General features: G+C 59.9%; 163 protein-coding genes and 3 pseudogenes. 89 read left to right on the top strand and 77 right to left on the bottom strand.

From position 1 onward, the window contains the following. Nucleotides 1-148: 148 nt before the first annotated feature. Both mauJ and ACXAH0_RS14110 read right to left on the bottom strand, forming a co-directional pair. Nucleotides 149-1660: a methylamine utilization protein MauJ gene (gene mauJ / locus ACXAH0_RS14115; protein WP_475192243.1), complete on the bottom strand. Its 1512-nt coding sequence runs from the start codon at nt 1658-1660 to the stop codon at nt 149-151. A 99-nt stretch (nt 1661-1759) separates the two neighbouring features. After that, the gene (locus tag ACXAH0_RS14110; RefSeq protein ID WP_475192241.1) at nt 1760-2065 is read right to left on the bottom strand and encodes a hypothetical protein; all 306 of its coding nucleotides are present in this window, start codon (nt 2063-2065) and stop codon (nt 1760-1762) included. Between the two features lie 198 nt (nt 2066-2263). Between ACXAH0_RS14110 and ACXAH0_RS14105 the strand changes: the two genes are divergently transcribed. From ACXAH0_RS14105 to ACXAH0_RS14095, 3 genes are read left to right on the top strand one after another with little or no spacing between them, the layout of a single operon-like run. Further along, entirely contained in the window at nt 2264-3361 is a 1098-nt protein-coding gene (locus ACXAH0_RS14105) for an endonuclease/exonuclease/phosphatase family protein (RefSeq protein WP_475192239.1), read from the top strand. A gap of 39 nt (nt 3362-3400) precedes the next feature. Then, the gene (locus ACXAH0_RS14100; protein WP_475192238.1) at nt 3401-4144 is read left to right on the top strand and encodes a hypothetical protein; all 744 of its coding nucleotides are present in this window, start codon (nt 3401-3403) and stop codon (nt 4142-4144) included. 17 nt (nt 4145-4161) lie between these two features. Further along, nucleotides 4162-4560 carry a hypothetical protein gene (locus tag ACXAH0_RS14095; protein ID WP_475192237.1) on the top strand — a complete coding sequence of 133 codons (399 nt, stop codon included), beginning with the start codon at nt 4162-4164 and terminating at the stop codon, nt 4558-4560. A gap of 273 nt (nt 4561-4833) precedes the next feature. Here ACXAH0_RS14095 and ACXAH0_RS14090 read toward each other — a convergent pair whose 3' ends face one another. After that, nucleotides 4834-5664: a hypothetical protein gene (locus ACXAH0_RS14090; RefSeq protein WP_475192235.1), complete on the bottom strand. Its 831-nt coding sequence runs from the start codon at nt 5662-5664 to the stop codon at nt 4834-4836. A gap of 192 nt (nt 5665-5856) precedes the next feature. Further along, a pseudogene (locus tag ACXAH0_RS14085) lies at nt 5857-6186 on the bottom strand (transposase); the annotation flags it as partial. Here ACXAH0_RS14085 and ACXAH0_RS14080 point away from each other — a divergent pair. Continuing rightward, nucleotides 6175-6294, top strand: a pseudogene (locus tag ACXAH0_RS14080) (transposase domain-containing protein); the annotation flags it as partial. The pseudogenes ACXAH0_RS14085 and ACXAH0_RS14080 sit on opposite strands and share 12 nt — an antisense overlap. A 46-nt stretch (nt 6295-6340) precedes the next feature. Beyond that, nucleotides 6341-6592 (top strand): annotated as a pseudogene (locus tag ACXAH0_RS14075) (transposase domain-containing protein); the annotation flags it as partial. A gap of 205 nt (nt 6593-6797) precedes the next feature. Here the strand turns inward: ACXAH0_RS14075 and ACXAH0_RS14070 are convergent. The 3 genes from ACXAH0_RS14070 to ACXAH0_RS14060 all read right to left on the bottom strand — a co-directional run bounded on the left by ACXAH0_RS14070 (nt 6798) and on the right by ACXAH0_RS14060 (nt 16099). Next, nucleotides 6798-9680 carry a dsDNA nuclease domain-containing protein gene (locus tag ACXAH0_RS14070; protein WP_475192233.1) on the bottom strand — a complete coding sequence of 961 codons (2883 nt, stop codon included), beginning with the start codon at nt 9678-9680 and terminating at the stop codon, nt 6798-6800. Between the two features lie 68 nt (nt 9681-9748). Next, nucleotides 9749-13009 carry a P-loop NTPase gene (locus ACXAH0_RS14065; RefSeq protein ID WP_475192230.1) on the bottom strand — a complete coding sequence of 1087 codons (3261 nt, stop codon included), beginning with the start codon at nt 13007-13009 and terminating at the stop codon, nt 9749-9751. Between the two features lie 645 nt (nt 13010-13654). After that, the gene (locus ACXAH0_RS14060) at nt 13655-16099 is read right to left on the bottom strand and encodes a Tex family protein (RefSeq protein WP_475192228.1); all 2445 of its coding nucleotides are present in this window, start codon (nt 16097-16099) and stop codon (nt 13655-13657) included. A gap of 418 nt (nt 16100-16517) precedes the next feature. On the opposite strand from ACXAH0_RS14060, the gene ACXAH0_RS14055 reads away from it, so the two are divergent. After that, nucleotides 16518-17177, top strand: coding sequence for a TetR/AcrR family transcriptional regulator (locus tag ACXAH0_RS14055; protein ID WP_475192226.1), 660 nt, complete (start codon nt 16518-16520; stop codon nt 17175-17177). Here the strand turns inward: ACXAH0_RS14055 and ACXAH0_RS14050 are convergent. Continuing rightward, nucleotides 17161-18282 (bottom strand): ATP-dependent DNA helicase, encoded by a 1122-nt coding sequence (locus ACXAH0_RS14050; protein ID WP_475192224.1) that lies wholly within the window; start codon nt 18280-18282, stop codon nt 17161-17163. The genes ACXAH0_RS14055 and ACXAH0_RS14050 overlap by 17 nt on opposite strands. Before the next feature lie 309 nt (nt 18283-18591). Between ACXAH0_RS14050 and ACXAH0_RS14045 the strand changes: the two genes are divergently transcribed. The 4 genes from ACXAH0_RS14045 (at nt 18592) to ACXAH0_RS14030 (ending at nt 21346) form a co-directional block, all read left to right on the top strand. Next, on the top strand, nt 18592-18897 hold the full coding sequence (locus ACXAH0_RS14045; RefSeq protein ID WP_475192222.1) for a hypothetical protein: 306 nt from the start codon (nt 18592-18594) through the stop codon (nt 18895-18897). A gap of 269 nt (nt 18898-19166) precedes the next feature. Next, entirely contained in the window at nt 19167-19760 is a 594-nt protein-coding gene (locus ACXAH0_RS14040) for a DUF433 domain-containing protein (protein WP_475173798.1), read from the top strand. A gap of 11 nt (nt 19761-19771) precedes the next feature. Continuing rightward, nucleotides 19772-20152: a DUF5615 family PIN-like protein gene (locus ACXAH0_RS14035; RefSeq protein WP_475173800.1), complete on the top strand. Its 381-nt coding sequence runs from the start codon at nt 19772-19774 to the stop codon at nt 20150-20152. 147 nt (nt 20153-20299) lie between these two features. Next, nucleotides 20300-21346 carry an ABC transporter ATP-binding protein gene (locus ACXAH0_RS14030; protein WP_475192220.1) on the top strand — a complete coding sequence of 349 codons (1047 nt, stop codon included), beginning with the start codon at nt 20300-20302 and terminating at the stop codon, nt 21344-21346. Between the two features lie 54 nt (nt 21347-21400). Here the strand turns inward: ACXAH0_RS14030 and ACXAH0_RS14025 are convergent, their stop codons facing one another. Then, complete coding sequence (locus ACXAH0_RS14025) at nt 21401-23131, bottom strand: ABC transporter permease (protein WP_475192218.1); 1731 nt, start codon at nt 23129-23131, stop codon at nt 21401-21403. Nucleotides 23132-23222: 91 nt separating this feature from the next. Then, the gene (locus tag ACXAH0_RS14020; RefSeq protein ID WP_475192216.1) at nt 23223-24203 is read right to left on the bottom strand and encodes an ABC transporter substrate-binding protein; all 981 of its coding nucleotides are present in this window, start codon (nt 24201-24203) and stop codon (nt 23223-23225) included. A gap of 273 nt (nt 24204-24476) precedes the next feature. On the opposite strand from ACXAH0_RS14020, the gene gndA reads away from it, so the two are divergent. After that, the gene (gene gndA / locus ACXAH0_RS14015) at nt 24477-25901 is read left to right on the top strand and encodes an NADP-dependent phosphogluconate dehydrogenase (RefSeq protein WP_475173810.1); all 1425 of its coding nucleotides are present in this window, start codon (nt 24477-24479) and stop codon (nt 25899-25901) included. 135 nt (nt 25902-26036) lie between these two features. Here gndA and ACXAH0_RS14010 read toward each other — a convergent pair whose 3' ends face one another. From ACXAH0_RS14010 to ACXAH0_RS13990, 5 genes are all read right to left on the bottom strand, one after another. Further along, nucleotides 26037-26459 (bottom strand): thioredoxin family protein, encoded by a 423-nt coding sequence (locus ACXAH0_RS14010; RefSeq protein ID WP_475173811.1) that lies wholly within the window; start codon nt 26457-26459, stop codon nt 26037-26039. A gap of 23 nt (nt 26460-26482) precedes the next feature. Continuing rightward, nucleotides 26483-27199: a cytochrome c biogenesis CcdA family protein gene (locus tag ACXAH0_RS14005; RefSeq protein WP_475173814.1), complete on the bottom strand. Its 717-nt coding sequence runs from the start codon at nt 27197-27199 to the stop codon at nt 26483-26485. A 169-nt stretch (nt 27200-27368) separates the two neighbouring features. Then, nucleotides 27369-28187 (bottom strand): sugar phosphate isomerase/epimerase family protein, encoded by an 819-nt coding sequence (locus tag ACXAH0_RS14000; protein WP_475173816.1) that lies wholly within the window; start codon nt 28185-28187, stop codon nt 27369-27371. Nucleotides 28188-28272: 85 nt separating this feature from the next. Beyond that, on the bottom strand, nt 28273-29220 hold the full coding sequence (locus tag ACXAH0_RS13995; RefSeq protein WP_475192214.1) for a 2-hydroxyacid dehydrogenase: 948 nt from the start codon (nt 29218-29220) through the stop codon (nt 28273-28275). Between the two features lie 144 nt (nt 29221-29364). After that, nucleotides 29365-30843, bottom strand: a complete 1479-nt coding sequence (locus tag ACXAH0_RS13990) for a TolC family outer membrane protein (protein ID WP_475192213.1) — start codon at nt 30841-30843, stop codon at nt 29365-29367. Between the two features lie 931 nt (nt 30844-31774). Here ACXAH0_RS13990 and ACXAH0_RS13985 point away from each other — a divergent pair. Beyond that, entirely contained in the window at nt 31775-32440 is a 666-nt protein-coding gene (locus ACXAH0_RS13985) for a GntR family transcriptional regulator (RefSeq protein ID WP_475192212.1), read from the top strand. Nucleotides 32441-32503: 63 nt separating this feature from the next. Here ACXAH0_RS13985 and ACXAH0_RS13980 read toward each other — a convergent pair whose 3' ends face one another. Further along, nucleotides 32504-33541: a LacI family DNA-binding transcriptional regulator gene (locus tag ACXAH0_RS13980; RefSeq protein ID WP_475173825.1), complete on the bottom strand. Its 1038-nt coding sequence runs from the start codon at nt 33539-33541 to the stop codon at nt 32504-32506. A gap of 250 nt (nt 33542-33791) precedes the next feature. Here ACXAH0_RS13980 and ACXAH0_RS13975 point away from each other — a divergent pair, with 250 nt between their 5' ends. The 11 genes from ACXAH0_RS13975 to ACXAH0_RS13925 all read left to right on the top strand — a co-directional run bounded on the left by ACXAH0_RS13975 (nt 33792) and on the right by ACXAH0_RS13925 (nt 48014). Continuing rightward, complete coding sequence (locus tag ACXAH0_RS13975; protein ID WP_475192211.1) at nt 33792-35159, top strand: ABC transporter substrate-binding protein; 1368 nt, start codon at nt 33792-33794, stop codon at nt 35157-35159. A 145-nt stretch (nt 35160-35304) separates the two neighbouring features. Then, nucleotides 35305-36546, top strand: coding sequence for a carbohydrate ABC transporter permease (locus tag ACXAH0_RS13970; protein WP_475192208.1), 1242 nt, complete (start codon nt 35305-35307; stop codon nt 36544-36546). Further along, the gene (locus ACXAH0_RS13965) at nt 36546-37694 is read left to right on the top strand and encodes a carbohydrate ABC transporter permease (RefSeq protein WP_475173831.1); all 1149 of its coding nucleotides are present in this window, start codon (nt 36546-36548) and stop codon (nt 37692-37694) included. The genes ACXAH0_RS13970 and ACXAH0_RS13965 overlap by 1 nt, the downstream gene beginning before the upstream one ends. A gap of 33 nt (nt 37695-37727) precedes the next feature. Then, a complete protein-coding gene (locus ACXAH0_RS13960) occupies nt 37728-38819 on the top strand; it encodes an ABC transporter ATP-binding protein (protein WP_475192206.1) in 1092 nt (363 codons plus the stop codon). Nucleotides 38820-39120: 301 nt separating this feature from the next. Continuing rightward, on the top strand, nt 39121-39909 hold the full coding sequence (locus tag ACXAH0_RS13955) for a DeoR/GlpR family DNA-binding transcription regulator (RefSeq protein WP_475192202.1): 789 nt from the start codon (nt 39121-39123) through the stop codon (nt 39907-39909). Continuing rightward, nucleotides 39909-40979, top strand: coding sequence for an ABC transporter ATP-binding protein (locus tag ACXAH0_RS13950; protein ID WP_475192200.1), 1071 nt, complete (start codon nt 39909-39911; stop codon nt 40977-40979). The genes ACXAH0_RS13955 and ACXAH0_RS13950 overlap by 1 nt, the downstream gene beginning before the upstream one ends. 67 nt (nt 40980-41046) lie before the next feature. Then, entirely contained in the window at nt 41047-42330 is a 1284-nt protein-coding gene (locus ACXAH0_RS13945) for an ABC transporter substrate-binding protein (RefSeq protein ID WP_475173837.1), read from the top strand. A 92-nt stretch (nt 42331-42422) separates the two neighbouring features. Next, a complete protein-coding gene (locus ACXAH0_RS13940) occupies nt 42423-43310 on the top strand; it encodes a carbohydrate ABC transporter permease (protein ID WP_475192197.1) in 888 nt (295 codons plus the stop codon). Continuing rightward, nucleotides 43307-44128 carry a carbohydrate ABC transporter permease gene (locus ACXAH0_RS13935; protein WP_475192195.1) on the top strand — a complete coding sequence of 274 codons (822 nt, stop codon included), beginning with the start codon at nt 43307-43309 and terminating at the stop codon, nt 44126-44128. Before ACXAH0_RS13940 ends, ACXAH0_RS13935 begins: the two co-directional genes overlap by 4 nt. Before the next feature lie 340 nt (nt 44129-44468). After that, nucleotides 44469-45377, top strand: a complete 909-nt coding sequence (locus ACXAH0_RS13930) for a sugar kinase (protein ID WP_475192193.1) — start codon at nt 44469-44471, stop codon at nt 45375-45377. Nucleotides 45378-45590: 213 nt separating this feature from the next. Next, nucleotides 45591-48014, top strand: coding sequence for a methyl-accepting chemotaxis protein (locus ACXAH0_RS13925; RefSeq protein WP_475192191.1), 2424 nt, complete (start codon nt 45591-45593; stop codon nt 48012-48014). Between the two features lie 448 nt (nt 48015-48462). Here ACXAH0_RS13925 and iolB read toward each other — a convergent pair whose 3' ends face one another. From iolB to ACXAH0_RS13885, 8 genes are all read right to left on the bottom strand, one after another. After that, a complete protein-coding gene (gene iolB, locus ACXAH0_RS13920) occupies nt 48463-49281 on the bottom strand; it encodes a 5-deoxy-glucuronate isomerase (protein WP_475192189.1) in 819 nt (272 codons plus the stop codon). Then, on the bottom strand, nt 49278-50174 hold the full coding sequence (iolE, locus tag ACXAH0_RS13915) for a myo-inosose-2 dehydratase (protein ID WP_475192187.1): 897 nt from the start codon (nt 50172-50174) through the stop codon (nt 49278-49280). The genes iolB and iolE overlap by 4 nt, the downstream gene beginning before the upstream one ends. Nucleotides 50175-50301: 127 nt before the next feature. Further along, nucleotides 50302-52143 (bottom strand): 3D-(3,5/4)-trihydroxycyclohexane-1,2-dione acylhydrolase (decyclizing), encoded by a 1842-nt coding sequence (gene iolD / locus ACXAH0_RS13910; protein WP_475192185.1) that lies wholly within the window; start codon nt 52141-52143, stop codon nt 50302-50304. Next, the gene (locus ACXAH0_RS13905) at nt 52140-54086 is read right to left on the bottom strand and encodes a bifunctional 5-dehydro-2-deoxygluconokinase/5-dehydro-2-deoxyphosphogluconate aldolase (protein ID WP_475192183.1); all 1947 of its coding nucleotides are present in this window, start codon (nt 54084-54086) and stop codon (nt 52140-52142) included. Before ACXAH0_RS13905 ends, iolD begins: the two co-directional genes overlap by 4 nt. A 41-nt stretch (nt 54087-54127) precedes the next feature. Next, the gene (locus ACXAH0_RS13900; RefSeq protein WP_475192182.1) at nt 54128-54919 is read right to left on the bottom strand and encodes an ATP-binding cassette domain-containing protein; all 792 of its coding nucleotides are present in this window, start codon (nt 54917-54919) and stop codon (nt 54128-54130) included. A gap of 1 nt (nt 54920) precedes the next feature. Then, nucleotides 54921-56066: an ABC transporter permease gene (locus ACXAH0_RS13895; protein ID WP_475179740.1), complete on the bottom strand. Its 1146-nt coding sequence runs from the start codon at nt 56064-56066 to the stop codon at nt 54921-54923. A 143-nt stretch (nt 56067-56209) separates the two neighbouring features. After that, complete coding sequence (locus ACXAH0_RS13890) at nt 56210-57151, bottom strand: sugar ABC transporter substrate-binding protein (protein WP_475179735.1); 942 nt, start codon at nt 57149-57151, stop codon at nt 56210-56212. Between the two features lie 137 nt (nt 57152-57288). Next, a complete protein-coding gene (locus tag ACXAH0_RS13885; RefSeq protein ID WP_475179732.1) occupies nt 57289-58146 on the bottom strand; it encodes a MurR/RpiR family transcriptional regulator in 858 nt (285 codons plus the stop codon). A 117-nt stretch (nt 58147-58263) separates the two neighbouring features. On the opposite strand from ACXAH0_RS13885, the gene iolG reads away from it, so the two are divergent. Together iolG and ACXAH0_RS13875 are read left to right on the top strand one after the other, a co-directional pair. Next, nucleotides 58264-59262, top strand: a complete 999-nt coding sequence (iolG, locus tag ACXAH0_RS13880) for an inositol 2-dehydrogenase (RefSeq protein ID WP_475192179.1) — start codon at nt 58264-58266, stop codon at nt 59260-59262. Nucleotides 59263-59412: 150 nt separating this feature from the next. Beyond that, nucleotides 59413-60543 (top strand): Gfo/Idh/MocA family protein, encoded by a 1131-nt coding sequence (locus ACXAH0_RS13875; RefSeq protein ID WP_475192177.1) that lies wholly within the window; start codon nt 59413-59415, stop codon nt 60541-60543. Here ACXAH0_RS13875 and ACXAH0_RS13870 read toward each other — a convergent pair. Beyond that, entirely contained in the window at nt 60525-60896 is a 372-nt protein-coding gene (locus ACXAH0_RS13870) for a winged helix-turn-helix transcriptional regulator (RefSeq protein ID WP_475179719.1), read from the bottom strand. The two genes, ACXAH0_RS13875 and ACXAH0_RS13870, sit on opposite strands and share 19 nt — an antisense overlap. A gap of 144 nt (nt 60897-61040) precedes the next feature. On the opposite strand from ACXAH0_RS13870, the gene ACXAH0_RS13865 reads away from it, so the two are divergent. From ACXAH0_RS13865 to ACXAH0_RS13840, 6 genes are all read left to right on the top strand, one after another. Then, nucleotides 61041-61760, top strand: coding sequence for a glutathione S-transferase family protein (locus ACXAH0_RS13865; RefSeq protein WP_475192175.1), 720 nt, complete (start codon nt 61041-61043; stop codon nt 61758-61760). Between the two features lie 98 nt (nt 61761-61858). Continuing rightward, nucleotides 61859-62038 carry a hypothetical protein gene (locus tag ACXAH0_RS13860; protein WP_475192172.1) on the top strand — a complete coding sequence of 60 codons (180 nt, stop codon included), beginning with the start codon at nt 61859-61861 and terminating at the stop codon, nt 62036-62038. Then, a complete protein-coding gene (locus tag ACXAH0_RS13855) occupies nt 62035-62475 on the top strand; it encodes an NAD(P)H-dependent oxidoreductase (RefSeq protein WP_475192170.1) in 441 nt (146 codons plus the stop codon). Before ACXAH0_RS13860 ends, ACXAH0_RS13855 begins: the two co-directional genes overlap by 4 nt. Continuing rightward, nucleotides 62475-64367: a monovalent cation:proton antiporter-2 (CPA2) family protein gene (locus ACXAH0_RS13850; protein ID WP_475192168.1), complete on the top strand. Its 1893-nt coding sequence runs from the start codon at nt 62475-62477 to the stop codon at nt 64365-64367. Before ACXAH0_RS13855 ends, ACXAH0_RS13850 begins: the two co-directional genes overlap by 1 nt. 54 nt (nt 64368-64421) lie before the next feature. Next, nucleotides 64422-65093: a DsbA family oxidoreductase gene (locus ACXAH0_RS13845; protein ID WP_475192166.1), complete on the top strand. Its 672-nt coding sequence runs from the start codon at nt 64422-64424 to the stop codon at nt 65091-65093. Nucleotides 65094-65177: 84 nt separating this feature from the next. Further along, nucleotides 65178-65783, top strand: a complete 606-nt coding sequence (locus ACXAH0_RS13840) for a hypothetical protein (protein ID WP_475192164.1) — start codon at nt 65178-65180, stop codon at nt 65781-65783. Nucleotides 65784-65931: 148 nt separating this feature from the next. Here the strand turns inward: ACXAH0_RS13840 and ACXAH0_RS13835 are convergent, their stop codons facing one another. From ACXAH0_RS13835 to ACXAH0_RS13795, 9 genes are all read right to left on the bottom strand, one after another. Beyond that, on the bottom strand, nt 65932-67833 hold the full coding sequence (locus ACXAH0_RS13835) for a beta-galactosidase (RefSeq protein WP_475192159.1): 1902 nt from the start codon (nt 67831-67833) through the stop codon (nt 65932-65934). A gap of 20 nt (nt 67834-67853) precedes the next feature. Then, entirely contained in the window at nt 67854-68693 is an 840-nt protein-coding gene (locus ACXAH0_RS13830) for an SMP-30/gluconolactonase/LRE family protein (protein ID WP_475192158.1), read from the bottom strand. Nucleotides 68694-68697: 4 nt separating this feature from the next. Then, the gene (locus ACXAH0_RS13825) at nt 68698-69309 is read right to left on the bottom strand and encodes a 2-dehydro-3-deoxy-6-phosphogalactonate aldolase (RefSeq protein WP_475192154.1); all 612 of its coding nucleotides are present in this window, start codon (nt 69307-69309) and stop codon (nt 68698-68700) included. Continuing rightward, nucleotides 69306-70241 (bottom strand): 2-dehydro-3-deoxygalactonokinase, encoded by a 936-nt coding sequence (locus ACXAH0_RS13820; protein WP_475192152.1) that lies wholly within the window; start codon nt 70239-70241, stop codon nt 69306-69308. The genes ACXAH0_RS13825 and ACXAH0_RS13820 overlap by 4 nt, the downstream gene beginning before the upstream one ends. Continuing rightward, on the bottom strand, nt 70238-71002 hold the full coding sequence (locus ACXAH0_RS13815) for an SDR family NAD(P)-dependent oxidoreductase (protein WP_475179686.1): 765 nt from the start codon (nt 71000-71002) through the stop codon (nt 70238-70240). The genes ACXAH0_RS13820 and ACXAH0_RS13815 overlap by 4 nt, the downstream gene beginning before the upstream one ends. Before the next feature lie 66 nt (nt 71003-71068). Then, nucleotides 71069-73156 (bottom strand): alpha-galactosidase, encoded by a 2088-nt coding sequence (locus ACXAH0_RS13810; protein WP_475192150.1) that lies wholly within the window; start codon nt 73154-73156, stop codon nt 71069-71071. Further along, the gene (locus ACXAH0_RS13805) at nt 73153-74001 is read right to left on the bottom strand and encodes a carbohydrate ABC transporter permease (protein WP_475179680.1); all 849 of its coding nucleotides are present in this window, start codon (nt 73999-74001) and stop codon (nt 73153-73155) included. Before ACXAH0_RS13805 ends, ACXAH0_RS13810 begins: the two co-directional genes overlap by 4 nt. Nucleotide 74002: 1 nt before the next feature. Continuing rightward, nucleotides 74003-74920 (bottom strand): carbohydrate ABC transporter permease, encoded by a 918-nt coding sequence (locus ACXAH0_RS13800; protein WP_475192147.1) that lies wholly within the window; start codon nt 74918-74920, stop codon nt 74003-74005. Nucleotides 74921-75003: 83 nt separating this feature from the next. Next, the gene (locus ACXAH0_RS13795) at nt 75004-76263 is read right to left on the bottom strand and encodes an ABC transporter substrate-binding protein (RefSeq protein ID WP_475179674.1); all 1260 of its coding nucleotides are present in this window, start codon (nt 76261-76263) and stop codon (nt 75004-75006) included. A 117-nt stretch (nt 76264-76380) separates the two neighbouring features. On the opposite strand from ACXAH0_RS13795, the gene ACXAH0_RS13790 reads away from it, so the two are divergent. From ACXAH0_RS13790 to ACXAH0_RS13755, 8 genes are all read left to right on the top strand, one after another. Continuing rightward, nucleotides 76381-77160, top strand: a complete 780-nt coding sequence (locus ACXAH0_RS13790) for an IclR family transcriptional regulator (RefSeq protein ID WP_475192145.1) — start codon at nt 76381-76383, stop codon at nt 77158-77160. A 25-nt stretch (nt 77161-77185) separates the two neighbouring features. Next, the gene (locus tag ACXAH0_RS13785) at nt 77186-78247 is read left to right on the top strand and encodes an ABC transporter ATP-binding protein (RefSeq protein WP_475192144.1); all 1062 of its coding nucleotides are present in this window, start codon (nt 77186-77188) and stop codon (nt 78245-78247) included. A gap of 606 nt (nt 78248-78853) precedes the next feature. After that, nucleotides 78854-80053: a substrate-binding domain-containing protein gene (locus ACXAH0_RS13780; RefSeq protein ID WP_475192143.1), complete on the top strand. Its 1200-nt coding sequence runs from the start codon at nt 78854-78856 to the stop codon at nt 80051-80053. 131 nt (nt 80054-80184) lie between these two features. Continuing rightward, the gene (locus ACXAH0_RS13775; RefSeq protein ID WP_475192141.1) at nt 80185-80955 is read left to right on the top strand and encodes an ABC transporter ATP-binding protein; all 771 of its coding nucleotides are present in this window, start codon (nt 80185-80187) and stop codon (nt 80953-80955) included. Continuing rightward, on the top strand, nt 80955-81680 hold the full coding sequence (locus ACXAH0_RS13770; protein ID WP_475179658.1) for an ABC transporter ATP-binding protein: 726 nt from the start codon (nt 80955-80957) through the stop codon (nt 81678-81680). The genes ACXAH0_RS13775 and ACXAH0_RS13770 overlap by 1 nt, the downstream gene beginning before the upstream one ends. Continuing rightward, the gene (locus tag ACXAH0_RS13765) at nt 81677-82705 is read left to right on the top strand and encodes a branched-chain amino acid ABC transporter permease (RefSeq protein ID WP_475179654.1); all 1029 of its coding nucleotides are present in this window, start codon (nt 81677-81679) and stop codon (nt 82703-82705) included. The genes ACXAH0_RS13770 and ACXAH0_RS13765 overlap by 4 nt, the downstream gene beginning before the upstream one ends. Nucleotides 82706-82716: 11 nt before the next feature. Beyond that, entirely contained in the window at nt 82717-83778 is a 1062-nt protein-coding gene (locus tag ACXAH0_RS13760; RefSeq protein WP_475192139.1) for a branched-chain amino acid ABC transporter permease, read from the top strand. Further along, nucleotides 83775-84563: an alpha/beta fold hydrolase gene (locus ACXAH0_RS13755; RefSeq protein ID WP_475192137.1), complete on the top strand. Its 789-nt coding sequence runs from the start codon at nt 83775-83777 to the stop codon at nt 84561-84563. The genes ACXAH0_RS13760 and ACXAH0_RS13755 overlap by 4 nt, the downstream gene beginning before the upstream one ends. 18 nt (nt 84564-84581) lie before the next feature. Here ACXAH0_RS13755 and ACXAH0_RS13750 read toward each other — a convergent pair whose 3' ends face one another. The 8 genes from ACXAH0_RS13750 to hemA form a co-directional block, all read right to left on the bottom strand. Further along, nucleotides 84582-85652 (bottom strand): LIC_10091 family protein, encoded by a 1071-nt coding sequence (locus tag ACXAH0_RS13750; RefSeq protein ID WP_475192135.1) that lies wholly within the window; start codon nt 85650-85652, stop codon nt 84582-84584. Nucleotides 85653-85705: 53 nt separating this feature from the next. Next, complete coding sequence (locus ACXAH0_RS13745; protein WP_475192133.1) at nt 85706-85966, bottom strand: hypothetical protein; 261 nt, start codon at nt 85964-85966, stop codon at nt 85706-85708. Next, entirely contained in the window at nt 85963-86739 is a 777-nt protein-coding gene (locus ACXAH0_RS13740) for a hypothetical protein (protein ID WP_475192131.1), read from the bottom strand. Before ACXAH0_RS13740 ends, ACXAH0_RS13745 begins: the two co-directional genes overlap by 4 nt. After that, entirely contained in the window at nt 86736-87803 is a 1068-nt protein-coding gene (locus ACXAH0_RS13735) for a Rieske 2Fe-2S domain-containing protein (RefSeq protein ID WP_475192129.1), read from the bottom strand. The genes ACXAH0_RS13740 and ACXAH0_RS13735 overlap by 4 nt, the downstream gene beginning before the upstream one ends. Next, entirely contained in the window at nt 87800-87964 is a 165-nt protein-coding gene (locus ACXAH0_RS13730) for a hypothetical protein (protein WP_475192127.1), read from the bottom strand. The genes ACXAH0_RS13735 and ACXAH0_RS13730 overlap by 4 nt, the downstream gene beginning before the upstream one ends. Beyond that, nucleotides 87961-88176 carry a hypothetical protein gene (locus ACXAH0_RS13725; protein ID WP_475179618.1) on the bottom strand — a complete coding sequence of 72 codons (216 nt, stop codon included), beginning with the start codon at nt 88174-88176 and terminating at the stop codon, nt 87961-87963. The genes ACXAH0_RS13730 and ACXAH0_RS13725 overlap by 4 nt, the downstream gene beginning before the upstream one ends. A 246-nt stretch (nt 88177-88422) precedes the next feature. Then, on the bottom strand, nt 88423-89166 hold the full coding sequence (locus ACXAH0_RS13720; protein ID WP_475192125.1) for a DUF1194 domain-containing protein: 744 nt from the start codon (nt 89164-89166) through the stop codon (nt 88423-88425). A 539-nt stretch (nt 89167-89705) separates the two neighbouring features. Then, nucleotides 89706-90923 (bottom strand): 5-aminolevulinate synthase, encoded by a 1218-nt coding sequence (gene hemA, locus ACXAH0_RS13715; RefSeq protein WP_475179605.1) that lies wholly within the window; start codon nt 90921-90923, stop codon nt 89706-89708. 374 nt (nt 90924-91297) lie between these two features. Between hemA and ACXAH0_RS13710 the strand changes: the two genes are divergently transcribed. Genes ACXAH0_RS13710 through ACXAH0_RS13690 form a run of 5 tightly spaced genes read left to right on the top strand, consistent with a single transcriptional unit; the run spans nt 91298 to nt 95061 of the window. Continuing rightward, the gene (locus ACXAH0_RS13710; protein ID WP_475179599.1) at nt 91298-91924 is read left to right on the top strand and encodes a TetR/AcrR family transcriptional regulator; all 627 of its coding nucleotides are present in this window, start codon (nt 91298-91300) and stop codon (nt 91922-91924) included. Next, entirely contained in the window at nt 91921-92706 is a 786-nt protein-coding gene (locus ACXAH0_RS13705) for an enoyl-CoA hydratase/isomerase family protein (RefSeq protein ID WP_475192122.1), read from the top strand. Before ACXAH0_RS13710 ends, ACXAH0_RS13705 begins: the two co-directional genes overlap by 4 nt. 40 nt (nt 92707-92746) lie before the next feature. After that, nucleotides 92747-94300, top strand: a complete 1554-nt coding sequence (locus ACXAH0_RS13700; protein ID WP_475179592.1) for an AMP-binding protein — start codon at nt 92747-92749, stop codon at nt 94298-94300. A gap of 3 nt (nt 94301-94303) precedes the next feature. Further along, a complete protein-coding gene (locus ACXAH0_RS13695; RefSeq protein ID WP_475179588.1) occupies nt 94304-94693 on the top strand; it encodes a MaoC/PaaZ C-terminal domain-containing protein in 390 nt (129 codons plus the stop codon). Next, complete coding sequence (locus ACXAH0_RS13690) at nt 94690-95061, top strand: hotdog family protein (protein WP_475192118.1); 372 nt, start codon at nt 94690-94692, stop codon at nt 95059-95061. The genes ACXAH0_RS13695 and ACXAH0_RS13690 overlap by 4 nt, the downstream gene beginning before the upstream one ends. Nucleotides 95062-95075: 14 nt before the next feature. Here the strand turns inward: ACXAH0_RS13690 and ACXAH0_RS13685 are convergent, their stop codons facing one another. Beyond that, the gene (locus ACXAH0_RS13685) at nt 95076-95462 is read right to left on the bottom strand and encodes a DUF427 domain-containing protein (protein ID WP_475192113.1); all 387 of its coding nucleotides are present in this window, start codon (nt 95460-95462) and stop codon (nt 95076-95078) included. A 221-nt stretch (nt 95463-95683) separates the two neighbouring features. Between ACXAH0_RS13685 and ACXAH0_RS13680 the strand changes: the two genes are divergently transcribed. The 9 genes from ACXAH0_RS13680 (at nt 95684) to ACXAH0_RS13640 (ending at nt 106705) form a co-directional block, all read left to right on the top strand. Then, on the top strand, nt 95684-96940 hold the full coding sequence (locus ACXAH0_RS13680) for a glycerate kinase type-2 family protein (RefSeq protein WP_475192108.1): 1257 nt from the start codon (nt 95684-95686) through the stop codon (nt 96938-96940). Then, a complete protein-coding gene (locus tag ACXAH0_RS13675; RefSeq protein ID WP_475192104.1) occupies nt 96912-97259 on the top strand; it encodes a hypothetical protein in 348 nt (115 codons plus the stop codon). The genes ACXAH0_RS13680 and ACXAH0_RS13675 overlap by 29 nt, the downstream gene beginning before the upstream one ends. Nucleotides 97260-97270: 11 nt before the next feature. Next, entirely contained in the window at nt 97271-98452 is a 1182-nt protein-coding gene (locus tag ACXAH0_RS13670; protein WP_475192101.1) for a GAK system CofD-like protein, read from the top strand. Between the two features lie 488 nt (nt 98453-98940). Beyond that, nucleotides 98941-100032: a LacI family DNA-binding transcriptional regulator gene (locus ACXAH0_RS13665; protein WP_475179570.1), complete on the top strand. Its 1092-nt coding sequence runs from the start codon at nt 98941-98943 to the stop codon at nt 100030-100032. Between the two features lie 16 nt (nt 100033-100048). Then, the gene (locus ACXAH0_RS13660; RefSeq protein WP_475192098.1) at nt 100049-101398 is read left to right on the top strand and encodes an ABC transporter substrate-binding protein; all 1350 of its coding nucleotides are present in this window, start codon (nt 100049-100051) and stop codon (nt 101396-101398) included. Nucleotides 101399-101645: 247 nt separating this feature from the next. After that, nucleotides 101646-102950, top strand: a complete 1305-nt coding sequence (locus ACXAH0_RS13655; protein WP_475179564.1) for an ABC transporter permease subunit — start codon at nt 101646-101648, stop codon at nt 102948-102950. Further along, the gene (locus ACXAH0_RS13650; protein WP_475192095.1) at nt 102947-104191 is read left to right on the top strand and encodes a carbohydrate ABC transporter permease; all 1245 of its coding nucleotides are present in this window, start codon (nt 102947-102949) and stop codon (nt 104189-104191) included. Before ACXAH0_RS13655 ends, ACXAH0_RS13650 begins: the two co-directional genes overlap by 4 nt. A 143-nt stretch (nt 104192-104334) precedes the next feature. Beyond that, on the top strand, nt 104335-105624 hold the full coding sequence (locus ACXAH0_RS13645) for an MGH1-like glycoside hydrolase domain-containing protein (protein ID WP_475192090.1): 1290 nt from the start codon (nt 104335-104337) through the stop codon (nt 105622-105624). A 19-nt stretch (nt 105625-105643) separates the two neighbouring features. Beyond that, nucleotides 105644-106705 carry an ABC transporter ATP-binding protein gene (locus ACXAH0_RS13640; RefSeq protein WP_475192085.1) on the top strand — a complete coding sequence of 354 codons (1062 nt, stop codon included), beginning with the start codon at nt 105644-105646 and terminating at the stop codon, nt 106703-106705. A gap of 18 nt (nt 106706-106723) precedes the next feature. Here ACXAH0_RS13640 and ACXAH0_RS13635 read toward each other — a convergent pair whose 3' ends face one another. The 3 genes from ACXAH0_RS13635 to ACXAH0_RS13625 form a co-directional block, all read right to left on the bottom strand. After that, nucleotides 106724-107599 (bottom strand): transglutaminase family protein, encoded by an 876-nt coding sequence (locus ACXAH0_RS13635; protein ID WP_475192080.1) that lies wholly within the window; start codon nt 107597-107599, stop codon nt 106724-106726. A gap of 144 nt (nt 107600-107743) precedes the next feature. After that, nucleotides 107744-110149, bottom strand: coding sequence for a circularly permuted type 2 ATP-grasp protein (locus ACXAH0_RS13630; RefSeq protein WP_475192073.1), 2406 nt, complete (start codon nt 110147-110149; stop codon nt 107744-107746). 41 nt (nt 110150-110190) lie between these two features. Beyond that, the gene (locus ACXAH0_RS13625) at nt 110191-113523 is read right to left on the bottom strand and encodes a transglutaminase family protein (RefSeq protein WP_475192070.1); all 3333 of its coding nucleotides are present in this window, start codon (nt 113521-113523) and stop codon (nt 110191-110193) included. Between the two features lie 347 nt (nt 113524-113870). Between ACXAH0_RS13625 and ACXAH0_RS13620 the strand changes: the two genes are divergently transcribed. From ACXAH0_RS13620 to ACXAH0_RS13570, 11 genes are all read left to right on the top strand, one after another. Beyond that, entirely contained in the window at nt 113871-114962 is a 1092-nt protein-coding gene (locus tag ACXAH0_RS13620) for an ABC transporter substrate-binding protein (protein WP_475179532.1), read from the top strand. A gap of 161 nt (nt 114963-115123) precedes the next feature. Next, nucleotides 115124-115978 (top strand): tryptophan 2,3-dioxygenase, encoded by an 855-nt coding sequence (locus ACXAH0_RS13615; RefSeq protein WP_475192064.1) that lies wholly within the window; start codon nt 115124-115126, stop codon nt 115976-115978. Nucleotides 115979-116247: 269 nt separating this feature from the next. Further along, on the top strand, nt 116248-117384 hold the full coding sequence (locus ACXAH0_RS13610) for an ABC transporter substrate-binding protein (protein ID WP_475192060.1): 1137 nt from the start codon (nt 116248-116250) through the stop codon (nt 117382-117384). Between the two features lie 545 nt (nt 117385-117929). After that, a complete protein-coding gene (locus ACXAH0_RS13605) occupies nt 117930-119669 on the top strand; it encodes an ABC transporter substrate-binding protein (RefSeq protein WP_475179513.1) in 1740 nt (579 codons plus the stop codon). 211 nt (nt 119670-119880) lie between these two features. After that, on the top strand, nt 119881-120945 hold the full coding sequence (locus ACXAH0_RS13600; RefSeq protein WP_475179506.1) for an ABC transporter ATP-binding protein: 1065 nt from the start codon (nt 119881-119883) through the stop codon (nt 120943-120945). Nucleotides 120946-120956: 11 nt separating this feature from the next. Next, the gene (locus tag ACXAH0_RS13595; protein WP_475192054.1) at nt 120957-122048 is read left to right on the top strand and encodes an ABC transporter ATP-binding protein; all 1092 of its coding nucleotides are present in this window, start codon (nt 120957-120959) and stop codon (nt 122046-122048) included. After that, complete coding sequence (locus ACXAH0_RS13590) at nt 122045-122911, top strand: carbohydrate ABC transporter permease (RefSeq protein WP_475192050.1); 867 nt, start codon at nt 122045-122047, stop codon at nt 122909-122911. The genes ACXAH0_RS13595 and ACXAH0_RS13590 overlap by 4 nt, the downstream gene beginning before the upstream one ends. Before the next feature lie 11 nt (nt 122912-122922). Further along, entirely contained in the window at nt 122923-123720 is a 798-nt protein-coding gene (locus ACXAH0_RS13585) for a carbohydrate ABC transporter permease (protein WP_475192048.1), read from the top strand. After that, a complete protein-coding gene (locus ACXAH0_RS13580; RefSeq protein WP_475179478.1) occupies nt 123720-123998 on the top strand; it encodes a DUF2160 domain-containing protein in 279 nt (92 codons plus the stop codon). The genes ACXAH0_RS13585 and ACXAH0_RS13580 overlap by 1 nt, the downstream gene beginning before the upstream one ends. A gap of 212 nt (nt 123999-124210) precedes the next feature. Beyond that, nucleotides 124211-124606, top strand: coding sequence for a BlaI/MecI/CopY family transcriptional regulator (locus ACXAH0_RS13575; protein ID WP_475179472.1), 396 nt, complete (start codon nt 124211-124213; stop codon nt 124604-124606). After that, complete coding sequence (locus ACXAH0_RS13570; protein WP_475192045.1) at nt 124593-125750, top strand: M56 family metallopeptidase; 1158 nt, start codon at nt 124593-124595, stop codon at nt 125748-125750. Before ACXAH0_RS13575 ends, ACXAH0_RS13570 begins: the two co-directional genes overlap by 14 nt. 76 nt (nt 125751-125826) lie before the next feature. Here the strand turns inward: ACXAH0_RS13570 and ACXAH0_RS13565 are convergent, their stop codons facing one another. The 8 genes from ACXAH0_RS13565 to ACXAH0_RS13530 all read right to left on the bottom strand — a co-directional run bounded on the left by ACXAH0_RS13565 (nt 125827) and on the right by ACXAH0_RS13530 (nt 133743). Further along, complete coding sequence (locus ACXAH0_RS13565; RefSeq protein ID WP_475179458.1) at nt 125827-126096, bottom strand: amphi-Trp domain-containing protein; 270 nt, start codon at nt 126094-126096, stop codon at nt 125827-125829. After that, nucleotides 126093-127445 (bottom strand): metallophosphoesterase family protein, encoded by a 1353-nt coding sequence (locus tag ACXAH0_RS13560; protein WP_475192041.1) that lies wholly within the window; start codon nt 127443-127445, stop codon nt 126093-126095. Before ACXAH0_RS13560 ends, ACXAH0_RS13565 begins: the two co-directional genes overlap by 4 nt. A 21-nt stretch (nt 127446-127466) precedes the next feature. Further along, the gene (locus ACXAH0_RS13555) at nt 127467-128174 is read right to left on the bottom strand and encodes a histidine phosphatase family protein (RefSeq protein WP_475192038.1); all 708 of its coding nucleotides are present in this window, start codon (nt 128172-128174) and stop codon (nt 127467-127469) included. Between the two features lie 15 nt (nt 128175-128189). After that, nucleotides 128190-129287 carry an HprK-related kinase B gene (locus ACXAH0_RS13550; protein ID WP_475192032.1) on the bottom strand — a complete coding sequence of 366 codons (1098 nt, stop codon included), beginning with the start codon at nt 129285-129287 and terminating at the stop codon, nt 128190-128192. Next, entirely contained in the window at nt 129284-130174 is an 891-nt protein-coding gene (locus tag ACXAH0_RS13545; RefSeq protein ID WP_475192028.1) for a GAK system ATP-grasp enzyme, read from the bottom strand. The genes ACXAH0_RS13550 and ACXAH0_RS13545 overlap by 4 nt, the downstream gene beginning before the upstream one ends. Continuing rightward, nucleotides 130167-131801: a PhoU domain-containing protein gene (locus ACXAH0_RS13540; protein WP_475192023.1), complete on the bottom strand. Its 1635-nt coding sequence runs from the start codon at nt 131799-131801 to the stop codon at nt 130167-130169. The genes ACXAH0_RS13545 and ACXAH0_RS13540 overlap by 8 nt, the downstream gene beginning before the upstream one ends. Beyond that, nucleotides 131794-132285 carry an NUDIX domain-containing protein gene (locus ACXAH0_RS13535; RefSeq protein WP_475192017.1) on the bottom strand — a complete coding sequence of 164 codons (492 nt, stop codon included), beginning with the start codon at nt 132283-132285 and terminating at the stop codon, nt 131794-131796. Before ACXAH0_RS13535 ends, ACXAH0_RS13540 begins: the two co-directional genes overlap by 8 nt. Nucleotides 132286-132873: 588 nt before the next feature. Then, on the bottom strand, nt 132874-133743 hold the full coding sequence (locus tag ACXAH0_RS13530; RefSeq protein ID WP_475192012.1) for a MurR/RpiR family transcriptional regulator: 870 nt from the start codon (nt 133741-133743) through the stop codon (nt 132874-132876). A 146-nt stretch (nt 133744-133889) separates the two neighbouring features. On the opposite strand from ACXAH0_RS13530, the gene ACXAH0_RS13525 reads away from it, so the two are divergent. The 9 genes from ACXAH0_RS13525 to ACXAH0_RS13485 all read left to right on the top strand — a co-directional run bounded on the left by ACXAH0_RS13525 (nt 133890) and on the right by ACXAH0_RS13485 (nt 145077). Then, complete coding sequence (locus ACXAH0_RS13525) at nt 133890-134666, top strand: N-formylglutamate amidohydrolase (RefSeq protein ID WP_475179421.1); 777 nt, start codon at nt 133890-133892, stop codon at nt 134664-134666. Continuing rightward, complete coding sequence (locus ACXAH0_RS13520; protein WP_475192009.1) at nt 134659-135255, top strand: TRAP transporter small permease subunit; 597 nt, start codon at nt 134659-134661, stop codon at nt 135253-135255. The genes ACXAH0_RS13525 and ACXAH0_RS13520 overlap by 8 nt, the downstream gene beginning before the upstream one ends. Next, on the top strand, nt 135255-136595 hold the full coding sequence (locus ACXAH0_RS13515) for a TRAP transporter large permease (protein WP_475179413.1): 1341 nt from the start codon (nt 135255-135257) through the stop codon (nt 136593-136595). Before ACXAH0_RS13520 ends, ACXAH0_RS13515 begins: the two co-directional genes overlap by 1 nt. A gap of 137 nt (nt 136596-136732) precedes the next feature. Next, nucleotides 136733-137782 (top strand): TRAP transporter substrate-binding protein, encoded by a 1050-nt coding sequence (locus ACXAH0_RS13510; RefSeq protein ID WP_475179410.1) that lies wholly within the window; start codon nt 136733-136735, stop codon nt 137780-137782. 92 nt (nt 137783-137874) lie between these two features. Further along, nucleotides 137875-139242, top strand: a complete 1368-nt coding sequence (locus ACXAH0_RS13505) for a glutamine synthetase family protein (RefSeq protein WP_475192006.1) — start codon at nt 137875-137877, stop codon at nt 139240-139242. A 297-nt stretch (nt 139243-139539) separates the two neighbouring features. After that, nucleotides 139540-140928, top strand: coding sequence for an aldehyde dehydrogenase family protein (locus tag ACXAH0_RS13500; RefSeq protein ID WP_475179403.1), 1389 nt, complete (start codon nt 139540-139542; stop codon nt 140926-140928). 230 nt (nt 140929-141158) lie between these two features. Continuing rightward, on the top strand, nt 141159-142322 hold the full coding sequence (locus ACXAH0_RS13495; RefSeq protein ID WP_475179398.1) for an iron-containing alcohol dehydrogenase: 1164 nt from the start codon (nt 141159-141161) through the stop codon (nt 142320-142322). Between the two features lie 183 nt (nt 142323-142505). Continuing rightward, complete coding sequence (locus ACXAH0_RS13490; protein ID WP_475192002.1) at nt 142506-143567, top strand: OmpA family protein; 1062 nt, start codon at nt 142506-142508, stop codon at nt 143565-143567. Between the two features lie 22 nt (nt 143568-143589). Continuing rightward, nucleotides 143590-145077 (top strand): caspase family protein, encoded by a 1488-nt coding sequence (locus ACXAH0_RS13485; protein WP_475191998.1) that lies wholly within the window; start codon nt 143590-143592, stop codon nt 145075-145077. A gap of 139 nt (nt 145078-145216) precedes the next feature. Here the strand turns inward: ACXAH0_RS13485 and ACXAH0_RS13480 are convergent, their stop codons facing one another. After that, nucleotides 145217-145750, bottom strand: coding sequence for a hypothetical protein (locus tag ACXAH0_RS13480; RefSeq protein ID WP_475191995.1), 534 nt, complete (start codon nt 145748-145750; stop codon nt 145217-145219). Between the two features lie 174 nt (nt 145751-145924). Further along, nucleotides 145925-147508, bottom strand: a complete 1584-nt coding sequence (gene rtcR, locus ACXAH0_RS13475; RefSeq protein WP_475191990.1) for an RNA repair transcriptional activator RtcR — start codon at nt 147506-147508, stop codon at nt 145925-145927. A gap of 208 nt (nt 147509-147716) precedes the next feature. On the opposite strand from rtcR, the gene ACXAH0_RS13470 reads away from it, so the two are divergent. Both ACXAH0_RS13470 and ACXAH0_RS13465 read left to right on the top strand, forming a co-directional pair. After that, a complete protein-coding gene (locus tag ACXAH0_RS13470) occupies nt 147717-149291 on the top strand; it encodes an RNA-binding protein (protein WP_475191985.1) in 1575 nt (524 codons plus the stop codon). Nucleotides 149292-149713: 422 nt separating this feature from the next. Continuing rightward, on the top strand, nt 149714-151120 hold the full coding sequence (locus tag ACXAH0_RS13465; RefSeq protein WP_475191980.1) for an RtcB family protein: 1407 nt from the start codon (nt 149714-149716) through the stop codon (nt 151118-151120). Nucleotides 151121-151148: 28 nt separating this feature from the next. Here the strand turns inward: ACXAH0_RS13465 and ACXAH0_RS13460 are convergent, their stop codons facing one another. Beyond that, on the bottom strand, nt 151149-152363 hold the full coding sequence (locus ACXAH0_RS13460; protein ID WP_475191977.1) for a multidrug effflux MFS transporter: 1215 nt from the start codon (nt 152361-152363) through the stop codon (nt 151149-151151). Nucleotides 152364-152666: 303 nt separating this feature from the next. Between ACXAH0_RS13460 and ACXAH0_RS13455 the strand changes: the two genes are divergently transcribed. Beyond that, complete coding sequence (locus ACXAH0_RS13455; RefSeq protein WP_475191973.1) at nt 152667-153026, top strand: TetR/AcrR family transcriptional regulator; 360 nt, start codon at nt 152667-152669, stop codon at nt 153024-153026. 43 nt (nt 153027-153069) lie between these two features. On the opposite strand, the gene ACXAH0_RS13450 is transcribed toward ACXAH0_RS13455, so the two are convergent. The 4 genes from ACXAH0_RS13450 to ACXAH0_RS13435 are packed head-to-tail and all read right to left on the bottom strand — an operon-like array spanning nt 153070 to nt 155566. Beyond that, complete coding sequence (locus tag ACXAH0_RS13450) at nt 153070-153546, bottom strand: DUF6505 family protein (RefSeq protein ID WP_475179357.1); 477 nt, start codon at nt 153544-153546, stop codon at nt 153070-153072. Nucleotides 153547-153550: 4 nt separating this feature from the next. Next, nucleotides 153551-154252 carry a biotin/lipoate--protein ligase family protein gene (locus ACXAH0_RS13445; RefSeq protein ID WP_475179353.1) on the bottom strand — a complete coding sequence of 234 codons (702 nt, stop codon included), beginning with the start codon at nt 154250-154252 and terminating at the stop codon, nt 153551-153553. Further along, the gene (locus ACXAH0_RS13440; RefSeq protein ID WP_475191970.1) at nt 154249-155370 is read right to left on the bottom strand and encodes an Mrp/NBP35 family ATP-binding protein; all 1122 of its coding nucleotides are present in this window, start codon (nt 155368-155370) and stop codon (nt 154249-154251) included. The genes ACXAH0_RS13445 and ACXAH0_RS13440 overlap by 4 nt, the downstream gene beginning before the upstream one ends. A gap of 7 nt (nt 155371-155377) precedes the next feature. Further along, on the bottom strand, nt 155378-155566 hold the full coding sequence (locus ACXAH0_RS13435; protein ID WP_475179344.1) for a DUF6494 family protein: 189 nt from the start codon (nt 155564-155566) through the stop codon (nt 155378-155380). 92 nt (nt 155567-155658) lie between these two features. Between ACXAH0_RS13435 and ACXAH0_RS13430 the strand changes: the two genes are divergently transcribed. Beyond that, complete coding sequence (locus ACXAH0_RS13430; protein ID WP_475191967.1) at nt 155659-156420, top strand: hypothetical protein; 762 nt, start codon at nt 155659-155661, stop codon at nt 156418-156420. 16 nt (nt 156421-156436) lie between these two features. Here the strand turns inward: ACXAH0_RS13430 and ACXAH0_RS13425 are convergent, their stop codons facing one another. After that, nucleotides 156437-158425 (bottom strand): 4Fe-4S binding protein, encoded by a 1989-nt coding sequence (locus tag ACXAH0_RS13425; protein ID WP_475191965.1) that lies wholly within the window; start codon nt 158423-158425, stop codon nt 156437-156439. 201 nt (nt 158426-158626) lie between these two features. Here ACXAH0_RS13425 and ACXAH0_RS13420 point away from each other — a divergent pair, with 201 nt between their 5' ends. The 9 genes from ACXAH0_RS13420 (at nt 158627) to ACXAH0_RS13380 (ending at nt 167444) form a co-directional block, all read left to right on the top strand. After that, nucleotides 158627-159196: a DUF3305 domain-containing protein gene (locus tag ACXAH0_RS13420; protein WP_475179330.1), complete on the top strand. Its 570-nt coding sequence runs from the start codon at nt 158627-158629 to the stop codon at nt 159194-159196. Next, nucleotides 159193-159873, top strand: a complete 681-nt coding sequence (locus tag ACXAH0_RS13415; protein WP_475191962.1) for a DUF3306 domain-containing protein — start codon at nt 159193-159195, stop codon at nt 159871-159873. Before ACXAH0_RS13420 ends, ACXAH0_RS13415 begins: the two co-directional genes overlap by 4 nt. A gap of 85 nt (nt 159874-159958) precedes the next feature. After that, nucleotides 159959-160555 (top strand): TorD/DmsD family molecular chaperone, encoded by a 597-nt coding sequence (locus ACXAH0_RS13410; protein WP_475191959.1) that lies wholly within the window; start codon nt 159959-159961, stop codon nt 160553-160555. 119 nt (nt 160556-160674) lie between these two features. After that, on the top strand, nt 160675-160875 hold the full coding sequence (locus tag ACXAH0_RS13405; RefSeq protein WP_475179316.1) for a twin-arginine translocation pathway signal protein: 201 nt from the start codon (nt 160675-160677) through the stop codon (nt 160873-160875). Nucleotides 160876-160989: 114 nt separating this feature from the next. After that, on the top strand, nt 160990-163881 hold the full coding sequence (locus ACXAH0_RS13400; RefSeq protein ID WP_475191956.1) for a formate dehydrogenase subunit alpha: 2892 nt from the start codon (nt 160990-160992) through the stop codon (nt 163879-163881). Between the two features lie 12 nt (nt 163882-163893). Beyond that, nucleotides 163894-164487, top strand: coding sequence for a formate dehydrogenase FDH3 subunit beta (fdh3B, locus tag ACXAH0_RS13395; protein WP_475179306.1), 594 nt, complete (start codon nt 163894-163896; stop codon nt 164485-164487). 144 nt (nt 164488-164631) lie between these two features. After that, nucleotides 164632-165879 carry a formate dehydrogenase subunit gamma gene (locus ACXAH0_RS13390; protein ID WP_475179303.1) on the top strand — a complete coding sequence of 416 codons (1248 nt, stop codon included), beginning with the start codon at nt 164632-164634 and terminating at the stop codon, nt 165877-165879. Nucleotides 165880-165885: 6 nt separating this feature from the next. Further along, nucleotides 165886-167319, top strand: coding sequence for a c-type cytochrome (locus ACXAH0_RS13385; protein WP_475191954.1), 1434 nt, complete (start codon nt 165886-165888; stop codon nt 167317-167319). Continuing rightward, the gene (locus ACXAH0_RS13380; protein WP_475179295.1) at nt 167316-167444 is read left to right on the top strand and encodes a hypothetical protein; all 129 of its coding nucleotides are present in this window, start codon (nt 167316-167318) and stop codon (nt 167442-167444) included. Before ACXAH0_RS13385 ends, ACXAH0_RS13380 begins: the two co-directional genes overlap by 4 nt. 49 nt (nt 167445-167493) lie before the next feature. Here ACXAH0_RS13380 and ACXAH0_RS13375 read toward each other — a convergent pair whose 3' ends face one another. The 10 genes from ACXAH0_RS13375 to hutI all read right to left on the bottom strand — a co-directional run bounded on the left by ACXAH0_RS13375 (nt 167494) and on the right by hutI (nt 178736). Beyond that, nucleotides 167494-168330 (bottom strand): ABC transporter substrate-binding protein, encoded by an 837-nt coding sequence (locus ACXAH0_RS13375; protein WP_475191950.1) that lies wholly within the window; start codon nt 168328-168330, stop codon nt 167494-167496. Further along, complete coding sequence (locus tag ACXAH0_RS13370) at nt 168327-169142, bottom strand: ATP-binding cassette domain-containing protein (RefSeq protein WP_475191947.1); 816 nt, start codon at nt 169140-169142, stop codon at nt 168327-168329. The genes ACXAH0_RS13375 and ACXAH0_RS13370 overlap by 4 nt, the downstream gene beginning before the upstream one ends. After that, nucleotides 169135-169842: an ABC transporter permease gene (locus tag ACXAH0_RS13365; protein WP_475191945.1), complete on the bottom strand. Its 708-nt coding sequence runs from the start codon at nt 169840-169842 to the stop codon at nt 169135-169137. The genes ACXAH0_RS13370 and ACXAH0_RS13365 overlap by 8 nt, the downstream gene beginning before the upstream one ends. Before the next feature lie 322 nt (nt 169843-170164). After that, a complete protein-coding gene (locus ACXAH0_RS13360; RefSeq protein ID WP_475191943.1) occupies nt 170165-171715 on the bottom strand; it encodes a TRAP transporter large permease in 1551 nt (516 codons plus the stop codon). Then, nucleotides 171712-172215 (bottom strand): TRAP transporter small permease subunit, encoded by a 504-nt coding sequence (locus ACXAH0_RS13355; protein WP_475191940.1) that lies wholly within the window; start codon nt 172213-172215, stop codon nt 171712-171714. Before ACXAH0_RS13355 ends, ACXAH0_RS13360 begins: the two co-directional genes overlap by 4 nt. Nucleotides 172216-172334: 119 nt before the next feature. Continuing rightward, nucleotides 172335-173432 (bottom strand): TRAP transporter substrate-binding protein, encoded by a 1098-nt coding sequence (locus ACXAH0_RS13350; RefSeq protein ID WP_475179267.1) that lies wholly within the window; start codon nt 173430-173432, stop codon nt 172335-172337. A gap of 47 nt (nt 173433-173479) precedes the next feature. Next, the gene (gene hutU / locus ACXAH0_RS13345) at nt 173480-175153 is read right to left on the bottom strand and encodes a urocanate hydratase (protein ID WP_475191937.1); all 1674 of its coding nucleotides are present in this window, start codon (nt 175151-175153) and stop codon (nt 173480-173482) included. 13 nt (nt 175154-175166) lie between these two features. Next, nucleotides 175167-175991, bottom strand: a complete 825-nt coding sequence (hutG, locus tag ACXAH0_RS13340) for an N-formylglutamate deformylase (RefSeq protein ID WP_475191934.1) — start codon at nt 175989-175991, stop codon at nt 175167-175169. Beyond that, on the bottom strand, nt 175978-177534 hold the full coding sequence (gene hutH / locus ACXAH0_RS13335; RefSeq protein WP_475191932.1) for a histidine ammonia-lyase: 1557 nt from the start codon (nt 177532-177534) through the stop codon (nt 175978-175980). The genes hutG and hutH overlap by 14 nt, the downstream gene beginning before the upstream one ends. Beyond that, nucleotides 177531-178736 carry an imidazolonepropionase gene (hutI, locus tag ACXAH0_RS13330; RefSeq protein ID WP_475191928.1) on the bottom strand — a complete coding sequence of 402 codons (1206 nt, stop codon included), beginning with the start codon at nt 178734-178736 and terminating at the stop codon, nt 177531-177533. Before hutI ends, hutH begins: the two co-directional genes overlap by 4 nt. Before the next feature lie 80 nt (nt 178737-178816). On the opposite strand from hutI, the gene ACXAH0_RS13325 reads away from it, so the two are divergent. Together ACXAH0_RS13325 and ACXAH0_RS13320 are read left to right on the top strand one after the other, a co-directional pair. Further along, nucleotides 178817-180199, top strand: a complete 1383-nt coding sequence (locus tag ACXAH0_RS13325) for a formimidoylglutamate deiminase (protein ID WP_475191926.1) — start codon at nt 178817-178819, stop codon at nt 180197-180199. Nucleotides 180200-180208: 9 nt separating this feature from the next. Then, nucleotides 180209-180910 (top strand): GntR family transcriptional regulator, encoded by a 702-nt coding sequence (locus tag ACXAH0_RS13320; protein ID WP_475191923.1) that lies wholly within the window; start codon nt 180209-180211, stop codon nt 180908-180910. A 152-nt stretch (nt 180911-181062) separates the two neighbouring features. Here ACXAH0_RS13320 and ACXAH0_RS13315 read toward each other — a convergent pair whose 3' ends face one another. The 3 genes from ACXAH0_RS13315 to ACXAH0_RS13305 all read right to left on the bottom strand — a co-directional run bounded on the left by ACXAH0_RS13315 (nt 181063) and on the right by ACXAH0_RS13305 (nt 185535). Beyond that, complete coding sequence (locus ACXAH0_RS13315) at nt 181063-183345, bottom strand: TRAP transporter permease (protein ID WP_475191918.1); 2283 nt, start codon at nt 183343-183345, stop codon at nt 181063-181065. A 131-nt stretch (nt 183346-183476) separates the two neighbouring features. Further along, nucleotides 183477-184466, bottom strand: a complete 990-nt coding sequence (locus ACXAH0_RS13310) for a TAXI family TRAP transporter solute-binding subunit (protein WP_475191913.1) — start codon at nt 184464-184466, stop codon at nt 183477-183479. A 154-nt stretch (nt 184467-184620) separates the two neighbouring features. Next, nucleotides 184621-185535, bottom strand: coding sequence for a LysR family transcriptional regulator (locus ACXAH0_RS13305; RefSeq protein WP_475191910.1), 915 nt, complete (start codon nt 185533-185535; stop codon nt 184621-184623). 141 nt (nt 185536-185676) lie between these two features. On the opposite strand from ACXAH0_RS13305, the gene ACXAH0_RS13300 reads away from it, so the two are divergent. After that, nucleotides 185677-186750 carry a tartrate dehydrogenase gene (locus ACXAH0_RS13300; protein WP_475191908.1) on the top strand — a complete coding sequence of 358 codons (1074 nt, stop codon included), beginning with the start codon at nt 185677-185679 and terminating at the stop codon, nt 186748-186750. A 383-nt stretch (nt 186751-187133) separates the two neighbouring features. On the opposite strand, the gene ACXAH0_RS13295 is transcribed toward ACXAH0_RS13300, so the two are convergent. Together ACXAH0_RS13295 and ACXAH0_RS13290 are read right to left on the bottom strand one after the other, a co-directional pair. Next, nucleotides 187134-187601 carry a VOC family protein gene (locus ACXAH0_RS13295; RefSeq protein ID WP_475191905.1) on the bottom strand — a complete coding sequence of 156 codons (468 nt, stop codon included), beginning with the start codon at nt 187599-187601 and terminating at the stop codon, nt 187134-187136. Between the two features lie 585 nt (nt 187602-188186). Further along, nucleotides 188187-188385, bottom strand: a 199-nt coding sequence (locus ACXAH0_RS13290) for a hypothetical protein (protein WP_475192246.1), incomplete at its 5' end; no start/stop codon positions are given.

The raw sequence follows: 188385 nt of genomic DNA, 5'->3' as shown, positions 1-188385 counted from the left end.
CCGCCGTTTCTTTCGTTTGCTCATCACGCGCCTTTAAGTGTCCATTTGCATAAGTGGACACTTAAGGCGCAAAATCGAAAAGCGGGAGGTGGGGTTCAGCGGACGCTCACTTCGAAACAGATGTACCGGTGAAGCAAGAGAGTTCAAATTAGTCGGGCTGAGAGTTTCCGTCGTCTTCGAAATATGCCTCTGAAAAATCGAATTCGGTTTCGATGTAGTAGCGAGCTAATGCTCGGACGATTTCTGCGGCATTAGACAACCTACGTGTCTCAGATGCATCGTCGGCATCCGAAGGATATTTTTTGGAGGCGTGTGCAGCAGCAACGCGACAATTTTCATAAACGTATGCTTCAATGGGTTTGTCTTCTCTGTCATTCTGAAACTGGTTCATGGCTTCGGGCCGAAGGGGGCGGCAAGCTTCTTCAAATACCGTGGCGATCCAACTCCTGACTTCCTTTCCTTCGCGCCGCATTTCAAACACCTTAAAGAAACTCAGAACCTCTTGCGATGCCATCCCAGCCTCGGCTGCGTTTAGGCCTTCTCGGTAATATGAAAGGCAATTCAGAAGGTTGGTGTCGTTCGGCAGAGCGCGAGAAAAAAACCATTGTGTGGTCATCGTAGCCAAGTCGTGCCGCGGTACCGGGACTGGGACAGGGTTTCCAGACCAACCGTCCCGCAAGATTGCATATTGGTCATCGCACCAGGACAATATGCTCAAGAAGCGATTGAGCAGAGTTCTAGCTTCAGTAGCCGTGATCCGCTCGTTTTTGAGGTCTATACTGATTGAATGAGAATTCTCCTTGGTCCTTGGAAACAGAACAAGGTGGTGCCCAGCAAATTGGGTCCGGGTAGGCTTCTTTGGCCAAGAAACATTAGTGTCGACGCCAAGATTCAAGAATTTGGAGTTGTTTCGCGCGCCCAGTTTCTTACGAAATTCGGCGAGTTCCTCTTCAGTTTCGTATTCGCTCCAATCCGTCTCAAAGGGCGCGTTAAAATGCCGGGAAACGTCGACCTGTCTCTTGAGGTTAAGAAAAAAGTTTCGGCTAAGAACGAGCTGACGAGTGTTAGTTGATAGCACCCGATCATGATCGAAAGTCTTTTCAGCGCCTGGCTTTGTCAGTGAGACTGCGTACTTTGAAACATAGGAGGTTGTTACCTGGCGCTCATTCTCCGTAAAAATTAGCTTCGCTTGATACTCATCGTTCCCCGGAATCCTGGCGATTGAAAGAGTCAGAGTTAGAAGACTTTTGCAGGCTGTGTCGTCGCCGAGCAATGCGGCCATTGCTGATTTAAGCGAATTGGCTTGGGCAAAAGACGCCGCACTCCCCCCAACTGGAAGCAGGTTCCCCATGAGTAACGCAACATGACCGGCCCAGCCACTCAGGGTGGGTACGAAACCTAGAACGGCGTGAGCAATTTCCTCATCGGTAAGTCGTTGCCCAGCCCTGTCACGCCCACGCGGCAACAGGCGATAGCTACGCAGCTTTTCGAAGCGTGTGAGTGTGTCTTCAAAGGAGTCGGTCTCCGATAACTCGCGATGAAGTATTTCAGACAGAGTTTTCGCATACATCCGTTTATCTAGATTGATTGGCGGGCCATCAGCAATACGCTCGTTAGAGGATGTCGCCGAAGATACGCGAATGATTGCAGTTGTGCGCAAGACAGATTGACTTCATCAGCGCAATGGTTCGCGCATCAACGCTCACAGGCAATCTGGAAAGCGCAATTGCCTAACTGGAGGGAGAAGGAACCGGACCTCTCATCGCATGAGGCCTAATGCCTCTGCATCCAGAGCGGCTGCTAAACATAGATCGTCTGCGTAACTGGTGCTTGTCGAGAGCAGTTCTCGGTTGCGAGATGACTGTTTCAGATAGATCTCATGGAGCGCGTCATTCTGATCGATCTGGTGCTGCAGAACATAGTAAGCGTCCCAATCGACTCCTTTGGTAATGGCCTCGCAATCGGCGGACATGATGTCGCCTAACGACATTGCGAGTTCAACATTGCTCTTTTGCTGAACAATTTGCTCAGTAGCGGCGGCGTGGTTTGGCGCGAAGAAAGCCATCAACGAGGCTGCGAATAACTGCTTAATCAGGAAACTGTCTCCGGCTAAGGGGCATTCACCTGGCCGACACAGAATGTGGAACAATCAGCAGTCGTCGGTCCGCAATTGTCCCGGGAAATATGATTCCCTAACGTAACATGTCTATGTTAGGTTGTATTTTAAGTGATTTCTTCATTTTGTATATTTTGGGGGGACTTCATGTTCAAGCCGTTGATTTTTGCGTCTGTCATAGTCGGCGCCGGCATAGCCAACGCTCATGCTGAGACAAAAATTGTTTCCTGGAACGCATCTCCGCAATTGCTGGAAAGCGTCGTGGATCGTCAGGGCGACCTGAAAAAGCTCGACGACGAACTACAGCCCGATGTCCTCATTTTGATCGAGGTTGCAGGCCTGGAAGAAGCAAAGGTGCTCGCCGACAGCCTGGGATGGCCAAACTACCATTTGGCGGTCTCGGATTGGGCCAAAATGAGCACCAATGTTTATTTCGCTCTTGAAACGGCCGTCGTCTCCAAGCTTCCGATCGAGCAGGTGATTGAACTCGATCCCAGCCCGGATGGCACAAATCCGGTCGTCGATGAGACCGGCGCCGAACTGTCAGTCGGGGTAACCGAGATCAAGGCGGATGCCAGCGGGATTTCAGGCGTAAACCAGCTCGCAAGGACGGATCGTGTTTCTATGCGCGTTGACCTGGCGAACGGCTTGACTGTCTTCCCGGTTCATCTGAAGTCAAATCGCAATTCCACGTGCGGGAACGCTGCTGGACTGAATCGCACGCTTAGGGGGCTCGGGCTGCCCGAAAACCCGGACATCCAGGCAATGCTCGCGAATGGTTTCGAAGCCGCCACCAAGGAACACGTCAGCAATGCCATGAAGCGTGAACGTGTCATCGCTGCAGTGAAACTGGAGGCTGATAAGGCCGTGGCAGAGGGCAGGGACGTCCTCATCGCCGGCGACTTCAACACATCCTTTGAACAGGGCAAGGCGGGTAAGTCCTTCGACGACTGCACTCTCCAGGATTTCACCTGTGACAAGGCTCCTTTCCCGGCGGCCGCATGCAGTGGCGGAGACGGCTACGACGATACCTTCGCCATCCTCACCGAAAGCCTTGTCGGCGATAACAAATGGACCGTCCTGACCTCCGACCTCGGCCGCACCTACGATGATCCCGCGTTCGCTGATCGCGCCATTGATCATTTGGCCGTGCCAAGTGACTCGGCAACGAAGTTTATCGGCGTTGGAAAAGCCATTGAAGTCTTCGGCTCCGATCATTTTGCGATCTTTGTTTCATATAAATAGTACCGTGAGGTCGAGTTATTAACAAAGCTGGAGGGCGTAATGCTTACGAAAATTATGGCACGTCGGCTAATTGCTGTGGTGATGATTTCGCTTCTCTCGGCCAATTCTGCGGAAGCATCGGTTTCAAAATGGCTGGGCTTAAATGAAATCGGTATCGACTCAATCAACCGCATCGCAGAAGTTCTTGATCAGACTTTTCGGTCCCTCGATTTTCTTCGAAAAGAATTTGACGCTGATGTAGACGGTTATATCGCGGAAATTGACCGTATTTCCGCCACTCGCGTTGCCGAGATAAGAAGTGGAGTGGACGACGTTGGCGAAATCGTTTCTGAGACTATTCAAGAAATAGAAGCGTTAAGATCGAGAGCGTTCTATGACGCCAGGCAGTTGATTTGGGATGTCGAATGTGTAGCTCCAGTTTACGCAGAGGAGCTTAAGACCACTCTCGGCGATCTTATTCAGATCATATCTGACTCGGAGGCCGAGCTTCGGTTGCCGCTCGGCACTTCAGCTAATCTTTTTGTTAAGCCAGTGAATATCTCAAGCCCTGATGCTGCCTATGAGGATATAAAAGCGGGTTATCTGGAGGCTCTCGACAGTGTTGATGAGCAATCGAGTGTTTTGTTCATTTTATCGTCTTATGGGAACATTTCCCGGGTGGCACGAATAACATCGTGCCACTATAGAGGATTGATTCTAAGTAAGTATTTCTTTTCTGAGGTCGCCTATTACGAAGGTTTGTCTTCTCCTTGGGCGATGTTGACTGGGCTTGATCGCTTTTGAAACAGGAGGGCCGAACTATGAAGAAATTTATCGTCGCAGGTATAGTCTTGATAAATTCCAACGTTGCCTACGGGCAAGTGATCGATTGCAAGACAGTCTTGGAGTGTGCCCAGACGGCGGCCGAGACAGCGGCTGTGATGCAGCAGGCAGTCAGTGAACTGGAAGGCAAGGTCTCCAACCTGGAAGCACAGGTCACTGTGCTTCAGTCACAGCTTGAGGCTGAACGTTCAGAGCGGGTATCAGATGTTGCGGCCACCAACGGAAAGTTTGGTGGCTATGTGCCCTACGGCGCGGCGATCTCTCTCAGAAGTCCGGAAGGCTACTTGCACTCATATAACCGCCGCAACGTGGACGAACTCGACGTTCTGATTAGCGGCTCAAACGACGACTTTTCGAAGTGGACCGTTGGGCGCTAGTCGCAGCACCGTCGTGTGTGGTTTCCGATATTGCCGGTCACTTCAACAATTGAATGTCGTGGAGCGAAACAGGTAAGTCCTCGGGCGAAGGGGCCCAGGGGCGTATACGTGCGCTCCGGTGCTTCCATGACGGATGGGAGCAAAACTCGCATAATACGATAATATGGAGCTGCTTGGCGGTGCCTGGAGCCGGATTCGCATAATGTGCGATATGAAACGTTGCAGCGAATCCGCCCGTATGTTCGTTATTTATTGAGCGGCGATTGCAAGGAATCATTTTTTTAATTTTGCAACCTTCTCTAGATAATAAGCTCGAGCAGCTCCAGCTCTGGATACAGTAATTTTATCGCATAATTTCGATAATAATGCTGCGCCGGCGTGCATAAAAATAGGAATGCTAGCCAAAACTGAAATTAAAACAGTAAGTCTGATCAACGGATTCTCGATCTGTCTATAGAAATCTCTAAACTCGGGTAGGATAACGAAAAGCAAAAGCGGGGATACAACAAAAATTAGCGCAAATAATACTGAGAAGAAAAGTAGGTCATTTGGATCAAAATTGCCCTTTCGGATCATTCCAAAGCTTTTTAATTTCCCTTTTACTATAAGTTGGTGCGGTGGTAAAGTAGAGATGCCGTGAATTGCAAAGCCAGAATTCGGAGAGATATGGTCAAACGTGATTTCTACAGATCCGTTCCTGCTCTTTAGTTCGAATGCTTCTGCGGCATCATCAGCAGATGCGAGCTCTATGAACGCAATTTTGTCAATATCACCAGGTCGCGTGGAGGCAGTCTTAATAATTAGTCCTTCTGCATTAAAATCATGAGGCTCTACTGCTCTTGTGCCGATATTTTCAATAAGAATTACAAAATAGTAACCAGCTTCTAAACTGCTGTTTCCGACACGTAGTGAAGTTTTTGTGTTTAGGCCTGTTCGATAATTATTGAATAGGCAGACTCCACCCACAAAGTATTTAATTTTCTTGTCTTCGCGGAGTCTATGAGTCTGCCTCCACGCTATTACGCCGAGCAGTACAGACAGTCCTGCCATTATCCAATTGGTAACCCCAAAATTTGAGATGAGATCTGCAATTCTGTTCCACATCAAACACCCCTCCCAGTACAACTATACGAATATACAGGTTGCAGGTGCGAGGCAAATCAGGAACATCTCTGAAAATTCGCTCGCGGAAAAGCAGGGATACGACATTGAAGATTTCATCGTTTCGTGGGGCATTTGGAGATAGTGTCCCAGGAGGTGGTGTAACTTTGTTCTTCGACCATTGCTTGGCCGCTGTTACAGGGCGGCGATTGTCGCCGGGTCCATGGGTGTAGTGTCGCAAATGGCGGCGACGGTTTCCAGTGTCATGTAACGCCTTGTGGTCGCCCACTCGTCATTCTGCTCCAGCATGAGGGCTCCGACGAGGCGCGTGATGGCGGCTTCATTTGGAAAGATCCCCACGACGTTGGTGCGGCGCTTGATCTCCTTGTTGAGACGCTCTAGCGGGTTCGTGGAGTGGATTTTCGGCCAGTGGTCTCCGGGAAAGGTCTTGTAGGCAAGCACATCGTCCTCGGCGCGGCGCATCAGGTCCGCCAGCTTCGGATGGCGTTGCTCAAACTCAACGGCATTGACCCGCAAGCCTGGCTGGCCTGGGTTCTGGCACAAATCGCCGACCACAAGATCAATCGCATCAACGAACTCATGCCTTGGTGTTACGCTGCAAAAGCAGCGTAACAGAGCGCCTGGCCGCCATGAAGACCGGCTTCACCGGACGGACACCTTGGAACTGGACAACAATTGCGCGGAGCGGGCAATGAAACCGATTGCCCTTGGACGAAAAAACTACCTCTTCATGGGTTCAGAAGGCGGCGGCAAATCCGCGGCTATCGCCTATACCCTGATCGAAACGGCCAAACTCAACGGCATCGACCCGCAAGCCTGGCTGACCTGGGTTCTGACACAAATCGCCGACCACAAGATCAATCGCATCAACGAACTCATGCCTTGGTGTTACGCTGCAAAAGCAGCGTAACAGAGCGCGGCGCCGCCATGAAGACCGGCTTCACCGGGCGGACACGAAGAAGACGCGACATTCAGGCTTCAAATAAACCTGGTCACGGCGAGGCTTTTTCTGCGGCGCCTAAACCGCAGGAAATATTGAACGGTTCCAATTATCAATCTGCCTCGGCCGGATGCGTAAATCTGCGGGTCATTTCTAGCGGCTCTTATTCGTGGGTTTACAGTCGGCCGCAGCACTTCTTGTATTTGAGGCCCGAACCGCAAGAACAGGGCTCGTTGCGACCAATTTTCCGTTTTGGCAGGAGACCAACAACCGCCGGCGGAATTGGTGTCGGCGGCACACTCCTCTGTAGCCATACCCGCTTCGCAATGATGCTGTCGACAAAACGACACCGCTCTTCGAGCATTGCAGTACCTGCGGCTTCGTAGTCGTAGCGAGCTAAGGCGGACAGTTCCTGCCGCGCCTCGTCGTGCTCGCCGTTCCAGGCCAGCACAATTGCGTACATGCTTCTGACCGGAAGGATCATGTTTGTAAGCTGGCTTTCCTCAAGCACAGGAAGGACGTGCTGCTCCATAGTTATACGAGCTGCAGCCGGGTCGGCCATTATAACGAGTTGGTCATCAACAATCTCGAGACCGGTCTGAACAACCGAACGCGCCGCCTGGGCGAGACCATAGAACTTCATTGCCGCAATGCGCCGGAAATAGGGAGGTTCATGTTGCGCTACGACTATATGAGACCATAACGCCAGGCTGTCGGCCAATCGCTTGAGATTCTGCCGATCAACCTCTTCATCGAGAGTCGAACGCAACGCGGCATTGCTCTTGCCGAAGACATCAGCCTCTCTTATGCCGATGACTTCGTAATACTCATCGATAAGCCCGTCAGCAATCTGTCTGGCCTCGGCAAAAGCTTTCATACGATCAAGCGCCACTGCGTAATTATAACGCAAAAGGCGACGTGCTTCGGCATCAATCGGAAGCTTACAGGAGGCTTCGAACACAGTGTCGAGACGAGACCGATCCTGTACTTCACTCCAGTGTATCATCTCCTTAAATGCCACATTCAGTTGTTCACGGGGGCCCAATTGGCCTTCCTCTACCAGTGATTTCATCAGGACAATTTGCCGGTAATCTACATTCCCACCATCGCGGCTGTCCCAATAAGCCAACGCATCATTTGCCCAGAACCGATCAGACGCGCTCGCTTCTGGGTCGTCAGCCGCGATTTCAAGCTCTTGACGAAGAGATCGCGGGTCACCCTGCTCATGAAACATCTCGTATCCGGCCATCTCGACCAGAACATCTGTCATTCCCACTTTCGGCAATAACTTCATTAAGAAACCGAGGCGTGGAACATCCCTTTTCCTTCGAAGAGTTTCGATCAAGACAAGCGATAGCATGGTTAGCGCAACGGTGACCTGACCCTCCTCAAGTTGATCACGTGCGTCCATTGCAAGCGGTCGTACGGCGTCGTGGAGCGCGACACGGCTTCCCTGAAATCCTATAAGAAGTGATGATCGCCGCAGTTTTCTCAGAGAAGAGGCGATTGCTTGATCCTTCAGACCACTCTCGCCCAGCATCGCGAAAAGCTCGTCCCTAGTGATTGGAATCTCCAGAAAGCTAAGATACCCGCTAATCGTCCGCGTAACATCGTCCATGCTTTCGAATGTCGCTCGCAGGATTATTTCTTGCGCTGTTTCCCTGTCGTTGGTTCGCTTTTCGATAGCTTCGCAGAACGCCAATACATCTGCGGCGAATTCGTGAGCGGCAATCGAGGCGGCATTTTGAACATATAGCGGGAGCCCCCCAGTGAGCCCTCGCACGCGAATGGCATTCTCGATTGAGATAGGTGTGCCGGCGTCCTTAAACTCCGCTGCAATCTCATCAGTCGGCCAGCCACACAGACGCTCTGCTTCGATCGAGTATACGGACTCAATTTCGGTGACTCCGTCCCATGGCTGCGCGAGGACAAGAAAACGGAGTCTAGGGGCTGCATCGAAAAGTGAGCGCAGTGCTGCGGCTTGAAGTCTGTGGGCGTTGTCGATGATGACTTGGACTGATATGTCGTCGTCCGCCAAACGCCTGGCGCAAAGCCTGAGCAGGTTAAGGCCGGACTGTTCTGCGAGGGAAGCCCCGCCGAGAGCCGCAACGCCACTTCCCAGGAAGCGTGCTGCTAACTCACGGGCAACGTTAGCCGCGACAGCAGCCGCGGGCATTTCGGCGACATCAATGTAGGCAACTGGCTCGGGCGAATGCTGAACTGCCTGCGACGCCCAAGCCGTCTTTCCTGCCCCCGAGAAACCGACAACCATGCGGACTCTGTCATCCGAAACAAGCAGGGGCTCTTCAATCTGTGGCCTATAGTTTGGTGGAGGGTCGGGCAGATATTGCAATTGGATAAGCAACTGCTCGAACAGGTCCTTCATCTCCGAGGCCCTGAAAGTCCGGTTCTGCCCACCGGCCGCCGCATGCTGCACCCTAGCGGCAAGCTTCCAGACTAGAGTTTCGGGAGCTAGCGTGCCAAAAGGAATGTTTCTCGCCTTCTCGACGCACCACCCGAATATCTCGTCGATGTCAGCGAAGGCTGGCGGAAAGTCCCCCACCACGACTTCGGGCGCCGCGATCAATATGTCCTTTGGCCAGTCAGGCGATGTTGAAGCCTTCGCGAGCGCGGGACCAATCCCCGTGTTCGTGACAATCATTAGCCGCGCTGAGCCCGAGCGCGTTCCCCTCTCATGTAATTTGCGGATTGCCTTAAATTGCTCGATTGATCCTGAGATGTCGGCTGGTTGAAGCGGGCGATTGCGGGTCTTAACTTGAATGTAAACGCGCTTTCCGTCGCCGACGAACTCAATGTCTTCGTCCCGTTCGATCACAATTGAGGTGAGGTCTTGGCGGCCCACCGATAGTATGCAAGCTGCGGCATATAGGTGTTGATATAGGAAGCCATCGTGAAGCGCGGTAATGCGTTGCACTTGACGAGGATGCAAGGGTTCACCGAGCTGGCATTCTTCACCGCTATTTGCCATCATTCCTCGCTTATCCTCAAGATCGACATAGCTGAAAAGCTCGCCCGTCTGCTCGTCTCCGCCACGCATCCATCACCTTCCAAAAATCATCTTCGGGAACAATGAATCACGGCAAGGCGTTCGAAACGAGCCCTTTTTCAACAGCCTGCTAGACGATCCAGCACTGAAACGTTAGGGAGTGCTTGTTGCAAGCGCACTATCGAAGCTCGGAATTTCGGATCAAGCGGATTTTGGCTTAGCCATTCAATAAATTTGTCGATGGATGCGGCATCTTCGTTTGCGTCAATTTCTCCGCCTTCCAAAAGTTCTACCAGATGCCACACTTGGACCGGTGTGTGTGAATTCTTCACCGAATTCGAGTGCGAATCAGTAGCGTAAATGTATTTATTTCTGAATAGCTTTATATGGACTCTCGCGATGTTCTTCTTTGCTGTAGGAACAAATTTTCTTTTAAAGCAAACCGTGTCCAATAGTGCGAGAGCTGCGCTCCGAACCCAAACATCACTCAAATTTTCCGCTTCTATTTGATCTAGTACTTTGACGGCGACGTGGATGCTCCTTTCTTGGAGTTGGGGATTTTGGTGCCCCGAAAGCTGATGTCTGCAACTCGAAAAGAGGCTTCTTAGACGTAGTGGTGCGTTTCGATTTTTTGGAAAATTATCTGCCCAATCCAAGACATCAATAATAGAATTTGTTGGAAGTTGGGTGTCTCGTACAATTGCTTGTAGTAAAAATTCTGCTGTTTCGTTTCTTGTGTTTTTGGAAAGCCAAAGCAAGGCTGCATCTCGCACTTTAAAAAAATCGATGTTAGCTTTCACACAGGTAGATATCAGGAAGTCGATGTCTTCCTTTTCTTTATAAATTTGAACCCATTTTAATATTTGCTCTTCGAGCTCGATAATATTACCGCCTGCCGCTACCCATGAACGAAATACGAAATCAGCAAATTCTTCATTTCCGTTTTTGTTAACCCAACGCTTTACATAGTGATATAACGCGCCAACCTTGTTGCTTTTTTCGTTTTCTTGAAGATGAGAAAGAGCATCTAACCAAGGCTGAAGCACGAAACGGCAGTAGTCGGCATCATTGTGTTTTTTGACCCATTTATGTAGCTTTGGCTCTAAGTATTCTATAATTTTTATACTCGAGGCTTCGTCAACTTTATTGATCAGTTTGAGCCACGGCTCAAAAACGAAACGTGCGAAGTGCGCTTCCCCGAATTTGCTAATCCAAGATTTAAGAAACGGAACAAACCAAATAAGCTGTTCAACTGCTTTTTGTGGTGGCAAGTCAGAAAGGTTGCTTAGGATTACTGAATAGAGGAACCGTGTTTGGGCGAACGTTGGATTTCTCTGAATCCACTTTTGTGCATATGTCCAGTACCGTTCCGGGTCGTATTCCAGTGCAGAATGAAGCACGATATTGGACCTGCGGTCGGATTTAACACTCTCATCTAGAATGGGAATTAAGGTTCCCATAAATTTTTGTTTGTTTTCTCTGCTTTCATTAGTGGAAATATCATGTGCGATTTTTGCAATTGCGATATCAGACTCACGGTCTTTTTGTAAATCCTCTGCAAAAATCTTAGAGTCGCTAATTAATTGCGCAGCATCTAAGCTGTTTATTAATTTCGAAAAAAGAATAGAAGATTTATCGGTGCGCACTTTGCAGTACAAAGCGCCAGACAGTAATCTTGATAGGACTGCGTAGCCGTCAATCTCACCAAATCTGTCATGTGAAGCCAGTCTATCAATAGAACCAATTACTGTCTGGACGTCTGCGTTGCGGAGAGCTCCGGCAATGACGTCACCTAGCCTGTCTGTGGCAGTAATTTCGTTTTCGAATACGTACCTAGCTATCAACGTATCAGCGAAAATGTCGTGAGCGAAGCAAAGCCCCTCACTCGTAGACTCAATCCATCGATCATGAATTAATACGTCAAAGAGTCGTCTCGAAAAATCATCTCTATCTCGGATCGAAAGATATGTTTGTTTATCACTAGGCAATATGGCTGAGATTTCGGCTAGCTTTCGGGCTGTTTCTCCGCCGAGCAGTTCGTTCGATGAAAGACTTATTGCTAGCCTATGCTCGCTCCAATCCGCGAACTCGCCAATCGTACCAATCTCGGTAAATTGTTCACTAAAAATATCAGAGTACTTTTGAAAAAGATAAACAGCAAATGCTGAAAGAACTGGCAAGCCAGATCCAAGTTCGCTGACTATTTTGTTTTCTGGAAGACCGGAATCTATTATGATTTTTCGTGATACCCACTTTGAATAAGCTCTACCGTAACTCTGATCGAAAGAGATTTTTTCGAGGGGTAATTCACGAAAGGAGTGTTCTACATTTAAAGTCGCGCTTGTTCGGCAAGTAGTAATAATTCTGAATTCATGCCCCCCTCTTTCGTTCACATAAGTTACCTCGTCGACAATTTCGGACAGGTCTTCACATACTTCAGCGTAGTCGATTAACAGGAGAACTCGCGCGGACTCCTGATATGTAGACGCAATTTGCTCAATTGCTTTTTGTCTACATCGTCTATCGATTTGTAGTACTAACCATTCGTCTTCCTGTGCAAACTTCGCCAGTTGCACCATTAGTCGAGTTTTCCCAACACCTCCCGGCCCGGAAATTAGCAATGCTTGCGGACCCGTAGGAGACAGTAACTCCTCGATCAACTCTTTTTCGTCCGGAACATTAGTGATCTTGAGTTCTGAATTAAATTCGCTGCGCGAATAGAAAGGCAGGCCTCCGTCATTAAGAAAGCTTCGGAATGAGTCGGTCCTGACGCCTCCTTTTAATGGAGATATGCCCCGTGGAAATTGGGTGAACCAACGAAAATTGAGCGGAGGAGAGCTGTCTACTGCATTGCTGAACTGCCCCCAACTCACGACGTCGACTTCAACATTTTTCAAATGCGACAGGTATAACGAGGTTTCAGAAATCCTACAGAAAAAATCTCCAATCTCCGTCCGTAGCGCTTCCTCTGCACCTGGAGTCATTATGCCGCTCGTACAAAACCAATATCCAATGATTGGCTGTTGCTTGTTGAACCATGGTCGGTGAGAAACTGGTCGAGTCTTGGTTGGTGCCTGCGCGCCTTGTTTAAGGCTCTTTTCCAAAGTTCGAGCGACTTCTCTCCAGTCGGAGGCGGGATTTCCTGATCGTTCGCGACCAAAATGTTTGCATTCAATGACGATATAGTTTGTGGAAGAACTGTCCTTTTCTACGGCTAAGTGGTCAATAGCACCATCTCTGCCACGAGTAAGAAAACCGCGGATGTGGCGTTGTCCAACTAACTTGTGAAAGTGTTCAGTTCGTAAAGCCTCTATCACAAACTGCTGAAATGCATCGCCGATGTCATTCGATCGTAAAATCTGATCGTCAAATCGTTTCAACGGGCACTCCGGCCTTTGAATTACTACTCGCTTCAAATGATGGACGTTATTCTGAACCTTGGCAATAAGCGAGCGGTGGAGACGCGGTGCAACTGACTACGCTTGCTACTTGCTGGTCGCTCTGTCGACACAAAAATCGGCAACCGTCTAATCAAACACCGGTTTACATTTTCGGTTAGTGGGTAGGTTGACCAGTAAGGACAGCTTTGTCTGCATTGTCGGCGTCTGGCGGCCACCCGTCTTCGCAAATGCAACGAATGGCTGCCTTGACGGGCTGCACCGCAGCATCACATCAGCAGGTGAATGACGGCTTCGGGCCGAGAGCGGTCACCAGAACTATTTCGCCCGTACGGCGGGTTGGGGCCGGAAGCAACTGCATGCGAGCGGAACAAGACTGTCCGCTTTCCCAATAGCTGAGACAAAACCCGCCAGTCTCTTCCCGGCCCCTTTTCGGTCCTTCGTTTGGACCGCAGCGAAAGTCCACTTTCCGCCCTTTTAGGTTTTTGCTTGCCGTGCAACGAGGGGCGGTCTGCAGGACAAGCGCCGGTGAAGGACCCAATTGCGGGCGCGAAGCGGGCGGTTTTGACCAGCCTGAGCACATAAGACCCTATTGGAGGGGTTTATGTGTCGAGGGTGGTATTTCGCTCAGGTCCGTTTCTTGTTCATGGCGGCGGCCAGAGCGGCGGCCATGGCATTGTTTCCGCTGCCGCTGTCTCCCCCCTTGGGGGCGCCGCCTTTGCCACCGCCGCGCGGACCTTTGCCACGGGGTGCATGGCCGCCGGGGGTGCGCTGGTTCTGAGCACGCCCGCCCGGGCCGGACCGGTCGCTGCCGGACCGCTCCCGCTGGCCCTGGTAATCGGCCTGGGACTTCATGGTCATGGAGATCCGCTTGCGCGGCACATCCACCTCCAGGATCGTCACCTTGACGATATCGCCCGCCTTGACCACCTGGTGCGGGTCGTCCACGAACCGGTCGGCCAGCTGAGAGACATGGACAAGGCCGTCCTGATGAACGCCCACATCGACAAAGGCGCCGAAATTGGTGACATTGGTCACCGTGCCTTCCAGTTTCATACCCGGCTTCAGATCCGAGATTTCCTCCACCCCGTCCTGAAGGGCGGCGGTCTTGAATTCCGGACGCGGATCGCGGCCCGGCTTTTCAAGCTCGGACAGAATGTCGCGCACGGTGGGAAGGCCGAAGGTCTCGTCCGTAAACTCTTTCGGATCGAGCCCTTGCAGCACCGAAGCATCGCCCATCAGCTGGCGCACGTCCCGGCCACAGGCTTTCACGATGCGTTTGGCCAGCGGATAGGCCTCCGGGTGAACCGAGGAGGCGTCCAATGGCTCAGAGCCGTCGGCAATGCGCAGGAACCCGGCGCAAAGCTCAAACGCCTTGGCGCCAAGCCGCGGCACGTCTTTCAGCTGGGAGCGTTTTTCAAAACGGCCAATGGTGTCCCGGTGCTCGACAACAGCCTTGGCCAGGCTGTCCGAAAGGCCGGAAATCCGGGATAGGAGCGCCGGAGAGGCCGTGTTGAGATCGACACCCACGGCATTCACCGCATCTTCCACAACAGCGTCGAGCGCGCGGGCCAGTTTGGTCTGGTTGACGTCATGCTGATACTGGCCGACACCGATGGATTTCGGTTCGATCTTGACCAGTTCGGCAAGCGGGTCCTGCAGGCGGCGGGCAATGGAGGCAGCTCCGCGCAAGGAGACGTCGATATCGGGCATTTCTTTTGCCGCAAGCTCGGAGGCGGAATAAACGGACGCGCCCGCCTCGTTGACAATCACCTTCACCGGCCGCTGGGCTGAGGGAATGTCAGCCAGCACATCTCCAGCCAGTTTGTCCGTTTCCCGGCTGGCGGTGCCGTTGCCAATCGCGATCAGCCCAACCTTGTGTTTGGCAATCAGCGCCAGCAGGGTGGCGCGGGAGCCGGACAGGTCGTTGCGCGGCTGGAAAGGATAGATGGTGGCAGTGTCGACCAGCTTGCCAGTGTCATCCACCACGGCCACCTTCACACCCGTGCGGATGCCGGGATCGAGGCCAAGGGTGGACCGGGCGCCTGCCGGGGCGGCCAACAGCAGGTCCTTCAGGTTCCGGGCAAAGACCTGAATGGCCTCTTCCTCGGCCTTGTCGCGCAGAACACCCATCAGGTCGAGTTCCAGGTGAAGGGCCAGTTTCACCTTCCAGGCGAACCGGGCGACATCCATCAGCCACTTGTCCGCCGGGCGTCCCTGATCGGCAATGCCATAGGTGTCGGCAACCATCCTTACGGCCGGCAGGACCGGAGACGCATCGTCTGCGTCCACGGTCAGGTCGACCGACAGGATGCCTTCGTTGCGGCCCCGGAAAAGCGCCAGGGCCCGGTGGCTGGGGATCTTCGACCATTGCTCGTGGTAGTCGAAATAGTCGGCGAATTTCGCGCCCTTGTCCGCCATGCCGTCAATAAGCTTGGACTGGACCACGCCGCGCTCTTCCACATGGCGGCGCAGGCGGCCAACCAGTCCGGCATTTTCCGAAAACCGTTCCATCAGGATCTGGCGGGCCCCGTCGAGAGCCGCCTTGGTGTCGGCAATACCCTTGCTGTCATCAAGGAAAACCGCCGCCTCGGCGTCGGGGGATTTGCCCGGGTCGGCCAGCAGCAGATCGGCCAGCGGTTCCAGCCCGGCCTCTTTGGCGATCTGGGCCTTGGTGCGCCGCTTCTTCTTGAACGGCAGATAAATGTCTTCCAGCTGGGATTTGGTTTCAGCCGCTGCGATGGAGCCGCTCAACGCCTCTGTCAGCTTGCCCTGTTCCTCGATGGATCGGGTAATGGCGACGCGCCGGTCTTCCAGTTCGCGCAGATAAATCAGCCGCTCTTCCAGCTTGCGCAGCTGGCTGTCGTCCAGGCCGCCGGTTGCTTCCTTCCGGTAGCGGGCAATGAACGGCACGGTGGAGCCCTCATCCAGAAGCTGGACTGCCGCGTTCACCTGACCGGCCTTGCAGCCGACCTCGTCTGCGATCCGGTGCGCGATGCGCAAGGCCGTTTCGGCGGCAAGCGCGCCTTTCGGGTGGGCCGGGGCCGTGTCGGAAGAGGAGAGGCTGGTCATGTGGAATGCGGCTTTCAAATGGATCAAGTCAGGCGGCCGAAGATATTCCGCCTCAATCCGGCGGAAAAGAGACCGTGTGGGGCCGTCCACCGGCAATTTGGCCTGAAGCGGGAGCTGCTCTCTCCTCCAGCTGCGGGAATCGAGGTGCTTAACTGGCTTAAGACCAGCACACCCTGCCGCAAAGTGCCCGCTGTCCCGATGACGGAATTGAACCGGCTTTCGAAATAGTTTGCCCAGGTATCTTGAATGCACCGCGTCAAGCTGCGTATGCTGCGCGCCGCAACCTGGTCATTGGTCTGCCAATTTGTGATGATCGAATTGACCTTGCTGGTACGTATCCAAATCGGCGGTGTCAGGATTCGGGGCAATTGGGGTTTGTCCGGTTCCTGGTGTGGGGTGTGACTTAGGAGTAGAGTGAATGCCACGCGGACGGCCGAGAAAAACGGACCTCAACGAGGCCCTGAACGCCATCACGATTGCGTTCTGGCAGAACGGATTTTCGGGCACTTCCATGACCGACCTTTCCGAAGCCTCAGGCATGGCAAAACCCGGTCTTTACGCCGCTTTTGGCGATAAGGAAGCCATTTTCGAAAAGGCTCTGGTTCACTATTTCGACACCTATGGGGTGCCGATCTTTTCCCGGATGTTGGAAGCACGCCAGCATGTGCTTGAAGACTTCCGCGAAGCGCTGCATGCGGTGGCCGACCTCGTCCTGAATAACAAGACACCCGCAGGCTGTTTTCTGGTCAACGCCATGGTGGACAGCACCTACGGACCGGTGAGCCATCAGGAAGTGGTCAAGGGACTGCGGGACAGGCGCAATGAGGGCATCCGCGAACGGCTGACGAAAGCGCTTGCTAGGGCCGAAATCACAGCGGATGCGGATATTCACCGAGCGGTAATTTTTCTTGGCGGTCAGTTTTCGGCGCTCGCCGTGCTGGGCCGCAGCGGAGTGGCGCGCGAAGAGCTGACGACCTTTATCGAGACCGGCCTGCAATCCCTGCCTCTCAGCGATCAGAGCCAGACCTTTGGCGGCGGCGGCAATGTCCGGCTGACTGTGGCTACCTCACCACGGTGATGCGTTCGGCCGCGCGGGTCACCGCCGTATAGAGCCAGCGGCTCTTATGTTCGCGGAACGCCCAGCTTTCATCAAACAACACCAAATCGTCCCACTGGGAGCCCTGGGCCTTGTGCACGGTCAGGGCGTAGCCATAGTCAAACTCGTCCGCCTTGCGCCGGATAGCGTAAGGGATGCTCTCCGCGCCATCCTCAAACATGGCGGGCAGAACCTTGACCTTGACCGTCGTGCCTGCAACTTCCTCTTCAGAGACAACGTCAAATCTCAACGTGTTGCCGCGCGGCTGGCGCAGGCGCTTGACCGTCCACAGTCCGCCGTTCAACAGTCCCTTGGTTTTGTCGTTGCGCAGGCACACCAGCTTGTCGCCGACCGCCGGCATGGGCGTTGAAAGCCCCTTCAATTCCCGGATGCGGCCATTATAGAGACGCCGTGTCTTGTTGGTGCCCACAAGCACCTGATCGCTCGACAGGATCTGGTCCTTGTCGATCTGGCGACGGTGGATCACCTTGCTTTCGCCGTAGTCCCCATAGTCGAGCTGGCCGCCGTCGCGGATGGTCATGGACATGCGCACAATCGGGTTGTCCTGGGCCTGGCGGTGAACTTCGGTCAGCATCACATCCGGCTCGGCCTCGGTGAAATAACCGCCGCCCTTGACCGGTGGCAGCTGGGCCGGATCGCCCAGCACAAGGACCGGTGTGCCAAAGGACAAAAGATCCTTGCCCAGATCCTCATCCACCATGGAGCATTCATCGATCACGATCAGCTTGGCGGTCGCCGCCGCGCTGTCCCGCTTGATGGCAAATTGCGGTACGGTATCATCCTCGTCATCGTCCACCTCTTCTTCTTCCTTGGCAGAGCGGGGGCGGTAGATCAGGGAATGGATGGTGCCCGCATCCTCGCAGCCCTTCTGGCGCAGCACATGGGCGGCCTTGCCGGTGAAGGCGCCGAAACAGACATCACCGTCGATATCCCCGGCCAGATGGCGGGCGAGGGTTGTCTTGCCGGTGCCGGCATAGCCGAACAGGCGGAAGACCTGACGGTCACCCCGCTTCAGCCATGCGGCGGCTTCTTTCAAGGCGTCATCTTGTTGAGGGGACCAGGCCACCGGAACGCTCCTGCGAATTGCGGACCTGGTTGCTTACCCTGATTTGCCCGGCCGCGCCAAGCCCCGCCCGTTCGGTTTGGGTTGGATCTGGCCGGATCTGGCTTGTTCAATCTGTCTGAAGAAAAGACAACCGGATCCCATCTGCCGGTTTCGCTGCGGGGCTGGTCAAGGTGTTTCATTTCAAGACAAATGTTAACGCTGATCTTTGTCTTTGGGGTCTTTTTCTGGTGAAAATGGCGGAAAAGCTGGTGCAAATCTTAAGGAAAGGTTACGATTCACGGTAAATAAAGACTTAATTGAGAGTGCGTCATGAAAACCGTTTTGAAATCTGCGCTGGTTGCCGGCGGTCTGGTCTCCTGTCTTGGCTCGGCGGCTCTGGCCGAGAGCGGCACCACCCGTATTGTCCATGATGAACCCTATGGGGCGATTGTGACCAAGGAAGCCGGTGTTCTGGTGTTCCGGGGCCTGCCGCCCACTCGAAAGGTGATTGTCAATCCGGATGGCAAGACCCCGCTGGAGCTGAAACAGACGGATGTGCGCGAGACCAATCTGGTGGTGATCAGCCAGGAAGACTATGCCCGCAGCCTTGGCGCGAAGATCCTTCGGCTGAAATAAGGTTCCGCCCCGGTGGCGGAGTCAAGAGCAGGGGACCCCGTCTGCAGGGACACATTCCGTGTGGTGGGACGCGAAGAGAGCCAACCCTATCTCAGATTTTGCGGTAGGGCTCTGTTTTTTATGAATAAAATCATCTTAAATACTTGACCTTAATCGTAAGTATGTCGAGAAAATTTAATCGAAGCCTACGGGCCTCGATGGAGGGGAAGCTCGCTTCATTGACTTTTTTGAGGCTAGATCTTATCTTTCCCTCATAGGGGAAGATTATCATGGCTATCGCAAGTGAAGCTCTCACTGTGAATGAAGCTGCGTTTCTCGCAGGCGTCTCAGTAAGGCGCATCGAAAAAGCTGCCGAAGAAGGTATCGTTCCAAAAACCAAGATGAGGCTTCGGCTTCGTCGCAATGAAGCTGCGCATGTCCCAGTTCATGCAGTGGCGTATGCTGCTACATTGACGAGAATTCGTGGAATTCGAATGGAAACATCTGCGAAGAAGCGTATTTGGAAGTTCCTTAAGCACAGTCACGACGAGGATCTCGGAGTTGTGCATCTCTCAGCCGGACTTTATTTGACACTCAATGATGTCGCAGGCACAGAGTGGATTAAAGCTCTTCGCTACCTTCGCGCGCGCGAGAAACATCTTTCGTCAGATCCAGAAATCTTCGGCGGGGAGCCCGTTATCACGGGGACCCGGATTACTTGTAGGTCGGTTCTTGGACGCGTGTCAGGTGGCGAAACTCTCGATGAACTGACCGAAGACTATCCTGAAATTCCTCGGGAAGCGTTCGAAGCGGCGGAAATCTATGCGAGAACACATCCTCCCCGGGGAAGACCCGAGTCTGGTAAGCCATGGCGTAACGCTTAAGGCTTTAGGACTTGAAGATCTTTCTTGATGAGTGCCTGTCGCCTCAAACTGCAAATGAATTGATGGAGGAGGATGGGCACTACATTGTCCATCCTCGCAACATGGGCGGGCTTGGTGCTCCTGATCACCAAGTTCTCGAGAGGTGCATTGACGAAGACCTTTTGATTGTCACGGAAAACGCGCGTGATTTCCGAGCGTTGGCTGCCAGGGCTGAAATCCATCCTGGGATGATCATCTTACCTTGTGTCGATCGACACTCAGCAAAGCAACTCATTCGCGCTGCCGTAGCTCACCTCAAGAATATGGGAAATCCAGCTGATGTCATGGTGAATCGAGTACTTGAAATTGATGAGCGGGGGCGGATTGTGATCTACGATCTGCCGAAAGCATAGCAAGAGTTCTTGGAGGCTCGAAGAGGGCGGCAAGCCCGAGGGCTTTGATCTCAAGTAGAGGCACCGATACCAAGCGCAATTGATCATGACCTTTCGTCAGATGGCTTGGTGTTATGTCCCTGTCACATAAGGGAGATACCGGGAAGCATGTCGATTTCCCTTGTCTCCGTGTCCAAATCCTTCGGCTCGCATCTGGCTTTGAATGACGTGTCCCTGTTTATTGAGACGGGCACGTTTTTTGTCGTGCTGGGGCCGTCGGGATGCGGCAAGTCCACCTTGTTACGGTCCATTGCCGGGCTTGAGCCGGTTGACGCGGGAGAGATTGCGCTGGGTGGCCGCCGGGTGGCGGGAAAGGGCGTGCATGTGGCGCCGGAAGCACGCCGGGCCGGGGTTGTGTTTCAGTCCTATGCCCTGTGGCCGCATATGAGTGTTGCGGCCAATGTGGGCTTTCCCCTTGAAACGGCGGGCAAACCGCGCCCAGAAATCTCCGCCCGGGTGGCCGAGTGCCTGGAGACGGTGGCGCTGGCGCCTTACGGGCAGCGCAAGCCGGCGGATCTGTCCGGCGGCCAGCGCCAGAGGGTGGCGCTGGCCAGATGTCTGGCGCAAGGCGCGGAAACCGTTTTGATGGACGAGCCACTGGCCAATCTGGATCCGCATCTGCGTGGTGCCATGGAAGAGGAACTGGCCGCCTTTCACAGGACCAGCGGGGCGACCACCTTGTTCATTACCCATGACCAGCGGGAGGCCATGGCGCTGGCCGATCAGGTGGCGGTTCTCTGGGATGGCAAAATCCTGCAGGTGGACGAGCCGGACATGCTGTACCGGCGGCCCCTGTCCCGAAAGGTCGCCGGGTTCATCGGCCGCAGCACGCTTGTGCCTGTAAGGGTGGAGCAGGTGAATGGTTCGGGCGCCCGGGTTCTGGTTGGCGGACGGCCGGTCGAGGTGGACTGCCCCAAAGGAACGCGCACGGGACCGGCCACGTTGCTGCTGCGTCCGGAGCATCTGGTGCTGGCCGCAGGCCGTGCCGGATTTGAGGCCAGGGTGGTGGGTACCATCTACCGCGGCGGCGCCTGGGATGTCTTTGTCACGATCGAGGGGCTAGAACAGCCGCTGATGATGAGCCTGCACCGGAAGGCCGCGCCGGGCGAGATTCTGTGGCTCGACATCCTGCGCGGCTGGGTGCTGCCGGACTGAAACGTGCCGGACCCTTTCCACTTGCCAGGTGGCCCACATCAATTGTGACTGGTCTCAGTCCTTCCAGGGAATCGTTCCGGGTGGAACCTTCCGGGAAAGGGCGTTCATCGCCAGCATGATGACAACCGTGGCGGCGACCACAACCGCCGACATGGCGGCTGCCAGTGTGGTGTAGCCGCCATCTTCATAGTTGAAGATGGTGGTGCCGATGGTCTCGTTGCCCGTTGACCAGAGCAGGGCCGAGACCGTGATCTCGTTATAGGCCGTCAGAAAGACGAGAATGGCTCCGGACGCTGCGGAGGGCGCAGCGAGCGGTGCGAAGATCCGGCGCATGCGCCTGAGGAAACCGGCGCCCGACACCCGGGCTGCATCTTCCAGCGATCCGTCCATTTGCAGGAAGGCTGCCGCGACCGGTTTCAGGCCGACCGCAAGGAAAGCGGACAGATAGGCCAGAAGAATGATCCAGAGGGTGCCGTAGAGCGAGACATTGACGATGGGCAGCGGGCGGATGAAGGCCAGGATGTAGGCGATGGACAGGACAAGGCCCGGCACGGCGAAGGCGATTTCCGCCTGGGTGACGGCGAGCCCCGCCCACCGTCTTGGCCCGGTGGAGCGGTGTGACAGAAAATAGCCGAGCGGCAGGCTGAGGGCGGCAATCACCACTGCGGCCAGCCCTGCAATGAGGGTGGAATTGGCAAAGGCTCGCAAGGTGGCGGTCTGGCGCCACAGCACTTCGGAGAAATTGTCCAGTGTCAGCGTCTTGAGGGACAGGGGCAGGCCATAGGTTGTCACCAGCGCGGTCGCCAGCAGTGAGGCGGCCGGAAGCAGGAGGATAAAGCCGACAAAGACCCATAGGGCAGCTTCGACAATGGAGCGTCTGCGTCCCAGGGCAATGGCCAGCGGGGCCTGGGGCAGGCCGATCAGGCTGGCGCGCAGGCGCCGCTGCAACAGGGCCTGGATCAGTATGGCCGCAAAAGCGACGGCCGACAGAAGAACGGAGATCACCGCCACATTTGGCAGCACATCCGGCCCGAAGCTGGACAGTCGGCGCCAGACCAGCACGGGCAAGGTGGTGTAGCGGGCGGGAATGCCGATCAGGGCATTGATGCCGAAATTGCCGAGGGCAGCCACAAAGGCGAGCGCAAAACCGGCCAGAAGCGACGGGCCGAGCAGGGGCAGAGTGATCCGGCGCAGCATGGTCAGCGCCCCGGCGCCGGAAATCCGGGCCGCATCGGAAAGCTCCCTCGGGAAGGAGCGGAGGGCGGCCCGCACCACCAGGAACACCAGCGGGCTGTTTTGCAGGGTCAAGAGAAGCACAAGCCCGCCGCGCGAATAGAGCGGATGGGTGGAGCCCAGTTCCGGCGCCACACCAAGCCAGCGCAGCACCGGGCTGGCAGGCCCGAGTGCCTGAATCCAGGCAATTGCCGTCACATGGGGCGGGATCATCATCGGCAGCAGGATCAGGAACACGAGAAGGCCCTTGGCGCGTATATCCGTAAGGCCGATCAGAAGGGCCAGAAGGGTGCCGAGTGTGGTTGCGGCCAGAGCGGACAGGAGACTGCTTTCAATGGAGTGCCAGAGCGCACGCTGGACCGAGCGGCTTTGCGCGGCCTCCCAAAGCGGGCCGAGGTCGAGCCCGGCGCCGTTTGTCAGGCCGGTCTTGAACAGCAGCATCAGCGGCAGGCCGCACAAAAGCGTTGCGCTGACAACGAGCGCCCCTAGGGTGAGCCGTTCGGAGGCCGCAGACCGAATTCGGGACAGATCTGGGAAGGGATACGAAGACAAGGGTGGGTTGGGATTCTATCAGCGAGATTGGTGTGACAGGAAAAAGCAGCGCGGAGAGCCCGCGCTGCGTCTGGCGTCTGCGGAGCTAAGGTTAGCCGCCGAAGATTTCGGTGAATTTCATCTTGTTCGCCTTGTCCTGTTCCAGAGCTTTTTCCGGATCAAAGGCCATCAGCTTGATGTCATCGCGGGCCGGGAAGCCTTCGGGAGCTGCAACGGCCGGATGGGCGGGCAGATAGCCTTGAGAAGAGGCCAGTTTCTGGCCGTCTTCAGACAGCAGGAAGTCGACAAAAGCCTTGGCAGCCTCCGGGTTCTGGGCGGTGGACAGAACCGCAACGGGCTCGGTGACGGCCGAAACGCCTTCTTCCGGGAACACGAACTCCACCGGCGCGCCTTTCAGCTTTTCGCGAATCGGCAGGAAATCGACCACGAAGCCATAGAGCTTTTCGCCGCCTGCGATGGCCTTGTAGGTGCCGCCATTGCCGCCTTTCGGGTTGGCGCCCTGTTCTGCAAGGCCTTCATAAAATGCCCAGCCCAGATCGGGGTTGGAGGTCAGCGTGTCCATGTGGATTGCCGCAGCGCCGGAGGTCAGCGGAGACGGCATGGCCAGCTTGTCCTTGGCCTCCGGATTCAGCAGATCCTTGTAGGAGGCCGGTTTCATCGGCGCATTGGTGTTGTAGACAATGCCGGTAGTGATCAGCTTGGTGGAGAAGTAGGTCTTGTCCTTGTCCATGATCGCCGGGTCATAGGCAGAGACATCGGCGCCCTCATAGGCCATGAGGCGGCCTTCTTTTTTTAGCCCTTCCATGGTGACCATGTCGGCAATCAGGAGAACGTCCGGTTTCGGGGCGCCTGCTTCGAACTCGGCGCGCAGCTTGGCCATCATTTTGGTGGTGCCATCACGCACCCACTCCACGTCCACATCAGGATGTTTGGCGGTGAAGGCGTCGACGGTCGCCTGGGCGTCCTTGTTCGGCTGGGATGTGTAGAGCACAAGCTTGCCGGAAACGTCCGCCGCCTGGACGGACACGGAGGCCATGGCCAGAAGGCCGGCAGAGATCAGAATGGTTTTCATCAGACAAATCCTTTGAACAGATCCGCAGGAAGAAGCGGGTGTCCCGGTGGTTAGCAGGCTTATGTGACAGTCTTTTTCGGCAGGTCCGTAAAATGACAGATGCGAATAAAATTTGAGCGTGACAATCAGCTTTTTAGGGCCAGCTGAGCCGGCGGCAGTGCTTTTCCAGCAGGAGAGGGGCCGAAACCGCTTGCGACCGGCATTGCCGGAGCGGGGCAGGTCGGCTATCACGACGCAACGATACGCTAAATCGATTTTAGAAAGGCACCGCCGATGAGTTCACCAGACGCTGTTGCGCAGATCGGCCTGATCGGGCTTGGCACGATGGGCGGCAATGTTGCCCTGAACATTGCCGAAAACGGGTTTCAGATCGCGGTCTATAACAGAACGGCGGAAAAGACCGACCAGTTCATGGAAAAGGCGGGGCCGTTGGCCGGAAAGCTGACGCCGTCCAAGACACTGGAAGCCTTTGTGGCCTCGATCAAGAGTCCGCGTGCCGTGATCCTGATGGTTCCGGCCGGTGAGGCGGTCGATGCCCAGATCGAAGCGCTGCGGCCACTGCTGGCACCGGAAGATCTGATCATCGATGCGGGCAACGCCAATTACCATGACACCAACCGGCGGGCGGCCGAGGCGGCTGAAAAAGGTCCGCGTTTCATGGGCATCGGCGTGTCCGGCGGTGAGGAAGGGGCCCGTTTCGGCCCGTCGATCATGGGCGGTGGGGCCAGGGATGCCTGGGATCAGGTCGGGCACATTCTGGAGGCCATTTCGGCCAAGCATGAGAGCGAGCCCTGTGCGGCCCATCTGGGCGAAGCGGGGGCAGGCCATCTGGTCAAGACCGTTCACAACGGCATCGAATATGCCGACATGCAGATGATCGCCGAAGTGTATGGAGTGATGCGGGACGGCTTTGGCCTGTCTGCGGCCGAGATTGGGTCCGTGTTCGAAACCTGGAACGGCGGCATCCTGCAGTCCTACCTGATCGAGATTTCCGGCAAGGTGGCCGGAACGGCGGACCCGGAGACGGGCAAGCCGATGCTGGACATCATTCTGGACCGGGCCGGGCAAAAGGGCACGGGCCGCTGGACGGCCATCGAGGCGTTGATGCTGGGCACGCCTGCCAGCACGATCGAGGCGGCAGTGGCCGTGCGCAACATGTCGTCCCGGTTGGAGGAACGCAAGGCGGGGGAAGGGGCTTTCGGGGCCGCGCCCCAGGCGCTTGACCGCTCCGCCATCAGTGTGGCTGCGCTGGAAGCGGCGCTCGTTGCGGGCAAGATCGTCTGTTATGCGCAAGGCTTCGGCCTGATCCTGGAAGCGGCCAGGCAATATGGCTGGGACATGCCGTTGCCGCAGATCGCCCGGATCTGGCGCAATGGCTGCATCATCCGCTCCGCGATGCTGAACGACATGTCGGCAGCCCTGGCCGATGATCCGCAGCGCAATTTGATGCTGGCGCCGTTCTTTGCGGACAAACTGAAAGAGACCGAAGCCAGCCTGCGCCAGGTGGTGGCCGCTGCGGCCCTTCATGGCCTGCCGGTTCCCGCCCTGTCGGCTGCCCTGTCCTATTTCGACATCATGCGCACGGGCCGGTCTACGGCCAACATGCTGCAAGGCCAGCGGGACTTTTTCGGCGCCCATGGCTTTGAGCGCACCGACAAGGATGGTGGCGGCTATCACGGCCCCTGGGCAATGGGCTGATCTGAAGCGACCCCTCCTTCTTCCTTTGACAAAAGGAGGGGCGCAGCCATGTAGTGTGCGGCCCCCTTGACGCAAGCCGCCTTTTACTGGAGGGGCCTGTCACTGGATTAGCTTTGAAGAGGCGCAGCGCGATCTCTAGCTGCTCGCCTCAAGGCCGGTGTCCAGCAGGGCCTTGATCTGGGCTTCGCCGGTTCCGGCGACAATGCGGCCGAGTTCCGCGTCGCCTTTCAGAACCAGCAGGGTGGAGCGGCGCGGGATCTTGCGCGACGTGGTCACGATATGGCCCTTATAGGTGTCCCAATCCACCCGAACGAACACCATCGCCTGGTCATAGGCCGGGTTGGCGTTGCGCAGGGCGTTGATAACCCGTTCCTGGCGGGCGCACGTGCCGCACCAGGAGGCGGCATAATCGACAAAGACTATCTTGCCGGCTGCGAGCTGTTTTTCAATAAGGCCCGGTGCATAATCGACTGTTGTCCCGGCCGTCGCAGCAGACGGCAGGAGCGTTGCGGCAAGACTGGCAGAGGCGGTGGACAGCAGAAATTGGCGGCGGTTCATTTCGGTTCCTTTCCTGTTGACAATCAGTAGCGGACAGACAGGTCCTGCAGCCAGACGGGCAGGACCTTGAGCGCCCAGGTGTCGATCATGTGATGGACATTCATCAAAAGCAGACCTCCCACGACAATGAAGACAAGGCCCATGGCGGGTTTGGATTTTTCCGCCAGCCCGCGCAACCGGTCCGCCCGCAGGCGCAAGGTTTCCCGCGCGCCAACGCCAAGCCCGATAATCAGGGTAGACACCCCGAGGGCGAAGAAGCTCATGATCAGCGCCGCATAGGCCAGGTGCTCGCCCTGGGCGGCCAGGGCAATGGCGCCGCCAAGGGTCGGGCCGATGCACGGGGACCAGACGGCTCCTAGAAGGGCGCCGCCGACAAATTGCCCTTTCAGGCCATTGGTGTCGGTTTCCTGCAGCTTCTGTCCGGCGGAGCCGGCCATACCGGCAACGGCCACTTCAAAGCGCTGCCTGAAGACGGGAACAAGCAGAACCAGGCCGAACAGGATCATGAGCACGGCGCCGGCCCGCGCCATGAAGTCCTCTGTCAGGCCGATGGCATAGCCGAGGGTCGAGACCAGCATGCCAACACTCACGAAAGAGACGCTCATTCCGGCGGCAAGGGCAATCGGCGCGCGCCGGTCCGCATTCAACGCCGAGGCAAGCACAATCGGGAGGACAGGAAGCACACATGGATTGATGAGTGTCAGAAGTCCGGCAAGATACGCCAAGGGAAGTTCAAGCATCTGATCTGCTCACCTGTGCCTAGCCATCAAGTCACATGCTCCGGTTCGTTCGCCGGTGCGTTTGAAACCAGTAGTTAGGCAAAGGAGGCGGATCTGTCCGCTAACGCTTGTTCACAAAACGGTGGGCGGCTGCCCTGTTGCAGCCTTATACCAACCTCCATTACTGTCCTTATTGCGCCAGCCCAAGGGCCGCCATGCTGGCGATGGAGCCGGGCAGGCCCGCATGGTCGCGCAGTTCCACGATCAGGCGCGGATCGCTGTCGAGCTTGCCAAGGGCACTGAAAACGGATGGCCAGTTGATCGTGCCTTCGCCCAGACTCCAGTGGCGGTCCGCATAGCCGTCGGCATCCTGAAGATGAATGTGGCGTAGGTTATTGCCGGCAGCCTTCACGTAATAATCAACGGGCGGGGCGCCGGTTGAGCCATGGGCATAATGGGCGTGACCGGTGTCAATGGACAGTTTCACTGCCTGGGAGCCGAAACTTTCGGCAAGCTCCGCGCGGGCATAAGGGTCCTTGTCCTCGATATTCTCAAGCACAAGCTCGCAGCCGATCTCTTCGGCACGCTTGACCGCCTCTGCCATGGTCAGATGGCAGAGTTCGATCTTGCGGCTGCGGGCGTTGTCGTAGTTGTCCAGATTGTTGTGGTCCCAGGTGGAATAGGGGCTGTGAACGACCATATGCGTGCCGCCGAGAGCCTCGCAGACCGCCAGGCCCTGCAACAGGCGCTTTTTGACAATCTCGCGCACATCCGGATCCATCGTGTCGATTGTGAAGCCCCAGAAAGGGCCATGAATGCCGACCCGGCCCTCATGGCCGTCGAGCAGGATCTTGGCGCGCTGCACCAGAGACTGCCAGTCTCCGTTCAGGATCTCGGCCAGCACAAAGTCCTGCAGCTCCAGGTCCCGGGGTTTGTCCAGCATCAGCTGGCGGTGTGTTTCAAGGGAGTTGAGGTTGAGGGCGGCACCAAGGATCGGAAGGTCTGGCATGAAACACCTGCTGGAAAGAGAAGTGGTTTCCAGACTGATACGGTGCAGTCCTTGACACTATTGCGACGCGGCCACCGGTGTGAGGTCAGTATCCCCGTTTTCGGTCAACCGAAGCAGGGATAGTACCGTTGTCCAGAAAGGTCTTGATGTTCTGCGCCACGATCCGGCAGGCGGTGCCTGGAACGGTCGGCGCGGAAATATGCGGCAGGACGGTTACTTGCGCATGCTGCCACAGCGGGCTTTGCGTGGGCAGGGGCTCTTCGTCGAAAACATCCAATACGGCGTGGCAGAGCTGGCCCCGGTCGAGCGCCTCTAGAAGGGCGTTGCTATCCAGAACCGGACCCCGCCCGAAATTGATCACCGCCGCGCCCGGTTTGCAGTCCTGAAGGGCCGCTTTGCCGATAAGGCCTTTGGTTTCATCGGTGAGCGGCAGCAGAATGACGATGATATCTGAGTGCTGCAAGAGACAGGTCAGTCCTTCCGGGCCATGCAGGCAGGTCAGGCCATCCAGCGCCTTCACGCTGCGGCTCCAGCCCAGAACCTGAAACCCGTTGGCAGCCAGCCGGCGGGCTGAGGCTTCGCCCAGTTTGCCAAGGCCGAGAACGCCGATCGTGCGCTCCCGGGGCAGTTTCAGACTGTGTTCCAGCCAGACCTTCTGATCCTGCTGCTGCCGGTAGCGGGGCATGTCCCGGTGGAGATAGAGTGTCCAGGCGAGAACTGCTTCCGCCATGGTTTCGGCCAGTTGCGGATCGGTCAGCCGCACGATCAGCGGCCCCTCTTCTGGCAGGTCCGCCGTCAGCCGTTCCACCCCGGCCCACAGGCTTTGCACCCAGGACAGGTTCGGCAGGGCGGCGACATCTTCAGGGGCCGGATTGGCCACGATGGCCACTTTGGCAGCAGCCCTCTCGTCTGGTGTGAGCTCCTCAAAGGGCGTGATACGGGCAAAGGTGCCCAGGGCGCTGGCAAGCGCGGCCTGCCACATGTCCCGCTCTGGCAGCTGGCGGGCGGGCACGAAAGGGATGACCGGTGTCATGGGGGCTCCTGAAACGGCTGGAGGGTGCTTTGGGCATGTGACAGGCTGACCGGCGGGGCTGAGTGCGCCGGTCTTGGATCTTTTCAGCCCTCAGAGGACGGCCCAGGGGGCTACACCTAGCCTTTGGGGCAGGCCGCCACAAGCTTATCTCAACGGAAACTGCGGCAGTCCCAGTGCGGCGAGCGCGTTCCAGAGTGTGCGGGTCCGGTTGGTCTTGCTGCCTAGGTCCGAAGCTGACCGGGCGCCGGTGCGGTAAGGCCAGCTAACCCAGTCCACGGATCCGGTGGTCTCCGCGTTGTAGCTCAGCGGGGCAAGGGTGAGGTCGTCCGCCAGATCCGTCTCAGCGGGGATGCTGCCAGAGGGGCTGAGCCTCAGATCCCAGGTGTTGAATTCGGGCACAAGGCGGGCGGCCGGTTCGGGCCGGTCCTCGACAATGGAAAAGTGCCCGGGGGCCAGGCGGCCAATATTGGCCAGAAGATAGAAATCGGCGATGCGGGCATCATAGCGGGCCCGGACATAGTCGATCCGGCTCGACAGCAGTTCCCGCTCCCCGTCCAGTACATCGAGAAGAGAGCGCTGGCCGCTGTCAAATTCCACCTGCAGGCCCTTTACGGCGCGCCGGTTCGCTTCAATAGCACGCTTGCGGGCCTCGGCGCGGCGCTGTGCGGCGGTGCGTTGTTTCATGGAGCGGATGACGTTTTCCCGGACAATCTGCTGGGTGTCATCCAATTCATATTCTTCCTGGGCTGCGGTGAACTTTGCGCGTTTGACGGCAGCAATGTTGCGCCCGCCGGAAAAGAGCGGTGCGGAAACGCGCACGCCCAGCCGAAATTCCTCGTCATCCTGGGTGCCGAGATTGTCCTCGTATCCGGTTTCCCATTCGCTTTCCAGCGTCACGCGTGGCAGGATGTCCCCCACGGAAGCGCGGGCCGCATAGCGGGCTGCCCTTGCGTCTGCGGTTGCAGAGCGGATAGACGGATTGTTCTGCAACGCAATGGCCACGGCCTCGTCCACCTTGTGCGGCAGGAGCGATTTGGGCATGGCGGGCCAGCCGAGCTTGCCTGGCGTCTGGCCGGTCAACCGTTCATAAAGGGCTTCAGAACTTTCCAGATCGCCAATCGCTTGATCCCGGTTGCCTTCCGCTTCCGCAAGGCGGGCGAGAGCTTGTTCTATGTCCGTGCGGGTCGCATCGCCGGACTTGTAGCGGGCGCGGGCGGCTCTGACCTCCCGTTGAACGATGGCGGTATAGGCCTGCAGCCGGTTGAGAATGGCCCGGTCACGCACGACCTGAAGATAGGCGTCGGCGGTGTTCAGCAGCAGAGACTGTTCCGCACCCATCAGCTGATTTCGGCCGGAGGCGGCCTCCTCATGGGCTTGGTTCAACCGGTTGAGCCCCGCAAACCCCTGAAAAAGGGTCTGGGAGACAGTGACATTGACCTCATGGGAAAAGGACCGGTCCCGGCTGCCGGTGCTGTCGAGCCGGTGCGCATCATGTTCGGCCAGATAGGAGCCCGTCACTGTTGGCAGGAACTCCGAGCGTGCGGTCCAGACGCCCTGATTGGTCGCCTGATAGCGCGAGCGTTCCGCCTTAAGGGCAGGATTGACCGCGTAGGCAGCTGCCATCGCCTCTTCCAGGGACTGGGCGGATAAGGAGCCGGGCACAAGCAGGGCACTGCCCGCAGCAGCTCCACTTGCCAATACGGCAGGGAGGGCCCTGGCAGCTTGAAAAAGCTTGAAAGAGGCGGAAGAAAACGTCATTGCTGCGCCATTGATTTCGTCATTCGTCAAAGTAAATTTTCTTGGTTAAGCAATCGTAATCGCGCCGGGCTGTTTGACGGTGAATTCTGCCCAAGTGCCACTAGGGCATATATTTCCAATGTAAAAAAATACGTATTAAGTCTCAGGGGCTTGGGGTAAATAGGAGAAATACGTACAAGTGACTATTCTGGTGTATTCAAAGGTGTTTTGTTTCGAAAATCTGGATATTTTTGGGGATGTTGACTGTTCACTTCGTTAGACTTTTTGCAAAGGAGAAGTGTGGCGGATTTCCTGAACTTTCTATTTTGTCAGAGACGCGTCTGAGAGAGCAAAGTTGCTCGCGTTGACGGGCTGGCATCACTTCAGGTTTCTTAACGTCAGAGGCGGCTGGTGCAGGTTTGGGCGCGCGCCGGCTGTTTGACTTTCAAGAAAGCGGCAGTGGGCTGGGCCAGCCGTTGCAGGGGGGGCTCCTAATCAGGACCGTTCCTGTTCCCGGGATCTGGCTTTTGCAGTCTCTGACAATGCCGGTTTTGAATTGTTATCAGTATTTTTGACGATATTCTTACTGGGTTAATCTCAGAAATTCTTCATATTTTTCAATGCGAAAATTGGGCCTTTTCGTGGTGTTGCCTGAAATGTGTTCAAGGCCGGTAGAGTTTTCCTAAAATTTTACTGTTTTCGTTAAGGCGCAAGAATTGATTTGCTAGCAAAACACGCCTGTTCGCTCGGGGGCCTTACTGAGGCCCTGAGTCCATTGTTTTATGTCAAAAGGTTTCGGAAACGTCAGGCGATGCTAGTGAAAGCCAAGTCCACGCGGGTCAACAACGCTTATGAGCGGCTGAAAAGGGAGATACTCGAAGGGGTACTGCCGCCGGGCTATCAGGCCCCGGAGCCGGACATTGCCAACCGGCTCGGCATGAGCCGGACCCCGGTGCGAGAAGCGTTGATCCGGCTTGAGGCGGAAGGGCTCGTCGATCTTGTTCCCCGCCGGGGCGCGCGGGTGGTTGCGATCACCAAGAAGGACATCCGGGAGATCTTCGAGATCCTTGCGGAGCTTGAGGCGCTGGCGGCCCGGAAAATTGCTGCGTCTGATGAGCGCAGCCGGGCCTTGCGGAAAATGGGCGTGATTCTGATGGAGAGCGACATGGCTCTGAAAACGGACAATATCGGTGCCTGGGTGAGGCTGGATGATGCCTTGCACCGGCTGACCGCCGAACACTGCGGCAACGAGCGGCTCCAGGGGCAGATCCAGGGGCTGCTGGATCAGGTCTTTCGGGCAAATTCCGTGCTGTTGCGCCTCAACGGGGCACCGGCAGCGGATGTGGAAGAGCATCAACGCCTTTACGAGGCCTTTGAAGCTGGAGATGCGGAGCTTGCGGCGGATGTGTCCCGGGCGCACCGTCAGCGCGGTCTGAAGACGATGGATCATCTTCTGCAATCCAGTGGCCTCTCTCAGGTCTGAACGCCCTGGCCTGAATGGCCAGATCTGAACGCCCTGGCCTGAATGGCCAGATCTGAACGTTTGTCAGGACACAGGGGCGGGACCGGTCGATTGTCCGAGGATCAACTCGGCTTCCAGGTGAAGGAATGTGGGTTCCCGGTCCGGCACGGCGATCATTTCAAGAAGGAGTTCGGCCGCCTTCTGTCCGGCATAGCGCACGGACGAGCGGGTGCAGGTGAAAGTCGGCACCGCGCCGCTGTTGGGCAAGAAGGACAGGGCGTCGTCATGGGTCACGATGGAGACATCCTTGCCCGGCTCAAGACCGCATTGCCCGAGTGCGCGGGCCACTCCAATGGCGGTGATCATGGAGGAGACCAGAAAGGCTGTGGGAGGTGTGTCGAGGCGGAGCATCTCAAGGGTGCTGTTGCAGCCGTATGGTTCGGTCATTTCGGCGCTGCGCATGAGGGCGGGGTCGGGTTTCAGGCCCCGGGCTTCCAGGGCCTCTTCAAAGCCCTGGCGCCTGCGCTGGGCGAAATCCATCTGTTCCATTCCGTTCAAGAGCGCAATGCGCGTGTGGCCGAGATCAAGCAGAAGGCTGGTTGCCCGCTCAAAGGCCCGCCGGTTGTTCATGTCGATCCAGCAGGTTTCAGATTCCACGCCTGGAATGCGCCCGTGCACCACAAAGGGCAGGCCAAGCTCCCCCAGCAGCTTGTGCCGCTGTTCTTCCGCTGCCGGGCCATGGATGATCACGCCATCCGCCTTCTTGCGGTTCGCAATTTGCCGATAGGCCTCGGTTTCCTGATCGTCATCCACCACACTGATGATCATGTCATAGCCGTGCCTGGAGTAAGTCTCTCCGGCCCCGGCAATGAATTCCAGAAAAATCGGGTTCATCATTTCATGGATCGAGCGGGGAATTACGTGACCAATGGCCATGGAGCGCCCGGTGGCAAGGCGCCGGGCCTGGCTGTTCGGCGCATAGCCAAGCCTGTCCGCCATCTCTGTCACCCGGCGGCGCGTCTTCGCGCTGACTTCCGGATAGCCGTTCAACGCGCGGCTGACGGTTGTCTGGGACAGATTCAGCCGGTGCGATAATTCCTTGAGATTAACATTTTTGCTCATGAATGCTCAAAACGCTGTGACTGCGAACTCCCGGCAGCGGGTTCTTGAAAAGACAACCATAATTCGCGTCTTGTTCGCTTGACAAGACAGAAGCGCGGCGACATGGTAATCGCGAAATCCAAAGCGGTTTGGGTGCCGGGTTCCGGTTGGTTTGATGCAGGGGAGAGGGGCCCCGGTATTGCAGATGCCCGGCCAAGTGTGCCACTTTAAAGGGAAGGTTCCGTAAAAGGACCAATCTGGGAGGACTGACATGAAAACTCGTTTGATGGCTTGCGCAGCAGGCTTGGTGCTTGGTGTTGCGCTGGATTCCGTAGCGTCACAGGCAGGGGCGCTGAAATTCGCGCCGGGAGATGGTCCTTTCAACTGGGACAGCTACGCAAGCTGGAAGGAAAATGCACCGGATCTGAGCGGCCAGACCGTGACGATCGCGGGTCCCTGGCTGCAGCCGGAAGACGGTTATTTCCGCAATGTGCTGGCCTATTTTACGGATGCCACCGGCGCTGAGGTCATCTATACGGGCTCCGATTCCTTCGAACAGCAGATCGTTATCGATGCGGAGGCTGGCGCGGCGCCCAATATTGCAGTGTTTCCGCAGCCGGGCCTCGCAGCAGACATGGCCTCGCGCGGCCTTTTGAAGCCCCTGCCGGAGGGCATGGGCAGCTGGATTGCCGAAAATTACGGCGCGGGCGACAGCTGGGTGGACCTCGGCACCTACAAGGATGCGGACGGCAAAGACCAGCTGTTCGGTTTCTTCTACAATGTCAACGTCAAGAGCCTTGTCTGGTATGTGCCGGAGAATTTTGAAGATGCCGGTTATGAAGTGCCGGACACGATGGAAGACCTGAAAGGGCTTACCGAGCAGATCGTTGCTGATGGGGAAACGCCCTGGTGCATCGGGCTCGGATCTGGCGCGGCCACGGGATGGCCGGCAACCGACTGGGTGGAAGACTTGATGCTGCGCACCCAGCCCGCTGATGTCTATGACCAGTGGGTGGCCAACGAAATCCCGTTTGACGATCCGCGTGTGGTTGGCGCCATTGAGGAATTCGGCTGGTTCGCCCGCGATGATGCCAAAGTGGCCGGCGGGGCCAGTGCAGTGGCGTCCACTGATTTCCGGGACAGCCCGAAAGGTCTCTTCTCCTCGCCGCCGCAATGCTACCTGCACCGTCAGGCATCCTTCGTTCCGGCCTTTTTCCCGGAAGGTGTGGAATTTGGCAGTGATGTCGACTTCTTCTATTTCCCCTCCTATGCGGACAAGGATCTCGGCAGTCCGGTGCTGGGGGGCGGCACTTTGATGGCGATCACCAATCCCTCTGATGCAACGAATGAACTGATGAAGTTCTTCCAGCTGCCGATCGCCCACGAGGTGATGATGGCCCAGACCGGTTTCCTGACACCGCACAAGGGGGCCAATCCGCAGGCCTATAAGGATGACACGCTGCGTAAGCAGGGGGAAATTCTGGTCAATGCCAGCACATTCCGCTTTGACGGCTCGGACCTGATGCCGGGCGCTGTGGGGGCCGGCACGTTCTGGACCGGTATGGTCGACTATACCGGCGGCAAGGATGCGGCCACGGTCGCCAAGCAGATCCAGGAAAGCTGGGACGCTCTGAAATAAGAACGCACTGAAATACCGGCAGGGCCATAAGGTCCGCCGGGTCTGCAGGATAAGGCACCGTTCCCCATCGGCCCCTTATCCCAAAAACAAGGAGCCCCCGGCCTGGCCGGGAGGTCTCCGGCAGAAGAACAGGGAGGGAGCGTTCATGTTCGCGGACAATCCGGCTCTTTTGGGCCTGACGACCATTGTGTTCGGGGTCGGTGCCTGTCTCGGATATTTTTTTCTGTCGAACCTGTTTCTCGACAAGGTGCTCTTTCCCGCCTCCGGGCCGAATGCCGGGCGGAACATCAACCGGGCGAACATGATCCGCCCCTGGTTGTTCCTGTTTCCAGCCCTGTTCGCCCTTGCGCTCTACCTGGCCTATCCCGTCTTTGAAACCTTGCGCCTGTCGCTGACCGACCGGGATCAGGGCGGCGCCTTTGTGGGCCTGGCCAATTACCGCCAGATGATGGATGAGCCCAAATTCTGGGAAGCGGTGCGCAACAACATGCTCTGGCTGATCGTCGTTCCGGCGGTCTCGACCGCGTTCGGCCTGCTGGTGGCCCAGCTCACCGACCGCATCAGCTGGGGCAACCTGGCCAAGTCCCTTATTTTCATGCCGATGGCGATTTCCTTTGTCGGGGCATCGGTCATTTTCAAGCTGATCTATGACACCCGCCCGGAAGACCAGAACCAGATCGGCATTTTGAATGCCATCTGGCTGAAGCTGGATGGCGGGATCGGCTCCATCCTGCTGCTGCAGGTGTTGCCGTCGGTCCTGCTGATTGGCTTTGCAATTGTGGTGGCCTCCGTTTCCTGGTCGTTCGTGCGCGCGATTGTGGCACAGGGGGAGGACATGTCGGTCTGGCTTCTGCCCTTGCGCCTTCTGGTCGCCGGCGCCGCGCTCTGGCTTCTTTATGTGTCGCTCACCTCGCTTGTGAGCCTTTGGATTGTCGAACTTCCCTACGGCGCACCGCAGACCTGGCTGACCCTGCCATTCTGGAACAATTTCTTCCTGATGGTGGTGCTGATCTGGATCCAGACGGGCTTTGCCATGGTGATCTTGTCCGCGGCGCTGCGCGGCATTCCGGAGGAAACCGTGGAGGCGGCCATTGTCGACGGGGCCAATCCGTTTCAGATCTTCTTCAAGATCAAGGTGCCGCAGATCATGGGGACCATCGTGGTGGTCTGGACCACGATCACGCTGACGGTTCTCAAAGTGTTCGACATCGTCTTTGCCATGACCAACGGCCAGTGGGAGACCCAGGTTCTGGCCAACTACATGTATGACAAGCTGTTCCGCGCCAATGACTGGGGCGTCGGTTCGGCCAGCGCGATCGTCATCATGCTGCTGGTGACCCCGATCCTTGTCTGGAACGTCTATAATGCGCGCAAGGAGATGAAGTGATGGGTCGCATTGCCGGCAAGAAGTCGAGCCTGACCTGGGCCGTTCACCTCTCAGTTCTGATCCTTGTGCTGCTGTGGCTGTTTCCAACCGTGGGCCTGTTTGTGTCCTCTTTCCGCACCGCGGACCAGATTTCCAGTTCGGGCTGGTGGGCTGCCCTGTTCCCGGCCGAACAGAACGAGGTTTACCGGGCCGCCGACCCTGATGACCACCGGGTGGCCGACGGGGACGGTTATGTGGTGCGCGGCACCATCTTCGACGGAGCTCCGCGTGAGATCCTGGCTTGGGGTGTCTCCTCCCGGGCGGTTGATGCCTATCAGCCCGGCGATGTGGCTGAAATGAAGGGCGGGGAAACCGTCACCTTGAAGGATGATGGCAGTTATGTCTGGCGCGGGTCGGACAAACAGCTCTCCGGGCGGGGGCAGCGGATCTTCATAACTGCGACCGTGCCGCCGGATTTCACCCTGGACAACTACCGTACGATTCTGTTTTCCGGCACGGGCCAGGACAACATGGCCAAGGCTTTCTTCAACACGCTGACGGTGACAATTCCGGCAACGATCATTCCCATTGTCGTTGCTGCCTTTGCTGCCTATGCGCTGGCCTGGATGGAGTTTCCCGGTCGCGCCCTTCTGATTGCGGCCGTGGTCGGATTTCTGGTCGTGCCTTTGCAGTTGGCGCTGATCCCGCTGTTGCGTTTGCATCTGGGGATCGGGATCGGCAAGGGGTATCTTGGGGTCTGGCTGGCGCATACGGCCTTCGGCATGCCGCTCGCGGTCTATCTGCTGCGCAATTACATGGTCGGCCTGCCGCGCGATATCATCGAGAATGCGAAGGTGGACGGGGCGACGGATTTCCAGATCTTCACCCGCATCATCCTGCCCTTGAGCTTTCCGGCGCTGGCCTCCTTTGCCATCTTCCAGTTCCTGTGGACCTGGAACGATCTTCTGGTGGCCAAGGTGTTCCTGATCGATGCAACTGGCTCAACCACGGTGATGACCAACCAGATTGTCGAGCTTCTGGGCACACGGGGCGGCAACTGGGAAATCCTGGCGACGGCCGCCTTTGTGTCCATTGCCGTGCCGCTCGGCGTGTTCTTCGCGATGCAGCGCTATCTGGTGCGCGGGCTCCTGGCGGGCTCGGTCAAATAATATGAACAAGATACGAACTGGGGAACCGCAGGCATGACCTCCTTGTCCTTGAAGAATGTCAGCAAGTCCTATGGCGAGGTTGAGGTTCTGCGCAACATCGATCTGGAGATCGAAAAGGGCGAGCTGGTCGTCTTTGTCGGCCCGTCCGGTTGCGGCAAGTCGACCCTTTTGCGCATGATAGCCGGACTGGAAAAAATCACCGGCGGCATGCTTGAAATCGACGATGTTGTGGTCAATGACGTGCCGCCCGCCCAAAGGGGCATTGCCATGGTGTTCCAGTCCTATGCGCTTTATCCGCATATGACGGTCTATGACAACATGGCCTTTGCTTTGAAACTGGCCCACAAGTCCCGGGAGGAAATCGACCGGGCGGTGCGCAGCGCTGCGGAAACCCTGCAGCTGACGAAGTTTCTCGACCGGCTGCCCAAGGCCCTGTCAGGGGGGCAGCGCCAGCGGGTGGCCATTGGCCGGGCCATTGTGCGGGACCCGAAGGTGTTCTTGTTTGATGAGCCCTTGTCCAATCTGGATGCGGCCCTGCGTGTAGCGACCCGGATCGAGATTGCCCAGCTGAAGGAAAGCATGCCGGACAGCACGATGATCTACGTCACCCACGACCAGGTGGAGGCCATGACGCTGGCCAGCCGGATCGTGGTGCTGCATGGGGGCAATGTGGAGCAGTTCGGTGCGCCGCTGGAGCTTTACGAGCGTCCGGCCAACACCTTCGTGGCCCAGTTCATCGGCTCACCTGCCATGAACCTTGTGGAAGCGGTTGTCACCGGCACCGGAGAGACGACCGCCGTGCAGATGCCCGATCAGGGCCATGCACAGGTGCCGATTGCGTCCCGGGACGCGGATCTGAATGCAGCGGTGAAAGTGGGGGTGCGGCCGGAAGACCTGCAGCTGACAGACGGTGACAATTATCTGGTCTCGGCCACAGTGGAGATCGTGGAAGCCCTGGGCGAGACCACAGTGCTTTATTTCGCGCGCCGTGACGGGCAGGACGCTTTCATTGCCAAATTGCCTGGCATACAGAAGATTGCCAAGGGCACCGAACTTCGCCTGGCGGCCGCTCCGGACAAGCTGCATCTGTTTGACAGTGCGGGCAAGTCGTTCCTCTACCGGTAGGCCCGGCAGGTCATCTGTCTCAGTGAGCCCGGCGCTTTAGCGTCAGAAAACTGGCGAACCCGGCGCGGCAAAACTGTTTGAGGTGGCTGCGCAGCAGGGCCACCCGGCCAGTGCATAGGCTGGTCTTCACCTTCCCTCTGAAAATGTCATATCATTTTCATATGAACGTCGAATAAGGTTCATATGAAAATGATTTATCGCTTCTGCGAAGTGATCGTGTTCACGTCACTGCGGCGTGCCTGACTCAGCCTAGCCTTCGGTCTGGGAGCAACGGGTCAAAAGGTATTCGGAATTGGGATCTATGCTGGGACAGGTGGATATATCAAAACGTCAGGCCGAGATTGCCGATCTCGTGCAAGAGACGGGCTTCGCCTCTGTTGAGGAATTGGCCGAGCGGTTCGAGGTGACAACCCAGACGATCCGCAGGGATGTAAACGGCCTGTGCGAACAGGGTATCCTGCGCCGGACCCATGGCGGCGTCGAGCCGCCAGCCCCAGCCTCCAACATCCATTATTCCACCCGCCAGATCCTGAAACTGCCGGAAAAGCAGCTGATCGCACACCTGGTGGCCAGCAAGGTCGAAAACCAGCAGTCCTTGGCCTTTTCCATTGGCACAACGCCGGAAATCGTCATGCAGGCGCTGAGCAGCCATGAGAATCTGGCCATCTTCACCAACAATCTGAATGTGGCTTTTACGGCTTCCAGCAACCCGACCTTTCAGGTGACTATTGCCGGGGGGCGCCTGCGCCATGGCGACCGGGACATTCTCGGATCTGCCGCTCAGGCGTTTTTCTCCAACTACAAGGTCGATATCGGCATCTTTGGTGTTGCCGGGGTGGATGAGGACGGCACTCTGCTCGATTTCCATGAGGATGAGGTAGCCGCCCGCCAGTCGATCCTGGCCAATTGCCGCAAATCCTATCTGGTGCTCGACCGTAGCAAGTTCGGCCGCAATGCCCATGTGCGCGGCGGGCATTTGCGGGATGTCGATGCCATTTTCACTGACCGGCCGGTGCCCGGTGCCTATCTGGACAATCTGGACGGATCGGCAACCGAGGTCTTTGTGGCGGTTGAAGGGGCCCGGACGTGATGGCGGACACCAGTCTGGCGGCCGCCGGGAAACCCATTTCTCTTGAAGAGGTCTCGCGCATCTGGGACGAGGTCGTGGCGGTGGACGCGCTGTCGATTGATATTCCGGCGGGTTCGTTCACGGCGCTTCTGGGGCCATCCGGCTGCGGCAAGTCCACCACCTTGCGTATGATTGCAGGGCTGGAAAGCGTCAGCAAGGGGACCATCCTGATCGGCGGCAGCGACGTAACCGGTCTGCCGTCTCCCAAGCGCGACCTGTCCATGGTGTTCCAGTCTTATGCGCTGTTTCCCCATCTGAGCGTTGCGGAAAACATCATTTTCGGGCTCAAGGTCCGCCGTGTCGGCCGGGCCGAACGGGACACGCGTCTCAAGAAGGTGGCGGATCTTTTGGGTCTGTCAGGCCTTCTGGACCGCAAGCCGGGCCAGTTGTCCGGCGGCCAGCAACAGCGTGTTGCCCTTGGCCGGGCGATTATCGGCGAAAAGCCGATCTGCCTGATGGATGAGCCCCTGTCCAACCTGGATGCGAAACTGCGGCATGAAATGCGCCTTGAAATCCGCGCTCTTCAGCAACAGCTCGGGTTCACCATGGTCTATGTGACCCATGACCAGGTGGAAGCGATCACCATGGCCGACCAGGTGGTGCTGCTCAATCAGGGGCAGCTGGTGCAGGCGGCTGCGCCCCGGGAGCTTTATGAGCGCCCGGCCAATCCATTCGCGGCAAAATTCATCGGCACGCCGCCCATGAACCTGTTTCCGGCAAATGCGCTCAAGAAACTGTCGACTGCGCCGGATTTCCAGCTCGGCCTGCGCCCGGAGGCCATGTTTGTTGAAGAGGGCGGACCGGTTACCGCCAAAATCCGGGCTGTGGAATATCTGGGGGCGGATGTTCTGGCCGATTGTGTTGTCGCGGACACCTCGTTTCAGGTGCGTCTGCCGACCACACGGCCTGTCCAGCCCGGTGAGACGATTGACCTCGGCTTTGCGCCGGAAGCGCTTCATGTTTTTGACGCCGATACGGGCCGGCGCCGGGATGACCTTGTTTTGGAATTTGGAACGCGGCTGCGTTCCTGACCGACTGCGCGCGCCTGCGTAGACCAGCCGCAATGATGCGGATGTTCAAACCTTAGGAAGTGAATGGATGTTGAAGTCGACTTTCCTGAAGGCCGTTGCTGCAACGGCGCTTACTGTCAGCACCTGGGCGTCTGCTCAGGCTGTTGATCTGCAATTCTATTTCCCCGTCGCTGTTGGCGGCAAGGCTGCCGAGACCATCCAGGAGCTGACCGACGCCTATGTCGCCCAGAACCCGGATGTGACCATCGACGCCGTTTATGCCGGTTCCTACCAGGATACGGTCGCCAAGGCGATCACCGCCGCGCGCGGCGGCAACCCGCCCCAGCTCTCCGTGATCCTGTCCACCGACATGTTCACGCTGATCGATGAAGACCTGATCACCCCCTTTGATGACTACCTCACGGAAGCCGAAGACAAGGCGTGGCTGGGCGGTTTCTATCCGGCTTTCATGGAAAACAGCCAGACCGGCGGCAAGACCTATGGCATCCCGTTCCAGCGCTCCACGCCGGTCCTTTACTGGAACAAGGAAGCGTTCAAGGAAGCCGGTCTTGATCCGGAGGTTGCCCCGGCAACCTGGGATGACATGGTTGAATTCGGCAAGAAGCTGACCAAGACCGACGCCAGCGGCAATGTCACCCAATGGGGTGTGCGCATTCCGTCCTCCGGGTTCCCCTACTGGCTGTTCCAGGGCCTTGCCATTGAAAACGGCGCGACCCTCGCCAATGCGGAAGGCAACCAGACCAATTTTGATGATCCGAAAGTGGTCGAAGCCCTGCAATATCTCGTTGACCTGAGCACCAAATACAAGGTCATGGCGCCGGGCATCATCGAATGGGGTGCAACACCGAAAGCGTTCTTTGAAGGCCAGACGGCCATGATGTGGACCTCCACCGGCAACCTGACCAATGTGCGCAACAATGCGCCGTTCGAGTTCGGTGTGGCCATGCTGCCGGAAAAGGTCCAGCGCGGGGCACCGACTGGTGGCGGCAACTTCTATCTGTTCAAGGGCGCGTCCAAGGAACAGAGCGCGGCAGCCGTGAAATTCGTTCAGTGGATCACGGCTCCGGAACAGTCCGCCAAGTGGACCATTGCCACCGGCTATGTGGCGCCGCGTCCGGAGACCTGGGACACGGACACGATGAAAGCCTATACGGCTGACTTCCCGCCGGCTCTGGTGGCCCGGGACCAGCTTGACTATGCCAAGGCGGAACTGTCCACCTACCAGAACCAGCGTGTTGTGCGCATCTTCAACGATGCCCTGGCTGCTGCCATCACAGGCACCAAGGATGCGGCCACGGCTTTGAAAGATGCCCAGGCTGAAGCCGACGCCATTCTGGCCGAATACCGCTAGGCGGCTCTGAGACGCGGAGCGCCGGGCTTTGATCCGGCGCTCTGTCCCTGGCCTTTACAGGCTTTGACTTTTAAAAAAACCGGGCTGTTGACATGCGCGCTGTGACGGTGAAACGGGAATGGATCTATGGCTGGCTGCTGTTGCTGCCGGCAATGGTGTTTCTGTTTGCCTTCACGCATATTCCCGCTGTTGCGACTCTGATCAACAGTTTCTATTCCACACCGCGCGGGCGCCGGGCTGCCAAGTTCATCGGGCTCGACAATTACGAGCGCATGCTCCACGACCCGGTCTTCTGGAAGGTCTTGTGGAACAATGTCTGGTTTGCCGCCGGCACGATCCCGCTTTCCATCGCCCTGGCCATTGTCATGGCCCTTTGGGTGAATGACAGGCTGGCCGGACGGTCTTTCGTGCGCATGGCCTATTTCACCCCCACGGTGCTGCCACTGATTGCGGTCGCAAATATCTGGCTGTTTTTCTATACGCCAGGTTTCGGTCTGTTCGACCAGATCACGGGCACCCTGTTCGGCTGGCCCGCCAGCAACTACCTCGGCAGTCCTGACACTGCGCTCAATGCCATCATTGTCGTCACGGTCTGGAAGGAAGCCGGTTTCTTCATGATCTTCTATCTGGCTGCCCTGCAGGCCATCCCGGTGTCTTTGAAGGAAGCGGCGCAGATTGAAGGGGCCGGGCGCTGGACGGTGTTCTGGCGGATCACTTTTCCCCTGCTCATGCCGACGACCCTGTTTGTCAGTGTGAATGCGGTGATTAATTCTTTCCGTCTGGTGGACCACATCTTCATTCTGACCAATGGCGGTCCGGACAATGCCTCCGCTCTGCTGCTCTTCTACATCTATGAGGTGGCGTTCCGCTTCTGGGAGACGGCCTATGGGGCCACCCTGACCGTGGCTCTGCTGTTGCTGCTGTCGCTGCTGGCGATTGGCCAGTTCTTCTTCTTTGACCGCAAGGTACATTACAAATGACCGGCGCTTCTCAGATTGTTGACCGGGCCCTGAACACGGTGGCCGCCTGGGCCTTGGCGATCCTGTGGGTGCTGCCGCTCGCCTATGCGGTCTGGACCGCCATTCATCCGGCGGCCTATGAAGCCCGGTTCGATCTCTTCGCGCCGCTGACGCTGGACAATTTCGCCAGCGCCTGGGCTGCGGCCCCCTTTGCGCGGTATTTCTTCAACACCTTTGTGCTGGTTACGATGATCCTGGCCGGGCAGTTTTTCCTGTGCACATTGGCCGCCTATGCTTTTGCCCGTTTTTCCTTCCCGGGCCGCAATCTTTTTTTCGCATTGGTGCTGCTGCAGCTTCTGGTGATGCCGGACATCCTGATGGTCGAAAACTACCAGACCATGCGCCTGCTGGATCTGGTTGATACGATCCCGGCGATTGCGCTGCCCTATATCGCCTCCGGCTTCGGCATTTTTCTGCTGCGCCAGACCTTCATGACCATTCCGAAGGAACTGGACGAGGCTGCACGCATTGAAGGCGCCTCGTTTCTCGGTGTCTTGTGGAAGGTCTATATTCCGCTCGCCAAACCGACCTATCTTGCCTACGGGCTGGTCTCCGTCAGCCACCACTGGAACAATTTCCTGTGGCCGCTGATTGTTACCAACTCGGTGGAAACACGGCCGGTCACCGTTGGTCTGAGCATCTTTTCTGCCATTGACAGCGGCATTGAATGGTCGGTGATCAATGCGGCGACTCTGATGACCTCAGGTCCGTTGCTGATCGCCTTTCTCCTGTTCCAGCGCCAGTTCGTTCAGAGCTTCATGCGCGCGGGCATCAAATAGCCGGGTGATCCTGTTTTGGGCAGGGCTTCTGCCTGTGCCTTTCCCGGTCCTGATGCCAAGCTCACCTAAAAAGGCCCCTGAGGCCACGGCATGAATGCGTTCCGCCGTGTCGCGCCTCCTGAACGATGCCCCACATCGCCCTGTGACACGCTCCTTGCACATCGTTCTCAGGACACGCTCGAATAGGATCTTGTTGGGTGAGGGGGGGGACGAGTGGTTGCCGGAATTGACCCGGCCCCGTTTCATGCTATGAACACACTCCGCTTTTAAATGGATTTAAATCCCGGAAAAGCCGGGGTTCTCAATCTGAAGTTTCAGGTGGTTTCAAAGGAGAGCTGTTGTGTCGAAAAGGTTTCTGGCCGTTGGAGAATGTATGGTCGAGATGGCGCCGACCGGCCAGGGAACCTATGCCATGGGCTTTGCCGGTGACACGCTGAATACCGCCTGGTATGCGCGCAAATGCCTGCCGGCCGGGTGGACGGTTGGATATGTAACAGCCGTTGGACAGGACCAGGTGTCGGACCGGATGCTCGCCTTTCTGGAAGAGTCGGACCTTGATGTTTCGGCGATCCGCCGGATGGAGGACAGGACGGTTGGCCTCTACATGATCCAGCTGAAAGACGGCGAGCGCAGTTTTGCCTATTGGCGGTCTCAGGCAGCGGCCCGCTGTCTGGCGGAGCAGGCTGATTTCTTGCACAAAAGCTTTTCCGGTGCCGATCTGATCTATTTCAGCGGTATTACACTGGCCATTTTGCCAGACGCGGACCGGCAGATCTTTTTTGAGGCTCTGGCAGCGGCCCGCCGGGCCGGAGCCAGGACAGCGTTCGACCCCAATCTGCGGCCGCGTCTTTGGGAGAACGCGCAGACGATGCGGGCGCGTGTGAGGGAGGCGGCCAGCCATTGTGACCTTGTCATGCCGTCCTTTGAGGATGAGCTGACTCATTTTGGCGACGCAAACGCCGAGGAAAGCGTGGACCGGTATCTTGCGGCCGGAGCAGGCATGGCCGTTGTCAAGAACGGCCCGCAGGAAGTGATCTGTGCCTCAAAAACTGAACGGCAGAGGTTCCAGCCAGCTCCAGTTCAAACCGTGGTCGATACAACAGCAGCGGGGGACAGTTTCAACGCAGCCTTCCTGGCGGACTATCTGGTTAGCGGGTCCGTGTCCTCCAGTGTGGCGGCCGGAGCGAAACTGGCTGGAACCGTGATCCAGCACCGGGGCGCGCTGGTGGACTGCATCGAGACGGTTTAAAGACCTTTATTTTAAAACTGCGAGTGAGTGCGCGCCTAGTTAAATTTACTTATAGTATAATTATAGAAATTTTGAAATAAAGTGAGCATAATTGCTTATTTTATTGGGTCGATCTCATGTGTTTCGTTAATGTTTCTTTTGGTGCTTGATTTTAGATTAAGGAAAAATTCTTTGAAAGACTAGCTTTCTCCTTGAGGAAGGAGACATGAAGACATGCGACTTTCCAAAAAGATTCCCGCTTTGGTGGCCGGCGTAGCTGCGGTCGTTGGTATTGGCATCGGAGTTGCCAGTTACATGACATCGGCCGCCAGCATAGAAGAGCTTACCAGACAGCGTCTTCTGGCAGCGGCGGAAACCGGATCTGATGAAATCCGGTCCTATCTGGAAACGATTGAACGTGAGCTCGTGTTGATTGCGGAAAATCCGGGCACAGCTTCGGCTGTCGAAGCGTTTTCCAAGGCCTGGCAGGAGATGTCTGCTGCGGGAACCGATATGGAGGCCGAGCTTCAGCGGGCCTATATCTCGGACAACCCCCACCCGACAGGCGAGAAAGACAAGCTCTATGCTGCAGACAGTGGCTCTTCCTATGATGCGGTGCATGCCCGCTTTCATCCCTGGTTTCACAAGCTGCAGCAGGATGAAGGTTTTTATGATGTCTTCCTCTTCGACACCAAGGGCAACCTGATCTATTCCGTCTTCAAGGAACTGGACTACGCCACCAATTTTGAGGCAGGCGGGGGCAAATGGGCGGACTCCGATCTCGGGGAAGTTTACCGGGACGCGATGAAAATCACGGCACATAGTGACGTGGCCTTTGAAGATTTCGCGCCTTATGGCCCCAGTGCGGATGCGCCGGCCAGTTTCATGGCACATCCGGTGATCGATGGGAACAACAAGACGATTGGGGTTCTGGCCTTCCAGATGCCGGTTGACAAGATCAACGAACTGATGCGCCACAATTTGGGTCTGGGCAAAACCGGTGAGCTTGTGCTGATCGGTGAAGACGGTCTGATGCGCAACGACAGCAGCTATACGCCTGATGTCAACGACATTCTGGAAACCCGGATCGAAGGTCCGATTGTGGACGAGGCCAAGGCCAAGGGCCAAAGTTTCGGCTATGCGCAGATGCACCGTGGAGAGCTGATGGATGCCGAAGCCATCCGGTTCGAGTATCGCGGCAATCACTATCTCCTTTTGGCCATACAGGCCTATAGCAAAGCGATTGCGCCGGTGATTGACATGCGCAACCGCATGTTCCTGGTCGGGAGCCTTTTGATCGCTGTTGCAGCCTTTGTTGGGCTCTTCGCAGCCCGCATGATCACAACGCCCATTACCGGGCTTGTGGATGTGATGGCCCGGCTTGCGGGCGGGGATGTGAAGGTGGATTTGGCCGGCGCGGAGCGTGCGGACGAGATCGGCGATATGAGCCGGGCGGTCCAGGTGTTCAAGGACAACGCCATTGAACGCCGGAAACTGGAAGCCTTTGCCCGGGGCGACCGGGACAAGGAACGCCAGCGGCAGAAGTTCCTTGAAGAATTGATCAACGGTTTCAAGGGGACCATGTCCGAACGGCTGGAAACCGTCGCAGACCAGATGGGCAGGATGCGCCAATCGGCGGACACGCTCGGCGAACTTGCGAACAATGCCAGTTCGGAAACGGATCAGGCTGGCTCTGCCTCCAGAAACGCCTCTGAAAATGTTGCCGCAGTTGCGGCTGCGACGGAGGAAATGACTGCGACCGTTCAGGAAATTGCCAACCAGACCGAGGCGACCACCCGGATCGTTACGGAGACGGTGGAAGCCGCAGAGGCGAGCAACCAGAATGTTCAGACCCTGTCGGAGGCAGCCGAACACATTGGCAGCGTCGTCAATCTGATCCGTGATATCGCCGAGCAGACCAACCTTCTGGCCCTGAACGCGACGATTGAGGCAGCGCGGGCTGGCGAAGCCGGGCGTGGCTTTGCCGTGGTTGCGTCCGAGGTCAAGGAACTGGCCGAACAGACCTCCAAGGCCACCGATGAGATCTCCGGCCAGATCACGGGCATCCAGACTTCCGTAAAGGACGCGGCGGGGGCCATTGGTCATATCGGTGAGAAGGTTGAGGAAATCCGGTCTCTGACCAGCTCTGTCGCCGGAGCCATTGAAGAACAGCGGGCTGCCAATCAAGAGATTGCCCGCTCTGCAAGATCCGCCAGCGAGAGTACTGGAGAAGCAGAAACCGGCATGGCTTCCGTGTCCGGCGCGGTGCTGCAGACGGCGGAGGAAACCGGTGCGGTCAAAACCGCCTCCGACCTGGTGTCCGATGCCAGCACCCTCCTGTCAGAAGAGGTGGAACGGTTCCTGAGCGCTGTCACACGGGATGTGGAAGACCGGCGCGGCGCAGCCCGAAAGGCGGTTTCGGACAATGTGACGCTCACGCGCAAGAATGGCAGCATTCATTCAGTTCAGCTCGGTGATGTCAGCCGGACCGGTGCCTTGATCCAGGTTCAGCAAGGGTTGGAGATCGGCGAAAGTATCACTTTGGACTTTGATGACGGTAGCCAGCTGCAGGCCAGGGTCGTCCGGCAGACGGATACGGGCTGCGGGGTGGAGTTCACGAGCGCTCTTGCAGAAGACCACATTCTGATCGCCGCTTAGGGGCTTCCGGAAAAAACGCGGTTTGCGCCAAGGCGGCAAACTGGTGGCCGGATAGCACGCGCAGTTGCCCATGGCCTCTTTGATGCTCCGTTTCCGTTCGACGGCGCAGCGCATCGCGCGACCCGGTCTGGTTGACCGGGTAATGCGCTGCAACGATGGCCTTTGGTTGGATACGGGGCCCAGAGGCCGCGCACAGAGGCCGCGGACAGATGCCGCGCCCAGAGGCCGTGCTCGGAGGAACTTCGGACGTTGCCGCACGTCTGGCCCGATATCCCGCATCGACCTGCGACGCGCTCCTGGCCGAAGACCCTCCAAGCGCGGTCAAAAAAGGCCAGGATCAATTGCGCTTGGTCTCAGGACGTTCTTCTTTTTGCCGGTTGGTTTTCAGCCGTCCGCCCGCCCGGTTCTGCGTTGGGAGCGGCCGGCTGTTTTCATGTTTGTGAAGTTGTCAGGCGTCGCGCTGGGCGATCCAGTCATGATCCGGGTGGTTCTGGAAGCGCCATTTGCGGATCGGGCCTGCCATGACGTTGAGATAATACATCTCATAGCCATAGGGGGCGCCGCAGGGGTGATGGCCCTTGGGCACCAGCACCACATCATGGCTGCTGACCGACACGGTTTCATCCAGGGAGCCGTCATCGGTGAAAACACGCTGATGGCCATAGCCCTGATCCGGATTGAGCCTGTGATAATAGGTCTCTTCCAGATAGGTCATGTCGGGGAAGTTGTCTTCGTCATGCCGGTGGGGCGGATAGGACGACCAGTTTCCGGCCGGTGTGAAGACTTCCGTAACCAGAAGACTGTCGGCCACATCGGCCTCTTCCATGGCAATGGGGAAGATGTAGCGGGTGTTGGCGCCCTTGCCTCGTGTGACCTTTTCCGGACGCGGCAGGACCCGTGCTGCATGGCCGCCTTTGCCGGGAGCCGTGCACACACCGATGGTGCAGTCTGTCGTGGCAGTGGCCGACCAGTCCGTCCCGTTGGGCACATAAACGCTGTGGGGCGGCATTTGCTGAAACACATTCATGCGCTCGCCCTGTTCGCCAAAATCCTGACCGCCTGCGGAAATGGCTGCCTTGCCTTCCACCATCACCAGAATGACCTCCAGATCCCCGGTGGCTTCCGATACGGTCTCTCCGGCCTTCAGCCGGTAGAGGCCAAAGCCCACATAGGCCCAGTCCGGGGATTTGGCGCTTTTGGCGTTGTCGATGGTGATGTCATGCACCTTGCCATTTGTGGCGGCGGGCTTGCGCAGAAGCTCACTCATGTCAGGTCTACCTCCTGTGCTGCGGCCTTCAGGCTTGTCAGGCCGAGGCTCTGATAGTGTTTGGGATTGCGGATGTCAGGGTCCTGCTCGGCCTCGATCACGATCCAGCCGTCATACCCGGCCTCTTTCAGGATTTTGAGCAGCGGCACAAAGCCGACGCCGCCTTCCTCATCTCCCGGCACGGTGAACACCCCGGCGCGCACCCCATCCATGAAGGAGCGCCCGTCCGCGCGGATCGTCTCCATCACGGCTGGGCGCACATTCTTGGCATGGAAGTGACGCACCCGGCCGATGTGTTTTTGAAGGACCGGGGCCGGGTCCTGACCCTTGCTGCCGAAATAGCAATGACCGGCATCGAAGAGCAGTTTCGTGGCCGGGCCGGTTGCCGCCATGAAGGCGTCGATTTCTTCCGGCGTTTCCACCACCGTGCCCATGTGGTGGTGATAGACCAGATCAATGCCCTGATCTGCGCAGAACCTGGCCAGCTCCTCCACTTTGGCGCCAAAGGCAACCATCTCAGGGGCGGTCAAAACCGGGCTGTTGGATAGATCCGCATCAGAGCCCTGAATGGTGTTGGAGGTCTCGCAGGCAATGCAGACCTTGCAGCCATTGTGTTTCAGCTTGTTCAGATGGGGTTGGATAGCCTCTTTCTCCTCCTCGACCGATCGGGTCAGAAGATTGAGGGAATACCAGCCGGATATGAAAGCAAGGCCATAGCTGCCGAGCAGCTGTTTCAGCGCTTCCGGATCATCGGGCCAGCGATGCCCGTTCTCGATGCCGTCAAAGCCGATTTCAGAGGCCTCCTTGAGGATCTGCTCCGTCGGGATATGGGCGCCAAGGCTCTGATCATCGTCATTGGCCCAGGCAATCGGATTGGTGCCGTAAAGGATCATGGTGTGTGTCCTGCCGCGTGTTGAAACAGCGGGGGTTGCGGGTTGATCATGCCGCCCTCTTTCGGGAAATACGCCTGGGCGCAATCCCGAAGGAGGGCACTTTTCTGGTCACTGCGCTGCTGCGGTCTCAGTCCACCAGGTTCTGATGTTTTTGAGCTGCGACATAGTTGGCGCGGGCGGCGCGCACGTCTTCGCGCTCTGAGACTTCCGGTACGGCGACGTCCCACCAGTGGCCGCCGCCATTTTCGCCCGGCCCGTGCATCGGGTCGGTCTCGATTACGATGACGGTCGGGATCGAGCGTTCGCGCGCGTTCAGGAGCTCTGCCTCCAGCTCCGCGATTGTGCCTGCCTTCAGCGCATGAGCGCCCATGGAAGCTGCATGGGCAACAAAATCCAGCTCCGGCTGGTCCTCAATGTTGCAATCCTTGTAGAGATTGTTGAACTGGGCCCCGCCGGTGCCCATCTGCAACCGGTTGATGCAGCCATAGCCCCGGTTGTCGGTCAGGACCACCGTGAACGGCACCCGGCGCATGACGGCCGTAGCCAGTTCGGAATTGGCCATCATGTAGGAGCCATCGCCGACAAAGCAGACCACATCGCGCTCCGGCTGGGCCAGTTTGACCCCCATGGCTCCGGCAATCTCATAGCCCATGCAGGAATAACCATATTCCATGTGATACCCGCCCTGGGACGCCTGCCACAGCAGTTTCAAGGCGCCGGGCATGGTGCCTGCGGCGCACATGGCTACAGTCCTGGCGGTGGAGGTACGCTGCACGGCACCGATCACTTCCGCATCCAGAGGGCGGTAGTCTTCGGGCACACCGGTCCTGGCGCTGCAATGGGCGGTGACCCGGGCCAGCCAGTCCACACGCGGCTGCGGCCGGTAGGCGGCGTTGTCGTAGCCGTCCAGCAGGACCGTCAACTTCTCCAGCGCGATCCGGGCGTCGCTGACCAGGCTGATGGCGCCGTGTTTGGCCGCGTCATAGGCCTGTGCATTGATGGAGACCAGTTTGCGGTCCGCTTCCTTGAACAGGGCCCAGGATCCGGTGGTGAAATCCTGAAACCGGGTGCCGATCCCGACAATCAGATCCGCGCTTTCGGCCAGCTTGTTGGCGCATTCGGCGCCGTCCACCCCGGCCGCACCGAAATTCATCGGGTGGGACTGGGCAAGGGCTGACTTGCCTGCCTGGGTCTCGATCACCGGCAGGTGGTGTCGGGTGCAGAAATCGCTCAAGGTCTCTTCGGCTTGCGAATAGATCACCCCGCCGCCGCAGACCAGCACCGGGCGCCGGGCAGAACGGATCAGGCGGGCCACATCTTCCAGATCCCGGCTGTCCGGTTCCGGGCGGCGGATGCGCCAGACCTTCGGCTCAAAGAAGCTTTCCGGATAGTCATAGGCTTCTGCCTGGGTGTCCTGGCAGAAAGACAGGGTCACCGGGCCGCAATTGGCCGGGTCGGTCATGACCCGGAAGGCGCGGGGGAGAGCTGTGAGCAGATGTTCGGGCCGGCTGATCCGGTCGAAATAGCGCGAGACCGGGCGGAAACAGTCATTGGCCGAAACCGTGCCGTCGTCGAAATCCTCCACCTGCTGCAGCACCGGATCGGGCGCGCGGCTGGCAAAAACATCCCCGGGGATCAACAGGACCGGCAGGCGGTTGACATGGGCAAGAGCCGCCGCAGTCACCAGATTGGTTGCGCCGGGGCCGATGGAGGAGGTGACGGCCATGGCGCGCTGGCGCTTGCTGGCCTTGGCATAGGCAATGGCTGTGTGGGCCATGGTCTGCTCGTTCTGGCCGCGCCAGGTCGGCAGGGCGTTGCCGGCCTGTTGCAGGGCTTCGCCGAGCCCGGCGACATTGCCGTGGCCGAAAATGGCCCAGACACCGTCAATGAAACGCTCGCCGTCTTCGGTCATCTGGCCGGCAAGATAGCGGACCATCGCCTGGGCGGCGGTGAGGCGGATCGTGCTCATGCGGAAAGTTCCCGGGGTTCGTTGATGCGGGCGTCGGCGCGGGCCGTGTCCCAGATGCGGCAGAGGCGCTCGAAGCGAGCGGCCATGTCCGCAGCAGCTTCTTCGTTTGTCATCCGGCCTGCAAGCCAATTGCGCGCCGCATCGGCAAAAATCGTGCGCCCGACCGCAAAGCCCTTCACGAGGGAGAATTGCGCAGCTTGCGCGAAGCTGGCCGCAAGCTGTTCCTCCGGCGCATCCAGGCCCAGCACCACAATGCCGCGTGTATAGGGATCATGCTCGACAATCACGGAACAGGCCTGCTGCCAGGCGTCTCTGGAGGTCATGGGCTCCAGCTTCCACCAGTCCGGATAGATGCCGATCTCGTAGATCCGCCGGATGATCCTGGCCGTGGTGTCATCATGCACCGGCCTCACCTTGGAGGGGATCACTTCCAGCAGCATTTCCAGCCGGTTCCTGCGGCAGGCGGCAAACAGGCGCTGCAGCGTGTCTTCCTGTTCGGCTTTCATCTCCGCCGGATCGTCCGGGTGATAGAAACACAGCACCTTGACCACATGTTCGGTGGGCCATTCGGCCAGGCCGCCGAAATCCGGACCGATTTCCGGTTCCAGGGTCAGTGGCCGGGAGGCTGGCCACTCCACCGGATGACCGATCCACAGTCCGGTTCCGGCGGCCCGATACAAGGCCTCGCGGCCGAGCCGGCTGTCGCACAGGATGCCGTAGCCGGGCTGATCGCCTGCCACCTGAAGGGCGGCATCGAGGCACAGGTTCTTGAAGGGGCCGATATGGGCGTGGGAAACCCCGGCGTCATCGGCCATCTGTTCGATCTGAATGCGATGGTCAAAGGCAAAGACCCGCATGGTGGACCAGTCGCCGCCATGGGTGAAGCGCCGGTTGGTGGACCAGTGGATCTGTTCCAGCTCCGGGTCCTTGCGCAGGGCCTTGGTGGTCACACCGCGCTTGAGGAAGAATTGCAGTTCCTCCCAGCTTGGATAGGCCGGGGTGCAGCCGTGGCGGGAGACGGCAAAGGCGCCGCAGGCATTGGCATAGGTGAGGCTGGTGACCCAGTCTTGCCCGGTGATCCAGCCTTTCAAGAGACCGGACATGAACCCGTCCCCGGCGCCCAGAACGTTGAACACCTCGATCGGAAAGCCCGGTCCGGAAATGCCGTCATCCAGACTGTCCGGGATCGCGCCTTCAAAGGCGGCTGCGCCCATGGGGCCGCGCTTGCACACCAGCGTGGCCCCGGACACGGCGCGCACATTCCTCAGCGCTTCAACCGTATCGGTGGTGCCGCCGGCAATGTGAAACTCTTCTTCCGTTCCGACGATCAGGTCGAACAGATGCAAGGTGGATTGCAGTTTGGCCGTGACCTTGTCAGAGGCGATGAACCGGTTCTCGCCGTCGCCATGGCCGGACAGCCCCCATAAGTTGGGCCGGAAGTCGATGTCCAGGGCGGTGCGGCCGCCGTTCTCCCGGGCAAGCGTCAATGCCTTGAGGACAGCGGCTTCCGTTTGCGGGTGGCTCAGATGGGTGCCGGTCACCACCACCGCCTTGGACGAGGCGATAAAGGCCGGGTCGATATCGTCCTCGCACAGGGCCATGTCAGCGCAGTTTTCCCGGTAGAAGATCAGGGGAAACTGTTCCTGGTCCCGGATGCCGAGCAGGACAAGCGCGGTCAGCCGATCCTTGTCGGTCACGACGCCTTGCGTGTCGACGCCGTGCCGTTCCAGCTCCTCGCGGATAAACCGTCCCATATGTTCATCACCGACGCGGGTGATCAGCCCGGATTTCAGCCCGAGCCGGGCGGTGCCGGTTGCCATGTTGGTGGGGGAGCCGCCGATATATTTGTTGAAGGACGCCATATCCTCCAGACGGCCGCCCACCTGGGCCCCGTACAGATCGACCGAAGACCGGCCGATGGTGATGACATCGAGTTTTGTCACAGCTTTATCCTGCTCGTCTCTTGTTGCTGTCGTCCGGCAGATCAGATCGTGCCGCCCAGGGACCCTTCAAGCTCCGCCAGTTCCTGGCCGCCTGCCATCAGATCCTGCAACTCTTCGGCCTCAATCTCCCCGCGCGCGGCTGTGCCGAGCGTCTTGCCACGGTTGAGCACAGTAAAGCGGTCGCCCACGGCCATGGCATGGCGCACATTATGGGTGATGAAGACGACGCCAATGCCCTTCTTGCGGACCTTGTCGATGGTGGCAAGCACGTTGGAAGTCTGGCGCACCCCGAGCGCGGAGGTTGGTTCGTCCAGGATCAGAACCTTGGCCCCGAAATAGACGGCCCGCGAGATGGCAACGGTCTGGCGTTCGCCGCCGGACAGGGTCCCGACCGCCTGGTCGGGCGAGCGAAGGTGAATGCCCATCTTGGCCATTTCCGTCATGGTGACTTCGTTTGCGGTGGCAAAATCGAAATACTTGAACGGGCCGAAGCGTTTTTCCGGCTCCCGGCCCATCCAGAAATTCCGGGTGACCGACATGAGCGGGATCATCGCCAGATCCTGATAAACGGTGGCAATTCCGGCGGCCATGGCATCGCGCGGGCTGTTGAAGGAGACCTCCTTGCCGTCAATCAGGATCTTGCCCCTGGTCGGCTTGTGGACACCGGACATGGTCTTGATGAAGGTGGATTTGCCTGCGCCATTGTCTCCCAGAAGACAGTGGCATTCCCCGGCCTGCACGGAGACGGAGACGCCGTTGAGGGCGATCACCGGACCAAAATGTTTCTCGATTCCGGCAAGCTCGATCAGCGGAGCGGTTGAAGCGGCAGTCATGTCAGCGTTCTCCCGTGATCATGCGGCGGATATAGGTGTTGAGGATCACGGCCAGCAGCAGGATCACTCCGAGGAAGACCCTGAACAGAGAGCTTTCAACGCCGGCAAAGAACAGCCCTTGCTGGACGACGCCGAAGATCAGGGCGCCGAGCGCAGCGCCGATCACCGAGCCGTAACCGCCAGTGAGCAGGGCGCCGCCAATCACCACGGAGATGATCGCCTCGAATTCCTTCAAAAGACCCCGATCGGCCGCCGCTGAGCCGAATTCCATCACCTGGCAGGTGGCGAAAATCGTGGCGCAGAAAGCGGTGAACATGAACATCATGATCTTCACCCGGTTGACCGGCACACCCACATAGCGGGCTGCCTGGGCATCGCCTCCGGCTGCGAAGATCCAGTTGCCGAATTTCGTGCGGGTCAGCAGAAAATGGCCAAACAGAATCAGGGCAAGCGCCCAGATCATCAGCATGGGTATGCCTTCCACAACCGGTTGGCCCGCCTTGGGACCGGCCACGAACGTGCCGACAATTCCCAGATCCGCAAGCCAGACAAAGAGCCCGTGAAACACCTTGCCGCCGAACAGCCAGGCAATCGGATCGCCTTCGGCAGCTTCCTTCACGCCGCCAATGATGGTCTTGCGGGTGGTGGCAATGGAAATGAAGATGGTCAGCCCGCGCAGGATATAAAGAAAGGCGAGGGTGACGATGAAAGACGGCAGGCCGGTCTTGACCACCAGATAGCCGTTCAAGGCGCCGATGGCGAGGGCAAGGGCAAAGGCCACCAGAATCGCGAACCAGATCGGGAAGCCCCATTGCACGCTCATCAGCGCAATGATGATGCCGGAAAAGCCGATCATAGAGCCGACGGAGAGATCGAATTCGCCTGCAATCATCAAGAGGCACGCTCCGACGGCGATAATGGCGAACTGGGCGGACACCGTGCCCCAGTTGATGACGCCTTCGGGGGCGAACATGCCGCTGTCGCTGGCAATGGCGACAAAGAACAGGAAAACGAGAAAGGTGCCGCAGATCGCACCCAGTTCCGGGCGGATAAGCGCCTTGCGCAGGGACGACATCTCGCGAATGCGTTCATCTTTTTGAGGCGCTTGTGCCGTGTCGGGCGCGGCTGTCTGTAGAGACTCAGCCATAAGATTCCTCCTGCGTGCCGTTCAGGCCGGCCGCTTGTTTGCGGCCCGGCCGCAAGAACATGTTGTCTTGGGTTTGTCCGGACGCCGATCACCGGTCCGGGTCTGAAAAAGCGGAGAGGCGAAGCCGCCTCTCCGGCCGCAGATCAGCGGTATTCGCCTGCGAATTTCTCCACCAGCGCAATATTGGACTTGGTGACGAAGCCCGGGCCGGAGTTGATGGAATTGCCCGGAACCACGCCATAACGGGTCAGGTTGGTGAGGATCACCACCGGCAGGTAGCCCTGCAGATAGGGCTGCTGGTCGATGGCAAAGGAAATCACACCGGCCTTGATGGCTTCGGCAATTTCACCGGACAGGTCAAAGGTGCCGAAATGAATGGTGCCGGACTTGCCGAGATCTTCCAGTGCCGCCAGGGTCGGGTGCGCGGAGGTCGGGCCGAGGGTCAAGATGCCATTGGTTTCCGGGTGGCCCTGCAGATAGGCCATGACCTTGGACTTGATTTCCGCCGGGTCCTGGCCGCTGTCGATCATCTGACCGCCCAGTTCCACGCCAAGCGCATCGGCATAGCCTTGGCAGCGCTCAACGGAGGCCGGGTTGGTGATGTAGTGGTTCACGCAAAGGAAATTGGTAACGCCTGCGGCCTTGGCCTTTTCACCGGCGCCTTTGCCGGCGGCATATTCCGGCTGGCCGACATGCATCAGCGCGCCAATTTTCTTGGACTGCTCTTCGGTGCCCGAATTGATCGTAATGACCGGAATGCCCTTGGCAACCGCGTTGGACAGCGGGCCGGACAGAACGTCATAATCGGCGATGGTCGCGATGATGCCATCGGGATTGGAGGCGGAGGCCTGCTCGATGATCCGGGCCATGTCGGCCAGATCGCCGGTCGGCGGATTGCGGTATTCCACTTCAACGCCCATCTGGTCGCCGGCAACGGCAATGGCGTTCTTGATCGTATTCCACCAGCTGTCGCTGTCCGGTGCGTGGCTGACAAGCACATAGCGCTCGCCATCTGCCGACGCCGGTGCGCTCATGCCGGTAAAGGCAATGGCCGCGGCAGCCATTGCAACGAGTGTCTTCTTCATACGTTCCTCCCAGAACAGGTACTGCAGGCCACTACTCCCGCCCGCAGTTTCAGAAGTCGAAGGTGGCTGCAGATGTGCTGGCCACTTTTGGAATTTAAATTCCAATTTTGTTTTTATGCAACAGATTTTTTCCAAAATTATGCAGATCTGTTCCTCTGGGCGCCGACGGAGACGGCCAGGGCGATGGCCAGCGACAGGCTGGCGGACAGGGCCCGAAAGGCTCCGACATCAAGTTCTGAGACCAGCAGCTGAATGGCTTTGAACCGGGCCAGCGGGCTGGTGACCACATCGGTGATGGCAACAATGTCCGCACCCGTTGTCCGGGCTCTGGCCACCATATCGAGCGTCAGTTCGGTGTAGGGGGCGAATGTCACGGCAATGACCGCATCATTGGGCCGGATCAGATGCTCCATGTTGATATTGGCGATGCCGGAATGAAGGACGGCGGGAACGTCCATTTTCTCAAAGGCATAGGCAAGGTAGGACGTGACCGGGAAGGCCCTGCGGAAGCCGATCATATGAATGGTATCCGCCCGGGCCAGGACATCGACCGCCTGTTGCAGGGCGCTCGGGTCAACGGTTGCCATCAGGTTTTCCAGTGACGCCCGGCCGACCTCGACAAACTCGGCCAGAAGCGCAGACGGGGACCCGTTGCCCTGTTCGCGCAGTTTTTCCAGCCTGGTGGCATAATCAGGCCATTTCTGGGAATAGTTGGAGCGGAACAGCTTCTGCATCTGGGAAAAGCCGCTGAAGCCCATTTCCTGGCAAAACCGCATGACCGCAGAAGGCTGCACATCCGCACCCTGGGCCAGCTCTGCCACGGTGGAGACTGCGACCCGGTCCGGATTGGCGGCAATGAAATCGGCAAATTGCTTGAGGCGCTTGGGCAGCTCGTCGGCGCTGCTGCCAAGCCGGTTGAAAAATGCGTCGATGGTCTCTGGTGCAGGCGCCTCTTTTCGGGGCGGTTCGAGGGGCGTGTGCTTGGCATCTGTCATTGTCGTTATCTTTTCCCGCTTGACACATTCCGTGGAAAATGATTTTGGAATTTTTATTCTAAATTGGCAAGTCTTCGAGTATCAGCTCCACTCGCCAGTCATCCGGGAGGAAATACCATGGCTGTTCAGGTCGCCCTGCTTGGGGCGGGACGGATCGGGAAGGTCCATGCGAAGGCCGTTGGCGCCGCGTCAGGCGCGCGTCTTGTGGCGGTTGCAGATGCGGTGGACGCAGCAGCGGCCGCGCTTGCTGAGGCCTATGGCGCCGAAGTGCGGTCAATCGAGGCCATTGAAACGGCCACAGATGTGGATGCGGTCATTATCAGCACCCCAACCGACATGCATGCGGACCTGATCGAACGCTTCGCGCGGGCGGGCAAAGCAGTCTTCTGCGAGAAGCCCATTGATCTGTCCCTGGAGCGCACAAAGGCGTGCCTGCAAACGGTTGCAGAGTGCGGTGCGGTCCTGATGCTTGGCTTCAACCGCCGGTTCGATCCCCATTTCCAGGCAGTGCGGGACGCCATTGATGCGGGCAGGATCGGGGATGTGGAAATGGTTCAAATCACCTCCCGGGATCCGGGGGCACCGCCGCCCGATTATATCCGCTCATCAGGTGGGATCTTCCGGGACATGACGATCCATGACTTCGACATGGCGCGTTTTCTTCTGGGCGAAGATGTGGTGAGCGTCTATGCGGCGGCCTCCGTTCTGGTGGATCCGGAAATCGGCAAGCTGGGCGACTATGACAGCGCCAGCGTTGTTCTGACCACGGCGTCCGGCAAACAGTGTTCGATCTCCAATTCCCGCCGGGCCACCTATGGCTATGACCAGCGGATCGAGGTGCATGGGTCTAAAGGGGCGGTGTCTGCAGAAAACCAGCGGCCTGTTTCCATTGAGCTGGCCACGGCGGAGGGCTATCAGCGCCCGCCGTTGCATGACTTTTTCATGACCCGCTATACAGACGCCTATGCGGCCGAAATCACGGCCTTCGTGGCAGCAATCGAGACGGGAAGCGCGCCCCGTCCGAGCGGTGAGGACGGTCTCAAGGCGCTTTTGCTGGCCGAAGCGGCACTGAAATCTGTCGCCGAGCGGCGCTCGGTCAGCGTGGACGAGATCTGACCCGGTTCCGCCTCGTATGACATGGGGAGGCAAGGCGGCACGGGGGTGTGCCGTCCCGGCTTCCACAAAGAGTTCGGGTCCGAACCCTGGAGTGCCGCCTGGAGGAGCGCGGCGCCCTGCTTTGATACTTTTTGACCGGGAGGAACGGTTATGGAGAGCCTTGGCATTGGCCTGATCGGCACCGGGTTCATGGGCAAGTGCCACGCGCTGGCCTATGGGGCGGTAAAGGCTGTGTTCGGCGATGTGCCGGAGATCCGCCTTGAGGTGCTGTGCGATGTGCCGGCGGACAAGGCGGACGGCTTTGCCGCGCAATTTGGCTTCAAGCGGGCCACTGCTGACTGGCGGGATCTGATCAACGATCCGGCGGTTGATAGTGTCTGTATCACAACGCCCAACAAGGTGCACAAGGAGATGGCGATGGCCGCGCTTGCAGCGGGCAAGCATGTGCATCTGGAAAAGCCGATGGCGCTTACCCTGGACGAGGCAAGGGAAATGGTGGCGCTGGCTGAGGCGCGGGATGTGAAAACCATTGTCGGCTACAATTACCTGCACAATCCGGCGATCACCCATGCGCGCAAGCTGATTGCAGAGGGGGCCATCGGCCGGATCGTGCAGTTTCGCGGGGTGGTGGATGAGGATTATCAGGCGGACCCGGAGCTGGCCTGGACCTGGCGCGCCACCAAAGATGCTGCCGGGCTCGGCACGCTGGGGGATTTGGGCTGCCATCTGATCTCCCTGGCAACGGCGCTGGCCGGGCCGGTCAAGAGCCTGATTGCAGAGACAAAGACCGTACATTCCACCCGGCCTGTGGACGATGGCTCCGGCGCACGCAAGGCGGTGGAAAATGAAGACATTGCCTCCGCGCTGCTGACCTTTGAAAGCGGTGTGCACGGCGTGGTGTCTACCTCCCGCAGCGCCTGGGGGCGTAAGAGCTACATTGCCTTTGAGATTCACGGCACGGAGGGCATGATCACCTTCGATCAGGAACGCATGAACGAATTGCGGCTCTACCAGAACCGGGGACCGGCCGCCGAACAGGGCTTCAAGACGCTGCTTACCGGCCCGGCCCATCCGCCCTATGGGGTTTTCGTCCCGGCCGCCGGACACCAGCTCGGCTTCAATGATCTGAAGGTGATCGAGGCGCATGAATTCCTGCGGGCCATCATCGAAGACCGCCCCGCCGTTCCCTCTTTCCGGGAGGCCCTGCATTTCGAAGAGGTCATCCACGCCATTGCGGCCTCCGCAGACAGCGGCCAGCGGGTTCAGGTCGGCTCCAGCTGATCCTTTGGCAGGGTTTCGCTCCAGATCCTGAGTTCATCCAGGACCTTGAGCGCGGTTCTGCCGAACTCTGTGATTTCATATTCCACCGAGACGGGTGCGGTGCGCAGAACTGTTCTGGACACAAGGCGCCGCTCTTCAAGCTGCTTCAGACGTTCTGCGATCATTTTCTTGCTCGCGCGCCCAAGCATGCGGGACAGGTCGTTGAAGCGGACGGGGCCGTCTTTCAGGTGCCAGAGGATCGAGCCGGTCCATTTGCCACCCAGAATGCGCATGCCCTGTTCAATCGGGCATGGGCCTGTGCAGGCGTCCAGAACAACCCGGCGTCTGCCTTCGGTTTTAAGCCGGCCAGCCATGATGCGTCTCCTGTCAGGTCACTCAAATCAGGTTACAAAAAGTATACTGGTTGATTTTCGTTACCTTATTCCTCATCTCTTGCCCCAGTTCAAGAAGCGCTTTCTGCGCAGCATTGCGATGACATTTGGACCAGGGAACCTGACATGCCAAAGCCTGATATCCACCTTTATACCGCGGCAACGATGAACGGCTACAAGCCGGTGATCTTTCTGGAAGAAGCTGGTATTCCCTATGAGCTCACATTCATTGATTTCGCCAAAAGAGATCAAAAGGCTCCGGATTATGTGAAGCTCAATCCCAATGGCCGCATTCCGACCATTGTGGACCGGGGCAATGAGGATTTTCCTGTGTTCGAAAGCGGTGCCATTCTCTGGTATCTGGCTGAAAAATACGGCCGGTTTTTGCCGGAGAGCCCGAAAGCCAGATCTGAAACGCTCCAATGGCTGATGTTCCAGATGGGCGGGATCGGCCCGATGATGGGCCAGGCAATGTATTTTCAGCGGATCGCAGCGCCCAATGGCCACGAGGAGCCGTTTTCGATCAAGCGGTACGTTGACGAGACGCGCCGTCTGCTTGAGGTGCTGAACACCCGTCTTGAGGGCCGTCACTGGCTTGCCGCCGAAACTTACACGATCGCTGATATGGCAACCTTTCCCTGGGCGCGGGCCCATGTCTGGGCAAAAGTCTCTGTTGACGGGCTTGACCATCTTCAGGCCTGGTTCGACCGGATGGATGCCCGACCGGCGGTGCAGAAAGCGCTGACGATCCCCAAGGCCCAGCCAGCCTTCTGGGGGCATGCTGACGAGGCGGAGTTCCTGAAGGAAAATGCCGCGCGCTTTGCCAGTGATGTAAAGGCGACGTAGCGGTTTGCCGGGCTGCGCCTGGTTCTATACCCTTGAGACAGATAGGGACGGCCGGGCAGGAGTGCTGCCTGGTGCAACAGGATAGGGCGGGGGCACTCTTGGCCAAGGTACTGGTTCTTTTTGCGCATCCAAGACCGGACAGGTCGGAGGTGAATTTTCCGCTGTTTGAAACCGCACAATCGGTCGCGGGGGTCACGGCCGTGGATCTATATGGGGTCTATCCGGACTTCAGCATCGATGTGGAGGTGGAACAAGCAAGCTCCTGGCCAATGACGTGATCGTCTTTCAGCATCCGCTGTTCTGGTATTCGGCGCCGGCCCTTTTGAAAGAATGGCAGGATCTGGTTCTGGAATATGGCTTTGCCTACGGGCCGCACGGCAATGCGCTGCGCGGCAAGGTGTTCTTGAATGTGATTTCTGCTGGGGCGAGCGCGGCGGCCTATTCTCCCGACGGTTTCAACCGGTCGGACCTGCGCAGCCTGCTTGCGCCTTTTGAAAAAACAGCGGATCTGTGCGGCATGCGCTTTCTGGCGCCTCTTGCGCTGTTCGAGGCTGGACGGGCTCTTGAAGAGGGGCGGCTGGACCGTCACCGCAACGCGTATGACGACCTCCTGAAAGCGCTTGTGGCTGAGCGCCTTGATCTGGACAAGGCCGCGGCTGCTCTGGTCCTCGGACCTGCGCTGGAGGATGTCATGCTGAAAGGGGAGGTGGTCTGATGGGCTTGCTCGGGGATGCGTTTGTCTATCTGTGCGCGGCGGTGGTCGCGGTGCCGGTTGCCAACCGGCTCGGCCTTGGCTCCGTACTCGGTTATCTGATTGCCGGGGTGGCCATCGGGCCTGTGCTCGGCATTGTGGGGGCGGAAACAGTCGATGTGCAGCATTTTGCCGAATTCGGCGTGGTGATGATGCTGTTTCTGGTGGGGCTGGAACTGCGGCCGGCCATGCTCTGGAAGATGCGCCAGCAGCTCATTGGCCTTGGCGGGCTTCAGGTGGTTGGAACAACGGCGGTCTTTGCCGGGATCGGCATGGCGGCGGGCCTGTCCTGGCAAAGCGCGGTTGCCCTTGGCATGATCCTGGCCCTTTCGTCCACGGCCATTGTTCTGCAGACGCTGAATGAAAAAGGCTGGATGAAGACCCAAGGCGGGCAGGGCTCCTTTTCCGTGCTGCTGACCCAGGATATCGCCGTGATCCCGATGCTGGCGCTGCTGCCTCTTCTGGCGGGCCAGCATGGCGAGGGGCATGGGGCAGAGCTGGGCGGTGACGCTCACGGAGCGTCCCATGGCGGGGAGGCTCTGGCCGCATTGCCCGGCTGGATGCAGGCCGTGATCATCTGCGCGGTGATCGCGGCGATCATTCTGGCCGGGCGGCATCTGCTGCGGCCGGTGTTCCGTTTCATTGCAGAAGCCCATTTGCGGGAGATCTTCACCGCAACAGCGCTGCTGCTGGTGATCGGGATTGCGCTCTTGATGGATTTTGTCGGCCTGTCCCCGGCGCTGGGCACGTTTCTGGCCGGGGTGGTTCTGTCGGACAGCGACTACCGCCATGAGCTGGAAAGCGATATCGAACCATTTAAGGGGCTGCTGCTCGGCCTCTTTTTCCTGACGGTCGGGGCGGGCATTGATTTCGGCCTGCTGCTGGGGGCTCCGGTCACGATCCTGGGGCTTGCCCTTGGCCTGATGGCGGTCAAATGCGCGCTGCTGTTCGGGCTGGCGACGCTGTTCAAGCTGACCGGGGCGGACCGGTGGCTGTTCGCCCTGGGACTGGCTCAAGCGGGCGAGTTTGCTTTTGTGCTGTTCGGCTTTGCCTCCGGTGCGGGGGTTCTGGAACCCGGACTGTTGCAGATCATGACCCTGGTGGTGGCCATCACCATGCTGCTGACCCCGGCGCTGTTCATTTTGTATGAAAAGATCATTGCCCCGAGGGCGGTGAAGCCGTCCGGCCGGGAAGCGGATGTGATCGACAGCAAGGGGCGGGTGGTCGTTGCCGGGATGGGGCGCTTTGGCCAGATCGTGTCGCGGCTGCTGCTGACCAGCGGCTATGATGTCGTCATTCTCGACCATGACCCGCAGACGGTCGACAATCTGGGGCGCATTGGCTTGCGCACCTTCTATGGGGATGCCACGCGCCCGGATCTGCTGCACGGCGCGGGACTGGGCGAGGCGGATCTGTTTGTCGCGGCCCTGGACGACCGGGACAAGCAGACGCTTGTGGTGGAACATGTGGCCAAGACCTATCCGAAGGTGACGATCCTGGCCCGGGCGCGGGACCGCCACCATGTCTATGAACTGGAAAAGGCCGGGGCCCATTTCGCCGAGCGCGAGGTGTTTGAAGGGGCGCTCACCCTGGGCCGGAAAGCCCTGATTGAGCTCGGCGCTCATCCCTTCCGCGCCCGGAGCCGGTCACAGGACTTCCGCAAGCACGACGGCAAGATGCTCGACGCGCTTCGGGAGAACTATAATGACGGCGGCGTCGACACATCCTATATCGATGCCATGCGGGCGCATTCCAAGACCCTGTTCGAGATCATGCGGGTCGACCGGGGGCAAGACGGGCACGACCGGACGGAGCGGGGCTGGACCCCGGCGCCCAAAGGGGATGCCAGACTTTAGAGTTCGAAGCCGGCCGCATCAGCTAGAGCTACAGCTTCAGGGAAAGGAAACTTCATGAGCAACATTTCCGGCCAGGGCCTTGAGGAGGTTCTGGAGATCGACATCGTCTCCGATGTGGTCTGCCCCTGGTGCCTTGTCGGCTTCAAGCAGCTGGAACAGGCCCTTGCTGAAACCGGCATCTCCGCGACGGTGACGTGGCATCCGTTTGAGCTCAATCCGGATATGCCGGCGGAGGGGGAGAACCTGCGCGCGCATCTCATGCGCAAATATGGCTCAACCGCAGAGCAGTCCCAGTCGGTTCGCGACCGGCTGACGGAGTTGGGCGCCGGGCTGGGCTTTGAGTTTCGTTTCACCGGCGATATGCGTATGGTCAACACCTTCAAGGCGCACCGCCTGTTGCATTGGGCGGTGGCGGACGGCAAGCAGCACGCGCTCAAGATGGCGCTGTTTGCAGCTTATTTTCAGGACCACAAGGATCTTTATAACGACGCTGTTCTGGGTGACATTGCCGGAAGCGTAGGCCTTGATCCGGCAGAAGCCCGCACAGTTCTGAAAGAGAACCGTTTTGAAGCCGAGGTGCGTCAGGCGGAAACCTTCTGGGCCCAGAACGGTATTCAGGGCGTGCCAGCGGTCATTTTCGAAAAGCGCCACCTTGTCTCCGGGGCCCAGGGCACCGGGAATTATGCAACCATTCTGCGCCAGATTGTCAGCGGCGCGGCAGCTTAGAGCGCTCTATCCGCCTCTCCTTCGCCGACCCGGCCGTGCGCCGGGGCCTCCTTGCCTTTTTGACTAAGCAAAAAGGAACGAACAATGGCCTCTGAAAACGGAAATTTAGCTTGGTGCCTTTGCGTTGCTCCGGGCGGAATTGATGGCGCGGGTGTTTGGTTGGAAAAAACATCCCAAAAAACTAACAAGAGCATTCAAAAACTGTTGAGAGCAGGACCTATCGAAGCGCCGATAGGGGAAATAGCGTATAAAGCCAAGGGAGGTAAAAAAAAGAAAATTGTTGACTATCATGTGTTGCCGACAAGCGTAGCTGTCCCAATTGTGAGCGATGAATTGCGACAGGAGCTATCTAGCTTCGTGGGCGACGAAGTAAATTTCTTTCCTGCGACAATAGAAATTTCAAAAACCGAGACGATAAGCAGATGGGCCCTGCACCCAAATTTCGTCAAACCCTGTGTTGATTTTTCCAAATCCAAGATTCGGAAATGGCTTATTCCCAACAAATATATTTCGTTTTATGACAGCATTGTTTTCATTCCAAATTGTCTTGGAGATCACAAGATCATTCGCAATCTTAATCTTATGTCCCAAGTCGTGGTGTCTGGAGACGTGAAAAAAATATTCGAAAAATATCAAACGCCTAACTTCAGGTTCTTGCGGGATTTTGAACTTACTGAAGACAATATTTAGCAAACTGCTGAAAAACGATTGCAAATGCGAATTTCCATCGACCAAACGAATGCTGAATGCGTGTGTTGGGGTTCAGCTAAATGAGAGCAGCTGAAATTCCGATCTTTTGTCTCGAAACGCGTTTAGCCCTGACTTTTTCAACAGCCTGCTAAAGGGCTTCGAACAGAACCCCTGCCGCCTCAATCCGGCCAGCCGGGGTGTCGGCGGGCTCTGAGCCATAGTTGGTCCAGATCCGCAAAGGTCCCGCATCCCGGCAGCGGACGCCGCCTTCAAGGCGCAGAAGCGGCAGGCCGGCGTCTTCGCACAGATCCCCAAACAGGCGGATCCACGCCGTCTCGTCACACCAGCCGCCCACATAGGTCAAATTCCCCTCGCGCATGGCGGCCGGCTGGCCGTCCGTCAGCTCCAGAACGGGCTCAGCGGCGCCTTCCAGTTCTTCTCTATAGCCGGCGAAGCACCCGCCATTCTTGAGCGGCATCGGCATGTCGGGACGCAGGCTCTCCACACGGGCCACGGTCACATCAAGGCCGGGCATGTCCGGCGGCAGGGGCACGGGAAGCACCATCTCCTCCGTTCTGGCGGCGGTTCTGGGGCCGAGCACGACATTGGCGTCCGCTTCGGCAAGGGCCTGTTTCAAAGCTTGCGGCATGTGGATCAACCCGGGGGCGGCAACAAGCTTGTATCCGCTGAAATCCCTGGTGTCCGCGCACAGGATGTCGATGGACAGGCCAAGTTTCCGCAAGGCCTTATATGCATCGAACACCAGCTGGAAATAGCTTAGGCCCGCCCCGTGGGGCTGGGTCGTCCAGGCAAAATCCGCGTCATAGTCGAAGATCAGCGCGACCGGGGCCTGCCTGCTTTCAACATCCGGCGCCGTGACCAGGTCGACCGCTACCTGCCGGGCTTCCTTCAGGGCCGGGGCATCGGCATTGTCGGAACGCAGCATGCCCGCATGCATCTGCTCCTGGGCAAAGGGTGCCTGACGCCAGCGGAAATAACACACGGCCTCCGCCCCATGGGCATAGGCTTCCCAGGCCCACAGGCGCATCATGCCGGGCAGGGGCGCCGGGTTGTAGGGGGCCCAGTTCACCGGCCCGGGCTGCTGTTCCATCACCCACCAGCGGCCCTTGCCGACGGCCCTGTAAAGGTCGTGATGAAAGGCCTGAAAATCCGGGTCCCCCTGGCGGGCAAAGGCGCGCTGATGGGCCGCATCCGCGCCGACCCGGTCTTCCAGAAAGCCGAGCGGGTAGCTGTCCCAGGTGGCGATGTCGAGATCATCACCGACCTTGAAATGGTCAAAGTCCGTAATCCGGCCCATATAGTTGTGGCTGATGGGCGCTTTGGAATGGGTGCGGATAATCTCCGTCTGCCGCCGGTTGAAGGCGGCCACCTGATCGGAGGAAAACCGCCGGAAGGCCAGTGTGTGCGCGGGGTTCGGTTCGGTCACCGTCAGGTTGGGCAGGCCGATCTCGTCAAAAGACGCATAGTCCATGGACCAGAAGACATTGCCCCAGGCCCGGTTCAGAGCATCAATCGTGCCATAGCGCTGTTCCAGCCAGACCCGGAAGGCGGCAAGGGCCGCCAGAGAATAGGACAGGATAGTGTCGTGGCAGCCATATTCATTGTCGGTCTGCCAGGCGGCCACATGGGGATGGGCGCCATAGCGTTCTGCAAACAGGCGGACGATCCGGTCGGATTCCTGTTTGTAGCCCTCATGGGAAAAACAGTAATGCCGCCGGGAGCCGAAGCCGCGCGGGCGCCCATCCGCATCCAGTGCGACCATGTCCGGGTGCTTTGCCACCATCCAGCGGGGCGGGGTTGCGGTCGGCGTGCCCAAAACCACCTTCAGCCCGGCTGCACCGAGCACGTCAATGGCCCGGTCGAGCCAGTCAAAGGTGAGCGTTCCGGGTGCCGCCTCCAGCCGGGACCAGGCGAATTCCCCGACCCGGACCCAGGTCAGGCCAGCCTCTTTCATGCGACGGGCATCGGCTGCCCACATTTCTTCCGGCCAGTGTTCGGGATAGTAACAGGTTCCAAGCGTGCGCTTCATGGGGTCCTTTGAGCCTCGCTTTAAAGGATGACACGGTGTTCGGCCTGGCCGCGCGTTGTGGTCTGGGCGAAATAGGTCTTGCCGTCGTCCGGGCCGTCCGCACCTTCGGCGGCGGAGGTGGCAAAGAGGGTCTGCAGATCCGCACCGCCAAAGGCGGGGCAGGTGATCTGGCTGGCGGGCAGCGTGATCTCCTCCACAAACCGCCCTTCCGGGGAATAGCGGGCCACCCGGTGGCCGCCCCAATGGGCGTTCCACAGATGGCCGTTCGTGTCGACAACGGCGCCATCCGGGTAGTAGCCGCCCGGGGCAAGATCGATGAAGAGATCGGGCTCGGTCTGCGGCCAGCCGTCTGCGTCCAGCGGCACCTTGCGGATTTTCTGGGTGTCCGTGTCAGCGAAATAGGCGGTCTTGCCATCGGGGGCAAAGCAGATCGCGTTGGAAATCGTGATGTCCCGGTAGAGCTGGCGCAGTTCGCCCTTGTAATAGCGGTAGATCGCCCCGGCGCCGGGCTCAGCCTCAAAGCCCATGGTGCCGATCCAGAATCCCCCTTGCGGGTCGGCGCGCCCGTCATTGGAACGGGTGGCTGGCGTGTCTGCTTCAAGAGCGCAAAGGGTGCGTTCGGCATCCGTTTCCAGATCAAACAGGAACAGGCGGCTTTCGCTTGCAATCAGCAGTTCCGTCCGGCTGACCCAGCCGGCGGAGGATACGTGCTCGTCAAATTGCCAGACCTTGGGCGTGCCGTTGTCCCGGCTGCGCAATTGCTTGTTCAAGATATCGAACCAGAACAATTGCTGGCGTTCGGGATGCCAGAGCGGGCCTTCGCCCAGACTGCAGCGGTGGTCGTCAAAGATGTGGCTCATCGATTCAGGTTCCTGCGATCGCCTTGTCATAGGCTGAGACGATGGCCTCGGCGCGTGCCTTGATGTCCAAAACCGTCAGGCCGGGCTTGAAGAGCGCGGTGCCAATGCCGAAGCCGGTGGCGCCCGCCTTGATCCAGTCGCTGAAGTTTTCGGGTCCCGCGCCGCCAACCGGGTAGGTGGGAGTGCCGCCCGGCAGAACCGCCAGCATGGCTTTGAGGCCGGATGGGCCGATCAGGGAGGCGGGAAAGAATTTCAGGCCGTCGGCACCGCTGCGCAGGGCGGTGAAACACTCGCTCGGGGTCATGACACCGGGAAAGGACTGCAGACCTTCCGCCTTGGTGGTTTCAATCACATCCGGGTTGCAGTCCGGGGAGACGATCAGGGTGCCGCCGGCCGCCTGAACGCTCAAGACCTGATCGGGCCGCAACACGGTTCCGGCGCCAATCTGCGCCCGGTCTGAACAGGCTTTGGCCATGGCTTCGATGCTTGTGAGCGGGTCAGGTGAATTGAGTGGCACTTCGATCCGGGTGATGCCTGTCTCGATCAGGCACTCGGCAACCGGAAGGGCTTCGGCCGGGGTCAGCCCGCGCAGGATGGCAATCAGGTTCCGGCTCATGAAGCCTCCTTTTGATAGGTCGAATAGGCGAGGGCGAGGCCGTTCAATGTGGTTGCTTCCGCATCGAGCGGGCGGGCCTCAAAGCCCAATTGGGCCAACGCGCCCTGATAGGCTTTGGCGATATGGTCAGTGCCCAGAAGCGTGACGGTGTTCAGGGGAAAGTCCCGGCGGATGGCGGCGATCTCGGCGCCGATGAGCAGGCCGGACAGGCGGCCTCTTGCAGCCTCCGGTTCCAGATCCGCAACCAGCCCGGCGGCCCGGATGCTGAACAGATCCGTCGCCAGTGCTTCCGGGGCTTCAGCCATTGCGGCCACCGCTGCGGCAAAGGCGGACCAGTCAAATCCCTTTGCTGCCACGCTGTGGCGCAGCACGGACTGGCCGGACAGAAGCGCGAACAGCTCGCCGGTCATGCAGGTTCTGAAACGGGTGACCTGCCCGGCCTCCAGCCGCACCCATTTGGTATGGGTGCCGGGCAGGCAGAGGGTTCCCGAATGGCCGGGCTGTCCTGCCAGAAACCCGTTGATCTGGGTTTCCTCGCCGCGCATTACATCTGCCGGATCAGTCTGCTTGATGCCGGGCAGGATGCGGATGTCGAGCCGGGGATCCCGGGACGGTGCCTGTGTGGCGGTTTGAAGGGAGGGCGGCGGGCAGGGCACGGCCCGATAGGGGGCTTCGGCCCAGCCCTGACGGGCCCCGGCCATGCCGCACATGATCACCGGGGTCGCGCGGCCTGCGGGCAGCAGGTCGTCAATCAGCTCCAGCAGGGTCGGTTCGAAGCCGTCTCTCTCAAGAGTGATCATACCCCTGGCAGAGCTGCGGTGGGCCAGCGTGCTGCCCTGCGCATCCAGAGCCCAGATCCGCAGATTGCTGGTGCCCCAGTCCACGGCAATCCAGTCCACCGCAATCCTGTCTGCTTCGGGCAGCAAGGTCATCCCGTCACCACAACGCCGCCATCCACGACCAGCGACTGCCCGGTCATGGCCTTGCTGGCATTTGAGGCCAGAAACAGCACCGGATCAACCATGTCATCCGGGGACAGTTCCACCTTCAGACACTGGCGCTCAATATGGGTGGCCAGGGCTTCGGGTGTCACCCAAAGATCCTTTTGCCGCTGTGTCAGCACCCAGCCCGGAGCGATGGCATTGACCCGGATGTTGTCCGGACCGAATTCGCGCGCCAGACTGCGGGTCATGCCGTTGAGCCCTGAATTGGCGGTCGTATAGGCCGCATAGCCCGCATTGCCCATCATGTAGGAAATAGAGGTGAAATTGACGATGGCGCCGCCGCCGGCCGCCCGCATGCCGGCAATGACATGCTGGCATGCGAAGAAATAGGCTTTCAGATTGATGGCCTGGGACCAGTCCCAGAACTCTTCGTCCACCTCTTCGGTCTTGTGGCGCGTGTCGTTGGCGGCGTTGTTGACGAGAACGGCAATGGGGCCGTTGGACGCCACCGCCTCGTCAATGGCGCCTTTCAGCTCGTCGATCTTGGAAATGTCGCAGGGCAGGAACAGGGGGCGGCTGCCGTGCTGGCGTTCCATCTCGCCGCAAAAATCAGAGGCATCCGAGCGCTGGACAAATGCCACCTTGGCCCCTTGTGCCAGAAAGCCGGAGGTCAATGCCGCGCCGATCCCGGAACCGCCGCCTGTAATGAAGACCGACTTGTTTTTCAGATCCGGATAATTCGCGTGCATCGGACGCTCCCTTCAGGTTTTTGGCAAAAGCCATGCGTTCAAAAAAATACGTCAGCCCGGTCCGGGTCAGAGCCGGGTGCCTTCCAGAACCCAGACCGTTCCGGGGAAGTGCCAGGGCAGCAAGAGACCTTTGGACATGAGGACCTGTCCGCTGGCCTCCCACTCGGAGGTCTTCAGATAAGGGGTGCCTCTGGAAAGATGCGTGACTTCGTCCCGGTTGCGCAGGCCGACCCGGTAGCGGGCGGCCTGATCAAGCCCGGTCAAGCGGAGGGGGCGGGGCAAGATCTGCTCCGATGCCCGGGTCTTTGCGGCAAAGACCACGAACCGGTCTCCGTTCTGCGCCAGATGTGCTTCGCCGGTGACGGCCGGATCGGCACTGTCGAGGCGCAGGATATCGGCCGCCATCAGCCAGTCCCGGTTAGCGCGCCACCAGCCGGTGACGCTGCGCAGGAGCGCCGCTTCCTGATCCGTCAGTTCGCGCGGGTCCATCTCAAAGCCCATATGCCGCTGGGCGGCCGTCCAGGCCCGCAAGCTCATATCGAGCACCCGGCCCGATGTGTGGCACCGGCGGGGGCCCACATGGGAGCCGGTCACGCAGGCGGGCAGGAACAGGGCCGCATCATGCTGGATGCGCTGGCGCTCCAGCGCGTCATTGCTGTCCGACAGCCAGACCCGCTGGGTCCGCTCCAGAATGCCGGAATCGATGCGTCCGCCCCCCGATGAGCAGCTCTCGATTTCAACGCCGGGGAAGGCAGCCCGCAGCCGGTCCAGAAGGTCATAGACCCCTTCGGTCTGGGCCGCGTCAACCACTGGCAGGACCCGGTTGTGATCCCATTTGATATAGCCGATCCTGTTGGCGCCAAGAAGGGCGGCGATGCGCTCATATAGGTAATCGCGCACGTCCGGCCGCGCCATGTTCAGCACCAGTTGCTGACGGCCCCGGATCTGGTCCGCAGGCCCCAGCACCCAGTCCGGATGAGCCCGGTAGAGGTCGCTGTCCTCGTTGATCATTTCCGGTTCGAACCAGAGGCCGAATTCCAGGCCGAGCGCTGTGACATGGTCGATGAGCGGGGTCAGCCCGTCCGGGTATTTTCTGGTGTCCAGAACCCAGTCGCCCAGGGAGGATGTGTCATCGTCCCGGCGGCCGAACCAGCCATCATCCAGCACAAACCGCTCGGCCCCCAGGCCCGCCGCACGGGACGCTATGGATTTGAGTTCTTCCAGCTTGTGATCGAAATAGACCGCTTCCCAGCAATTATAATGCACGGGCCGGGGCGCGCGGGCACCCGTGGCGGTCTGTGCGCGCAGATGCCGCTGGAAGCGGACCGCCGAGCCATTCAGCCCCTCAGCCGAATAGGTGGCGTAAAGCGGAGCGGTGCGGAAACGGCGCCCCGGCGCAAGGCTCGCAGACGCATGGCCGAATTGCACCTGGCGGCGGCCATCCGCCAGTTCTTCGGCCACCATCTTGTGGCCGCCGGACCAGCCATAGTGGAAGGCATAGGCCTCTCCAGCGGTGTTGGACGTGCCGGGGGCGCAGACAATCAGCCCCGGGAAGTGGGCGTGGTCCGTGCGGCCGGTCCGGTTGTCGCGGGTCCGGGCGCCGGGCGCAAAAGGCAGGCGGCGGGTCTGGAACTCCGAGCACCAGTGGCCGGAAAATTCGATCATCTCGCCCAGATGGGGGGCTGCGGGCAGGACCGGGGCGGCCAGCCAGTCGGTGGTCAGATCCTCGGAGCTGTCCAGTAGTGTCTGAAGTTTGAGCAATCCGCTTGCCGGGTCGAGCGCCAGATCGAACGTCAGGCTAAGCCCTAGCGCGGCATCAGAAAAGGTCAGGCACAGGGCACTCTCAGAAGCGTTCTCCGGAGCATTCTCGCCATGAAATCGGAAACTGGGCGCCAGCACGTTGCCGGAGGGGCCGCGCAGGGTCAGCCCCGTCTGGCCGGGAAAGGTCTGGGAAGCTTCTGGGCACAGGCTCAGATCTGCATTTCGGTCGATCATCCCGGCGGCCACATCCGGACGGGAGGCGAGGGCGAGGGGCTCGAGCAGCTCGCCTTGGGGCAGGGCCGGTCCCCAGTAAACGGCTTCAGGCAAGCGGTCGTCAAAACTGGCCAGCACAAGGCTTTGATGGGGCGCGCGCAGATGCCAGGTGCGGATCATTTGACGGCTCCCAGGGTTAGCCCGGCAATGAAATGGCGCTGCATCAGGAAGAACATGGCAACGGGCGGAAGGGCGGCAACGATGGAGCCGGCGCTCATCAGGTGATAGGCGGCCCGGTACTGGGCGTTGAAGGAGGTGATGCCTGCCGTTACCGGCTGGCTCTCTACGCCCTGGGTGAGCACCACGGCCCAGAAATAGTCGTTCCAGATGAAGGTGAAGATCAGGACCGCGAGGGCGGCGATGGCCGGTTTCATCAGAGGCAGGACCACATACCAGAAGATCCGCCATTCCGAGACACCCTCGACCCGGGCCGCCTCGATCAGCTCAAAGGGCAGGGCGCGGATGAAGTTGCGCATGAACAAGGTACAGAACCCGGTCTGGAAAGCGATATGGAACAGGACCAGACCGGTGATGGTGTTGTAGAGGCCGAGCTGCAGGGTGAGGTCGCGCACAGGGACCATCAGGATTTGAAACGGCACGAAATTGCCGGCCACGAACATGAAGAAGATCCAGATATTGGCCCGGAACTTGTAAATGCCGAGAGCAAATCCGGTCATGCAGGACAGGGCCACCGCACCGATCACGGTCGGCACCGTGATCAGAACGGAGTTCAGCAGATAACGCGGCATATCGGAGGCGGTGAAGACCAGCCAGTAATTGGTGCCGCCTTCAAAGCTGGACGGCCAGCCCCAGTAGTTGCCGTTGGCGAAATCCGCATCCGGCTTGATGGAGAAGATGGCCACCGCGATCAGCGGCAGCAGCCACAGGATCAGCGCCAGCGGCAGAAGGGTCTGATAGGTGATCTGCCAGGCACGGGGCGCGCGTTCAATCGGAGCCGGGAACATGTCAGCGCGCCTTTTCTTCTTTGTACATGGACCACAGGAAATAGGCGATGAAGGCCAGCATGATCAGGAACAGCACCACGGCGATGGCGGCGCCGTAGCCCATGCGGAAGCCATATTCGGACAGGGCCACCTCGAACATGTAGAAGCTGAGCACCCGGCTGGCGCCGAAGGGGCCGCCATTGGTCATCACTGAAATCAGGTCGAATGAGCGCAGGGCGCCGATAATGGTGACCACAAAGGCAATGAACGTGGCGGGCCGCAACTGGGGCACGATGATGTACCAGAGCATTTTCCAGCCCTTGGCCCCGTCGAGGCGGCCAGCCTCGATCTGCTCCGGGTCGACCGCATTCAGGCCGGTCAGGTAGAGGATCATGCAATAGGCGGTCTGGGGCCAGAGTCCGGCGGCGATGATGCCGACCGTGACCCAGTTTTCATCCCCCAGCACATTGACCGGGGGCAGGCCGACAGAGCCGAGCAGCACATTCAGGATGCCGAATGTGGGGTCGTAGAACCAGGTGAAGACAAGGCCGACCACGACCTGGGAAATCACGAAGGGGAAGAAGAAGAGCGATTTGTAGAGCCTGATGCCGGTGACCGTCTGGTTCAGGAAAAGGGCGAGGAACAGTCCCGCCGGAATCGCCAGAAGATAGAGCACCAGCCAGATGACGTTGTTCTTCAGGGAGGTGTAAAAGGCGTCGTCCCAGTAAAGTTCCTCATAATTGTAGAGCCCGACATATTCTGCCTTGCCCAGGCCGTCCCATTCGTAGAGGGACAGGTTGAAGGACTGGAAGATCGGAAAGATCACATAAAAGAGGAAGAACAGAATGCCCGGGGCCAGGAACAGCCAGGGGGTTATCTGCTGCTGGTTCTTGTGCCACCAGGAGCTCTGGCGGGGGGCGGGAGAGAACGCTGTGGCCATTGGAAAAGACTTCGTGTCGGCGGCAGAACGAATAACAGACGGCAGAGGGCATGGCGCCCCCTGCCGGACTTGGCGTGAGCGCCTTAGCGGTAGATCCGCTCGCGGGCGCGGTCAAGACGGGCCAGGATCTTGTCCAGATTGTCCGGCTTGACCATGAATTCCTGCAGGCCTTCCATGGCGACCTTGGCCATTTCAGCCGGGGCGTCGCGGTCGAAGAACTGGGCGACACCGCCCGGGGAATTCTGGGACAGCATTTCAAAGCCCTGGACCAGGAACTTGTCGTCATCCACCGAGGACTTGGCGTTGACCGGCAGCTGGCCGAGATGTTTGCCGTCATTCATCCAGGTCTGGGCGTCCGGGGATACGGCAAATTTCAGGAAGGCACGGGCAGCTTCCTTGTTCTGGGCATTGGCCGGAATGTGGAACGTATCCGTCGGTGCGTCTTCGGCCTTCTCAATGCCAGGTGTAATTTCCACGAACTGATAGAAATCGAGCTGGTCGTCGCTCAGGCCAGCGTCCCGCAGCGGGGCGACCGCAAAGTTGCCCATCAGATAGGCTGCCGCATCCCCCTTGACCATGAAGGGCAGGGCCTCTTGCCAGCTATAGGTCTGGTGATTGTCGATGAAGGCGCCCATGTCGATCAGCTCCCGCCAGTTGGCGAAGGTCTTGCGAACTTCGTCGGACTGCCAGGAGGCCTTGCCGGTCAGCAGGTCCATATGGAAGCCGAAGCCGTTGGTGCGCATGTTCAGATAGTCGAACCAGCCGCCTGCGGTCCAGAGGAACTTGGTGCCGATGGTGTAGCACTTCTTGCCCGCATCGAGGATCTTCTGGCAGTTGGCCTTTTCCTCTTCCCAGGTGGTGGGTTCCTTGAGGCCAAGCTCGTCGAAAATGTCTTTCCGGTAGTAAACGCCCCACTGATAGTAGGTGTAGGGAACGCCCCACTGCTTGCCGTCAATGGTCAGGGCGCCTTTGGTGGAGGCGAGGTTCTCGGCAATCTCCGGGTCCTGCCACAGGTCGGAGACATCTTCAAACAGTCCGGCTTCCACATAAGGGCGCATACGGTTGGCCGCATACCAGGTGGCTACATCCGGCGCGTTGGCAGTCAGGAAGTTGCGGATCTGGGTCTTGTAGGCTTCCCGGTCGATCACCGTTGTCTCGATGTTCAGATCCGGGTTCTTGGCCTGGAATTCCTCCACAAGCCTTTCCATCGTGGCCCGGGGGGCCGGGTTGGATGTGTCGAGGAAGATCTTCAGATCCCCGCTCAGGCCGTCGGCAGATGCGCTGCCAAGGCTCGCGGCCAGAAGGGTGAAGGCGGCTGCGGACGTCTTCAGCATGGAACGCATGGTGTCCTCCCTATAGGTTCCATTATGTGAAACTTAGTTTTGTATATTGATACTCTGAGGCGATAGGGGTAGGTTGTCAACAGGCTCGCGCAAAGAAACGGGCTGCTGGAGGACAGGATGAACAAACAGGCAAGCGGTGACGGAACCGTCGGCAAGGCACTGGAGGTGCTGGACCGGGTGGCGGCCATGGGGCGGCCCGTGCGCTTTACCGAGCTTCTGTCCGGCAGTGCGCATCCCAAGGCCACGCTCTACCGCCTGCTGCAGACGCTGGTGAGTCAAGGCATGCTGGCCTATGACGAGCATCTCCAGACCTATTCTCTTGGCCTCCGTCTGGTGCGTCTGGCCCATGCGGCCTGGCGCCAGAGTTCCATTGCCCCGATTGCCCGGCCCTTTGTCGGGGGGTTGTCGGAAGCCGTCGGCGAAACGGTTCACCTGGCGCAGCTCGATGGCGCACAGGTGCTTTATGTCGACAAGCGCAACGCGGTCAATCCGATCGATATGTATTCCCAGGCGGGCAAGATCGGGCCGGGCTATTGCACAGGCGTCGGCAAGGCGCTGCTTGCGCATCTGGAACCGCAGGACCTGGACGAAGCCCTCCTGAAACAGTCTTTTTATCAATACACTCCAGCCACGCTGACGAATGAGGCTGAACTCCGGGCGGAACTGGAAGAGATCCGGAAGGACGGGGTGGCCTATGACCGGGAAGAGCATGAGCCCGGCATCATCTGCATCGCAGCACCGATCCTGTCCGCCAAAGGGCGGCCGCTCGGCGCGCTGTCCGTGACCACATCCACGGCCCGCAAGGGGTTGAACGAGCTGTCTGGCCTAAGGCCCCAGGTTCTCAAGACAGCGGCTGAAATTGCTGCTGCTGTCGAGACATGGCAGTTCCCTGCCTAAAAAAATCCTAGGGAGAAGAAGAAAAATGTCTGGCGTCACGCTGAGCAAAGCCGTCAAAAAATATGCGGACCTTCAGGTCATTCACGGGGTCGACCTTGAGATTGGCCATGGGGAATTCTGCGTCTTTGTTGGGCCGTCGGGTTGCGGAAAGTCGACGCTGCTTCGCATGATCGCGGGGCTGGAGGAAACCTCCTCCGGCACCATCCAGATTGGCGGGCGTGATGTGACCCGGCTTGATCCTTCAGAGCGCGGCGTGGCCATGGTGTTTCAGACCTATGCGCTCTACCCGCATATGACGGTTGAGGAGAATATGGGCTTCGGGCTGAAGATGACCGGCCATCCGAAGGCGGAGATCGCTGGCAAGGTTGCCGAGGCCAGCCGGATCCTGAAGCTGGACCCCTATCTGAAGCGCAAGCCAAAGGCCCTGTCTGGGGGGCAGCGCCAGCGGGTGGCCATCGGCCGGGCGATTGTGCGCGGGCCGGACGTGTTTTTGTTTGACGAACCCCTGTCGAACCTCGACGCGGAATTGCGGGTCGACATGCGTGTTGAAATTGCCCGGCTCCACAAGGATATCGGCGCGACCATGATCTATGTGACCCATGATCAGGTTGAGGCGATGACGCTGGCGGACAAGATCGTGGTTCTGAGGGCTGGCCGGATCGAGCAGGTCGGCACGCCGATGCAGCTTTACTCCGATCCGGACAACAAATTCGTAGCGGGCTTTATCGGTTCGCCGAGCATGAATTTTGTCGAAGGGATTGCCGGACCGGGGACGGTCACCGTGCCCGCCTTTGGCGGTCTTTGCGTGCCGGTCAATGTGGCTTTGCCGGGAGAGGGCCAAAAAGTTCTGGTTGGCCTCCGGCCGCAGCATCTGAGCATTTCAGAAAGCGAAGACGGGGCTGAAGTGGACTTGTGCGAACAGCTGGGCGGGGTCGCCTATTCCTATCTCATCTGCCCGACAGGTGAGCGCGTCATTGTAGAGACCAAGGGCGAGGAGGCCCCGGTCAACGCGGGCAAGGTCGCACTCTCCTTCGATCCGTCGTCAGCCCTTCTTTTTGATGCGGACACCGAACAGCGCTTGCGCTGAACTTTTCACTGTCCCGTTTTCTTCATCATGAGGAGGGCGGTCAGGCGCTGATTGAGGGGGGGGGGGGGGGGGGGGGGGGGCCAAACCCCCCCCCCCCCCCCCCCCCCCCCGCCGAGACAGAGCTTGCGCGCGTCCTCAGCATGAAGATGTTGCGGAGGTCGGCTTTCAAGGTTTCTTTGCGCTTTGCCGCCCCGGCCTTGCGCCGGGGTCTTCTGACGATCGTTCTGAACTGGTCCCGGATCGGGCCCGGGACAGCGCGGGCGGAGGCGCAGCCGCAGCCGAGGCAAGGCTGCTGGTGATCTGGTCAGGGCAGATGTTTGAGGGCGCCGAAAGCCCGTTCGAAATCAGTCATCTGTCTTCCATGGAAACATGTGACATAGTGGGTCGGTACTCAGGACGCGTAAGGGGGTATCAGTTTTGTGTCAGACACGGCGTGGGGCGAGAGCTCCCTCGGGCCGGCCCGTGGCCTGTTGGGAAAACAGGTTGCTCACCTTGACATGAATACTGATTCAGGTTTCATATATTGACCGGTCTCCGTAGCAGCTCGGGCAAAGGCGGAAACAGTCTGCCTCTCTGCCAGCGGAGATCCATTGGGAGGAGTTTAAGATGACCAAACGCTTTTCAAGCTGGGCCGTGCCGTTGGCGGCGGGCCTTGCTCTGGCGGCCGCAAGTTTTACCGGCGCGGCAGCCGAAGATATCAAGATCGCCCATGTCTACGGCAAGACCGGGCCTTTTGAGGCCTATGCCAAACAGTCCCATACCGGCCTGATGATGGGGCTGGAATATGCGACGGACGGCACGATGGAAATTGACGGCCGCAAGATCGTGGTGATCGAAAAGGACACCCAGCTGAAGCCGGATATTGGCAAGGCGGCGCTGGCCGAAGCCTATGGCGATGATGAAGTCGATATCGCCATAGGCCCGGTATCATCCGGCGTTGCGCTGGCCATGCTGCCGGTGGCCGAGGAGTACGAAAAGCTTCTGATTGTGGAACCGGCCGTGGCCGATTCCATCACGGGCGAGAACTGGAACCGCTATATCTTCCGCACCGCGCGCAACTCGTCCCAGGACGCGATTGCCAATGCGGTGGCCCTTGGCCAGGACGGCGTGTCCATCGCCACGCTGGCTCAGGACTATGCCTTTGGCCGGGACGGGGTTTCTGCTTTCAAGGAGGCTCTTGAAGGCACTGGCGCCAAACTGGTGTTTGAGGAATATGCCCCGACCGACACCAAGGACTTCACCGCCAATGCGCAGCGGATTTTTGATGCGCTCAAAGACGCTCCCGGCCGCAAGTTCCTGTTTGTGATCTGGGCCGGGGGTGGCAATCCGATCAGCAAGATCAAGGCCATGGAGCCGGAGCGATTCGGTGTCGAGATCGCAACTGGCGGTAACATCCTGGCGGCCATGAAGGCCTACAAGGAGCTGCCGGGCATGGAAGGGGCGACATACTATTACTACGACATCCCCAAGAACCCGGTGAATGACTGGCTGGTCACGGAACACGAAAAGCGCTTCGGCACACCGCCGGACTTTTTCACTGCGGGCGGTATGACCGCGGGTATGGCGGCCGTTGAGGCCATCCGCAAGGCCAAGTCGACGGAGACCGAAGACCTGATTGCCGCTATGGAAGGAATGGAGTTCGAAACACCCAAGGGCAAGATGGTGTTCCGCGCTGAAGATCATCAGGCGCTGCAATCCATGTATCACTTCAAAATCCGGGTCGATCCTGATGTGGAATGGGGCATTCCCGAACTCGTGCGCGAGTTGAAGATCGAGGACATGTCCATTCCGGTGCGCACCAAATAAACGGCACACCGGCGGCCGTTTTCTGCAAAACTGCACCCTGGCCCCATCCTGCCAAGGCTGACCCGGCTGGACCCTTTGGGTCAGCCGGGCCATGATCCTTGTGCCGACGGCCCGTTTCAGGATCTTTCAACATGGCTGAAGAACACCCAGTTCTGGAAACCTCGGATCTGACCATCCGCTTCGGCGGCCACGTGGCGGTCGATCATGTGTCCTGCGGCTTTGAGCGTGGCACACTGACCGCGATTGTCGGCCCGAACGGCGCGGGCAAGACCACCTATTTCAATCTGATTTCCGGCCAGTTGCGGGCAACCGGCGGCACGGTCCGGCTGAATGGGGAGGACATCACCCGGATGCCCGTGCCCGAACGCGCGGACAGGGGCATCGGCCGGGCGTTCCAATTGACCAATCTCTTTCCAAGCCTGAGCGTGCGGGAAAATGTGCGCCTCGTGGTGCAGTCCCGGGCGCGCAAGGGCTTTGATCTGTTTTCCATCGCCGAAAGCCACGTGGAATTGATTGAACGCGCGGATCATGTTCTGGCCGAAGTGCGTCTGATCGATCAGGCCGGGCAGACGGTCGCGGCCTTGCCCCACGGGGACCAGCGCAAGCTGGAAGTCGCGCTTCTGATTGCCCTCGGGCCCCAGGTGCTGATGTTTGACGAACCGACCGCCGGCATGAGTGTCGATGAGGTGCCGGTCATTCTGGATCTGATCAAGATCTTGAAGGCGGACATGGACCGGACCATCCTGCTGGTGGAGCACAAGATGGACGTGATCCGCTCGCTCGCCGACCGGATCATTGTCCTGCACAATGGGGCGCTGGTCGCCGACGGAAACCCGGCGGAGGTGATCGCGCTGCCCGTTGTGCAGGAAGCTTATCTGGGTAAAACGCCGGAGGTGGCCTGATGGGGGACGCGTTGCTGAGCCTGTCTGGTGTTCATACGCGCATCGGCCCCTATCACATCCTGCAAGGGGTGGATCTTGAGGTGCCGGAGGGCGGTGTGACAGTTCTGCTGGGCCGCAACGGCGCGGGCAAAACCACGACGCTGCGCACCATCATGGGGCTCTGGACGGCCTCGGACGGCGAGATCCGATTTGACGATCACCTGATCAGCCGGCTGGACACGCCTGCGATTTCCCGGCGCGGCATTGCCTATGTCCCGGAAGATATGGGCATCTTCACCGATCTGAGCGTGGCCGAAAACATGACCCTTGCCGCCACGGGCGGGGCGTTTGACGGCAAGCGGCTTGCCTGGATCAAGGAGCTGTTTCCGCCTATCGGCAGTTTCTGGGACGCTTCTGCGGGAACGCTGTCCGGCGGGCAGAAACAGATGCTGTCTGTGGCCCGGGCGATTGTCGAGCCGCGCCGCCTGATCCTGATTGACGAACCAACCAAGGGACTTGCACCGGCGATCATCAGAGCCATGACCGATGCCTTGCGCGAGTTGAAGGAAACGGACACGACCATTTTGCTGGTGGAACAGAATTTCGCGATGGCCTCGTCAATCGGGGACACGGTGGCGGTGATGGATGATGGCCGCATTGTGCATGCCGGGCCCATGCAGGCCCTGGCCGGGGATGCGGCCTTGCAGGAAAAGCTGATGGGGCTGAGCCTGGAGGCGCATCAATGAGTGGGACCGCAATCAAGCCGCGTATCGAAAAGGTGCCGCTTCGCGAGCTGTTCTTTCAAAAGCTGCCGGTGGCGCTGGTGCCGCTTTTGGCGCTGGCCGGATTGATGGCTATCGGCAATCCGTCCAGCTGGCTGACGCTGACCGTGGCCGGTCTGGCCATGGGCATGATGATTTTCATCATGGCGTCGGGGCTGACGGTGGTGTTCGGCCTGATGGATGTGATCAATTTTGGTCATGGCGCCTTTGTCACGGTCGGCGCGTTTGTCGGCTTCACGGTTCTGGCCTGGCTGGCGGGCTGGACGGCTTCGCCCAGTGTGCTGCTCAACCTGGCTGCGGTGCTGGCCGCAATCCTGGCGGCCATGGCCATCACCGCCCTGCTTGGCTTTGCCTTTGAGCGGGTCATTGTTACGCCGGTTTATGGCGAGCATCTGAAGCAGATCCTGGTGACCATGGGCGGGCTGATCGTGGCCCAGCAGATGATCCATGTGGTCTGGGGCCCGGACGAATTGCACCTGTCGCGGCCGGAAGCCTTTCAGGGGGCCTTTGTGTTCGGCGAAGCGGCGATTGAAAAATACCGGCTGGTCGCGGTCGCGGTCGGGCTCGCACTGTTTCTGGCCATGCGCCACGTTCTCAAACACACCAAGATAGGCCTTTTGGTGCGCGCCGGTGTCGAGAATGGCGAAATGGTCGAGGCGCTTGGCTATCGGGTGCGCCGGCTGTTTCTGATCGTGTTCATGACCGGCTCCGCCCTGGCCGGGCTTGGCGGGGTCATGTGGGGCCTCTATCAGGAAACAATCACGGCCCATATGGGTTCTGAGATTATGGTGCTTGTGTTCATCGTGGTCATTATCGGCGGCCTCGGCTCGGTCGAGGGGTGTTTCATCGGCGCGCTGCTGGTGGGGCTGCTGGCCAACTACACCGCCTTTCTGGCGCCCAAAGTGGCTTTGGTTTCAACCATCGCGCTGATGGTGGCAGTGCTCATGTGGCGGCCGCAAGGCCTTTACCCGGTCGTCAAAGCCAAATAGAGGAGCCTGCCATGCTGTCCACGCTTTTGTCCGGTGACAAGCCGCGCAGCGGTCTCCTGACTGTTCTGCTTCTGGCCGTTCTGGTGTCCCTCGCCTTTGCTCCGTTCCTGTTTCCGGGCACCAAGTCCCTGGAAACGGCCGCCCGCATCTGTATCTTCATCGTGCTGGTGGCGAGCTATGATCTGCTCCTGGGCTATTCAGGCATCGTCTCTTTCGCCCATACCATGTTTTTCGGCATCGGTGCCTATGGCACCGCTCTTGCGCTTGGCACCTCGGGGCCAAGCTATTGGCCCATGATCTGGGGCACTTTGGCCGGAGCTGTGGTTGCGGCCGTGTTCGCCCTTGCCATCGGCCTGTTTTCCTTGAGGGTGAAGGCGATCTTCTTTGCCATGGTCACGCTGGCCGTGGCCAGCGCCTTCGCGGTTCTGGTTTCGCAAATGTCCTGGTTGACCGGCGGGGAGGACGGGCTCAATTACCGGCTGCCCCGGGAATTGACCCCGGCCTTCAAACTGGTGCAGGAAAAGGTGTTCGGGGTGCGGATCAACGGCAAGCTGCTGCTCTACTATCTGGTGTTTTTTGTGTCGGCCTGCCTTTTCCTGACCATGCTGCGCATCGTCAATTCCCCCTTCGGGCGGACCTTGAAAGCCGTTCGTGACAATGCCTTTCGGGCGGAAGCCATCGGGTACCGGGTCGTGTGGTATCGCACCACCGCAACGGTCCTGTCCGCCGTCATGGCGGCGCTGGCCGGATCATTGCTGGCCATCTGGCTGCGCTACACGGGACCGGCAACCACCTTGTCCATGGAAATCATGGTCGACATTCTGCTGATGGTGGTGATTGGAGGCATGGGCACGCTTTATGGCGCGGTGCTCGGGGCGACCTTGTTCATTCTGGCCCAGACCTATCTGCAAAACCTGATGGCCATCGCTTCGGAGGCGACAAGCGCGGTGCCACTGGTCTCCAGCCTGGTCGCACCGGAACGCTGGCTGCTCTGGCTTGGGGTGCTGTTCATCCTTTCGGTCTATTTCTTTCCGTCCGGCATTGTCGGGCGGCTGCGGGCGGGGCGCGCGTGAGCGGAGCGGGTTTGCATCTTCTGGACGAAGGCCAGGGCAGGCCGCTGGTCTTCCTGCATGGCTGGTCCTGCCCCGGTGTGTTCTTCCGGCACCAACTCGGCGCCTTGCGCGGCCGCGCACGCTGCCTGGTGCCGGACCTGCCCGGCCATGGTCGGAAGGGGGGCAATGTGCCGCTGACCATTGAGGCGGCGGCGGATGCGGTTCATGGCGCGCTTGAAGCGCGCGGCCTGCGCAATGCCATCTTGTGCGGCTGGTCCATGGGCGCGCTGGTCGCCTACTCGCTTGTTGAGCGCCACGGGGTGGAGCGGGTGTCCAAGGTTGTTGTTCTTGATATGACCCCGAAAGTTCTAAACACACAGGATTGGCAGAACGGCACGCTGAATGGCCTGAATGACCCGCTCAATCAGGTCTTTCTGGAGGCGATCGTGGCAGACTGGCCCAAACTGCCGGCCCTGATCGCCCGGCGCCTGTTCGCCTATGACCTGCCGGTGGACCCGGGCCTCTTCGCTTTTGCCCGTGACGAGATTGCCAAGGCTGATCCTGGGCTGCTCCGCCCGATGTGGGCGTCGCTGACAGCGCAGGATTTCCGGCCGCTCTTGCAAAGCTTTCCTGTGCCGCTGCATCTGGTGGCGGGCCTCAGAAGCCAGCTTTATGGTGCGGGCGTTGCCAAGTGGCACACAGACCATGTCCCCGACTTGACCCTGCACCTGTTCGAGCAATCCGGCCATGCACCGCATCTGGAGGAAACGGCCCGGTTCAACGAACTGATGCTGACTTTGCTTTAAGACCAATCTCACTTGATTTCAGTTGCCTATCCCTTCGGCTAATCGCCCTATGCTTGTTCTAAAGTCGCGCGTCTTGGTCAAGTTCAGGAAGTCCTCCCATGCATGGACTTTCGGATCCATGAAGCTCCCGGCCAATGCCGACAGACCCTCGTTTTGAGAGGAGGTGACAACTTTTGCTCCCGCTGCTGCGGGCAGGTCTTCAAAAAGGCGTTCGAGCGCCGAAGCATCGGTGATATAGTCAATGGCATTCGACATGTTGAAGATGGAGACCGGGAACAGGAGGGTCTTTTTGATCGCTGCCAGCATTTCCGGCGTGATCATGTCGCCGCACAGGATCGACACATGGCCGGTCCCAAGCAGGGTCGAAATATGCTCAATCACCCGCTCGTCTTTGAACCAGCAGGAATAGTTCAGCTTCCCGCTACAGACTTTTTCCAGTTCCTCGACCTGTTTGAGAACTTTCCCGGAGGCAGTCGCAGATCCGCTGAACTCCACAAAGTTTCGAAGTTCCGCCGCAACCGTTTCATGGTGACTCCGGAAAATCGCTGTGCATCTTTTTAGAAAATCGGCTTTCGAGATTTTGTTTCGGGCGCGGACTTCTCTTGTTCTCCAGTCGCGCTTCAGTTCGAAAATGTCGCCTGCGCCGCGCAACGCGTTCAGCAGTTTGCGCAACGCGTTGATCGCTTCGACGGTGGCGGAGTTGATATCGACCGAAATGATCTGTTTGCAGGCGTCCAGATTGCCGCTGGCAATGTCGAAGACCGAACCCGAAACGCCGATCACCGCACCATCGGCAATGCCGCCGCGCCGCAAGTTGTCCCAGAAGGCGTCGCTTTCGAAGCCTTTTTCGTTGCTGAAGGGATAGGCGAGGGTTGGTAGAGTGATCGCACCGGAGAGAAACTGGGGGGGAGGGTAGGCTGCTGCGATCACTTTGCGGTCTGACATGATCGGTGTCAGGTCGGCTTCGGGTGCCGTGAAAGTCAGGTTGGATCCGCCCATCCGGATGACATAGTCGGTTCCCGTTCTTCGTATTACCTGCCCGTATAGATTGCCCCTAATGGTGACGTGCTCTCCAGCTAAAAAAGGCATTTCATCCTCCCAGATACTTAAGCAACCTTAGGGGATGGTATACGTTTTTACTCTCATGAGTCGAGTTTTGATCGTATCCAGTGATGGAGTTTGTCCATCACCGTCAGAACGGCAAACACCGCCAGGAAGCCTGCAAAGAACCTGACATCCGTCAGCAAGGTGCCTTTGGTCAGGTCCCATTGCCGCAGCTCCCGATTGGTCAGGGTCCAAGTGTAATAGGCAGCGGCGGTGAGGGCACCGGACAGCACGAGGGACGTTGCAATCGTTAGCCAAACGGGTTTGCCTGCGGGATTCGGGGCGGGCTGTCCGCTCATTTCAGAGCCCTCGCGGTTGTGAGATCTGCTTTGAAAACCAGCAGATCGTCCAGCCGTTCCACGTCCCCTTCAAGCTCGATATAGAGTGCCAGCAGGGGCTTGATCTCCTCGCCCAGAAGCTTGCCATGCTGGTCGGCCATCAGAAAGAAGTTTCTGCCCGCTACGGGTCCTGTGGAGACAAAAACAGGCGGGACACCGCCGGTCAGGCACAGATCCGCGCACGCTTTGTGGGCAAGGCCGCGGCCGGGGCGCATGGCGCCTGCATAACATTTGCCGTCGCAGATTTCCCCGGTCAGCTTCCAGCGGCCCAGAGGCACGGGCGGGGCGGGGGTGAAACCGTCAAGACGATTGGGCGCTGCCTCGTCAAGGGCGGTGACCTTGCCCACCTGCAGCATGGTCAGATCGCCCCGGTTGACCGGAATACCGCGCAGCATCACAGGATTGGAGCCGTGGTGGGTTTCCGCTTGGCCAAAGACACCGCGCTTGCCTTGCCCTGCAAGCATATAGGTGCGTGGCGGCGTGCTGCCCTCGCCCGGCACCCGGAAAACAGGATAGGGCTGCAGCTCCAGAAGACCGGCCTGATCGAACCGGTTGCCCCATTGGAAGCCGCCATTGCCCGGATCGCCAACTGACGCGGACAGGAACAGGGCGGCAAGGCCCATCCCCCCGGCAAAGCAGACTGCAAAAACGAGCAGAAAGACAGCGAGCTGTCGAGGCACCGCATTCAGATAGCCGACATAAAAGGGAGCAGCCCTGGTTTGTTTCCAGCTCATGCGGCATCTCCGATCACGACAGGGTCCACATGGGTGCCTGGAGGCAAGGCTTTGGGATCCAGCAGAATAGTTCTGCCGACAAGTTTCAACCGGTAGGTGGCGATTTTTTCAGTGAAGGGCGCCGGTGCGCAGCCATCGGCCAGATTGTACTGATAGCCATGCCAGGGGCAGGTGATGCAGCCCCACAGGACCTTGCCCTCTCCCAGTGGTCCGTTCTGGTGGGCGCAGGCATTGGTGATGGCCGACAGCTTGCCGTCATATTTGAAAATGGCGACCCGCTCGTCCTCTGCCAGGGTCACGACCTTGGCGCAGTCCTCGTCAATCTCGTCCACCTCGCCAGCGACCAGCCAGCCCTGGTTTTCCAGGGAAGCCCGGGCGGTGACCCCGCCGCGTTCACGCTGTGCTTCCAGGCGGCCGGTGGTAAAATGCAGGCCGCAGACAAGGACAACACTGGCGCTGACAAGTGCGGTGAAGACCGGATCGGCGGGGCCCTGCAAGGCACCGAGCGCCACATGAAGGACCACAAACACATAGCCTGCATAGATCGACATATGCAGCGCCTTCCAGAGCGGGGCGCCGAGAAAACTCAGCCAGAAATCATGGCTGGTGGTAGCCAGCACAAACAGGATCAGGAGTGCGGCGATACCGAAGGTTTCAAACGGAAACCCGAGCACTTGGCCGTAGCTGGTATTGGAGGACAAGAGCGCGGTGTATTTGTCCGTCGGGGAAAAGTTGAAGTACCAGCCGAGAACATAATTGGCATGGACGGCGGCGATACAGGCCGTCATCACGCCGAAATGGCGCCGGTTGTAGAGCAGGGGCAGAAACCTGCGGTCCAGCCGGGCGAGCGGGCCAATGCACAAGATAACGGTCAGCATCAGGAAGGCGCAGCTGCCAAAGGCGCGCATGCGCAGGATCGCCCCGTCAAGCGGCTTTGTCACCTCCGCAAATCCGGGGGCAAGGCGGATATAGACGTAAAGATAAAGTGCGGCGGCCAACAGCAGAACCGCGTCATAAAAAATCTTGTTCCGGTTCCACAGGACCGGCGTGTATTGAACGCTCATCGGGCGCCCTCCTGGCCCTGTTCCGGGGCTTGGATCAGGATGGCAGGCCGGTCTGCAGGCTGTGTCTGGCGCAGCGCGAGCAAAGTGAAAAAGGCCAGCGGCAGCAGGAGGCCGAGCACGGTCCAGAGGCGCGCATGGGCGGTGCGGTGGGCCCGTTTCATGGGTGGTCCTCCCCGGTGAGTTCCAGTTGAATCCAGCGGTAGATCACCAGCGGCCAGAGCAGGCAGATGCCCGGAATGAGAAGTGGCCGGAACGCGTAGGAGCCCCGTGCGGACGGCTCCACCCGGTCGATGCCGACGGCGAGAAACGCCACGGCGACAACGCCGCCAGCGATCAGATAGTAGCGGCCAAGGTCCAGAAGGAAAGCGCTCATGCCCGGATGTATCCTTCCCGCCTGGTGGAGGCATTTCGGCCGGGCCTGGGCGGTCTTATGCGCTGGCCGCCAAATGCGGAACTTTCTCAATGGGTGCGATGATACAGAAGCAGATTCCCTAACGGAAACTCAAGTCAAAAGCGGAGGAGAGTCCCATGCGGGCTCCCAGATGGTCGGCCAGCGCGACAGAGAGCGCCCGGCAATCCGGCCAGACATGGGACGAGACGGGTTTCTGGCTGCAGGATCTCAGTCAGTGGCCAGCTGCGCGAGGTCCTGCAGGATTTCTTCTGCCTGTTCGGGGCGGGAGGCGATTTCCAGAACCAGTTTTTTGCGCACTGCTTCGGCAAAGGTGCGGGCGCTGTCGGCGGTCACCACAAAGGCGGCCGGGCCGCCGATGATCTCGTCATAAAAGCGCTGCTCCAGATCATAGGAGACCGGACGGCCTGAACAGTGGCGGCACAGGACCGCAAGGCCGTTGATGACAATGCCAGCTGAGACAACCGCGTCCCGGGCTGTGCGGATCGGCGGTCCGTTCCAGTTGTTGGCGCTGTCGGCGGACAAATCAATCACCCGGCGCAAGCCCTGATATTGATTGGTTTCGATCAGCTCCTTGCCTTTCAGCAGGGCGGCGCCAATCGCGTTGCGACCATAGGCCCGGCGCGGGGCCTCCATCAGCCGGGCGGCAAACGCTTCTGCCGACGGTTTGCTGTCAATGACGCTCCAATCGACCACCACGTCCTGGGAGCTGCTGTCCGCCCATTCCACATAGGTTACGGCGATCTTGCCATAGGCGTTGCCCAAAATCGCGTTCAGCACAGATGGGTCCGTAATCGCCTCGGCGTATCCGCGCCGCTGAAACCGGATTTCGGCCTCGTCAATTGAGCCGGTGGCATCTGCAAGCAGCACAAGTTCCAGGTCGAGCTCTTCGGCCCTGGCGGGACCTAGCGCAACGAGGCACCAGATAAGGGCAACAAAGGCATTCCGCATCATGTCCGCTCCTCAAACCAGTGGCACCGCAGGGTAGCTAGGGCGGTGGGCGGGAAGGAAAAGCAGACCACACGCCGCGAGGCCAGAATTTGGGCACCTTGCCTGACACGCGGGCACGTCTGGCAGGCGCTGGCACGAGCTGCTGGGGGGAGGCCATGTTTTGCCATGCCAGTTTCATCCGGGCGTACGCTTTAGAACACTCGACCTCATCCTGAGGAGAGATGTAAGCGCAGTCGCGAAGGATTTGCCGCCTGTCCGGTGTGTCTGCTCGCTCTTTCGAGATGTGCCTCCGGCCTTCCTCAAGATGAGCGAGTGTGTGGGGGGATTTGAGAAGACGGTGCGCCGCATATTCCGCGCCGTCCTGGACCTGATGTGGGACCTGTTTTGTAACCAGCTCTTTTTTAAGGTCCCGGCGCGTTGGCCGGGACAGCGAAGAGCATGGAAGCCGGAAGGGCCGAATAAGCGAAGACCTGCCTGCACACGCACGGGAGCGCCCGGACGGACCGCTTTGCGGCCGTATCTGCCGTTTGGTCAGAGCCTGATCAGGCGACGGCGCGGGCCAGGGCGCATTGGGACCATAGATCATTGATCGAATTGGCCAGATGCTCGATATCGGCGGCCGTGTGGAGCGGGGTTGGCGTGAAACGCAGGCGCTCGGTGCCGACCGGCACGGTCGGGTAATTGATTGGCTGCACATAGATGCCATAGGTCTCCAGCAGGATGTCGGAGATCCATTTGCATTTTTTGGCATCGCCCACCATGACCGGAACGATATGGCTCGGGTTTTCCATGTGGGGAATACCGCGCTTGTCCAGCGCCGCGCGCAGCTGGGCAACCTTGTCCTTGTGGGCCTTGCGCTCGAACGGGCTGTCCTTCAGATGCCGGATCGACGCGGTCGCGCCAGCGGCCAGGGCGGGCGGCAGGGCGGTTGTGAAGATAAAGCCTGAGGCGAAGGAACGCACGAAATCGATGATCGTGCGGCTGCCGGTGATATAGCCGCCCATGACACCAAAGGCCTTGCCGAGCGTGCCTTCAATGATGCTGAGGCGGTCCATCAGGCCGTCGCGTTCGGCAACGCCGCCGCCACGCGGGCCATACATGCCGACCGCATGCACTTCATCCAGATAGGTGAGGGCGCCGAATTTGTCGGCCACGTCGCAGATCTTCTCAATGGGGGCAATGTCGCCATCCATGGAATAGACGCTTTCAAAGGCGACCAGTTTGGGCGCGGCGGGATCGTCCGCGGCCATCTGGCGTTCGAGATCCTCATAGTCATTGTGCTTGAAGATCCGCTTCTCGCAGCGCGCGTGGCGGATGCCTTCGATCATGGACGCATGGTTCAGGCTGTCGGAATAAACGATCATGCCAGGCACTTGCGAGGCAAGAGTGCCCAGGGCGGCCCAGTTGGACACATAGCCGGAGGTGAAGATCAGGGCGGCTTCCTTGGCGTGCAGATCCGCCAGTTCCCGCTCCAGCAGCACATGATAGTGGTTGGTGCCGGAAATGTTGCGTGTGCCGCCGGCCCCGGCGCCGCATCTTGCGATCACGTCCTGCATGGCGCCGACGACCTTTTCGTGCTGGCCCATGCCCAGATAGTCATTGGAACACCAAACGGTGACGTCCTGCGTGGACCCGTCTTCCCGGTAGCGGACGGCGCGCGGAAAGTTTCCGGACATGCGCTCAAGATCAGCAAAAACCCGGTAATTCCCATTTTCGTGCAGGGTGCTCAGGCGCTCCTCAAGATACGCATTCACGTCCATTCTGCCGGTCCTCTTTGTCACCGGTTCCATGAAACCGGCGCCTCTGTTTCCTCACCGTCCGAGTTCGCGTCCTCGCGACGTCTTGTGTCAGGTCCACTGCCTTCAAACTGCCAGATTAGCAGGTACCTTTAACTTATTCAAAACTGCATAATCAGACGGGCTGCCTTGATCAAGGTCAAACACGCCGGATGCGTCTAAAAGTCATAGAGTTGGCGGCCCGTGCCAATTGTCCGGTTTCGCCCATATGGTCCGTCAGATCCTTCTGCAGATGTGAAGCGACGATTTTAGAATGATTCTATTTCGTTAAAGATAGGTATTGCTTTCGCAATGTAAACATGAATACTCGTTCATGTTTCAAAATTCAGGGGCTTAAGGTGACCAAACCGGCCAAAGATGCAGACATGCCGCCCAAGGTAGTTTCCAACCAGCCGAAAACGGCACGAGGTGAAGCGACCAAAAAGGCGATTCTTGGGGCTGCCGAGCGTGTGATCGGGGCCAATGGCTACAATGATGCCTCCATTGGACAGATCACCAGCGAAGCCGGTGTCGCGCAGGGAACGTTCTACATCTATTTCAAAACGAAGGAAGATGTTTTTTCCGAACTGGTTCTGGAAATGGGACGGTTGGTGCGTCATTCCATTGCCGAGGCGACATCCGGCCTCAAGGACAGGCTGGATGCGGAAAAGGCCGGTTTGCGGGCCTTTCTGGAATTCGTTCAGGCGCATCCGGACCTCTACCGGATTGTCCAGGAGGCCCTCTTTGTCGATCCGCACGCTTACCGGGAATATTACACAGCCTTTGCCAAGGGTTACCGCAAAGGCTTGCGGGTGGCTGAGAGCGCCGGCCAGATTTCTGCTGGCGAGGCGGATATCCGGGCCTGGGCGCTGATGGGCATTGCCCGGGCGCTGGGTGAGCAGCTGGTGGTGTTTGAAACCAAAACATCGATCCCCGATCTTTTGGACAGCGCCTATGACCTGATCGAAAACGGGCTCAAACCGTGAAGAGCCTGCGCGGTCTTGTCGAGACGGAGCGCCGCAACGGCGCTTTCTGGATCTGGCTAAACCGTCCGGAACGCCACAATGCGCTTGTGCCAGACCTGTTGTCCGGTTTGACGGCGGCGCTTGACGCGGCTGAAGAGGCGGGACCATCCGTCCTTGTGCTTTCGGGACGCGGCGCAAGCTTTTCAACCGGCGGCGATATTTCCGGGTTTCTGGACAAGTCCGGCTCGCTGGCGGCCCTTCACGCCTATGCGGATCAGCTGGTTGATGCGCTTCACGATGTGATCCTGCGGCTGTTGTCGTTTCCGGTACCAGTGCTGGGGGCGGTCAACGGTCCGGTCACTGGTGGTTCTACCGGGCTTATGCTGGCGGCCGACATGGTGGCCATGAGCGAGACGGCCTTTGTGCAGCCCTATTATGGCACGGTCGGTTTCGGGCCCGACGGCGGATGGACCGCACTGTTGCCTGACCGGGTGGGAACCGCAAAGGCGCTTGAAATCCAGTATCTGAACACGCGGATTTCAGCGCACGAAGCGCTTGATCTGGGACTGGCCAGTGCCATTCGGCCGCGCTCTGAACTGGAGGCGCAGATGGACCGATGGACCGGGCTGATCTCGGCCCAGTCTGCGCTTACGCACCGGGCTACGCGATCTGGGGTTTGGGATGCGCACCGCATCGCCGAGGTCCGCACGCGGCTGGACCAGGAAAAGGCCCGGTTTCTGGAGCTGATCACCCTGCCGCAGACGCTGGCCGGGATGAAGGTTTTCACACAAAAAAGGGCCTGAGGCGTTCGCGGCCAAGGAAGACCAGGTGCTGGGAGGACACATGGAGTTTTTGACGGATATGGCTGCAAAACGGGCGGAGCTGACGCCGGAGGCCATCGCCTTTCTGGATCACGGCAGCGGCCGGTCTTTCACTTTCGCCGAGATCAATGACCGGGCCTCAAGGCTTGGCCGCATTCTCCTGAGCCGGGGCCTTGAACGGGGCTGCCGGGTGGCGGTTCTGTGCCACAATCACCCTGATTTTTTTGTCGCTCTGTTTGCTGCTCAGAAGACCGGCATCCTGCTGGTGCCGCTCAACTGGCGTCAGCCGGTGGCCGAGTTGCAGCCGGTTCTGGAGGCTTCAAAGGCGAGGCTTCTGTTTGCCGATGAGGCTTTTGCCGCACCTGCGCGTGCGCTTGCTTCAAGGGCTGGTTTGGAGGTGTTGCCAATTGGAGCGGGGGACGGTTCCGCCAGCCTTCTGGATCCTCTTCTGGCAGAGGCCGGTTACGGGCCGGTTGGCGGCGGCCGGATCAGGGCGCAGGACCCTTGGTATCTCCTGTTCACCTCCGGCACGACCGGATTGCCCAAGGCGGTGATCCAGACGGGCGCAATGGCCTATGCCAATATGATCAATTATTGTCAGGCGACCGGGCTCAGTATCGGGGAAAAGGGTGTCAATTTTCTGCCGCTCTTTCACACAGCTGGAATCAACCTTCCGACCTTGCCGATTTTTCTCAATGGCGGCCAGTCAGCGGTTTTGCGCAAATTCGATCCGGAAACGGTGCTCTCCCTGATGGATCAGGGCGATGTGACGGCTTTCTTTGGTGTGCCTGCCATCTATCAGGCCCTGGAAACGTCGCCGCGGATCGCCAGCATCGATTTCAGCGCCGTGAAGTCGCTTGGCTGCGGTGGGGCGCCGGTGCCCGAGCATCTTCTGAGGGCCTTTCAAACGCGGGGTGTCACCATCTGCAATGGTATGGGCATGACAGAGACCGGCCCGACGGTGTTCCTGATGGACAAGGCTCATGCGGACGCAAAGATTGGCTCTGTCGGCAAAGCGCAAATCCTGACCGATGTGCGGCTGGTTGATCGTGAGGGCGCTGTTGTTGCTGGGGCGGGGGAAGGCGAGGTTCAGTTCCGCGGCCCCAACATCACGCCCGGCTATATGGACAACCGGGAGGCAACGGACGCCGCGTTCACGACGGATGGCTGGCTGACATCCGGCGATGTCGCGCGGCGCGATGAGGACGGGTATTTTTTCATCATCGACCGGATCAAGGACATGTATATTTCCGGCGGCGAGAACGTCTATCCGGCGGAAGTGGAAAAGGTTCTGGTCAGCCATCCGGCGGTTCAGGAAGCGGCCGTGGTCGGCGTTGCAGATGCCAAATGGGGGGAGTCCGGAGTGGCCTTTGTGATCCTGCGCCGGGGCGAGAACCTGGACACAAGCACACTTGGCGGCTGGTGCCGCAGCCAGCTTGCGCCCTACAAGATCCCGAAAAGGTTCACCATTGTGGAAGACATGCCGCGCACCGCCGCTGGCAAGGTCCGCAAGAACATTCTGAAGGACACGTTTGAGGCTTTGCCTGACACCGCTTTTCAACCGGAGACCGCTTAGACCATGACCGCCGCCGCTGACGCCCCGTGCGGGGCTACTTTCACCTGGACACCTGCCCAGGCGGATTTCGATGCTTTTGCGCGCCTTTCAGGGGATGACAATCCGATCCATGTGGATCCGGAGTTTTCCGCCCGCACCCGGTTCGGGCGCACCGTCTCCCACGGCATGCTGCTTTATACGCGGGTCTTTGGCCATCTCATGGCGCTGTATCCGGGCCGGACACACACGCTGCAAAGCCTGATGTTTCCCAATCCCGCCTATGCGCAAGAGGAACTGACCCTTTCGTTCAAAGAAGCTGCGGACCTGCCGGGCCGGATCATCATCGAGGTGACGCGCACGCAAGACGGCGCGGTGACCCTGTCGGGGGTCTGTGATCTTGGAGAGGCCGCATGACGCTGGAACTAGGGCAAACAGCGGGCCTCACCCGCAGCTATACGGATCAGGATATGTGCGACTTCGCCCGTTTGTCCGGCAATCCTGAGGCCATTCCTGCGACCGTTCCGGGGCCGTTGATAGGCGGCCTGTTCTCCTATCTTCTGGGGGTGGATCTGCCTGGCCGGGGCACGAATTACTTAAAGCAAAGCCTGGAGTTTCTGGCGCCTGCGCCGGTCGGGCAAGAGCTGAGCGCCACGGTGACCATCACCCGGCTGCGGCCGGAAAAACATCTGGCCGATCTGGAAACCCGGTGTGTTGCCGCAGACGGAACGGTGATCTGCCAGGGCCGGGCCCTTGTCTATGTGGAAGATGTGGGCAAGGGCTGAGTCCGGCCCAAACGTCAATCCCCTTCGGTCACGGCGGTCTTTTCGGGCCAGAACGCCACATGATCCCTGAGAAGGCGGCTTGCGGGAACAGGCTCGCGGTAGACCCAGCCGATTTCCCGGCCTTCAAACGCAAGATACCCTGCAGTGCCCTTGATCGGACAAAAGGTGGTTCTGTCGAGAGGGGTCAGACTGCCGAGGCAATCTGCCTCAGGCAGATAGAACACCGGGTCATAGACGGATTTTCCGATTTCCAGGACCCGGAGCGCGGTCCGGCTGTCTGCCAGAAGCGTTCCGCCAGCCCGGACGCGGATGCGGCGCGGAACCGGCTTTATCACCATCAGGTGGCCCGGGTCGTTCGGGTTGCGGATGGCGCCGTCAAAAGCGGGAAGGGCAGCGTTCATCGCCGGTCTCCAATGGGGGTATTCCTTTTGGACAGCAAAAGACATGTGGTGGCGGGCGGCAGACCGCAAGGGCACGGGCTGTTTTTGCAAAGGGATTTTGAGACGCACCGGCCCTGTTTCAGGCACCTCGCGACCGCAAGGTGTTCGATTGAGGCTTGAAAAGTCTGCCGAACCCGGCTCAAACAAATCAAACCTGTCCAAACGGAAGAAGTGAGACCCAGATGACCATGCAGCCGGCCGACCTCCTGTCCCACCTGTTTTCAAAGGCAGTGGAGGTCGCGGACCCGATGCAAAGCCTGTCGGCCTTTCTGCCGGAAAAACCGGCCGGCCGCTGTGTGGTGATCGGGGCAGGCAAGGCCTCGGCCCGCATGGCGGAGGCGGTGGAGGCGGCCTGGGGCCCGTGCGAGGGGCTGGTTATCACCCGCTATGGCTATGGGCGCCCTTGTGAGGGGATTGAGATTGTCGAAGCGGCCCATCCGGTGCCGGATGAGGCAGGATTGCAGGCAACGCGCCGGATGCTGGCCCTGCTGGAGGGACTGGGGGACGGCGACTTTGTGCTGGCGCTGATTTCAGGGGGGGCATCGGCACTGCTGACGGCTCCGGCCGGGGCCATCACCCTGGCGGAAAAACAGGCGGTCAATCAGAGCCTTTTGGCGTCCGGAGCGCCCATTGGACAGATGAATTTGGTCCGCAAACACCTGAGCGCCGTCAAGGGCGGCCAACTGGCTGCGGCCTGCGCCCCGGCTTCCATGCTGGCGCTGCTTCTGTCCGATGTGCCGGGGGACGATCCGGCGGAGATTGGCTCCGGGCCGACGGTGGGCGACCGCAGCACAGCGTCAGAGGCTGCCGCGATCCTGGAGCGCTGGGGTCTCAGCGTGCCGGCCTCCGTTTCGGCGGTTCTGGCGGGACCGACCGCGGTGTTGCCGCCTGATGACGCAAGGTTGTCCCGGGTGACCAATACGATTTTTGCAGCCCCGTCCCAGTCGTTGGAGGCGGCATGGGCGCGGGCCGGGGCGGCGGGCTGTGACGTGGAGATCCTCGGTGATGCGCTGGAAGGCGAGGCGCGGGACGTGGCCCGCGAGCATGCGGCGCTTGCCCTTGCCCGGCAGACCAGCAGGAAGGGCAAGGACCGCCCCCTGGTGTTGCTTTCCGGCGGCGAGTTGACTGTGACCCGCACCGGTTCGGGCGTTGGCGGGCCGAATGCGGAATATGCGCTTGCCCTGGCGCTGGCCCTGAACGGCGCGGCGGGTATTCACGCCATCGCCTGCGATACGGACGGCGTGGATGGGGCCGCTGAAGTGGCCGGTGCCAGGATCGGGCCGGACACCCTTGAAAAGGCGCAGGCGGCAGGCATCCCGGCTGCGGCCGCGCTGGAAAAGAATGACGCCCATACGTTTTTTGAGCGGATCGGGGATCAGGTCGTCACAGGACCGACATTGACAAATGTAAATGATTTCCGTGCCATATGGATTTCATAGAGCACTTCCAGCAAAAGTGGTTGCCGGTTTTGTGTCCGGAAGTGTGACCGACAAAGAGAGAGCACTTCCAGCAAAAGTGGTTGCCGGTTTTGCGTCCGGAAGTGTGACCGGCAAAGAGAGCGCACTTCCAGCAAAAGTGGTTGCCGGTTTTGTGTCCGGAAGTGTGACCGACAAAGAGAGCGCACTTCCAGCAAAAGTGGTTTCCGGTTTTGCGTCCGCATGCGGGAGAGACGATTGTCAGAAGAGTGGTGCTAAAGGAAACGCTCCGGCGGCATCACAGCCAGACCGGGGGACGCCGGTGCAGCTTGAAAAGGTCTAGCGGAAGAGGCAATGTCCGAAGTCACGATCACACGCGCCGTGCGCATGCCCGACCCATTCCGGATCGAGCGGTTTCAATCCAACCCCAAGCTGGGGCCGCGTCTGTTGTTTTTCAGTGGCGGTTCGGCGCTCAACGGGGTGTCGCAATGTCTTAAACGCTACACCCATAATTCCATCCATCTGGTGACACCGTTTGATTCCGGCGGCAGTTCCCAAGGCCTGCGCCTGGCCTTCAACATGCCTGCCATCGGTGATCTGCGTAGCCGTCTGATGGCGCTGGCCGATGAGACGGTGCTGGGCCATCCGGATGTGTTCCGCCTGTTCACGCACCGCTTTGCCAAATCCGCGCGGCCAGAGGATCTGGGCGGAGAACTGGATGCGATGATTGCCGGCACCCATGCGCTGGTGGAGCCTATCGACCAGCCGATGCGCATTCTGATCCAGAACCAGCTCGGCATGTTCCGGGCGGCCTGCCCGAAGGGGTTTGATCTCCGCGGGGCAAGCATCGGCAATCTCATTCTGGCTGGGGGCTATCTCAACCAGAACCAGCAGTTGGAGCCGATCATCTTCCTGGTGTCCAAGCTCGTGGGGGTGCAGGGCACCGTGCGGGCGGTGACCGACGACAATCTCCATCTGGGGGCGGAGCTTGCCAATGGCGAGGTGGTGATCGGCCAGCATCTTCTGACCGGCAAGGAACATCCGGCGCTGCGCTCGCCGATCAAGGATTTCTTTTTGAATCACGGCCTGAAGGTGAAAGACCCGGCGACCTCCCGCTTTCCGGAGCGCAACCGCTCGCTGATCCAGTCTGCCGATCTGGTCTGCTATGCCCCGGGCAGCTTTTACACCAGCCTGATGGCCAATCTTCTCCCCGAGGGCGTGGGACGGTCCGTTGCGGCCCGCACGGTGCCGAAAATCTATGTGCCGAGCCTCGGAGAGGACCCGGAAGCGGGCGGCCTCACGCTGGCCGACAAGGTCCACACGCTGTTGACCTATCTGCACCGGGACGCCGGAGCCGATTGTCCGGTTCACCGGCTGCTCAATTTTGTCATAGTCGATGCAAGTGTGCCGGAAGGCGCGACCGCTGAGATCAGCGCCCGGGGGATCACGGTCTTAAGGCTGGATCTGGTGAGCAAACACTCGGCGCCTTTCTATGATCCCATTCCGCTGTGTGAGGCGCTGGTGTCGCTCGCGTGATGCGGGCAGGGGAGAGTTGGTCTCTTTTGTTTCATGGCTGGCGTTGGAACGCGGCTCTGCGAGCACGTATACCCCCGCGCCGTACCGGCCCTGAGCCGGGACCCCTGCCGCTGCAACAGAGCGCGGGGTCTTGTTCAGATGGGTAGAAGGGTCCCGGCTGAGGGCCGGGACGGTATGGAACTCCTGGCTGAGTTTCAGACACTTTACCAGAGTCGACCGCTTCGTCGTGCAGGATGCGGCGAAACGGAGATCCGGGGGCGGGGTGCTTGAAAAGCGCGCTTACAGCTTGGGGTCCCGAAACGGTTTCCAGATATGTTTTGCCGCGAATTCAGAGGGTTGCCGCACTGCGAAAAAAGTTTTTTCGTTTACAAAACCGATTTTGTTGACTTCCGAAACCGGTTTTGGAACACTTAAAATTAATCAGAGGCCGCCCCGTGTCCCATCGGGAGCAGGCCCGGAACCGGGCTTGAGGCCCATCGGGAGGATGCATGTCGCGCGCAAGAGGGTCCGTGACCATTGACGACGTGGCACGCCATGTGGGCGTGGCCAAGGGAACGGTGTCGCGCGTCCTCAACAACTACACCGACATTTCCGAAGGGACCCGCAAGCGCATTTTGAAGGCGGTGCAGGATCTCGGCTACCAGCCGTCGGCAACTGCGCGCAACTTGAAGCGGGGGCGCCAGGACACACTTGGCATCGTGATCCCGGTGGGTCATGGCAACGGCGCGGATCCGTTTCTGGCCGAGTTCATCGATGGCATTGCCCGGGCGCTGGACGAACTGGGGCTCGATCTTCTGGTGACCACGGCCCATTCGCGTGATCACATGATTGCGACCCTCAAACGGCTGATCGCGCGGCGCAAGGTTGACGGCTTTATCGTCACGCGCACGGAAGTGGATGATCCGCGCATTGCCTATCTGCGCGACCATAATTTCCCCTTTGTCGCCCATGGCCGCACCGGTGAGCCAGCCAGCTACGCCTGGTTCGACATTGACAATGAAACGGCCTTTGCGGACGGGGTCCGGCATCTTTACAGCCTCGGACATGCGCGGATCGGGTTTCTGGGCGGTCCGCTGGAGCTCAATTTTGCCCGCCAGCGCCGGGACGGTTACCGCCAGGGGCTGGCCGCGCTCGGGGTCGCACCGGACCCGGACCTTGAGAGCCTTCAGGTCCTCAGCGAAGCGGGCGGTTTGGCAGGCGCACAGGACCTGCTGTCGCAGCCCGTGCCGCCGACCGCCCTGTTATGCGCCACCGATTCCCTGGCCATCGGGGCTGTTCAATTCTGCCGCAAATTCGGTCTCAGGGCCGGATCGGATGTGACGGTGATCGGCTATGACGGCCTGCCGGTGGGTGAATATCTTGATCCACCGCTAACGACCTTTTCACAAAGCGCGCAGGAAGCGGGCGGGCGGGTTGCCCGCATGCTGGTGGATGTTCTGAACGGCAAACCGCCCCAGAACCTTCAGGCGCTTGCAAAAGCAAAACTGATCCGGCGCGCCTCCGATGGCGCGCCTTCCATGACACCGGATGCACTCGCACAGGTGCTCCGGGACCGGCTGAACCAACAGCCGCTTTCTTAAAAGAAGGAGACTGAGAATGTTTGGGAGGACGAAATTCCTGGCCGCAGGCCTTGCGGGGCTGGTCGCCCTTGGCTTGAGCGCAGCGCAGGCCGAAACCCTTCGGTTCTGGACCACGGAAGAACAGCCCGAGCGGCTGGCCAAGCAGGAAGAGATGGCTGCGGCCTTCAAGGAGAAGACCGGCATTGAGGTTGAGGTCATTCCGGTGTCGGAGTCCGATCTCGGCACGCGGGCAACGGCCGCCTTTGCCGCCGGGGATCTGCCGGATGTCATCTATCACACGCTGCAATATGCGCTGCCCTGGGCCGAGGCCGGTATTCTGGACACAGAAGCAGCGAGCGAAGTGATTGAGACCCTTGGCGTTGAAACCTTCGCGCCCGGTGCCGTCAACATGGCATCCTTTGAGGGCGAATATGCCTCCGTGCCGGTGGATGGCTGGACCCAGATGGTTGTCTACCGCAAGGACCTGTTTGAGGAAAACGGCCTGGCCGCGCCCGACAGCTATGAGAACATTCTGGCCGCGGTCGAAAAGCTGCACAATCCTCCGGAGATGTTCGGGTTTGTGGCCGCGACAAAGATCGACGAGAATTTCATGAGCCAGGTTCTGGAGCATGTGCTGCTGGCCAACGGGGTAACCCCGGTGGATGGCAAGGGCTTCAAGCCGCTGGACGAGAAGAAAACCATCGAGGCGCTCGACTTCTACAAGGCCATCGCCAAGGCATCGCCTCCGGGAGACCTATTCTGGAAACAGTCGCGGGAACTTTATTTTGCTGGCAAAGCGGCCATGATCATCTGGTCACCCTTCATTCTGGATGAGCTGGCCGGACTGCGCGACAGTGCGCCCCCGACCATCAATGACGACCCGGCGTCCAGGGAACTGGCCTCCAAGACCGGCATCGTGACGACCTTGCGCGGCCCCTCCAACCCCGATGGCGCAGCCTGGGGGGATATCCGGTATTTCGGCATCACCAATGACGCCGACACAGAGGCAGCGATGCAGTTTGTCGAGTTCTCCATGGATGAGGGCTATCTGGCGACCCTGTCGATTGCGCCGGAGGGCAAGTTCCCGATCCGCCGGGGCACGGCTGATAACCCGTCTGCGTTTGTGGAAGGCTGGTCGAAACTGCCGGTCGGGGTCGACCGAAAGGCGCCGCTGACCGATCTTTATGATCTTGAAACGATCAAGACCATTGTGGCCGGTCTCGACACGGCCAGCCGCTGGGGGGTGAAGGAAGGCCAGCTTTCGCTTGCGTCCAAGATCATCAACAGCCAGGTCATCAACCGCCTTGTGCGCGAATATATCGATGACGAGCGCGATGCGGCGGCCACCGTTGCCAAGCTCAATGAGGAACTGGCCAAGATCCAGTAAGACTCGGCTGCCGGTACCGCTCTGTCAGAGCGGTGCCGGTTTTATGCCAAAAGGCTGGCTATGACGCCGGAAGATGTGGTGTGCACCGGCTCTTTTCCCTTTCTGCTGGGCCCACGGGGCGCGTGGGCGGGGACTGTTCTCCGGACCGGCTGTGTGCCTGCGCCGGAGCCGGGCAGGTGCCGGCCCCCATCGATCAGACCAATCAACACCCAAAGAACAACCCGGAACGGGATCCAGAGCAAGATTCATGAGTGCACAAACCGATCAGCGCGACAATCAAGGGCCGCCCAAAGGCGTTGGCCCCATGCAGCGCCGGGAGATGTGGCTGGCCTATCTGATGCTGGCGCCGACCTTTGCCATCATCCTGATGATTGTGGCCGGTCCGCTGCTGGCCAATTTCTGGATCAGCGTGAAACCGGTGCAGCTGGCGGATTTGCGTCCGCCGACCGTGCTCGTCAATGAACGCCTGCGCGGCCGTCCGGCTGCGCCTGGGGACAGCGCGGAGCTGGAATACCGGCTGCGCAACTCTTCAAGGGACGCAGAGATCCGCGATGTGGTCCTGCAGGATGAGATCCCGGAAGGCTTTGCGGTCACAGCCCTGCCGGCTCCTTGCGCCCTGGACGGGCGGGCACTGACCTGCCGGATCGGCACCGTCGCGCCGGGATGGCGGGAACGGCTGAAACTGGCCGGCACCGTGGACGCGGCCTTTCTGGCAGCCAGCCGTCCGGAGCGGGCGAGCACGCCGGTGGTGAGCGGGGACGCGGACAACATTCTGACCAGCTTCGACTTCACCCTTGAAAACTTCCAGCGGATCTTCAGCGCAGAGGAATTCTGGTCGGTTCTTCGGGTCACGTTCTATTATACGATCTTCGGCACCGGCGGGGCGCTGGTCCTGGGCCTGTTTGCCGCCCAGTTGCTGCACACCAGTTTTGCCGGGCGCGGTGTTCTGCGTGGTCTGTTTCTGTTTCCCTATGTCTCCCCGGTGATTGCGGTCGCCTTCACCTGGGTGGTGCTGTTCGATCCCTTTTCCGGAACGGTCAATGCGCTCTTGACCAAGATGGGCGTGGTGTCCGATCCGGTGAATTTCTTTGGCCAGCGGTCCATTCCCTTTTCGCTTTTCGGGCTGGAGCTGGAGTTCCCGCTGGCACTGACAACGGTGATCGCCTTTGAAGCGTGGCGGTACTTCCCCCTGTCCTTCCTGTTCATTCTGGCGCGCATGCAGTCGATCAACACGGACATGTACGAGGCGGCGGAAATGGACGGCGCAACGCCGTTGCAGCAATTCTGGTATCTGTCGCTGCCCCAGCTGATGGGCATCCTGTCGGTTCTGTTCCTGCTCCGCTTCATCTGGACCTTCAACAAGTTCGACGACATTTTCCTTCTGACCGGGGGCAATGCGGGCACGCGCACACTCACTGTTGATGTCTATGAGCAGGGGTTTGCCCTGTCGAATCTGGGCGCTGGCGCGGCTGTCGCGGTGGTGGTCTTTGTCGTGCTGGTCACTTTCGCCACCCTCTTCATCCGCTTTTCACCCAAGGAGGAAGGCCTATGAGCCAGGCTGGTCTCAAACCGGGCAGCGTGCTTCTGGCCGCCGTCACCGGTTTTATCTGGGGGGCGACCGGATGCGTGGTGACCGCCGTTACGCTCACCTTGATCACGGGAGAGGTGGCCTTGCCGCAGGCGACCGCTGCCGGTCTTGCCGGTGTCGCCGGTGCCCTTGTGCTGGTCTGGCGCAGCAGTTCGGCGGCCGCAGGCCTATCCGTTTGGGGGACGGCGGCAGCAGTCGTATTTCTGGTCCTCATGGCCGGGTCGTTCGCCGCGCCTTTTTCGCTGTCCCTCAGCGTTGTGCCGGTCTGGCAGGGGCTGGCCCTGATCACCCTTGTTGCCGGGATCACCTATGCCAATCACCAGTGTCTGGCGGGCGCCCGGCTCGGCGCCATGAGCCGGTATGAGCGGGAGGTGGTCTATATCCGCATTGCCAAGGGGATCGGGTTCATCGTCTTTTCCATCATCGTGGCCCTGCCATTCTATGTGATGGTGATGACCTCGCTGAAGAGCCAGCAGGCGCTTCTGGCGAATCCACTGGATCTGTCCATCGACCTGTCTCAAGGGGTGAGCGGCCTGTTCCGCTCCTATGTGGAGCTGTTCACCCAGTTCAATTTCGGCCGCTATCTTCTGGTCTCCGCGTTTGTCTCCGTCGCCACCGTGGTGCTGACCCTGCTTTTCTCCGTGCCCGGTGCCTATGCGGTCTCCAGGCTGCGCTTTCCCGGTCAGGCGCTGCTGGCCCGCTCGGTGCTGCTGATCTACATGGTGCCGGCCATCGTTCTGGTGATCCCGCTTTATGCGGTCTTCTCCCAGCTGGGTCTGCGCAACACCTTGACCGGGCTTCTGATCGTCTATCCGGCCACGACCATTCCGGTCGCGCTCTACATGCTGCAGGGCTATTTCCGGGGGCTGCCGTCAGAGCTGGAAGAAGCCGGTCTGATGGACGGGCTTTCCCGGGTAGGGGTGATCCTGAAAATCACCTTGCCGTTGTCATTGCCCGCGCTTGCCTCCGTTTCTCTCTATGTCTTCATGATCGCCTGGAACGAGTTCCTGTTCGCCTTCATGTTCCTGGACGATCCGGACATTTTCACCCTGTCGCGCGGGGTTGTGTCCCTGAATTCCTCCGAGGTGCCCCGTCAGCATCTCATGGCGGGCGCGGTCATTGCGACCGTGCCCGTTCTTGTCATTTTCCTCTGGTTCGAACGCTTCCTGGTACAGGGGCTGACGGCCGGCAGCGTGAAAGGCTAGCGCGGCATCCGGCACGCGTGCCGGTTTGTGCCGGACGTGCAGCGACACATCCAGTTGGAGCGTTTCCGGCATTTGGTTGCGAAGGCAACGCTTCAGGACCCGATCTTTTTTGGAAGAGGCCGCAAAGGCCCAAGGAGAAATCTGTGAGCTACACAGACCTGGACATGAAAGCAAAATCGATCCTGATCGAAAATGATCAGGGCGGCTACACGGTGCCGACCAAGGGGCTCTATCCCTATCAGTGGAACTGGGATTCGGTCTTTGTTGCGCTCGGATTTGCGACCTTTGATCCAGACCGGGCCTGGCGCGAGATCGAGATGCTGTTCGAGGGCCAGTGGCGCGATGGCATGGTGCCGCATATCCTGTTCCGCAAGGATGATCCAAGCTATTTCCCCGGCCCGTCTGTCTGGGGCACGGATGGCGGGCCGCTGCCCAGCTCCGGTCATTCCCAGCCGCCGGTGGCCGCAACCGTGATCCGCGATCTGGTAGAGCAGGACCCCGCAGGTGCCGCCCTTGGCCGGGCGGAGGCTTTGTTTGAAAAGCTGATGGCCTGGCACCGCTGGTTCCTGGCCTACCGGGACCCTCAAGGGGAGGGCGTTCTGGCAGTCATTCACCCATGGGAATCTGGGCGGGATAACCTGCCTGATTGGGACGAAGCCCTGCGGGCCGTCGAGATACGCGATATCGCGCCTTATGAACGCAAGGACACTTCCCATGTGGACCCGGCCATGCGGCCCCACAAGGAAGATTACGACCGGTATTTGAGCATCATGGCCGCCTGCCGGAAGGTGGGCTGGGACCCGGCTCAAGTGGCCAGTACTTGCCCCTTCTTTGTGGCGGATCCGGGGGTGACCTTCATTTTCCTGCGGGCTTGCCGGGACCTGAAAGCGCTGGCGGACAGGCTTGGCAAGGACGTGGAAAGCGCGGAGATCTCAGACTGGGTGGCCCGTCTGGAAACCGGATCAAAGCGCCTGTGGCATGAGGATCTGAAAGCCCATGTTGCCTTTGATCGCAGAACCGGCAAACGCACGGACGGCCTGTCCAGCGCCTCTTTCCTGGCGCTTTATGCGGGCCTTGCCGACGAGACGGTCCTGAGCGCGCTTCAGGCGCATTTCGACCGGATCTCGGCAAGGGTCCGCTATCTGATGCCGTCCTATGATCCGGACCATCGCAGCTACGAGCCGCTCAGATACTGGCGCGGGCCGGTCTGGGCGATGATCAATTATATGATCGCCCGGGGCTTTGCGGAGGCGGGCGACGGGACGCGCGCGGAAAAGCTGCGCGCCGATACGGCTGCTCTGATCAGCGCGAGCGGATTTGCGGAATATTTCAGCCCGGAAACGGGCATGGGCGCGGGCGGGGGCACCTTCTCCTGGACCGCTGCAATCTGGCTGACCTGGGCGTCGCCAACGCGTATCGAACAAGCTGCTTAACGACCGGAGAGAAAAGAACATGGGCGCTATTCAGCTCAACTGTGTCGAGAAATGGTTCGGCGATCTGCAGGTGATCAAGGGCATTGATCTGGAGATCGCGGACGGGGAATTCGTCATCTTTGTCGGTCCCTCCGGCTGTGGAAAGTCGACCTTGCTGAGGCTTATTTCCGGATTGGAGGAAACCAACCGGGGCACGATCGACATAGATGGCAAGGATGTGACGGCGCTGCCGCCGTCGGGCCGGGGCCTGTCCATGGTGTTTCAGTCCTATGCGCTTTATCCGCATATGTCCGTGCGCGAGAATGTGGGCTTCGGCCTGAAAACTGCCGGGATGCCCAAGGCGGAGATCGACCGCAAGGTGACGGCGGCGGCCGATGTGCTCAAGCTGGATGCCTATCTGGACCGGCGGCCAAAGGCCTTGTCGGGCGGTCAGCGCCAGCGGGTGGCCATTGGCCGGGCCATTGTGCGCGAACCCAGCGCGTTCCTGTTTGACGAGCCCTTGTCGAACCTTGATGCGGCGCTGCGGGTGGAAATGCGCTTTGAGGTGGCCCGGTTGCACAAGAGCCTGGGCACCACCATGATCTATGTGACCCATGATCAGGTCGAAGCCATGACCCTGGCCGACAAGATCGTGGTTTTGCAGGCCGGGAGGATCGAGCAGGTTGGCTCGCCGCGGGATCTTTACGAGCGGCCGGACAATCTGTTCGTGGCGCAATTCATCGGGTCGCCGAAAATGAACGTGCTGCCCTGTTCCATCGAGGGGGAGCGGTTTTCGCTGCAGGGCCATGGCGGCGGCCCCTATCTGCACGCAGGTCAGCCGCAGCAGCCGGTCAAGATTGGCATCCGGCCCGAGCATATGAGCCTGGTTGCTGACGGTGCGGGCCATTGCAGCGGGACGGTGGAGGTTGCCGAATATCTGGGGGCTGACACGTTCCTTTACGTGGCGCTGGATGGTCTGGAAACGATCCTGGTGCGCATTAGCGGCAGCGAGACTGTCGAGGAAGGCGCCCGGATCGGCCTGCAATTTGACGAAAGCCGTCTGCATTTCTTTGATGCGCAGGATCAGGCGGTCCGGTCCTGAACAATACGCAAAGCGGTCCTAAAGCGGAATGACATCGACCTTGTGGCCGGTGGTCTGTTCCCCGGCGGTGCGCAGGACGCCCTTGACCGGGGCCGCGTCGCCATAATCCCGGCCACGGGCCACGACGATGTGATCCTGGCCGACCCGCAGCGCATTGGTCGGGTCATATTCAATCCAGCCCACTTCCACACCGCACCAGGCGCGGATCCAGGCATGCATGGCATCAGCTCCTTCCAGACGAGGCTGGCCGTCCGGCGGCAGCGTTCTTAAAAAGCCGCTGACATAGCCCGCCGGAATGCCGATGCTCCTCAGGCAGGCAATCATGATGTGGGAAAAATCCTGGCAGACCCCGTGCCGGCGCTCGAAGGCCTCCAGGGCGGGGGTGTCCACGGTGGTGGCCTCCGCATCGAATTCCAGATCCGCATGCAGCGCCTTGCCGATGGCTTCAACGGCCGCAACCGCGCTCATCTCCGGGGCCAGATGCTCCTGGGCATAGACCGCAAAGGCAGGGGACAGCGGCAGGCGCGGAGAGGCGGCCAGAAAATGCACCGGCTCGTCTGCGGCCAATGTTTGCAGGGCGGCCAGTTCCCGGGGCAGGGCTCTCAACGGCGGTGAGATATCTAGTTCTTCCGATGTAGCAGTCCGCTCCACCCGGGCAGAGAGTTCAAACACAAGGTCGCTGTGGGAGGTGCGGTAGACCACATCTGTCACAGCGTTGCCGAAAAAATCGGTCCGGTCCCGTCGCTCAGAAGGCCGCGGCGACAGTTTGATGCTGGAGGAAATCAGACGCTGGGCCCCGGGAAGGGAGGCGGGCATCAGCCGCAGCGCATGGCGGCCCGAATTGGCCGGGCTGGCATAGTCGTAGCTGATCTCAAGACTCAGATCATAGAGCACGGCATCCTCACAACGGCTGGTCCGGTCCCCAAAAGACCTGTCCCGGCGCTTGTCCGGGAGATGACGTTCCCAAGTATGTGTCCGCAGCTGAGTGAAGACACCAGGTCAGAGCGTTTTCCCGTCTCTGCTTTTAAACGAACGGTGCTAGCGGATATAGGCATCTGACAGCTCCACCGACAAAAAGCCAATCTGGTCCCGCAGCTCTTCCAATACCTCCGGGGTCAGGGTTTCAGGGGTGGCAACCGCCAGCCGCGTATGGATCTGCAGCACCGAGCGGGCCAGATCCGACAGATAACCCTGGTCGGCGGTTTTGGGCAACTCGTCGATATGCTCCTTCATCTCCGTCAGCTGATACATGACGGAGCGCGGGTTCTTCGGGTCCATCGCCAGAAGATCGAGCACCGTTGCATGGCTGAGGGACACCGCATAGCGCCGGCTCATGGACATGGCGCTGTCACCCACTTCCAAAAGCAGTTCCAGCGCCCCGTCCGGTGCATCTGGACCGGTGAAGACGGCCAGAAGATCTGCCATGCGATGGGCCCGTTCCAGAGCCCGGCCGATGCTGAGGAACCGCCAGCCCGTGAACCGGTACATGTTTTCATGCACAAGGCCTGAGAAGCCGGTGATCTTGCGCAGAAGAAGGCCCATGGCGGCAGGAACATCCACACTTGTCAACTTGTCCCGTTTGGCGTTGACCGCACTCTGGTTCAGGTCGTTCAGCGCCAGCCATCCATCGACCGAAAACCGGTCCCGCACCTTGCTGGCGCTGTAGACGGCCGATTGCAAAATGGCAAGAAGCCCCTCGGGCACCGGTGCGTCCGGGGCGACGCCGATCGCCTCCAGATGCTCCGCCGTTACTGTCACCAGCGGGGCGTCGGGATCAACGGTTTCCATCAGCCGGGCGTGATAGGCCCGCAGCAGCCGGACCGCCCCTTCAGCCCGTTCCACATAGCGGCCAAGCCAGAAGAGATTGTCGGCGGCCCGTGATGGCAGGGCACCGGACTGGGATTTGAAAAACGGGGATTCAATCTGGTGCAGCAGCGTGTCGCGGGCAGGCTGGTGGCCGCCAACGATCCAGACATCGGCCGCTGAGCCGCCAGACTGCATGGCGATGGCGCTGGCACTATCCGCCTCGCCGATCCGGGCGAAGCCGCCGGACATGACTTCCCAGCCTTTCTGGGTACGGGCCAGAAAGACGCGCAGGCTCATGGGACGGGGCACCAGCTGCCCGCCGCTATAGGCCGGGGTAGTGGACAGGGTAACGGCTTCCTGTGCGACAAGCTGGCCCTGTTCCGTTTCGATCCAGCTTTCCAGAACCCCTTTGCGGAACTTGTCCGATTCCCGGCCGAGAAAATCGGTTTTCGAGGAGGTGAAAGGCAGCGCCGTGGACAGGGCCGGGCTGAACATCATGGACTCAGCATGGTCTTTCACATAGGCCCGGTTCGCGGCGTCGCCGCACCACCAGGTGGCCACATTGGGCAGTTTCAGGCTTTCGCCCAAAAGGTGCTCGCACATTTTGGGCAGAAAGGCGAGCAAAGCCCTGGTTTCCAGAATGCCGGAGCCAAGGGCATTGATCATGGTGACGGAGCTCTGGCGCACCGCCTCGACCATGCCGGGCGTGCCGATCTGGGAGATTTCGTTGAGTTCCACCGGATCTGTCCAGGCGGAATCCAGACGGCGCCACAGCACGCTGACCGGTTTGAGCCCTGCAACCGTGCGCACCATCAACCGGCCGTTTTCAACGGTCAGGTCCTCTCCTTCCAGCAGCATGAAACCGAGATAGCGGGCGATATAGGCATGTTCGAAATAGGTGTCGTTCAAGGGGCCCGGGGTCAGGATCGACACCCGGCTGTCCGGCTCGCCGCGCAGGTCCAGGAGATGGTCGCGGAAGCGGCGGAAGAATCCGGCCAGCCGGTGCACATTGGCCTTGGCAAAAAACTCGTTGAACACCCGGCCCGTGGCGACACGGTTTTCCAGGGCAAAGCCCGCGCCGGAGGGCGCCTGGCTGCGGTCGGACAGAACCCACCAGGTGCCGTCCGGCCCCCGGCCGATTTCAAAGGCGAGGAAATGCAGGAAATGGCCGGAAGCCGGAGAGATGCCGACCAGCGGGCGCTGCCATTCCGGGCTCTGGGCAATCAGGCTGGCGGGCAGATGACCGCCGGCCACCAGCGTGTTGGCGCCGTAAAGATCGCGGGTCACCTGTTCCAGAAGCTCGGCACGCTGGATGAGGCCGTCGGCGATGACCTGCCAGTCCTGTTCGCTGATAATGACCGGGATATGACTTAGCGGCCATTCCCGTTCGGGGGTGTCATCCTGGCCATATTGGCGGAAATAGACCCCGGCATCATTGAGATACTGGTTACCCCGGGCAAAGCGGCTGTTGATATCCTCTTCGCTCAGGGCGGACAGGTGGTCGAGAAAAGGTTTCCAGACGGGCCGGACGGTCCCGTCCGGGGCCAGCAGCTCATCGGAGACGCCCGGAAAGGGCCGGTAGGCCTTCAGTAGCTCATAGCCTGTGTCACCGGTTTCCGACGTTTCATTCAAACGCATTCACATACATCCCAACCCGGCCTGCCTCTCCGCCGGTTCCTCTATATATTGTGGGGCCGTCTGAGGTCCAAGGTCAACGGAAACTCCGGATGAGGATGTTCAGGCGGCGGGGCGTAGAGACCGGGCGTGTGCCCGTGGGGCTCAAACCGGGCCAGGCGCCTGGCCTCTGCCTCGTTGCCATTGACCGGGAAGGTGTCGTAACTGCGCCCGCCCGGATGGGCGACGTGATAGACGCAGCCGCCCAGGGCATGTCCGCTCCACCGGTCGAAAATATCGAAGGTGAGAGGCGCGTCAATGGGATGCACCGGATGCAGGGCCATGGCCGGTTGCCAGGCCTTGTAGCGCACACCGGCCACCGAAGTGCCGTTTGTCTCCGTCGGCTTGAGCGGCAGCGGACGGCGGTTGCAGGTGACGGTGTAGCGGTCCGGATCGGCCGTGGTGAGTTTGACCTGAAGGCGTTCGGTGGAACTGTCCGTATAGCGCACCGTGCCGCCAATGGCGCCGGTCTCGCCCAGAACATGCCAGGGCTCCAGGGCCTGCCTCAGTTCCAGATGCACGCCCTCCACCTCGATCTCGCCGCAAAAGGGAAAGCGGAACTCGGCCTGGGCCTCGAACCAGTCCCGGCGCATGGGAAACCCATGCTGATTAAGGTCTTGAAGAACGTCCAGGAAATCGGTCCAGACAAAATGGGGCAGCATGAACCGGTCATGGAGCGCGGTGCCCCAGCGGGTCAGGTTGCCGGAGAGTGGATGCTGCCATAACCGGGCGATCAGGGCGCGCAGGAGCAGCTGCTGGGCAAGGCTCATGCGCGGGTCCGGCGGCATTTCAAAGCCCCTGAATTCAACCAGTCCCAGGCGTCCGGTCGGGCCGTCCGGAGAATAGAGCTTGTCGATGCAGATCTCCGCCCGGTGGGTGTTGCCGGTCACGTCCACCAGAAGATTGCGCAGCAACCGGTCTACCAGCCAGGGGAACGGCGCGGGCGCTTCCCCGGGCCGGTGGATCTGGGAGAGCGCGACTTCCAGTTCATAAAGCCCGTCGTGGCGGGCCTCATCGACGCGGGGAGCCTGGGAGGTCGGGCCGATGAAGAGTCCGGAAAACAGGTAGGAGAGGCTCGGGTGCCGCTGCCAGTGCAGGATCAGGCTGCGCAGGAGATCCGGCCGCCGCAGGAAGGGGCTGTCGAGCGGTGTGGCACCGCCCACCACAACATGGTTGCCGCCGCCGGTGCCCGTGTGTTTGCCATCAATCATGAACTTGTCCGCCCCGAGCCGGGACTGGCGCGCGTCTTCATAAACGCCTTCGGTAATCGCTGTGCAGTCCTTCCAGCTCGCGGCCGGGTGAATATTCACTTCGATCACGCCAGGGTCTGGCGCGACCCGGATGACATTCATGCGCGGGTCGGGCGGCGGCGGATAGCCTTCAATGTGAACGGGCAGTTCCAGATCTTCGGCCGCAGCTTCGGCAACGGCGATCAATTCCAGATAATCTTCCAGACGCTCCACCGGGGGCATGAACACGCACAAACGCCCGTCTCGGGGCTCCACGGAGAGCGCGGTGCGCACGGAGGCGCCGTCCAATTCGGCATTGGACGTTGACTGTTCCTGCCGGTCCTGTTGCGGGGTGCCCGCCGTGAACCGGGCAATGTCCTGCCTGCGGCTCGCGTTTGGCTCCAGAGGAAACTCGGGCAGCGGATCGCGCGGTACCGTCGGGTCGGCCACATTGGTGTAGGGATACTGGGCCGGGGGCACATGGGGCAGGGACTCCAGCGGCAGCCGGTAGCCGGCCGGGCTGTCGCCGGGAACAAGAAAGAGGGCATCGCGGCGCAGCTTCCAGCGTTCCGAGCGCCAGCGGTGCCCGGATGATTTCGACTGCCAGCGCTGCACGGGCAGCACGTAACCCGCCGGGGTGCTGAGGCCCCGGTCGAAGACACGGGCAATCCGATGCCGCGCTTCGGCATCTTCCAGTTCGGAATTTTGCGGGGTGACGTTGTCCGGGAGGTTCGCCTCGCGCACCAGCCACACCGCCGGGTCCTCATAGGCTGGAACCACATAGTCTGGATCAAGATCGAGCCGGTCGGCAATCTGGTGCAGCAGGGCCTCGGCGCTGGCCGGATCTGCCTGTGTTTTGGAGCCCTCTTGGGCAATCAGCGATGGGTTGCGCCAGATCGGCTTCTCATCGCGGCGCCAAAAGAGCGAGAAAGTCCAGCGGGGCAGGGTTTCTCCCGGATACCATTTACCCTGCCCATAGTGCAGGAAACCACCGGGGGCGAACCGGTCGCGCAAGCGGCGGATGAGCGTGTCGGCCCGTTCGCGCTTGACCGGTCCGACCGCATCCGTGTTCCATTCGGCCGATTCAAAATCGTCAATCGACACAAATGTGGGTTCGCCGCCCATGGTCAGGCGGACATCTTCCTGGGCTAGAATCCGGTCAACCTCTTCCCCCAGATCGTTCAGCGCCGTCCAGGCCTCGTCGGAAAACGGCTTGGTGATGCGCGGATGCTCGGCGATTCGGGCCACTTTCATGTCGAAGGAGAAATCAACCTTGGCATCGCTGGCCAGCCCGGCAATCGGAGCCGCATTTGTATAGTGGGGGGTGGCGGCCAGCGGGATATGGCTTTCGCCGGTCAGCAGGCCTGATGTTGGATCAAGGCCGATCCATCCGGCGCCGGGCAGATAGACTTCCGCCCAGGCATGCAGATCGGTGAAATCATGGTCGGTGCCGGAGGGGCCGTCCAGCGCCTCCAGATCCGGTTTCAACTGGATCAGGTAGCCGGAAACGAACCGGGAGGCAAAGCCGAGATGACGGAGGGTTTGCACCAGGAGCCAGCTGGAATCCCGGCACGAGCCGGTGCCCCGGTCAAAGGTTTCTTCCGGGGTCTGGACCCCGGGTTCCATGCGGATGACATAGCCGACTTCCTTGGACACGAGCGCATTCAGCGCAACGATGAAGTCGACCGTGCGCTGCGGCTCTTTCGGAATGGAGGCCAGAAACGCCTTCAGCCGGGGCCCCAGGGGCTCGGTGCGTTTGTAGATCTTCAGATCCTCGCGCAGCTCTTGCGGATAGTCGAACGGCCATTCCTCGGCGCTTTCCTCAACGAAGAAGTCAAACGGATTGTAGACCGTCATGTCCGCAGCCAGGTCGACCTCGATCTTGAACTCGCGCACGGGCTCGGGAAAAACGAACCGGGCCAGCCAGTTGCCGTAAGGGTCCTGCTGGTGATTGACGAAGTGGTTGCCCGGGGACACTTTGAGCGAGTGGGACAGCACCCGTGTGCGGCTATGGGGGGCGGGGCGCAGCCGGATGATCTGCGGGCTCAAGGTCACCGGCCGGTCATAGCGGTAGTGGGTCAGGTGGTAAATGCTTGCTCTGATGGACATTCCGGGCCCCTGAATGCGGATAACGGTTCGCTCAAGGTTCCACAAATAGGGCGTGCGCACCACGTCATTCTCTAGGCAATGGGCATTTTTGCAGGGCAGTCAGGCCAGGCAAGGGGGCCGTCAGTCCCTGTCTTTAACTTGGAGAAAGATAGATCTTATTTTTTCTTTCTCTATAAAAAATTTGTCTATTTCTCATATTGTTATGCAAAAAAGAGAGAAATGTCATTCCTGTGTAAATCTGTATTTAAGGTGTTTGCTGTGTCTTGGAAATGTCAAATATTTGAACGTCGGCCGAGCCGGGCGCTAGGCCTCTGAATAAGACACTGATGCTGGTCACAAGGTAGGACATGTTCGTTCGTTTTCTCATCTTCTGGATTGCCTGGAGCTGCGCCAGCATGGCCCAAGCTGGTGACTTTCGGGTGACGTTCATCAATCCGGGGGGCACCAGCGGCTTTTGGGGCGATGTCTCTGCCACAATGGCTGCAGCTGCGGACGATCTGAACGTGGATCTGGAGATTCTGAATGCTGATCGCCGGACCTACGGCATGGAAACCCTACTGTCGCAGCGGCTGAAGCAGGGCAATCCTCCCGACTATTTTATTCTGGTGAATGAGTATGAAGTCGGGGCAAGGCTTCTCCAGCAACTGGAGGGTACGCCGAGCAAGGTTCTGTTTCTGCTCAACAAACTGAGCCCGAAACAGCGGGTCATTCTGGACAGGCGGAAGGTGGATCTGCGCCGGATCATCGCTGCAATCGATCCTGACAATGAGACCGCCGGTTATGAAATGGCGATGTCTCTTTTTAAGCAGGAGCGGCTTCTGCACCCCGAAGGGGCGGATATTCACCTCTTGGCTCTGACCGGCGACACGCAAACGCCGGCCGGCCTGTTCCGGTCGACGGGCATGCAGCGGGCCGTTGCTGACAGTCCGGACGTGACCCTGATGCATTCGATCCCCGTGAACTGGAGCGAACAGGTGGCCTATGCGCGCACCCGCGCGATTCTCAAAAAGCGGAAGGTCGATGCGGTCTGGGCGGCGAGCGACGCAGTTGCCCTTGGCGCGAGCCGGGCAGCGGCCGAAATGGGTCTTGCTGTGGGAAAGGATATTTTCTTTGCCGGTCTCAATTGGTCAAAGCGGGGGATGGACGCCGTGAAGCGCGGTGAGATGACCATGTCTCATGGCGGGCATTTCTTTGCCGGGGCCTGGGCCATTGTGCTGCTGCGTGATCATTTTTTCCGGCCTTATGACAGCGAAATCTATGTGAATGTGCGCTTCAAGATGCAGCCGATCACGCCTGACAATGTTGCGCTCTATCTGGACCGGCTCGGGGACGGGGACTGGAGCAAGCTTGACTACCGCAGCTTTAGCAAAACACTGACAGGCCGCAGCAACTACGATTTTTCTGCAGAAGCTATTTTGAATGCTGCGTCAATTAACTGATTGGCCGAACTGAATTGCCTGTTGAAGCCCTGCGGAGCGCGCTGGCGTGGATCTGCGATCATAAGTAGCTGAAATTCAATCTGTTCAACTCCTTCTCTGCCGCTGTATAGGATAGGATGCGGTCCTCGGGCCGGAAGATTCCAGAGAGAGGTTGAGCGGACATGAGCAGCAAGTCTAGTGCGGGTGGTGCCTATAATCCGGCTGATGAAGGGGCGCAAATGGCCTTTGCGGACAAGATGTCTTATGGCGACTATCTTGGCCTGCCGCAGATTTTGAGTGCGCAAAACACCTTGTCGGAGGCACCTGACGAGCTGCTGTTTATTATTCAGCATCAGACATCAGAGCTTTGGATGAAGCTGATGCTGCATGAGCTGGATGGCGCCAGAACGTCGATCCAGCAGGATCATATGCCCGAAGCGATGAAGCTTCTGGCCCGGGTCAGCCGCATCATGGAACAGCTCAATTCCGCGTGGGATGTTCTGCGCACTATGACGCCAAGCGACTATACACAGTTCCGCGATGCGCTGGGCCAGTCCTCTGGCTTTCAGTCGCTGCAATACCGCCTGATCGAATATGCGCTTGGCAACCGCAATCTGGCCATGACCAGACCGCATGAACATGATGCGCAGAGCGCGGCCATGCTGGACAAGGAGCTGAACACCTTGAGCCTCTATCAGGTGGTGCTCGCCTTTGCCCGCCGTCAGGGACTGCCCGTGCCAGACGGCGTGACAGCCGCTCCGGCGTCGGCGCCGCATACGGATGTGCCGGAAATCCGGGAGCTTTGGCAGACTGTCTACCAGGAGCCTGGCCGCTACTGGGCCCTTTACGAGGTCGGCGAAAAACTGGTCGATCTGGAGGATTATTTCCGGCGCTGGCGCTTCAATCACGTGACCACGGTGGAGCGGGTGATCGGCTTCAAGCGCGGCACCGGCGGCACGGGCGGGGTTTCCTATCTCAAGCGCATGCTGGAGGTGGAGCTGTTTCCCGAACTCTGGCATGTCAGGACCGAGCTTTAGAGCGGCCTCTGGTGGCTCGTACCGGCCCGCCGGACGGCGTTGTGCTGCTTGACCGGCCAAACAGGCCGTCCGGCGTAACGCGTCTTGCCGGCAAACCGGAACGTGCCGTCAGATGGGTTCCTGTTCGTTGCGGTTGGTATTACTCCCTTGAAACTGCAACGGCCTTTCTCTTCAATTGACGGTTTCCCAACTCAGCCAGTGCCGCTAAGGTAATCGGCGGAAGTCTTCGTCAGAAAGGCTCCGGTTCGTTTTGAAGAGGGGAATTTTCAATGTTGAACAGACTTGCTGCAACAGCAGGTGTGCTTGCCTTGCTGTCCGGCGCGGCTCTGGCCGAACCTTTGAAGGTGGGAATGATCACGACGCTGTCCGGCGGTGGCGCCGGGCTCGGGATCGATGTGCGTGACGGTTTTCTGCTGGCAGTGAAACAGGCTGGAAACAAGGATCTTGAGGTCATCGTGGAAGATGACCAGCGCAAGCCCGATATCGCCGTGCAGCTGGCTGACAAGATGATCCAGTCGGAAAAGGTGGATGTGCTGACCGGAATCATCTGGTCGAACCTGGCCATGGCCGTGGTGCCGTCGGTGACCGCCCAGGGCAAGTTCTATCTGTCGCCGAATGCAGGCCCGTCCGCGCTGGCAGGCAAAGGCTGCCATCCGAATTATTTCAATGTGGCATGGCAGAATGACAACCTGCACGAGGCCGCCGGGGCCTATGCCAAGGAGGCGGGCTTCAAGAAAAGCTTCCTTCTGGCGCCCAACTACCCGGCTGGCAAGGACGCTCTGACCGGCTACAAACGCACCTATGACGGCGCCCTGGCAGGCGAGATCTACACCAAGCTGGGGCAGACCGATTATGCCGCTGAGTTGGCGCAGATCCGGGCCTCGGATGCGGACAGCGTGTTCTTCTTCCTGCCGGGCGGCATGGGTATCTCCTTTCTGAAGCAATATGCGGACAGCGGCATTGATCTGCCGGTGGTCGGGCCAGCCTTCTCCTTTGATCAGGGCATCCTGCAGGCGGTTGGGGATGCGGCGCTGGGTGTGAAAAACACCAGCCAGTGGAACAAGGACCTGGACAATCCGGCGAACAAGGCCTTCGTGGCGGCGTTCCAGAAAGAATATGGCCGGCTGCCGTCGCTCTACGCTTCCCAGGGCTATGACACGGCCAATCTGCTCTTGTCGGCCATGGCCAAGGCGGATGTGAAAGATGACGATGCCTTCCGTGCTGCGCTGGAAGCGGCGGATTTCCCATCGACCCGGGGGGCGTTCAAATTCGGCCCGAACCACCATCCGGTGCAGGATATTTATGTGCGTGAGGTGATCAAGGAAGGTGATGTCTACACCAACAAGATCATCGGCACGGCGCTGACAGAGCATGCTGATGCCTATGCGGCCGAGTGCAAGATGTAGGCGGTTCTTGCCGGTTGATCTGGCTGTTTGATGTGAGCGATGCCGGACCCGGTTCCCGGCTGCCCCGCGCGGTTCGCGCGGGGCATTTTGTTTCTGGAGCGTGCTGCGTTCATCCGGATTCAAGCTGATTTGTCTTTTGCGTTTTAGGTTTTGAGGTCAGCCTGCGGGAGGCAATCCACTCAAACGCGATTTGCCCGGAAGGCCGGGGCGTATTTGCAGGTGCAATATTTTCGTTTTGCACTGCAAACGAAACCATATCGGTAAAAAAATTAAAACGATTTGAAAGAACCGAAACTGAATTTCGCGCTAGGGATATTGTCAAATTTGTGCCACACTAAATATAGTGGAGGGCGTTCATGGCAGGTATTTTGCGCTGGTGAATGAACGGCTTTGGTTTCATAAATTTATAAAAATCAATAACTTACTTTTCATTTCGACACCCTGATCTATCTACTAAAAAATTAGTTTGACTTCGTGGCAGGGCTGTGTCCAAGTAAACGCGGCCCGTTAAAATGGCCTAGATATTCTCATGGGAGGAGAAACAGATGCGTAAGTATCTACTCTCCGCAGTTGCAGCCGGTGCTGTACTTGCGGGAGCAGGATCTGCTTTTGCCGACGAAGCAGCGGCGAAAAAGTGGATCGACCAGGAATTTCAGCCCTCTGTCCTGAGTAAGGATGAACAGCTTGCCGAGATGCAGTGGTTCATCAAGGCGGCTGAACCGTTCAACGGCATGGAAATCAATGTGCTGTCGGAAGGTATTCCGACCCATTCCTACGAGTCGGAAGTTCTGGCCAAGGCATTTGAGGAAATCACCGGCATCAAGGTGAACCATCAGATCCTCGGCGAAGGAGAGGTCGTTCAGGCCGTTCAGACCCAAATGCAGACCGGGCGCAATCTCTATGATGCCTATGTCAATGACAGTGACCTGATCGGCACCCATTCCCGCCTGCAGCTGGCCTATAACCTGACTGACTGGATGGCAGGCAACGGCAAGGATGTGACCAATCCGGGCCTGGATCTGGATGACTTTATGGGCACCCAGTTCACCACCGGTCCGGACGGAGATCTCTACCAGCTTCCCGACCAGCAATTTGCCAACCTTTACTGGTTCCGCAAGGACTGGTTCGACCGGGAAGACCTGAAGAAGGCCTTCAAGGACAAATACGGCTATGATCTCGGTGTGCCGGTCAACTGGTCCGCCTATGAGGACATTGCCGAGTTCTTCAGCAACGATGTGAAGGAAGTTGACGGCGTCACGATCTACGGGCACATGGATTACGGCAAGCGCGCACCGGATCTCGGCTGGCGGATGACCGATGCCTGGCTGTCTATGGCCGGTGCCGGCGACAAGGGTGAGCCGAACGGCGTTCCGGTCGACGAGTGGGGCATCCGTATGGAGAAAGGCACCTGCAACCCGGTGGGCGCATCCGTCTCCCGCGGCGGGGCGGCCAATGGTCCGGCGGCTGTCTATGCGATCCGCAAATGGGACGAATGGCTGCGCAACTATGCGCCTCCGGGTGCGGCCAGCTTTGACTTCTACCAGTCCCTGCCAGCGCTCAGCCAGGGCAATGTCGCCCAGCAGATCTTCTGGTACACCGCTTTCACCGCCGATATGGTGAAGCCGAAGTCGGAAGGCAACAACACCGTGGATGATGAGGGCACTCCGCTGTGGCGGATGGCACCGAGCCCTCATGGTCCCTACTGGGAAGAGGGCCAGAAGGTCGGGTACCAGGATGTGGGCTCCTGGACGATCCTGAAGTCTACTCCGGAAGACCGGGCGAAGGCAGCCTGGCTGTATGCCCAGTTCGTTGTCTCCAAAACCGTCGATACCAAGAAGAGCCATGTGGGTCTGACCTTTATCCGGGACAGCACCGTCAATCATGAGTCCTTCAGCGAGCGGGCACCGAAACTTGGTGGTCTGGTCGAATTCTACCGCTCGCCCGACCGGGTGGCCTGGTCTCCGACCGGTGTCAACGTGCCGGATTATCCGAAGCTGGCCCAGATCTGGTGGCAGCAGATCGGTGACGTGAACTCCGGGGCCTTCACCCCGCAGGAAGCCATGGACCGTCTGGCCGAGGAAATGGACATTGTCATGGCCCGCATGCAGCAGGCTGATGAACGGGCAAATGTCTATGGCGGCTGTGGACCGCGTCTCAACGAGCCGCAGGATCCGGAAGTGTGGCTGTCCAAGCCGGGCGCGCCGAAGGCCAAGCTGGCCAATGAGAAGCCGCAGGGTGAGACCGTGAACTACGACGATCTCGTGGCCCGCTGGTCCCAGAACTGAGGCTGGCAACACCAGATCCGAAACCGGGCCGGGGGCTTTCCCCGGCCTGGCAGGGCCTTCAAACCGGCTATCTGTCTTTCAGGCCGCTTTCCTGAGCGAGATTCCGGTTAATAGGCGAAAAAGCACGTGAAAACAAAAGATTAGAGTCTTTGGAGCGGATCCGGCGGATCGCGACAGACTCTGGTGGTGTGCCAAAGGGCTGTTAAAACCCATGTCTCTTCAACTGAACAACGTCAGCAAGCGCGTGCAGGGCATCACCCATGTCAAGCCCACCAGCCTGACGCTGCACCCCGGCCACTTCAACGTTCTGCTTGGAGAAACAGGTGCGGGCAAGACTTCGCTGATCAAGCTGATGGCTGGCCTCGACAGCCTGGCCTCCGGACAGATCCTGTTGAACGGCAAGGATGTCTCGAAGCTTTCGGCGCAAAAGCGCAACATCAGCCTGGTGCACCAGTTTTTTGTCAACTACCCGCATATGTCGGTGTTCGACAATATTGCCTCGCCGCTAAAAGTTGCCGGCGTGGCCAGGTCGGAAATCGAGGGCCGGGTCGAAGAAGCCGCCGCGCTGATGAAGCTGAAGCCGTATCTCGGCCGCAAGCCCCATGAACTGTCCGGTGGTCAGCAGCAGCGCACGGCACTGGCCCGGGCGATCGTGAAGGAAAGCGATGCGGTGTTCCTCGACGAGCCGCTGGCCAATCTTGACTACAAGCTGCGCGAGGAGCTGCGCGACCAGCTGCCGGACCTGTTTGCCGGGCGCGGTGCGGTGGTGGTCTATGCGACCTCAGAGCCCGAAGAAGCCCTGCTGTTGGGCGGCCAGACCGCGCTGATGAGTGGCGGTCACGTGGTCCAGTTCGGTCCGACAGCGGAGATCTACCGCCAGCCGAAAGATCTGGAGGCGGCCAAAGTGTTTTCAAATCCGCCCATCAACACCGCTGCCGTGCGGCTTCAAGGCGGTAAGGTTCATTTGGGCGATACCGTCAGCTGGAACGCGCAAGGGGCGGCGGCAGGTCTGTCCGATGGCCCCTATACGCTGGCCATCCGGCCCAACCACGTCATGCCGGTGGAAACCCCGGCCCATAGCGTGCGCTTGGACGGGCATGTTCAGGTGACCGAGCTGAGCGGCTCGGAAAGCAGCGCCCATTTCGACATGGACGGCCAGTCCTGGGTGTCTTTGTCGGCCGGTGTGCATCCCTATTCCGTTGGTGAAGTCCATTCCTTCTATCTGGACCCGAGCCATTGTTTCTTTTTTGCGCCTGACGGCGAACTGGCTGCCTGAGGAAGACTGTCATGGCTCAAATCACCCTGTCCGGCTTGCGTCACAGCTATCGTCCCGATCCCCGGGAGGCGGCAGACTACGCGCTGAAGCAAATCGACCTGACCTGGGAAGATGGCGGCGCCTATGCGCTGCTCGGCCCGTCCGGCTGCGGCAAATCCACCTTGCTCAACATCATTTCCGGGTTGCTGGTGCCCTCTGAGGGCAGCATTCTGTTTGACGGTGAGGAAGTGACGGCGCTGCCGCCCGCCTGGCGCAACATTGCACAGGTGTTCCAGTTCCCGGTCATTTACGACACGATGACGGTCTATGACAATCTCGCTTTTCCCTTGCGGAATCGGGGCCGGGACGAGGCAACGGTCAAGGAGCGGGTGACCGCCATTGCCGAGATGCTGGAAGTCACCGAGATGCTGACCACGCGTGCGTCGAACCTGTCGCCTGACAACAAGCAGAAGATCTCCATGGGCCGGGGCCTGGTGCGCCAGGACGTGAATGTTGTCATGTTCGATGAGCCGCTGACGGTGATTGATCCGCATCTGAAATGGAAACTGCGCTCCAAGCTGAAAGAGCTGCACCAGCGGGTCAAGGCCACCATGATCTATGTGACTCACGACCAGACCGAGGCGCTGACCTTTGCGGATCAGGTGGTGGTGATGCAGGACGGCGAGATCGTCCAGATCGGCACGCCGATTGATCTGTTTGAGCGGCCCGCCCATACGTTTGTCGGCCATTTCATCGGCTCGCCGGGCATGAATGTGCTGCCCTGTGAGGTCCGCGGGGACAGCGCATTTTTTGCCGGCAGCCAGGTCCTCCTGGAAGGACCGGTCCTGCCCGGCAGTACCGGCTTGCCGGAAATCGGCATCCGGCCGGAATTCGTCACCGTGTCGGCGGATGGTACAGGTCTGGAGGCAAGGGTGCGCAAGGTCGCCGATGTCGGCCGGCACAAGGTTGTTGAGGCCATGGCAGGGGACAACCGCATCCACGCGATCCTGGAAGGGGAGGCACCCAATCAGGGCGATGCAGTGCATCTGGCCTTCAAGCCATCCCAGACCCGGCTCTACAAAGACGGCTGGCTGGCCACAACGCCAGGGGAGGGCGTTCAGTGAAAACCCAAAATCAACGCGCCTGGCTGTTCGTCACACCAGTGCTTCTTCTGGTCGCCTTCAACGCGCTCATCCCGATGATGACCGTGGTGAATTACTCCGTTCAGGAAACCTTTGGCGACAACCTGTTTTTCTGGCAGGGACTCGACTGGTTCGAGCAGGTGCTGCGGTCCGAACGCTTTCACGATGCGCTGGGGCGCCAGTTCCTGTTCACCTTCCTGATCCTGATCATCGAGGTGCCGCTCGGCATTGCCATCGCGCTGGCCATGCCGCGCAAGGGGCCGTTCGTGCCCTTCTGCCTGGTGACCATGGCCCTGCCGATGCTGATCCCATGGAACGTGGTCGGTGCCATGTGGAACATCTTCACCCTGCCGGATATCGGCCTGCTTGGCTATTTCATGAACCATACGCTGGGCATTTCTTATGACATGACCCAGGACCCGGTGGCGGCCTGGGTGACGATCATTGTCATGGATGTCTGGCACTGGACGTCGCTGGTGGTGCTTCTGGCCTATGCGGGACTGGTGTCCATTCCCAATGCCTATTATCAGGCGGCGGAAATTGACGGGGCGTCCAACTGGGCCATCTTCCGCTTCATTCAGCTGCCGAAAATGAAAACGGTGCTGACCATCGCCATTCTGCTGCGCTTCATGGACAGCTTCAACATCTATACCGAGCCGTTCGTTCTGACCGGTGGCGGACCGGGCAATTCCACCACATTGCTGTCCATCGATCTGGTGAAAATTGCTCTCGGTCAGTTCGACCTCGGCCCGGCAGCTGCCATGTCACTCATCTATTTCGCCATCACGCTTCTGGCCTCCTGGCTGTTCTACACGCTGATGACGAAAAACGATAACAAGTCCTGAGGAGAACCGTCATGCGACTGAAAAGCCTGGTTCCCGCGCTCTATATTCTCTTCCTGATGCTGCCGATCTACTGGCTCGTCGCGATGAGTTTCAAGACCACCAACGAGATCCTGGCCGGGTTCTCCCTGTTTCCGCAGACCTGGACCCTGGCCAACTATATCGAGATCTTCACCGACCCGACCTGGTATTGGGGTTATATCAACTCCATCTTCTATGTGACCTTGAACACGGTGATCTCCGTTCTGGTGGCGCTGCCAGCAGCCTATGCCTTCTCCCGCTACACCTTTGTGGGCGACAAGCATCTGTTCTTTTGGCTTTTGACCAACCGGATGGCCCCGGCTGCCGTCTTTGCGCTGCCGTTCTTCCAGCTCTATTCGGCGGTGGGCCTGTTCGATACCCATATCGCCGTCGCTCTGGCCCATTGCCTCTTCAACGTGCCGCTGGCGGTGTGGATACTGGAAGGTTTCATGTCGGGCGTGCCCAAGGAACTGGACGAGACCGCCTATGTGGACGGCTATTCCTTCCCGCGCTTCTTCATGACCATCTTCCTGCCCGCGATCAAGTCCGGCGTCGGAGTCGCGGCCTTCTTCTGCTTCATGTTCTCCTGGGTGGAACTTCTTCTTGCCAAGACGCTGACCGCTGTCGAAGCCAAACCCATTGCCGCCGTCATGACCCGGACCGCGTCCTCCGCGGGCTATGAACTCGGGCTACTGGCGGCCGCCGGGACCTTGACCATCATTCCCGGGGCCATCGTCATCTATTTTGTCCGTAATTATATTGCTAAGGGCTTTGCCCTGGGGAGGGTGTGATGCTGGGATGGATGGCCTGGACCTTGCCGACGGCACTTTTGTTTGCCGGAATCTTTTCTGCAATCGGTCTGCTTACGTTTCTGGAAATTTGCTATCCGGGCGGGGCCGCTCGCCGCGGGGTCCTGGGGTTGACCACAACACGGGGGGACCGGCTGTTCATCACGCTGCTTGGCACCGCCTATATCTTTCTGGCCTGGCTGGGGCTGGTGGGCAATCCGCTTTGGTGGCCCCTGGCGCTCAGCATCGGCTGGGGCACCTTCTGCTTCTGGAAAGTCTGACAGGATGCGCGGGGATGTCTTCCTGACTGTCAAGCCGCCGGTGTTTTCACAAGTGATGGCGATCCGTCAGGCGCTGCAGGAAACGGAAAGTCGCTGGTAATTTCAAAACGGTCATGCATGAATAGACTGAAGGGCGCGCACTGGTTTGATCCGTTTGAAAAAACCGGTGAGGGCTCTTGCCACATCCAAACTGCAAGCGGCACAGGGCTGTAATGAGAAAGCGTAAAAGCAACGAGTTTCTGACGGAAGTCGAACTGGAGTTCATGACCGAACTCTGGAAGCTTGGCGAAGGCTCCGTACGGGATATTCTTGCCGCGCTGCCCCAGGACAGACAGCTTGCCTACACGTCCTGCGCCACCATCATGCGGATTCTGGATGAAAAAGGCTTCGTGGACAGCCGCAAGGAAGGCAAAACATTCATCTATAGCCCCCGGCTGACCAAGGATACGTACCAGTCCCGGTCTTTGAGAAATCTGTCTGACAAATTGTTCGATGGCACGCCTGCATCCCTCGTGGCCCGGCTTGTCGATGAATACCAATTGTCAGAGGCCGATCTGGACGAAATGAGAGCGTTGCTGGACAGGAGGAGGACAGATGACGCTACTTGACCCGATTTTTGAAATCTATCTCGACCTGAATATTACCCTGGCCATCGCGGCCCTGGTATGGCTGACCGCAAAACTGGGTCTGGCGCGCTTCGGGAGACGGCTCGCCTTTACCTATCAGCTCGGTCTTTTGAACGGGCTGTTTGCCATTGTGGTTCTGTCACCGGCCGCCGTGGCGCTCTGTCAGTTCCTGCAGGCGGCGCAGATTGCGCCGGCTGCCCTGTCGGTCAATCTGGCCGACTATGCCGTTTCGCAATATTTGCGCGGTGGCATCGCTCTTCCTGCGGAAGACTTCCAGGCTATGCTCGGCGTGCGCAGCCGCCTGACAGACCAGATTGTGGGCTTTGCGCCGGGCGCCGGGCAGGCTATTGCCCTGTTTCTGGCGGTGGGCTTTGCGTTCTTTGCACTCCGGTTTTCCATCAGTTTCCGGCGTTTGCGCCGGGTTCTGTCCAGCTGTCATGCCTGGCACCGGGCCGGACGGCTGCATCTGCTGCTGTCCGACCGGGCGCTTGTGCCGTTTTCCGCGCGCGGACTTGTCCGCCACTATGTGGTGATCCCATCCGACCTGCTGGGCCGCCCGGAGGACTTGAAGCTGGTGCTGAAACACGAATTTCAGCATGTGCGTCAGGGGGATGTGACCTGGGAGATCGGGCTGGAACTGCTGCGCCCATTCTTTTTCTGGAATCCGTTCTTCTTCTTCTGGAAGTCGGAAGTTGAGCGCCTGCGGGAGCTGGCCTGTGACCAGAAGGTGGCTGAAGACGTTCAGGTGGATCTGCGCGCCTATTGCCTGTGCCTGCTGCATGCGGCACAGGCGGGCCTGAGGCGGCGCCAGAACCAGCTTGTCCCGGAGCGAGCCGGCTCTATGGCCGCCGTGGCGCTTCTGGAAGTGCAGGACCGGCTGCTGCGGCGCTCGCCTGCGCACAAGCTGCGCCGGCGTCTGGAGGCGCTTCTGGAAACGGACCGGTTGCGGCCCCATTGGAGCCTGGTCGGCCTTGCCGTGCTGCCCATGACCGCCCTGGTGTTTGTGGCGGCCCTGTCGATCCAGAAACCGGCGGACTGGAGCCAGGACCGGATCATGCTGTCGACCATCGTCAATCTGGAACGGCTGCAGACGATCAATTCCTTCGGACAACGCCCGCTGCGGTAACAGCTGGCTGCGAAGACCCGTACAAGATGCGCTCCGCCTTGAGGCCGGGTGCGGGCAGCGTGCGTGTTGTGCCTGCCTATTTGACCTTGAGCTTGCCGCTGTCTTTTTTGTCCTGGCTGTCATTGGTCCAGGTGATGCGCAGGTCCAGGCGGGACTGGCCGTCTTCCATCGTGGCTGTCACACGCAGGTTCATGAGCCCGTTGGGTTCCAGGGTGATCTCGCCCGTGTCATCGCCGAATTGCAGCTCGCCCTTGGCGATGCCGCGCTTGACCGCATCCAGCATTTTCTGGATCGATTTTTTGTCCTGCATGGATTGATGCCGGAACCGGCCCTTGCGTTCCATCATCGTGTAAGCCCGTGCTGGTTCAGGATCTCTGCCGGGTTGAACAGCTTGGCATGGGGGTAGTCCCGGCTGATGCCGATGATGTTGCCGTCCGGATGAATGATCGTTGCTCCCGTTCCGATGCCGTCCAGACCTTCCGATCTCCTGGAGTGCCGGTCAAGAGTAACATCCGCTTCCAAATGCAAAAGCCCTTGTTTTGCTGTCAGTTCCTGGCCTGCATGGCGGTTCACATGGCCCTGAACCAGCATCTTGATCCCGGCCAGATGCAGCTCTTCCACGCCCCGGTCCGTCAGGGGATGATCGACGTCCCGGTATTTTGTGCGCACCAGATTGGCCATGGTGCCGGAATAGAACACAAACGGGTCCTTGCGGCTTTCCTTCCGAAAGCGCCGGTTCACATAGGCAATGCCCTTGGCGGAGATCTGCCCGGCCATGCTGTCGTCAATGCCGGCATGGACAAACAGCAGGGAGCCGCTCTGGTGCACGGCCTTCATGCTCTGGAAAAACCAGGCATAGCGGCCGCCGGGCTCGATGAAGAGGGTCCTGCAGGCAAGGGCGGCCGCATAGAGTTCGCGGATCGTGAGGCCAACCTCCCGGGCATGCTCTGCAAAGCCCGCTGTCTTTTTCTTCAGCCGCTTCATTTCCTTGCGGACGGCTGCCTCGTTCAGGTAGCGCTCTGCGGCCTTGGGAAACTCCTTTGTCCACTTTTTGCCGGGTACCATCAGGGCAAGACAGGCGTTCTCATCCGGCAGGGCACTCAGATCCGCGTCCCGGCCCACATGCCGGTCAAAGACCTCACGCAGGAGCGGCATGACCTTCTTGCCCATGCGCACGAACATATGAGCGTTGAGGGAGCTGCGTTTCACGGTAAGGGATTCCAGGCCGAGAAAAAGGCGCAGGTCATGGTTCCCGGCCAGAAGCACCGTGTCCGCTCCCTGTTTCATGAGTGCTGCGACACAGTCGAGCAGATCCAGGTTGCTGGGGCCCTTGTCCAGGCAATCGCCGCCAATGATGATCTGGCAGCGTCTGCCAAAGGCGGTCAGCGCGAAGGTGTCCAGTTCCGGCCCGGTACGCATGATCGCCCGTGCCGCCACAAGGGAGCGGAGCAGGCTTTCGGCATCCGCATGAAGGTCGGAAATGAAGATGACCGGTTTGTCCGGCCAGTCCCAGGGGCCAAGCGCGTTGACCCGGGCCAGGCTGGACAGCAGATCCGGCGCGGGCACTCCGTCTGAGGCCGTTCGCCCGGCCTCTGCCTTCAGTGGCCAGGGGACCAGGCTTTCGGGAATGCCGAGCCCGTCTGCCACACCGGGGGCAATGGGAGGGAGGAAAGGGGTCAGGGGCCTTTGGGTCATGGGTGTTTCCATCCGTCTTCGTCAGTCGAGGGCGGGGTCCAGCGGGCGGCGGTCTTTCCACGCGCCGGCATGGTGGTGCCAGATGGGGCCAGGGCTGCGTTTCAGCACCACGGGCCGGGCGTGGTGCATGCTCAGTCGGGCAATGTCGTCAAAGGCGAGCACTCCGAGATGGTGGGCCGCATGGCGCAGGGACGCACCATGGCCCACAAAGATCTGGGCCGTTGCGCCACTTGCCGCGCCGTCCGGGAGGGCGGACAGGTTCTTGTCAAGAAGGGATGCCACTCGTTCGCCTGCCTCCATCAGGCTTTCCGCCCCCTGAACGGGCAGCCTGTAATGGCTGTCGGATTTCCAGTTGCCCGGCGGCGGCGGATAACGCGGGTCGTCGTCGAGGATCTGGACAATGTCCTGCAGGCTCAGATTGGCCATTGCGCCAACGCTGCGTTCCGCCAGGGTTTCGTCTTCGCTCACCTGAAACGCTGTTCCGGTGGCCTCCCCAAGGGCCCTTGCCACCAGGGTGGCGGTTTCCCAGGCCCTGAGCTGCCGGGAGCAGATAATCTCAGCGGAGAGTTGCCAGCCATGGGCCTTGGCAAGATCCGCCAGCTCCCGCCCGGCGCTTTCGGCCTGATGGCGGCCGGCCTCGGTCAGCCCATAAGGCTGCAGCGCGCTCGGGGTGTCCGGCTTTTGCCGGTACGCTCCATGGCGCAGCAGGATAGCGAAGCGGTCCGTCATGGGCCCCGTCATCGGTCAAGCCGCTCCCAGAAGGCTTGCGCCTGCATCAAAAAGGGCATCGAAATCGATCTGTCCGGTCACTTCCCAGACCTTGATGCCGTCAAGGGCTGAAAGATACGCGGCCTCATCCAGCGGTGAGCTGTCCGTCCAGAAAGTGCCGTCAGGGGTCTGGAAGAATGGGCCGGGGCTTTTCATGATCGCCGCGAGAAGGTCAGGGCGCCCGCTCAGGGAAACGGCGGTCAACTGTGTGGGGGCAAGACTGTCCCGGGACCAGTTCAGCACCCAGAAATCAGTGAGCTGCGCGTCATGGGAAATGCGGCCGGGACCATAAATGTCCTCAATGAAGAGGTCGTATTTCTCTTCCAGGTGCCAGAGGTCATCCGGCTCCATGTTGAGCAGTTCCTCTTCCCGTTCTTCATCCAGAAGACCGGTAAGGCGGGCATTGGTGACGATCGTGCCCGGATTGATGCGCGGCAGTTTGGGAATGCCAAGCGCGTCGGTCCCGTCGAGGCCCTTGCGCACCAGCAGGCGGTCATTGGTCACATATTGAGTTCCAGCCAGTTCCATCAGGCGCAGCATGGTGGTGGATTTGCCACCGCCCGACAGGCCGGAAATCGCGAGGCCCTTGTCCGGCGTCCGTACAGCGGCAGCGTGGCAGGCCACCCAGCCATCCCGCTGAAACCGGTTCAGGATCTGGGTGTTGACGAAATTGATGACCTGGTTCGGATAGTCTTCCGACGGGCCGAAGGCGATGGTCCAGGCAGGGGACTGCAGGAACTGCATTCCTGTGCGGACTTTGAGAACCAGGCGCCCATGGGCGAGATCGCAGATCGCGTCCTTGCGCCCTGTCTTGCCCGGCTCTCGGGCCCAGTCCCGATAGTCGACCGTAAAGGGGAGTTCGGCCGGCCCCAGCGCATAGACGGTCATGTCGGGCCGTGCCGGTTCGGTGATCACATGTTGGAAATAGCGCAGCAATTCGGCCAGAAGCTTGTCCGACGTGCAGCGGATTTCCAGAATGTAGCCACCGACGGCCAGACAGACCGGATCGGAGGCGCTGGTGGCCCTGACCGGTGCCAGAGCATCGGCAATGTCCTGAACGTCTATTCCGCTCATGTGCTGACCCCCGCAATCACATGGTCCGCGTAAAGGCTGGCTGCATCGATGGAGGCCCCCTCCTGGGCGCCCTTGAACCCACCGAACGCGGACACTTCAAAGACAATCGGCCCGTCATCAGTCAGGCCGACATCAACCGTGGTGAAATCCAGCTGGAACGGGGCTTGCGCCCGGGTGGCCAGATCGATCAGATCCTGATCCGGCGCGAACGGTTCATATTTGCCCCCATGCAGGATGGTGGTGTTCCAGCTGTCGGTCTGGGCCACCCGGGCATAGGTGCCAAGATACTTGCCGCCCAGAAACACCATGCCCAGATCCCGGCCGGACAGGTTGACCTTCTTCTGCAGATACATCACCGGATTGTCCGCCTTGAACGCGGCAATCTTCTCCTTTAAGAGAGCGTCGCCCATTTCCGCATCCATCAGCGTCATGCCCCGGGCCTTGGTCGAGAACAGGGGTTTGAAGACGGCGCCGCCAAACCGTTTGACGGCGGCAAGCGCTTCCCCTTCATGCTCCGTGACACAGGTGGCCGGCATGGGAATGCCCGCATTGGCAAGGGTCACGGTGCAGCTGAGCCGGTTGACGAGGCCGAGAATGGACGCAGTTCTGGAAAACACCCGGACGCCCGCCCCTTCAGCCACCCGCAGCAGTTCCAGCCGGTCCAGCGTTGCCGGGCTGTATTCCTGGCTGATTTTCTTCACCACCAGCCCATCCAGCGCGCACAGGTCCTGGCCGCCTGCCATAAGGGTGCGCCGGTCTAGGTGCAGGGCCGCGTCGGCCATGTCGACCACGCAGCGGAAGCCGGTGCGGCTTTCCAACGCGTCGGCAAGAACTTCGGTGGACCATTTGCCGGGAATGCCAATGACGCCGATTTTCAGGTCAGTCAACGAAGATCTCCTTCATGTGCAGACGGAAAGCGGCCTCGTGTCCGGGCGGGCAGGCGACGGCCCGTTCGATCAGGTAACGGGCCCGCAGCCACATTCGCCGGGCGTGCAGTTTGTCGAAAATGAAACGGGTGGAGGTGGCAAAGGAGCGGGCAAGTCCGAGGGCCAGCCGGTATTCGAATGTGGCATCCTCCTGTTTGCGCGCAAAGGCCTTGGCGGATTTGTAAAAAGCCTGGGACACCAGCATGATGCGGTGCCGGGTCTCCCGGTCCAGCACCTGCAGCCGGTAGTTGGAGACCATGAACACCGAAACATCCTGCACATAATCCATATAGCGGGAGCGGTGAAGGTCGATGAAATGAACCCGGTTTTCGCCTGGGTCATAGATGATGTTGTCGACGTTGAAATCGCCGTGAATATAGACCGAGAAAGGTGCTGACACTGCCGCTTCACGCTCGGACGCCCGTCCGATCAGGGCATCGAGGGACGGCAGCTTTTCGCCGGAAAACCGGATGGCCGTGTCCTTGAACTCCGGATGCACCCGGCGCACTTCGCCAAGCCGTTTGGCCAGTTGCTGCATGCTGCCAAGCTCGGCCGGCTTTTTGGTCTTGGTCTGTTTCCAGACATCCTTCAGCGTGCCGGAAAGACACGTGAGGGCCTTTCCGCACAGCTCTTCGGACTCGTTCAGTACGATATGTTCAAATGTCAGGCCGGGAAGATGCTCAATGAGCAGCGCAGCCGATTGGTTGCGCTTTTCATATGAGAGGATTTTCGGCGCCAGCCCGGGATAGATCGCATGCCAGCTTTCCACGCCCTCGCGTTCTTCCTTGACCTTGCTTTTCTCCCCGTCCTTGAAGACGGCGGCGACCGCTTGGGTCTTCTTGTCCTTGATTGCGGAGATCGAGCTGCCCGACCGGGTTTCGGCGATTGTCTCCACCTTGAGATCACCACCTGCGCCGTCCAGGTCCGACATCAGGCTTTGCAGGGCGAAATAGCGCTCCAGATTGACGGGTTGGCCGATATTGGCGGAAATCAGCGCTTCGCTGATCGATTTCAAGCAATCGCCCATGCGCTGGAATTCGCTAGCCACAAGCAGGCTGTTGGCTATGTCGGAGGGTTGAAGCGCCGCGTTGCGCATTTCCTTGGTGTAGGCCTTGAACAGCTTGCGGTAGTCGGCCTCGATCTTTTTCTGCAACTCGCCGATTTCGATGGCTTCTTCGCTGTCATTGCCGAAGAACGCCGTCTCGATCTTGCCAACACCTTTGCGCACGGAGCGGACCAGGGCGGGATAGCGCTCAGGCAACAGGGTCCCGAATGTGTCGATGCGCTCCACATGGCGCAGGGACTGGCGGGCCTGATTGGCCAGCCGCTGCAGATCCGTTGCGATAAATTCCAGGCTGCGCAACGTCAGGTGCTTGCGGTTGTTCTTCCTTGTGGAGGCCAGCTGACGCAGGCAGGCGCCGTGAATACGCGTCTTCAGATTATGCGCATAGCCTGCCCTGTCCATGATTCGCCGGGCACGGACCGTTGTCGGCTCCTGGAAGAAAGCCTCCAGCTGCAGCATCTGTCCGTCGATTTCAGCGCACAGAAAGTGGAGGTTTTCCCGGATGGATTTTGGCAAACTAGTCATTGCATGATCCGAGATAGACTTCGAGGACCCGCCTACAGCCAAGTGAAAACAGTTTTGTGACATAGGCGGGACGCAGCTGTTGAGCGTTTTCCGTGCCGATCCATACGGTGCCGGTCTGATGGGGGTCGGGTTGAGGCCCCAGTGTGGGGGCATAGCTGTCGGGCACCGAACAGGCAAAGACCAGATCCAGCTGATGCTGCCAGTCCTCGCTCTGAGGTTTTTCGCGATAGATTTCAGCAACATGAAGCAGTGGGCCAACAGAGACCTCCGCACCGATCTCTTCCCTGCACTCCCGTTTGAGTGTGTCTTCCAGGCTCTCGCCGGGCTCCTGTTTGCCGCCGGGCAGCGTATAGTAGCGACCTTTGGCAGGATGCTGTTTTTCCTGAACCAATAAACTTTGCCCACTCAGGATAAACGCTCTTGGTGTGGAGCGGATGACCGGTCTGAACGCCCGGTGATTCGACTGTTCCGTGCTGTGTGCCATGCCGCGCTGTCCCCCAAGATACACTGGCGTGAAAGGACGCTTTCAGGAAAGCCGGACGTTCAGCTCCAAACGTGCCCGTCCCTGTCCCTGTCCCTGTCAAGGGCGCATGTTAAATGAGTCGCTTCGTGAGGCTAGAGCTTCGTGCGATCAGTCTGCACCATTTGACCGGATCTGCTTTGTCTGCTGAGGAAGCGGATCGCGCGCCTTGGTGTTTCCCACCACAAGTGCGATCCAACGATGTCAGCGGGCAAAGCAGACCGGCTCCTCGGGTGATGGAAAGCAGCCCATCGGCAGCGTTGCGTCGCTTGCCCTATACGTCGCATCGCGCTGCGCGAAGCGCCTTGCCGAAGGATCTGCTTTCCAGCATCAAATGGTGCAAACTTAGCGCACGAGGCTCTAGCCTATAGATGACGTCATGTTTCTCCGGATTTGCCTGTCGTGGCCTGACATCACAGAAGTCAACGCAACAGAGAAAGCAGTTTGAAACCGGCTGAACGTGATGCGATTTAAGTCCTTGATTTCATGAGTGATCATATCACGAAACGCCTGGAAAGCCACCAGGTCCGGAGGCTTGATCGAGTTTAACCCTTAAATATCCAGTTCCACAGTCCGGCTGTCACTGGATGGATCGACCTTGTTGCGCAGGGTCTCCAGTGAGCGCATGCGGGCCTGCGCCCGGTCCGGATTGGCGCGGGTGACCCCGGCAATCAGGAGTTCGGCGATGGCCATCAGCGCAAGCGAAGAATCCCAGGGGGAGGGCACGGCAACCCGGGCAGGCAGGACAAAACTGGCGATCCGGCCGACCGGGGACATCCAGCTGTCCGTGATCAGGGCCACGGTAGCGCCCTGTTTGGCGGCGCCTTCGGCAAACTGGATGATCTCGGTCTGGTAGCGGCGGATATCGAAAATGAGCACCACATCCTTCGGCCCCATGCCCAGAAGCTGGTCGATCCAGTTGCCCTGTTGCCCGGCCACATGGTTGACGCCGGAGCGCACGATGCGCAGGTGGGCGGCCATATAGCGTGCCAAGCCGTCGGTGAAGCGGCCGCCGATCAGATGGACCGTCTTCTTTTCGTCAGCCAGAAGCTTCGCCAGTCCGTCCAGTTCGCCCTTGGGCAGATGCTCGAATGTTTCGCGCAGATTATCCAGAAGCTGGCTCACATGGGGATCGCCGCTGGTTTCCTCCGCCATGGCCGCGCTGCGGGCCAGCGGCGAGTTCAGCTGGCTTTCCAGCTCGCTGCGCAGCTTCTTCTGGAACTCGGCAAAGCCGGGAATGCCCAGGCGGCTGATGAAGCGCAGGATCGTCGGTGAGCTGACACCGGCTGCTTCGGCAAATTGGGCAACTGTCCCAAGGCCCTGCATGGGGTAATTCGCCATCAGTGCATGGGCCGCCTTTTTTTCCGTAGCGGTGAACTCGTCCAGACGGTCGCGGATGTCTTCCAGAAGCGGGCGTTCCATGGCTGGCCTATCGGTGTTTCTGGCAATGCCTTTTTATTTGACAGCGGTCTCAATCTGCGTATCAAATATTACAGATATCGGTTGCTACAAAAAATCTGTAACAAACATTACAGGCAGCCAAGCTGAAATAGCAAGGGGATCGGGGAATGGGCGCAAGCCTTCAAACAGGTGGCAGGATGGACACCGTTGCGGTTGAGAACGCCGCAGGACGCGGCGGTTTCGTGTTTGTCTGCGACCATGCCTCGAACTTCTTTCCGGCCCCATATGATCACAGCCTGGGTGTGTCGCAGGCGGACAAGGCGGCACATATCTCGTGGGATCCCGGCGCGCTTGGTGTGGCGCGCGGGCTGGCGGAAACGCTGGACGCCCCACTTGTCTATACCAAGGTGTCGCGCCTTGTGATTGACTGCAACCGGGAAGAGGACCGGCCCGACCTGATCCCGAGCATGAGCGAGCTGACGGAAATTTCGGGCAACCGGGAACTTACGGACTGTGAACGCACGGCCCGTCTCGACTTGGTGCACCGGCCGTTTCATGCAGCCATTGATGCGGTGCTGGAAGAGCGTTTGAGCCGAGGGCTGCCGACGGCGCTTGTCTCGGTCCATTCCTTCACGCCGGTCTATAAGGGCCGCAGCCGGCCCTGGGAGATCGGTCTGATCTATGACCGGGACCGCCGGCTGGCCGAGCCGGTTCTCAAAGCGCTGCAGGAAACGGACGGCCTGACGGTTGGCGACAATGAGCCCTATTCCCCCTCCGACGGTGTCTACTATACGATCCGCCGCCACGGAGAGAACCGGGACCTGCCCTGTCTGATGATTGAAATCCGCAATGACGAGCTGACGACGGTGGCAGAGGAAGCCCGCTGGGCCGGGCTGCTGGCACCGCTCCTGGAAGCAGCGGTCAAAGGAGAGCGCAATGCTTAAGGCCGCGCGTATCTATGTCCGGGCCGTCGACAGCTTCAACCGCCGGCTTGGCAAGGCCGTCATGTGGAGCCTCTTTGTCATGGCGGGAATTCTGCTGTGGTCATCCATCTCCAAGACGTTCTTCAGCCCGTCCATGTGGACCCTGGAAACGGCCCAATTTGCCATGGTCGCCTACTACGTTCTGGGTGGGCCCTATTCCATCCAGCTTGGCTCCAATGTGCGCATGGATTTGTTTTATGCGGAGTGGAGCGTGAAGAAGAAGGCCTGGTTCGACGCCTTCACGGTGTTGCTGCTGATCTTCTATCTGGGGGTCCTGCTTTATGGGGCGCTCAATTCCTTTGCCTATTCGCTGGGCCATTTCCAGCAGGAGCCTTTCACTTTCTACAAGGATCTGATTGTCGCGTTCGTGACCGGCGGTCCGGAGGCTGCTCGGGAAAAGATGGGCTTCATTGAGCGCAGCCCCACCAGCTGGCGGCCCTATCTGTGGCCGGTCAAACTGATCATGATCATTGGATTTTTCCTGATGCTGCTGCAGGTCTTTGCCGAGTTCCTGAAAGATATCGCCCGGATCAAGGGAGAGACGATCTGATGTCCTATGAGATGATCGCTCTTCTCATGTTCTCGTCGATGATGCTGATGCTGCTGACGGGGCAGCGGGTCTTCGGCGCCATTGGCGCGATAGCCGCGATCGCCTCCCTGGCGCTGTGGGGCACCGGCGGCGGCGATATTCCGTTTTCGGCGGCCATGAAGTTGATGAAATGGTATCCGCTTCTGACCCTGCCGATGTTTATCTTCATGGGTTACATCCTGTCGGAAACCAAGATCGCCGATGATCTTTACAAGATGTTCCATGTCTGGATGGGACCCATCAATGGTGGGCTGGCCATCGGCACGATCCTGCTCATGGTGCTGATCTCGGCCATGAATGGTCTGTCGGTTGCCGGAATGGCCATCGGCGCCACCATTGCCCTGCCGGAGCTTTTGAAACGCAAATACGACAAGCGCATGGTCACAGGGGTGATCCAGGCCGGTTCCTCCCTTGGCATTCTGGTGCCGCCCTCTGTGGTGCTGGTGCTCTATGCCATGATCGCCCGGGCGCCGGTCGGCCAGCTCTGGCTTGCCGGAGCGGTTCCCGGGCTGATGATGGCAACCCTGTTCATTGTCTATATTGCCATCCGCTGCCGGCTGCAGCCGTCGCTCGGCCCGGCCCTGCCGGAAGACGAGCGGGACGTGCCGAAGGCGGAGAAGTACCGCTTGCTGCTGGCCGGTCTTTTGCCGGTGATCATCTTTGCGACCATGATGGTGCCCTTCGTGATGGGCAAGACCAGCCTTGTGGAGGCCTCGGCCGTTGGCGCGCTGACAGCCTTGATCGCCTCTATTTTGCGCCGCCGCCTGACCCTGGACATTCTGATCCTGTGCCTGAAGAACACGCTCGGCATTTCCTGCATGTTCATGTGGATCATTCTCGCAGCCCTTGGCTTTGGCGCCGTCTTTGACGGTCTTGGCGCAGTGAAGGCGATTGAAAGCCTTTTCACCGAGCAGCTCGGCCTGTCGCCCTGGATGATCCTGATCCTGATGCAGCTGTCCTTCCTGGTGATGGGCACCTTTCTGGACGACACAGCCATGCTGGTGATTGTCGCTCCGCTTTATGTTCCGCTGGTCGGATCGCTGGATCTGGGCATGCCGCGCGGCGATATCCTGATCTGGTACGGCGTTCTGTATACGATCACCACCCAGATCGCTTATATGACACCGCCCTTCGGCTACAACCTGTTCCTGATGCGCGCCATGGCGCCCAAGGACATTTCCATGCGCGACATTTACGGCTCGATCCTGCCGTTTGTCATGGTGATGATCCTGGCACTGGCAATCGTGATGGTTTTCCCGGAAATCGCCCTCTGGCTGCCCAATCTGGTTTATGCCAAATAGCAGCCGCAGATGGGGTGGGAGCCGGGACAATAATGAAAAGTCTGGAGGAAACAGACACAGTCACAGACACGCGGCAGGACACAGAACCGGACAACGGGCCTGCCGCATGGACCGTACACTGACATAGGGGAACTATGATGACCAATAGACGTGATTTTCTGAAAAAAGCCGGTTTGGGCACGGCCGCTGCCGCTGGTGCCACCACGCTGGCCGCACCGGCCGTTCTGGCCCAGGAGCCGATCAAGTGGCGCCTGCAGACCTATGCCGGCGGCGCCCTTGGCGAGCATGTGACGAAGCCCATGGTGGATTACGTCAACAATGCCTCCAATGGTGAGCTGCAGATCGAGCTCTACTATGCCGATCAGATCGTGCCGACGGGCGAATTGTTCCAGGCTTTGCAGCGCGGCACCATCGATGCGGTGCATTCAGACGATGATTCCATGGCTTCGCCGACCCCACTGCGCCAGTTCGGTGGCTATTTCCCGTTTGCCACCAAGCATATTCTGGATGTTCCGGTTCTCTTCAACCAGTATGGCCTCGCCGATATCTGGCGCTCCGAATATGAGAAAGTCGGCGTTGCCTGGATTTCCTCTGCCGGGCAGGACCCGTGCAACTTCAACACCAAGAAGGAAATCAAGTCTGTTGCCGACCTGGAAGGCCTGAAGCTCTACACCTTCCCGACTGCCGGCCGGTTCCTGTCCAAATTCGGCGTTGTGCCGGTTTCCATTCCTTACGAGGATGCGGAAGTGGCTGTACAGACCGGCGAATTGGACGGCATGGCCTGGTCCGGTATTACCGAAGATTACACAGTCGGCTGGGCGGACGTGACCGACTACTTCCTGACCAACAACATCTCCGGGGCCTGGATCGGCTCCTGGTTCGTCAACCAGAAACGCTGGGCGGATCTTCCCGACCACCTGAAGCAGCTTGTTCTGGCGGCGACCGAGGCCAGCCACACCTACCGGAACCAGTGGTACTGGGGCGGGGAAGCACGTCTTCGGGCCCGGGGCGACAAGCTGCAGCTGCGCACGGTTCCGGCCGCTGAATGGGCGGAAGTGGAAAACGCTGCCAAGGACTTCTGGAAAGAGATTGCGTCCGAAGGCGAATTGCAGGCCAAGATCATCTCGATCTTCGAAGACTATAATGAGGTTATCAACCAGGCCGGACCTCCTTACAACTTCGGCTAAGACCTGACTGATAGGCTTCGGGGAGAGATCTCTTCCCGGAGCCCTTTTTGCCGATTGCCCCTCACAAGAATTAGACCTGCGGAAGACACACCATGTCTGGGAACCTGACCTTTGATGCCCTCAAAACCCTCGTCGCCTCCGGCGAGATCGATACTGTGCTTGCCTGTATCGTCGACATGCAAGGGCGGCTGATGGGCAAGCGGTTCCACGCCCAGCACTTTGTCGACACCGCCTATGATGAAACCCATTGCTGCAACTATCTGCTGGCCACCGACCTGGAAATGTATACGGTCGAGGGCTATGCGGCGACCAGCTGGTCGGGCGGTTATGGCGACTATGTGATGAAGCCGGACCTCATGAGCCTGCGCAAAGTGCCGTGGCTGGAGGGCACCGCTCTGGTGCTGTGCGATGTTCTGGACCATCACACCCACAAGGAAGTGCCCCATTCGCCGCGGGCGATGCTGAAGGCCCAGGTGGCCCGGCTGGCGGCAATGGGCCTGACGCCGATCATGGCGACCGAACTGGAATTTTTCCTGTTTGAAAAGAGTTTCGACGCGATCCGCAAGGAAGGCTTCCGCGATCTGGAGCCGATCTCCGCCTATAACGAGGATTACCACATCCTGCAGACCACCAAGGAAGAGGATATTCTGCGCCCGGTGCGCAATGGTCTCTTCGGGGCCGGCATTCCGGTGGAAAACACCAAGGGCGAAGCGGAAACCGGCCAGGAAGAACTGAACATCAAATATGCGCCCGCGATGGACACGGCCGAATACCACACCATCGCCAAACATGCGGTCAAGGAGATTGCCTGGGCCAGGGGGCGGGCGGTGTCCTTCCTGGCCAAGTGGCGCAGCGACAAGGTCGGCTCGTCTGCCCATGTCCATCATTCCCTGTTTGATCAGGACGGCAACAACGTCTTTTGCGACTCAAACGCTGAATACGGCATGTCGGACACCATGCGGCACTATCTGGCTGGCATGATCAAATACGCACCCGACTACACCTATTTCCTGGCGCCCTATATCAACAGCTACAAGCGGTTCCAGAAGGGGTCCTTCGCCCCGACCAAGACCGTCTGGTCGGTCGACAATCGCACGGCCGGGTTCCGCCTGTGCGGGGAGGGCACAAAGGCGCTGCGGGTCGAGTGCCGGATCGGCGGCTCCGATCTGAATCCCTATCTGGCTCTGGCCGTCCTGATTGCTGCGGGCATCAAGGGACTGGAAGACAAGCTGCCGCTTGACCCGCCTGCCACCGGCGATGTGTATGAAAGCCGCAAGGCAAAGGAAATTCCGCATACGCTGCGCGACGCCCGCGAGACCATGCGCACGTCCAGACTGCTGCGTGAGGCGTTTTCCGACACGGTGATCGACCACTATGCCCGCGCGGCGGAATGGGAGATCGAGGAATTCGACCGGGCGGTGACCGACTATGAAATCGCCCGGGGATTTGAACGGGCCTAGGACCTTTGCTGTTCAGGGACCCGGTATTGAGGACCCTGACAGCCTGAAACGGATCAATCCTGCAGAGGCGCCAAGTGAAGGGTGCCCCTCTGGTGGTCCACACACCAATTCCGGTTGCTTCAACCGCTTCCTCATCCTGAGGACGGCCATTGGTCCCGTCTCGAGGGATGGGTCACGTGAACGGATTATGCGGCCCATCCTGCGAGACAGCGCTCGTGCGCTTCCTCGGGATGAGGGGTGAGTTGAGGAACCATAGTTTAACAGAACCCTCGCCAAGAGGAATTGTGAGGCAAGCCCATGTCTGACGTCATCAAACTTATCTCCCCTATTGACGGCTCGGTTCATGCCGAACGGCCCGCGCTCGATGAGGTGGCGGCTGGCAAGGCCGTGTCGGCGGCGCGGCAGGCCCAGGCGGGCTGGGCGGCAACGCCCATTGCCGAGCGGGTCGCCTATTGCCTGAAAGCGCTGGAGGCGCTGAAGGCCATGAATGACGAAGTTGTGCCGGAACTTGCCTGGCAGATGGGCCGTCCGGTCCGCTATGGCGGTGAGTTGGGGGGCACTGTGGAGCGCACCGAATATTGCGCCGCCATTGCCGAAGAGGCGCTGGCCGATATCGAGCGCACCGACAAACCGGGCTTCAAACGTTATCTGCGCCGGGTGCCGCTTGGCATCGTCATGGTGATCGCGCCCTGGAACTATCCTTTCATGACCGCGGTCAACACGATCATGCCGGCGCTGATGGCCGGCAACGTGATCCTGCTCAAACATGCGGCCCAGACGCTGCTGGTGGGCGAGCGCCTGGCCAGAGCTTTTGAAAGCGCCGGGCTGCCCTCCGGTGTGTTCCAGAATATCGTTCTGACCCATGGGGGCACCGAAAAGCTGCTCGGGTCCGGCCTGATCGATCATGTCAATTTCACCGGCTCCGTGGGTGGCGGCCGGGCCATTGAAAAGGCGCTGGCCGGAACCTTCGCAACGCTCGGGCTGGAGCTGGGCGGCAAGGACCCGGCCTATGTGCGCGCCGATGCGGATCTGGACTATGCAATTGGCAATCTGGTGGATGGCGCCTTCTTCAATTCCGGCCAGTGCTGTTGCGGCATTGAACGGGTCTATGTGCATGAAAGCCTGTTCGACCGGTTTGTCGACGGTTTTGTTGATCTGACCAAGCAGTACACGCTCGGCAATCCGCTGGATGAGACAACGACCCTCGGCCCGATGGCCCAGGCGCGCTTTGCCACCTGGATCCGTGAGCAGACAGACGAAGCCCTGCGCAAGGGGGCCAAGGCCCATATCGATATGGCCACCTTTGCCGAAAACAAGGAGGGCACCCCCTATCTGGCGCCGCAGGTGCTCACCGAAGTCAATCACCAGATGTCGGTGATGCGCGAAGAGAGCTTTGGTCCTGTGGTCGGCATCATGAAGGTTCGCGATGACGAGGAAGCCCTGCAATTCATGAATGACAGCCCCTATGGTCTGACTGCCTCCATCTGGTCGGAAGATGTGGAAGCGGCTGCCCGGATCGGCGACCGGATCGAGACCGGCACGGTGTTCATGAACCGGTGCGATTATCTGGACCCGGCGCTGGTCTGGACCGGCGTGAAGGACACGGGCAAGGGGGCGGCGCTGTCGGAAATCGGCTTCCACAACCTGACCCGGCCGAAATCCTTCCACTTCCGCCTGGAGCATTGAGATCAGCCGGGTAAGGTCGCAAGGGGCGTGGGTCTTTGAAAGGATCCGGTGCCCTGTGGCACCAAGAGGGCGTCCCGGACCGAACTGGACTGACAGACGATACCCCCCTGCAGGCGCTTGAGCTTAAGACGGCGCGTGCAGCGGAGCCAAACAGAACGGCATGCGGCTGACCTGATGTCCGTTTGCTTGCCTTTTGAAGATGACATGATCTGATAAAACACGAGACACCCATGAGCGCACTTCCATCCGTCAATTGGTCCTACCCGACTGCCGTCCGTTTCGGTGCCGGGCGTATCAAGGAGCTGCCCGATGCCGTGAAGGCGTCCGGCATGAAAAACCCGCTGCTGGTGACCGATCCCGGTCTGGCCGGTCTGCCGATGGTCGCCAATGCCATTGCCAGCCTTCAGGCTGCGGGCCTGTCGGCGGCGGTTTTTTGCGATGTCAAACCCAACCCGGTCGACAGCAACATCACCGCAGGTGTTGCCGCCTATCAGGCTGGCGGCCATGACGGTGTCATCGCCTTTGGCGGCGGCTCCGGCCTTGATGCGGGCAAGCTGATTGCCTTCATGTCCGGCCAGACCCGGCCGATCTGGGATTTTGAGGATATTGGTGACTGGTGGACCCGGGCCGATCCGGCCGGAATTGCCCCGATTGTGGCCGTTCCGACGACCGCTGGAACCGGCTCTGAAGTCGGCCGGGCCGGTGTGGTCACCAATGAGGCGACGCATACCAAGAAAGTGATCTTCCATCCCAAGATGCTGCCGGAAACCGTGATCTGCGATCCGGAACTGACCGTCGGCATGCCCCGGTTCATCACCATCGGCACGGGCATGGACGCACTCGCCCATTGCCTGGAAGCCTATTCGGCGCCGATGTACCATCCCATGTCGGAAGGGATCGCGCTGGAGGGCATCCGGCTGGTTCTGGAGAACCTGCCCAAAGTGGCCGCTGATGGTGCAGATCTGGAAGCCCGGGGCCACCTTATGAGTGCGGCCGCCATGGGCGCGGTCGCCTTCCAGAAAGGGCTCGGGGCTATTCATTCCCTGTCCCACCCGGTGGGCGCGCTGTATGATACCCACCATGGGATGACCAACGCGGTCTTCATGCCCTATGTGCTGCAATTCAACAAACCGGCGATTGAACAGAAATTCGAACGCCTGGCCGGGTTCCTGGGGATTTCCGGCGGTTATCAGGGTGTGCTCGACACGGTCTTGAAGCTGCGGCAGGACCTGGACGTGCCGCACACGCTGTCCGGCCTGAACGTGGATGATGCCAAGCGGGACCTCATCGCCGAAATGGCCATTGTCGATCCGACGGCCGGAGGCAATCCGGTTGAATTGACCAGGGACGGGGCTCTGGAAATCTTTGACAAGGCCCAGAGCGGCACGCTCTGACCGCCAGAGACAGGCCAGCGATCTTGTTCAGTCGCCTTCCCGTTTTTGCGCAGGCGGCAAGGCTCACGCCGTTGAGGCGGCGTGAGCGCAATATTGCAATAACATTCGAACGCTGTAACACTCGCGCCCTCAGGGAACTAAATCTGGATTGATTGAAATTTGACCCTAGGGAGGGGTGGCAGGATGACGGTTGCGCGGGTTCTTTTTTCTATCCTGTGTTTCATGTGCGTCTCGGCAATGCCGCAGGTTTCGGCCGCTCAGGACACGGTCTTTTCGCCCGGGTGGACGCTGCAGCCGGATGCCTCCACCTTGCGGTTCCAGTCGGTCAAGAACCTCACAATTGTCGAATCAAGTGGCTTTGTTCAGTTCAACGGCCAGATTGACGCTTCGGGAGAAGCGGAAGTCCGCATCTTTCTCGACAGCGTCGATACCAAGATCGACTTGCGCAATGTGCGCATGCGGTTCCTCTTTTTCGAAACCTTTGAATTTCCCGAGGCGGTGATCACAACCCGCCTGGACCCGGCGGTTTTTGCGGATCTGCCCACGCGGCGCAGAAAAGTCATGCCGTTGACCTTTGACCTGCAATTGCACGGGGTCACCAGGAGCCTTGAAACCGAAGTGGCGGTCACGATGATAGATGAGGCCATGGTGGCAGTGTCTTCCACGGCGCCGGTCTCCGTGGCAGCTGCTGATTTCAATCTGGATGGCGGGGTGAAGAAGCTGGAAGAGGCCGCCAGTGTCGCAATCGTGCCTTCTGCCACGGTCACATTCGACTTTCTGTTCTCCAAAAATGCGGACGGGCAGCAGGTGGCCAAGGCAGAACCGGTGCAAGAGACCGATGCGGCGGCAACAGCCCTGGAGCCGGAAGGCAACCTGGATGAGGCCGCCTGCAAGGGCAGGTTCGAAATCCTGTCACGAACGGACAACATCTATTTTGCCAGCGGCAGCACGGCGCTGGATCCGCGCAGCTCACCGCTGCTTGACAGCCTTGTGGACATCATCATGCGCTGTCCGGGCCTGAAGATTGAAGTCGGTGGCCATACGGACAGCGACGGCAGCACCGATGCCAATCAACGCCTGTCGGAGCGCCGCGCGGCGGCCGTTGTAAACTATCTTAACGCAAAGAGCGTACCTAACACGAGAATGACAAGTATCGGTTATGGCGAAAGCCGTCCCGTCGCTTCCAATGACACACCTGACGGCAAACGCCGCAACCGCCGTATCGAGTTTATCGTTGTCAACTAAGGCTCTTTTTTGCTGGTTCTTGATGCTGATCCTGCCTGTCGCGGCCGGGCAGCGGGACGCGCACGCGCAGTCCACCGGTGACGAAGACGGTGCCCGTCTGGCGCTGGTCGTCGGCAATGGCGCCTATACCCATGTCACGCCGCTGGACAATCCGGTCAATGACGCGCAGTTGATGGCAGCCTCCCTGGAAGCGGTCGGGTTTGAGGTCATGCTGGTGACCAATACGACACGGGGGGAGCTGATCCGGGCCATTTCCGACTTCGGACGCAAGTTGCGCGAAGCCAATGATGAGGCGACCGGCCTGTTCTATTATGCCGGGCATGGGGTCCAGTCTTTCGGGGCGAACTTTCTTCTGCCCGTTGACATTGAACTTCAGGACGCGGCTGATCTGAGTTTGGTCGGCGTGCCTGCTCAGGCGCTCCTCCGGCAGATGTTTTCTGCCAGCAACCAGACCAATATCGTCATTCTGGATGCCTGCCGGGACAATCCCTTTGCCACGCTGCCGGATCTCAATGACAATGGCCTTGCGGAAATGAAGGCGCCCCGGGGCACGTTTCTGGCCTATTCCACGGCGCCGGGCGAAGTGGCCGTGGACGGGGCCGACAACAACAGCCCCTTTACTGGTGCATTGGCGCGCCGCCTGCCGGAGCCGGGCGTGCCGATTGAGACACTGTTCAAGCAAGTGCGCCGGGATGTGCTGCAGGCCACAAACGGCCTTCAGACCCCCTGGGACACCTCGTCCCTGACGGTGGATTTTGAATTCGTGTCTGCCGTATTGCCGTCGCCCCAGGAAATTCAGGCCCGCCAGCTTTGGGAAACGGTGAAGCTCAGCAAGGATCCGATCCAGGTCATGCTGTATCTGCGAGCCAATCCGGACAGCGTCTACGCCGGCGAAGCGCGCAGGCTGCTGCGGGACCTTGTCTCTGCGGAAGTGCAGGAAACTGCAAAGGCTGCGCCACAGGAGCCCGCCCCGGCGCCAGAGCCGGCGGACCCGGAAAAAGCCGAGCGGGATCTGATTGAAGCCGCGCGTCAGGCGGGCACGGTTGCCGCCTATCAGAACTATCTTGAGGCTTACCCGGATGGCCATTTTGCCGAATTGGCGCGGCTGGAGCTTCAAACCCTGGAGCAGAAAGAGCGGCGCACGGACCCGGCAGCCTCGTCCGAAGGCACGCCGAAGGAGCTGGCTGAGCCAGAGGCCCCGTCTGCAACCGGTCTGCCGGATGTGGTGGCCTTCAACCAGCCGCTTGGGGCAGGTGGGCCGGATCTGGCGACACGCAGCATTGCGGACCTGATCACTGCCAGCCCCGCCTTTCCGCCCATTGAAGGCTTGCCGGAGGCGGCCTGGAAAGACAAGACCTGTGCGTCCTGCCACAACTGGGAACAGGCCAACCTGTGTACCCAGGCGCAGACCTATGTGTCCGACAAGACCCGGGCGCTGTCGAAAGATCATCCCTTTGGCGGCGTCTTCAAGGAGCTTTTGAAGGTCTGGGCCGAAGGCGGCTGCCAGTAGGGCTTTCTTTGGCCATTAGAGCCGCGTGCGGCAAGTCTGCACGATTTGACCGGATCCGCTTTGTCTGCTGAGGAGGCGGATTGCGCGCCGTGGTGGGGGCGGCGCGCTGTTTCGGCTGGGACTGGTCCGGTCTATCCCATCAGGAGGGGCCGGTGGAGCGCGCTCGCACGATGAGTGTCATAAGGGCGACCAGAACGATGCCATAAAGAACATGGCCGATCAGGGCGGCCCAGACGATGCCGGTGAAGTTCAGGAAGAACGGCAGACCGGCAAGTGACGTGATGCCGCCAATTGCAAACACCCAAAGGCCAAACCCGTAAAGGGCGGCGGGCAGCAGCCAGTGTACCGGGCCGGATGAGCTGCCAAGGGCGCGTTGCCAGAGGGGGGCGAAGATAAACAGCCAGCCAACCGGGTAGCCGATCAGTCCGACCACATAAAAATGAACGAAATAGCCGGCAAAGGCATTGCTGGGCAAACCCAGGCTGCCCAGCAGGCTTTGTGCCAGCCCATGGGGAGAAAGCGTGGCAAAGCCGAGCGCCGGGCTGAGGATCTGGCCCCAGAAATCAAATGCCAAGGTGGCAAAGAACCCTGAGATGAACATCATCCCGAGCGTGTTGAAGGTTCGTGCGGGCAGGGCGGTGGCCCGCCGGTTTTCCGTTGCAAGATCTGTCATGCGTCTAGCCCTTCCAGAGAACACGAATGGTGTCCTGCTGATGTAGGACGGTATTTCATCACGTGCATTCAACTTCACGGCTTGAATTCTGACATCTCTCTCACGGACGCGAGGGCCAAAATCACGCAGCCGCGATCCGGCGGTGAGCATCGGCGCCAGGTTCTGAATGATGATCTAAACGTCCGCAGTGACCTCCGCCCAGCTCAAGTCGAACCGGTCGAGATATTTCTTGAGGCGGTCTGCATCGTTGCGGCTGGTTCTTGTTGCGCGGGAAGCTGCAAAAAGAGTTCTGCCGGCCGCGCTCAAAGACGGGCTTTTCCGGCACATGCGGATGACAAAGGCCAGTTGTACCTTGTCAAAGGCGTCAAGGGCATCGGTTTTGTCTCCCAGCAGGTCCCGCAGCAAGGTGTCGTCGGGATCGGACGCCGCGCTGGCCCATTGACGTTCCAGCGCCTCGATTTCCTGGTCGACCTGAGCGAGCGTGATGCGGCCGCGCGGCGCAAGGGTGCACAAGCGCTGGACGGACGCGCCGAGATCCCGGAAATTGCCCGGCCACAGGGTGGCGGGGGATGCTGCGAAGTCCAGATAGCGCGCCCTGGCGTCAATGTTGAAGCCGACCCGGTTGCCGAGGAGCTTTTCGGACCTGTCGAGTTCAAACTCGATATTGGGTTCAATATCCTCGCGCCGTTCGGTGAGTGACGGCAGCCGGAAGGTCCAGAGATTCAGCCTTGCATAGAGATCCGGCCGGAACCGTCCTTCCGAGACGAGCTGTCCGAGGTCGTGGTTGGTGCCCGCGATCAGCTGGAAGCGGCTGGTGATCTCGTGGTCGGAGCCAACCGGCAGAAAGCGTCCGGTCTCGACGGCGTGCAGGATCATCGCCTGCTCGTCGAGCCCGAGTTCGTTGATCTCGTCCAGGAACAGCACGCCGCCATCCGCTTCGCGCAACAGCCCTCGCCGATCCGGACTGCCTGTGCCCATCGACCCGCGTCGATGACCGAAAAGGCTGGACATGGCTCGCTCGCCCTTCAAGGTGGCGCAATTCACGTGAACCAGCCGGCCCTTGACCCTGCGCCGCTGGAGTTTCAGCTCGTAAATGCGTTCAGCCAGCTCGCTCTTTCCCGTCCCCGTATCGCCGAGCAGCAGAAGAGGGGCATCTGTGTTGGTGGCGACCAGCTCGATCCGCTCGATAAGGCTGTTGAAGGCGGCGTTCCGGGTTTCGATGCCCGCCTTCAGCAGCGCGTTGTATTCCTCTGCGATGAGATCGAAGCGCTGCTGAAGGGCGTCGTAGCGGGAAAGGTCGAGATCGACGATGTTGTATTGGCCGCTGAGATCTCCGTCCTCGCCGCGCGGCGGCGAGGTCTGTACAAGCTTGGCCGGAACGTGGCGGGACTCGGTCAGGAGGAACCAGCAAATCTGGGCGACATGCGTCCCCGTCGTCAGGTGGACGAAATAGTCCTCGCGATCCTCGTCGAACCCATAGTTGCGCGCGAAGTCGAAGAGAGCGCCATAGACTTCCTGAAAGTCCCAGGGATCTCGGAGATCAACCTGTTGCAACAGCACTTCTGTCGCTGGGCTGGCGTCCTCGATTTCGCGTTTCACGTTCTGAGCCAGGTGATGATGGGCTCTGTCGTAGAGCAGTTCGAGACGGTGAACCGGAAAGAGGCCATGCTGGGTCACGGCAATCGAAGGTCGCCAGCGGCGCTTCTTGCCCGCGTCCAGTTGGGTGCCGAGAAAGCCGATGACGATGTTCTTTTTCAATACGTCTATCCAAATTTATAAGATGCTATTTTTTTCTATAAAATATTTTCCCCGCAGAAATGTCAATATTGCAAAAAACATATATATTACAATCGCTTATATTGATTTTGTTTTTTTGTTTTGCGGTCCGGCGGGTGCAGGCATTCTCCTTCTCAACACAGACATCAACCCGAACGCCTTCAAGGGCGCGGATTTGTGGAGAGAGAAAATGGCGAACAAAAACCTGTTTGCATCCCAGCGTGGACGTTTTTCCGGCAAAGCCGACGCCAGAAACCTAGCGGGTGGCAAGGCCTATACCTACGAGGACCGTCACAAGCTGGCGCAGCTGGCGGCGACCGGATCCATCGGCAACACGTTCTACCAGTCTGCCGAGCTGGAACTGGAGGCGGTTTTGAAAGCTGCTGAAAAGGTTCCGGACACTTTTCTGGCAAAGACGGCAGTCTACGCCCGCCAGAAAGGCAGGATGAAGGATCTGCCGGCACTCTTGCTGGCGGTTCTGGCATCGCGTGATGCGGTTCTGCTTGCCAAGGCGTTTCCGAAAGTGGTCACCGACGGCAGGATGCTGCGCAACTTCGTGCAGATCATGCGTTCGGGGCAGACCGGGCGTAAGTCGCTCGGAACACGGCCGAAGGCGCTCGTTCGCGGATGGCTGAACGCGGCAACCGAATATCAGCTGCTGCAAGCGTCGATCGGCAACGATCCGTCGCTGGCGGACGTCATCAAGATGGTGCACCCGAAGCCGCGCGATGCAGAGCGAGACGTCCTGTTCGCCTGGCTGATCGGAAAGCCGTGTGACGTTGAAAAGCTGCCGGAACTGGTTCGTGCCTATGTGGCGTTCAAGGAGAATCCGAAAGGACAGGCGCTGCCGGATGTCCCGTTCCAGATGCTGACACATCTGCCCCTTTCCAGGGAAGACTGGACGAAACTGGCGGAGCGCGGGACATGGAACATGGTGCGTATGAACCTGAACACCTTCCTGCGTCATGGCGTTTTCGAAGGTGCGCGGTTCGAGAAGACACCGGCCGTGCGTCTGGTGGCGGATATCCTGAAGGATCCGAAGCGGATCAGGAAGGCGCGTGCCTTTCCGTACCAGCTCCTGACGGGTTTTCAGGCCCTGTCGGACGAAATGCCGGCGGAGATCCGCGAGGCGATGCATGACGCGATGGAGATCTCGGTCGCCAATGTCCCGGCCCTGAGGGGCCAGGTGGTTGTGTGCCCGGACGTCTCCGGTTCCATGGCTTCGCCGGTGACCGGTTACCGAAAGGGGGCGACGACGGCAACGCGCTGCGTTGATGTCGCTGCCCTTGTCGCCGCGGCGGTGCTGCGCCGAAATCGCGAGGCCACGGTTCTGCCGTTCGAGGTCAAGGTGCGGCCGGTCGAGCTGACCGGGCGAGACACGGTGATGACCAACGCCCGAAAGCTCACCGAGCAGTGGGGCGGCGGGACGAACTGTGCAGCGCCTCTGGCGTGGCTGAACGCCAAGCGCCGTGCCCCGGATCTGGTCATCCTGGTTTCGGATAACCAGTCCTGGGCCGGGATCCAGGCGGGCCATCAGACCGGCGTGATGCGTGAATGGGAAACGCTGAAAAGGCGTAACCCGGACGCGAAGATGGTGTGCATCGATATCGCGCCTTACGGTCCGACCCAGGCCAAGTCGCGGCCGGATATCCTTAACATCGGGGGCTTCTCCGATGCGGTGTTCGATCAGGTTGCGGCCTTTGCCAAGGGCACCATGAATGTCGGCCAGTGGGTCGGGGAGATCGATGCCATCGATCTCGATTAAGACTTGAAAGCGCGGCGGGCGACCGCCTGCCGCGCTTGCCGAGAGATCTGGCGGATGCCGGCAGGACTACATTCTTGACCATGAGTGTCCTGTCATTTCTCGCCGCCGCAAGGAACAACCGGTCAGGGCGAATGCCCGCAGAACTACATCGACTCTTAATCGCCAGGTTGCGGGTTCGAGTCCCGCCGCTGCAACCAACTGGGGCAGCGTAGCTCAAACGGTAGAGCAGGACCGTTTTGCACCCATTTGTCGCCCTGACCGGCAACCATTTTTAAACGGTAAACTGAATGCGGCTCAGCCGCGATCTCGGGGATGCCGGCAGGACTACAGTGAGCGTCGCCGGTGCAACTCCGGCCCGCGGTTTTCGCGGAGAGGTTCTGCGCCCGATGTTTGCCGCCAGGCGAGTGTGAAGGAAGAAGACGATGACGATTGAAACGGAAACGACGACACTGACGAGCGGGATGCTGACCGCATGGGGCCACGAAGAAGGCAAGGCCTTCGGTGCGGCCCTGAGGGACGGCCAGGCGGCGCTGGATGAAGGCACGTCGCTGGAAGCCGTGCGCCAGATGCTGGAGAGCTACAAGCCGGACCCGGTGCTGCCGCTGGCCGCCTCTGGAGCAAAGCCGTTTCACGTCAACCTGGACGCGGAGGGGGAGGACGAAGAGGCGAACCTGAAGGCCGTCAAGCATCACATGACCGAGCTGATGCGCACGCCGACCGTTGAGGCGGGAGCGATCATGCCGGATGCCTGTCCGGCCGGTCCGCTCGGGACCATTCCGGTCGGCGGCGTGGTGGCGGCGCGCGGTGCAATCCACCCGGGAATGCACAGCGCCGATATCTGCTGCTCGGTGATGATGACCGAGTTCGAGGATGCTGACCCGAAGGCGGTTCTGGATGCGGCGCATTCGGTGACGCATTTCGGTGGCGGCGGGCGTGCCAACGGCAAGCGCTTCACCATGTCCATGAGCCTTTACGACCAGTTCTGCGAGAACCGGTTCCTGAACAACCCGAAGATCCTGCGTTCTGCGCAGGAACATCTGGGGACCCAGGGCGACGGCAACCATTTCCTGTTTGTCGGCGTCTCCAGGAAAACCGGCAAGACCGCGATGGTAACCCATCACGGATCGCGCGGACCGGGTGCGCTGCTTTACAAGATCGGCATGAATGTTGCGGAAAAATACCGCAAGAAGCTGTCGCCGAAAACGCTGAAGCAGAATGCCTGGATCCCGTCCGAGAGCGAGGAGGGAAAAGCCTATTGGGACGCGCTGCAGCTGATCCGCAAGTGGACCAAGGCCAACCACAACGCACTGCATCAGGCGACAGTCGAGGTGAGCGGAGCAAGCCACTCGGACCGTTTCTGGAACGAACATAACTTCGTGTTTGAACGCGATGGCCTGTTCTATCACGGCAAGGGGGCAACGCCTGCCTGGGACGGGTATGCGTCCGACGCGACGGGCCTGACCCTGATCCCGCTGAACATGGCGGAACCGGTTCTGGTCGTGCGCGGCAAGGATGCCGGTCATGCGCTCGGGTTTTCGCCGCATGGTGCGGGCCGCAACTTCTCGCGTTCCGAGCACAAGCGCCGCTCGCTCGGCAAGACGCCGGAAGCAATGCTCCGTGAAGAAACGGCAGGTCTCGACATCCGGTTCTTCGAGCAGAAGATCGACGTCTCCGAACTGCCGTCCGGCTACAAGAAGGCGGATGCGGTCGTCGCCCAGATCAAGAAATACGGTCTGGCCGAGATTGAGGACTATATCGATCCGTTTGGTTGCATCATGGCGGGGGACATGGTGCCGTTCTGGAAGAAAAACAAAGGGGCAAGGCGGTAATCTGCCTTGCCGCAGTCAGGCAGGATGTCTAACCGGCTTCTTTTTCCATTGGCAGGGTGGTGCTGTTGGTCCGCTCCAGCACCTGCGCTGCAAGGGCCAGAAGAAGGGCGAGGAGGGAGCTGGCCAGCATGAGGGCGAGGACAGTGGCAGGATGATCGCCGGTGCCGACGGCAAGGCCGGTCAGGCTGGTAAGGGCTGACCCGCCAGCCAGCACGAGGGCGCCTACAAGCCCGGCCGCGGTCCCTGCAAGATCGGGACGGACCGACATGGCGCCCGCATTGGCGCCGGGCACTGTCAGCCCGTTGCCAAGGCCAACCAGGATCGTGCTGGTGAAAAAGACCGTTGGGGACGGGGTCACGGCGGCAAAGACGGTCAGCCCGATGGCAAGGCCCGCGCAGGCCGTCACACGCCCGATCAACATCATGGCCGGTAGGGACAGGCGGGCGGAAAACCGGCCGGAGATAAAGCCTCCGGCGGAAAAGCCGACCGTGATGCTGCCGATCAGAAGGCCAAGCTCTGCGGTTGAGACCCCGAAGCTTTGGGTGGCCACAAGCGGCGCTCCGGCTAGAAAGATGTAGAAGGAGCCGACCGTGAACAGGGAACACAGTCCATAGGTGCAAAAGAGCGGGGTTCTCAAGAGCTCCAGCAGGGAGGCAGCGGATGGGACTTTGCCGTCCTGGCGCTCCGGTCTGGTTTCGCCGAGGTCAAACCAGCACAGCGCAAGCAGCAGCAAACCGAAGGCCGCATAAAGATAGAAATTTGACCTCCAGCCGAACGCTGTGTCCAGAAGCCCGCCAAAGACAGGACCCAGCATGGGCGCGACAGCCATGCACATGCCGATATAGCCGATCAGACCGGCGGCCTTTCTGGGCGGATGGATGTCTCGGACAATGGCGAGCGACAGCGTGTAGCCTGCGGTGATGCCGCCTTGAAGCATCCGGAATACCAGAAACACCCAGATGGACTGTGCAATAGCACACACCACCGAAGCCAGGCAAAACAGACTGAGCGTGACCAGGAGGACCGGGCGGCGGCCATAGCGGTCAGCCAGCGGCCCGGCAATCAGCTGGATCGCCGCCGTCACCGCCAAATACCCGGCCACGGCAATGCTCATCAGGGCATAGTCGGTCTCAAACTCCTGCGCCATGTGCCCGAGCGAGGGCAGGAACATGTTCAGCGACAGCGGCGAGAATGCGGTCAGCAGAATGAGCGTCACCAGATGGGGTGGCGTTCGGGAGGACATTGTCACACGTTTTGACCTTTCAGACAGGAGGCGCCGGGATCTGGCTGGAGCACTTTGAAGAGGGCCCGGCAAAGCCTAGATGGCTGGTTGCTGCAAGGCAAGACGCGGACCAGGGCTGCCCGGAAAGAGGCGGATTTCCCTCAGCGTCCTGTGGGTGAGGCAGCCATTCTCTCAGGTAAACGTATTGAAAAGACACGGGAAATTTATGCATTTGACAAACCGGCCGATTGGTTTGTCCGTTTTTGCATGAGCGAAATTGACTTGTCCACGGCGGCTCTGCCGCGCAGGCCCAGGCGGTGCAACTTGGATCTGACGGTTGCCGAACTCAAGGCAGCGGCCACAGAGCAATTGATCGCGCAGCGCTTTTCGGACCTGTCGATCAAGCCGATCCTGGACAAGGCCGGTGTGTCCCGGGTGGCGCTGTTTCACCACTTTCCAACGAAGAACCACCTGATCGCCGCTGCCGTCGCCGACCTTCTGGGGACCTTTGCTGCGAGGCTGCATCACTGCGGTGCAGAGCTGCGGGCGGGCAAGACCGGTCTCGATGGCTTCGTGCGCGAGGTGATGGAGACCTTTGCCAGCGAGATGTGCATCGGATCGATGGAAATCGCCCTGGGCATCCGTGTGGAACCGGATCTGAACGCTGTGCCGGACAAGGGCTGAGTGTTGCGGGTCCTCGGAACGGTTTTTTCCGTTGAGATGGGTGTTAGGTCAAATCCCCGTGCATCGCCACCAGATCCAGTTCCGCTGCCGGGGCCTCGATGGCGCTGTAGCTTTCCTTGACACCCTCCTCCGCCAGTTCCCGGTGGACGGCAAGCAGCATGTTTTCGTCGTGCTCGGAGCACAGATCCGCCATGTAACGCAATTCGTCTTCCGCAACCCCACGTGCCGCCTCGACAGAGGGAGCGCCGTAGATGTCGACGAAATGTTGGGCGAGCCGGTCGACGAGGTCCGAGAATTCCGTTTCCGCGATTGGCGTGATGGCAACAAAAGTCACGCGGCCGAACGTTTCCAGACCCAGCCAACCGTTGGAGAATGCCTGCCGTGCCTTGCCGACAAGGTCGGCTTCGGTCCAGTCGGAAAACTCGAACCCGCCCGACAGGCACCATTCCCCGGTGCGGGCGGGAGCGAAAAAGACGTTGCGGTCGCTGTCATCCATATGAATGGCACGGGCGAGTTTCATGCGCTTACCTTTCCAAGCGGCTCGACAGGGGGATCACGATGGTCGCCTCACCCTGCCGGAGCAACATGCCGAACTGGTCGTCGACACCAACAAAGGTGCCGCTTTTTCCGTCGATTTCAATCTTTTCGCCAAGGGCGGGCACCAGACCGCGCCAGTCTCCGTGAACGGCGCGCGGGCCATCTTCCAGCCAGCGGTTGATCCAGTAAAGACTGTGGCGCACCCAGGCTTCCACAAGGGCCTGTGGTGTAATGTCCACGCAACCTTCCTCAGATAGCCAGGTTGTTCCGGCTTGCGCCCCCGGGTCCTTGTCCGGACTGGTCCGGTTCAGTTCCAGCCCGAGGACCAGCCAGTCCGGCACGGCTTCCGGGATGGCGGTGGACGTCTTGACGCGCATGCGCCCGCAGTGGGCGCCATTGATGCGGATGCCGCCGGTCCAGTCCAGATGGACCGCCACTTCCGGCGGGGCGAGCGCGCCAAGGGCGGCCTGCAGGCCAAGACCGCAGACCGGCAGAATGGTCATGGCCTCTTCCAGCTGCACTTCAGGGGAAAAGATGATGCTGGCCTTAAGCACTGCACCGGACAGGTTGTGCACCACCGTGCCGGGGTCGGTTCCGGCCACCGCCAGCGCTGTTGCGCGCTCGAACGGATCGGCAGGCCCGGTCAGCGTTTCGCCCTGAAACAGGGGCGGCAAGTGCAGTTCACTCATGCCTTGTCCTCCGCCACCAGGGTTTTGGCAAGTGTTCTGAAAACAGCTGCCTCCGGCGCATCGGGGTCGGCAACGGCGATCGGCGTGCCGCCATCTCCTGCCAGGCGGATGTTCAAATGCAGTGGCACTTCGGCGAGGAGTGGTACACCCAGTTTCCGGGCCTCGGCGGCAACACCTCCATGGCCGAAGACATGTTCCTCATGGCCGCATTTTGAGCAGATATGGGTGGACATGTTTTCAATCATGCCCAGGATCGGCACTTGCATCTGGTTGAACATGTCGATGCCCTTGCGCGCATCCAGCAGGGCCACATCCTGCGGTGTCGATACAATGATCGCGCCGTCGACCAGGAATTTCTGGGACAGGGTCATCTGGACATCGCCGGTGCCCGGCGGCAGATCGACGATCAGAACATCCAGCGCACCCCATTGGACCTGGCTCATCATCTGTTGCAGGGCGCCCATGAGCATGGGGCCGCGCCAGACCACTGCCTGATCGCCGGAGGTCATCAGGCCTATGGAGATCATGGTGACGCCGTGATTGCGCAAAGGCAGGATCATTTGGCCGTCCGGCGAGGTGGGCCGTCCCGAAACGCCCAGCATTTTCGGCTGGGACGGGCCATAGACATCCGCATCCAGCAGGCCGACCTTCCGGCCTTCGGCGGCGAGGGCACAAGCAAGATTGGCCGCGACGGTCGACTTGCCGACTCCACCCTTGCCCGAGGCAATGGCCAGTATACGGGCGATGCCGGGCACTTTCTGCGGTCCGGACGTGCCCGGGGGCGCCGGGCGCGGCTTGATCGGTTGTGGCCCGGAAGGCGGCATGTTCCCTGCAGACGGTTCTGCGGCCGGGGCGCCAGAAGACGGGGTCTCGGAATGGGCCGTCAGAACAATCTGCACGGTCCGGCATCCCTCCAGGGCGGCAAGGGCCGTTTCGGCCCTTGCCTTCAGGGCTTCCATCTCGTCCTTACGGGCAGGGTCGATGTCGAGGACAAAGCGCACGCTGCCCTCAGCCACCTGGAGGGCCCGCACCATGCCGGAAGCGGCCAGGGTCTCTCCCGTTGCCGGGTCCTCAAGGGTGTTCAGCATGTTGAGAACGGTTTCGCGCGTCAGGGACACGGCCGGCTTACCCCTCGATTTCGCCTGTGACCTCATGGGTCAGGCCGATGTCCTCAATGGTGATGACGGCTTTCACCTTGAAAGTTTTTCCCTCAGCCGGACCGGCTTTTCTGACAGCGTCTTCAATGGCCTGCTGGGATGTGACCCCGACCTGTTTCAGAAATTTGCGCATGGACATGTTAAAAGTGTCGCTCATTTTTGGCTCCTGTGTGCTGGGGCATGCATTGACGGCTCCCGGATTTGCCCCCTACCCTTACGGCGTCCGCCGGCAACGTGAGGGAGGAGCGCGTGTGCTGCCGTTTGAAACTGACCGTCCTGCTTGGACTGGTTCTGGGAGTCTGGCTGCCGGCCGGAAAGGCTGCGGCCGGACCGTTCACCCTAAGAGCACCGGAGGAGCTGGTTGCTTCCGGGCTCTTGAAACATCTTCTGCCCCGCTTTTCTCTGAAAACCGGCATCCGGATTGAAATCGTTCCGGCACATAACGATGCTGCCGCCGGGTTTTCAAGTGCTTCGCAAGGCATTCCGGTGTTTTCGGGCCTCGGCCGGGACTGGTATTTCCAGGTGTTTGACGCGGGCAACAAGGATGTCGCCCGCTTCGGGGAATGGCTGACTAGCGATGTTGGCAGAAAGACCATCGAGAGCTTCAAACCGGAGGGCGGGGCGCTGTTTGCAGCTGCACAGGCCGGACCGGGGCAGGCCGTTTCAGAAGCGCTGCCAGGGGATGTGCTCTCCGGGGAAAAGCTGGCGGTCTTCCATTGTGGCCGCTGCCATGTGGTCAATGAGGCGACCCGGTTTTCGACCATCGGCTCGTCGCCATCCTTTGCGGTCATGCGTGGCTTTTCCGACTGGCGGTACCGATTCGAGGCGTTTTTTGCCCTCAACCCCCATCCGGCCTTCACCCAGGTTGACGGGGTGACCGAGCCGTTCGATGTCAGCCGGCCATCGCCCATCGTTCCGATCGAAATGACCCTGGACGAGCTGGACGCCATCCTGGCTTTCGTCTCGCGAATTGCGCCGGCGGATCTGGGCGCGCCGATCCAGTACCAGTGAAAGGGCTGCTGCCGGCTCAATGGTCCCGCCGCTTGCTGATATAGTCGTCAGTGGTGCGCACGCGTGGCCTCTCGCCCATGGCGAAGGGATTGTTTTCTGAATGGTAGACTGCATTCACCCGGCAGTCGTCACACATCTGGATCAGCTTTATGGCCTTGTTGTCCTGAAACATGGAGTGTTTTCCGGCCAGTTTTTCCGTCATCCGCTCCACGGTGGAACGCACACCGAAGGCTTTGCCGCATTCAATGCAGTGGAAGGGTTCTTCTTCTTTCAGGACAACCGGTGTCAGGGCCGTGTCCGCCAGGTTGAAGCGCGGATCGAGGCTCAGGGCGCTTTCCGGGCACAGATTGGTGCACAGGCCGCATTGCAGGCAGGCATCTTCCTGAAAGCGCAGTTGCGGCTGGTCCGGATTTTCCTTCAAGGCGCCGGAGGGGCAAAGAGATACACAGGAGAGGCACAGCGTGCATTTGTCCTTATCAAGCGTGACGGCGCCATAGGGCGCCCCGGCGGGCAGGACGACCGGCTCAGGGGGGGCGACGCTGTTCAGAGCCTTGGCGGCAAGGCGGGTAATCTGCCTGCGTGAGCCAAGGGGCAGGATCGGTTGCACGTCCTGCGGATCGGGCGAGGGGCCATAAAGCTCTTCGTCCAGCTGGTCCGGGTCTACCGGCTCGATCAGGCGGATGCGGGATCGTTCCCCGTTTTGAGACCCGGCAAGGACATTGGCAAGTTCTGCCTGAAACGGCAGACCGTCCCGTTCGGTTGCAGGCGACAGCAACAAGGTGACAGAGCGGAAGCCGCAGGCGAGGGCCGCCAGCATTTCTGCATGGCCGAACCCGGCAAGCGACTGGACCTCTAACGGAATCACATCGGTTGGCAAGCCCTTGCCATAGCGGGCACTCAGGCGGATCAGGTCGCGGCCATGGCTGGCGTCATGCACCAGTAGCTGCGGCTGTTTTGCCTCCAGCTTGCGCCATGTGGAGGCGAGGGTCTGGAGGCGTTTGAAGATATGTTCCACTGGCGGGGCGTCATAGGAGATCGCCCCGGACGGGCACACGGCGGAGCAGCTGCCGCAGCCCGCGCAGATCATCGGCTCCACGGCTACATGGTCGCCGTCAGGAGTGATGGCCCCGGTTGGGCACAGGTCAAGGCAGCGGCTGCAGCCGCTTTTCCGGGCGCGGGAATGGGCGCAGAGCTGCGCGTCCAGCTTGACATAGAGAGGCTTTTCAAACGTGCCGGTTAGTTGGGAGGCTTCCAGCAGGACGGAAAGCCGGGCGTCCGCATTTCCGGGATCGGCGCGCAAATAGCCTTCGCGCTTGCCGGAGGCTGGAAAAAGTGGCGCAGCGCCCCGGCGCAGGTCAAGGACGATGGCGCATTGGGTGCGGCCACCGCTGCGCGGCTCGGTCCAGTTGAACGCGCCCCTGCCGCCGGGAATGCGTTCCTGAAGGGCGTCGAAAGAGAGATGGAATTGCCCGAGTGCACCTGTCGCAGATTTCAGCCGGCCGCGCACAATGTCAAAGCGCCGGTCATCTGACAGAGGGAGATCCGCCTCCGGTGCAAGCAGGACCGTGACGCTCAGAAGCTCACACAGATGGGCCGCGGCGCTCAAGGCATCCTCGGGATCGCCCAGTATGAGGCAGGTGCCGTCGGAGGTAACATCCATAACCTTCTCCCCCGGCTGGGGCAGAAGCGCGTCTGCGGCAAGGGCGGCCATTTTGGGCGTTGCGGGGGCTGTGTCGTCCGTCCAGCCGGCCCGGTCGCGCAGGTCCAGGAACAGTGGCGGATCGGTTTCCAGTTCTTCGGCGATTTCCTCAAACAGCGCCTGCTCCTGACCGCAGGCAAGGACCAGGGAGCCGGAGCGAATCGCTTCTTCAGCCACGGCGGCCTCGCTGCGGCACAGATCCGTGTGGATTTTCGAACAGGAAAGTCCGGTAGCGTTTTCAAATTCAAGGGCATCGATTGCCTGGCTGTTCCGGCAATCGCACAGCAGTATCTTGCTGTCTTTCATGTTTTTCGCGTCCTCTCCCCGGGACCGCCTGAGCAGGATTTTGTGCTCAAGCTCAAAGCAGTCCGCAGCCCATAACAAGGGCGTAAGCGCTTTCAGGTCAAGTTCAACTTCTGCTAGGGCTTGCATTTTATCGTGCTTGCGACAGCATAAATACATCCCTAGACAGGCAGGCTGAAGGAACAAGGGGAGGGGACAGGCGCAGTGACAAGCGAACGCATACGCACCATGCCGGTGGGCGTTGTCGTCCGGCGTTTGCCGGGGGTGACACGATGGCAAAAATGGAGCTGGCGCCCCGTTTCCCTCTTGCCCGGGGCTGGAGAGGCCGACTGGATCATGCTGCGTCAGGAAGGCGAAGCGGTGGAATATCACGCTGCGACCTTGAGCCTTGACCTGCACCGGGCCGATACGGAGGCCTATCTGACCGCCCTGTCCGACAAGGTTCCGTCCCTTTACGTCGTCATGCGCCCGGCTGAAGAAGCGGAGCGGGATGTGCCCATGGAGGTGCTGTTGCTGACCGCGTCAGCCTATGAGGGCCAGGATTATGCGGATGCCAGCGATGTTCAGGTGGAAAAAGTGCCCATGCCACCGGGCCTGATTGCCTGGATCCGGGACTTTGTCGACCAACACCATGAGGAAGAAATCTTTATCAAGCGCCGGCGCGACAAGACTCGAATCGATCTGAAGGAAGACGGGATCGGAGATGCCAGGATCCGGCAGACGGCGGATGTCTACCGGGCCCCCGGCAGCAAAGCGAAGGACAGATTGCAATGAGTGGCAGCGGCACAAGGGGAAGTGATTTCTGGTCCCGGCGCAAGGCTGCGGTGCAAAAGGCCGAGGACGCGGAGAAGGCCGAGCGCGCAGCGGCGGAAGCCGCGTCGGTCCGCGCTGGTCTGGAAGAGAAAACCGACCCGGAAATTCTGGACGAACTGGGGCTGCCGGATCCGGACAGCCTGACCGGAGAGGATGACTTTTCCGGTTTTCTCTCCAAAGCCGTGCCGGAGCGGCTCCGCCGCCGCGCCCTGCGCCGGCTATGGAGCGTGAACCCGGTTCTTGCCAATCTGGATGGTCTTCTGGAATATGGCGAAGACTATACTGATGCCGCGACAGTAATCGACGATCTGCAAACGGTTTACCAGGTCGGAAAAGGCATGTTCGACCGGTTTGCGGAGCTCGAAGACACGAAAGTTGTGCCAGAAGGTTTGCCTGCTGAAGTTGCAATTGAAGATGGAGTTTCCGAGAAAGATAGCCTTCACGTTGAAGAAAATACTGCAGCGCACAATGAAATTGTCAAAACTGAGGTGTCATATTATCAATTGACGCAAGGTGAAAACATAGGGCAACCTGCCGTCAAGCACGTGAACCTGTCAGAACGACTCGAAATAGTCGCAGAAATGGAAGAAAATACGCCTCCATATGTGAGGCGGCGCTTGCGGATTGACTATGAATGATACCAAAGTCTAATATCTGCCGCGCTGGCAAGGGGTAAGACTGATCCCCGCGCTTGAGGGAGGAACACCGCGGATGTCCGCAGTGATGACGGAATATGTTATCGACCCGGAAGACCGGGCCCGATCAGAACTTTATGACTTTTTGGGACTGCTGCTGGTCAGGCCGGCGGATGCCGCCCTTCTTGGACAGCTTGCGGGCCTTGATGGGGATGATACCCCTCTCGGTCAGGCGCTGGGGGTTCTGGCAAAAGTGGCTTCAGTCACCAGCCCTGAAACGGCGGAACGCGATTACAACGCCCTTTTCATCGGCCTTGGGCGTGGTGAACTTCTTCCCTATGCCAGTCACTATCTGACAGGTTTCCTCAATGAAAAGCCGCTGGCCAATCTGCGCGCCGATATGGCGAAGCGGGGCATTGGCCGCTCTGATGGCACTCATGAGCCGGAAGACCATATCGGGTCTCTCATGGAAATGATGGGGGGCATGATTGTCGGCCGGTTCGGCACGGTCACCTCCGTGGCCGATCAGAAACAGTTCTTTCAAGCCCATGTTGAGCCGTGGGCCATTCACTTTTTCTCGGATCTCGCCGGAACGAAAAGCTCGGTGTTTTACGGCGCCATTGGGGCGCTCGGGCGGGCGTTCATTGAGATTGAGACCGAAGCCTTCGGTATGCTGGCGAACTGAAATGCCTTCGGCGGTGTGCCAGATCGACCCAAGGATCCAAGCTGCGGCGGCCCGGGCTGCCGCGCAACAATACTGGCGGCGATACGCTGCAACAGCTCTATGGAGAGGAGACCGCAACAATGACAAAACCCGATCACAAGGCGCCTGATGCAGGGGCCGGACGGCGGGAGTTCCTGAAACTGGCAGCCCTTTCGGCACCCGTGGCCGTTGCGGCAACTGCCGTTTCGGCGCCTGCTGAGGCGGCGGAAGCTGATCCCGCTTCCACACGGATGCAGGACACCGCGCATACGCGCGCCTATTTTGACAGCGCCCGGTTCTGACCAGACCCTGACCCAGACATTCACTTCCGGCCTATGGTTGCGTGACGCCCGCTGGCCGGTCCGCTGAAAACCAACCCAGCCATACCGATTCCGGTACAAGCAAGGTAGGGAACTATGCTTAGGAAAAAGACCAATGGGGTTGCGCGACGCCCCCAGGGTGCAAGTATCCTTCGAGACGCTGCACATAAATCGGTAGACCGCAGAACCTTTCTGAAAGGTTCCGGACTTACCGCAGGTGGCCTGGCCGCAATCACCGCCACGGGTGGAACCGTTACCCAGGCCAAGGCCCAGTCAGCCGACGAAGCCGTCAATCTCGTCAAATCCGTTTGTACCCATTGCTCCGTAGGCTGCACGGTTATTGCCGAAGTCAAGAACGGGGTCTGGACCGGTCAGGAACCGGGATGGGACAGCCCGTTCAATTTGGGAGCCCATTGCGCCAAGGGTGCTTCGGTGCGCGAACACGCCCATGGTGAACGCCGCCTGAAGTACCCGATGAAAAAGGTCAATGGCGAGTGGACCAAGATGACCTGGGACGAGGCCATCAACGAGATCGGTGACAAGATGATGTCGATCCGCGAGGAAAGCGGCCCGGACAGCGTCTACTGGCTCGGATCGGCCAAGCACAATAACGAGCAGGCTTATCTGTTCCGCAAATTCGCCGCCTATTGGGGGACGAACAACGTCGACCACCAGGCGCGGATCTGCCATTCGACCACGGTGGCCGGTGTTGCCAACACATGGGGCTACGGCGCCATGACCAACAGCTACAACGACATCCACAATTCCAAGGCGATCTTCATCATCGGCGGCAATCCGGCCGAGGCCCATCCGGTCTCCCTGCTGCATCTGCTGCGCGCCAAGGAACAGAACAACGCGCCGGTCATTGTCTGTGACCCGCGCTTCACCCGCACGGCCGCCCATGCGGATGAATATGTGCGCTTCCGTCCGGGCTCGGATGTCGCCCTGGTCTGGGGCATTCTCTGGCATATTTTTGAAAATGGCTGGGAGGACAAGGAGTTCATCCGCACCCGCGTGTGGGGCATGGACCAGATCCGCGAAGAAGTCGCCAAATGGACGCCCGACGAGGTCGAGCGTGTCACCGGCACCCCGGAAAGCCAGCTGAAGCGCGTGGCGCGGACCCTGGCCAACAACCGGCCGGGCACGGTGATCTGGTGCATGGGCGGCACCCAGCACACCAACGGCAACAACAACACCCGCGCCTATTGTGTGCTGCAGCTGGCCCTCGGCAACATGGGCACGTCCGGCGGCGGCACCAACATTTTCCGCGGCCATGACAACGTGCAGGGCGCGACTGACCTTGGCGTTCTCAGCCACACCCTGCCGGGTTATTATGGCCTGAGCGCCGGCGCCTGGGGCCACTGGTCCCGCGTCTGGGACGAGGATCTCGACTGGCTGAAGGGGCAGTTCGCGACGGTCAAGGGTGCGGACGGCAAAGACAAGAACCTGATGAACCTGACCGGTATCCCGGTGAGCCGCTGGATCGACGGGGTTCTGGAAGATCCGGACAACACGGATCAGCCGAATGCCGTGCGGGCCATGGTTCTGTGGGGGCATGCGCCGAATTCGCAGACCCGCATGACGGAAATGAAAACCGCAATGGAAAAGCTGGATATGCTGGTCGTGATCGATCCCTATCCGACTGTTTCCGCCGTGCTTCATGACCGCACCGATGGTGTCTATCTGCTGCCGGCCTGCACGCAATTCGAAACCCACGGGTCTGTGACCGCGTCCAACCGCTCGCTGCAATGGCGCGATCAGGTGGTCGAGCCTTTGTTCGAAAGCCTTCCGGATCATGTGATCATGGCCAAGTTTGCGAACAAGTTCGGCTGGGCCGACCGGCTGTTCCGCAACATCGACATGGATGATGCGGAAACGCCGAACATTGAAAGCATCACCCGCGAGTTCAACAAGGGCCTGTGGACGATCGGCTATACCGGGCAGTCGCCGGAGCGGATCAAGTCGCATATGGCCAACCAGCACACGTTCGACCGGACGACTCTTCAGGCGGTCGGCGGGCCGAATGACGGTGAATATTACGGCATGCCGTGGCCGTGCTGGGGCACTGCGGAGATGAAGCATCCCGGCACCCCGAACCTTTATGACATGTCCAGGCCGGTCGCCGAAGGCGGTCTGTGTTTCCGGGCCCGGTTCGGTGTCGAGCGGGACGGGGAGAACCTCCTTGCCGACGGGGTGTCCAACCCCGGTGCAGAAATTCAGGACGGCTATCCGGAATTCACCATGCAAATGCTGATGGATCTGGGTTGGGACGGGGATCTGACCGACGCGGAACGGGCATCCATTGAAGCCGTTGCCGGTCCCAAGACCAACTGGAAGACGGATCTGTCCGGCGGTATCCAGCGGGTGGCAATCAAGCATGGTTGTGCGCCCTTCGGCAATGCCAAGGCGCGGGCGGTTGTGTGGACCTTCCCGGATCCGGTGCCGCTGCACCGCGAACCCCTCTACACCAACCGGCGGGATCTGGTGGCAGATTATCCGACCTATGAGGACCGGAAATTCTACCGCCTGCCGACGCTCTATGCCTCCATCCAGAAGCAGGACTTCTCCAAGGACTATCCGATTGTCCTGACGTCCGGGCGCCTAGTGGAATATGAGGGCGGCGGTGACGAGACCCGGTCCAACCCGTGGCTGGCCGAATTGCAGCAGGACATGTTCGTGGAGATCAATCCGCGGGATGCCAACAATCTGGGTGTCCGCGACGGGGCCCAGGTCTGGGTCGAAGGCCCGGAAGGCGGCAAGGTCAAGGTCATGGCGATGGTGACCGAACGGGTCGGGGAAGGTGTTGCCTTCATGCCGTTCCACTTCGGCGGCCATTACCAGGGCGACGATCTCAGGTCCAAATACCCGAAAGGCTCGGACCCTTATGTCCTTGGTGAAAGCTGTAACACCGCGCAGACCTATGGCTACGATTCGGTGACCCAGATGCAAGAGACCAAAGCAACGCTCTGCAAGATCTCTGCAGCGTAAGGAGGAGACACAATGGCAAGATCAAAGTTCCTTTGTGACGCCGAACGCTGCATTGAATGCAATGCCTGCGTGACGGCTTGTAAAAACGAAAATGAAGTGCCCTGGGGGATCAACCGCCGCCGCGTCGTGACCATCAATGATGGCAAGCCCGGCGAAAGGTCGATTTCCGTGGCTTGCATGCATTGTTCGGACGCGCCCTGTATGGCGGTGTGCCCGGTCGATTGTTTCTATCAGACCGAAGAAGGCGTGGTTCTGCACTCCAAGGACCTTTGCATTGGCTGCGGCTACTGCTTCTACGCCTGTCCCTTTGGCGCGCCGCAGTTCCCGCAGGCCGGGAATTTCGGGTCCCGCGGCAAGATGGACAAATGCACCTTCTGTGCGGGCGGTCCGGAAGAGAACAATTCCACGGCCGAGCGCGCGAAATACGGCTCAAACCGGATCGCGGAAGGCAAGTTGCCGCTTTGTGCGGAAATGTGCTCCACCAAGGCCCTGCTTGCTGGGGACGGCGATGTCGTCTCGGCCATCTACCGCGAGCGCGTCGTCGCCCGCGGATTTGGCTCCGGTGCCTGGGGCTGGGGCTCTGCCTACGGCCAGAAAGGCGGCTGACGCCAGCCTGTGCGGCAGCGGGCTTAGGCCTGCTGCCGGGCAATGTTCGTTTTTGAAAAGCGCAGAGCCGGGCGGCCCGGGCCAGGTGACTGGTCCAGAGGCCGCCCCGTTCGTCTTTCGTGACATTTGGTAAAGGGTGCTCTCATGATACGCTTGGCTGCCGCCGTCCTCCTTCTTTTGGCGTTTCTGGCTCCGGGATTTGCACAGGAGCCGGCACAGGACCTGGCGCCGGACGCCCACACCGGTGCGGCTCAGGCCGACCGGGCTGCGACCGGCGGGGCCCAGACCCTGGAAGACATCATGCGGCGCCAGCGCGGCGAAACGGTCGATTCCGGCTTCCGCCGCAATGCCACCGGCGACCCTTCGCACGCGGCAGGCATGTCGTCGCAGCTTGGCACCCTGGGCGGTGTGTCCGATCCCGAACTCTGGCGTGCCCTGCGCTATGGCTCGGCGGAAACAAGGGTCTCGTCCGGCGGCCGGGAAGCTACGGTTCTGATTCAGGATGGCGGCATGCGCTGGCTGGCCTGGCGCAAGGGGCCGCTGGCCACTTATGGGGCCTATCTGCTTGCCGGAACCATCGGTTTTCTGGCGCTGTTTTACCTGCTGCGCGGGCGCATCCGCATTGACGGCGAAAAGACAGGCCAGACCATCACCCGCTTCAAGGCGATTGAGCGCTTCGGCCACTGGATCCTGGCGGGCAGCTTCGTGCTCCTGGCCCTGACCGGCCTGATCACCCTGTTCGGCCGCTTTGCCCTGATCCCGCTTATTGGCAAGGAGGCTTTTGCCCCCATGGCTCTGGCTTCCAAATGGGTGCATAACAATGTCGCCTGGGCGTTCATGCTGGGCCTTGTGATGGTGTTTGTCATGTGGGTGGTTCACAACATCCCGAACAAGACCGACCTGAAATGGATCGCTGTAGGGGGCGGCCTGCTGAAGAAGGGCGTTCATCCGCCGGCAAAGAAATTCAATTTCGGGCAGAAAATGGTATTCTGGGGCGTGATTGCGCTCGGTGCTTCCATTTCCGCGTCCGGTCTTTCGCTGCTGTTCCCGTTCGAATTCCCGATGTTTGCGGTCACGTTTGAAAAGCTGAACGCCCTTGGCTTGCCTCAGCTTGTGGGCCTTGGCCCCTTGCCGACCCAGCTCGCGCCCCACGAGGAGATGCAATATGCACAGCTTTGGCACTCCATCGTGGCCTTTGTGATGATCGCCATGATCCTCGCCCATATCTATATCGGCTCTGTCGGTATGGAAGGCGCCTATGACGCAATGGGCTCCGGTGAGGTCGAACTGCAATGGGCGCGGGAGCACCACGGCCTGTGGGTGGAGGAGGTCGAGGAGGCCGGGCGCGCAGCCAAGACCTCAAGCGGCGGCAAGGCGGTTCCTGCCGAGTAGGGCGGCATGGCGCTTCAGGACCCCAAAAGACCGAACCTCAAAGGAGCATCCGGAGGCTGCCTCGGCCTTTTGCAGCGGGCGCAGGCTTTTGCCGGCCGGTTGCCATCGGTGCTGACCGCCACATTGATGAGCGCCACGCTGCTGTCTGTCAGTGCCGCTCGCGCGTCCGCTGCCGATTTCGAAACGTTGAAAGGCCATGGCGGGCCGGTGATGGATATCGCGGTTTCACCGGACAAGGGTCTTGTGGCAACGGCAAGTTTCGACAATTCGGTTGGCATCTGGACCGGTGGAGTTCCGCGCTGGCTTGAGGGGCACGGGGCGGCGGTCAAGGTGGTCCGGTTTGTCACCGGCAGCCAGGTCGTCTCGGCCGGGGACGACAATGACCTGATCCTGTGGGACCTTGAAGATGGCGGGCAGACACGCCTTGAAGGGCACACGGCGAAGGTCATGGGGCTGGCCGTGTCACCGGATCGCAGCTTGATCGCAAGCGCCAGCTGGGATGCGCGGATTGGCCTGTGGCCGGTTGCGGGCGGTGCGCCGGAGTTTCTGAGCGGCCACACGGCAGGGGTCAACAAGATTGCGTTTTCTGAAGATGGCCAGTACCTTTTTTCCGCTTCTGTTGACGGCTCCATCAAGCTGTGGGACGTGAACAAGCGTACGGAAATGCGCGTGCTGGACCGCAACGGGTTCGGCATCAACGTTATGGTTACGGGCGGAAATGACAGCTGGCTGGCCTATGGCTCACAGGATGGTGTCACCCGCATCGTGGACACCCGGACCGGTGCACGGCTCCACGAGCTTACGCTGGAGCGCCGCCCGATCCTGGCAATGGCGCTGAGCCCGGATGGCCTTCGGCTTGCGACCGGCGACGGCCATGGTTTCATCACCGTCTTCAACACGTTGAGCTGGGAGATCGAATCCGACTTCCGGGCTGCTCTGAAGGGGCCTATCTGGGCACTGGCCTTCTCCCGCGATGGTGAGGTGCTGCATGCGGGCGGCATTGAGGAGATTGTCTATTCCTGGCCAGTGGCCGGGCTTGGCTCCTTTGATCCGATGGCGCAATCGACCCCGAGTTTCTTGCGCCGGCCGGAAGACATGTCCAATGGTGAGCGGCAATTTGCCCGCAAATGCTCCATTTGCCATGCGCTCGGCGCCGATGGCGGGCGCAAGGCCGGGCCGACCCTTTATGAGGTTTTCGGCCGCCGCGCGGGCACTGTGCCGGGCTATCCCTATTCAACAACCTTGACCGGATCTGATATTGTCTGGAGCGAAGAGACGATTGATCAGTTGTTCCTTGACGGGCCGGATCATTATATTCCGGGCTCGAAAATGCCCATGCAGCGGATCGTGAAGCCGCAGGACCGGCGCGATCTGGTCGACTATCTGAAAGCGGCCACGCGCGCGCAGGCCACGCCAAACACCAAGGGAGACCCACGATGAAAGCGATGCTTGCCGCTTTTGCCGCCATTGCCGTGATTTCTTTCGGCGCCCATCAGATCCTGGAACATGCCGGTTTTTCCAGCGCGGAACAACGCAGCAGCCCTTCGGTCCGGCTGGGAGAATAATCCCCCCGGCCGGAGTAATGCGATTTTGGGCTTGCCCAGGGCTCAGACGTCAGCTTGAGCCTTTGTCGGCATTGGGGAAGAACAGCTGCTGGCCGTCGACCTTGTAGTCGGCAATCGCCTGCTGGCCGTCTTTGGACAGCAGCCAGTCAATGAAGGTCTGTCCTAGCTTGGCCTTCACGTGGGGATGCGCCTTGGGGTTCACCAGGATGACGCCGTACTGATTGAACAGTTTCGGGTCGCCCTGCACCGCGATCTTGTAATCCCCCTTGTTGCCAAAGGCGATCCAGGTGGCGCGGTCGGTCATGATATAGGCCCCCATGCCGGTGCCGGTGTTCAAGGTTGCGCCCATGCCCGAGCCGGTTTCACGGTACCAGTCGCCGGAGGCTTGGGCTGCATCAATATCCGCCGCCTTCCAAAGGCGCAGTTCGGCCTTGTTGGTGCCGCTGTCATCGCCGCGCGAGGCAAAGGGGGCCTTGGCTTCGGCAATCTTTTTCAGAGCTGCGACAACGTCGGAGGATCCGGCAATGCCGGCCGGATCGGAGGGCGGGCCGACAATGACAAAGTCATTATACATCACGTCGGACCGCGAAACGCCCTGTCCCTCGGCGACGAATTTTTCCTCGGCCGGCTTGGCATGAACAAACAGCACGTCGCCGTCGCCATTGGCCGCATTCTTGATCGCCTGGCCAGTGCCGACAGCCACGACGCGGACCTCAATGCCGGTCTTCTGGGTGAATTTCGGCAGGAGATCGTCGAACAACCCGGAATTCTGGGTGGAGGTGGTAGACTGGACAACAATGAACTTGTCGTCTGCTGCTGAGGCGCCGGTTACGGCCGCCGTGAGGGTCAAGGCGGCCAGTCCCGCCAGGAATAAACGCCGGATCACTTTTTTCTCCCTGAATGATCTGTGATGGATTGGGTGTTGGGACCGAGATAAAGACGGCCGTCGCGCCAGGCGCGCACAGGCTCGCTTTTGGGTTTGGTCAGAACCTGGTCAACTGAGCCGGTTTCAGCCACCTGACCGTCCTGCAGAAAGATCACATCCTCGCCGAGCCGTCTGGCCTGTCCTGCATCATGGGTGATCAGAACAATGGTGACCCCGCTGGCATTGGCGTCCAGAATGAGGCTTTCAATGGCGGCTGTTGAGGCCGGGTCGAGATTGGCTGTCGGCTCGTCCAGAAAAAGAAGATCCGGCTCACAGGCCAGTGCGCGGACCACGGCAAGGCGTTGCTGTTCGCCGCCGGACAGGACCCGGGCCGGGCGTCTGGCCAGATGGGAAAGCCCGGCGCTGGCAAGCGCCGCCTCGATCATGCGGGCCCGTGTGCGTCCCTTCAGGCCCTTGACCGAAAGGGCGAAGGACAGGTTGGCGGCAACGGAGCGGCGCAGCAGGACAGGGCGCTGAAAGACCATGGCCTGGGCGCGCATGGCGTCCCGCGTCAGGGGCGCCCCTTGCCAGAGCACGTCTCCGGTCTTTGGCGTCAGAAGCCCGTGCAGCAGACGCAGGAGCAGGCTTTTGCCAGCCCCGTTCGGCCCCATCACCAGCGTCCGGCTGCCGCGCCGGATACAGGCGTCGACCGAGGTCAACAGCATGTCACCGCCTGCCTCAAAAGACAGGCCGCGTGCCTCGAGCAGCGTTTCGGCTGATCCGGTGTCCGGGAGATTGGGGGGGCCGTCGTGCAGGCCGGATGCCTCAAGCATAGGCGGACCTCACGGCGGAGGCCCTCAGGGCCATGACAGCGGCATTCACCGTAAAGGCGATCAGCAGCAGGATAACGCCCAGAGCCAGCGCAAGCTGGAGATTTCCCTTGGAGGTCTCAAGGGCAATGGTCGTGGTCATGACGCGGGTCACGTGATTGATATTGCCGCCGACAATGATCACCGCGCCCACTTCCGCGACCGCCCGGCCGAAGCCGGCCAGGGCCACGGTCAAGAGGCTGTAGCGGGCATCCCATAACAGCGCGGAAAGGCGGTCCAGGGTGTGAACTCCAAGAGAGGCAAACTGGTCGGCATATTCCCGGTTCAGATCCTCGATCACCTGCCGGGTCAGGGCGGCGATGATCGGTGTGACCAGCACCATTTGTGCGATGATCATGGCGGTGGGCGTATAGAGAAGCCGCAAAGGCCCGAGCGGTCCGGACGCGGACAGGAGCAGATAGACCACGAGCCCGACCACGACCGGTGGCAGGCCCATCAGGGCATTGAGCGTGACGGCAAGAACCGTGCGGCCTGGAAAGGTGAGCGCACCTGCAGCAGCGCCGAGGGGCAGGCCGATCACGCAGGCCAGCACGACTGCGGTCAAGGTGACCCGCAGGGACAGGCGGATGATCTCCATAAGATCCGGATCAAGCGCAAAAACCAGCGCAAAAGCGCCGCTGAACGCGCTCCAGAAACTGTCCATGAATGGATTTTCTCCCTCTTTTGGGAAAAAATAACGTAAAATGCACAAGAATCCAAAAGGAATTGCATCGGGCGTTTGAAATTTTTTAAAGCGATTGGCCTGCGGGGGGAGCCGGAAAGAAAATCGATCGGCTGTCCCGGATTTCAGCTTCAGAGGGGGACCAGCTTGACGGATGCCGCCTGACCGGCGGGATGGTGGGCTGTCAAGCAAGGCGAAACGGCAGAGCCCGAGGTGAGAACGCGCGCATGCTTAGCCGTCATGCACTTCCAGATGCAAAGCCAGTGGCTCCGTCTACCGGATCTGCGGCAGAGGCTTGCTTGTCTCAGTAGAGCCAGCGGGGCAGCCAGGTGGCCAGGCCCGGCAGTGCCCAGAGGATTGCGACCGCCACGCCCTGGAGCAGGATGAAAGGTACAACACCGCGATAGATCTGACCGGTGGTGATTTCCTTCGGCGCGGCGCCGCGCAGATAGAATAGGGAAAAGCCGAAGGGCGGCGTCAGGAACGAGGTCTGCAGGTTGATGGCGATCAGGACCGTCAGCCAGATGGGATCGATCCCCATGATCAGAAGCGGCGGGATCAGCACGGGGAGCAGGATCACCGAGATCTCGACAAAGTCGAGGAAGAAGCCGAGCACGAAGACAAACAGCATGGCAAACAGCAGCGCGCCGGTGGGTCCACCGGGCATGCCGTCCAGCAGCGCATGCACCCGGTCTTCTCCGCCCAGGCCGACAAAGACCAGTGAAAAGAAACTGGCCATCAAGATGGTGGCGAAGATCATCGATGTGACGGTGAGGGTGGACAGCAAAGACGCTTTCAGAAGGCCGTCCCGGAAGGCGCGCCAGAGAATGTGCAGTACGACGGCAAGGGCAAACAGCGCCAGAGCCGCATAGAGCGCTGCGAGCAGATAGCCGCCCGGGGTGACGTCGGAGCGCTGCAGGCGCACCGGCAGCAAGGTCGCGGCCAGGGCCAGCGTGACCAGGGCGAGGGTTGCAGCCACAATCATCCGGGACGGCACCCCCAGCCGGCGCCCGGCCAGCAAAATGGCGCCGATGGCGCCCACGGAGGCGGCCTCATTGGGGGAGGCAATGCCGCCAAGGATGGAGCCGAGAACGGCGATGATCAGAAGCACCGGGGGGACGATGGCTGCCGCAATTTCCCGGAAGGACGGCTGGTCAACACGGCCGCTCATGGCCGGGGCATCACCGGGCCGCCATTTGGCGCGGATCAGAATATAGGCGCAATAGACGGCCACAAGCAGAATACCGGGCATCATGGCAGCGGCGAAGGTCTGGCCGACGGAAATGGTCTCGATGGTGAACTTGCCCTGCGCATACTGGGCCTGCTGGAAGGCATTCGACATGACGTCGGCCAGAATGATCAGCAATGTGGAGGGGGGAATGATCTGGCCCAGCGTCCCGGCGGTGCAGACCATGCCGGAGGCGAGTTTCGGATCATAGCCATTGCGCAGCATGGTCGGCAGGGCAATCAGGCCCATGGCAACAACCGTTGCGCCAACAATGCCGGTGGAGGCGGCCAGAAGCGCGCCGACCAGCATGACAGACACCCCAAGGCCGCCATGCATCCTGCCGAAAAGGCGGCCCATCGTCTCCAGAAGCTCTTCGGCAATCCGGGACTTTTCCAGAATGACCCCCATCAGCACGAACAGGGGAATGGCTGTCAGAACCGGATTGGTCAGCACGCCGAAAAAGCGCTGGCCCATGGCTCCCATGAGCTGGATGTTGAACTCCCCAAGCGCCCAGCCCAGAAGCGCAAAGCTGGTGGCGACACCGGCAATGGTGAAGGCCACCGGATAGCCGAGCAGAATGAAGGCGATCAAGGCAGCGAACATGATCAGATCAAGCGGCAGGCTCATGCGTCCCCGCTCCGCACTCTGGCAAGGTCGCGCAAAAAGGCCGCCGCACCCTGGATCAGCAGCAGCAGGCAATAGGCGGGAATAAGGGATTTCAAGAGAAACGAGGCCGGAATGCCGCCAACGGAAATCGGCCCTTCCAGAATAGCCCAGCTGCCGCGCACGGTCGGCCAGGAAAACCAGATCAGCAGCAGCAAGGCCGGGGCGAGCAGAAACAGGTGGCCGAAGAGATCTATCCAGGCTTTGCGGCGGCCGGTCAGTTTGGCGTAGAAAATATCAACGCGCACATGGCCGTTCATGAGAAAGGTGTAACCCGCACCAAGCATGAAAAGGCTGGCATGGAAATAGAGAACGCCCTCATCCAGAAAGATGAAGCTGTAGCCGAAGACATAGCGCAGCAGAACGATCACGAATTGCAGCAGCAGCATCAGCAGGGCCGCCCAGCACAGGGTGGCGCCTATCAGGGAATTGACGCGCTCCAGCGCGCCCGCGAACCGGTCCATCGGGAGAGTCCTGCCTGTCTATCTTGCGTCTGCCTGATCCACGGCCGTGTCAGCTTTTGGCAGCAGAATGGCTCCGGGGCCGGTCCGTCTTGAGACCACCCCGGAGCCGTCGGGGGAGTTTAGCCGTACTGATAGTCCAGCAGCCGGGCGTTCATCTGGCCGTTGTCAGCATATGGCATGTATTCATGCATCAGCTTGCGGTAGGCAAGGAAGCTTTCCGTAATGCGCCGGACCAGCTCGTCATCGCTGTCTTTCAGCTCGGCAATCACCTCCCCGGCCGCATTGCCCATGGCAATGATCACCTCATCCGGCAGCTTGCGGACTTTGACATCATGGTCTTCGACCAGCTGGGTCAGAGCCTGGGCGTGTTTGGCGGTGTATTCGCTCAGGACATCGTCATAAAGACTGGAGCAGGCATAGGTGACGGCGGCTTTCAGGTCGTCCGGCAGGCCGTTATAGGCTTCCAGATTGACGGCGCATTCTTCTGCTGACGACGGTTCGCCGACACCGGGCCAATAATAGTTCTTGGCGATCTGGTAATAGCCAAGGGCGCTGTCGCTCCAGGGGCCGATGAATTCGCCCGCATCGAGGGCTCCTGATTGCAAGGCCTGGAACATGGCCGGGCCGCTCATGGCCTGGACCGCCATGCCCAGCTTGGAGCACATTTCCGAGGCGAGGCCAGTGGAGCGGAATTTCAGGCCCTTCAGGTCATCGACGCTGTTGATCTCGTTGCGGAACCAGCCGGCCCATTGCGGACCGGAATTGCCGCACAAAAACGGTTTCAGATTGAAGCGGGCATAGATCTCGTCATAGAGCGCCTGGCCGCCGCCCTGGCTCATCCAGCCGGTCTGTTCCGGCGCCGTCAGGCCGAACGGCTGGGAGCCGAACAACAGGATGCCCTTGGATTTGGAGCCCCAATAGGCCGGAACCGCATGGTAGAGTTCGGCGGTGCCTTCGCCGACCGCGTCAAAGACACCATTGCCGGGCACAATCTCGCCAGCGGCAAAGAGCTTGACCTCAATGCGGCCGTTGGAAAGTGCGGTGATGCGGTCCGCCAGCATCTGGGCGGCCACCCCGGGGCCGGGCAGGTTTTTCGGCCAGGCGGTGACCATACGCCACTGGCGCACGTCCTGTGCGATGGCCGGAGCGGCCAGGGCGGTTGCGGCGACGGCTGCCGATCCGGTGGCCCCGGCTTTCAGGAAATCACGTCTTTTCATGTCAGTCCCCTCGTTTCGGTTCTGGTTAAGGGGGGCTCCTGCCGTGTTTATCGGTCCAGTATGGCCGGCAGGTTGAGCCCCTGTTCTTTCGCGCAGTCCAGCGCGATCTGGTAACCGGCATCGGCATGGCGCATCACGCCGGTGGCCGGGTCATTCCAAAGCACACGGCCGATCCGTTCGTCAGCCTCTTGCGTGCCGTCGCAGCAGATCACCATGCCGGAATGTTGCGAAAAGCCCATGCCGACCCCGCCGCCATGGTGCAGCGACACCCAGGTCGCGCCGGAGGCGGTGTTGAGCAGGGCATTCAGAAGCGGCCAGTCGGAGACGGCGTCCGAGCCGTCCTGCATGGCCTCTGTCTCCCGGTTAGGGGAGGCAACGGAGCCGCTGTCCAGATGGTCGCGCCCGATCACGACCGGCGCTTTGAGTTCGCCGCTGCGCACCATTTCATTGAAGGCAAGGCCCAGCCTGTGGCGCTGGCCGAGACCCACCCAGCAAATGCGCGCGGGCAGGCCCTGAAAGGCAATCCGGTCCCGGGCCATGTCGAGCCAGTTGTGCAGGTGCGGATCGTCAGGGATCAGTTCCTTGACCTTGGCATCAGTACGGTAAATGTCCTCAGGGTCGCCGGAGAGCGCACACCAGCGGAACGGGCCGATGCCCCGGCAGAACAGCGGGCGGATATAGGCGGGCACGAAGCCGGGAAAGGCAAAGGCGTTTTCCAGCCCTTCCTCCAGCGCGACCTGGCGGATGTTGTTGCCATAGTCGAGGGTCGGAACCCCCTGGTTCCAGAACTCGACCATGGCGGCCACATGGACTTTCATGGACGCGCGTGCGGCCCGTTCCACGGCTTTCGGGTCTGTTTCGGCCTTTGAGCGCCATTCGGCGACGGTCCAGCCTTGGGGCAGATAGCCGTTCACGGGATCATGGGCGGAGGTCTGGTCGGTGACGATATCGGGTTTGATGCCGCGCTCGACCAGTTCGGGAAACACATCGGCCGCATTGCCGATCAGGGCGACGGATTTTGCCTCGCCAGCCTTGGTCCACTGGCCGATCAGCTCCAGGGCCTTGTCGAGGGAGTGTGTCTTTTCGTCCACATAGCGGGTGCGCAGGCGGAAATCGGCGCTTTTTTCGTCGCACTCGACCGCCAGGCAGCAGGCGCCTGCCATGACGGCGGCCAGAGGCTGGGCGCCGCCCATGCCGCCGAGGCCGCCGGTCAGGATCCAGCGGCCCTTCAGGTCGCCGCCATAATGCTGGCGGCCTGCTTCCATGAAGGTTTCATAGGTGCCCTGCACGATGCCCTGGGTGCCGATATAGATCCAGGACCCTGCAGTCATCTGGCCGTACATGGCCAGTCCCTTCTTGTCGAGGTCGTGGAAATGGTCCCAGTTGGCCCAGTTCGGCACCAGGTTCGAATTGGCAATCAGTACACGTGGGGCGTTCTTGTGGGTCTTGAACACCCCGACCGGTTTGCCGGACTGAACCAGCAGGGTCTCGTCTTCTTCGAGCTGTTTCAGGCTGGCAACGATCCGGTCGAAATCCTCCCAGGTGCGGGCCGCCCGGCCGATGCCGCCATAGACCACCAGCTCATGCGGGTTTTCCGCCACATCCGGGTGCAGATTGTTCATCAGCATGCGCAAGGGTGCTTCGGTCAGCCAGGACTTGGTGGTCAGCTCCGCTCCGGTCGGCGGATAGACATCGCGGGCATTGTGGCGGCGGTCAGTCATCGGGCGTTTCCTGTTACTGGTTTTCGTTATGGGTGTGGACCGGATCAAGCGATGGGGCCAGTGCGTCCAGCCGTTTCAGGATTTGCGCAAGGTGGGGCCGCAGCAGTCCGGCTTTTGTCTCATCATAGGCAAAGGGCGCGTCTTCACCCGCCAGATGGGTCTTTTGGGCCAGTTCCATCTGGATGGCGTGCAGGCCGTCTTTCGGGCGGCCATAGTGCCGTGTCGTCCAGCCGCCCTTGAAACGGCCGTTGAGAACGGCGCTGTAGCCCTCTGCGGCCTGTGTGGTTTCATAGACGACCGCCTCGATTTCCGGGGCGCAGGTGGCGCCGTTGTTGGTGCCGGTGTTGAAATCGGGCAGGGGGCCGTCAAACAGAAACGGGATGCGCGAGCGGATCGAATGACAGTCATAAAGAACCGCGATGCCGTGCAGGTCCCTGACCCGGTTCAGTTCTGCTTCCAGCGCTGCATGATAGGGCGCGTGCCAGGACCGGCGCCGGGCCTCGATCTCGCCGCTGTCCGGTTCGCAGCCGTCCAGGTAGATCGGCGCGCCGTCAAAATCCGTGAGCGGGCAAAGGCCGGTGGTGTTCTGGCCGGGATAGAGGCTGGTTCCGGCCGGGTCCCGGTTGGCATCGATCACATAGCGGTGGAACGTGGCCTCAACCCGGGTCACGCCGGGCAGAAGGCCCTCATAGAGCCTGTCCACATGCCAGTCGGTGTCCGCCCGTTTGCGGCCCGTTTCGTTCAGCCGGTGCCAGATTGTGCCGGGAATGAAGGTTCCCGAATGGGGCAGGCCGAGAACGATGGGGCTATCGCCGCGGGTGACCTCAACCGGCTGCATGGCGGGCTCCCATATCGATCAGGTGCGCGTCGGACAGGACGGAAGCCAGCCCGCGTGAGCGGACCAGGCAGGCCGCCGTCTCCAGATCGTTGGCCAGATACCGGTCCGCATCCAGCGGCGGTACATCCTGGCGCAGCCGGGTGATGACGCTCTGCAGGGCCGGGCTTGTCTTGAGCGGTCGGCGGTGTTCAATCCCCTCCACGGCGCAGAGCAGCTCAACCCCCAGAATATGCGACAGATTGCGGGTCATTTGGGCCAGGCGCCGGGCGCCATGGGCCGCCATGGAGACATGGTCTTCCTGATTGGCGCTGGTCGGCGTGCTGTCGGTGGAACAGGGATTGGCCAGATGTTTGTTTTCGCTCATCAGGGCGGCGGTGGTGACTTCCGCAATCATCATGCCGGAATTGAGGCCGGGATCGCGGGCGAGAAAGGGCGGCAGGTCGAAAGACAGCGCCGGGTCGACCATCAGGGCCACCCGCCGCTGGGCAATGGCCCCCAGTTCCGCCACCGCAAGGGCAATCTGGTCGGCGGCAAAGGCCACCGGTTCGGCGTGGAAATTGCCGCCCGACACGATCCGGTCTGCTTCGTTCAGCACCAGCGGATTATCGGTCGCCGCATTGGCCTCGATTTCCAGCGTGGTGGCGGCCATGCGCAAGAGGTCGACACAGGCCCCGGCCACCTGGGGCTGGCAGCGGATGCAATAGGGGTCCTGCACCCGGGTGTCTCCAACCCGATGGCTTTCGCGGATCTCAGAGCCTTCCATGAGGGTGCGCATGGCCCGGGCAACCTCGATCTGGCCCCGATGCCCGCGCAGGGCGTGAATTTCCGGCAGCAGCGGCGCGGTCGAGCCCATGATGGCATCGGTGGACAGGGAGGCGGTGACAAGGGTGGCTTCACCCAGGCGCCAGGCGTCGAACAGGCCCGTGAGGGCGCAGGCGGTGGAGAACTGGGTGCCGTTGATCAGCCCCAGCCCCTCCTTGGGGCCGAGCGTGACCGGTTCCAGCCCGGCTTTTGCAAGGGCGTCGCCCCCCGGCATGCGGGTGCCGTTGACGACCGCTTCGCCTTCGCCGATCAGGACGGCGGTCATATGGGCCAGCGGGGCCAGATCGCCGGAGGCGCCAACGGAGCCCTTGGCGGGCACGACCGGGGTCACATCGCGATCAAGGCAGTCTTCAATCAGGCGCAGCACCTCAAAGCGCACGCCGGAGGCTCCGCGCCCCAAAGACAGAAGTTTCAGGGCCATCATCAGCCGGGTGGTGGTCCGCTCCAGGAGCTCGCCAACACCGCAGCAATGGGAGAGGATCAGGTTGCGCTGCAAGGTGGCGGTGTCGTCCGGGGCGATCTTGACGCTGGCCAATTTGCCAAAGCCGGTATTGACCCCGTAAACGGCCATGGTTCCCTGGGCGGCGGCAGCGACCCGCTCGGCAGCTGCCACAATGGCGGCTTCCGCGCTGCGGTCGATGCGCACGGGTAGGGCATCCCGGTAGATCCGCTCCAGATCCGCCAGGGTTACGCTGCCCGGGGTAAGGGTGAGCGGGCTCATGCGGCATCTCCAAACAGGCGGGTGTCAAGGGCGTTGAAACCGATCCGGTAGCTGAGTTCTGCCGGATGAGTGGCGGACCAAATGGCGAGATCCGCGCGTTTCCCGGCTTCCAGCGTGCCGCGGTCGTCAAGGCCAAGGGCCCTTGCGGCATGGCAGGTGACACCGGTCAGCGCCTCTTCCGGGGTCATGCGGAACAGCGTGCAGCCCATATTCATGGTCAGAAGCAGAGAGGCGAGCGGCGAGGAGCCGGGATTGCAGTCGGTCGCCAGGGCAATGGGCACGTTATGGGCGCGAAGAAGGTCCAGAGGCGGCTGTTGGGTCTCGCGCAAGGTGTAAAACGCACCGGGCAATAACACGGCAACGCTGCCGCTGTCTTTCAACGCTTTCACGCCTGTTTCGTCCAGATATTCCAGATGGTCGGCCGAGAGGGCCCCATAGCGGGCAGCAAGGGCCGCGCCGCCCAGATTGGACAATTGTTCTGCGTGAAGCTTTACCGGCAGGCCAAGCTTTTGGGCCGCGTCAAATACCCGGGCCATCTGCTCAGGTGAAAAAGCGATGCCTTCGCAAAAGCCGTCCACCGCATCCACCAGCCCTTCGGCATGGGCCGCTTCCAGCGCTGGCAGGCAAACCTCGTCCAGATAGGAATCTGGCCGGCCCTGATAGTCTTCCGGGACCGCATGGGCCCCCAGAAAGGTGGTGCGGACCGTGACCGGCCTGAGGGCGGCTATTTTGCGGGCGGTGCGCAACATGCGCAGCTCCGTCTCGAGATCGAGGCCATAGCCGGACTTGATTTCCAGCGTGGTCACGCCTTCGCGCAGCAGGGCATCGACCCGGGGCAAAGCCTGGTCCAGCAGAGCGTCTTCGCTGGCTGCGCGGGTGGCCCTCACGGTGGCAACTATGCCGCCGCCCGCCCGGGCGACCTGCTCATAGCTTGCCCCTTCCAGCCGCATTTCAAATTCCTTCGCCCGATTGCCGCCAAAAACAACGTGGGTGTGGCAGTCAATCAGGCCGGGCGTGATGAGCCGACCGTGCATGTCTTCTGCCGGCAGGGCGCGGAAGGCGTGCGGCAGGTTGATGGCCGGGCCAACCCAGGCAATCCGGCCGTTGTCAATAACCAGTGCCCCGGTCTCGATCAAACCGTAGGGCGTGTCTGAACTGGTGCATGTGGCCAGACAGGCATTGGTCAGGAGGCGTTGGGACAAGAGCCATCTCCGGCTTGAATAGATCGCGGTATAAGATAATATGCATGCACATATTAATGTGTCAACGAAGGAAATCAGGCATGCCGGTGCACGCTGAAACACGCCTTTTTGCTCAAAAGGCCTTGCTGCCGCAGGGGTGGGCGGACAATGTCGCTATCACGGTGTCCCGGGACGGGACCATCGCATCCGTCGATGTTGACGGCCCGCTTGATGGGCATGAACGCGTCGGCATTTTGCTGCCCGCCCCGGCCAATCTGCACAGCCATGCGTTTCAGCGGGCCATGGCCGGGCTCAGCGAGCGGCGCGGGGCGGGTGGCCGGGACAGTTTCTGGACCTGGCGCCAGATCATGTTCCGGTTTCTGGATGTCTTGCGGCCGGAGGATGTGGAGGCGATTGCTGCCTTTGTGCAGATGGAAATGCTGGAAGCCGGATATGCGGCGGTCGGGGAATTCCATTACCTGCACCACCAGCCGGGCGGAGTGCCTTATCAGAACCTGGCTGAACTGTCAGAGCGGATCATGGTGGCGGCGTCCGAGACCGGTATTGGCCTGACCCATCTTCCCGTTTTTTATCAGTTTGGCGGCTGCGACCGGCGCCCGCTGGCGCAAGGGCAGATCCGGTTTGGCAATGACACGGACCGCTTTGCAGCTCTGCATGCCCTGGCTGCGGAAGCGCTCAAGGCCCTGCCTGCCGATGCGAGGCTGGGGGTGGCGCCCCATTCCTTGCGTGCGGTGGATGAAGATGGCCTGGCCCTAGCGGTGGCGCTGGCCCGGGGGCGGCCGTTGCACATGCATCTGGCCGAGCAGGTGGCCGAAGTGGAGGAGGTTCAGGCGGCCAAGGGCTTGCGCCCGGTCGAATGGCTTCTGGACCACCATCACGTGTCAGAAGACTGGTGCTTGATCCATTGCACGCAGATGACGGAGCAGGAAACGCATGGCCTGGCGGCAACTGGCGCGGTGGCCGGGCTGTGCCCGATCACCGAATCAAGCCTCGGAGACGGTATTTTTGATGGCGTCCGCTATCTGGAGAGTGGCGGCCGGTTTGGAATCGGCTCGGATTCCAACATCCGCATTTCCCTGTCGGAGGAGCTGCGCACACTGGAATATTCCCAGCGGCTCAGGGACCGGTGCCGGGCGTCGGTGGCGACCCGGGAGAAATCAACCGGCCGGGTTCTGTTTGATGGCGCGGTGGCGGGCGGAGCGCAGGCTCTTGGCCGTCCGTCCGGACGGATCGCCGAAGGTGCCCTGGCAGATCTTGTGGCACTGGATGCTTCCGCCATCGATCTGGAGGGCAAGGCAGGGGATGATCTGCTTGACAGTTTTGTCTTTGCCGGAGACGACCGCATGGTGCAGGAGGTCTGGTCGGCGGGACGGCATGTTGTGCGGGGCGGAAACCATGTAAAAGGCGATCTCATCCGCGCACGCTACCGGGCCACGATGGCCTCCTTGCGTGCCCGACTGTAGGACGGTGACGTGACGCTGACAGACACGAATTCCTGGACCGGAGTCCGCGCCGTGCTTTTGCGGCGGATACATGAGCGGATCTGGCAGCCGGGGGAACTGATCCCTCATGAAGCCGATCTGGCAGCGGAATTCGGCTGTGCCCGAACCACCGTCAACCGGGCGCTGCGGGACTTGGCTGAGAGCGGGCTTGTGGTGCGCAAGCGCAAGGCGGGCACACGAGTGGCCGTCAACCCGCCCCAGCGGGCCACGCTGACGATCCCGATCCTGCGCGAGGAAGTGGAAAGCCTGGGACGGAGCTACCGGCACAGTATTCTGGCCCGGGAGCTGAAGCCCCTGCCGCCGATGCTACACGGAGCGTTTCAGGTGTCTTTGGGCGAGGATGTTCTGTTTCTGAAGACCCTGCATTTTGCCGATGAGCGGCCCTACGCGTTTGAAGAACGCTATATCAACCTGAAAGCAGCGCCGGAGGCGGAAAAATTGCGATTTCAGGATGTCAGCGCCAATGAATGGCTGGTGCACAACGCGCCCTACAGCCACGGGGACCTGTCCTTCTTCGCCCTGAATGCGGATGAGGCCCTGTGCGAAAAGCTGGATGCGGTGCCCGGCACGGCCCTGTTTGCCATGGAGCGTATCACCTGGTCCGGTAACCAGCCGATCACCCATGTCCGCCTGATCTTCGCCCCCGGCTACCGGATGCGCACGGAGATTTGACGGGTGCTTTGGAGGGGGCGGTCAGACGGTCAATGGGCGGACTGGCGGTTTTGGAGCGTTTGATTGCGCCATGAGAGCGGGGAAAATGTTCGCCGCACTCCTGTGTGCAACCCGCGGGCCGTCTTTAAAGACCACAGAGGCTGAGGTTGATTTCAATCAGCACCGCGCACGGGAATGCTCTCCCGGGTTTTTGGGGAGACGAGGCGCTGCGCAGCAAACACCATGGCTGCAATGGACAGGCCCGCCAGATCGGACCACAGACCGCCTTCTATCATCAGGAGAGCAGAAGCGATGAGGCCCAGGCGCAGATATGAGGCGGCGACTTTTCCGAGGAACCAGCCCTGGACACCCGAACTCAGCAGAAACACCCCAATGATTGCCGTTCCGCCGGCGCGCAGGATGTCTATGACAGTGCCGTCCATGAGGATTGCCGAATTGTAGAAAAACATGAACGGAACAATGAACGCGGCCAGTCCGAACTTGAAAGAGGTGACGGAGGTTGCCATGGGATTTGCGCCAGAGATGCCGGCCGCCGCGTAGCTTGCGAGCGCCACCGGAGGTGTGATCGCTGAAAGGACCGCGAAGTAGAAAACAAAGAAATGTGCAGTCAGCGTTGGAATGCCAAGCTGCACCAGGCCTGGCGCAACCACGGAGGCCGCGACCGCATAGGCAGCGGTTGTCGGCATGCCCATGCCCAGCAGGATCGCGATACACATGGCGAAGAACAAGGCGAGAAGCTGACTGGCTGCAGCGAGGTCGAGAAGCAGGCTGGAAAACCGCGCGCCTACACCCGTCAGGCTGATCACGCCAACGATGATACCGGCACAGGCGCAGACCGCAATGATCTGGATCGACATGACACCGGCCAGTTCAAACGCCTTGATGATTGAGCGCAGGCCCATGCGATGCGGAGTGAACCAGGAGACTACGGCGGCCGAGACAGTCGCAAGCGTTCCCGCACGGATTACCGAATAGCCCATGAAAAGAGCAGCGATCAGAATGACGATCGGCACAAAGAGATAGACCCGCGCCACCATCTCCCGGAACTTCGGCAGTTCATCGTCGCGCATGCCCCGCATGCCGAGCTTCGCCGCCTCGAAATCGACCATGAAGTAGATCGAGGCAAAATAGAGTACGGCAGGAATGATGGCGGCGATCGCGATGTCCTGATAGGGAATGCCGGTGATCTCGGCCATGATGAAGGCCCCGGCCCCCATGATCGGGGGCATGATCTGGCCGCCTGTCGAAGCGGCAGCTTCCACGGCCCCAGCTGTCTTCTTTTCGTATCCGACCCGTTTCATCAGCGGAATGGTGAGGGAGCCGGTGGCGACGACGTTTCCGGCGGAAGTCCCGTTGATCATGCCCATCAGTCCGGATGCAAAAATCGCCACTTTCGCCGGTCCTCCCCGCGCGCGCCCTGCGGCGGCAAAGGCAAAATTCACGAAATAGTCGCCCACCTTGGAGGCCTGCAAGAAGGCGGCGAAGATGATAAAGAGGATGATATAGGTGGACGATACAGCTGTGGTTGGCCCCAGAATACCGGCATCAGAATAGACATGTCCGAAGAAACGCTGCCAGGTGTAGGCACTTTGCACCGCCAGAATGCCGGGAAGCAGATGGGCTGTGAAAGTGTAGATCAGGAACACGGCCGTGATAATGACCAGGGCGAGGCCCGCGACCCGGCGGGTCAGTTCCAGGATCAATGCAGATCCAGCCGTCGCGGCGAAGGCGACCCCGATTGGAACGAATGTGGTGCCGACGGAGTTCCTGGCCGCCGTGTCATAGATCGCGATGAAATAGGTTGCCACAACAACAGCGCAGACGGCGAGCACGATATCGGACGCGGCAAAGCGCTCGCGTCCGCGGCGCTCTAGCCAACCGGTGAGGATCGCTCCGAACGTTGCGATGAGCAGCGGAAAACCGAACCACCACACTTCGTTTTCGTAGATCTCGGTGCCCGGAAATGCCGCCCAGGTCGTCAGTCCGCCCATCTGAGGCAGGGTGCCGGAATGGATGGTATGAACAAAACCGATCACCGTAGCCCCTGAAACGAGTGCAGGGGCAAGGAGCAGCAGGGCTAAAATGCTGACGAGCCGCGTATTGCGATGCGGGGCACCGGTTGCATGAAAGATATGTGCAGAAAAAAGCAGAAAGCCTAGAGCCAGAGCGCCGGCAATATGGGCGATGCGGAAGTTCCAGGTCTCCATCGGAAACTGAGGCAGGAGCGGAATGGTTATTCCGGTCCATGCGGAAATGGATACGCCATTGAGCGCAACCATGTGAAAGGCAGCATAGCTTGCAGACAAGCCTGCCATGACGAGATAAGCGCGCCCGTCGAAGAGACGCCGATTGCTCTCGATTGGATCTTCATCCACACCGTCAGCCAGAACTTTTTTGCCGGCGTTCTCGGCTGCCTGGTCGGTCTTGTCTGTCATGGGGTCCTGCTGCGGCCGATCCGAACGGCTCTGTCCTGTTTGGTCGGGGGATGTCACTGCCTGAAGGCCAGGCGGTGCGGACTTGATCGGGCACCCGCGCGAGGACGTCCGCGCGCGGGTGCGCTAGGCGGTCAATTGCCGTAGATCATATCCGCAGGAATGTCAGCGCCTTGGGTTTCCTGGAACCAGCGCGCGGCACCTGGGTGCCACTTCATGACCTGGTTGCGGTCCCAGAATTCCGGAAGTGTCGAACGGGCGGCTTTGTGGGTGGCGACCATGCGATCGTTGTCGGACATGACCGCCTTTACGACGCCATACACGAAGGTTTCAGGCAGATCGCAATTGGCGATCGCGAAGTTCCACATGGAGACGGAGCGCACCGGTGCTTCCAGCGTCGTGTAGCTGTCTGCTGCAATATCGAAATTCGCCACTGGGAACGCCTTCGTGATCGTGGCCTGTTCTTCTTCCGTGAATTCGATGATGTTGATGTCGGTCTGTACTTCCAGCTGGCTGACGGCGGGAACCGGAACGCCTGCGGCAAACGCAATCACGTCCAGAAGGCCGTCCTGCAACTGGCTGCCCAGGTCGGACCAGCCACCATTACGGCGCTCGAACTTGACGCCGAGCTCTTCCATCATACGCGGGAAATAGGTGTCGGATGTCGACCCTGCCGGACCGAAGCCAATACGCGCTCCTTCCGGAATGTCAGCAACGGAGGCGATGCCTGAAGAACTCAAGGTCGTGATCGAGAACGGGGTCTGGTACATCGGGAACATGGCGCAGGCCTTGTCCATCTGCAATCCTGGCGCAATGGGATTGGAACCGGCAATCGATTCTGCCGCCGGGCCCATGGTGGTCATGCCAAATGGCAGGTCGCCGGAATGCACAAGCGCCATGTTCTGCATCGGTCCGCCGGTGACCTCGGCAGCGCCTGACACACCAAGCTCTTCACCGGCAATGTTGGCCCAACCTGTGCCATATCCGAAATAGGTTCCACCCTGCGATCCCGTTCCCACGGTAAAGCTGTCCGGCCAGCCAGTCTTGTCAACTGTGTCTGCGACCGCTGCGGTTGCGGTCAACCCGGCGATCACAAAGACGCCGGTCATCATGCTGAAATTCATGAGTTCCTCCACTTTTCATAAAGGGTCTGTCGCCCGAGCCCACATCCTCCTGTGGACAGCAAACACCGGCCCTTCACCAGATATGCAGGCTAAACCTGCATATTGCCGCTGCACAGCGCAGAAGATTTATATAAAAAAATGGAATAATAGAAAGCTATGCCGTCGTCGCAATCTGGTCCACATGCTGTTCAAGCGTCTGCAGAAAAGCGTCACGTGAAGGGTCCCGCGTATCGCGAACCCAGGCGACAGACAAGGCCAGTTTGTTTTTTGCTGGCCCAGCCGGCAGATCCAGCGAGACGAACACCACACCTTTGACGGTAAGTCTGGAGATCCAACGGGGAACGATGGCGATCCCGACACCCGTGCTCACCAGATTGACGATGGTCTGTTTTTCCTCGGCAATCTGCGCGACCCGGGCGGGCAACCCTGCCTCCAGGAACAGTTTCATCGTCAAGTCGTGGCTGTGCGGCCGCGACCCCTTGTCCGGAATGATCAACGGTTCATCGGCCATGTCTTCGACCGAAATACGGTTCCTCTGTGCAAGCGGGTGGGTATCGGGAACCGCAACGACCGCCGTTTCGAAAAACAACGATTTCAGCAAAAGGCGAGGGTCGAGAACCTCGGGTGGCCGGACAACCGCGACATCGAGCCGTCCCGTCAGCAATCTTGGCAGCAAGCGGATTGTCTTTTGTTCAAGAAGCTGAATGTCGACCTCCGGATGTGCTTCCCTGAAGAGCGGGATCAACCTGGGAACAAGACCGACCGCTGCGCTGTCTATTGCCCCAATGCGCAAAACTGACGCGTTGTCCCTCTGGCTTTCCCTGAATTCGGCTTCGAGGCGGTCAGCGCGGTCCACGATGTCGCGGGCCGCCTCCAGCAGGTCGCTTCCGGCCTGGGTCAGCGCAACGCTCCGTGTCGTGCGCGTCAGCAAACGGCTGCCGAGACTGTCCTCCAGCAATTTGATCTGCCGCCCCAGTGACGCGGGCAGGATATCGAGTTTCTGCGCGGCGCGGCCGAAATGCAGCGTATCTGCGACAGCGATAAAACACTTCAGTTGGCGAAGTTCCATGGATCTCTTCGATTATATCATTTTTTTATATGATCTATCCAGCATTGCCGGAATGACAGGAGATTGCAAGTCTAGGGCCGACACAGCGGTGGCCAGGGATGGTCATGCTCTCCCGCCAGCCCGAACAAGCAGGAATTTGCAATGCGCAGCTATCAGATTGCGGCCATCCCGGCGGATGGCATTGGTCCGGAAGTGATTGAAGCAGGATCGGAAGTCCTCGCTGCGCTCGGTCAGCGGTCCGGAGATGTGAGCTTTGACCTGACCTTTTTCGACTGGGGCTCTGACCGCTACAAGAAGCATGGCGAGATGATGCCAGCAGACGGGCTTGACCAGTTGAAGCCGTTCGATGCGATTTATTTCGGGGCCGTTGGTGCGCCGGACGTGCCCGACCACATCACACTTTGGGGACTGCGGCTGCCAATCTGCCAAGGGTTCGATCAATATGCCAATGTGCGGCCCACCAAGATCATTCCGGGCGTCACATCTCCCTTGCGCGATGTCGGGGTGGGGGACCTCGACTGGGTGATCGTCCGGGAAAACTCCGAAGGTGAATATTCCGGCAATGGCGGGCGTGCCCACCGGGGCTTGCCGGAGGAAGTCGGCACCGAAGTCGCAATCTTCACGCGTACCGGCATCGCCCGGATCATGCGTTACGCCTTCAGGCTGGCACAATCGCGGCCCCGCAAGCTGCTGACGGTTGTGACCAAGTCAAACGCTCAGCGGCACGGCATGGTCCTTTGGGATGAAATTGCCGCAGAAGTCGCGCAAGAGTTTCCGGACGTTACCTGGGACAAAATGCTTGTAGATGCGATGACCGTCCGCATGGTCAAGAACCCGCGAAGCCTCGACACGATCGTTGCCACCAATCTGCATGCGGACATACTTTCCGACCTCGCAGGCGCTCTGGCCGGCAGCCTCGGTGTTGCGCCGACCGCCAATATCGACCCGGAGCGGCGGTTTCCTTCCATGTTCGAACCTATTCACGGATCGGCTTTTGACATAACCGGCAAGGGCATTGCCAATCCCGTGGCAACATTCTGGACGGCCTCTCAGATGCTGGATCACCTGGGCGAACAGGAATCCAGCCGGCGCCTGATGACCGCTGTGGAGCGGGTTTGCGATGCAGGCATCCTCACGCCCGATGTCGGCGGCAACGCAACGACGCGCGAAGTGACCGACGCCGTTATTCAGGCAATCCACGGGTCGAATACGTAAGACTGCCCGCAACACATAAGACCCTGTTGGATGGTTTTTCAGGTTTACCGGCAAGGAAAGGCGCGCAGGTCGGCCAGGTTGGCCGGGCAAGCAGTGCGACACAGCCCGACGGGCCTGAAAGAGCCACCGACGGCCACGGTATGAGAGCGTTCTGCCGTGTCGCGCGTTCTGGACGCTGCCCGACATCGCCCCGTGACACGCACCTTGCGGAACGTTCTCATGTCACGGTCCAATAGGGGCTTATTTGGTGAGGTTGGTATCACGCGCCCGCTTCACGCCCGCAATGTGGTCATTCTCCAGTGCTTGTCCTGCAAACCGCCTTTGTTGCACGGCAAGCGAAACCCTGAAAAGGGCGGACGAAGCTGCCGTCGGTCAGGACCAGTTCACAGACCGCTTTCAGCGATTGATGGTTGCTCCAGCTCCAGAATGTTGCCTTCACAATCTCGGGCATAGACTATCAAATGTGGCCGTTCTTCAGTGCCAAAGTTCGTGACGTCGCCTTGCAAGGCCCCACCAAACCGCAGCAATTTTTCAATCGTCCGGTACAGATCGCAGACCTCGAACGCCAAGTGGCCATAACCGGGATCGTTCACAGCGGGGATGCCCCTATCGGCTGTGGTGGTATACTCCATGATCTCCAAGAACGGTTCATTGCCAGCAGGTAAGTTCAGCCAGATCGAGTAGATATCGTTGTCCGGCAGCCCATTTCCGCGAGACACGGCTGTTCCAGAAAGCCGCCTTGGAGCGCGTCTCTCTACGAAGCCGAAAATCTCTTTGTAAAACAATGACAGTTGATCTGCATTTCGCGCGGTAAGACTGACATGTAGCAATCTCAAAGAACCAATCCTCACTTCGCATCTCCGAGGCGGTTTGACATAAAGCCCCTTCTGAACCGGACATTCGCGCGCGGTGCAGCATTTTACAATTTGGGTTCGTTTCAGTCATTCGCCGCACACGTTTCAAATGTCAGCTCAGGGCCGGAAGTTGTCGAGAAGGGAAAACTTGGCCACGGTCTTTCAAGGGTGGGAAGCAGACTTTTGTTGCGGCGAGTTCAAATGGCGGCGATGCGGACTTTTGAGACCTTGGGAGGCTGGCGCAAATGAGAGAGAAATTCCACTCTACAACTTGAATAACCAGCTGATCGCAGAATGAAAATCAAATTTCGCTTCTAAATTGCGACTAAAAAACCCTCCGAATACACTCCAACAACCATCGTCTTTACGTCCACACCAATTTTATGAAGTGGTTACACCATTGACAGAAAAGATGGTTCTGTAATGAAATGGATACTTACGATTGAAAGTATTGCAAGCTGGGTGCACACGGCGCAATCGAGATAAGAGCTAACCACAATGAATACAGTCACACCGCGATTTTACAAACTCTGTGTCTTCATCCTTTGTGTCGAATGGACCGTGTTTGGTTCGATGCATTTTTCATTTCCTGGACCGACAGAAAATCAAATCCCCGGGTACATCAAACCAGATGCCTTTCGACACTTTATCTGGACCTGTCACGGTTTGTTTCCGCCCCGAGTTCTCATTTAAGCGGCCCTGGCTTCGAATGCCAATGGGCTTTTCCATGCCAAAGCCGAGTGCCTTCTGCGCGGATTGTAGAAGCCATTGATGTATTCGA

Source organism: Roseibium sp. AWQ4_290, assembly GCF_056160985.1.
The sequence above is the reverse complement of the archived record's forward strand: the minus strand, read 5'-3'. Positions and strand labels throughout refer to the sequence as shown.

Coding starts and splice junctions, on each gene's coding strand:
- ACXAH0_RS14110 (WP_475192241.1), bottom strand. CDS start 2,065: ATGGCTTTCTTCGCGCCAAACCACGCCGCCGCTACTGAGCAAATTGTT.
- ACXAH0_RS14105 (WP_475192239.1), top strand. CDS start 2,264: ATGTTCAAGCCGTTGATTTTTGCGTCTGTCATAGTCGGCGCCGGCATA.
- ACXAH0_RS14100 (WP_475192238.1), top strand. CDS start 3,401: ATGCTTACGAAAATTATGGCACGTCGGCTAATTGCTGTGGTGATGATT.
- ACXAH0_RS14095 (WP_475192237.1), top strand. CDS start 4,162: ATGAAGAAATTTATCGTCGCAGGTATAGTCTTGATAAATTCCAACGTT.
- ACXAH0_RS14090 (WP_475192235.1), bottom strand. CDS start 5,664: ATGTGGAACAGAATTGCAGATCTCATCTCAAATTTTGGGGTTACCAAT.
- ACXAH0_RS14070 (WP_475192233.1), bottom strand. CDS start 9,680: ATGCGTGGCGGAGACGAGCAGACGGGCGAGCTTTTCAGCTATGTCGAT.
- ACXAH0_RS14060 (WP_475192228.1), bottom strand. CDS start 16,099: ATGACCAGCCTCTCCTCTTCCGACACGGCCCCGGCCCACCCGAAAGGC.
- ACXAH0_RS14055 (WP_475192226.1), top strand. CDS start 16,518: ATGCCACGCGGACGGCCGAGAAAAACGGACCTCAACGAGGCCCTGAAC.
- ACXAH0_RS14045 (WP_475192222.1), top strand. CDS start 18,592: ATGAAAACCGTTTTGAAATCTGCGCTGGTTGCCGGCGGTCTGGTCTCC.
- ACXAH0_RS14040 (WP_475173798.1), top strand. CDS start 19,167: ATGGCTATCGCAAGTGAAGCTCTCACTGTGAATGAAGCTGCGTTTCTC.
- ACXAH0_RS14030 (WP_475192220.1), top strand. CDS start 20,300: ATGTCGATTTCCCTTGTCTCCGTGTCCAAATCCTTCGGCTCGCATCTG.
- ACXAH0_RS14020 (WP_475192216.1), bottom strand. CDS start 24,203: ATGAAAACCATTCTGATCTCTGCCGGCCTTCTGGCCATGGCCTCCGTG.
- gndA (WP_475173810.1), top strand. CDS start 24,477: ATGAGTTCACCAGACGCTGTTGCGCAGATCGGCCTGATCGGGCTTGGC.
- ACXAH0_RS14010 (WP_475173811.1), bottom strand. CDS start 26,459: ATGAACCGCCGCCAATTTCTGCTGTCCACCGCCTCTGCCAGTCTTGCC.
- ACXAH0_RS14005 (WP_475173814.1), bottom strand. CDS start 27,199: ATGCTTGAACTTCCCTTGGCGTATCTTGCCGGACTTCTGACACTCATC.
- ACXAH0_RS14000 (WP_475173816.1), bottom strand. CDS start 28,187: ATGCCAGACCTTCCGATCCTTGGTGCCGCCCTCAACCTCAACTCCCTT.
- ACXAH0_RS13995 (WP_475192214.1), bottom strand. CDS start 29,220: ATGACACCGGTCATCCCTTTCGTGCCCGCCCGCCAGCTGCCAGAGCGG.
- ACXAH0_RS13990 (WP_475192213.1), bottom strand. CDS start 30,843: ATGGCAGCTGCCTACGCGGTCAATCCTGCCCTTAAGGCGGAACGCTCG.
- ACXAH0_RS13980 (WP_475173825.1), bottom strand. CDS start 33,541: ATGAGCAAAAATGTTAATCTCAAGGAATTATCGCACCGGCTGAATCTG.
- ACXAH0_RS13975 (WP_475192211.1), top strand. CDS start 33,792: ATGAAAACTCGTTTGATGGCTTGCGCAGCAGGCTTGGTGCTTGGTGTT.
- ACXAH0_RS13970 (WP_475192208.1), top strand. CDS start 35,305: ATGTTCGCGGACAATCCGGCTCTTTTGGGCCTGACGACCATTGTGTTC.
- ACXAH0_RS13965 (WP_475173831.1), top strand. CDS start 36,546: ATGGGTCGCATTGCCGGCAAGAAGTCGAGCCTGACCTGGGCCGTTCAC.
- ACXAH0_RS13960 (WP_475192206.1), top strand. CDS start 37,728: ATGACCTCCTTGTCCTTGAAGAATGTCAGCAAGTCCTATGGCGAGGTT.
- ACXAH0_RS13955 (WP_475192202.1), top strand. CDS start 39,121: ATGCTGGGACAGGTGGATATATCAAAACGTCAGGCCGAGATTGCCGAT.
- ACXAH0_RS13950 (WP_475192200.1), top strand. CDS start 39,909: ATGGCGGACACCAGTCTGGCGGCCGCCGGGAAACCCATTTCTCTTGAA.
- ACXAH0_RS13945 (WP_475173837.1), top strand. CDS start 41,047: ATGTTGAAGTCGACTTTCCTGAAGGCCGTTGCTGCAACGGCGCTTACT.
- ACXAH0_RS13940 (WP_475192197.1), top strand. CDS start 42,423: ATGCGCGCTGTGACGGTGAAACGGGAATGGATCTATGGCTGGCTGCTG.
- ACXAH0_RS13935 (WP_475192195.1), top strand. CDS start 43,307: ATGACCGGCGCTTCTCAGATTGTTGACCGGGCCCTGAACACGGTGGCC.
- ACXAH0_RS13925 (WP_475192191.1), top strand. CDS start 45,591: ATGCGACTTTCCAAAAAGATTCCCGCTTTGGTGGCCGGCGTAGCTGCG.
- iolB (WP_475192189.1), bottom strand. CDS start 49,281: ATGAGTGAGCTTCTGCGCAAGCCCGCCGCCACAAATGGCAAGGTGCAT.
- iolE (WP_475192187.1), bottom strand. CDS start 50,174: ATGATCCTTTACGGCACCAATCCGATTGCCTGGGCCAATGACGATGAT.
- iolD (WP_475192185.1), bottom strand. CDS start 52,143: ATGAGCACGATCCGCCTCACCGCCGCCCAGGCGATGGTCCGCTATCTT.
- ACXAH0_RS13900 (WP_475192182.1), bottom strand. CDS start 54,919: ATGACTGCCGCTTCAACCGCTCCGCTGATCGAGCTTGCCGGAATCGAG.
- ACXAH0_RS13895 (WP_475179740.1), bottom strand. CDS start 56,066: ATGGCTGAGTCTCTACAGACAGCCGCGCCCGACACGGCACAAGCGCCT.
- ACXAH0_RS13890 (WP_475179735.1), bottom strand. CDS start 57,151: ATGAAGAAGACACTCGTTGCAATGGCTGCCGCGGCCATTGCCTTTACC.
- ACXAH0_RS13885 (WP_475179732.1), bottom strand. CDS start 58,146: ATGACAGATGCCAAGCACACGCCCCTCGAACCGCCCCGAAAAGAGGCG.
- iolG (WP_475192179.1), top strand. CDS start 58,264: ATGGCTGTTCAGGTCGCCCTGCTTGGGGCGGGACGGATCGGGAAGGTC.
- ACXAH0_RS13875 (WP_475192177.1), top strand. CDS start 59,413: ATGGAGAGCCTTGGCATTGGCCTGATCGGCACCGGGTTCATGGGCAAG.
- ACXAH0_RS13870 (WP_475179719.1), bottom strand. CDS start 60,896: ATGGCTGGCCGGCTTAAAACCGAAGGCAGACGCCGGGTTGTTCTGGAC.
- ACXAH0_RS13865 (WP_475192175.1), top strand. CDS start 61,041: ATGCCAAAGCCTGATATCCACCTTTATACCGCGGCAACGATGAACGGC.
- ACXAH0_RS13850 (WP_475192168.1), top strand. CDS start 62,475: ATGGGCTTGCTCGGGGATGCGTTTGTCTATCTGTGCGCGGCGGTGGTC.
- ACXAH0_RS13845 (WP_475192166.1), top strand. CDS start 64,422: ATGAGCAACATTTCCGGCCAGGGCCTTGAGGAGGTTCTGGAGATCGAC.
- ACXAH0_RS13840 (WP_475192164.1), top strand. CDS start 65,178: ATGGCCTCTGAAAACGGAAATTTAGCTTGGTGCCTTTGCGTTGCTCCG.
- ACXAH0_RS13835 (WP_475192159.1), bottom strand. CDS start 67,833: ATGAAGCGCACGCTTGGAACCTGTTACTATCCCGAACACTGGCCGGAA.
- ACXAH0_RS13830 (WP_475192158.1), bottom strand. CDS start 68,693: ATGAGCCACATCTTTGACGACCACCGCTGCAGTCTGGGCGAAGGCCCG.
- ACXAH0_RS13825 (WP_475192154.1), bottom strand. CDS start 69,309: ATGAGCCGGAACCTGATTGCCATCCTGCGCGGGCTGACCCCGGCCGAA.
- ACXAH0_RS13820 (WP_475192152.1), bottom strand. CDS start 70,241: ATGACCTTGCTGCCCGAAGCAGACAGGATTGCGGTGGACTGGATTGCC.
- ACXAH0_RS13815 (WP_475179686.1), bottom strand. CDS start 71,002: ATGCACGCGAATTATCCGGATCTGAAAAACAAGTCGGTCTTCATTACA.
- ACXAH0_RS13810 (WP_475192150.1), bottom strand. CDS start 73,156: ATGATCCGCACCTGGCATCTGCGCGCGCCCCATCAAAGCCTTGTGCTG.
- ACXAH0_RS13805 (WP_475179680.1), bottom strand. CDS start 74,001: ATGTTCCCGGCTCCGATTGAACGCGCGCCCCGTGCCTGGCAGATCACC.
- ACXAH0_RS13800 (WP_475192147.1), bottom strand. CDS start 74,920: ATGGCCACAGCGTTCTCTCCCGCCCCCCGCCAGAGCTCCTGGTGGCAC.
- ACXAH0_RS13795 (WP_475179674.1), bottom strand. CDS start 76,263: ATGCGTTCCATGCTGAAGACGTCCGCAGCCGCCTTCACCCTTCTGGCC.
- ACXAH0_RS13790 (WP_475192145.1), top strand. CDS start 76,381: ATGAACAAACAGGCAAGCGGTGACGGAACCGTCGGCAAGGCACTGGAG.
- ACXAH0_RS13785 (WP_475192144.1), top strand. CDS start 77,186: ATGTCTGGCGTCACGCTGAGCAAAGCCGTCAAAAAATATGCGGACCTT.
- ACXAH0_RS13780 (WP_475192143.1), top strand. CDS start 78,854: ATGACCAAACGCTTTTCAAGCTGGGCCGTGCCGTTGGCGGCGGGCCTT.
- ACXAH0_RS13775 (WP_475192141.1), top strand. CDS start 80,185: ATGGCTGAAGAACACCCAGTTCTGGAAACCTCGGATCTGACCATCCGC.
- ACXAH0_RS13770 (WP_475179658.1), top strand. CDS start 80,955: ATGGGGGACGCGTTGCTGAGCCTGTCTGGTGTTCATACGCGCATCGGC.
- ACXAH0_RS13765 (WP_475179654.1), top strand. CDS start 81,677: ATGAGTGGGACCGCAATCAAGCCGCGTATCGAAAAGGTGCCGCTTCGC.
- ACXAH0_RS13760 (WP_475192139.1), top strand. CDS start 82,717: ATGCTGTCCACGCTTTTGTCCGGTGACAAGCCGCGCAGCGGTCTCCTG.
- ACXAH0_RS13750 (WP_475192135.1), bottom strand. CDS start 85,652: ATGCCTTTTTTAGCTGGAGAGCACGTCACCATTAGGGGCAATCTATAC.
- ACXAH0_RS13745 (WP_475192133.1), bottom strand. CDS start 85,966: ATGAGCGGACAGCCCGCCCCGAATCCCGCAGGCAAACCCGTTTGGCTA.
- ACXAH0_RS13740 (WP_475192131.1), bottom strand. CDS start 86,739: ATGAGCTGGAAACAAACCAGGGCTGCTCCCTTTTATGTCGGCTATCTG.
- ACXAH0_RS13735 (WP_475192129.1), bottom strand. CDS start 87,803: ATGAGCGTTCAATACACGCCGGTCCTGTGGAACCGGAACAAGATTTTT.
- ACXAH0_RS13730 (WP_475192127.1), bottom strand. CDS start 87,964: ATGAAACGGGCCCACCGCACCGCCCATGCGCGCCTCTGGACCGTGCTC.
- ACXAH0_RS13725 (WP_475179618.1), bottom strand. CDS start 88,176: ATGAGCGCTTTCCTTCTGGACCTTGGCCGCTACTATCTGATCGCTGGC.
- ACXAH0_RS13720 (WP_475192125.1), bottom strand. CDS start 89,166: ATGATGCGGAATGCCTTTGTTGCCCTTATCTGGTGCCTCGTTGCGCTA.
- hemA (WP_475179605.1), bottom strand. CDS start 90,923: ATGGACGTGAATGCGTATCTTGAGGAGCGCCTGAGCACCCTGCACGAA.
- ACXAH0_RS13700 (WP_475179592.1), top strand. CDS start 92,747: ATGGAGTTTTTGACGGATATGGCTGCAAAACGGGCGGAGCTGACGCCG.
- ACXAH0_RS13695 (WP_475179588.1), top strand. CDS start 94,304: ATGACCGCCGCCGCTGACGCCCCGTGCGGGGCTACTTTCACCTGGACA.
- ACXAH0_RS13690 (WP_475192118.1), top strand. CDS start 94,690: ATGACGCTGGAACTAGGGCAAACAGCGGGCCTCACCCGCAGCTATACG.
- ACXAH0_RS13685 (WP_475192113.1), bottom strand. CDS start 95,462: ATGAACGCTGCCCTTCCCGCTTTTGACGGCGCCATCCGCAACCCGAAC.
- ACXAH0_RS13680 (WP_475192108.1), top strand. CDS start 95,684: ATGACCATGCAGCCGGCCGACCTCCTGTCCCACCTGTTTTCAAAGGCA.
- ACXAH0_RS13675 (WP_475192104.1), top strand. CDS start 96,912: ATGATTTCCGTGCCATATGGATTTCATAGAGCACTTCCAGCAAAAGTG.
- ACXAH0_RS13670 (WP_475192101.1), top strand. CDS start 97,271: ATGTCCGAAGTCACGATCACACGCGCCGTGCGCATGCCCGACCCATTC.
- ACXAH0_RS13665 (WP_475179570.1), top strand. CDS start 98,941: ATGTCGCGCGCAAGAGGGTCCGTGACCATTGACGACGTGGCACGCCAT.
- ACXAH0_RS13660 (WP_475192098.1), top strand. CDS start 100,049: ATGTTTGGGAGGACGAAATTCCTGGCCGCAGGCCTTGCGGGGCTGGTC.
- ACXAH0_RS13655 (WP_475179564.1), top strand. CDS start 101,646: ATGAGTGCACAAACCGATCAGCGCGACAATCAAGGGCCGCCCAAAGGC.
- ACXAH0_RS13650 (WP_475192095.1), top strand. CDS start 102,947: ATGAGCCAGGCTGGTCTCAAACCGGGCAGCGTGCTTCTGGCCGCCGTC.
- ACXAH0_RS13640 (WP_475192085.1), top strand. CDS start 105,644: ATGGGCGCTATTCAGCTCAACTGTGTCGAGAAATGGTTCGGCGATCTG.
- ACXAH0_RS13630 (WP_475192073.1), bottom strand. CDS start 110,149: ATGCGTTTGAATGAAACGTCGGAAACCGGTGACACAGGCTATGAGCTA.
- ACXAH0_RS13625 (WP_475192070.1), bottom strand. CDS start 113,523: ATGTCCATCAGAGCAAGCATTTACCACCTGACCCACTACCGCTATGAC.
- ACXAH0_RS13620 (WP_475179532.1), top strand. CDS start 113,871: ATGTTCGTTCGTTTTCTCATCTTCTGGATTGCCTGGAGCTGCGCCAGC.
- ACXAH0_RS13615 (WP_475192064.1), top strand. CDS start 115,124: ATGAGCAGCAAGTCTAGTGCGGGTGGTGCCTATAATCCGGCTGATGAA.
- ACXAH0_RS13610 (WP_475192060.1), top strand. CDS start 116,248: ATGTTGAACAGACTTGCTGCAACAGCAGGTGTGCTTGCCTTGCTGTCC.
- ACXAH0_RS13605 (WP_475179513.1), top strand. CDS start 117,930: ATGCGTAAGTATCTACTCTCCGCAGTTGCAGCCGGTGCTGTACTTGCG.
- ACXAH0_RS13600 (WP_475179506.1), top strand. CDS start 119,881: ATGTCTCTTCAACTGAACAACGTCAGCAAGCGCGTGCAGGGCATCACC.
- ACXAH0_RS13595 (WP_475192054.1), top strand. CDS start 120,957: ATGGCTCAAATCACCCTGTCCGGCTTGCGTCACAGCTATCGTCCCGAT.
- ACXAH0_RS13585 (WP_475192048.1), top strand. CDS start 122,923: ATGCGACTGAAAAGCCTGGTTCCCGCGCTCTATATTCTCTTCCTGATG.
- ACXAH0_RS13580 (WP_475179478.1), top strand. CDS start 123,720: ATGCTGGGATGGATGGCCTGGACCTTGCCGACGGCACTTTTGTTTGCC.
- ACXAH0_RS13575 (WP_475179472.1), top strand. CDS start 124,211: ATGAGAAAGCGTAAAAGCAACGAGTTTCTGACGGAAGTCGAACTGGAG.
- ACXAH0_RS13570 (WP_475192045.1), top strand. CDS start 124,593: ATGACGCTACTTGACCCGATTTTTGAAATCTATCTCGACCTGAATATT.
- ACXAH0_RS13565 (WP_475179458.1), bottom strand. CDS start 126,096: ATGATGGAACGCAAGGGCCGGTTCCGGCATCAATCCATGCAGGACAAA.
- ACXAH0_RS13560 (WP_475192041.1), bottom strand. CDS start 127,445: ATGACCCAAAGGCCCCTGACCCCTTTCCTCCCTCCCATTGCCCCCGGT.
- ACXAH0_RS13555 (WP_475192038.1), bottom strand. CDS start 128,174: ATGACGGACCGCTTCGCTATCCTGCTGCGCCATGGAGCGTACCGGCAA.
- ACXAH0_RS13550 (WP_475192032.1), bottom strand. CDS start 129,287: ATGAGCGGAATAGACGTTCAGGACATTGCCGATGCTCTGGCACCGGTC.
- ACXAH0_RS13540 (WP_475192023.1), bottom strand. CDS start 131,801: ATGACTAGTTTGCCAAAATCCATCCGGGAAAACCTCCACTTTCTGTGC.
- ACXAH0_RS13535 (WP_475192017.1), bottom strand. CDS start 132,285: ATGGCACACAGCACGGAACAGTCGAATCACCGGGCGTTCAGACCGGTC.
- ACXAH0_RS13530 (WP_475192012.1), bottom strand. CDS start 133,743: ATGGAACGCCCGCTTCTGGAAGACATCCGCGACCGTCTGGACGAGTTC.
- ACXAH0_RS13525 (WP_475179421.1), top strand. CDS start 133,890: ATGGGCGCAAGCCTTCAAACAGGTGGCAGGATGGACACCGTTGCGGTT.
- ACXAH0_RS13520 (WP_475192009.1), top strand. CDS start 134,659: ATGCTTAAGGCCGCGCGTATCTATGTCCGGGCCGTCGACAGCTTCAAC.
- ACXAH0_RS13515 (WP_475179413.1), top strand. CDS start 135,255: ATGTCCTATGAGATGATCGCTCTTCTCATGTTCTCGTCGATGATGCTG.
- ACXAH0_RS13510 (WP_475179410.1), top strand. CDS start 136,733: ATGACCAATAGACGTGATTTTCTGAAAAAAGCCGGTTTGGGCACGGCC.
- ACXAH0_RS13505 (WP_475192006.1), top strand. CDS start 137,875: ATGTCTGGGAACCTGACCTTTGATGCCCTCAAAACCCTCGTCGCCTCC.
- ACXAH0_RS13500 (WP_475179403.1), top strand. CDS start 139,540: ATGTCTGACGTCATCAAACTTATCTCCCCTATTGACGGCTCGGTTCAT.
- ACXAH0_RS13495 (WP_475179398.1), top strand. CDS start 141,159: ATGAGCGCACTTCCATCCGTCAATTGGTCCTACCCGACTGCCGTCCGT.
- ACXAH0_RS13490 (WP_475192002.1), top strand. CDS start 142,506: ATGACGGTTGCGCGGGTTCTTTTTTCTATCCTGTGTTTCATGTGCGTC.
- ACXAH0_RS13485 (WP_475191998.1), top strand. CDS start 143,590: ATGCTGATCCTGCCTGTCGCGGCCGGGCAGCGGGACGCGCACGCGCAG.
- ACXAH0_RS13480 (WP_475191995.1), bottom strand. CDS start 145,750: ATGACAGATCTTGCAACGGAAAACCGGCGGGCCACCGCCCTGCCCGCA.
- ACXAH0_RS13470 (WP_475191985.1), top strand. CDS start 147,717: ATGGCGAACAAAAACCTGTTTGCATCCCAGCGTGGACGTTTTTCCGGC.
- ACXAH0_RS13465 (WP_475191980.1), top strand. CDS start 149,714: ATGACGATTGAAACGGAAACGACGACACTGACGAGCGGGATGCTGACC.
- ACXAH0_RS13460 (WP_475191977.1), bottom strand. CDS start 152,363: ATGTCCTCCCGAACGCCACCCCATCTGGTGACGCTCATTCTGCTGACC.
- ACXAH0_RS13450 (WP_475179357.1), bottom strand. CDS start 153,546: ATGAAACTCGCCCGTGCCATTCATATGGATGACAGCGACCGCAACGTC.
- ACXAH0_RS13445 (WP_475179353.1), bottom strand. CDS start 154,252: ATGAGTGAACTGCACTTGCCGCCCCTGTTTCAGGGCGAAACGCTGACC.
- ACXAH0_RS13435 (WP_475179344.1), bottom strand. CDS start 155,566: ATGAGCGACACTTTTAACATGTCCATGCGCAAATTTCTGAAACAGGTC.
- ACXAH0_RS13425 (WP_475191965.1), bottom strand. CDS start 158,425: ATGAAAGACAGCAAGATACTGCTGTGCGATTGCCGGAACAGCCAGGCA.
- ACXAH0_RS13415 (WP_475191962.1), top strand. CDS start 159,193: ATGAGTGGCAGCGGCACAAGGGGAAGTGATTTCTGGTCCCGGCGCAAG.
- ACXAH0_RS13410 (WP_475191959.1), top strand. CDS start 159,959: ATGACGGAATATGTTATCGACCCGGAAGACCGGGCCCGATCAGAACTT.
- ACXAH0_RS13405 (WP_475179316.1), top strand. CDS start 160,675: ATGACAAAACCCGATCACAAGGCGCCTGATGCAGGGGCCGGACGGCGG.
- ACXAH0_RS13400 (WP_475191956.1), top strand. CDS start 160,990: ATGCTTAGGAAAAAGACCAATGGGGTTGCGCGACGCCCCCAGGGTGCA.
- fdh3B (WP_475179306.1), top strand. CDS start 163,894: ATGGCAAGATCAAAGTTCCTTTGTGACGCCGAACGCTGCATTGAATGC.
- ACXAH0_RS13390 (WP_475179303.1), top strand. CDS start 164,632: ATGATACGCTTGGCTGCCGCCGTCCTCCTTCTTTTGGCGTTTCTGGCT.
- ACXAH0_RS13385 (WP_475191954.1), top strand. CDS start 165,886: ATGGCGCTTCAGGACCCCAAAAGACCGAACCTCAAAGGAGCATCCGGA.
- ACXAH0_RS13380 (WP_475179295.1), top strand. CDS start 167,316: ATGAAAGCGATGCTTGCCGCTTTTGCCGCCATTGCCGTGATTTCTTTC.
- ACXAH0_RS13370 (WP_475191947.1), bottom strand. CDS start 169,142: ATGCTTGAGGCATCCGGCCTGCACGACGGCCCCCCCAATCTCCCGGAC.
- ACXAH0_RS13365 (WP_475191945.1), bottom strand. CDS start 169,842: ATGGACAGTTTCTGGAGCGCGTTCAGCGGCGCTTTTGCGCTGGTTTTT.
- ACXAH0_RS13360 (WP_475191943.1), bottom strand. CDS start 171,715: ATGAGCCTGCCGCTTGATCTGATCATGTTCGCTGCCTTGATCGCCTTC.
- ACXAH0_RS13355 (WP_475191940.1), bottom strand. CDS start 172,215: ATGGACCGGTTCGCGGGCGCGCTGGAGCGCGTCAATTCCCTGATAGGC.
- ACXAH0_RS13350 (WP_475179267.1), bottom strand. CDS start 173,432: ATGAAAAGACGTGATTTCCTGAAAGCCGGGGCCACCGGATCGGCAGCC.
- hutU (WP_475191937.1), bottom strand. CDS start 175,153: ATGACTGACCGCCGCCACAATGCCCGCGATGTCTATCCGCCGACCGGA.
- hutG (WP_475191934.1), bottom strand. CDS start 175,991: ATGCAGCCGGTTGAGGTCACCCGCGGCGATAGCCCCATCGTTCTCGGC.
- hutH (WP_475191932.1), bottom strand. CDS start 177,534: ATGAGCCCGCTCACCCTTACCCCGGGCAGCGTAACCCTGGCGGATCTG.
- ACXAH0_RS13325 (WP_475191926.1), top strand. CDS start 178,817: ATGCCGGTGCACGCTGAAACACGCCTTTTTGCTCAAAAGGCCTTGCTG.
- ACXAH0_RS13315 (WP_475191918.1), bottom strand. CDS start 183,345: ATGACAGACAAGACCGACCAGGCAGCCGAGAACGCCGGCAAAAAAGTT.
- ACXAH0_RS13310 (WP_475191913.1), bottom strand. CDS start 184,466: ATGAATTTCAGCATGATGACCGGCGTCTTTGTGATCGCCGGGTTGACC.
- ACXAH0_RS13305 (WP_475191910.1), bottom strand. CDS start 185,535: ATGGAACTTCGCCAACTGAAGTGTTTTATCGCTGTCGCAGATACGCTG.
- ACXAH0_RS13300 (WP_475191908.1), top strand. CDS start 185,677: ATGCGCAGCTATCAGATTGCGGCCATCCCGGCGGATGGCATTGGTCCG.